This is a genomic window from Sphingomicrobium aestuariivivum, from assembly GCF_024721585.1.
GTDB lineage: Bacteria > Pseudomonadota > Alphaproteobacteria > Sphingomonadales > Sphingomonadaceae > Sphingomicrobium > Sphingomicrobium aestuariivivum.
In genome coordinates, this window is sequence record NZ_CP102629.1 from 504,686 (window position 1) to 721,729 (window position 217,044).

Genomic DNA, 217,044 nt, shown 5'->3' on the forward strand with positions numbered 1-217,044 from the left:
CTCGACGGCGCCGCGGTGAACTACAACCTCGTCCTCACCAAGGCCGACAAGGTGAAGGCCTCCGAACTCCAGGCCGTGCTCGAGGCGGTGACCGCCGAGGCGCGCAAGCACCCCGCCGCGCACCCCGTGATCCACGTCACCAGCTCGGAAAAGGGCATGGGCATCGCCGAGCTGCGCGCCGCTATCCTCGAGGCCGCCGAGCTCTGAGCCTTGGGGCCGGCTGTCACGGCCGGTATCGTATCGCCCCGACGACCACCGGCCGGTCGAGCCGATATTCCTCGATCCTGATGGCGTAAGGGAGCGCCAGCCCCGGATCGGCGCCTTCGGTGCCGACCGGCGCATGCCACACGCTCGCCGGCGCCCCCAGCCCGAAGGCCTGCGCGATCAGCGCCTCTTCCTCGGGCGAGCACATCGACTTTATCACGAAGAGCCGTTCGCGCGCCGTCACGCGGCTAGCCTCCTTTGCCGCCCCGTCGGACGGACCGTAGAGCATCGCCCGCGCCTCCCTCGTCCATGTCGGACTGCTTCGCGCATCCACGACTTCGAAGCCCTCGCGCAGCACCGCGGCGCGGCGCCACCCCGCCGGCATGTTGGCAAGATACACCTGTCCCTTCCAATAGGGGCAGACGACAACCGTTGCCTGTTCGCGCGCCAGCAAGGCCTCGCGCACCGCATACCAGTCCTCGCGCTCGCGTACCGGCCCCTGCGTCACGAACCCGCCGAGCGTCGCCACCGACGCAAGGAGGACTGCCACCCCCCGGGCGCGTCCACGCAGCGCCGCAATGCCGACCGCCGCCAGCACGAGCGCGGCGGGGAGCACCGGCAGGACGGTGCGGCTCATCACCACGGGTTTGATGAGGAAACCCGTCAGCCACAGCCACAAGGGAAGGCTGAGCCATCCCGCCATCACCAGCGCCTTGCTGTCCCCGCGTGCGAAGGCGGCGCGAATTCGGCCGCGCGCCATCCAGATCGCGCCGCCCGCGACGACGAGCAGCGCCAGCGCGGCCAGCCACAAGGGCGCGCCGTAGGTCGCCGGCAGCCATTGCCAGCCGATCGCGGCGAGCAGCTTCACGAGCCCGAACTGTTCAAGCCAGCTGAAGAGAAAACCGGAATCGCGCTCGTAGACGAACATGCGGTGGAGCTCGGCCAGCCCCACCGCCACGACCGGCAGGAGCGTGGTGCCGGCTTCGAGGAGGGTGACCGCGCTGCTCCGGCGCCAGTTGGACAGGAGCAACCACAGGCTCGACAGGCCGATTACCGGAAAGGCGGCAAGATGCGTCATCAGCGCCAGCCCACCCGTCACCGCGAAGAGCAACAGCCACAACCGCCGCGCTCCCCTGCCCACCGTCTCCTCTGCCGCCACCAGCGCCAGCGCATTGGCTGTCAGCAGGAGCGCCAGCAGCATATAGCCGCGCGCCTCGACACTATAGTCGACGAGCGGGGGCGACAGCGCCACCAGCGCCGCGCTCGCCACCGCCGCCACCGGCCCTGCCAGCCGCCCGCCAAGCAGTGCCGCGACGGGGATCAGGACGGTGCCCGCGACGAGGCTCGACAAGCGCAGGCTCACGGGGTCGGCTGCGCTGCCCGCCACAAATTTCTGGACGAGATAATAAACGGGGCCGCTCGGATCGGCGGGGCCGAACAGGTCGGCCACGGGGATCATGCTGACGAGCGGCGTGAAGGCCTCGTCGATCCACAACGCCTCGCGCCCGATCACCGCCCAGCGAATGAGCGCGCCGAGCAAGGTCAGCGCCAGAACGGCGAGCGCAACCGGCATCCTGCCCGAACGTTGCATTGGTCCCCCTTGCGTTCGTTCCCGTATCGCGCGATGCGCCGGATACGCCCCCTTCCCTAGCCGACAAAGGCCTATTGATGAAACTGATCATCGGCAACCGCGCCTATTCCTCCTGGTCGATGCGCGCCTGGCTGGCGCTCAAGGCCTCGGGCCTCCAATTCGAGGAACTGGTCGTGCCGATGTTCAACGAGGAATGGGAAAAAGCGCGCGAGGGCAATGAATTCGCGGCCTCGGGCGGCAAAGTGCCGATCCTGTGGGACGGCGACACCATCATCTGGGACAGCCTCGCCATCATCGAGACCTGCGCCGAGCGCTGCGACTATCGCTTCTGGCCCGAGGATCCCGAGCGCCGCGGCATGGCCCGCTCGATGGCCGCCGAAATGCACGCCGGCTTCCCCGCGATCCGCCGCGCGATGCCGATGAACGTCAAGAAGCGCGTGAAGGACCATATCCTCTCGCCCGACGAGATCGAGGAAGTGAACCGCCTCCTCAACCTTTGGGCGCAGGCCCGCGCGCGGCGCACCGGCGATGGCGACTATCTCTTCGGCGACTGGAGCGCGGTCGACATGATGTTCGCGCCCGTCATCACCCGTTTCGCCACCTACAAGGTGCCCATGCCCAACTTCGCGGCCGAATATGCCAGCGCGGTCCTCCACCACGCCCATGTCGTCGAGTGGATCGAACTGGCGCAGGAAGAGCCGTGGGAAATCACCGCTTACGAACCGGAGAACCAGTGACCGATCCCGTCCAGCTCGCCGCCGACCTCATTGCCGTCAAGTCCGTCACCCCCGCCAGGGGCGAGGTGTTCGACGTGCTCGAGGACGCGCTCCGCCCGATGGGCTTCACCTGCCACCGCTTCGTACTCGGCGAGGAGCCCGACGGGCCGACCGAGAATATGGTCGCGATCCGCGAAACGGGTGTCGAGGGTCCGCACTTCGCCTTTGCCGGCCATCTCGACGTCGTCCCCGCGGGCGAGGGTTGGGCGCATGACCCCTACACCCCCGTGATCGAGGACGGCATCCTCTACGGGCGCGGCGCCTGCGACATGAAGAGCGCGATCGCCGCCTATGTCGCCGCGCTTGGCCAGCGGCTCCCCGAAAAGGGCACCCAGTCGCTGCTCATCACCGGCGACGAGGAAGGCTATGCCACCTATGGGACGCCGCGCATCGTCGACTGGCTGAAGGAGCATGGGGTGAAGCCCGACATGTGCCTGATCGGCGAACCGACCAGCGTCGATACCTTGGGCGACACGGTGAAGATCGGCCGCCGCGGCTCCTTGAACGTGTGGATCGAGATGCCCGGCCACCAAGGCCATGTCGCCTACCCCCATCTCGCCGACAATCCGATCCCTTCCCTCGCGCGGATCATCAAGGATCTCGACGAATGGGTGATCGACAATGGCAATGAGGCCTTCCAGCCCTCGAACCTCGAATTCGTCGCGCTGAAGACGCCGACCGACGCCTCCAACGTCATCCCGGGCAGCGCCACCGCACAATTGAACATCCGCTTCACCAGCCTGCACAAGGGCGCCGAACTGGCCGATGCGCTCTCGGACCGCGTCCATGCGCTGGTGCCCGAGGCTCGGGTGAAGACCCGCGTGTCGGGCGAGAGCTTCCTCACCCCGCCGGGCGAGCTCTATGACGTGGTCGTCGCCGCCATCAAGGACGAGACGGGCATCGACACCGACCTGTCGACCAAGGGCGGCACGTCGGACGGTCGCTTCCTCATCGAAATCTGTCCGGTGATCGATTTCGGCCTGCCGAATGCCACCATGCACAAGGTTGGCGAGGCAGCAGCCGTCGAGGACATCCGCGCCCTCAGCCGCATCTACGAACGGGTGATCGCGAAGGTCTTCGCCTAGGATCTAGGCGACGCTGTCGCCGCCCGAGGCCACGAGGCGCGGGCCCTTGCGGTTCTCGGCATTGTCGAGCCAGGTGAAGAACTCGTCCTCGTTCATCGGCGGGGCGAAGACATAGCCCTGCACGACCTGCGCGCCCATGGTGCGCAGGATATCGGCCTGCGCGGCATTCTCGATCGCCTCGGCGACGATGTCGGCGCCGACGGCATGCACGAGCGTGATGACCGACTGGACGATGTTGCGCGCTTTTTCCGAGCGGTCGATGTCGACGACGAGGCTCGGGTCGAGCTTGACGCGGTCGAGCGGCATCGAGCGCAGCCGCGCGATGTTCGAATAGCCGGTGCCGAAATCGTCGATCGCGATCGTCGCACCGTCGGCGCGCAGCGCGGCCATGGCGGCGATCTGCTCGTCCGAACAGCGCATCGCGGCGGTCTCGCTGAATTCCAGTTCGACGAGGCTCAAGGACACGTCGCGCGCCTCGAATGCCTCGCGCACGCGGGCGAAGAAGTCGCCGCGCTCGAGCTGGCGCGGAGACACGTTGACCGCCACGCGGCGAACGCGGCCACGCTGCTTCCACTGCGAGAGGATGTCGGCGGTCTCGCCCAGCACCCAGTCACCGATGTCGGTGATGACGCCGCAGCTTTCGGCGACCTCGATGAAGTCCGAGGGGCGCGCCACATTACCGCGCGGGTGGTTCCAGCGCAGCAGCGCCTCGGCGCCGGTCACTTCACCCGTACGCAGGCTCATCTGCGGCTGCAGCGCAAGGCTGAACTCGCCGCGTTCGAGCGCTTCGGTCAGCGCACGTTCGGTCTCGACCTTATGCTCGTGCTTCTTCGCGAGCGCGTTGGAAAAGAGGACATATTGCCCGCCGCCCATGCTCTTGGCCTGGTACATGGCGATATCGGCCGCGCGCATCAGCTTCTCGACGCTGTCGCCATGTCCGGGCGCGATCGCCACGCCGACCGAGGCCCCGATGTCGATCGAATGGCCATGCAGTTCGAAGGGCTCGGCGATGGCAAGGCAGATGCGGCGCGCGATGCGCTCGACCTGCGGCGCCTCGAGCCCGCACAGGAAAATGGTGAATTCATCGCCCGCGAGGCGCGCCACCAGCGGGCGTGCCAGCGCGTCGCTGTCGGTCTCGGCCGACACCACGATGCGCAGCCGATTGGCGACCATCGTCAGGAGCTGGTCGCCGCGCGCATGGCCGAGGCTGTCGTTGACGCTCTTGAAGCGGTCGAGATCGACGAACAGCATCGCCGAGCCGCCCTTGTCGCAAGTGGCCAGAAGCTTGTCGGCCTCGCCGCGGAAATGCAGCCGGTTGGGCAGCGAGGTGACGGGATCGAACATGCCCAGCGCATGCGCATTGTCGATCGAGGCACGCACCTCGGCGAACAGCTTGTCGACTGCCTGCGCGACCGCGGGCATGCTTTGCTGCACGATCTTCGGCGCGGGGCTGGTCAGGTCGCCATCCTCGACCGCGAGCAGGCGGTCGCCCAGCGCGGACAGCGCCCGCGCGCTTTCCGAATTGGGTCGCTCGGAGGCGATATAGCAGATGAGGAGACAGAAAGTGCCGGCCACGAGGCTGGCGACGATCTTCTCGTCCAGTTCGGTAAGATAGAGTAGCGCCGCGAGGCTGAAGACGAACGACGCCAGACCCGCCGCTCCGGAGAGCAGCGCATTGGCGCATTTCTGGGCCTTTGCCTTGTCCATCATCGTCTCACCTGACCCCTGCTTGGTACGCCTGCGGAACGAACGCACTCCAACCGAGCAGGATTGATCTAGATCATGAGGGTTAAGAAACCGTCACACTTTGACGAAGGGTGTCGGCTCAACGACTCCGGCGCAGGACGAGGTAGAGCGCGCCGCGCCCGCCATGACGCGGCGAGGCGGCGCGAACGGCAGCGATCGCGTCGGCATGGCGCGAGGCCGACAGCCAGCCCTCCACCGCCGCACGGATCTTGCCGCGCGCGATGGGCGGCTCGCCCTTGGGGGCATGGCCGGTGATGAGGAGGACGAGCCGGTCGCCCGCGCGGATCGCCTGTTCGATGCCGCGGTCGATGGCATGCCAGGCATGGTCGAGCGTATGGCCATGCAGGTCGATCACGCGGTCGGGCGCCGCCTTGCCCTGCCGGAGCCTTTTGTCCCAGCCGCCGTCGAGGGTGGCATCCTGATGCGTGCGCACCGGTGGCGGCACGACGAGCGGTGGTTCACGCCGGACCGCGGCAGCGGCGCGGGCGCGCTGGCGCTCGCTCTTGGGCGGCATCCTCGGCGGTGGCGGCGGTCGGTTGGGCTTTTGCGCCGGATCGCTCGCCGCCGCCTTGCGCGGCTCGCGCGACAGGGGCTCGACGGTCGCCACGACCTTGGCCCACAGCGCCTTTTCCTCAGGGCCGAGCGAGCGCACGGCTGACTGCCGACCGTGGCAGGAGGAGGAGCGCCTTGCCGTCCGAGGACATGACGCCCGCGACGCGCTTGGCGGCGGGCCCTGCGCCCCAGAAGGTGTCGAAGCGGTTGGCGCCCTTGATCGCGCCGCCCGTGTCCTGCGCGACCCACAGGCCGTCGGCCGCGTCATTGTCCATGTCGAGCCAGACGGGCGCGCCCAGCGGCACGAATTTCGGATCCGCCGCCACGCTGCCCACCGGCACAACCGGCACTTCGAGCGCGCCCAGCGGCCCCTCGCCCTCGAGCACGCGGAAGAAGACGTAGGACGGGTTCTCGTTCATCAGCGCCTGCCCCCGCGCAGGGTCGGCGCGCAGCCAGTTCTGCAGGCTGTCGAGCGTGATCGTCCCGCTTTCCATCAATCCGCGCTCGCGCAGCAGTCGGCCGATGGCGACATATTCATGGCCGTTCTGGCCGGCATAGCCGATGCGCACCACCTCGCCGTCGGGCATGCGGAGGCGGCCCGACCCCTGGATCTGCAGGAAAAAGAGATCGACGGGGTCGGCATAGCCGAGTTCGAGCCCGCGCCCGTCGAGCGCCCCCGCCTCGATCTCGGCGCGGTCGTAATAGCGCAAAAAGGCGCCCGTTTCGTCATAGCGGCCCCGCCCCTCGCCCGATCCGTCGCTGAAGGCGGCGCGGGTGAGGTCTTGCGGAAGCGCATGGACGGGCGCCGACAATTCGGGCGTGGCCGTGCGGCTGCCCGCGATCTCGGGTTCGAAATAGCCGGTGGCAAAGGCCGTGCCGTCGCCGATCTCGGTCCAGGCGAAGCGCGAGGCGAAGAAGGCGGTGGCGCCCGCGGGATCGAGCGTCTCCGCCTCGGCGCACAGCGGCGCCCAGTCGGCCTGTGTCGTCAGCCCGCTCGCATCGGTCCGCGCGAGCAGCTTGGGGCAGGAGGTGATGAAGGCCTCGAGCGCACGGCGCGCCTCTTCGCCGCGCGGACTCTTGGCAGGCACGAGGCGCAAACCGGCCTCGAGCGCATTTTCATAAGTCGGCTCGGGAGCTTCGACGGTGGGCGCAGGCTCGGGCGTCCCGGCAACCGGCGGCGTGCTGGTGCAGGCGGCAAGGAGGAGCGCCAGCGAACAGCCGGCGCCGCGCGTCAATCCCGCCGCGCTCATGCCTCTTCGTCGGTCTCGACGAGGATCCAGTTGGGGTCGGCCGACGCGATGTCGCGGCGGAAGGTCCAGCGGTCGCGGGTCTGCACCGCATCGTCCATCGAACCCGCGACGACATTGCCGTCGGCATCGCGCGTCACCGCGGCGATATCGGCCTCGAAGCGGACGACGAGTTCGGCGACCGAGCGGTCGAGGCTGGCGCCGGTGATGATCGCCTGGTCGATGTTGATGAGGCGGTTGTCGAGCGTCAGCCCCTGTGCATTACGGGCATCCACCGCGCCCTGGAAGGCGTCATGGACATTGTCGTCGATGAATTCCTTCACCGCATCGAGGTCGCCCTGCCAGAATTTCTCGAGGATCATGCGATAGGCGCCCTGCGCGCCCTCGAGGAAGCGGGCAACGTCGAAACCGGGGTCGGCGGCAAGCAGCGCACGCACGCCCGGCCCCGCGAGCGGGACATAGGACATGCTGTCGGCATCGGCGGTGAGGCTGGCGGCGGCCGTGGCCGGCTTGGCCTTCTCCTCGACCCGCGGCTCGGCCTCGGGAGCCTTCACGAGCGGGGTCTGCTCATGCCCCGTGCGTTCGCCCAGCACGCTGAACAGGCGAAGCCCGATGAACAGGGCGACAAGGGCGAGGATGACGAGTGCGGTCAAGTTGCTGTTACCTCATGTTTCGCGGGTTACGTCTCGACCCTAACATAGGGGTCTTAACCGCGGCTTTCAAAGTCCGGCGTATCGGTGTCAACGCACGAAAGGCGCGTTGCGTCGCATGCCTCGGACTGCTAGGCCGCCGAGCGACTTGTGACAAGGGAAACCGTAGCGGTCTTCCCGAACGAAAATATAGTGGAAAGACTTCAGATCATGGCCGACGAAACGCCGACCCCGGAAACTCCCGAAACCCCGAATGCCACCCCGCAGGGCATGGCCGGCCAGCCGGGCGCCGACGCGCCGCAGTTCGCCAACATCGCGCAGTACGTCAAGGATCTCTCGGTCGAGAATCCCAACGCCCCCAAGTCGTTCCAGTACAAGGGCCAGCCCAAGATCGACCTCGGCTTCAACATCGAGTTGAACCAGGTCAGCGAGGACGTCCATGAAGTCCTCCTGAAGATCGAAGCCTCGGCCAAGGCCGACGAAGGCACCCAGTTCGTCGTCGACCTGACCTATGGCGGCCTGTTCGGCATCCGCAACATCCCCGCCGAGCAGCTCCAGCCCCTGCTGCTGGTCGAGGCCCCGCGCCTCATCTTCCCCTTCGCACGCCAGGTCATCGCCGACGCCACCGCCCATGCCGGCTTCCAGCCGCTGCTCCTCGAGCCGATCGACTTCGGCGCGATTTTCATGCAGCGCATGGCGCAGGCCCGCGCCCAGCAGGCCGGCCAGCAGCCGCAGACCGGCGGCGTGTCGGGCGAAGGCGCGCCCGCGCCGACCACCGACGCCTAAGCGACGGATCCAGCGCCCATGAACCTCGTCAAGGCCGGGGGCACCATCGGCGGCCTGACCCTCGTCAGCCGCATCCTCGGCTTCGTGCGCGAGATGGTCTTCAGCCGTGTCATGGGCGCGTCCGCCGCGGCGGACCTGTTCGTCTTCGCCTTCACCATTCCCAACCAGCTGCGCCGGTTGCTTGGTGAAGGCGCCTTTTCCCAGGGTTTCGTGCCGCTCTTCGCCCGCCTCGTCGGCAAGGACGGCGATCTCGACGATGCCAAGCGCTTCGCCGAGGAAGTGCAGGCGGTGTTCCTGCCCGCGCTCATCCTCATCACCGCCATCTTCGTCGTCGGCATGCCGCTGGTCGTCGCCGCCATCGCCGACGAAAGCTGGCGTGCCGACCCCGTGCTCTTCGGGCAGGCGGTCGACCTTACCCGCATCACCTTCCCCTATCTCATCTTCATCGCGCTGGTCGCGTTGTTCAGCGGCATCCTCAACTCGCTCTCGCGCTTTGCCGTCGCCGCCTTCGTGCCCGCGCTCCTCAACGTCGCGCTGGTCGGCGCGCTCCTGCTGGTCGACGACGGCGGGCTGGTCACTGCCCGCGCGCTCGCCTGGGGGGTGATCGTCGGCGGTGTCATCCAGCTCGGCACGCTGGTCATCGCCACGCGCCGCGCCGGCCTTGCGCTCAAGATCCTGCCGCCGCGCATGACGCCGCGGGTGAAGGAACTCCTGAAACTCATGGTCCCCGCCACCATCGCGGCGGGCGGCTATTATATCAGCCAGCTCTTCTACCTGAAGTTCGCGACCCGCCTGCCCGACGGCAGCCTCGTGTACCTCTCCCAGGCCGACCGCCTCAACCAGCTCCCGCTGGCACTCATCGGTTCGGCCATCGGCGTCGCCATCCTGCCCGCCATCAGCCGCCACATCGGGCAGGCGGAGCACCGCCAGGCCTCCAACGTGCAGAGCCGCGCGACCGAGCTCGCCATGCTCCTCACCCTGCCCGCGACCATCGCGCTCATTGTCATCGCGGGGCCGATCATGACCGTCCTGTTCGAAGGCGGCCGCTTCACCGAGGAAGATGCCGCCGTCTCGGGCGCGGTGCTGTCCTACATGGTCCTCGGCCTGCCCGCCTATGTCATGATCAAGATCCTCGCGCCGGGCTTCTTCGCGCGCAAGGACATGAAGACGCCTGCCTATATCACCATGTCGACCCTCGCCTTGTCGGTCGCCATCTGGTTCGGTTTCATCGACGAGATGGGCATCGTGATCCTGCCCATCGGCACCGCCATCGCGGCCTGGGTCAACGCCCTCACCCTTTACGTCCTCCTCCACCGCCGCGGCCATTTCAGCTTCGAGCCCTGGCTCGTCGCACGCCTTCTCAAGCAGATTTTCTGCGCAGGGGTCATGGCCGCCATCCTCTATGTCCTGTCCGAGATGGTCTTCGCCGACTGGTTCGCCGCCGGCGCGGGTCGCCGCAGCATCGCGCTGCTCGTCACCTGCGGCGCGGGCGGCCTCGCCTATCTCGTCCTCGCCTGGGTGATCGGCGCGATGGACAAGAAGGACATCCTCCTCCTCCTCGGCAAATCGAAGTTCAAGGAAGCATAAATGCGCATCGTCTCCGGCATCCAGCCCACGGGTGACCTCCATCTCGGCAACCTCCTTGGCGCGATCCTGCGCTGGACCACGATGCAGGACGATGAAGGCGAGCGCTTCTTCTTCCTCGCCGACCTCCACGCCATCACCGTCGACCACGAGCCCGCGCAGCTCCGCCGCAACGTGCGCGAGATGGCCGCAGCGCTGCTCGCCTCGGGCATCGATCCCGAGCGCTCCACCCTGTTCGCGCAGTCGGACGTCCCCGCCCATGCAGAGCTGCAGTGGCTCCTCGCCTGCACCGCGCGCATGGGCTGGCTCAGCCGCATGACCCAGTTCAAGGCCAAGTCGGGCAAGAACCGCGAGAAGGCCTCTGTGGGCCTGTTCACCTATCCCGTGCTGCAGGCCGCCGACGTCATGCTCTACCAGGCCACCCACGTCCCCGTGGGCGAGGACCAGAAGCAGCATATCGAGCTGGCCCGCGACATCGCCGACAGCTTCAACCATCGCGTCGATGACGAGGTGTTCGCCGCGCCCGCGCCTTACATCGGCACCGGCCGCGCCGCGCGTGTGATGAGCCTCCGGGATGCCTCGAACAAGATGTCCAAGTCCGATCCCTCGGACATGAGCCGCATCAACCTTTCCGACGACGATGATGCGATCCGCACCAAGATCAAGAAGGCGCGCACCGACCCCGAACCGCTGCCCGAGACGCTCGAAGGTCTCGAGGAGCGCGCGGAAGCGCGCAACCTCGTCGGCATCATGGCGGCGGTCACTAATCGCAGCGAGGAGGAGGTGCTGTCCGAATTCGCCGGCCAGGGCTTCGGCGCCTTCAAGCCCGCGCTCGGCGATGCGCTCGTCTCGCTGCTCGCGCCGATCCGCGCCCGCCTCGAGGAATATCGCGCCGATGACAAGCGCCTCGACGCCATCCTCGACGAGGGCGCCGAAAAGGCCCGCCAGACCGCGCAGCCTACGCTCGACAAGGCCTATGCCGCGCTTGGCCTGCGTCGCTGATTTCCCCCGTTACTTAAACGTCGTATAGGCGACTCTAACGCTTCATGGCCGGTTCACGGCCTGATGTGCTATAAGCACGCCAGTTATTCCGTGAACCCAAGGAAGCATGTGCCATGCGTAAACTGTTGAAAGCGACCGCCGCGAGCGTCGCGCTCCTTGGCCTCACCGGCTGTGCGACCGGCTTTCCGGCGCAGGTCAGCCGTTTCCAGGCCATGCCCGCCCCTGCCGGCGAGACCTTCGCCGTCATTCCCATGAACGAAGCCGACGCCGGCGGTCTCGAATTCTCGCGCTATGCCGAGATGGTCGCCGCCGAACTGCGCGAGGAAGGCTATGTCCAGGCCGCCGACCCCGCTTCGGCCACCATGCTGGTCGAGCTTGGCTATGGTGTCGATGACGGCCGCGAGCGCATCGTCGGCAACTATCCTGGCTATCACGACCCGCGCTTCCGCCTCGGCCTCACCTTCGGCCGCTCCTATTACCACCCGTGGTACGGCTATCGCTATGCGCGCCACCCCTATTTCGGGCGTCGCCTCCCTTATTCGTGGGGCTGGGACGATCCCTTCTGGGCCGGTCCGGGCGTGCGCAGCTACACGGAGTATCGCTCGACCGTCGAGGTCGACATCCGCCGTGCCGCCGACAACCAGGCGATCTTCGAAGGCACCGCCAAGGCGCGTAGCCGCACCGACGAGATGGGCGCGCTCGTGCCCAGCCTCATCGAGGCGATGTTTACCGATTTCCCGGGCCGCAACGGCGAGACCGTACGCATCACCGTTAAGCCCGAGGACGCACGCCGCTAAGGTCCCCGCGCCACTCAGGACACCAAAAAACCCGCCCGGTGACCAGACCGGGCGGGTTTTTCTTTTCCCCCTTATGGAGGGACGAACCTAGTTTTCCAGCTGGCGCGTGAGCAGCCGGATGTCGGCGTCGAGCTCGGCATCGGCGGCCCGCAGGCTCTCGATACGCTTGACGGCATGGATCACGGTCGTGTGGTCGCGCCCGCCGAAGCGCCGTCCGATATCCGGCAGCGACTTGGGCGTCAGCTGCTTGGACAGGTACATGGCGACCTGCCTCGGGCGGGCCACTTCGCGGGCGCGTCTCGCGGAAGTCATCTCGGCCTTGCGGATCGAGAAATGGGCGGCAACCTTGGTCTGGATCTCGTCGATCGAGATGCGGCGCTGGTTGGCGCGCAGCACGTTGGCGAGCACTTCCTCGACGAAGGGCACGTCGATGGCGCGGCCGGTCATCATCGCATAAGCGGCGATGCGGTTGAGCGCGCCTTCGAGTTCGCGGATCGAATTGGTGATGCGGCGGGCGAGGAATTCGACCACGGCCTCGGGCATGTCGACGCCCGGCAGCCCATCGAGCTTCGACCGGAGGATGTTGTAGCGCAGCTCGTAATCGGCGGCGTTGATGTCGGCGACGAGGCCCCACGACAGGCGCGACAGGATGCGCGGCTCGATGCCGTCGAGGTCCTGCGGCGCACGATCCGAGGTAATCACCAGGCGGCGGCCCGCGGTGATGATCTCGTTCATCGTGTGGAAGAACTCTTCCTGCGTCGATTCCTTGCCGGCGATAAACTGGACGTCGTCGACCAGGAGGAGGTCGGCCGAGCGCAGCTTCTGCTTGAAGGCGATGGTGTCATTCTCGCGCAGCGCGCGGACGAACTCGACCATGAACTTTTCCGCCGACATGCTGACGACCAGCGCGTCGGGATGCTGCTCGAGGAAGGCCTGCCCGATGGCGTGCAGGAGGTGCGTCTTGCCGCGACCGGTGCCACCATGGATGAACAGCGGGTTGAAGGCGACGGTATCGCTATTGGCCAGCGTGCGCGCGGCGGTCGCGGCGACTTCATTGGCCTTGCCGATGACGAAATGTTCGAAATCGTAGCGATTGTCGAAATTGGGACGCGGATGCTTGGGCGCGGCCTTCGCCGGCGCCGGCGCCGGCGTCTCTTCGACGGTCGGCTCGAGGATCAGCATCGGGCTCGGACGCGGTGCGCCTTCGGCGGGGATGAGGTTGACCTCGCGCACCAGCGGCAGCGTGTGGCGCCAGGCCAGCGACAGGCGGTCGCCGAAGTGCGACTTCACCCAGTCGGCCATGAACTGCGAGGGAAGGAGGATGTCGAGCGCGCCCGATTCGGGTTCGAAATGCCCCAGTTCGGCAGGCTTCAGCCAGCCGTCGAACGTGCGCGCGCCAAGATCCTTGCGAAGGTTCTCGCGGATGCTCTTCCACGCTGCCTCGAGCGGCGCTTCCGTGCCCATCTCGCTGCCCTGCGGACGCATAGCTTCACCTTCGCCTTGCACTGGCTCGCGCCTCCCCGTCAAACATGCAATTGGCACAGCGGTTCTGTTGCCCGGAATCGCGTTAACGCGACCCGTGCCCGTGACTACCGGCTCTACCTTGCCCCCCGGGGCGGAATCGCCGCCGGAGTGATGTTTGTAAGTGGACTGTCGGGCATCGTTCAAGACCCGTTTTTTCATTTTGATGAAATAAAGTCTATTGACAGCGCAAAGCCGCGAAAAATCGAATAATTAGCAGTTTTCCGCCCTTTATTGATCCGCGTCCGAAGCGGCGGGGAGACGAATCATTGGAAAGGCTGGACTTTTTCCGGACACCAAAATGAAACGGACCGCCGGGTCTCCCCGACGGTCCGTTTCCTTATCGTGGTGAATCCGTTTTTAATCGGAACCGGAACGTCCCGAAACGGATCAACCCTTAGCCGAGCGCGGCGACGCGCTTCGACAGGCGGCTCATCTTACGGGCCGCGGTGTTCTTGTGCATGACACCCTTGGCAACGCCGCGAGCGATCTCGGGCTGGGCGTCGCGAAGCGCCTTCTGGGCTTCGTCCTGCTTGCCATTGGCCAGCGCCGTTTCGACGGCCTTGATGAAGGTGCGGATGCGGCTGACGCGCGCACCGTTGATCTCGGCGCGACGGTCGTTGCGACGGATACGCTTACGTGCCTGCGGCGAATTCGCCATGGATGGACCTCAACTCGTTCGTTTAAAAAGAAAATCGGTGCAAAGCCGCTCTGGCCTGCACCGGCATGGGAGCCCCCTTACCCAAAGCCTCCCTGCCCGTCAAGCATCTGCGCGGCTCTCTCCTGCGCTTAGCGCTGGCACGTCGGGCAATAGAAGGTCGAGCGCCCGCCCTGGACGCGCCGCCGGATCGACCCGCAGCCACGGCGGCAGGGCTCGCCTTCGCGGCCATAGACATCGAAGCTCTTGGAGAAATAGCCGAGCTCGCCATCGGGCTGCGCATAATCGCGCAGGGTCGAGCCGCCCGCCGCCACCGCTTCGGTAAGCACCTCGCCGATCGCCTGTCCGAGGGCCTCCACGCGCCCCGTTCCGATCGAGCCCGCCTTGCGACCCGGTGCGATCCTCGATCGCCACAGCGCCTCGCATACATAAATATTGCCCAGCCCCGCGATCACCCGCTGGTCGAGGAGCGCCAGCTTGATCGCCGTCCCCTTGCCCGCCAGCCGCGCCTTCAGCGCCTTCGCATCCACTTCAGGCAGCGGTTCGGGCCCCATCCCCTCGAAGCCCGCATAATCCCCGATCTCCGATGTCGGCTCGAGATCGACGAATCCGAACCGCCGCGGGTCGTTGAGCGCGAGCCTGCGCCCCGCCCCCGTTTCGAGCAGGAGATGGTCATGCTTGCCGATCTCATGCGGATCGATCCGCCAGCTGCCCGACATGCCGAGATGGAAGACGAGCGTATCGCCGCGATCGGTATCGATGAGGCCATATTTGGCCCGCCGCCACAGCCGTGTCACCGTGGCGCCCGTCAATCGCTGGCCGAGGCCATCGGGAAAGGGTTTGCGCATGTCGGGCCGGCGCACCTCGACCCGCGCGATGCGCTGGCCTTCGAGCACGGGCGCGAGCCCGCGCACGGTGGTTTCCACTTCGGGCAGTTCAGGCATCGGGCATCACTCGCATGAAAAGGGCGCTTAAGACCCGTTCCCCATGCCCTCAACCCCTGCTAGGGCCAAGCCCATGCAGGATCCCGTCTATTTCGGCGACGAACAGGTCGCCCCCGAAGAGAAAACCCAGCGCGTCCACGGCGTCTTCGCCTCGGTCGCGGCGCGCTACGACCTCATGAACGACCTCATGTCGGGCGGCCTCCACCGCCTGTGGAAGGACCGTTTCGTGGCCCGCGTCGCCCCGCGCCGGGCTGAGCGCATCCTCGACATGGCGGGCGGCACCGGGGACATCGCCTTCCGCATGGCGGCCAAGGGCGCCGAGGTCACCGTCGCCGACATCAACGAGCATATGCTCGAGGTCGGCAAGGACCGCGCGAAAAAGCGCGGTATCGAGGGCCTCGCCTGGCGCGTCGAAAATGCCGAGACGCTCGGCCTCGAAGACGCACAGTTCGACGCCTACACCATCGCCTTCGGCATCCGGAACGTCACCGACATCCCTGCGGCGCTCAAGGAAGCGCACCGTGTCCTAAAGCGCGGCGGCCGCTTTTACTGCCTCGAATTCTCGACCAGCGAATGGCCGGGCTTCGGCAATCTCTACGAGGCCTATGCCGAACATCTCATCCCGCGCATCGGCGAAGTCGTCGCGCAGGACCGCGACAGCTACCAGTATCTCGTCGAATCGATCCGCCGCTTCCCGCGCATGCCCGCCTTCGAAAGTATGATCCGCCAGGCCGGCTTCGAGCGCACCGGCTACCAGCCCATCCTCGGCGGCCTCGTCGCCATCCACTGGGGGTGGAAGCTCTAGTGGCCAGTACGCTTACCCATGTCTCGCGTCTCCTGCGCTGGGGGCGCACGCTCGCCCGCCACGGCGCGCTGCGAGGGATCGAGAACGATCCACTGACCCCGCCCAACATGAAACGGCTCCTTCGCCTTGCCCGCTTCGGCCTCAGGCAGCCCGATCAGCCCGACTATGCCGCCGCGCTGCAGGAAATCGGCCCCGCCGCCATCAAGCTGGGACAGGCGCTCGCCACCCGACCCGACCTCGTCGGCGAGGAGGCGGCCGAAAATCTCCTCAGCCTGCAGGACAACCTCCCGCCCGCGCCGATCAGCATCATCGAGCCCGCGGTCGAGAAGGCGCTGGGCGCGCCCATCGACCGACTCTTTGCCGAATTCGCCGAGCATCCCGTCGGCGCCGCCTCGATCGCGCAGGTCCACAGGGCCGTCACCATCGACGGCAAGACCGTTGCGGTGAAGGTCCTGCGTCCCGGCATCGAGGAGCAGTTCGCCGAAGCGCTCGAAACCTATGAATGGGCCGCCGCCCAGCTCGAAGGCTATGGCGGCGACGAAACCCAACGCCTCCGCCCGCGCCAGGTCATCGCCCATTTCCGCCAGTGGACCAACCGCGAATTGGACCTCCAGCGCGAGGCCGCCTCCGCCTCCGAGCTGCGCGAGAATATGGTCGCCGAACCCGGCTTCTACGTCCCCGAGATCGACTGGCGCCGCACCGCGCGCCGCGTCCTCACGATGGAATGGCTCGAAGGCACCAAGCTCACCAAGAAATCGGAACTCGTCGCCAAGGGCCATGACCTCCACGCGCTCTCGCAGATCCTCGTGCGTGGCTTCCTCCGGCAGGCGGTCGTCGACGGCTTCTTCCACGCCGACTTGCACCAGGGCAATCTCATCGCGCTCGATAACGGCCAGCTCGCCGCGGTCGACTTCGGCATCATGGGCCGCATCGACCGGCAGGCCCGCCTGTGGCTCGCCGAAATCCTCTACGGCCTCATCACGGGCAACTACAAACGCGTCGCCGAAATCCATTTCGAGGCGCAATATGTGCCCGCCCATCACAGCGTCGACGAATTCGCCACCGCGCTGCGTGCCGTCGGCGAACCGATTCGCGGCCTGCCGGTGAAGGACATCTCGATCGGGCGCATGCTCGAGGGGCTCTTCTCGATCACCCGCGATTTCGACATGGCGACCCAGCCCCATCTCCTCCTCCTCCAGAAGACGATGGTGATGGAGGAAGGCGTGGTCGTCAGCCTCGATCCCGACATCAACATGTGGGAGGCGGCCGAGCCCTTCCTGCGCGAATGGATCCGCTCGGAGCTCGGCCCCGAGGCGTTCATCGCCGACCGCCTCACCGCGATCCGCCGCGCCTTCCAGAAGCTGCCTCACCTCATCGACAAGATCGACGCCACCTATCCCGAACCGGGCGGTGCCCCGCCCATGCCCCCCTTGCCCGAAGTGCGGCTGATCGAGCGCCCCCGCTGGGGCGGCTACCTCCTCACCGCGCTGATCGCGGGCGCGGCGGGCGCGGGGCTGGTGGCGGTGTTGTAGATGAAGGCGATCCGCTTCCTCCTCGCTGCCATCCTCAGCGCCTGGGCGGGTGGTTTCACCTTCCTGTTCGCCATGACCCTCTACGAAAATGACGGCGCGCCCATGTCGATCATGCTCGAACCGCTCGGCTGGCTCATCGCCATCATGGCGGGCTTCGCTCCTGCGCTGATCGGCGGTATCGTCATGACGGCGGCTTCTGGCGTTTCGGCAAAACTGCGCGCGCCCGCCTCCTGGGCGGTGGCGGGCGCCATTGGCGGCGTGGCCGCGATGCTGATGCTCCCTACCGGCGTGAAGTATGAGCTGCCGCTGCCGGTCCTCGTGGCCAGCGCCATATCGGGGCTGGCGGCAGCGCTCGTTTTCCGCGCCGTGGTGCAATTGCCGCCGCTCGAGCCGCGCATTAGGATCGGCGACTGATGGCCCGACTGCTTCTCATCATCGGCGGGGGGATCGCCGCCTACAAGGCTGCCGAGCTCATCCGCCACGCCCGCAAGGCGGGTCACGAGGTCACGCCCGTCCTGACCGAGGGCGGCGCGCATTTTGTGACGCCCATGAGCCTCGCCGCATTGGCCGAAAGCCCGGTCTACACCAGCCTGTGGGATTTGAAGGACGAGGCCGAGATGGGGCATATCCAGCTCTCCCGCGCTGCCGACCATGTCCTCGTCTGCCCCGCCACCGCCGACATGATCGCCAAGATGGCCGCCGGCATCGCCGACAATCTCGCGACCACGCTGCTGCTGGCCACCGACAAGCCGGTGACCATCGCGCCCGCGATGAACGTGCGCATGTGGGAGCATCCGGCGACCCAGCGCAACATCGCCCAGCTGCGCGCCGACGGCATCACCGTGCTCGATCCCGACGACGGCGCCATGGCCTGCGGCGAGTTCGGACCCGGCCGCCTGCCCGAACCCGAAGCCATCCTCGCCGCGCTGCCAATCGACAAGCCGAGCGCCTCCCCCTTCCGGAATGAAGGCTCGCTTGCCGGCAAGCACATCCTGATCACCGCCGGCCCGACCCACGAGCCGATCGACCCCGTCCGCGTCATTGCCAACCGCAGCTCGGGCAAGCAGGGCTTCGCCATCGCGAGAGCCGCCGCTGCCGCCGGTGCCCGCGTCACCCTCATCGCCGGTCCCGTCTGCCTCGCCACGCCCCCCGGCGTCGCCCGCGTCGACGTCGAGACCGCCGTCCAGATGCGCGATGCGGTGATGAACGCGCTGCCAGCCGACGCCGCCATCATGGTCGCCGCCGTCGCCGACTGGCGTGTCGAGGGTGCGGCCACACAGAAACTCAAGAAGGGCAAGGGCGCGCCCGAGCTGAAGTTCGCGCCCAACCCCGACATCCTCGCCGAACTCGGCCAGCATCCCGACCGCCCCGCCCTCCTCGTCGGTTTCGCCGCCGAGACCAATGACGTGATCGAGAACGCCACGTCGAAGCGGGAGCGCAAGAAGGCCGACTGGATCCTCGCCAACGATGTCTCCGGCGACGTCATGGGCGGCGAGAATAACCGCATCCACCTCGTCACCGCCGATGGTGTCGAGGATTGGGAGCAAGGCTCTAAAGACGCCGCTGCCCAAACCCTTATCGACCGGATTTCACAGGAACTCTCATGACCATTTCGATCCAGCTCGCCCGCCTTCCCCATGGCGAAGGCCTGCCGCTGCCCGCCTACGCCACCCCCGGTGCCGCGGGCATGGACATCCAGAGCGCCGAGGACGTGACCATCCCGCCCGGCGGCCGCCATGCCGTCGCCACCGGCTTCCGCGTCGCCATTCCCGAAGGCTATGAGATCCAGGTCCGCCCGCGTTCGGGTCTCGCCATCAAGCATGGGGTCACCGTCCCCAACACCCCCGGCACCATCGACAGCGACTATCGCGGCGAGCTGAAGGTGCTGCTCATCAACCACGGCCCCGAGGATTTCATGATCGAACGCGGCATGCGCGTCGCCCAGATCGTCCCCGCCGCCGTAACGCAGGCCGCCTTCGTCGAGGTCACCGAACTCGACGAAACGACACGCGGCCATGGTGGCTTCGGGAGCACCGGTACCAAGTGAGCCTGTTCGACGACCCCGACGCGCTGAGCGACGACGAACTCGACCGCTATGCCCGCCACATCGTCCTGCCGATGATCGGCGGCGTCGGGCAGAAGCGGCTGAAGAAAGCCCGCATCGCCCTGATCGGCGCGGGTGGTATCGGCTCGGGCGTCCTGCCCGCGCTGGTCGGCGCCGGCATCGGCCACGTCACGCTGGTCGACGACGATGCCGTCAGCCTCTCCAACCTCCAGCGCCAGTGGCTCTTCACGACCGGCGACGTCGGGGCGGCAAAGGCACCCCTCGCCCGCCGCTTCGCCGAAGCGCGCAACCCGCATGTCCACATCGACGCGCACGGCGTGAAGGTCACTGCCGATAACGTCGGCGACCTCCTCACCGGCCACGATCTCGTCATCGACGGCACCGACAATTTTGCCACCCGCCTGCTCGTCAGCGACACATGCGTGGCACTCGGCATCCCGCTGATCAGCGCCGCCGCGCAGCAGCTCCAGGGGCAGATCGGCCTGTGGCGCGGCGAGCCCTGCTACCGCTGCTTCGTCGGCGATGCCTTCGATGCCGAGGATTGCGACACCTGCGCCGAAACCGGCGTGGTTGGCGCGCTCACCGGCATGGTCGGCAACATGGCCGCGCTGATGGCGATCCGCCTGATCTGCGACATCGGCGATGAAGGCGCCGGGCGCCTCCATCTCTACGACGGGCTCGCCAACAGCTGGCGCGCCATCTCCATCCCCGCCGACCCGGCCTGCCGGGCCTGCGGGGGCTAGGGCCTACTTCTTCTTGGCGGCGGGTTTCTTCTTGGCCGGCGCCTTCTTCTTCGCAGGGGCCTTGCGCTTCTTCTTCGCCGGCGCCTTGGCGGCGCGCTCGTCGATCAGCTGCACCGCCTGCTCGAGCGTCACGTCCTTGGGCTCGGTGCCCTTGGGCAGCGTCGCATTGGTCGTGCCGTCGGTGACATAGGGGCCATAGCGCCCGTCCATCACCTTCACCTCCGCCTCATTGGTCGGATGCTTGCCCAGCACCGCGATCGGCTCGCGGCTCTGGCGCCCGCCGCGCTGGCCCTTCTGCGCCGCCGCTTCGGCAAGCTTGGCGACCGCCGCGTTCATGCCCGTCTCGAACACTTCGTCGGTGCTCTTCAGCCGCGCATAATTTCCGTCGTGCAAGAGGTACGGCCCGTAACGCCCGATCGAGGCCGAGATCGGCTTCCCCGTCTCGGGATGGTTGCCGATCTCGCGCGGGAGCGAGAGCAGCTTCTTGGCCATCACGAGGTCGAGCAGCGAACGGTCGACATCCTTGGGGATGGAGGCGCGCTTCTTCTCGCCGTCGACTTCCTGTTCGAGATAGGGGCCGAAGCGCCCCGTCTTCAGCTCGATCCCCTCGCCCAGCTCCTGCGGCCCGTCGGAGGCATCCTCCCCGCGCACGCCGAAGGGGCGGGTGTAATTGCATTCGGGATAGTTGGCGCAGGCGATGAACGCGCCGAACTTGCCACCGCGAAGCGACAGCTTGCCGCCGTCCTTGGGACAGGCGCGCGGGTCGGTGCCGTCCTCCTTTTCGGGGAAGAGATAAGGCTCGAGGAACTCGTCCAGCGCGGCGGTGATGTCCGACGGCTTCTGCTCCATGACCTCGCCCGCCTTGGGCTTGAAGTCGCGCCAGAAGGCCTCGAGCATCGACTGCCACGCCATGCGCCCGCCCGACACGTCGTCCAGTTCCTCCTCGAGGCTGGCGGTATAGTCGTAGCTCACATAGCGCTCGAAGAAGCGCTCGAGGAAGGCGGTGACGAGGCGTCCCGAATCTTCGGGCAAGAAGCGCTTCTGCTCGAGCCGGACATAGTCGCGGTCCTTCAGCGTCTGCAGCGTCGCCGCATAGGTCGACGGACGCCCGATACCGAGCTCTTCCAGCCGCTTGACGAGGCTGGCTTCCGAAAAGCGCGGCGGCGGCTGGGTGAAATGCTGGGTCGCCTTCACCTCGCGCTTGGCGGGCGCATCGCCTTCGCGCAGGAGCGGCATCTTGCCCGCTTCCTCGTCGCCAGCATCGTCGCGGCCTTCCTCGTAGAGCGCGAGGTAGCCCGGGAATTTGACGACCTGGCCGGTCGCACGCAGTGTCGCGCGCCCCGCGCCGTCCGACAGTTCGACGGTCGTACGCTCGAGGCGCGCCGCCGCCATCTGGCTCGCCAGCGCGCGGTTGTAGATCAGCGTGTAGAGCTTGGCCGCATCGCCCGAACCGGCGCGGTCCTTGCGGAAGTTGGTGGGCCGGATCGCCTCGTGGGCTTCCTGCGCATTCTTCTGCTTCGACTTGTACTGGCGCGGCTTGTCGGGGAGGTAGCCCGCGTCATAGCGGTCGGCGATGGCATGGCGCGCGCCGGCCAGCGCCTCGCCCGCCATGGTCACCCCGTCGGTACGCATGTAGGTGATCGCGCCCGCCTCGTAGAGCCCCTGTGCAAGGCTCATCGTGTGGCTCGCCGAATAGCCGAGCTTGCGCGCCGCTTCCTGCTGCAGCGTCGAGGTGGTGAAGGGCGGCGGCGGGTTGCGCGTCAGCGGCTTCTGCTCGACGCTCTCCACCGTGAAATTGCCCGCCTCGATCACGGCTTTCGCGGCATCGGCATCGCCCTTGTTGCCGATGGTGAGGCGGTCGATCTTCTTGCCGTCGAGCTTCACGAGGCGCGATTCGAACTGGGTGCCTTCCTGCTCGAACATGGCGCCAAGCTGCCAATATTCGCGCGGCTCGAAAGTCTCGATCTCGCGTTCGCGGTCGACGATCAGCCGGAGCGCCACCGACTGCACGCGGCCCGCCGAGCGCGCGCCCGGCAGCTTGCGCCAAAGGATCGGCGACAAGGTGAAGCCGACGAGATAGTCCAATGCACGGCGCGCCAGATAGGCCTCGATCAAATCGTGATCGAGATCGCGCGGATGCGCCATCGCGTCGGTCACCGCCGACTTGGTGATCTGGTTGAAGGTCACGCGCTTGGTGTCGGAGGGCAGCGCCTTGCGCTTCGACAGCACCTCCTGGACGTGCCAGCTGATCGCCTCGCCTTCGCGATCAGGGTCGGTCGCGAGGATCAGCGTCTCCGCCTCCCTGGCCGCGTCGGTGATCGCTTTCAGCTGCTTGGTCTTGTCGGCGCTCGCCGCCCATTTCATCGCGAAGCCCTCGTCCGGATCGACCGAACCGTCCTTGGGCGGCAGGTCGCGGACATGGCCGTAGCTGGCGAGGACCTTGTGCCCCGGCCCCAGATATTTCTCGATGGTTTTCGCCTTGGCGGGCGATTCGACGATGACGAGCTTCACAGGCGCCTGTTCCCCACTTTTCTCACGTACGCGCGATGGTGTCGCAGCGCATGTGGGCGTCAAGGGACTTTAGCGCAAGCTGACTTTTCCGCCGGCATGGCGATCGAGCCGGCCGCCAAGGTCGAGTTCGAGCAGCGCGAGCTGCACCTCGGGCGGGGTCAGCCCCGACTGGCGGATGATCTCGTCCACCCCCACCGCGACCGGTCCGAGCAGCGCCTCGACCCGCTCGCTCGCGGCCGCGTCCACATCCTCGGCAATCGGCGCGGGCGCGCGCTCCTCGGCGACATGCTCCATCCGCGCATCGATCGGGCGCAGCGTCGCGAGCACGTCCTCGACATCCTGCACCAGCACGGCGCCGTCGCGGATGAGCCCGTTGCAGCCCCTTGCCCTCGGATCGAGCGGGCTGCCGGGCACCGCCATCACCTCGCGCCCCTGTTCGCCCGCCAGCCGCGCGGTGATGAGGCTGCCCGATCGCGGCGCCGCCTCGACCACCACCGTGCCGGCGCAAAGCCCCGAGATGATGCGGTTGCGGTTGGGGAAATGGCGCGCCGTGGGCTTCGTGCCGGGCGGCATCTCGGCGACGACAAGTCCCTGCTCGGCGATATCCTCCTGCCTCGCCGCATTTTCGGGCGGATAGGCGATGTCGATCCCGCCTGCGATCACCGCGACGGTGCCGGTGGGCAGCGCGCCGTCATGCGCGGCGCTATCGATGCCGCGGGCAAGGCCGGAGACGACCACCTGCCCCGCCCCGCCGAGGTCATGCGCCAGCTGGCGGGCGAAGCGGCAGGCCGCGGCGCTGGCGTTGCGCGCGCCGACCATCGCGATGGCGGGCCGGTCGAGCAGGTCGCTGCGCCCCTTCACGGTGATCACCGGCGGCGCGCCGTCGATCTCGGCCAAGAGCGCCGGATAGGCCGGCGTGCCGATGAGCAAATAGTGCGCGCCGTGGCGCTCGACCTCGCGCATCTCCGCCTCGACCTCTCGCGGGTCGGCGAGCCGCGGCGGCCGTCCCCGCCCGCGCCGTGCGAGTTCGGGGATCATGGCGATCGCTTCGGATGCACTGCCGAAGCGCTGCATCAAATGGCGATAGCTGATCGGCCCGATACCGCGCGAGCGGATCAGGCGGAGATGGTCATGAAGGTCGGTCGGAGGGCTCTTGAGCAAGCGCGGCATCCTTCTTCGCGCCGAACCGCGGTTCCTCTCCCTTGAGGATCCGCGTGATATTGGCGCGATGCTTCCACCAGATGAGAAGCGTGATACCGAGCAGCAGGTTGAACAGCATGTCCTCGCCCAGCGCGAGCGCCGAGACGGGGGCCGAGGCGGCGGCGAGCAATCCGCCCGCCGACGACATTTTCGTGATCAGGAAAGCGGCGACCCAGATGCCGAGCGCGATCGCGCCGATCCGCCAGTCGAGGGCAAACAGGATGCCGAACAGCGTGGCGACGCCCTTGCCGCCCTTGAAGCGGAGCCAGACCGGATAGAGATGGCCGATGAGCGCGCCTGCCGCGGCGAACAATTCGGCCTGTTCGCCCATATACTGGCGCGCGATGAGGACCGCGACCGCGCCCTTCAGCGCATCGAGCAGGAAGACCAGCGCGCCGATCTTCTTGCCTGCCGCGCGGACCGCGTTGGTGGCGCCGATATTGCCCGAACCCTGCGCGCGGATGTCGCCCTTGCCCAAGGCCAGGACAAGCACGAGCCCGAAGGGGATCGAGCCGAGGAGATAGCCCATGAGGAAGGGCCAGGTCTGGAAGTCGCCGAACATCGTCATTCTCGATAGCAGGCGGGCCGATAGTGGCAAGGGCCGTAACGATTACGGTCCGACCGTACTTTGTGTCGCGGCGGGCGGGCGCTAGGGAAGGGTCATGGCTGACGACACGACCGGACTGACGAGGCGCGAGCGCGAGGTGCTCGCCGGCATCCTCGAGCGCAAGACCGCCAAGGAGATGGCGCTCGACCTCGGCATCTCGCACCATGCGGTCGAGAAACGGCTGAAGCGCGCCCGCCACAAGCTCGGCGCCGCCACCTCGCTCGAGGCCGCACGGCGCTACGAGGAGCGGTACGGACAGGCCGTATCCGGTCCGTCGGACCTCGGCGGCGACCCGGCAGACGGTGCAGCAGTGGCTCCAGCCGCACCACGTCGGTCGCGGCGTCGACTGTTCGGAGTGTCTCTCATGCTTATCGCCATTGCCATCGCCGCCGCTGCCATCATGCACCCCGCTGACGAAACCAACGCCTTCGTCGCCCTCGACCGCGACGGCAACAACTTCATCGAACGCAATGAATTCCTCGCCCGCAGCACCCACGCCACCCGCGTGAGCGAGGACAGGAGCGAAAACCTCGACGCCGCCGAGGTCAATGCACTGATGGGCCGGCTGTTCGGCGAACTGGACAAGGATGGCGACGGGCGCCTCACGGCCGAGGAGTTCGGCACCGGCGAAGTCTCGTTCCGCACCGTCAAGGTTCGCGACGGCCAGCGCCCCCCCGAAGCCGTCGTGCCGCGCAACCGCTATCGTATCGTGATGGCCCCCGAGCCAGGCAACGATCCTTACGACATGGGCTTCGAGGTAACCGACAGCGATCGTTCGAACAGCCTGTCGCGCGACGAATTTCTCGGTGGCGCGAAAACGTTCGACAATGCCGGCTATCGCGCCAGTGGCGGCGAGGATGGCGGGCTCGGCAAACTCTTCGAACGGCTCGACCGCGACGGCAGCGGCATGATCGAGCGGGCCGAATATCGCGACCTCTCCTTCACGGACGAGGACGGCGAGGACTATCTGTTCGAGCTGGTCTATCCCGGCAAGGACTGATGTGACGCTTGCGTATCGACAAGGGGACGGGGTAGCCCCGCAGGCGATGCAGCCCGACGCGCCCCTCCTCTTTTTCGATTCCGGTATCGGCGGCCTGTCGATCCTCGGGCCGACGCGCGCGCTGATGCCCTCGGCGCCGATCGTCTATGCCGCCGACAATGCGGCCTTTCCCTATGGCACCCGCTCGGAGGGCGAGATCGCCGCGCGCGTCCCCGCCCTCCTCGGCCGCCTCGTCGAGCGAGTGCGCCCGCGGCTGGTCACCATCGCCTGCAACACCGCCAGCACCATCGCCCTGGACCATGTCCGCGCCGCGCTCGACGTGCCGGTCGTTGGCACCGTCCCCGCGATCAAGCCCGCGGCCGAACTGTCCGCGACCCGCGTCATCGGCGTACTGGGCACCCGCGCCACCGTTCGCCAGCCCTATGTCGACGATCTTGCCGCCAGGTTCGCGGGCGACTGCACCGTCCTGCGCCACGGCTCGGCCGACCTCGTCGAGCTGGCGGAGGCGAGGCTACGCGGCGAGCAGGTCGACCCCGCCGCCGCCGTCGCTGCGGCCCAGCCGCTGTTCGACCAGCCGGACGGCGACAAACTCGACACCGTCGTGCTCGCCTGCACCCACTTCCCGCTCCTCGCCGACTGGCTCGCCCACGCCCATCCTCAGGTGCGGTTCATTGACGGTGGTCAAGGTATCGCGCGGCGAATCGCCTATCTGACAAAGGGACAGAGTTGGCCCGACGATGCCCCGCCGGGACGCGCGCTCTTCACCGCCGGGATTCCGCCCGGCATGAACACAGCGCTCGCGCCCTTCGGGATCACCGACCTAGGCTCGCTTTGATCTTTTCGTTAAAAGGCCTTAAGGGGTCGCCCGACAAGAGCGAGGACCATGGATTACAACGGAATTTTCCAGGCGGCCATCGACCGGTTGCATGACGAGGGACGCTATCGCGTCTTCATCGACATCCTGCGCAACAAGGGCAATTACCCCAATGCGCGCTGCTTCCACGGTCACAACGGTCCGCGCCCGATCACCGTCTGGTGCTCCAACGACTATCTCGGCATGGGCCAGCACGATGTCGTCATCAAGGCGATGGAAGAGGCGCTGCATGATGTCGGCGCCGGCTCGGGCGGCACCCGCAACATCGGCGGCAACACCCATCTCCATGTCGACCTCGAGGCCGAACTCGCCGACCTCCACGCCAAGGAAGGCGCGCTCCTCTTCACCTCGGGCTATGTCTCGAACGAGGCCGCGCTGTCGACGCTCGGCAAGCTCCTGCCCGGCTGCGTCATCTTCTCGGACGAACTCAACCACGCCTCGATGATCGCGGGCATCCGCAATTCGGGCTGCGAGAAGCGCATCTTCAAGCACAACGACCTCGAGCATCTCGAGCAGCTCCTGATGGAAGTCGAGCCCGACGCGCCCAAGCTCATCGCCTTCGAGAGCGTCTATTCGATGGACGGCGACGTCGCCCCGATCGAGGCGATCTGCGACCTGGCCGACAAATATGGCGCGCTGACCTATCTCGACGAAGTTCATGCCGTGGGCATGTACGGCGCGCGCGGCGGCGGCATCTCCGAGCGTGACGAGGTGGCGAGCCGCGTCACCATCATCGAGGGGACGCTCGGCAAGGCCTTCGGCGTGATGGGCGGCTACATCACCGCCGACAGGAATATCATCGACTGCATCCGCAGCTATGCGCCGGGCTTCATCTTCACCACCTCGCTCTCGCCCGTCCTCGCGGCAGGCGCGCTGGCGAGCGTGCGCCACCTCAAGGGCTCGAGCGTCGAGCGGCAGGCGCAGCAGGATGCGGCCGCCATGCTCAAGACCAAGATGCGCGAGGCAGGACTGCCCGTCATGGACAGCGTCACCCACATCGTGCCGCTGATGGTCGGCGATCCGGTGAAGGCCAAGGAAATTAGCGACATCCTGCTCGCCGAATATGGCGTCTACGTGCAGCCGATCAATTTCCCGACCGTGCCGCGCGGGACCGAGCGCCTGCGCTTCACTCCCGGCCCCTTCCACACCGCCGCGATGATGGACGATCTCGTCACCGCCCTCGTGGAAATCTGGAACCGGCTCGAACTCAAGCTGGCCGCCTAGGCCGCCAGCCAGCCGCAGATGACGGTGAGCAGGCCGAGGCCTGCCGACAGGGGCACGCGCAGGGTCATCCACCAGCGCGGCGTCACGCGCTTCAATGACAAGTGCCGGTCGACCAGCGGCGACAGCCACAGCGCGCCGCCGACCATCGCCCCCGCCACCAGCGGCGAGAGCGAGGCAAAGCTGAACAGGCCGATGAGCAGCGCGAAGGCGCCGAGGCTCGGCAGCACCGAGACCAGCAGGATGACATTCGAGACCGGGCGCATGTTGCTCGCGAAGGCCCACCAGCACCCGCCGAGGAACGTCAGGATCAGCGCGCCATAGACCACGCCCCAGAAGGCGATCGAATGGGTCGCGGGGCTGTCGATGAAGCTGGCGAGGATCAGGCCCAGCGGGGGCAGCAGCCCGCCCGCGCCGAGGAGGATTACCGGAAGAGGCAGGCCGAAGGGTCGCATGGCCGGACCATGCGCACCCTCGGCCCGCACATCAAGCCGCTATTGGCAGCGGTTGCCCTCGGCGGCGAGGAGGTAGGGCGTGGCATCCACGCCGCGGTAGCCCGGCATCGCGTCGACGAAATGGTCGAGCCAATATTTGTGCCCCGAGCCGACGATGATCAGCACGCGGTCGCCCGGTTCGACGACCAGCATGGCCTTCCCGAACATCTTGGCGTTGCGCATGTACCAATAGGCGTTCAATTCGGCGCCCGGCTGGTCGGTCCCGTCGCCATAGTCGAGGAAGCCGTAATAGAGCTTCTCGTGCCCCTGCCGCATCAGCGCGCTGTCATTGTGCATGAGGAGCTTTTCGGCGATCGTGCAGTCGGCGGTCTTCGCCATCTCGCCCTCGATGAAAGCCTGCGCCCAGCCGAGCAGTGCGCCGAACTCGCCCTGCTTGTCATTGGCCTCCACCCACGCCTGCACAGGCCCCATCGGGAAATAGGCGGGCTCGTCGCCCGTCGGCTGCTCGTCGAAGCCGTAGATGTCGGCATGGCCGAGCATCTGCCCGAGGCGATAGCCGACCTGGTAGGTCTCGCTGCGCTCCTCGGCGATGCGCTTTTCCGCATTGTCACGATAGTCGGCGATGCTGAGATCCCCGGCATCGGACATGTCCTCCACGAGGATCTTGGTCGGCTGCCACGTCGCCAGCGAGGCATTCAGTGCCGCCAGCTCGGCCTGCGCCTGCGGCTCGAGCACGTCGCCCGCATCGACATTGATCATGTCGAGCCCCGGATTGGCGAGGTGGTACATGCCGAGCACCATCACCTCGACGTCGCCGTCTTGCGCTTCGGGCGCGGCGGGATGCGCCAGCGCGGCGGCCATGGCAGCAATCGTGAGCATCATGTCCAATTCCCCCCTCATACGGTTACTGTATTGCCAATCTAATACACAAGTGCGATTTTCACGTCAAGAAACGGGTGGCGCACCGGGCCCCCCGGCCTTATCAGGGAGGCCATGAAAATCGCGCTGGCTTCCGATCACGCAGGCTTCGACCTGAAGGCCCTGCTCGTCTCCCACCTGACCGACGCCGGTCACGAGGTCACCGACCTCGGACCCGATGCCAAGGACAGCGTCGACTATCCCGATTACGGGCGAAAGCTCGCCGACCATGTCGCCGCCGGTAATGCGGAACGCGGCATCGCCATCTGCGGCTCGGGCATCGGCATCTCGATCGCGGTCAACCGCAATCCCGCCTGCCGCTGCGCCCGCGTCGACGAGCCGCTCTCGGCCGCACTCGCCCGCCAGCACAATGACGCAAATGTCATCGCCATCGGCGAGCGCCTTGTCGGTTCGGACATGGCCAAGGCGATCGTCGAGGCATTCCTCACCACTCCCTTCGAAGGCGGTCGCCACCAGCGCCGCGTCGACAAACTCTCGGATTAAGAAAGACCCTCATGGCCTCCGCAGCTGATATCCGTAGCCACGGCTTCTTCACCGATGGCGTCGCCGCCACCGATCCCAAGGTCGCCGAGGCGCTGGGCGCCGAGCTGAAGCGCGAGCAGAAGCAGATCGAGCTGATCGCGTCCGAGAACATCGTCTCGAAGGCGGTGCTCGAGGCGCAGGGCAGCGTGCTGACGAACAAATATGCGGAAGGCTATCCGGGCAAGCGCTATTATCAGGGCTGCGAACCTTCGGACGCGGTCGAAGCGCTGGCGATCGAGCGGGCGAAGAGCCTGTTCGACTGCGCCTATGCCAACGTCCAGCCCCATTCGGGCGCGCAGGCCAATGGCGCGGTCAATCTCGCGCTTCTCCAGCCCGGCGACACCATCCTCGGCATGAGCCTCGATGCCGGCGGCCACCTCACCCATGGCGCGCGCCCCGCGCAGTCGGGCAAATGGTTCAACGCCGTGCAATATGGCGTCACCGAAGACACCCACCTCATCGACTATGACGAAGTCGAAGCCCTCGCCGTCGAGCATAGCCCCAAGCTCATCATCGCGGGCGGCTCGGCCTATCCGCGCGTCATCGACTTCGCGCGCTTCCGCGCCATCGCCGACAAGGTGGGCGCGATCCTCCACGTCGACATGGCGCATTTCGCCGGCCTCGTCGCGGCCGGCGAGCACCCCTCGCCGCTCCCGCATGCCCATGTCGTCACCACGACCACGCACAAGACGCTGCGCGGCCCCCGCGGCGGCATGATCCTCTCGAATGACGAAAAGCTCGGCAAGAAGCTCAACTCGGCGGTCTTCCCCGGCCTCCAGGGCGGTCCTCTGATGCACGTCATCGCCGCCAAGGCGGTCGCCTTCGGCGAAGCGCTCCAGCCCGAATTCAAGACCTATTCCAAGGCGGTCATCGCCAATGCCAAGGTGCTGTGCGAGACGCTGAAGGGGCGCGGCGCCGACCTCATTTCGGGCGGCACCGACACCCATGTCGGCCTCATCGACCTTCGCCCGCTCGGCATTTCGGGCAAGGATGCCGACGAAGCGCTTGAGCGCGCCGGCATCACCTGCAACAAGAATGGCGTGCCCAACGACCCGCTGCCGCCGATGAAAACGAGCGGTATCCGCGTCGGTTCGCCCGCCGGCACCACCCGTGGCTTCGGCACCGAAGAGTTCAAGGCGATCGGCGACATGGTCGCGGACGTCCTCCACGGCGTCGCCAAGACCGGCGGCGAAGGCGATGCCTCGGTCGAGGCCGAGGTGAAGGGCCGCGTCGAGGCGCTGTGCGACCGCTTCCCCATCTACGAGGGGTTCTGATCCGTTGCGCTGCCCTTTCTGCACCCATGAACAGAGCCAGGTGAAGGACAGCCGCCCGTCGGAAGACGGCGCGGCCATCCGTCGCCGCCGCCAGTGCGAAGGCTGCGGCGCGCGCTTCACCACCTTCGAGCGCGTCCAGCTACGCGACCTCACGGTGGTCAAGAAGGACGGCAAGCGCGAGCCTTTCGAACAGCCAAAGCTGCAGGCTTCGATCCGCCACGCCTGCCGCAAGCGCAACATCTCCGAAGGCCAGATCGAACGGCTCGCCCATTCGATCCAGCGCCAGCTCGAGACGCAGGGCGACGAAGTGAACGCCGACCTTATCGGCGAGGCGGTCATGGACGGGCTGAAGGCATTGGACAGCGTCGCCTACATCCGCTTCGCCAGCGTCTATCGCGACTTCAAGGAAGCGGGCGATTTCGCCGATTTCGCCGAGAGCGTGGACGGGCATGATGAATAAGCCCGTCATCGTCCTCGTGAACCCGCAGCTGGGGCAGAATATCGGCAAGGCCGCGCGCGCCATGCTCAACTTCGGCCTCACCGAGATGCGCCTCGTCGCCCCGCGCGACGGCTGGCCCAATCCCGAGGCCGGCCCCGCCGCTTCCGGCGCCGACATGGTGCTCGATGGCGCGCAGGTCTTCGACACCACCGCCGAGGCGCTGGCCGACTGCAGCCTCGTCTTCGCCTCCACCGTGCGCCGCCGCGACCTCGTCATGCCGGTGGTCGGCCCCGAGGAGATGGCGAAGGAAATCCACGCCCTCCCGCAAGGCAGCCGCACCGCCATCCTGTTCGGCCCCGAACGCTCGGGGCTCGAGACCGAGGACATCGGCCGCGCCGACAAGATCGTCACCGTGCCGATCAACCCCGAATTCGGCAGCCTCAACCTCGCGCAGGCGGTGATCCTGCTCGCTTATGAATGGTCGCGCGGCGCGGGCGACGAACTCGTCCAGCCGACCGACAAGGAACTGGAGCCCCCCGCCACCAAGGCCGAACTCGACGCGCTCATCGGGCACCTCAACAGCGCGCTCGACGAAAAGGGCTATTTCTTCCCGCCCGAGCGCACGCAAGCGACGCAGGCGACCCTGCGCACCATTCTCACCAAGCCGGGCTGGTCGGAGCGCGAACTGAAGGCGCTCCACGGCGTCATCCGCCAGCTCATGAAAGCCTAGCCGCGGGTCGCGTCGTAGCGCTCGAACTCGTAAGCGATCGACTGCTCCATCAGCTCTTCCCACACCGGCCACAGCCGTTCTGCGGGAAGGCCGGCTGCCTTGGCCGCAGCGGCGACCTTGGCATGGACATCGTCCTTGCGGTCCTGGTCTCGTACGGCCTCCCGGGTCGGCTTGATGCGCGCGGCGGCGCGCATGTATCCGAAGCGGCGCTTCAGCAGCGCCACCAGCTGGCGGTCGACGTCATCGACCCCGGCGCGCACATGCACCATGGTCTCGCAGGCTTCGGGATCGCGGATCTCGTTCATGCGCCCGCCATGGCAGGGTCCTTAAGTGGCTGCAACGCTTGACCTTGAAGCACGCCTCGGCTAGGCGCGCCTTCGCAATTGATCCCACATGTCCGGTGAAGTGGTGATCGCGTCAGCCCCCCGGGGCGGGCGGAGCGGTCCGGACACGGAAAAAAGCTAGTTGGAGAAATACCATGTCGAAGCGCACCAGCGCCAAGTATAAACTCGACCGCCGCATGGGCGAGAACGTCTTCGGTCGTCCGAAGAGCCCGGTCAACCGCCGCGAATACGGCCCCGGCCAGCACGGCCAGCGCCGCAAGGGCAAGATGTCGGACTACGGTCTGCAGCTGCGCGCCAAGCAGAAGCTCAAGGGCTATTACGGCGACGTCACCGAAAAGCAGTTCAAGCGCACCTTCCAGGACGCCAGCCGCATGAAGGGCGACGCCTCGCAGAACCTCATCGGCCTGCTCGAGCGCCGTCTCGACATGATCGTCTACCGCGCCAAGTTCGCGCCGACCATCTGGGCCGCGCGCCAGCTCGTTTCGCACGGTCACATCCGCGTCAACGGCGTGAAGTGCAACATCGCCTCGCGTCGCTGCGACGTCGGTGACGAGATCTCGCTCGGCTCGAAGGCCAAGGAAATGGCCCTCGTCCTCGAAGCGCAGGGCCTCGCTGAGCGCGACATCCCCGACTATGTCTCGGTCGACAGCGATCACCAGGTGAGCTTCACCCGCGTCCCCACGCTGGACGAGGTTCCCTACCCCGTTCGCATGGAACCGAACCTGGTCGTCGAATTCTACTCGCGCTAAGCCGCGAGGGTTCTCGGACCAAAGAAAAAGGGCGGTGCCGAAAGGCGCCGCCCTTTTCTGTTGGAGCGAGTGACCGGCTCCGTCAGGAGCCGATCGTCGCGTCGAGCAATTCGCCCGCCGCCCCCAGCATCCGGATGCGCGCCTCGCTGTCGGCAAGCCCATGGTCGAGCTCCTCGAAGGCGATGAGCTCGACCGCGCCGCCGCGATCGGAAAGCGCATCCTCCATCAGGCGGCTGTGGTCGAAGGACACGTTGGTGTCGCGCCCCCCGTGAACGAGCAGCACCGGCACCGAGATGTCGTCGGCGCGGTGGCGCGGCGAGCCGGCGACGAGATGGTCGCCCGAGCCCAGCATGTCCTCGACCAGTTCGCCGCTGGTGAAGTCGCGCGCCTCGCGGCGCATCAGGCGAAGGTCGGTGACCGGCGCGATGGCGATGGCGGCCTTGTAGAGGTCGGGCGCCTCGGCCGCGCCGAGGAGCGCCGCATAGCCACCATAGGACCAGCCCGCGATGGCGACCCGCTCGGGGTCGGCCACCCCTTCGGCGATGAGGTAGCGCGCGGCATCCTCGATGTCGCTGACGGCGGTCTGCCAGTTGCGGAAACCGTTGTCGTTTCGGAAGTCCTGACCGTAGCCGGCCGAGCCGCGGAAATTGGGCTGGATCACCGCATAGCCGCGCGCCGCGAAATATTGCGCCAGCCAGTCGAAGCCCCACGTGTCGCGCGCCTCGGGCCCGCCATGCGGCAGCACCACCGCGCCGAGCGCGCCGCCCTCATGGCCGGCGGGCAGCGTGACATAAGCGGGGATGGCGGCGCCGTCGCGCGCCGCGTAGGTCACCGCCTCGACTGTCGCGAGCGAGCGCCCGTCGAACTGCGGCCGGAGCCCCATCAGCGGCGACATCTCGCGCGTCGCGCGGTTCATCACATAATAGGCGCCCGGGTCGGCATCCGAGCCCGCGTGGAGCAGCAATATGTTGCCGTTCGCGCTCGCGCCGTGGAAGGTTACCGTGCCATCGCCCGGCAGCGCCTTGGCGAGACCGCGGCTCAGCGCGTCATATTGCGCGTCGAAATAGACGATATGGTCGCGCTCGTCGGTATATTGATAGCCGATCACCGGCAGCCCGCGCCCGAGGCGCACCGGCCCGCCGATATCGACCCGCTCGTGGCTGGCGACCAGTTCCTTGGCCCCGCTGCCGTCGAGCGTCATCCGATAGAGCGCATCGCGCCCATCGAGCGGCTCGAGCCCGTAGACGCTGTTGCCCTGCGCCTCGACGAGGACGGGGCGGAAGCCGCTGTCGCGGTCGGCCATGCCGAGATCTTCCCACTTGCTCTTGCCCGCGAGGCGATAGTCGTAGCGCGTGCGCCCCGTGTAATCGCCATTGCTGTCGCGCTCGTGACGGATGCGGATGCGCACGTCGCCCCGCCCGTCGCTGAGGAAGCCGTCGACCGCGTCATTGGGCCGCTCGACGCGGCGCGGGCGGAAATCGCCCATCCCGATGCGGTCGAGCCCGAGCCCGCTCGTGGTCTTGGAGATGTTCGAATTCTCGCGCGCCGTCTCGGGGACATAGTTGCGCGCCATCAGCACCGCATCCTCGCCCGGCAGGAAATCGACGATACCGCCGTCGAACTGGCGGATCTGCGAATCATAATTGCTCGACCGCTCGCCCAGCGGGGTGGGATCGAAGCTGCCGTCGGTCGACACGGCGACAAGCCGCCCCCAGTCGAGCAGCAGGCCATTGACCTCGGCCTGCCCCGAATAGCGGCAGACGAGCGCGGTTTCGGACCCGAAGCGGCACCAATCGAGCTGCTGGTCGACCCCATCGACCCCGAACAGCGTCTTCGGCGCGCTGCCGTCGAGCCGATAGGTCTGGACGAAGGTCCTGGCCCCCTCGCCCGCGGTCAGCACCGCGATGGTCTCGCCCGTCGGCGAGATATCGGCGCCCCAGAAGGTCTGCCGCGAGCCGAAATCGCGCGCTGCATCGCCCGCCGACATGAGCTGCGCACCGGCGCTCGTCCCGGCCAGCAGGGCCGCGGCGCCAAACAACATCATTTTCATTGGTCCCCCCAAAACGCTCACTTGAACTCGCCTCATGCTTGCAAAGCCCGATGCGCGTTGCAACCACCATGAAGCGCGCTTATCTGCGGGGCATGACCAACCCCCCGCACAATATTCCCCTCGCCGAATGGGCCCCGCACGACGCCATGTGGATCGGCTTCCCGAGCCATGAAGAGTTGTGGGAAGACGATCTCGCCCCCGCGCAGGCCGAGGTCGCCGCGCTGGCGACCGCGCTCCATGCCGATGGCGAGGGCGAGGAGGTCCGCCTCGTCGCTGCCAACGAGGAGGCCGCCGCCGAGGCGCGGCGCCTCTGTCCCTTCGCCACCGTCATCGTCGAACCCTTCGGCGACATCTGGCTGCGCGATACCGGCCCGATCGTCACGGGCACAGGCGCCGACCGCCGCGCGCAGGGCTTCGGCTTCAACGGCTGGGGCGGCAAATATGAGCTCGAGGGCGATGACAGCGTGGGCGAGCGCCTCGCGGCCACCACGTCCCTGCCCTATGCAAAGGCCGACTGGATCCTCGAGGGCGGCGCGGTCGATGGCGACGGCACCGGCACCTACCTCACCACCGAGGAATGCCTCCTCAACAAGAACCGCAATCCGGGCCTCAGCCGCGAGGACATCGAGGCGCGGTTGAAACGCGACCTCGGCGCCACCCGCGTGGTCTGGCTCGGCAAGGGCCTCGTCAACGACCACACCGACGGCCATGTCGACAATCTCGCGCGCTTCGTGGGCGAAGGCCGCGTCGCCATCCCCGAACCCATGGGCGAGGACGATCCCAACGAGGAAGCCTACGCCGAAGCCGCCGCCGCGCTCTTGGAGGCCGACCTCGAGGTGACCGCCATCCCCTCACCGGGCGCGGTCATCCGCCCCGACCCCGAAACGGGCGAGGACCGCATCGTGCCGGCGAGCTACATGAACTTCCTGATCGGCAACGCCGCGGTCGTCGTGCCGCTCTATGGCAGCGAGGCCGACCTTGCCGCCATCGAGGCGATCGGCGGGCTCTTCCCCGACCGCCGCGTGACCGGTATCCGCGCCGACCACATCCTCACGGGTGGCGGCTCCTTCCACTGCATTTCACAGCAGGTGCCGCGATGAGCGACAAGATCACCGTCTCCGCCCTCCAGCTCGCCCTCGGTGGCGGCGTGGAGGAAAATATCGCCAATGTCTCCGAGCTCGTCCGCGAGGCGGCGGGCAAGGGCGCGCAGGTCGTCCTCCCGCCCGAGCTGTTCGAAGGCCCCTATTTCTGCCGCGAGGAAGACGAGACCCTCTTCGCCACCGCCAAACCCACTGCCAAGCACCCGAGCGTGCTCGCCATGCAGGAGCTCGCCGACGAGCTCGACATCTGGATCCCGACCAGCTTCTTCGAGGCCGACGGTCACCACCATTACAATTCGCTCGCCTGGATCGCGCCGTGCGGGAAGATCGCGGGCGTCTACCGCAAAAGCCACATTCCCGACGGCCCGGGCTATGAAGAGAAATTCTACTTCCGCCCCGGCAATACCGGTTTCAAGGTCTGGGACGGCCCCGAAGATCGCGTCATGGGCGTCGGCATCTGCTGGGACCAATGGTATCCCGAGACCGCGCGCGCGATGATGCTGATGGGCGCCGAGATCCTCTTCTACCCCACCGCCATCGGTTCGGAGCCGCACGACCCCGACCTCGACACCAGCCGCATGTGGCGCCGCGCCATGATCGGTCATGCCGTGTCGAACGTCGTGCCCGTCGTCGCCGCCAACCGCATCGGCAGCGAGTGCGGCCAGAATTTCTACGGCCACAGCTTCATCTGCGACGAACGCGGCGACCTCGTCGCCGAATTCGGGGCCAAGGAGACGGGCGTGCTCACGGCAAGTTTCGACATCGCCCAGATCCGCCAGCACCGCGCCGCCTTCGGCTTCTTCCGCGACCGCCGCCCCGAGCTTTACAAGAGGCTCGCCGAAGACCTCTAGAGGTCGATGCGCAGATACACGCTGTCGACCCACCGGTCGCCGTGCATCATCGCCTTTTCCTTGTACCCCGAGCGGGTGAAGCCGATCTTCTCGAGCGCTTTCAGCGAGCCGACATTGGCGGGATCGACGTCGGCGAACATGTAGGGCAGCCCGCGGGCGCGGATATAGTCGCGATAGGCCGCGAGCGCCTCGGTGGCATAGCCATGCCCCCAATGGTCGCGGCGGATCATCATGCCGATCTCGGGCACGTCCCACAGCCCGCACTTGCCGATGAGCTCGCCATCCTTCTCGACGATGAAATCGTCCGAATGGGGGCCCGCCGCCTCTATCATGCCGCGCAGCCACTCCTCGGTCTCGAACATCGTGTCATGGACGGTGGTCGACCAGCTCTGCATCGTCTCCTCGTCGGTGAACAGCGTATGCAGCGCGTCGGCATCCTCCTTGCGCGCGCGCCGGAGGACGAGCCGCTCGGTGCGCAGTTCGTCTGCCGCCTCACCCTTGAGGCCGGGCGAGACCGCCTTGCGTAGCGCCATCAGGAACATCTCGTCCGACAAACGCCCCGTATTCTGGTTGTAGCGGCTGCAATGATAGCTATCGACCAGCCGCAGTCCGTTCGGCGCATGGTGCACATTGCCATGCCCGAACTTGTTGGCGCTCAATGTCATGCCGAGCGCGCGGCAGGCGGCGTCATGCGCGATCTTGCCGAGCGCGAACAGCGTGTGGACCTTGGGCAGCTTGCCCAGCATCTCCTCGAGAAACGGCCGGCAATGCTGGATTTCATTACCCGTGGGCTTGTTCTCGGGCGGCAGGCATTTCACCGCATTGAGGATGATCGCGCCCTTCAGTTCGACCCCGTCGTCGATGCGGCTCTGATAGTCGCCGACCGAAAGCCCCGTGCGCATCAGCACGTCGAACAACAGGTCGCCCGCATAGTCGCCGGTAAAGGGCCGCCCCGTGCGGTTGGCGCCGTGCTTGCCCGGTGCCAGCCCGATGATCGCGACGCCGGCATCGGGGTCGCCAAAGGCGGGCACGGGCGCATTGTACCAGTCGGGATGCTCGCTCCTCAGCTCCATCCGCAGGTCGACCAGCCGCGGGCACAGCGGGCAATCGCGCAGCGGTTCGCAGTCGGGCAGCGGCGAGAGATCGGCAGGGCTGGTCTTGTTCATGCCGCTGGCCTATCGGAGCCGCAGAAAGAGGACAATGGACAAACATCTTTACGGCATCGGCATCGGCTCCAACCGCCCCCATTCGACCTACGGCCGCCCGCAGGCGGTGGTCGAGGCAGCAATCGCGCGGCTGGCGCGCGACCATGAGCTGTTCGACGCCTCCCCCATCCTCCTCAACCCCGCCTTCGGCGGCGCGGGACGCGATTTCGCCAATGCCGCCGCACTGGTCGAGAGCGAGCTCGAGCCCGAGGCCATGCTGGTCGCGCTCAAGTTCATCGAGCATGAGTTCGGTCGCCGCGCCGGCAAGGCGTGGGGCCCGCGCGTCCTCGACCTCGACATTCTCGCCTGGGACGGCGGCGAATATCATGCCCAAGGCCTGACCATCCCCCATGAAGCGCTGGCCGAGCGCCCCTCGGCGCTCTTCCCCCTCGCGCAGATCGCGCCCGACTGGCGGATCACCGGCGGGCTGGCGCTGCGCCACCTCGCGGCACGGCTGCGGGCAGCCCGGCCGAAAAACTGAAATTCATGCCTTGATCGCGCGGGAGCCTCCCGCTAGGTCGGCACCCGGCTGGTTGGGCCGTTAGCTCAGTTGGTAGAGCAACTGACTTTTAATCAGTAGGTCGCAGGTTCGACCCCTGCACGGCTCACCAGCCTTCCACTTCACCGACGAGCATGACGCGACGATGGCGCGCGAGCGGTTGCCCGCGCGCCGGTGCCGTGTCGTCAGAAGCCGAAAGTCCCTGCTTCGCCGGACAGGATGATGCTGATTTCGATACCGTCGCTCGCGCGCGGCGTCTCATCGCCCATCTGGTCGGCGAGGCGGTCGAGGAATTCGGTGATGTTGGTCCGCACCGAGCCCTCGATCGCCTTGCGCAGGCGCGTTTCCCCGAGAAGCGCCGAGCCGAAGGACTGGGTATAGTCGACCTCGACAAGCTCATCCATCAACAGCTCGCCCGTCGCCATGTCGGTGAGCTGGTAGCGCACTTCCGACGTCACCTTGGCGTTGACCATGACCATCGGCTTCTTGATGCGCATGAGCTCGGCCGTCAGCTGGTAATCGCCCCCGCTCGAGGCCAGCAGGCCATTATTTGCCAGCGACTGGCGCAGCGCCGCCTGGAAGTCCTCGTTCGAGACCTCCGCCACGACGGTCGTCTTCTTGCCACCCGAGATCTCGCCGACTCTGATCGTCTGGCCGAGCGAGGCGAGCCGCTGCCCTTCCGCCGCGGGCACCTGCCCGATCGACATGTTCACGGGCTTGGCCGCGCAGGCCGATATGCTGACGGCGCAGGCTGCGATCACGACAGGTTTGACGAGTTTGGATTTCATTGATTGTCCCCCGGTTGATTCGCCGCGACGCTAACGCCCCGATCGGAGCCTGTCACCTTTGTTAATTTGCCGTGGTAAACGGAATTAATAATAGGATTTTACGAAACGGCAGGACCCTGTTAGCTATGCGGGGCGAGCGATATTCTCGGGGGGTACCACCATGTTCCGCTTTCATCAGGGCCGCTTCGGCCTGCGCCGCACTGCGGCCTTTCTCGGCGCCGTGCTGCTTGCCGCCACGCTGTCGCCGCGCGCGGCATCGGCCCAGTCGCTCGTCGACATGCGCACTTACACCTCCGACTATTTCGGCCTCGATCCCTTCGATACGCAGGATGCCTTCGACATCGCCTGCGCCGCGGGGGAGCAAAAAGCGTGCAGCCAGGCCGACGAGATGCGCGGCGGCAAGCATTTCGCTCCGAAGAAGGGCTATGCCGCCCTGCGTTCGGCCTGCCGCAACGATGCTGCCCGCGCCTGCCTCGTGCAGGGCTGGTGGCAGCAGATGGGGCTCGGCACCGACGCCGATCTCGAGGAAGCGGTCCCGCTGTTCGAACAGAGCTGCCTCGGGGGTGACCAGGTCGGCTGTTTCCAATATCTGTTCTTCGCGAGGACGGGCGAGCACTGGGGCGTCACCAAGCTCGACGAGACAGCTGTCCGTTCGCGGATGCAGGCCCTGTGCGATGCGGGCTTCGACCCGGGCTGCGTGGGCACGACGCTGTACCTTTCGAATGAGGAGCTCGGCGCGCCGGCCGATGTTGCCCGGCATCTCCAGCCACTCCTGTCGATGTGCGAACGCAATCCCGGTCCGTGCAACTTCACCAACGTGATCAATGCGGTAACGCCGCGCACCGCATCCCCGATTGCGACCCATCTCGCCGCGCAGGCGGGCCCGCAGGCACGCGCCGGCCTTGAACGGAGCATTGTCCGTTATATCGAGACGATGGCCGAGGCCGAGGTCTCCCCTGTCGGGGCCCTCTCGATGCTCCGCGCGATGCAGCAAGCGGGCGCCCCCGTCGTCTCGGACGAGCTGCTGGCGCTGGCCAACGACGATCCCGACCTCCTCGCCGTGATGCTGGCGGGCGACAGCGGTGTCATCTCCGACGACGCCAAGCGCCTTGCGCTGCTCACCGCCGCCAATGATGGCAATGCCACCACCATCCGCTCGCTCCTCGAGGCCGGCGCCAATCCCGATGTCCGCTCGAACAGCGATGCGGGCTGGACCGCCCTCCAATATGCGATCGTCGAAGGGCACCAGGACGCTGTCGATGCCCTGCTCGACGGCGGCGCCGACCCCTCCTTCGCCAGCAGCCAGGGTATCTCCCCCCTGCTTTCGGCAGCCAAGCGCGATCGCATCGACGCTATCAATTCGCTCGTCGAGGCCGGCGTCGATCTGTGGGCCACGGTTCCCGAGACCGACTTCACCGCGCTTCACATGGCGGCCAGCGAGGGCCAGACCCGCGCTGCGGCGCTCCTCCTGCGCGCCGGCGCCGATGTCGACCCGCAGGATTCCTCGAAGCAGACACCACTCCACTACGCCTTGGGGCATGAAAAGCTCGACACCGCTCGCTTGCTGATCGCGCAAGGGGCCGATGTCGACCGCCCCTTCCCCAAGACCGGCCTGCCGCTGCTCACTGTCGCCATCAACGGCAACAATGAAGAAATGGCGGCAATGCTGCTGTCCGCAGGTGCCTCACCCAATGTCGAGGACAATAAGGGCGAGACCCCGCTGTTCGCGGCCATCCGTGCCGAGAACGACCCGCTTGCCGAGCTGCTGCTCGATGCCGGCGCCGATGCCGGTCACGTCAGCCTGTCGGGCGAAACGCCGTCGATGCTCTACGCCGCGCTCACCGAGAAGCGCGAGGCCGCCGCGGCCGCGGAGGCCGAGCGCCAGCGCCGCGAGGCCGAAGCGCGTCGCCGTGCCGAACAGCAGCGCATCGCCGAACAGCAGAACAAGAAGCGCGACGGCCTGCTCGGCGGGTTGATCGGCGCGGTCGCCGGTGCCGCCATCGGCACCGAGATGGGGCTCGGCGCCGAACAGGTCGGCCAGCTTGCCTCGACGCTCGGCCAGGTCGGCATGCACGCCGAACAGGGCGAGGCCGACAGCTTCCAGAAAGCGCAGCGCGCTGTCAGCTCGCTCGAAGGGCGCCTCGCGATGACCGCCCCCACCAACCCCGATGCGCAGGCCAATGCCTCGCGCCTCTACGCCGAACAGATGCGCGAGGCCGCGCGGCAGGGTGGCGATCCCGTCGCCATGGCGCTCACCGAAAGCGCGCTCGAGGCGGGCCAGAAGATCGGCCAGGCCATGGCCGACCAGCGCGAGTTCGAGAACGAGATGGCGCGGATGCAGGCCGAAATGGCGCAGCAGCAGGCCGCCGCGCGCGCCCCTTCCCCCAGCAATGCGGCCGCGACCACTTCGACGGCCCGCCAGCGGCAGGAAGCGCGTCGACAAGAGCAGGTCGCCCGTCGCCGCACCAATACGCAGGCGCCGCGCCAGATGACGCTCAAGGTGAACATGCCGACGCTGAGCAACTGCACCACCATGGAGAAGGACGACCCCTATGACGTCGTCCAATATGGCGATTGCGCGAACCGGTCGGGTGCCAACGGCAATGGCGACAACGCAGGCGGCAATGGCGGCGACGGCTCGGGCGCCCCGCGCTACGCCGACAATGGTCATGGCAACGACACCGGCGACAATGGAGGCGAAGGCTCCAACGGCAACGGAAACGGCGGCGACAATGGCGGCCTGACGCCGGTCGAGGGCCGTGTGGAAACCCATGTCCGCGGCAGCCAGCCCCCGCTCACTTGGGAAGAGCATGCCGAGATGCAGGAGCGCTACGGCTGCTACAAACCCGCTGCCGGCTGCGTCGTGCTCGTCGAGACCGTCTACGACAGCCGCTCGGGTATGATGAAGTTCAAGTTCCGTAACGATTGTTCGGGCGTGATCTACTATCGCTACAGCCTGCCCAAGAAGGACGGCGGTCTCGACGAGGGCTCGTGGACGGTCCAGCCCGGACGCCCGTTCGAATTCTACAGCTATGCGGGCGATGAACTGATGTGGCAGCGCCACTTCGCCGAGTTCATCGGCTCGAAGAGTTCGACCGGCTCGATGTGCCGCAACGAGATCTTCCGCACCGATGTCGGCGGGGTCGCCTACGCCAAGAAGACCCGGCGTTAGTCGGCAGCCGGATCAATCGGCGGGGCGCAGCCAGAAGGTCGCCCCGCCGATCCCGCTTTCCACGCGGCGATAGCCCGCCTCGCGCGCAAAACCCTCGATCGGCACCTCCAGCCCGATGCGGTCGACCGTGTGGCTCGCTTCATAGCCGGTCACGATCGCCGCCGGACGGCTTTCCTCGAGATAGTCGGTGATCGTCGAGGGCGAGACGAAGCCCACCGCGTCGCGGTCGGCCGCGTCGATCATGTCGCCGGTGCGATAGGCAAAGGGGCCGGTCGCGAACATCGGGTCGAGCGCCAGTCCGCTCCCGACCACGGTTTCGGGGCTGAGCGTGGCCACTTCGCCCTCGATCCCCTCGGCGCCGAGCAATGCGGCAAGCGCGCGCCCTTCCTCGGCGACCACCGTGGGCGTGGGCTTGTCGAGCGCTGCGCCGCCGAGGTTGTAGACGGGCTGGACGAGGCCGATCGCGAGGAACAGGCCGACCGCGGGCTTCAGCCAGTGCTTGTCCACGAATGCCCCTCGGTCGCGCGCCCAGGCCAGCCCGAGGCCGACGAACAGCGGCGGCAGGAGCGGGATCGCATATTGGCGATGGATCGGCGTCGGCGCGAGCGTGGCGACCAGTCCCGCGAGGATGGCAAGGTCGGTGAGCAGCAGCGCGGGGATCTGGGCCTCGCGGGCCTTCAATGAGCGCAGCCGCAGCAAGGTGTAGAGGACGAGCGCGAGCAGCGCGGGTCCCCGCACCAGCGTCAGCAGCCCGTCGATGGCCTTCATGCCCAGCGTCAGGCGGTGGGCGCGGCCATTGGCCTCGTACCAGAGGAAGGGCGCCTCGGCATGATAATGGAAATTGCCATAGTCGAAGGCGGTCGGCGCGGTCTCGCGGATCCACAGCATCGGCACCAGCGCCAGCACCACGCCCGCGCTCGTCACCAGCGTCGTCGCCACCGCACGGCGCTTGCCCATCACCCCGAAGATGGCGGCGAGCAGCGGGAAGGCGGCAAAGGCACCCGCCATCACCGCATAGCTGATCTTGGTGCCCGTCGCGGCGCCGATGGCGAGCCCCGCGAGCAGCCACTTGTAGCGGCGCCCGGGTTGCGCCGGATCGACCGCGCCCATCGCGACGAAGAAGGCGAAGGCGAGCAGGAGCGCTGGCAGCGCATCGTTGCGCACCAGCGTCACCCCGAACAGGAAGGCATGGCAGAACCAGATGGCGCCCGCCGCCATCATCGCGTGATGCCGCGCCACCCCGCCCTCGCGAAGCGCGCCATAGACGAGCGCGATCACGCCCGCCCCCATCAGCCCCGAGAAGAGCCGCGCGGCGAGGAGGCCGTGCCACTCGGGATCGCCGAACAGCGGGGCGAGGACATAGAGCTGGTAGGGCGTCTGGAGGTAGAGGAAGTCGCGGAACGGCGACATCCCGCCCGCGACCAGTTCGGCGGCGGCAAGATATTGCGTCTCGTCATGGTCGATCGGGCTCAACAGCGCGATCAGCGGCAGGCTCGCCATAAGGAGGACGAACAGGAGCGCATGAGGATGGGCGCGCGCCCGCGCGGGCGTCATTCGCCTGACGATGTCGATCATGGATGAACCCGCTAAGATGTTGAACCTTTTGCCGAAATTGCCCCTTTACCATGTCGCGCCTGAAGTCAAGGGCGCTGCGGCGCCTCGCCTGTTCAAGATGGACCGAAGGCGCATTTCGATCCGATCCGGAGCAAACCTGCCCCGGCCCGCACCATAGCGGTGAATGCCCTAACGAGTTGGTAAGGTGGTCGCCTTTATTCCTCGGGCAGGACATGACGACGTTGCGCCATGCAATGATCTCCACTTCGGCAAAGGAGGCCCCCTTGAGCGACCAGATGATGGAAACCACGCTCTATTCGCTCGACGAGGAGACCCCGTCCGCCGACCGCCTCGACCAGCGCGATGGCGAGCGTCACCTGACGCTCTACCGCGTCGGCTCGGTGATGCTCGGCGACCGCCGCGAACTGTGCCTCATCAAGAACATCTCGGCGGGCGGCATGATGATCCGCGCCTACTGCCGCATCGCGGAGGGCGATGCGCTCACCGTCGAGCTCAAGAATGGCGAGCCCGTCTCGGGCAAGGCGATCTGGACCAAGGGCCAGAATGTCGGCGTCCAGTTCGACGAGAAGATCGACATCCTCTCCATCCTCTCGACCTCGATGGAAGGGCCCCGCCCCCGCATGCCGCGGATCGAGGTCAGTTGCCCCGTCAGCCTCTATGTCGACAGCCACCCCATCCCCGCGCAGGTCGAGGACATCAGCCAGGGCGGGGTCAAGGTCGCCGTCCGCCAGCCGCTACCGCGCGGGGAGAAGGACCTCGGGGTGGCCTTGCCCGGCATGGCGCCGATCCGCGCCTCGGTGCGCTGGCAGAGTGACGAGAGCGCAGGGATCACCTTCAACACGCTCATGCCGCTCGGCGACCTCGTCGCCTGGCTCGAACGCCAGCGCGCGCCCATCTCCAAGGCGAGCTGAGCGCTCTCACGACTTCGTTTCGAAAAGGCCGCTGCGCGCGGCCCGAACGACGGGCCTAGTCCTCGATCTGGGCGCCGGGACCGCCAAACAGCCACTCCTGCGCGAACTTGCGTTCGCCGTCGCTGAGCTGGCTGGTGCGCACCGGCGGACGCTTGGCCGCGCTCTGGGCACGCATCTTGGGCGCGGGCACATGGCGCAGCACCACTTCGGGCTCCAGCGCCTGGGCAAAGGCGATGCCGGCGCGGCCATTGGCGCTCCACGCCACGCGGCCCGGGACCGACAGCCCCTCGCGGCGGAACAGCACGCGGCAGCCCTCTACCGGCAGCTTGTCGGCCTCGACCAGCGCGCCTTCGGCGGACAGGTTGCGCAGGCGCACCTCTTTCTGGCGCCCCCCGCATTCGAGGGCGGCTTTCATGTAGAAGCTCGAGCGCGGGCTCTTGCGGTTCTGCGGTGCGTTGCTCTCGTCCATGCCCCGAAATTAGGCGCGGGCGAGTAAATGCCGGGTTAAAAACGGGGCCGAAATCACGCCCTGCGAATGAGCCGCAGCATGAAGTTGTTGGCGGGCATGGCGACCCGTTCGGCAAGCTCCAGCCCGCGCTTGCCAGCGGCCACCGCGAGCGTCTCCACCTTGCGCAGCCCCCAGGCGCGGTCACGACCGCGCAGGCTCTCGTCGAAAGCAAGGTTGCTCGGCGCGGTCTCGACATCCTCCGCCAGCCATGGCCCGTAGAAGATCAGAGGTGCGCCCGGTGCCAGCAGCCGCGCCGCCCCGTCGAGAAGCCCGAGCGTCGCGCCCCACGGCGCGATATGCGCCATGTTGATCGACAGCATCGCATCGGCCTCGCCCACCGGCCAGTCGGCCATGCCCGTGTCGATCTCGACCGGCGGGAGGAGATTGTCGGGCCCGCCCTCGCGCCATGCCGCGATCGAGGCGAGCGCGGCGGGATCCATGTCGGAAGGTTGCCAGTCGAGTTGCGGGAAATGTTCGGCAAAGGCGCGCGCATGCTGCCCCGTCCCGCTCGAGGTCTCGAGCACCAGCCCCCCGTCCGGCAGCCAGCGTTCGAGCACCTTGACGATATGCCCCACGTTGCGCGTCGCGGCGGGCGCCTCGCGGCGCGCCTCGGTGCCGAGATCTTCCATCGTGTAAGGCGGCAGTGAGGGCTCGGTCATCCGCGCATTTTCAGGCCGGCCATTGCCCGCGCGCGCCGTTCGCGCACGACCATCCAGATGAACAGGCCGAGCGGCCCGGCCATGAGCGTGAGGAACAGGATCGGCGCCTGCACCCAGCGATTGACCAGCTTGTGGTCGGCATCCTTGGCGATCCACTGGCCGACGAACAGGTCGAAGGCGAGATAATGGATCCATCCGAGGGTGACGCCTGCGTCACTGGCAAACAGGCATCTCACCCCCTCGATTGTCCCCAGGGACGCCCAATCGATCCCGCCTGGCGAGAACATCATGACCAAGATCACGACGCTGTAGGCCAGCGCGAGAAGTCCGATCCCCAGATAGAAGATCAGCGCATGCGTCTTCGGGCCCCTTGGCCCCGCGATGAGCACGATCCAGGGAACGAAGACCCCGGTGACCACGATCGAAAAGAGCGTCTCCCAGTCCATCAACCGCCGCCATACTTGGCGGCCATGCCGGTGGAGGAGGCCTCGGGCACGGCTTCCTTATAGGCAAGCACGGGCTTGCGCGCGGCCTGCGTCTCGTCGAGGCGGCGGCGCGGCGCATAATAAGGCGCGGCCTTCATGCCTTCATCGCCAGCCTTCGCACGCTCCGCCACGCTGCGCAGCGCGGTGATGAACTGGTCGAGCGTGGCCTTGCTCTCGGTCTCGGTCGGCTCCACCAGCATCGCGCCATGCACCACCAGCGGGAAGTACATGGTCATCGGGTGATAGCCCTCGTCGATCAGCGCCTTGGCGAGATCGAGCGTCGAGATGCCCTCGCCGAAGCCTTTGTCGCTGAACAGTGCCTCGTGCATGCAGGGACCCGAATGGGCGAAGGGCGCGTCGAGCACGTCCTCGAGGCTCCTGAGGATGTAATTGGCGTTCAGGACCGCATCCTCGGCGACCTGCCGCAAGCCGTCGGCACCATGGCTGAGGATATAAGCGAGCGCGCGGGTGAACATGCCCATCTGGCCGTGGAAGGCGGTCATGCGCCCGAAATGCTTCAGCGGCCCGCCGAAATGCTCCTTGGCGAAGCTTTCCGCATCCTCTTCCTCGACGAGGTGCACGACGCCGTCCTTGGTGCGCGCGGTATAGGGCAGCGGGCCATAGGCCGCGAGCGCTTCCGACAGCACCACCGGCCCCGACCCCGGGCCGCCGCCGCCATGCGGGGTGGAGAAGGTCTTGTGCAGGTTGATGTGCATGGCATCGACGCCGAGATCGCCGGGGCGCACCTTGCCGACGATGGCGTTGAAATTGGCGCCGTCGCAATAGACATAGCCGCCCGCTTCATGGACCGCGTCAGAGATCGCCTTCATGTCGCGCTCGAACAGGCCGAGCGTCGAGGGGTTGGTGATCATCACGCCCGCCACGTCAGGACCGAGCCGCTCCTTCAGCTTGTCGAGATCGACGCGCCCGTCGCTGTTGGCGGGAATATTCTCGATCCGGTAGCCCGCGAAGGCGGCGGTGGCGGGGTTGGTGCCATGCGCGCTTTCGGGCACGAGGATGACCTCGCGCGCATCGCCCTTCGCCTCCAATGCGGCGCGGATGCACAGGATGCCGCACAATTCGCCATGCGCGCCCGCCTTGGGGCTCATCGCCACGCTGTGCATGCCGGTCAGCTTCACCAGCCAGAAGGCGAGCTCGTTGATCACCTCCAGCGCCCCGCGCACCGTGTCGACCGGCTGCAGCGGGTGAACGTCGGCAAAACCCGGCATCCGCGCGATCTTCTCGTTGAGGCGCGGATTGTGCTTCATCGTGCACGAACCGAGCGGGAACAGGCCGAGGTCGATGGCGTAATTCTGGCGCGACAGGCGGGTATAATGGCGCACCGTCTCGGGCTCGGTCAGGCCCGGCAGGCCGATCGCGCCCTTGCGCTCGAAGCCACCGAGGCGGCTCGTCGTCTCGCCCATCGGGGTCGGCTCGGGCGGCTGCTCGACGCCTGCCAGCGCGAGCTTGCCCGCATATTCGAAATCGACGCCGGTGGTCTCGGTATCGCCGATCTCGAAAATGAGCGGCTCTTCCAGCATCAGCGCGCGGTTGCCGGTGGTCGTGTCGGGCCCGCTCATGGCGTTATGGCCCTCGACGGGGGTGCCGGGTTTCCAGCCGCTCTCGTTGGTCTTGGTCATGACAGCGCCTCCGTCAGCGCATCGCAGAGGATGTCGATATCCTCCTCGGTGGTCGTCTCGGTGAGCGCGACGAGCAGCGCGTCGTCGAGCCCCTCGCTGTCGGGATAGAGCCGCCCGAGCGAGACGCCCGCGAGGATCCCCTTGTCGGCCAGCTCGCGCACCAGCGCGCGTGCATCGCGCCCGACCTTCAGCGTGAATTCGTTGAAGAAATGCTCGTTGAGGAGCGTGACGCCCGGCACCGCGGCAAGCTTGTCGGCGGCGATGCAGGCAAGGCGGTGGTTCTCGGCGGCAAGGCTGCGCAGCCCCTTCTCGCCGAGCAGCGTCATGTGGACGCTGAAGGCCAGCGCGCAGAGCCCCGAGTTGGTGCAGATGTTGCTGGTCGCCTTCTCGCGGCGGATATGCTGCTCGCGGGTCGACAGGGTGAGCACGAAGCCGCGCTTGCCCTCGGCATCGACCGTCTCGCCGCACAGGCGGCCCGGCATCATGCGCACATGCTTCTCGTCCTTGACCGCGAACAGCCCCAGATAGGGCCCGCCGAACTGGAGGCCAACGCCGATCGCCTGCCCCTCGCCCACCACGATGTCGGCGCCAAGGTTGCCCGGCGCCTCGATCGCGCCCAATGCGACGGGCTCGGTGTTGACGACGATGAGCAGCGCGCCCTTCTCATGTGCGGCATCGGCGATGCGGGCCACATCGGGGATGCGCCCGAGGATGTCGGGATATTGCACGACGACGCAGCTCGTATTGTCGTCGATGCGCGCGATCAGCCCGTCATCGTCGGGACGCGGCGTGAGGCTCGGCGGCGCGCCCGCGATCTCGTCCTCGGTGAACTTGGCCATCGTCCGCACTACCTCGGCATAATGCGGGTGGAGCGCGCCCGAGAGCACGACCTTCTTCTTCTTGCCACGCGCGATGCGGCTGGCCATCGCGACGGCTTCCCAGCAGGCGGTCGAGCCGTCGTACATCGAGGCATTGGCCACCGCGCAGCCATAGAGCCGCGCCACCTGGCTCTGGAATTCGAACAGCATCTGCAGCGTGCCCTGCGCGATTTCGGGCTGGTAGGGCGTGTAGGCGGTCAGGAACTCGCCGCGCTGGATGATGTGATCGACGCTCGCCGGCACATGGTGGCGATAGGCCCCTGCGCCGAGGAAGAAGGGCGCATCCGCCGCCGCGAGGTTCTTCTTCGACAGGCGGCGCATATGCTTTTCCACCGCCATTTCGGAGGCGTGCATCGGCAGGCCGTGGATCGGCCCGTCGAGCCGCGCCTCTTCGGGCACATCGACGAACAAATCATCGATGCTGGCGGCACCGACCTTCTCGAGCATGGCGGCCCGGTCGGCCTCGTTCAGCGGCAGGTATCGCATCACTTCATCCTTTGTCGCGCCGGTCGCGCCTAGAGAGTGCCGAGGAAATCCTTGTAGGCGGCCTCGTCCATCAGGCCCTCGAGCTCCGACGGGTCCGACAGTTTGATCTTGAAGAACCAGCCCTCGCCCTCGGGATCCGAGTTGACGAGGCTGGGGTCGCCGTCGAGCGCCTCATTGCCCTCGACAACCTCGCCCGAGACCGGCGCATAGACGTCGCTGGCCGCCTTCACGCTCTCGACCACGGCGGCATCGTCGCCCTTGGCCACGGTGCGGCCCGCTTCGGGCACTTCGGCGAAGACGATGTCGCCCAGCGCTTCCTGCGCGTGGTTCGAAATGCCGACGGTGGCGACATCGCCCTCGACGCGCAGCCACTCATGTTCCTTGGTGTAATAGAGGGTCATCACTTCTTCCCCTGCTTGCGATGATAATTGTGCGGGACGAACGGCATGTCGGTCACCGTCACGTCGAAAAGCTTGCCGCGCTGCTCGGCCTTCACGAACGCGTCATCATCGACGAGGTGCGTGGCCAGATAGCCCATGGCGATGGGCCGCTCCAAGCTGGGCGAAAAGCCACCCGAGGTGATCTTGCCGACGACATTGCCCTCGCCGTCGAGGAGCGGCGCGCCCTCGCGCACCGGCTGGCGCCCGTCGACGAAGAAGCCGACGCGCTTCACCAGCGCGCCTTCCTCGCGCTCCTTCAGGATGCGCTCGGCGCCCGGAAAGCCGCCTTCCTCGCGGCGGCGCTTGGAAATGGCAAAGCCGAGGTCGGCCATGACCGGCGTGATCTCGGGATCAAGGTCATGACCGTAGAGCGGCAGCCCCGCCTCGAGCCGCAGCGAATCGCGCGCGCCGAGCCCGATCGGCTTGACGCGCTCGTCAGCGATGAGCGCATCGGCAAAGGCGGTGACCTGTTCGGGCGAGATGGAAATCTCGTAACCGTCCTCGCCGGTATAGCCCGAGCGGCTGATCCACAGGAAGTCGCCCTCCCACATGAAACCCGCGCCCTGCATGAAGGCGAGTTCGCCGACCCCCGGCACGATGCCCTCGAGCACCGCGGCGGCCTCGGGCCCCTGCAGCGCGAGCAGCGCGCGGTCTTCGAAATGTTCGAGGCTGACGCCTTCGGGCAGGTGCTTCTCGATATAGGCGATGTCGTCATGCTTGACCGCGCCGTTGACGACGACGGCGAACTGTACGCCCTCGGGCGTTTCGACCTTGGTGACGATGAGGTCATCGAGGATGCCGCCATCATCGGCGAGCAGCATCGAATAGCGCGCGCGGCCGGGCTTCAGGATCCTGAAGTCGCCGGGCATCAGCGCCTCGAGCGCGTCTGCCGCGCCCTCGCCCTTCACGACGAGCTGGCCCATGTGGGAAACGTCGAACAGGCCGGCATGCTCGCGGGTCCAGCGATGTTCGGCGATGATCCCCTCATATTGGATCGGCATGGCATAGCCGGCGAATTCGACCATCCGCGCGCCTTGCGCGACATGCCAGCTGTCGAGGGGAAGGGACTTGGTCATGCGCAGGCCTTTCAAGGTCCGAGGCACACGGGGTCATCCCCCGCATGCCGGTCAAGTACCGGACCCCCGCCTGTCTTTGGACCTGAGAGTTTCGACGATGGGCCTGCCGCCTCTCCTGCCAGCGGGCCTCGCCTTCCCCTTCGGTGGCGTCGCGATCCCTGACGGGCGCGCCGCGCTTTCCAGACTGTCACCGGGGCCAGACGGTCCTTTTGCCTGAGAGATTCCGGGGGCGGTTGCTCCTTCGGCGCCGTCTTTTGGACGGTCTCTCCCGCATGGCCCCCCGGTGCAGCGTGGGGCAGCACCGGAGACGGCTCAGGCTTTGGCCCCGCGCCCCCGCACTGTCAATCGCCCGCGTGCGCGAGGGCGCGCGAATATTTTACTTGGTCGCGTTGTAGCGCAGCTGGGCATCATTGAGCTGGAAGCCGACGAGCTGTTCGAAGCTGGCGCGGGCGACGGCATCGCGAATCTCGGGCTTGGACAGCGGATCGATCGCGGCATCGACTTCGCCCGGGCGACGCTTGCGGGTCAGCTCGCGGCGCACCTCGCTCGGCAGGGTGACGGCCGAGCGGGCGACGCGGATGCTCGCCTGGCCGCGCGCGCTGGTGCGGGTCTGGCCGTCGGCGAAGTCGAGCTGCACCGAGCCGACGCGCTTGGCGATCACGTCGGTGCCGCCCTGCACCGCGGTGTTGAAGATCGGCAGGACGACGCTGCGCGCGGGGCCGGCATCGCGGCGCGAGGCATAGACGTCATAGGTCACGTTCGAGGTGACGAACTCGCTGTCCTCGTAGCACTGGTCGTCGAGATTGGTGATCGCCGCGGTCACGTCGATCGCATTGGCCTGCGTCGAACCGGCGGGGTCGAACAGGGTGACCGAGCCGGTGCCGGCGGGGATGGCGACCTGCGGGCAAAGGCTGCGCAGCTGGACGATACCCCCGTTCTCGATCCGCCCTTCCCCCGAACAACCGGCGAGAATCAGCGAAAAGGACGTGGCGAGAAGCAGCTTGCGAACCATCGGTTACACCTTCGAAATTCGTGGAAAGTCCGCTCCTCCATAGGAAGCCCCTTCACGCTTGCCAAGCAATCGCTTACATCGCCCCCCATGAGCACTGCCCCCGCCCTTGAAGTCCTGATCGCCGCGCCGCGCGGTTTCTGTGCCGGCGTCGACCGCGCCATCAAGATCGTCGAACTGGCGCTCGAGCGCTACGGTCCGCCGGTCTATGTCCGCCACGAGATCGTCCACAACAAGTTCGTGGTCGACCGGCTGCGCGGCCTCGGCGCGGTGTTCGTCGAGACGCTGGACGACGTGCCCGCCAACCGCCCCGTCGTCTTTTCCGCCCACGGCGTGCCCAAGGCGGTTCCGCAGGCGGCCGAGGCGCGCGGGCTCGACTATCTCGACGCCACCTGCCCGCTCGTCTCCAAGGTCCACCGCCAGGCCGAGCGCATGATCGAGGCGGGGCGCCACATCCTGTTCATCGGCCATGCCGGCCACCCCGAGGTCATCGGCACCTTCGGACAGGTTCCCGAGGGCCACATGACCCTCGTCGAGACCGAGGCGGATGCGCGCAGCGTCACGGTCGAGGACCCCGAATGCCTCGGTTTCCTCACCCAGACCACCCTGTCGGTCGACGACACCGACGCGATCATCGCCGTGCTCAAGGATCGCTTCCCCGCGATCCAGGGCCCCAAGGGCGAGGACATTTGCTACGCCACTTCCAACCGGCAGGCGGCGGTCAAGGCGATCGCCCCGCAGGTCGACAAGATGCTCGTCATCGGCGCGCCCAACTCGTCGAACAGCCGCCGCCTCGCCGAGCTGTCCGACCGGCTCGGCACGCCCGCCGTCCTTATCCAGCGCGCCGCCGACATCGACTGGGAGTGGATGGGCACGCCCGCCCGTGTCGGCATCACTGCAGGCGCCTCCGCCCCCGAGATCCTCGTTCGCGAGGTCGTCGAATCGCTGGGCGACCGCTTCGCCGTGACCGAACATGAGGTCAGCCACGTCGACGAGAATATGGTCTTCAAGCTGCCCCGCACGCTGGTTGCCTGAAACCCCATGCAAGAAGTCGAGATTTTCACCGACGGTGCCTGCAAGGGCAATCCGGGTCCCGGCGGCTGGGGCGCGATCATGCGCTCGGGGACCCATGAAAAGGAACTGTCCGGCTCGGAAGCCGACAGCACCAACAACCGCATGGAGCTGATGGCCGCCATCGCCGCGCTCGAGGCACTCAAGCGCCCGTGCAAGGTCCACCTGACCACCGACAGCGTCTATGTCCGCGACGGCATCACCAAGTGGATCCACGGCTGGAAGAAGAACGGCTGGAAGACCGCCGCGAAAAAGCCGGTCAAGAATGCCGAGCTGTGGCAGCGCCTCGCCGCCGCCGCCTCCCCGCACATGGTCGAATGGCATTGGGTGAAGGGCCACGCCGGCCATCCCGAGAACGAACGCGCCGACGAGCTCGCCTGCGCTGCCGCCGAGGCGATCCGCTAGCTAGCGAAAACGCTCGGGCAGGAATGCCCGCGCCGTGAGGCCCTTGGCGGTCCCCGTCGGTGCCTTGCCGAGGAACAGCGCGCGCGCCAGCGCGGCGGCGGCGGGCTGGGTCTGGATGCCCGTGCCCCCCTGCCCCGCATACCAAAAAAAGGACGGGCAACCGGGATCGCGCCCGATCACCGGCAGCCGGTCGGGGGCGAAGGTGCGCAGCCCCGCCCATTTGCGCGTGACCGCCGCGATCTTCCAATCGACCACTTCTTCCAGCCGCGCGATCGCCTCCGCCACCGCCAGCTCCTCGGGCGCGGCATCGCACGGGGTGCTCGCCGTCTCGTCATGCGGGCTGAGCCAGACGCTGTCCGTCCCCTCCCCGCGGAAATAGAAAGTGCCGCGCGCATCGCTGACGAGCGGCAGGTCCGCCACGCCCTCGCGCTCGATCCTCAGCTGCACCATCGTGCGCCGCATCGGGGTAAAGCCCAAAGGCGCGATGCCGCAGGCGCCCGCGACCTCGTCGACCCACGCCCCCGCCGCATTGACGAGGTCGCGCGCATGGAAGACGCGCCCGTCCTCGGTCCGCACCGTCCAGCGCCCGTCCTCGATCCGTCCGTCGGCGACGCGTGCCCCGCAGGTCACCGTGCCGCCGGCCCGCGCCAGCGAGGCGGCATAGGCCTGGTGCAGCCCCGCGACATCGATCTCGCGGCACGAGGGCTCGGCAAGCCCGAGGCTCCAGTCCTCGCGCAGTCCCGGGATCATCGTGCGCAGCCGTTCGGGGCCCAGCCGCTCGGTCGCCGTGCCGGGCGGCAAGGCATCGAACGCCGCTTCATCGCCGCCCCGCGCCAGGTGGATCGCCCCGCGCGGCTTCAAGAATCCCCGCGCGGAGAAATTGGCGGGCGGCTGGTCGAGGAAACCGCGGCTGGCGGCGGTCAGCGGCATCACCGCCGCGCCGCCATAGCTTTCGAGCCAGAAGGCCGCCGAGCGCCCCGTCGCATGATAGCCCGGCCGTTCCTCGGCCTCGAGCACGCGCACCGACAGCCCCGCCCGCGCAAGGTGCGCGCCGAGGGCAAGGCCGGCAATCCCGGCCCCGACGATCAGGACATCTGAGGCGTTTTCCTCGCTCACGGCCCGCTGGTTACGGTTTGGAAAGGCCCGCCGTCTAGACCTTAGCGACATGATGAATGCCGACTTTACCTTCCTGCTGAATGCCGGGCTCGCGCTGCTCATGCTCTACATGGCGGTGCGCGACGTGCAGACCTACCGCATCGCCAACTGGATCGTCGGCGCGACGATCCTCGGCGCGCTGGCCTATTGGGTGTCGATCGACATCAGCCTGACGGGCGCGCTCATCCGGCTCGGCATGGCGGTGCTCGTCTTCGCCATCTTCGCCGGCATGTACGCGCTTGGCGTGATGGGCGGCGGCGACGTGAAACTGGCCGCCGCGCTGGCGCTGTGGTTCCCCTGGACCAGCACGGTGGAGTTCTTCGTCATCATGTCGATCGCCGGCGGGCTCGTCTCGATGGCAGCATTTATCAACCATAAGATCCGGCAGAAAGACGGGAAAGCCGAGGTTCCTTACGGCGTCGCCATTGCGGTCGGCGCATTGTGGTTACTCACCCAACGCTTTCTTAACCATTTTGCCGGATAGCTAGGCACAGTTGAATAGACCCAAGTGGGGGAGGCGAGAGCGCCATGAACGCGAAGAAAGTCTTGCTGCTCGTTGGAGCATTGGTCATTGCGGTGGTCACCGCTTTCATGGCCCGTAACCTGTACAGCGGCGAAGCTGCTGCCGAAGCCGAGGCGGCCGCCGTGCCGCAGGGGCCCAAGGTCATGGTGGCGAACAAGCCCCTGCCCGTGGGCACCATCATCGATGCCGAGGCGCTGACCTTCCAGCCCTGGCCCGAAGAGCTCGTCCAGAACCACTATTATACCGAAGCCGACCAGGACGCCGATCCTGCCGCGCTGATCGGTACCGTGGTTCGCAACGAGATCACGGCCGGCCAGCCGATCACCCGCGGTGCCCTCGTCGGTCCCAACGATCGTGGCTTCCTCGCCGCCGCGCTGAGCCCCGGCATGCGCGCCATCTCGGTGCCCATCTCGGCGACCACCGGCGTTGCCGGCTTCATCTTCCCGGGCGACCGCGTCGATGTCGTCGTGACGCACTCGATTGCCGGTGACGAAGGCTCGGTGAACGCCTCGGAAACGATCATCCGCAACGTCCGCGTCCTCGCCATCAACCAGAGCGTCTCCTCGAAGAACGCCGAAGGTGTCCAGGCGCCCAACCCCGGTGCATCGGCCGCCACCCTCGAGGTGACCCCGAAGCTCGCCGAGAAAATCCACGTCGCGCAGAAGCTGGGCCAGCTGTCGCTGATCCTGCGCTCGATCGCCGACAACACCGCCGAACTCGAACGCGCCGTCGCCTCGGGTGAAGTCGAAATGCCCGAAGATGCCACGCCCGACGAGGAACGTCGCATCCTGCTGCAGGTCGCCAACCGCCCCGTCGACACCAACACCACCTACACCACGGGTGGCCAGGTCTCGCGCCTTGTCCGCGAGGGCGATCCGACCGCCTCGTCGCGCCGCCGCAGCAGCGCGCCCGCCGCGACCGCCGCGCCGGCTGCCGGTGCCGCCACGGCTGCCGTGCCGGCCGGCCCCAGCGTCCGGGTTGCCCGTGGCAACACCATCACCGTCGTGCCTGTCGGGAGCAACTAAGATGACCGTCTTCAAGTCCACCAAGCTGGGTCTGTGCGCCGCGGTTGCCGCGCTCGCCCTCTCGCCGGTCGCCATGACCGCTCCCGCCCACGCCGTGCAGCAAATCCAGCCGAGCGAGACGCTCACCATCGCCACCGGCGAAGGCACGCTGGTCCGCCTGCCGGGCGCGATCAACGACATCTTCATCGCTGATGAGAGCGTCGCCGACGTGACCGTGCGCTCGAACCGCCAGATCTACATCTTCGGCGAAGCGGCGGGGAAGACCACCATCTATGCCACCGGCGCATCGGGCGAAGTCGTCTATGCCGCCGAGGTCCAGGTCGGCAACAATATCAGCTCGGTCGACGCCATGCTCGACATGGCGATGCCCGAGGCCAACATCACGGCCACGCCGATGAACAACCTCCTGCTCCTCACCGGCACCGTCGCGAGCCCCGAGGATGCGCAGGAAGCCGAGCGGCTCGTCCGCGCCTATGTCGGCGACACCACCGAGGTCGTCAGCCGCCTGCGCCAGGCGACCCCGCTGCAGGTCAACCTGAAGGTCCGCATCGCCGAGGTGAACCGCTCGCTGATCAAGTCGGTCGGCGTCAATCTCCTCAGCTCGGATTCGACCGGCTCGAGCCGTATCGGCATCTCGCAGGGCTCCGGCAGCTTCACGACCGATCCGTTCCAGGTCGCCAACAACGGCGCCACCACGCTGGGCATCGCCGGCGGCCTGCTCGGCCTCGACATGATCGCCACGCTGGACCTCGCCGAGACCGACGGCCTCGTCACCACGCTGGCCGAACCGAACCTGACCGCGCTGTCGGGCGAGACCGCGAGCTTCCTCGCGGGGGGTGAATTCCCCATCCCGATCTCGCAGACGCTGGGCGCGCTCTCGATCGAGTACAAGTCCTATGGTGTCGGCCTCGCCTTCACCCCTTATGTCCTCGCCGACGGCCGCATCTCGATGCGCGTGCGCCCCGAGGTCTCGGAACTGTCGACCGAAGGCGCGATCCGCCTCAACGGCTACGAGATCCCCGCGCTGGTCACCCGCCGTGCGGAGACGACCGTCGAACTGGGCTCGGGCCAGAGCTTCATGATCGCCGGCCTCCTGCGCCAGAACGGTTCGAACAACATCTCGAAGGCGCCGTTCCTCGGCGACCTGCCGATCCTCGGCGCGCTGTTCCGCTCCTCGAGCTTCCGCAAGAACGAGACCGAGCTGGTGATCATCGTCACGCCCTATCTCGTCCGCCCGGTCTCGGGCCGGATCCCGCTGCCCACCGACGGCTACCGTCACCCGAACGATGCCGAGCGCATCATCGAGGGCCAGCATTACACCGGTGTCTCGGGTCCGCAGGGCGTCATTCCCTCGGCGCGTGTCGGCGCGGCCCAGGCGGCCCAGCCCGCCCTCGCCGCTCCCGCCCAGCCGGGCTTCAGCCTCTAACGCGCGGTCACAGGAAGGTTTGATCCCATGATGAAGAAAATGCTCCTCGCCGCCGTTGCCATGACCGGCCTGTCGGCCTGCCAGACCGCCGTCTATGATGGTCGCCAGGACGCCGCCAGCCTCAACGCGGTCAACGTGCCGGTGGTCGCCCAGACCAACTATGCCTTCGACGTCGCGGCGCCGGGCGGCACCCTGCCCGCCTCCGAACAGGCGCGTCTCGTGGCCTGGTTCGACTCGCTCGGCCTGCAATATGGCGATGTCGTCTATCTCGACGGCCCGATGGCCAGCTCGGCGCGCGGTTCGGTCGCCGACCTCGCCGGCCGCTACGGTCTCCTGCTCGCCGACGGCGCGCCGGTGACCGCGGGCAACATCCCCGCCAGCGCGGTGCGCGTGATCGTCGGTCGTGCGACCGCCTCGGTCCCGAACTGCCCCAACTGGGAGCGGCCCTCGAGCCCCGATTACCAGAACCGCTCGCACCCGAACTTCGGCTGCGGGGTGAACGGGGCGCTGGCGGCCATGATCGCCAACCCCAACGACCTGGTCTACGGCCGCGAGGGCTCGGGCGTCGCCGACACCCGCACCTCGGCCCGCGCCGTCCAGTCCTATCGCGACACCAAGCCGACCGGCGACGGTGGTCAGCTCGAAGCCATCAACACTCAGGGGGGTCAGTAAGATGAACGCTCCGTTCCAAGCACGCGCCGGTCTGCGCGAACCTTTCACCGCCTTCGTCTGCGACGAGGAAACCGCCGACATGCTGCGCCCCGTCGCGGTCGAGCACGGCTGGAGCCCCGAAAAGGTCAACAAGGGTGGCCTTCGCAACGCGGTCCAGTCGCTCTCCGTCTCGGCCAGCCCCAACGTGCTGTTCGTCGACCTTAGCGAAAGCGCCGACCCGCTGACCGACATCAACGGCCTCGCCGAGGTCTGCGAGCCGGGCACGATCGTGATCGCCGCCGGCCAGGTCAATGACGTGCGCCTCTATCGCGACCTCGTCGCCAGCGGCATCCACGACTATCTCCTCAAGCCCTTCACCGTCGACCAGCTGCGCGAGACCTTCGCGCAGGCACAGGCCATCCTGTCGGGTCCGCGCGGCGAAGCGCAGGTCGAAAAGCCCCATGTCATGAGCGCCGTCATCGGCGTTCGCGGCGGCGTCGGCGCCTCGACCATCGCCACCAGCCTGGCCTGGATGCTCGGCGAGAAGGCCAACCGTTCGACGGCCCTGCTCGATCTCGACATCCATTTCGGCACCGGCGCGCTGGCGCTCGACCTCGAGCCTGGGCGCGGCCTCACCGACGCGATCGAGAACCCTAGCCGTATCGACGGCCTGTTCATCGAACGCGCCATGGTCCGTGCCAACGAGCGTCTCTCGGTCCTCTCGGCCGAAGCGCCGATCAGCCAGCCGCTGATCACCGACGGCACCGCCTTCTTCCAGCTGCAGGAAGAAATGAAGACCGCGTTTGAATCGACCGTGATCGACACGCCGCGTCACATGCTGATCCAGTATCCGCACATGGTCCATGATGCCCATGTCGCGGTGGTGGTCTCGGAACTGACGCTGGCCGCGACCCGCGACACCATCCGCCTGCTCGCCTGGCTCAAGTCCAACGCGCCGCAGACCAAGGTGATCGTCGCCGCCAATGCGGTGCCGACCGGCGGTGCGCTCGAGATCAGCCGCAAGGACTTCGAACAGTCGATCGAACGCGAGGTCGACATCGTCTTCCCCGCCGACCCGAAGGCCGCCGCGCAGGCCGCCAAGCTGGGCAAGCCGCTGGCCGAAATCGCCACCGGCAAGCTGGCCCAGCCCTTCGCCAAGCTCTCGAACATGGTGCTCAGCACCTCGAGCGAGGACGGCGGCGAAGTGGTTTCGGCCGCCAGCGCGACCAAGTCCTCGCTGATGGACAGCTTCAAGGGTCTCTTGAACAAGAGCGAAGCCGCGTAACCAGTCAGGGACCGGGCGGGCGGCCCCCATGCCGCCCGCCTCCTCCCGTTCGAAGTTTACCTAGGGGGTCACGCCCATGCTGTATGTCATGATTGCCGGACTGTTCGGGGCCATCCTCCTCGGCGTGTTCGCCTTCCAGGGGCCCAACCCCCAGAAGACCGCGAAGCGCCGCATGGAAATGGTGCGCGAGCGCCATGCGGCGGGCGGCGCCCTCAAGGCCAACGCCCAGATGCAGATCCGCAAGCTCATGGCGGACCGCAAGCAGGGCGGCGTCAACGGCGTCTTCTCCACGCTGGTCCCGCGCCCCGAACTGATGCGCGCGCGTATCCAGCGCACCGGCAAGAATATCGACCTTGGCAAATATGCCATGCTCAACGCCGCGATCTTCGTGGTCATCGCCGGCGTCCTCGCGCTCCAGGGCGCGCCCATCGTCCTCGCGCTCTTGCTCGGCATCCTTGCCGGTGTCGGCATCCCGCACATGGCGATCGGCATGATGATCAACAAGCGCATGGCCAAGTTCAACCTGAACTTCCCCGACGCCATCGAACTGATGGTGCGTGGCCTGCGCTCGGGCCTGCCGATCACCGAGACGCTCGGCGTCGTGGCCAACGAAATCCGCGGTCCCATCGCCGACGAGTTCAAGGTCGTCTCCGACCGGATGAAAGTCGGCACCACGATGGAAGCGGCGCTGCAGGAGGTGGCCAACCGCCTCAACACGCCCGAATTCCAGTTCTTCGTGATCACGCTGTCGATCCAGCGCGAAACCGGCGGCAACCTGGCCGAGACCCTCGCCAACCTCGCCGACGTGCTGCGCAAGCGCCAGCAGATGAAGCTCAAGATCAAGGCGATGAGCTCGGAATCGAAGGCCTCGGCCTACATCGTCGGCTCGCTGCCCTTCATCGTCTTCGCGCTGATCATGATGGTGAACCCCGACTACATGATGAACTTCTTCTCGGACGAACGCCTCATGATCGCCGGCATGGGCGGCCTCTTGTGGATGTCCATCGGCGTGGCGATCATGGCCAAGATGGTCCGGTTTGAAATCTGACGAGCGGGAAAGAGAACAATGGAAACCACTGGACCCACCATCCTCGGTATCGACGTCCTCCACGTCGCCACCCTCCTGACCGCCGTCGCCGTCTTTGCCGTGCTCACGGCCATCTATGCGGCGACCACGGTCAAGGACCCGATGGCCAAGCGCGTGAAGGCATTGAATGACCGCCGCGAACAGCTGAAAGCGGGCATCGTCGCCTCGACCAACAAGCGCAAGAAGCTGACCAACAAGAACCAGGCCGCCGACCGCGTGCGCGGCGTGCTGGCACAGTTCAAGATGCTCCAAGGCGAGCAGGTCGAGAAAACGCAGAAGCGTCTCGGCCAGGCCGGCATCCGTTCCAAGGAACTGGCCTATTTCATCATCTTCGCCCGCTTCGTGCTGCCGGTCGTCCTCGGCATCGTCGCGGTCGTCCTCATCTACATCGTCGACATCAAGCCCGACTGGGGCGCGCTCAAGAAATATCTCGCCGTCGCGGGCACCGTGGGCCTGGCCTACAAGGCGCCCGACCTGTGGCTCGACAACAAGGTCGACAAGCGTTCGAAGGCGATCCAGAAGGGCCTGCCCGACGCGCTCGACCTTCTCGTCATCTGCGCCGAAGCCGGTCTCACCGTCGACGCCGCCTTCAGCCGCGTGTCGAAGGAACTGGGCAAGGCCTATCCCGAACTGGGTGACGAATTCGGCCTGACCGCGATCGAGCTGGGCTTCCTCGCCGAGCGCCGCATCGCCTTCGAGAACCTCGCCAACCGCGTCGATCTCGAAGCCGTGCGCGGGGTCGTGACGACCATGATCCAGACCGAGAAATACGGTACGCCGCTGGCCTCGGCGCTGCGCGTCCTGTCGGCCGAATTCCGCAACGAGCGCATGATGCGCGCCGAGGAAAAGGCCGCGCGCCTGCCGGCGATCATGACCGTGCCGCTCATCCTCTTCATCCTGCCGTGCCTGTTCGTGGTCATTCTCGGCCCGGCCGCCTGCTCGATCTCGGACAACTTCACCAGCTAGTCGTTCGCGATCCACCAAGCTTCCCTGGTGGGGGGAAGGGACTGCCGTCTCGCACTCCGGTGCGGGGCGGCAGTTTCCGTTCGGGCCCCCTGTCCCGCCCCTTTGTCATCAAGGCTCGTTGCGGCCGCGTGACGGAACCCCCTGCCCGCTTGCGCGGTTGGCGCTTCAAAGGGGAAAAGCCATGTTTTCATTCACGCAGGACCAATGGATCATCATCGGCCTCGTCTTCGTGATGGGGATCCTCGTCGGTGCCTTCCTGCTCGCCGGTGGCGGGCGCAAGTGGAAGGAACGCTACCGCGCGGAAAAAGCCCGCCGCGAGAGCGTGGAGGCCGACTATGCCGCCGCCGAGAAGGAATGGCGCGAAAAGGACAGCCTGCGCGCCGCCGCGCTGCGCAGCAACGACAAGGCCGATCCGGCGACCTGATCAGCCTCGCCGTCGGCAAGTCCGTGCGGTCGGCAGTCTTTGTTGCCGCTTCGCAGTCGCATCGCCCCCCGGACGGTGCTTGATGCTCAGCCCTCGATCTTCCCGAACACGGCAATGCTGTCGGCAAGGCTGCGGAAGCGCGCGAGCAGGCCGAGACGGCGCTTGCGCTCTTCTTCGACGTCCGAATTGACGATCACTTCCTCGAAGAAGGCGTCGATCGGCCCACGCAGGCTCGCCAGCGCTTCCATCGCGCTGGTGAAATCCTCGTCCTCGAGCGACTGGCGCACCATCGGCCCCGCCTTGACGAGCGCATCGGCCAGCGCGGCTTCCTCGCCCTGCAGGCTCTCATGGTCCCATTGCGCCACCGCATGGTCGAAGGCCGCACTGTCGCCGACCAGCGCGAGCGGGTCTTCCTCGCCCGTCTGCTCGAGTGTCCCGGGAATGCTGCCATCTCCCTCGACGCCCTCCTTCTTGAGGATGTTCGAGGCACGCTTGTAGGCGGCGAGCAGGTCGGTGCCAGCGTCGGTCTCGACGAACGCCTGCAACGCCTTCACCCGCGCGAGCAGGCGGACGAGATCATCCTCCCCGCCCAGCGCGAACACCGCATCGATAAGGTCGTGACGCACGCCCGCCTCGCGCTGCTGCACCTTGAGGCGGTCGGCGAAGAAGGCGAGCAGTTCGTCAGCGAACTCCTCAGTTTTTTCGCCACCCACTCGAACGTCGACTTTCCCAGCTTCGAAAGGCGACCTGTCTTCTTTGCTGTTCCTGATCTTCATTGCGCGCGCGAATAGCCAAGTTTTTGTGAAGCCATCGCTATTGTCTGCGGCTTGCTCAAGCGCCTCGGCTGCGTTCAGTTTCTCAGTGGACTCATCCAAGCGGCTTTCAAGATTTTCAAGTAATTGCTCGAGCAATGTGACGACGGGTTGAAGAACTATCTCGCCAAGAGGCGAACGAAGATTGTTTGAGGTAAGAAGAGCCAAAACTGAGATAGCGGAACGCCTGATAGCGAACGGATCTTTGGAACCAGAAGGCTTTTCGTTGATAGAAAAAAAGGTAGAAATGCTATCAATTTTATCGGCAATACTCACCGCGATCGTTACTGGTGCCGTAGGCACTGCGTCGCCCGGCCCAACTGGTTTGTAATGGTCTCGGATCGCGTCGGCGACTGAATCGGGTTCACCTTGCGCTCGTGCAAGATGCCCACCGATGATGCCCTGCAATTCAGGAAACTCACCGACCATCCCAGTGACGAGATCGTTCTTAGATAGGCGTGCGGCGCGTTCCGCAAGGTAGGGATCGGCATCCACGATCTTTTCTTCAGCCAGCCAGCGGGCGAGCTTGGCGATACGGTCGACCTTGTCGGCGACAGTGCCGAGCTTCTCGTGGAATACTATCTGGTCAAGCGTGGGCGACAGGCTCTCAAGCGGCACCTTGAGATCATTCTCCCAGAAGAAGCGCGCGTCCGACAGGCGTGCGGCGAGCACGCGCTGGTTGCCGTTGACCACCGCTTCGGGGTCCGAGCTCTCGATATTCGCCGTGCAGATGAAGGCCGGCGCGAGCTTGCCCGCATCATCGCGCATGACGAAATATTTCTGGTCGGTGCGCGCGGTCAGCTGGATCACCTCTTCAGGCACGTCGAGGAAGTCGGGATCGAACTTGCCCAAGAGCGGCACCGGCCATTCGGTCAGCCCCGCATTCTCGATCACCAGCCCCTCGTCCTCGATGAGGCTGTAGCCCGCTCCCTCGGCGGCCTTCTTGGCGCCATCGCGAACGATCGTCTCGCGCTCTGCATGGTCGACCAGCACATGCGCCATGCGCAGCTTTTCGACATAGTCATGCGCCCCGCCGAAGGTGATTTCGCCCGGGTGGTGGAAGCGATGGCCGAGCGAGGCGGCGCCGCACGCAACGCCCTCCACCTCGACAGGCACGATCTCCTCGCCCAGCATCGCGACGATGCGGTGCAGCGGACGCACCCAGCGCAGGCTCGACGAGGAGGCCGAGGCCGCGCCCCAGCGCATCGACTTGGGCCAAGGAAAATCGCGCACGATATTGGCGATCGCCGGCCCGAGGATCTCGGCCGTCGGCTGCCCCGGCTTGTCGACCACGGCGAAATAGGTGTCGCGCCCCTTCACGTCGCGCACCTCGAGCTGGTCCTTGGTGAGGCCGACCTTGCGCAGGAAGCCCTCGACCGCCTGCTCGGGCGCCGCCGTCGGCGGCCCCTTGGTCTCCTCGCGCACCGCTTCGGTCTCGCTCGGCAGCCCGCTCGCGATCAGCGCAAGGCGGCGCGGCGTGGAATAGGTGCGGATCCTCTCCGCCTTGAGCCCAGCTTCGGCGAGCTCGCGCGTGAACAGCGCTTCCAGATCCTTGCGGGCCTTCGCCTGCATGCGCGCCGGAATCTCTTCCGAGAACAGCTCCAGAAGGAAGTCGCTCCCAATGCCGCTCACTGTCCCGCCTCCTTCAACTCATGCTCGAGCCAGGCGGCACAGGCCCCCTTCGCGAGGTCGCGCACGCGGCCGATATAGGCCTGCCGCTCGGCAACCGAGATCACGCCGCGCGCCTGCAGCGTGTTGAAGATGTGGCTCGCCTTGATCGCCTGCTCGTAGGCGGCCAGCGGCACCGCATTGGCAAGGCAGTTCTCCGCCTCGCCCGCGGCCTTCTTGAAGGCGTCGAACAGCATGTCGGTGTCGGCCACCTCGAAATGATATTTCGACATCTGCTTCTCGTTCTCAAGGAAGACGTCGCGATAGGTCACGCCATCATTGTTGAAGGCGAGGTCGAACACATTGTCGACGCCCTGGATGTACATCGCCAGCCGCTCGAGCCCGTAGGTGAGTTCGCCCGCGACCGGCTTGCAGTCAAAGCCGCCGACCTGCTGGAAATAGGTGAACTGGGTGACTTCCATCCCGTCGCACCACACTTCCCAGCCGAGGCCCCAGGCGCCCAGCGTCGGGCTCTCCCAGTCATCCTCGACGAAGCGGATGTCATGCTTGAGCGGATCCACCCCGATCTCGGCAAGGCTGCCAAGATAGAGCTCCTGGAGGTTCTCGGGGCTCGGCTTCAGCATGACCTGATACTGGTAATAATGCCCCAGCCGATTGGGGTTCTCGCCATAGCGCCCGTCGGTCGGGCGGCGGCACGGCTGCACATAGGCGGCCTTCCACGGCTTGGGCCCCAGCGCGCGCAGCGTGGTCGCCGGATGGAAGGTCCCCGCCCCCATTTCCATGTCATAGGGCTGGAGGATCGCACAGCCCTGCGCGCTCCAATAAGCGTGCAGGCGCAGGATAAGGTCTTGGAAGCTCAGCATGATGGTGGAGGCTTTGGCGGCCCCGCGCGTCCTCGTCAAGCAGCCCGCGCCTCCCGCCTCGAAAGTGAGGTTGTAGCGACAAAATGTCAGGTCATGTTGACAATGTCAGCGAATCGCGACATAGTGTCAGCATAACCTGACAAAAGGGAATGCAAACATGACTGAAGAAGCCCGCCGTAAGGGGATCGAGATCGACCTGTCGACGCGGCCGCTGCGCAAGGTCCTCGTCGCCCTCGCCGTCATCGCCGCGCTGTTCGGTGCCGGCTATGCGGTGGGCGCGCTCCTCGCGACGGTCCTCTAGCCGCCCCGTGAAGAACCAGCTCAAGGTGCTGCGCGCCATCAACGGCTGGAGCCAGGCCGAGCTTGCGGGGCGTCTCGATGTCTCGCGCCAGGCGGTCAACGCCATCGAGACCGGCAAGCACGACCCCTCGCTCCCCCTCGCCTTCAGGATCGCGAGGCTGTTCGACAAACCCATTGAAGAGATTTTCGATGACTCCGAATGACACCATGACCACCGGCGAAGCGCGCGAGGCCCGCCGCGTGCGCCTCCAGAAAATCGTCATCGTGCTGGCACTGCTGCTCGGCATGGGGATCGGCGTGGGCTTCGGCGTCCTGTCGGCCGGCGGCGAGGACGCCTTTGCCGAGGGCCGCAGCTGGCCGCCCGCCTTCGCCATCGCGGTAGCCGTGGGCGTGCTCCTCGTGATGCCGCTGCTCATGCTGACCGCGACCCGCACCGCCGACGAGCTCGAATATGCGCACCAGGCCTTCGGCATGCAGGCCGGCGGCTTCGCGCTCATCTGTCTTTACCCCGCCTGGTACGCCCTGTGGCGCGGCGGCTTCCTGCCCGAACCCGGCCACGAGATACTGTGGCTCGGATACTTCACCCTGACCCTAATCGCATATGCCTATCACCGTTTCCGTTGATCGGCACACCCTGTTCGATAACCATTAAACCAATAAAAGTAGGGGATTATTCAATGACCAAGCGTTTCAAGACCGGCCTTGCCGCCACCGCCGCCGCCCTCGCCTTCGTCGCCAGCCCCGCGCTCGCCGACCATCATGGCGAAGCCGCCGCGACCGAAGCCGCTGTCGAGGCCGTCAACGTCGATCCCGCCATCTGGGTCGTCGAGGACGAGGACACCACCATCTACCTGTTCGGCACCTTCCACGCGATGAAGGCCGGCGTCGAATGGTTCAACGACGAGGTGAAGACCTCCTATGACGCCGCCGACCAGGTCGTCGTCGAACTGGTCCCGCCGGAAAATCCCGCCGAGATGCAGCCGCTCATCATGAAATATGCCATCGACATGACCGGCACCCCGCTGTCGGCCGAACTGTCGGAGGAAGGCCGTGCCGCGCTGCACGCCACACTGGCCCAGATGGGTGCCCCCGCGCAGGCCTTCGACATGTTCAAGCCGGGCTTTGCCAATATCGCGCTGACCGCCGGCCTCATGCCGGGCATGGGCTTCGAGGAAGGCCTCGGCGTCGACAAGACGATCATCGCCGCCGCCAATGCCGACGGCAAGCCGATCCACCAGCTCGAGACGATGGAAGAGCAGATGGCAGTGCTCACCGCCTCCATCCCCGAGGAAGAGCAGCTCGCCATGCTCGAACAGACCCTCGCCGAGATCGACGAGATGGACGATACGCTCGAAGCCATGCTCGCCGCCTGGAAGACCGGTGACGAGGCGCATTTCGTCGAGCTCTTCAGCGAGATGAACGACCAGAGCGAGGCCTTTTACGACGCCATGCTGACCAACCGGAACGCCAAGTGGGCCGAGTGGATCGATGCGCGCATGGACGAGCCGGGCACCGTGTTCGTCGCGGTCGGCGCGGGTCACCTCATGGGTAACGACAGCGTCCAGGTGATGCTCGGCGAGAAGGGCATTGCCTCGCGCCGCATGAACTAGCATCCTGTCCGGCAAGACCGGCGAGTGAAGGGCGCTCCCCGTCGCGGGGGGCGCCCTTTCTCGTTGCAGACGAGGAGAGACGACTTGCGTAACGCCACTGCCCTCACGGGGCTCATCGCCTTCGGCCTCGCCGGCTGCACCACCACCACCGCCGGGCTCGACGACTATGACCGCGAGGCCGCCGTCTCGATCGACGAGCCGCGCAGCGCCGCCGACACGGTGGAAGCGGTCGATCCCGCCATCTGGGTGATGCGCGATGCCGACACCACCATCTACCTGTTCGGCACCTTCCACCTCCTGCCCGCCGACTATGAATGGCGCACGCCGACCATCGACAGCGCCATCGCCGCTTCCGACACGCTCGTCGTCGAGACCATCATCGACAATGAGGACCCCACCGAACTCGGCCTCCTCATGGCGCGCATGGGCATGTCGCAGGGCCTGCCCCCGATCGACCAGCGCGTCAGCCCCGACAAACGCGCGCTGCTCCTCGCCAAGATCGCCAAATCGGGCCAGCCGATGGCCGCCTTCAACCTGATGGAAAGCTGGGTCGCGGGGCTCACCCTCTTCGCCCAGACCGCCGCCGAACTGGGCCTCACCGCCGAGGCGGGCGTCGAGAACGACCTGCGAACCGCCTTCGCCCTTTCGGGCAAGTCGATCGAGCAGCTCGAGACCAACGAGGAACAGCTCTCCTATTTCGACACCATGTCCGCCGACGCCCAGCGCATCTTCCTCGAATCGACCATCGTCACCACCGAGGAAACCAAGGCCAGCTTCGGCGCCATGCTCGAGGCATGGACGCGCGGTGACACCGACTCCATCGCCGCCACCTTCAACGAGGGCATGCCGATGGGCAGCGAGATCCGCAGCGCCATCCTCACCCGCCGCAACCGCAACTGGGCCAACTGGCTCGATGACCGCATGGACCGCCCGGGCACCGTTTTCGTTGCGGTCGGCGCGGGGCATCTGGCGGGCGGCGACAGCGTCATCCTGATGCTCGAGGCCGCTGGCAACGAGGTCGTCCGGCTGGGCGAGTGAGGGGGATCAAGTGATGCGTCTTCCCGCCCTCGCCCCGGTCGCGACGGCCGCGGCCGCCGCCGCCCTCTTCGCCGCCAGCCCCGCGGCGGCGCAGGCCGACCTGTCGCTGATCAAGGCCAAGACCAACCCCAAGGGCCACTGTTTCGCCGACGACGTCGCCGCGCCGCGCCCCGCCTTGTGGCGCGTGGCCGATGCCGACAGCCGCATCTATCTGTTCGGCACCATCCATTCACTGCCCTCTGCGACCTGCTGGCAGGATGCGCGCATAACCCGCGCCATCGCCGATGCCGACATGCTGGTGACCGAGATCGGTCCTGGCGAGCCGCCAATCTTCGAGATGATCGGCTATGTCGCCGAGGCCGCCTTCGACCCGTCCAATCCGCCGCTGCGCGAGCGGCTCGACCCGCGCTACCACCCCACCCTCGACCGTCTGTTGGCGGCGCAGGAAATGCCCCTGCCCGAGAGCTTCTACGACAAGATCGACAGCTGGGCGCTGGTCGAGGGCCTGCTCGACGGCCTGCTCGGCGAAAGCGCCGGCGAGGAGGATGACAGCGGCGTCGAGGAAGAGCTGGAGATGCAGTTCGACGCGATGCGCAAACCGCACGGGGCGCTCGAGACGCTCCGCTTCCAGGTGCAGATGTCCGACGACTATTCGCAGGAATTGCAGGATGCCTGGCTCGACAGCTGGTTCGCCCGCCACGAGGCCGGCCCCGAGGAAAGCGTTGCCGAATGGAACGCCATGCTCGAACGCTGGCGCACCGGCCGCCCGCTCGGCCTGCAAGCGCTGCTCGCCACCGAAGGCCCCGCCATCGTCGCCCATCATGCCGAGGCGGCGCCCGGGATGACCGAGGAATATCTCGAACGCCTCCTCTATGCCCGCAACCGCAACTGGGTCGACTGGATCGAGGCGCGGCTCGAGACCCCCGGCACCGTCTTCGTCGCGGTCGGCGCGGGCCATCTCGACGGCGACCGGTCGGTCATCGACTATGCCCGCCGCCGCGGCCTGCCGGTCGAGCGCATCGACTAGCCGCGCACGGCACCCCGCCGACCCGCACTTTTCCTTGCATCCGAGGGCCTTGCCGCCTATGGAGCGCCGGTTCGTCCCATGGTCATCCCTGGAGGCGTGGGCGGACGCACATAAAATTCATTGAAGGAAGAACAAGATGAGCGATCAGCTGACGCTGCCCGCCGAGCTGCGTGAAGGGGTTGGCAAGGGAGCCTCCCGTGCACTGCGCCGCGACGGCCGGGTCCCCGCCGTGATCTACGGTGGCAAGAAGGAACCCCTCGGTGTCCACATCGAGGCCAAGGAAGTCATCAAGATGCTCAACACCGGGCATTTCATGAACTCCGTCGTCGAACTCACCGTCGGCAAGGACAAGCACCGCACCCTACCCAAGGACGTGCAGTTCCACCCGGTTACCAGCCGTCCGATCCACATCGACTTCTTCCGCCTCGAAAAGGGCGCGACCGTCCACGTGCAGATCCCCGTCCGCTTCATCGACGAAGAGGAATCGAAGGGCATGACCCGTGGCGGCGTCCTCAACGTCGTCCGTCACGAGCTCGACCTCGTCTGCGACGCGGCCAACATCCCCGATGAAATCGTCATCAGCCTCAAGGGCCTCGACATCGGTGATTCGATCCACGTCAGCAGCGTCGACCTGCCCGAGGGCGCGTCGAACGAAGTCGACCGTGACTACACCATCGCGACCCTCGTCGCGCCGTCGGCCATGAAGAGCCAGGACGACGCCGCCGAGGAAGAAGAAGTCGCCGCTGACGAGGTCCCCGCGACCGAGCAGGCCGGTGAAGAAGGCGAAGGCGAAGGCGAAGCCGAGGGCGACGCCGACAAGGGCGAATAAGCCCGAAGCCTCGCTTCCACGCGAACAGATTGGCGCCGCTCACCCCCGGGGTGGGCGGCGCTTTTCTTTTGCGCTAGGGGCTGGCGCATGCAGATCTGGGTGGGGCTCGGCAATCCGGGCGAGAAATATCGGATGCACCGGCACAATGTCGGCTTCATGGCGGTGGACACTATCGCCGAGACCTACGGCTTCTCACCGCCGAAGAAGCAGTTTCGCGGCGAGGTCCGCGAAGGCCGCATCGGCCGCCACAAGGTCCTCCTGCTAAAGCCCGCCACTTATATGAACGAGAGCGGCTCCTCGGTCCGTGCCGCGCTCGATTTCTACAAGCTGGGCGAGGATGACCTCACCGTCTTCCACGACGAGCTCGACCTAGCGCCCATGAAGGTGAAGGCGCGCGTCGGCGGCGGGCTCGCCGGCCACAATGGCCTCAGGTCGATCAACAAGCATCTCGGCCCCGACTTCACGCGCGTGCGCATCGGCATCGGCCACCCCGGCTCCAAGGACCGCGTGACCGGCCATGTCCTCGGCAATTATGCCAAGGCCGAGATCGACGACCTCGTCCACATGCTCGGCGCCATCGCCTCGGAAGCCGAGTGGCTCGCCGACGGCGACCTTGCCCGCTTCATGAACGACATCGCGCTGAGGCAGGGCGAATGAGCAAGAGCCGCCTCCTCTTCGCCTCCCCCCTCTACGAGGCCCCGCTCAAGGTCGACCTCGCCGACCTCGCGCGCACCGTGCGCACCCTCGCCGAGGATGACGAGGCGGGCCAGCGCTGGGCGGAAGAGAAGGATTATTGGGGCTACACCAGCTATGCCAGCCTCGACGACCTCCCCACCCGCGACCCCGCGATCGGCGACCTCGTGCCGCTCCTCGAGGAGCATGCGCGCGCCTTCGCGAAAGAGCTCGGCTGGGACCATGAGCCCAAGCTCGACCATATCTGGGTCAACCTTATGGACCCCGGCGCCCACCATAGCGCCCATATCCACCCGCACAGCGTCCTGTCGGGCACCCTCTATGTCGACGTCCCCGAGGGCGCGGGCGCCATCCGCTTCGAGGATCCGCGGCTGCCGATGATGATGGTCGCCCCCTTGCGCGAGGAAAGCGCCCCCGAGCATCTCCAGCCCCATGTGACCATCCGTCCCGCCGCGGGCACGCTCCTCCTGTGGGAGAGCTTCCTGCGCCACGAAGTGCTTCCCAACCTCGGCGAGACCGAGCGCCTCTCCATCAGCTTCAATTTCGCCTGAGGTAGGACTAGGCTGCCCTGCGACAGACGCAGGAGACGCTTCATGCCCGCCCTCACCCGCCGCCAGCTGATGCAGGCCGCCGCCGCCGCCGGCGTCGCCGCGAGCCTCCCCGGGGGTGCCGTCGCGCAAGGCACCGGCCTTGCCGGCAAGCGCATCCTCATCACCGGCTGCTCCTCGGGCTTCGGTAATCTCACCGCGCTCCACTTCGCCCGCGCGGGCGCCACCGTCTACGCCACCATGCGCAACATGCCGCGCGCCGAGGCTGCCGCGCTCCAGCAAGTCGCCGACACCGAAGGCCTCGACCTGCGCCTCCTCGCGCTCGACGTCCTGCGCCCCCATGAAGTGACCGGTACCGCCGCCAAGGTCGCCGAGGACGGCGGGCTCGACATTCTGGTCAACAATGCGGGCATCGGCATCACGGGTCCGGTCGAGGTGCAGGACGAGGAGGCCATCCGCCTCCAGTTCGACACCAATGTGATGGGCTATCACCGCGTCGCGCGCGCCTTCCTGCCGATGATGCGCGAGGCGGGCAGCGGCCACCTCTTCTTCGTCTCCTCGCAACTCGGCCGCGTCATCGCGCCCGGAGCGGGCCATTATTGCGCCACCAAGTTCGCGGTCGAGGCAATGGCCGAACAGCTCGCCTACGAAATCCAGCCCCACGGCCTCGGCGTCACCATCCTCCAGCCCGGCGGCTATCCCACCGAGATCTGGAAGAACCGCAACATCTACAACAGTGCCCTGAAAGAGCGCATCGAGCCCGTCCACGCCGCCGGCTACCCCGAGATGGTCGCGCGCATGGGTACCGAGGACGGCTCGGGCCGCAACGCCGACCCGATGGACATTCCCCGCGCCATCGCCGAGATCGCGATGCTGCCTGCCGCCGAGCGCCCGCTGCGCCGCGCCATCCACCCCGGCACCAAGCCGCAAATGGCGATCAACCGCGTCTCGGCGGAAACCCAGCTTAGCTGGGTCGGGCAGAGCCAGGCATGGGGGCCCGCGGTGCAAAGCGTCCTGACCCCGTTGCCGCCGACGGCCTGATCCCCTAACAGCCTCGCGAAGAATAGAATTTCACGAGGTTTCCATGGGTTTCAAATGCGGCATCGTCGGGCTGCCCAACGTCGGCAAGTCCACCCTGTTCAACGCGCTCACCGAGACGCAGTCGGCACAGGCCGCCAACTATCCCTTCTGCACCATCGAGCCCAACGTCGGGCAGGTCGCCGTGCCCGATCCGCGCCTCGACAAGATCGCCGGCATCGCGAACTCGGCCAAGGTCATCCCGACCCAGCTCGCCTTCGTCGACATCGCGGGCCTCGTGAAGGGCGCATCGAAGGGCGAAGGCCTCGGCAACCAGTTCCTCGCCAACATCCGCGAGGTGGACGCCATCGTCCACGTCCTGCGCTGCTTCGAGGATGACGACATCCAGCATGTTTCCAACCACGTCGATCCCATCGCCGATGCCGAAGTGGTCGAGACCGAACTCCTCCTCGCCGACCTCGAGAGCCTCGAGAAGCGCGTGCCCAACGCCCAGAAGCGCGCCACCGGCGGCGACAAGGAGGCCAAGATCATGGCCGCCGTCCTCGGCAAGGCCCTCGACCTCCTGCGCGACGGCAAGCCCGCCCGCCTCACCGACATCAACGACGAGGAAGAGGCCAAGCACTTCCGCCAGGCCCAGCTCCTGACCGCCAAGCCCGTCCTCTACGTCTGCAACGTCAACGAGGACGATGCCGCGAACGGCAACGACTATTCGGCCAAGGTGTTCGAAAAGGCGAAGGCCGAGGGCGCCGAGGCGGTCATCGTCTCCGCCGCGATCGAGGCCGACATGGTCGGCATGGACCCCGCCGAGCGCCTCGAATTCCTCGGCGAGATGGGGCTCGAGGAAACCGGCCTCAACCGCATCATCCGTGCGGGCTACGACCTGCTCAACCTGCACACCTTCTTCACCTGCGGGCCCAAGGAAGCGCGCGCCTGGACCGTCGCCAAGGGCGCCAAGGCGCCGCAGGCCGCCGGCGAGATCCACACCGACTTCGAGCGCGGCTTCATCCGCGCCGAGACTATCGCTTTCGACGACTATGTCGAATTGGGCGGCGAAAGCGGTGCGCGCGATGCCGGCAAGCTGCGGCAGGAAGGCAAGGAATATGTCGTCCACGACGGCGACATCATGCTTTTCAAGTTCAACGTCTGATGCTGTTCTGGGAAGATCTGGAGGTCGGCGAGCGCTATGACCTCGGCACCACCGAGGTGACGCGCGAGGAAGTCATCGACTTCGCCACGCGCTACGACCCCCAGCCCTTCCATCTCTCCGACGAGGCCGCCGCCCTGACCCATTTCGGGCGCATCAGCGCGTCCGGATGGCATACGTGCGCGATGGTCATGCGCGTCATCGTCGACAGTTTTACGGAACGCCAGCTCGCGAGCGTCGGCTCGCCCGGCGTCGATAACCTGCGCTGGCTCAAGCCCGTCTTCCCGGGCGATACGCTCAGCGTCACCAGCGAGACCCTCGAGACCACCCCTTCGCGCTCCAAGTCGGGTCTCGGCAGTGCGCGCAGCCGCATCGAGGCGACCAACCAGGACGGGGTGAAGGTCCTGTCGATGGACACCATCCTGCTCGTCCTCAGGCGCCCCAGCGCCGACTAGCCACCTTAACAGGCCCCCCGCCCCTCACCTTCATCCCCGCGAAGGCGGGGATCCATGCCCGCCCGCCTGCACAACGACGCAGGATGCCACCAGCGTGCGCCCGGGCGGCGCAGGACCATTGCGCTCCGAACACAAAGAAAAAGGCCCGGCGGATCGCTCCACCGGGCCTCTTCTCTTGGCCGTCGGCTGAGAGGGCTTAGCCCTTCACCCCGCGACCATGTTCGGCGGCTTCGGCCTTGGCGGCTTCGCGCTCGGCCATATGCTCGGGATCGAGCGGGCCCTTGAGCGCGACCTTGCGCTTCGCCTCGGCCCAGATCTGACGATAGGACATGTAGGCAAAGACGGTCGCGAAGGCGAGGAAGATGAGCACCGCGAGGCCGGCATTCTTGCGCGTGTCGGCCTTGGGTTCGGCCGCCCACATCAGGAAGGCCGCGACGTCGGCCGACATCTGCTCGACGGTCGCCTCGGGGGCGCCTTCGGGATATTCGACCTGCCCGTCGGCCGTGATGGGCGCCGGCATGGCAATGTTGAGGTTCGGGAACCACGGGTTGTGGTAGAGCCCCTCGCCCGGCTGTGCCTCGGGATACTTCTCGGCCAGCTCCTCGGCGCTTTCCTCATAGCCCTGATAGGGCTCCTGATAGCCGGTCAGCAGCGAGTAGATATAGTTGGCACCGTCCGGACGCGCCTTCGCGATCAGGCTCATGTCGGGCGGATAGGCATTGTTGTTCGCCGCGCGCGCCGCAACCTCGTTGGCATAGGGGTTGGGGAAGCGGTCGGCCGGCAGCGCCGGACGCGTGGCATCCTCACCCGTATCGGGATTGATGGTCGGCACCTCGATCGGCCAGTTGGCCGCGAACGCCTTCACCTGCTCGGGCGTGTAGCCGAGGTCCTCGAGGTTGCGGAACGCCACATACTGCATGCCATGGCACGAAGCGCAGACGTTCTGGAACACCGCGAAACCGCGCTGAAGCTGCGCCTGGTCGTAGCGGCCGAAGGCACCCTCGAACGCGAAATCGACGTCCTTGTTTTCCTTCACCAGCGCATATTCGGCGCCCTTCACGGGCGGCTCCTCGAAATAGTTGATCGCGTCGGTGACGAACGACCAGAGGAGGACGAAGAGGAAGCCGAGGCCAACGAAGAACGCAAAGCCGCGGATGCCGATGAATTTCAGAAGCTGACCCATGGTCGTGTCGGTTCCTTCGTTCTTAAGCCTTGGCGAGCCCGTAGGGCGCGCTTTCCTCCGCCTCGCCGTGCAGCACCGAACCCGAGATCGAGTTGGGCAGCGGCAGCGGCTTCTCGAGCTTCGAGATCAGCGGCAGGATGATGAGGAAGTGGGCGAAATAGTAAGCGGTGGCGATCTGCATGATCGCGACCACGCCCGGCGTCGGGCTGGCGCCCCCGGCCCAGCCGAGGATCAGCACGTCGACGATCAGGATCGCGAAGAAGACCTTGAACACCGGACGATAGTGACCCGAGCGAACCGGCGAACGGTCCAGCCACGGCAGCAGGAAGAGCAGCAGGATCGAACCGAACATGGCGATCACGCCCCACAGCTTGGCCGGCAGGATGAAGTCCACCGTGAAGGCCTTGAGAATGCCGTAGAAGGGCAGGAAGTACCATTCGGGCACGATGTGCGCGGGCGTCGCCAGCGGATTGGCCTCGATATAGTTGTCCGGGTGGCCGAGCGCGTTGGGCGCGAAGAAGACCATCGCGGCATAGAGGCCGAGGAAGGCGAGCACGAACCAGCCGTCCTTGGCGGTGAAGAAGGGGTGGAAGGGCAGCGTGTCCTTCTCGGTCTTCACGTCGACGCCGGTCGGGTTGGACGAGCCCGGGATGTGCAGCGCCCAGGTCTTCAGGATCACCACCGCCGCGATCACGAAGGGCAGCAGGTAGTGGAGCGAGAAGAAGCGGGTCAGCGCGGCCTGGTCGGGGGCATAGCCGCCCAGCAGCCAGACACGCAGCGGCTCGCCCACGACCGGGAAGGCCGAGAAGAAGCCGGTGATGACCTGCGCACCCCAGTAGCTCATCTGCCCCCAGGGAAGGACGTAGCCCATGAAGGCGGTTGCCATCATCAGGAGGTAGACGACGAGGCCGAGCATCCAGACGAGCTCGCGCGGCGCCTTGTAGGAGCCGTAGAAGAGCCCGCGGAAGATATGGATGTAGACGACGATGAAGAAGAAGCTCGCGCCATTGGCGTGGGCATAGCGCAGGAACCAGCCCGCATTCACGTCGCGCATGATATGCTCGGTCGAGCCGAAGGCAGTACCGATGCCGCTATTGTACCACATCGCCAGCACGATGCCGGTGACGATCTGGATCATCAGGAAGACGCCGGCGAGAACGCCGAAATTCCACGCATAGTTGAGGTTGCGCGGGACGGGATAACCGCCGCCGACGGCACCGTAGATCATGCGGGGCAGCGGCAGGCGCTGGTCGATCCAGTGACCCAGCTGGGTCTTGGGTTCGTAAGGCTTGGCCCAGGCGAAACTCATGGTTTTTCTTCCTATCCGATCCGGATCAGCGTGTCGGAGACAAATTCGAATTCAGGCACGACGAGGTTGGTCGGCGCCGGGCCTTTGCGGATACGGCCTGCCGTGTCGTAGTGCGAACCGTGGCACGGGCAGAAATAGCCGTTGTAATCGCCCTTGTTCTCACCCTCGGCGGCGCCCAGCGGCACGCAGCCGAGATGGGTGCAGACGCCCATGGTGACGAGCCAGTTTTCCTTGCCCTCGGCGGTACGCTCGGCAAGCGTCTGCGGCTCGCGCAGCGCGCTGGCGGGGACCGCATTGGCTTCCTCGATCTCGGCCGGCGTGAGGTTGCGCACGAACACCGGCTGCTTGCGCCAGCTCGTCTTGATCGCCTGCCCCGGCTCGACCTTCGAGACGTCCACCTCGATCGAGGCGAGCGCCAGCACGTCGGCGGGCGGGCTCATCTGGTTGACGAGCGGGAAGGCGACCGCACCGACACCGACGGCGCCGAACGAGACGGCGGCGATGTCGAGGAAGTCGCGGCGACGCACGCCCTCTGCGGGCTCGGTTGCATCTTCTTTGAGGAGGGGGTCAGGCTGTTCGACCGTTGCCATGGATGATCCCTACAGTCTTGGCTTTGCAAAAAGGGGTCCTCATGAGCATGGGGACCCGCACGGTTGGGCGCCTGATAGACGCGATGACCCGCATTTGCCAAGGCCGGATTTTAGCCCCCCTGCTCGCGACCTTCCTCTCTCCCACCCGCGCCAATGGGTTGCGCGGGCGCGACGAAAGGATAAAGCGGGCGCCATGCAACAGCTTGACGATCAGCAACAGGCCGCCCGCGACTGGTTCGAGGCGCTCCGTGACCGCATTTGCGCCGCCTTCGAAGGAATCGAGCGCGAGGCCGGCTCCGACGCCACCTTCGATTACGCCAGCTGGAAGCGCGAGGATCCCTCGGGCGCCGACGGCGGCGGCGGCACGCGCGGCACCATGAAGGGCAAGGTCTTCGAGAAGGTCGGCGTCAACGTCTCGACCGTGGGCGGCGAGTTCAGCCCCGAATTCGCCCCCTCGATTCCCGGCGCCGAGGAAGACCCGCGCTTCTTCGCCACCGGAATCAGCCTCGTCGCGCACATGGCCAACCCCCATGTCCCCGCCGTCCACATGAACACGCGCATGATCACCACGACCAAGCGCTGGTTCGGCGGCGGTGCCGATCTCAATCCCGCCATTCCCTACGAGGAAGACACCGAGGCCTTCCATGCGCGCCTGCGCGCCGCCTGCGCCGCGCACGACCCGACCTATTATGAGAAATTCAAGAAGTGGGCGGACGACTATTTCTATTTGCCCCATCGCCAGCGCCATCGCGGCGTCGGCGGCATCTTCTATGATCGCCTCGATGCGCAAGGCGACCTGTTCGAGCCGCATTTCGCCTTCACCCGCGATGTCGGCGAGGCCTTCCTCGACATCTTCCCGCAGATCGTGCGGCGGCGGATGGACAGCGACTGGACCGAGGAGGACATGGGGCAGCTGCTCGACTTCCGCGGCCGCTATGTCGAGTTCAACCTGCTCTATGACCGCGGCACATTGTTCGGCCTCAAGACCGGCGGCAATGTCGATGCGATCCTGATGAGCCTGCCCCCGCTCGCGCGCTGGGAATAGGCCCTATTCGACCGGCTCCGCGCTGACCGGCGGCACGCCCACCGCCGGATCGGCAGGCCGGCCCGCAAGCTGCAAATAGATTCGCGCCAGCACGGTCGAATAGACGATCGTCACCGCCGCCTGCGCAAGGCTCGCCACGAGCCCGAGCAGCAGCGCGGCCAGCGTCAGCGGCTCGGCCTCGCCCAGCACCAGCGTGATGGCAAGGCCGGCGATGATGCCGACAACCCCCATGAAGACGAGCGCGCCGATGACGAGCAGCAGGAAAAAGCCGAACAGCCGCCAGAAATGACCGCCGCTGAGGGCCCAGGCCCGGCGGATCACCGCCACGGGCCCCTTGTCCTCCGCCGCGATCACGGGGGTGAACAGCGACATGCGGACCGCGACCCAAATAAGGAACGCCATGAGCGCGAGCACGAGCATCACCTCGCTGCCCGACAGCATCGGCGTCTCGCCCGCCTCGAGCGCCGCCCGTGTCTCGGGCGAGAGGCCGAGCTGCATGACCAGCACCACGAGGAGCGCGATCGGGATGACGAAGAGCAGCGCCGCCCCCAGCGTGGTCAGCAGCCGCTTCATGCCCCGCCGCAACGCATCGCCCACGCTCGCCCCGCGATAGAGCGCGAGATAGCTGATCGCGATCGAGCCGATGATGTTCACGAACATGAAGAGGAAGCCGAGGAAGCTGACCAGCGGATCGGCCTCGCGCACATCGACCTGCGCTTCCATCGCCAGTTCGGTCTGCGCGGGATCGAGCGTCATCAGGATCGTGCCGGGCAGGACCACGGTGGCCAGCGCCACGATGAACATGAGGCGCCCGTCGCGCGCCATGATCGGGCGGCTATCGTCCCAGGCCTTGCTGATCGACAGTCGTGTCATGTGCGTCTCTTCCCCCGGAAAACTGGTCCGCCCATCATGGCAGTCCCCCTGCCCCTTGCCAAGCACGGCGCGAGGCCGCACATCGCGCCCATGACCGTCGAATGGCAGCAGTCGGACGCCCCCGTCCCTTACGAGGAAGCGCTCGCGGACATGACCGCGCGCGCCGCCGCGATCCGCGAGACCGGCGCGCCTGAGCGCATCTGGCTGCTCGAACATCCGCCGCTCTTCACCGCGGGCACCAGCGCCGATCCGGCCGAACTGTTCAACCCCGACGGCTTCCCCGTCTACGAGGCGGGCCGCGGCGGGCGCTACACCTATCACGGCCCCGGCCAGCGGGTCGGCTACCTCAACCTCGACCTCGGAAAACGCGGGCGTGACATCCGCCGCTTCGTCCACCTCCTCGAAGGCTGGATGATCGACGCATTGGGCGAACTCGGCGTCGAGGCCCGCCGCGAGCCCGGCCGCATCGGCATCTGGACCGGCCACGGCCCCGACGAAGCCAAGATCGGCGCCATCGGCGTGCGGGTGAAGCGCTGGGTCACGCTCCACGGCTTCTCGATCAACGTCGCGCCCGACCTCAGCCACTTCGGCGGCATCGTGCCCTGCGGCATCTCGGAGTTCGGCGTCACCAGCCTCGAGAAGCTCGGCGCGCCGTCCGACATGGCCAGCATCGACGCTGCCCTGAAGAAACATGCCGACAACTTCCTTGCGCAGCTCCACGCCAAGTGCGAGCAAGACGCCTGCAACAGCTAAGTCCGGAGACACCCATGCGCCGCCTCATCCTCGCCACCCTCGCCCTGCCCCTCGCCGCCTGCGGCGGTTCGGAGGAAGCGGCCGTCGTCGAGGAACAGGCCGATGCGCCCGAGGTCGTCGCCATCGAGGGCCGCGACATCACCGCGATCGATGCCGCCACCGACAATGACGCGGGGCTCGTCGATGACGAGGTGCCGGGCCGCAACGCGGGCGCCGACGAGGCCGACGAGGACTAGGCCAGCCCCAGCAATTTATGCGTCTGGAGGGTGAGCCGCCATTTCGGCCGCTCCATCACCAGCGCGATCGCCGCGTCGGTATTTTCCTCCACCTGCTCGCCGTCCATCGGCTGCAGGAGGAAATGGTCGAAATCCAATGCTTCCAGTTCGTCGAGATCGAACGGCTGCGGCCAGACCAGCTTCAATTCGTCGCCCGAGCGCTGCACCAGTTCCGAGCCGAACTTGGGGCTGATGCACAGCCAGTCGATCCCCTCGGGCGCCTGAAGCGTGCCATTGCTCTCGACCGAAATCCGGAAGCCCTGCGCATGGAGCGCGTCGATCAGCGCCCCATCAAGCTGCAACAGCGGCTCGCCGCCGGTGATCACCACCATCCGGTTCGCCTTGCCCTCTCCCCACAGGCCCGCGACCGCCTCCGCCAGCGCCTCGGCCGTGGCGAACTTGCCGCCATTCACCCCGTCGGTGCCGACGAAATCGGTATCGCAGAACTGGCACACGGCTTTCTCGCGGTCGCGCTCGAGCCCCGACCACAGGTTGCACCCCGCAAAGCGCAGGAACACCGCCCGCGCGCCGGCCTGCATCCCCTCGCCCTGCAGGGTCAGGAAAATCTCTTTGACCGCATAGGCCATCAGGCGGGCTCCACCCCTTCCGCATAGCGCGTCGGATCGGGCAGCCCCGCCTCGACGAAGCCCTTGTGGCGCAGGCGGCAGCTGTCACACGCGCCGCAGGCGCCGCCGTCGGGGCCGGGATCGTAGCAGCTGTGGCTCAGCCCCGCGTCCATGCCGAGGCGATGCGCCTCGCGCGCGATGTCGGCCTTGGTCATGTCCTGCAATGGCGTGCGAATGCGCATCACCTGCCCCTCGTCGCCCGCCTTCGTGGCAAGCTGCGCGAGGCGTTCGAACTGGGCGATGAAGTCGGGGCGACAGTCGGGATAGCCCGAATAGTCGAGGCTGTTGACGCCGATGAAGATGTCGTTCGCCCCGCGCGTCTCGGCATAAGCGAGGCAGAGCGAGAGGAAGACCGTGTTGCGCGCGGGCACATAGGTCACCGGAATGCCCTCGCCCACGCCCTCCTTGGGCACGTCGATGTCGGCGGTCAGCGCCGAGCCGCCGAAGGCGGTGAGGTCGAGGGGCAGCACCACATGCTCTGCCGCGCCGACCTGCGCCGCGATCGCCTTTGCCGCTTCCAGCTCCACCCGGTGGCGCTGGTTGTAATCGATGGTGAGCGCGTGGATCTCGTAACCGGCCTCGCGCGCAAGCCCCGCGCAGACCATCGAATCGAGCCCGCCCGACAGGAGGATGACCGCTTTTTTCTTCATGGGTCGGCCCCTTAGGCAAAAACACCCAAACCCACAAATGCCCCACACAAGCGGGCGCGTGGGGGTTGCTGGCTAGGCGCGAGGAGCGCCGCGATGCAGCGCATCGCTAGCGACGCAGCAACGACGTCCAGCAGCCGCCACGCATTCGCGCCCTAGCAGCTACCGACGCGCCTTGCGTGCAGCGTGTCATGGAACGGCAGGCCGTCCTTGATGCCCTGCGTCTGGATGCGGAGCGAGCGCGGCGTCACCACCTGCATGTCGCTCGAGCCGAAGCCGCCGCTCGTGCAGGTATAGCGCATCAGCGCCGTATCGCCCTTCTCGGAGACGGTCATGCGCGTGCACTGGCGGCCCATATGCTCGAACTGCGCGAGCAGCGAGACATCGGCGAGGCAGATGCGCTTGGGCGCGGCCTTCGAGCCGGGCTTGGTCACTTCCCACAAGCCGCTCTCGACACTCTTCAGGAGATGCGGCTTGCCCTGGTGCTCCATGCCAAGCGCAGCGGTGCCGCCAAGGCCGAAGCCCAGCGCGGTCAAACCGATCATCGCTCGAATCACTCGTTTCATCGGACGCACTTTACCACTGAACGATGAACGACGGTTAAACGCCGTCGCCGCTGTCCCCGTCCGGCACATCGCCCTCGACCACGGGCGCGATCGGGAAACTCGTCGCGCAGAAGGCGCAGTCGACGCGGATGAAGCCGTCGTCGGCCACCATCTCGCGCTGCTCGGCAGGCGGAAAGCGGGCAATGACGGTCTTGATATATTCCGGCGAGCATCGGCACCCTTTCGACAGCCCGGTCGAACCGAGCAGCCGCACTTCATCCTCTTCGTGGAAGAGACGCCAGAGCAGATCGTCGAGCGGAAGGCTCCTGTCGACCAACTCCTCGGGCCGGACCGATCCCGCCAGGATGGCGACATGCGGCCAGTCGGGATGGTCGAGCTTGGTGTGGAGCCGGTCGCGGCCTTCCTCGCCCTCGGGGAGGTGCTGGAACATCAGCCCGCCCGCGACCCAGTGATCGTCCTTCTTCTCGGCATGGACGCGCACGAGGCTCGGGATCTGCTCCGACTGGGCGAAATAGCTCTGCGCCACCTCGCCGATATCCGCGCCCTCGATCGGGGCGATGCCCTGGTAGCGCTCCTTGCGGGTCGGCTGGTCGAAGGTAATGGCGAGATAGCCCTTGCCGAACAGCTGGAACAGCGTCGGCTCGGGCCCCGCCTCGACGAGCCGCTCCTTGTCATATTTCACATGCCCGCGAAGCTGCCCCTGGTGATAATCGCAGACGAGGAGGTCGACGACGCCATTCTCGGTCTGCGCCTGCATGGTGATCTGCCCCTTCTCGTCCTTGAGGAGCGAGCCGAGGAGCGCCGCGAGGGCGAGCGCCTCGGCGAGCAACTTCTCGATGACGGGCGGATATTCATGCGGCGCGAGGATGGCGTCGAGCGCATGGGTGAGCCGCACCAACCGCCCGCGCGCCCCCCGTGTGGGGAGCATCGCGCCGGTCACGACGTCGTGGGACAGGTCGGTGCGCTCGGTGTCGGCCATCAGCTTGCGGGGATCTCATACTTGCCGGCCGCTGCCGACAGCTTCTCCACGAACTCGCTGATATGCTCGTCGGTGATGTTGAGCGGCGGCAGCACGCGCATGACATTCTCGCCCGCCGCGACCGCGAGCAGGCCTTGGCTGCGCAGCCAGCCAACAAAGGCGCGGCTGACGACCTTGTCGGTCATCTTGATGCCGAGCATCAGCCCCATGCCGCGCACGCTCTCGAACAGGTCGGGATGGTTGCCGATCATCTGCTCGAGCGCGCCGCGCAGGCGCTCGCCCTTGGCCTTCACCTCGGCGAGGAATTCGTCGTTCGCGACGACGTCGAGCACCGCCTCGACCGCCGCCATGGCGAGCGGATTGCCGCCATAGGTCGAGCCATGGGTGCCGAAGGTCATGCCCTTGGCGGCATGTTCGGTGGCAAGGCAGGCACCGACGGGGAAGCCGCCGCCCAGCCCCTTGGCCGAGGCGAGGACGTCGGGGGTGATGCCATATTGCTCATAGGCATAGAGCGTACCGGTACGCGCCACGCCGCACTGCACTTCATCGAGGCCGAGGAGCAGGCCGTGCTTGTCGGCGAGCGCCCGCAGGCCCTGCATGAATTCCTGGCTGGCGGGACGGATGCCGCCCTCGCCCTGCACCGGCTCGACGATGAAGCCCGCGGTATTTTCGGTGATCGCCGCCTCGGCGCCCGCGAGGTCGTCGAAGTCGACATAGGTGAAGCCCGGCAGCAGCGGCTCGAAGCCGTCGTGGAGCTTTTCCTGGTTGGCCGCCGAGATGGTCGCCATCGTGCGCCCGTGGAAGGCCATCTTGAAGGTGATGATGTCCTTCTTGTGCGGATTGCCGTCGACGACGTGGAAGCGGCGGATCGTCTTGATCATGCACTCCACGCTCTCGGCGCCCGAGTTGGTGAAGAAGACGGTGTCGGCAAAGCTGTTGTCGACGAGGCGCTGCGCGCAATGCTCGCCCTGCGGGCTGCCGTAGAGGTTCGACACGTGCATCAGCGTGGCGGCCTGTTTCTGGATCGCGCCGACGAGATGCGGATGGTCGTGACCGAGGAGGTTGACCGCGATCCCGCTGGCGAAGTCGAGCCACTTCTCGCCATTCTCGCCAAAGAGATAAGGGCCTTCGCCCTTCACCGGCCGGACGTCGCAACGGGGATAGACCGGCATCAGCGCGGGAATCGTCATCAATTACTCCTAAGGTGTGGTGCCCGCCGCCCCACGGGTCGGCGCGCGATGTTCTCTCCTAAATGGGGTCACTAGCGCCAAAGAAAAGGCGCCGCCACCCGTCATGGGCGGCGACGCCTCTTTCCGTCGGCGGACAGCCGTCAGGACTTAATCGTCCCAGTCGTCATCATCGCGGTCGCGGCGGTCGTAGCGGCGATCGTCGCGCCGGTCGTAGCGACGGTCCCAGCGACCATCGCGATCCCAGCGGTTGTCGTCGCCCCAGTAGCGGTCGCGGTCGCCGCGATAGCCGTAGCCGTAATTGCCCCAGCGACGCCCGTCGCGAAGCTCGTGCTGGATCTCGCGGCGCAGGTTGCGGATGCCGCGCACGGCGTGGCGATATTCGCCGCGGTTGAGGCCGTTGCGACCCATCCGGTGGATGCGCTGCTGGAGCTTTGCCGCCTTGCGGTCGAGCTTCCTGTATTCACCGCGCTCGAAGGCTCCCTGGCGCGCGAAATAGCGGATGTCCTGCCGCATCTGGCCGACGCGGCCCTGCAGCTCGCGCACCTTGCCATAAGCGAAGTGGCGACGGGCATCGTAATGGCCGCGGCGGTCATAGCCATAGGGGTCATAGCCATAACGGTCATAGGGCTGCGCGCCATAGCCGCTACCGATCGAGACGGAGACGGCGGGGCGGGCTTCGGCCGCGGCGGGCATGGCGATCATGCTGGCGCCGAGGGCGGCGGTGAGGCCGAGGATGGTCTTGCGCATGGTGGCTCTCCTCATGGGGGACGCTTGTTACTTGATGCCCCCAGACTGGGGGACACCCCATGTGGCCACGCTGAATATGGATGTAATTTGCCGTTCAGGCGGACAAAAACGCTAGCGTTTCAATTGCTTGACCGCGCTAATTCTTGATTTTCCAGCCCTTGTCGAGGAGCCGGTAGCACAATCCGAACAGGATGATGTTCAGGATCGCGAGCAGGATCGCGCCCGTCGTCACCGGCGAGTCGGCCACCCCGATGAAGCCATAGCGGAAGCCCGAGATGACGTAGAAGAAGGGGTTGGCATGGCTTGCCGCCTGGAAGCCCTCGCTCAAGGCCTCGACCGAATAGAAGGTGCCCGACAGCAGCGCCAGCGGCGCCACCACGAAATTGGTCACCATCGCGGCATGGTCGAACTTTTCTGCCCAGAAGCTGGTAAGGAGGCCGAGGAAGCTCAGCATCAGCGTGCCCATCAGCCCGAAATAGAGCGCCGCGAGCGGATGCACGGGGATGACGCTCACGCCCGGCCACAGCAGCATGACCAGCCACACCGCGCCGCCGACGAGGAAACCGCGTGTCACCGCCGCGCCCACGAGCCCTGCCATCAATTCGCCCGTCGACAGGGGCGGCATGAGATAATCGACGATCGTCCCCTGGATCTTGCCGACCAGCAGCGAGAAGCTGGCATTGGCGAAGGACGCCTGGATCATCCCCATGACGATGAGGCCCGGCGCGAGGAAGTCGGCGAAGGGCACCCCCATCATCTCGCGCCCGCCGCGCCCCAGCGCGATGGTGAAGATGGCGAGATAAAGCAGCGTCGTGACCGCCGGTCCCCAGACAGTTTGCAGCTGGACCTTGAAGAACCGCCGCACCTCCTTGATATAGAGGGTCTTGAGACCGCCCGTGTTGACGGCGCCGAGGATCGGCTTGCCATACGGTGCGTTCGACCATTGCGGATTTTGGTTTTCACTCATGACCGCCTCGCCTATCGGGTGGCCGTGACGAAGACAATGATGAACCCGACCAAGGGTGGAGAAGATATTGAGCTGGACTGACGAGCGGATCGATCGCCTCAAGGCAATGTGGGCCGAAGGAAAGACCGCCAGCCAGATCGCCGAGGATCTCGGCGGGGTGAGCCGCAACGCGGTGATCGGCAAGGCGCATCGCCTCGGCCTCGAATCGCGCCCCTCCCCCGTGAAATCGGGCGAGAAGAAAAAGGCCGCGGCCAAGAAGGCGCCGGCCAAGAAGGCGGCCACCGACAAGCCCGCGGCGAAGAAGGCCGCGCCCAAGAAGGACGCCGCCCCCAAGAAAGCCGCGCCCGCTGTCCCGCCGGCGGCCAAGAAAGCCGCGCCGGCCAAGCCCGCGCCCGCCCGCGCCGCCAAGCCGACGCCGGAGAAGGCGACCGCCGCTGCCGAGGGCGAAGGCAAGACCAAGACCCAATATCGTTCGGTCGGCCCCGGCGGCTTCGTGCGCCAGGGCCCGTCCGACCAGCAGGCGCCCATCCCGCCCGCGCCGCCGCGTCGCCTCATTCCCGAGAAGCCCTCGGCCGAGGTCGCGGACAAGACCTCGCTGCTCGACTTGAACGACCGCGTCTGCCGCTGGCCGATGGGTCACCCGGGCGAGCCGGACTTCCACTTCTGCGGGCAGAAGGCCAACCCCGGCTTTCCCTATTGCGTCGAGCATTGCGGGGTCGCCTACCAGGCGCAGCTCCCGCGCCGCGACCGCAAGCCCCCGCCCCCGCTGCCCTTTGGCGGCCCGCGGGTCCGCTAAGCGACCGAACAAAAGGAAAAGGCCCTGGCATCAGCCGGGGCCTTTTTCGTTTCAGCCCCAGTGGCCGAACGGGTCCATCTACAAGAGCACCAGCCCGCCCGCCAGTCCGGCAATGCCGCCGTGGACGAGCGAGCGCCGGGGCACCGACCTGATCTTCAACTTCACCGCCAGCGGCGGCACGAGCGCGGCGGCGACCGGCACCAGCGGCCCCGGCACCCCGACGAGCGCGATCAGCAGGAAGAGGAGCAGATAACCGATCATCGCCGGCAGCCCGATGAGCACCGCCATCAAGATGCCGAAGCCGATGATCTCGCCCGCGCTCGACCGTCCGTTGCGCCACACCCACTGCCCCGCCAGCACGGCAAAGGACGCCAGCGCGGCAAGCAAGACCCCCATCAGGCCCACAGCCCCTGCGGATCGGCACGGACCAGCACGACGCCGCCGACCAGCCCCGCGATCGCGGCCAGCCGCATCATCCCGACGAGGTCGCTATTGTTCAGGGGCCAGCGAAAACGCTCCTGCGCCCATAGGAGGAACGGCGGCACCAGCGCCGCCACGACCGGCACCAGCAGCGGATGCCATGGCCAGTGCGACAGCGCGAAAAACAGCAGCCCGAAAGCGATTGCGGCGGGAATGCCGATGAACATGCCGAACAGCGTGCCGATACCGATCCCCACCGGCCCCGCCGCCAGCGCGCCCAGCATGAAGGGCGCCGCCAGCACCAGCAGTGCCGCCACCACGCTCCAGACTATAGCGTCCATCGCCCTCCCCCTTCAGGCAGGAGCTTTCGCGCAATCCGCCCCGAATTCAAGCCCTACCGGCTAGTCCTCGTCACCGACCCGCACCATCAGGTGCGCATAGGGCGTGTCCTTCCACATCACATAGACGGGCGCCGAGGTATCGGTCGTGATGCCTTCATAGGCTGCCGGGTCGGGCAGGATCACCATCAGGTGCGGCCCTTCCTTGACCCACTGGTTGTCCTCGGTGGGCGCGGTCGCGGTGGGGTCGATATTGCTCACCCCCGGCGCGCCCGCCTCGCCCGCCAGCATGTAGCTGAGGCCGAACTCGTCGCCCTCATAGGGCTCGCCCTTCATGAAGGCGCCGAGCAGCGCCATCCAGCGCGCATCGTTGCACATCGGTCCCATCATCTGGCTCTCTGGCAGGCAGGTCCAGCCGTTCGAGCCCTCGCGCAGCAGCCGCCCGTCCATGTCGGCGACGCTAGCGCCCGCCGCGATCGACGCCGGCGCCGCGCTCAACGCGCTGGCGATCTTGTCTTCGTCGGTCTCTGGAGGCGCCGCGCCGCCAAGGGCGAGGACAAGCAGGGGAAGTGAAAGCGTGGAAACATGCATGATGCCGTTCCTTTCCGGGTCGTTTCATCGAAAAAACGCCTACCGGACACGGCTTCTACGCCTTTTTCCGACGCCCCGCCAGCAGCGCCCCGCCCCGCAACCCCGCGTTAAGCCGCGACCTCCTAGGCACCCCTGATGATCAGCTTTCGCCGCGACCGCCCGGTCCTCGTCTTCCTCCTGCTCATCGCCACGCTCCTCCTCGCGGCCACCTCCGCACAGGCGCGCGACCGGCTCGTGCGCACCGCCGCCGAATATGACCGCGCCATCAGCGCGGCCCGCCCCGGCGACGAGGTGATCCTCGCCGACGGACGCTGGCACGACTTCCGCATGGTGGTGCGCGGCGAGGGCGCGCAGGGCCGCCCCATTACCGTGCGCGCGCAGACCCCGGGCGGGGTCAAGCTCACCGGTCGGTCGGACCTGCGCATGGCGGGGCGCTATCTCCATGTCAGCGGCCTGCATTTCACCAACGGCTACGCGCCCGGCAAGGAAGTCATCGCCTTCCGCATCGGCCGCGCGGTCGCCAATGACAGCCGCCTCACCGACGTCGCCATCACCGATTACAGCAAACCGCGTGCGCAGGGCGACGACAAATGGGTCGTGCTCTACGGGCGCGGCAACCGCGTCGACCACAGCCACTTTGCGGGCAAGACCAACCTTGGCGCCACGCTCGCGGTCCGCATCGACGATCCGCGCGGGCGCGACAACCGCCACCGCATCGACCATAATTATTTCGGCCCCCGCCCCCCGCTGGCACGCAATGGCGGCGAGACCATCCGCATCGGCACCAGCGCGCAGGCCGAACATCGCAGCCGCACACTCGTCGAGCGCAACATCTTCGACCGCACCGACGGCGATGCCGAGATCATCTCGGTCAAATCGGGCGCCAACATGCTGCGCGACAACCTCTTCCTGCGCGCCGCGGGCACGCTGAGCCTGCGCCATGGTGACGACAACCGCGTCGAGGGCAACGTCTTCCTCGGCCACGGCAAGGTCAATACCGGCGGCATCCGCATCATCAACGAGCGGCAGGTCGTGCGCGACAATTACATGGAAGGCCTCGCCGGCACCGGCCTTCGCAGCGCCTTGTCGGTGATGAACGGCATCCCCGGCTCGCTGCCCCACCAATATGAGCCGGTCGACCGCGCGCTGATCGAGCGCAACAGCATCATCAACAGCCGCCAGGTCGCGCTGGGCGCCGGCGCCGATGCACGCCGCACCGCGCCCCCGCGCAACAGCGTCATGCGCGGCAACCTCCTCCACGGCGACGACGACCTCGTGCGCCGCGACAGCGACACGAGCGGCATCGCGATGCAAGACAATCGGCAGGGTAACGCCCCGCTCGCCCGCGCCACCAACGGCCTCCTTTATCCGGTCGACAGCAGTGCCGGCGCCCCGCGCGACCTCGCGCCGCCCGCGCTGGCCGAGGTCGGCACGCGCTGGCTGCCCAAGCGCTAGGGCTCGCGCCCCTGCCCGCGCTTTTCCCTTGGAGTGTGGCTCGGGCGCTGCCTATACCGTTCGCCATATGTCCGAACTGTTCGATTCCGCCGCGCCCGAGCCCACCGCCGATTATGACGCCTCCTCGATCGAGGTCCTCGAGGGCCTCGAGCCGGTGCGTCGCCGACCCGGCATGTATATCGGCGGCACCGACGCACGCGCGCTCCACCATCTCGCCGCCGAAGTCCTCGACAACTCGATGGACGAGGCGGTCGCGGGCCATGCCAGCCGGATCGAGATCGAACTGGACGAGGGCAACCGCCTGTCGGTGAGCGACAATGGCCGCGGCATCCCGATCGATCCGCACCCCAAGTTCAAGGACAAGTCGGCGCTCGAGGTGATCCTCACCACCCTCCACTCGGGCGGCAAGTTCGAGGGCAAGGCCTATGCGACCTCCGGCGGCCTCCACGGGGTCGGCGTCAGCGTCGTCAACGCGCTCTCGACCGAGACGGTGGTCGAGGTCGCCCGCGACAAGAAGCTCTACCGCCAGGCCTTCGCCAAGGGCCATGCCACCTCGAAGCTCGAGGAAGTGGGTGCCGCGCCCAACCGCCGCGGCACCAAGGTGACCTTCACCCCCGATCCCGAGATCTTCGGCGCGGACGCGAAGTTCAATCCCAAGCGGCTCCACGACCTCGCCCGCTCGAAGGCCTATCTCTACGGCGGTGTCGAGATCCGCTGGAAATGCGCGGCCAAGCTCGCCTCCGATGACGTGCCCGAAAGCGCGGTCTTCAAGTTCGACAACGGCCTTGCCGACCATCTCGGCGAAATGCTCGGCGAGCGCGGCACCATCACGAGCCCGCCCTTTGCGGGCAGCCAGGACTTCCCCGACGGGCAGGGCCGCTGCGAATGGGCCATCGCCTGGCCCGTGTGGACCGACGGCTACCAGCGCTACTACTGCAACACGATCCCGACGCCCGACGGCGGCACCCACGAGGCGGGCCTTCGCGCCGCGCTGACCAAGGGGCTGCGCGCCTTCGGCGAACTCGTCGGCGAGAAGAAGGCCTCCAAGATCACCGCCGACGACGTGTTCGGCGGCATCGAGTGCCTGCTCTCGGTGTTCATCCGCGATCCGCATTTCCAGAGCCAGACCAAGGACCGCCTCACCAGCCTCGAGGCCGCGCGCTTCGTCGAGAATGCCGTGCGCGACCATTTCGACCATTATCTCGCCGACAATATGGACCGCGGCCGCGCGCTCTTGGGCGCTGTCCTCGAGAAGATGGACGAGCGGTTGAAGCGCCGCGCCGAACGCGAGGTCAAGCGCAAGACCGCGACCAGCGCCAAGAAGCTTCGCCTGCCGGGCAAGCTCACCGACTGCGCCAATTCGGGCAGCGAGGAAGGCGAGACCGAGCTCTTCATCGTCGAGGGCGATTCGGCGGGCGGCAGCGCCAAGCAGGCGCGCAACCGCAAGACGCAGGCCATCCTCCCCATCCGCGGCAAGATCCTCAACGTCGCCTCGGCCACGCGCGAAAAAATCCGCGCCAACCAGGAAATCGCCGACCTGTCGCTCGCGCTCGGAGCGGGCATGGGCAAGGACTATGACGATGATGCGCTTCGCTACGACAAGATCATCATCATGACCGACGCCGACGTCGACGGCGCGCATATCGCCACGCTGCTCATGACCTTCTTCTTCCAGGAGATGCCCGAGCTGGTGAAGCGCGGGCGCCTCTACCTCGCCCAGCCCCCCCTCTACCGCCTCACCGCGGGCTCCAAATCGCTCTACGCCCGCGATGACGCGCATCGCGCCGAGCTCGAGGCCGAGCATTTCAAGGGCAAGAAGGTCGAGGTCGCGCGCTTCAAGGGCCTTGGCGAGATGAACCCCGGGCAGCTCAAGGAAACCACGATGGATCCGTCGAGCCGCAGCCTCATCCGCATCACCCTGCCGCAGGACTATCAGGACCAGCAGCCCGCGCGCGATGTCGTCGAGCGCCTCATGGGCAAGAAGCCCGAGCATCGCTTCGCCTTCATCCAGTCCGAAGCGCCGAGCCTCGATGAAGGCGCGATCGACGTCTAGGATGCCCGCCCTTTATTCGACGCGCGAAGCCGTCTAAGGCCGAGTGATGGAACGCAAAGGCCGTCCCGGCGCACAAATCCCGCTTCTGCGCCAGAAAAGCCCGCTCTCCGGCTGGGCCCAGTTCGGCATTCGCGTCGGGCTGCTCTTCGCCCTGCTCTCCTTCATCATCGCGGTGCACTGGATCGAGCGCGATGCCTTCGTCGACAATGTCGACGGCCAGCTCTCCTTCGCCGACGTCATCTATTTCACCATGATCTCGGCCACCACCACGGGCTATGGCGACATCGTCCCCGTGACCGAGCGCGCGCGCCTGTTCGACGCCCTCGTCGTCACCCCCGCGCGCATCTTCTTCATCTTGATCTTGGCGGGCACCGCCTACACCTTCGTCATCAAGCGAACCTGGGACACATTCCTCATGCGACGACTGCAACGCACCCTCACCGGCCATATCGTGGTGGCGGGCTTCGGCACCTCGGGCGGCGAGGCCGTGGACGAGCTCATCGCCCGCGGCGAGGACCCGCGAAAGATCGTCGTCATCGACCAGAATCCCGAGAGCATCGCCAAGGCCGAGCGGATGGGCTGCATCGTCCTCCAGGCCGACGCCACCCGCGACGAGACGATGGAGGCAGTGCGCCTGCGCCAGGCCTCGACCATGATCATCTCGGCGGGCCGCGACGATACCTCGATCCTCATCTGCCTGACCGCGCGCCACCTCTGTCCCAAGCTGCATATCAGCCTTGCCGTACGCGCCGAGGATAACGAATTCCCCGCCCGTGCCGCGGGCGCGACCACCGTCATCAACCCGACCAGCTTCGCGGGTCTCCTCCTCGCCGGCTCGGCGCATGGCGCGGGGATCGCCGACTATATGGCCGACCTCGCCTCCGCGACCGGCCGCGTCCGTCTCCACGAGCGCGAGATCGAGGCCTTCGAGGTCGGCAAGTCGCTCGCCGAGGCCGCCATCGGGCTCGGGGTGCGAATCCTGCGCGACGGCAATGCCATCGGTTTCTGGGAAGAAGGCGCCCGCGAATTGCGCGCCGGCGACCGCATCATCGAGATCATCCCGGGACACGCCTTCCCCGCTTGCAAGACCGGCTGAAGAATAACGCTGGTCGTTCCACCGAAGTAAACACTTCCGAAACCTCTATTCGTCACCATCCCGATAGATAAGGGGTGGAAATGATTAGGAAAACATTCGGCCGGCGCAAGTTAACGCCAGATCACCGAGATGCTCCGGAGCAGGTCGAGGCGCGTCGTGCCCGCTTGCTTGGCCGTGGCCAGGAAATGGCCGCCGAGGAAAAGTTCGCCAAGCCGCCCAAGCTGCCGCCCGTCGCTGCCCGCCCCGCGCCCCGTCCGGTGCCGGAAGGCGACGCCGCCCCGACCGAGGCCCCCGCAGCGGAGGCCAATGAAGTCCACGACCTGCAAGACCGGATCGAGAGCGAATATGCGCCCGCGCCCGAGCCCGCGCCCGCCTCGCGCCCGACCGATTTCGCGCCGCCTGCAGCCGCCGCCCCGCCGCCGCCGCCGCCGCCGCGCCCGCGCGTCCACCCCGCGCTTCGCAAGGTTCGCGAACAGGCGGTGATGTTCCGCCAGCACGTCCCCCCGCTCGCCGGTCACGCCAGCCACTGGGGCGGCGTGCCGATGGTGCCCGAGGGCTTCGACTGGCCCGTTTTCACCACCAGCGAGGGCGAGGAACGCGCCTTGAGCTTCGTCATGTCGCTCGACTGTGCCGAACTGCCCGCCGCGGCGAGCTTCCAGCTCCTGCCCGAAAGCGGCCGCTTGCTCTTCTTCATGGACCTCCACTGGGGCGCCTATTGGCAATGGAAGGTGGTCCATGTCGCCGCCGATCAGCCGCTCGCCCCCGCCGAGCCGCCCGCCTCGCTTCCCCACCTTTATGAAAGCCCCGCCGTCTGGGGCTGGCCGAGCAATGCCGCAGAATGGCCCCGCCTCCTGCCGCGCTGGAGCTTCGAGCCTGTCGTGCTGCACGCCCGCGAGGATCGCGACATCGCCAACGACCAGCCTTACTGGCCGGGCGCGATCGACCGCGACACCGCCGCCGCCGAAGTCGCCAAGCTCGAGGCCGACCTCGGTGCCTGCACCCCCTACAAGGTCAGCGTCGATGCGCAGGGCAAGCCCGACCGTCCCTATGAAGCCTTCCCCGCCAGCTGGCGCTCGATCCGCATCGCCTGCGGCCATCTCGCCCGCCTGCTCGACAGCGCCGACCGCCCCGGCAACCAGAAGGACGCCAAGGCGCTCGAGGCCGACCTCAAGTCGTGGCGCGGCAAGATCGACCGCGCCCATGCGGCCGGCCGCGACCTGTCGCGCACCGCCGCCAACGACTTCTGGAAGATGCTTCGCCGCCACCACAAGCTCACCGTCCCCTGCCTCAAGGCGATCACGATCGATGCCGTCGAGGCGAGCCTGTCGGCGGGCGAGCGGGTCGAGGAAAAGGCGCTTGCCATGGTCCGCAACCGCCACCGCTTCTCGGCGGGCGATGCGCGCGCCTTCTCCGCCCCCACCTTCGTCCAGATGGAGGCGGAGGAACGCGTCGGCGAATGGCTTCTGCTCCTCGAACTGGGCGCCAATATCCCCATCGGCCATCACTTCGCCGAGGGGGTCTATCAATATTGGATCCGCCCCGATGATCTCGCCGCGGGCAATTTCGACGCGGTCGAGCTGACGGCGGAGGCCTATTAACCCTCTATACCATCTGGATTTTGCCGCAATTCGTCGGTAAGGGCGCGGCCATCATGGCAACCAAAATCCCCGACGCCCCCAAGGTGGGCATGGTCTCGCTCGGCTGTCCCAAGGCCCTCGTCGATTCCGAACGCATCCTCACCAAGCTGCGCTCGGACGGCTATGCCATGAGCCCCGACTACGAGGGTGCCGACGTCGTGCTGGTCAACACCTGCGGCTTCCTCGATTCTGCCAAGGAAGAGTCGCTCGAGGCCATCGGCGAGGCGATCGCCGAGAACGGCCGCGTCATCGTCACCGGCTGCCTCGGCAACGAGGCCGACCTCATCATGAAGACGCACCCCAAGGTGCTCGCCGTGACCGGCCCCCAGCAGTATGAACAGGTCGTCGGCGCGGTCCACGAAGCGGTTCCCCCCGGCGTGTCGCCCTATGTCGACCTCGTGCCGCAGATGCCCGACACCAAGCTGACGCCGCGCCACTACAGCTATGTGAAGATCTCGGAAGGCTGCAACCACCGCTGCAGCTTCTGCATCATCCCCTCGATCCGCGGCGACCTTGCCAGCCGCCGCCCCGACGCCGTGCTGCGCGAGGCCGAGAAGCTCGTCGCCGCCGGCACCAAGGAACTGCTGATCATCAGCCAGGACACCTCGGCCTACGGCATCGACCTCAAGAACCAGACGTGGAACTGGAAGGGCGAGGAATTGAGCGCCCGCATGCTCGACCTCGCGCGGCACCTCGGCAACCTGCGCACCCCCGAGGGCGAGACCCCGTGGATCCGTCTCCACTATGTCTACCCCTACCCCCATGTCGACGCGGTCATCCCGCTCATGGCGGAGGGCAAGCTCACCCCCTATCTCGATATCCCCTTCCAGCACGCCAGCCCCAAGGTGCTCAAATCGATGCGCCGCCCCGCCAACGAGGCCAAGGTCCTCGAGCGCCTCAAGGCATGGCGCGACATCTGCCCCGACATCGCGGTGCGCTCGAGCTTCGTCCTCGGCTTCCCCGGCGAGACCGAGGAGGATTTCCAGTATCTGATGGACTGGCTCGTCGAAGCGCAGCTCGACCGCGTCGGCGCCTTCCGCTTCGAGCCCGTCGAGGGCGCGGCGGCCAACGACCTGCCGGGCGCGGTGCCCGAAGAGGTCAAGGAAGAGCGCTACGCCCGCCTGATGGAGCTCACCGCCCGCATCAGCGCCGACAAATTGAAGGCCAAGATCGGCACCACCCAGGACGTCATCATCGACCTCGTCGACGAGGAAACCGGCGGCGCCACCGGCCGCTCCAAGGCCGATGCCCCCGAGATCGACGGCGAGGTGCACCTGCGCGATGCGGGCCACCTCAAGCCCGGCGACTTCGCCCGTGTGACCATCGAGGACGCCGACGAGCACGACCTCTTCGGCGCGCCTGTCGCCTAGGTCCGCCTAGCCGATCTCGAGCCCGCGCAGCTTGGCCTGCCCTTCCTCCTCGGTGAGGTAGAGGGTCACCGCCAGTCCCGCGTCATTCTCGCGCTTCAGGCGCAGGCGGATGCGGTCCTCCTCCTCGCCCACGCCCGCCACCTCGGTACCGCCGAGGTCGGCGTGGAGCATGTCATACATGTCGAGATGCGTCTCGACCGGCATCTGTTCGAGCAGCGCCGCGCTCATTCGTGTCTCGACGAAGGTCTTGAAGTCGGCCTTGCTGCCCCCGACCGCGGCAAGGAAATCGCGCGCCAACCGCCCGCCCGGCGTGTCGGGCAGCTCGCTTGTCGCCGCCAGCTGCGGCACCGCGGCCACCTCCTGCCCCGTCACCGCACGGAGCAGCGGGCCGAACGCCTCGGCCAGCGGCACCGGCCCGCCATTGCGATGCACCACCAGCGTCGTCTGGCTATCCGCCAGCGTCCACCATTCGGTCTGGAAGGCGGGATTACCACCATTGTGCCACCACGCCTTGCCGGCACCATCGAGCTCCTCGTTGACGATGCCGAAGCCGTAATGCGTGCCCCCGCCTTCATCGACGCGCGGCTTCAGCCAGGTATCGGCGGTCGCATCGTCGATCCCGCCCCCCGCGACCGCCTGCCCCAGTGCCAGCAGGTCGCGCGCACTCGACACCATCCCGCCATTGCCTATGAGCGCCCAGCTGACGTCGCGCAGCCCGCCCCATGACGCCTGCGCCACCTTGCCGCGATCCGCTGCCGCATCGACCCGCGCTTCGTCATAGACGCTCCAGTAGCCGGTCGAGCGCAGCCCCAGCGGTGCCAGTACGTCCTCGACGACATAGTCCTCATAACCCTTGCCCGTGACCTCCTCGATCATCGCGGCAAGGATCGAGAAGCCGGTGTTCGAATAGGCATAGCGCTCGCCCGGCGCCGCGATCAGCGGCTCGGCAAAGACCGCCTCGAACATCTCGGCCCGCGACTGGGGGCGAAGATCGGCGCCATGCGCGGGGCCGAAGCCCGCCGTGTGCGTCGCCAACTGCTCGACCGTGATCCCCGCCATCGCGGGCGGCGCATCGGGAAAGAAGTCGCCGATCGTGTCATCCACCGCCAGCTTGCCCTCGGCGACGAGCTGCGCCACCGCCAGCCCCGTCAGCGACTTGGAGATCGACCCGATATCGAACTGCGTGTCGAGGTCGTAATCGCGCCCGCTCTCGGGGTCGGCCGCGCCCGAATGCACCAGCACCGGCGCACCGCCGGCGACCTGCACCGCGGCAAAGCCCGAAAAGCCCTGCGCCTCGAGCTGCGCCATCGCCTCGCGCAGCTTCTCCTCCACGCCTGCATCGGCCGCCGCGACCGCTTCGCCGCCGTCCACGGCGGCGCTGCAGGCGGGCGTCATCAGTGCGGCGGCTGCAATCATCATCAGGGTGATACGCATGGCTCATTCTCCTCGGTTGACGGACGTTTCCAATCGGGGCCACCGTGCACGCGAGGGGCATTTCCTGTCCTGACCAGAGGATTTCGAGAGGTTTCGAGAGATGAACGACATGGTCCGTGAGGCCCCCGACCTGATGCTCGGGCCAGCGCGCTACAGTCCGCCCACGCGCACCGTCACGGTGGGCGGGCAGGAACAGCGCCTCGAACCCCGTCTCGCCGACCTCCTCGACCTGTTCATCGCCCATCCCGCCACGCTCTTGGAGCGCGACTGGCTGCTCGAGCGCGTCTGGGGCACCGAGGGCAGCGACGAGGCGCTCACGCAAGCGGTCTCCAAGCTGCGCCAGACCCTGGGCGACCGCACCCTCCTGCGCACCGAACCGCGCCGCGGCTACACGCTCGTCGCCGCGCCAGAGCCCGCTCCCGCGCTGCCCGAACCCACCGCCGCGCCCGCGCAGGCGCTCACGCCCGAGCCCGTCCCCCTCAACGCCCGCCCGATCCGACTCGCCTTCCTGAGCGGCCTTATCGTCGGCTTGCTCGTTGCCACCATCCTCGCCCTCCTCTTCTGGCCCGAGACCATGACTATCATGGAAGAGGTCACCGAGGAGCCCGGACAGGCCCCCGTCACCCGCACCGTCGAATGCGACGGCACCCCGCAGGAATGCGAGACCATCCGCGACTTCCGCCAGCAGGACAGCCAATGATCATCACCCTAGCCGCCACCCTCGCCGCCGCCCAGCCGCAGCCGCCGGTCCTCCCCCTCACCGACGTCGAGGAGCCCGCGCCGGCGCTTCCCTCCATCCTCCCGATGAAGGAGCGCGCGGCGCTCATCGACACCATCCTCGCCGAGCGCTTCGAGACCGTGCTGCCCGCCGTCATGCGCGCGGAGGGGATCGACCTGTGGGTGCTCATGGCGCGCGAATATTTCGAGGACCCCGTCACCGCCTCCATGCTCAACGGCGAGGAGTTCTCCGCCCGCCGCCGCACCATCCTCGTCTTCCACGACCCCGGCGAGGGCCGGCCGATCGAGCGCCTGTCGGTCTCTCGCTATGGCATCGCCGACTTCTTCGAGGTCACCTGGGACCCCGCCGACCAGCCCGACCAGTGGAAGGCACTCGCCGAGCTCATCGCCGACCGCGACCCCGAAAAGATCGCCATCAACACTTCCGACCTCTCGGCCTTCGGCGACGGCATGACCCACAGCCAATATGAGCTCATGATGGCCGCCCTCCCCGACCACCTCGAGGAGCGCATCGTCTCGGGCGAGAACCTCAGCATCCGTTGGCTCGAAACCCGCACCCCGACCGAACTGGAGATCTATCCCGGCGTGGTCCGCATTGCCCACGCCATCATCGCCGAGGCGCTCAGTCGCAAGGTCATCACCCCCGGCGTCACCACCACGAGCCAAGTGCGCTGGTGGATGCGCGAGCGCCTCTCCCGCCTCGGGCTCCAGCCATGGTTCCACCCCAGCCTCGGCATCCAGCGCGAAGGCATGGACGGCGTCCAATATGACGACATGGTGATCGAGCCCGGCGATCTCCTCTGGACCGACTTCGGCCTCACCTATTTGCGCCTCAACACCGACACCCAGCACCTCGCCTATGTCCTCAAACCCGGCGAGACCCAAGCCCCCGCGGGCCTGCGCGCCGGCCTCGAGGCGACCAAGCGCGTCGCCGACATCCTGCGCGAGAGCTTCCGCAAGGGCGAGCCCGGCAACAGCATCCTTGCCCGCGCCCGTGCGGCCGCGATCGCCGAGGGCTACGACCCAAGCATCTACTCGCACCCCATCGGCCTCCACGGCCACGGCGCGGGCCCTGCCATCGGTTTCTGGGACAATCAGCAGGCCGATCCCCGCGGCGCCGGCCCCGTCCACGCGAACACCGCCTGGTCGATCGAACTCACCACCTACAGCGCCGTCCCCGAATGGGGCGGCCAGCGCGTCGACTTCCGCTCGGAGGAAGACGCCTGGTTCGACGGCGAGACCGTCCGCTACCTCGACGGCCGTCAGGACGAGATCACGCTCATCCCGAGCGACTGACCAATCGCCCACGCATAAAAAAACTCCGGCGGCACCCTGCGCGTGCAGGATACCGCCGGAGCCTGTTTTTCCAGACCCTTAGAGGCCGGCCTGTTCCATGCCGTCGACAGCCTTGCTGACGAGGATATTGACCTCGACGCGGCGGTTGAGCGCCTTGCCTTCCTCGGTCTCGTTGTCCGCCGCCGGATCGGCTTCGGCCATGCCGGTCGGGGTCAGCATGCGGTAGGGCGCCCAGCCGCACTTCTGCTGCAGCGTGTTGACGACCTTGCCCGCACGGCGCTCGCTCAGCACCTGGTTATAGTCCTCGTCACCGACCGAATCGGTGTAGCCGACGACCAGCAGCAGCGCATTGTTCATCGCATTGGCTTCGTCTGCCGTGGCGCACAGCTGCGCGATGTCATCCTGCGAGATGTTCCACTTGGCCGTGTCGAAATAGACGTTGGTCGAGCCCTTGAGGTTATACTGGTCGATGTCGCCGAAGCGGCCGCGCAGGGCCTCGGTCTTCGCCGCATTGTCGGCGATGAGGGTCTCATGCTCCTCGAAGCGCTGCGCGGTGCCGTTGCGGATCATCCACGCGGTCTCGAGGTCGCGGTTCGACAGCTTGACCTGGCTGGCGACGAGCCCGCCGCCCCACTGCACCGTCTTCACCGTGACCGGCACGCCGGCGAGCAGCGCGTCTTCGGCCAGCTTGTCGCCGCCGAGACCGAGGAAACCGCCGGTGGCGCGGATCTTGGTGGCCGGCGCGATGAGCACCGAGTTGCGCGCGCCATCTTCACCCGCGACCAGCATCTGGCCGCCGCGACGCGAGGCGATGAAGCCCTCGAGCTTCGGGCCTTCGGGCAGGCCCTTGAGCGAGGTCGGCAGCTCGCCGTTGATCGTGATCGGCGCTTCGGCCGGCTGCGCGGCGACGGCGGTGGCCGGAATGGCCGCTGCGGCCAGCAGCAGGGTTGCCGTCGATCGATTGAGTATATTCACAGATTTCGCTCCTTAAGTGACCGTCCTGCCGCACTGGCGACACGCTTTACGCCCCCTTTGCGGCCCGACTGTCGCTCCGAACCTTTCTGCCAGATGAACGAGATCGGGCCCTGTTTAGCACCCGTTAATTATACGGATACGGCGGGCGTGGAGTGCGACGAACCGTTTGGCACCGGGGTCGAAACGAGTGAGCCAAGAGGGGTCGACCGACCGTCGGACAGCTAGCGATACTCGCGAACGAAACTCCGATAGCCGAGAACGTCACCGGTCTTTTCAGGATCGATTACGCCGAGCGGAGGAATGCCCGACAGGGTACCCTCGAGCGGGCGGCCCTCCGGCTCCAGCCAAGGGAGCTGCGCCCGTATCTTGTCGGTGACGGGACGGTTCGTCGTCTCGACCCTGATCTCCCGAAGCCTGTACCCTTCCCCGAACGCGCTTTCGAACGCATCGGGGGAGACAGCCTCGACGGTCGCGGGCTGTCCATCGTCGCGAAATCTCACGAAACGCAGCTTGGAAGTGCTTGTCGGCAACGTCGCCTCGGATCGCGCACGACCGCGGGCAATTCTCCGGATCGAATTGAGGTTCCCGATCCCGCCGCGCGTATATTCGGGGTCCAGCGCTGCATTGATGATCGGCACCAGCGTCTCTTCGGTCCGCTCGGCGGGCTGGACCAGCACGAACAACGCTTTGCCATCGCCGAGATCGACGCGAAGGGCCTCGCCCTTGAATTCGACCGACGCGGTCGCGCTGTCCGGCAGGCTGAGCAACGCCCGCCGCGCTCGCACCTCATGCACCACGCTTGCCGTCCGGAGACCCGAAGGCGTGTCCACCGCGACCGTCAACAGGTAGCGGTAAGTCGCCCAGCTGTAACGGCTCCAGACCAGCATGCCAGTCAAGACAAGTGCAGCAACTGCGACAATAATGGTCCCCCGCGTCATCTATACATCCCCTGCTCTTCCTGCATGTGACGTTTCCACACAAAAGCGACTGTAGTCCAATTCGAATTGAGGCTATCGATGAGTTGATCAGGCGAACTGCAGGACATCATGGAATGACACGACGGGGGATTTTGGGGGCTGGCGTCGGCACGCTCTTCGCCGCGCTCGGTGCATGCAACATCTTCAGGTCGCCCTCCTACCGGTTCCGCCTCACCGTCAATGTCGACACGCCCGACGGCATCAGGACCGGGTCGTCCATCTGCGAGGTGAAGGCAGATCGCGGCACGGACCTTTCCACCGGCGGCCAGACGCAGGGCGTGAAAATGCGCGGAGAGGCGGCAATCGTCGAGCTTCCCGACGACCGGTTGCTGGTCGCCTTGCTGCTGACGAACAATCCGCTCCTGCGGGATGTCGGCAAGGCATCCCTGCGTACGCTCGATGGAGGGTTCGACGGGAAGAAATATAATTCCGCCAAGCGCATTGAAGACGCCGGTTCGATTGGACCGGTCGACATGCCTGAGCCAGACTTGCCCGTTCTTGTCACCTTCGAGGATCCGACCGACCCCGAAAGCCTTAAGGTCGTCGACCCCTCGGACCTCGCATCGACCTTCGGCGCCGGATATTCGCTGGAATCGATCACCATGGAAACCACGCAGGATCGCGTGACGGACCATGTGCCGGAGTTCTTTCCGTGGTTGCCGGCGATACCCGGTTCGCTGCTCCCCTCGACGACGATCTATTCCAGCGAGAAACCGCTGGCTGAGAAGATCAGGCCCCCGCATTTCCAATTGACCGGGTTCGACAGCCTCTGGCTCAATTGATGGCCCTGCCCCGGGGCGAGATACAACAATGCCAGCCGATCCCCATCTGCCGGGCCGAGCGTCTGATCAAGATTGTCCGGAACGGGGTCGGTCGCGGCCTGGTCGGTTTAGGGGTGGAAAGCGGATATTGTTAAAAGTCGTATTCTTCGGGACGCTTGAGGATCGTCTCCGCGGTCCACTCGGGGTCGTCCACAGAAACTTGTTCTAAGAGGCGAACCACTTTGGCGCGGCTCTTCGCCTTTACGGCCGCATCGAAGGCGTCCAGCAATCTCGCCGTGAAGAGCCGCTCATTCAGGGACATTCCGGCATAGCGGTCTTCGACACTCATGGGTTGACTGTAACGCTTAGTCGAACGTCCGCAATGGGGTCGATAGCAGACATCCGGTGACGGACCCCAACCCCCTGTCCTACACGCCCCTTCTCTGATCCAATGCGCGTCATGACCGATGCGCTTCTCCCCCTCCCCGCCGAACCCCGCCACGACGGCTGGACCACCGTCACGCAAGTCGCCTTCCTCGAAACCCTCGCCGCCACCGGCATCGTCACCGAGGCCTGCCATGTCGCGCAGATGAGCTCGAGCGCCGCCTACGCCTTCCGTCGCCGCTCGCCCCTCTTCGCCGCCGCCTGGGAAGAAGCCCTCGGCCTTGCCCGCGAGAAACTCGCCGACACGCTCCTCGCGCGCAGCCTCGAGGGCCAGACCATCACCTATTTGCGCGACGGCGAGCAGGTCGGCGAGAAAAAGCTGTTCGACAGCCGCCTCGGCCTCGCCATCCTCGGACGCCTCGATCGCCGCGCGCAGGAACGCGAGGCCGCCGGGAACCGCACCGGCCATGCACAGGGGGCCAGCTTCGATGCCGCCATCAACGCCATCATCGCGCGCGATCCTGCGCGGGCCGATGGCGAAAATCCGCCACTCCCGCCCCGAAAAGTTCCCGAAGTGGACAAAGTGGACACTGTTCGAAATTCGTCCGACAGCGCTTGCTAGGACCGATCCCCATCCCTTACGCATTGAGCCACCATGACCGATCTTCTGAAGGCCGACCAAGGCCAGGACGCCCGCACCATCCACCTCGTCGACGAGGACAGTTTCGCCGACTGGAAGAAGGAACAGCCGCAGCGCCTGCGCACCCTCCTCGACGCCAACCGCTACGAGGGCAAGCAGGGCTATCAGTGGATGGTGCTGCCGGGCGAGGGCGAGGACGACTGGTCGGTCGTGAGCACCGTCGCCAATGTGGACGAGCTCTCCCCCTGGTGCCTCGCCAAGCTCGGCGAAGAACTGCCCGAGGGAAGCTACCGCCTAGCGGGTGACAAGGACCCCGGCCCCGCCAAGCTCGGCTGGATCCTCGCCCAGAACCAGTATTGCCGTTACAAGAGCGAGCATGAGGAGCGCGGGGACCGCACCCTCCTCACCTCTTCGCCCGCCGACATCGACCGCACCGCGCTCGCCGCCGAGGCGACGCTGCTCGTGCGCGACATGATCGACACGCCGACCGCCGACATGGGGCCCGACCGCATCGAGGCGCAGGTCCGCGAGGTCGCCGGCCGCTTCTCGGCCGAGGTCGAGGTGATCAAGGGCGATGCCCTCGAACAGGGCTATCCGATGATCCACGCGGTCGGCAAAGCCGCTGCCCGCGCCCACGCCCCCCGCCTCATCGAACTCGTCTGGGGCAAGGAAGACGCCCCCCGTCTCGCCATCGTCGGCAAGGGCGTGGCCTTCGACAGCGGCGGTCTCGACATCAAGGCGGCGAGCGGCATGCGCCTCATGAAGAAGGACATGGGCGGCTCGGCCCATGCGCTTGCCCTCGCGCTGATGGTCATGGGCCGCAACCTTCCCGTGCGTCTCCACCTCCTCATCCCCGCGGTCGAAAATGCGATCAGCGAGGAAAGCTTCCGCCCCGGCGACATCATCAAGAGCCGCAAGGGGCTGACCGTCGAGATCGACAATACCGATGCCGAAGGCCGCCTCATCCTCGGCGATGCGCTGCACAAGGCGGGCGAGGAGGAGACCCCCGACCTGCTCGTCGATTTCGCCACCCTGACGGGCGCGGCGCGCGTGGCCTTGGGCCCCGACCTTCCCGCCATGTTCGCCAATGACGATTCGCTGGCGCACGGCATTGCCACCTCGGGAGGAAATGTCGGCGACGACGTCTGGCGCATGCCGTTATGGGACAAATATGACGAGATGCTCTCGTCCTCCATCGCCGACATGTCGAACAGCGCGCAGGGCAGTTTTGCCGGCTGCATCACCGCCGCCCTGTTCCTCCGCCGCTTCATCCCCGATTGCGACTGGGTCCATTTCGACACCTTCGGCTGGCGCCCGACGGCCAAGCCCGGCCGCCCCAAGGGGGGCGAGGCCTATGGCCTGCGCGCCACCTTCGCCTATCTCGAGGAGCGCTACGGTCAATAGTCCGTAACGATCTCCGGCCAAGTGGTTGGGATTTGCGACAAAAAACGGAAAGGCCACGAAACAAAGCGCACCGCTCCGCCGTTTTTACCCTCAGTACGCGACGTTATTTTAACGCAACGAGGGATCTATGGGCGACCTATCACTGGCGACCTGGATGCGGACCCTCATCGGATACGTCCGCTCCGGTTCACCCGACCTGACCAATCGGCAGATGGCGCTCATGCTCGTCGTCTACCTCACACCCGGCCCGCATACCGTGCGCGGCCTTGCACAGACGCTTGGCGTGTCCAAGCCCGTCATCACTCGCGCCTTGAATACATTGGGCGGTCTCGGCTATCTGCGCCGCGAACGTGACCAGGACGACCGACGCAACATCTTCATCGTCCGTACCAATGACGGGGCCGATTTCCTTGACGAATTCCGACAACTCTTCCACGCCCAGAGCGGCAACGCCGGCGCCGAACGCGAGCGACAGCAACGGCGCGAGCAAGGGCGCACCCTTGCCGCCACCCATTAGGGAATTCGAACTGACGGGCACGTCGGACGACCTGCCCGACCCGACCCGCCACGCCTATCGCAAGGACCTTGCCGATGTGGCGCTGGCGGGCACCGTTGTGGCCTCCCATTATGCCGCGCCGGTGAAGCGCGAACTGCACCGCCCCGCCCCGCTGCGCAGCGAACCCGACTGCGACAGCGACCTCGTCGTCCAGCTCGATGCGGGCGATGCCTTCGAACTGCTCGACAGCCGCGGCGGCTGGGTCTGGGGTTATGCAGGCCCCGACCGCCTCGTCGGCTACATCAAGGCCGAAGCGCTGCTCTAGGGCCCGCCAAGGCCAATGTAAAAAGGGCGCTCCCAAAGGGGGCGCCCTTCTCTTTGGGAGCCGGTCGGCGTCGCCCTACATCTCGCCCCGTTCGCGGCGGATGGCATACCATTTGGCGACGTTGCGATTATGCTCCTCGAGCGTATTTGCAAAAATGTGCCCGCCGGTCCCGTCGGCAACGAAATAAAGTGCTTCCGTTTCCTCGGGATCGAGCACGGCGGCGATGCTCTCGCGGCCCGGGTTGGCGATCGGGCCGGCGGGCAGGCCCCGCATGGCATAGGTGTTGTAGTCGTTGACGTCGTCAAGCTCGGAGCGGCGGATGCGGCGACCGAGCGGCTTGCCCTTGGTGATCGGGTAGATGACCGTGGGGTCGGCATCCAGCTTCATGCCGATGCGCAAGCGGTTGGAATAGACGCCGGCGACCATGCGCCGTTCCTCGGGCTTGGCGGTTTCCTTCTCGACGATCGAGGCGAGGATGACCGCCTCGGCGGGGGTGTCGACCACGCTCCGGCTCGTGCGGGTCGGCCACAGCTCCTCGAGCGTGTCGGACATGGCCTCCTGCATGCGCGCGATGACCTCTGCGCGAGTGTCGCCGCGCTGGAAGCTGTAGGTCTGCGGCAAGACCGTGCCCTCGGGGGGCAGCGGCGCCTCGCCGGTGAGCAGGTCGGTCGCCTGCACCCGCTCCTGCACCAGCACCGAGGGCATGCCTTCGGGGATGGTGACGAAGCGCTGGACGGGGCGACCGTGCTGGAGCGTGTCGAGGATGTCCGCCGCGCTCATGCCCGGCGGGATGGTGAACTCGCCCGCCTGGATGGGATCGCCCCCGCCGAACAGCCGCGCGTTGAAGCGCCACAGGTCGGGCGAGATGCCGATCTGGCCGTCCTCGGCCAGCTGCCGGCCGAGCGCGCCGATGGTCGTGCCCTCGGCCACGATCACGCCCGATTCCTCGGTGGTCGGCCCCTTGCCCCACCAGCCATAGCTGAGGAAGGCCAGCGCCGCCCCGATGATCAGGGCGGCGACAAGCACGATGCGGCGGATCAAGGCGCTAGCCCTCGAGCTTCTTCATCACGAGGCTGGCGTTGGTGCCACCAAAGCCGAAGCTGTTGTTGAGGGCGGCACGCACCTCGCGCTTCTTCGCCTCGTTGGGCACGAGGTCGACGCCCGCCACGCCTTCCGAGGGGTTCTCGAGATTGAGCGTGGGCGGCACGACCTGGTCGCGGATCGACAGGATGCAGAAGATGCTCTCCACCGCGCCGGCGCCGCCGAGGAGGTGGCCGATGGCCGACTTGGTCGAGCTCATCGAAACATGGTCGAGTTCGTCGCCGAACAGCTTGCGCACCGCGCCCAGTTCGAGCTCGTCGCCGAGCGGGGTCGAGGTACCGTGGGCGTTGATATAGTCGACATCGGCGGGCGTCATGCCGGCCTTCTTCAGCGCCATTTCCATCGAGCGATAGGCGCCGTCGCCATCGGGATGGGGGGCGGTGACGTGATAGGCATCGCCCGACAGGCCGTAGCCGACGACCTCGGCATAGATCTTGGCACCGCGCTTCTTGGCATGCTCATATTCCTCGAGCACGACGACGCCAGCGCCCTCGCCCATGACGAAGCCGTCGCGGTCCTTGTCGTAAGGACGCGAGGCCTTTTCGGGGCAGTCGTTGAAGTTGGTCGAGAGCGCGCGCGCCTGCGCGAAGCCGGCGATACCGATCGGGCAGATGGTGGCCTCGGCGCCGCCCGCCAGCATGATGTCGGCGTCATCGTCGCGGATCATGCGCGCGGCATCGCCGATCGAATGGGCGCCGGTCGAGCAGGCGGTGACGACCGCATGGTTGGGCCCTTTCAGGCCATATTTGATCGAGACCTGACCCGAGATGAGGTTGATGAGGCGGCCGTGGACGAAGTGCGGGCTCACGCGGCCCGGCCCCTTGTTGGCCAGAACGAGGCTTTCCTTCTCGATGCCCGGCAGCCCGCCGATGCCCGAACCGATCGAGCAGCCCGCGCGGACCTTCATTTCCTCGGGCATTTCGGTGAGGCCGGCATCCTCGATCGCCTGCCCCGCGGCGTCGATGCCGTAGACGATGAAGGGATCGACCTGGCGCTGGACCTTCGTGTCGACGCGCTTGTCGGGATCGAAGCCATATTCATGGTCGGCAGGCTTCACCTCGCAGGCGATGTGGCACTTGTGGCCCTCGGTGTCGAAGCGGGTGATCTTGCCCGCCCCCGACTTGCCCGCGAGGATGTTCTTCCAGCTCGTCTCGACATCACCGCCGAGCGGGGTGACGAGGCCGAGACCGGTAACGACGACGCGTCGCATAATATTCTCCTAGAAACGGCAACAGGCCCAGACCCGGGGATACCGGGCTGAGCCTGCGAAGTGCCGGTCATGGCTGCGGCGATGCCGCCGTTGCGGATACCGCAGCCATCAGCAGGGCTTAGCCCTTGTTCTTCTCGATGTAGGTGATCGCATCCTTGACGGTGGCGATGTCTTCCGCCGCATCGTCGGGGATTTCCACGCCGAACTCTTCCTCGAAGGCCATCACCAGTTCGACGATGTCGAGGCTGTCCGCACCCAGATCGTCGATGAAGCGGGCATCTTCGGTCACCTTTTCGGCGTCAACGCCGAGATGCTCGACGACGATCTTCTTCACCCGATCGGCAGTATCGCTCATGAAATATTCCCTTTCATTAGAATTCGGAGGATGCCCTAGCGCGGGCCGGGGCGTTGGGCAAGAGTGTCGACAGCCGTCCCGCGATTCCCTAGCGTTCACCGATGTTTCTCGCCGCCCACTCGCTCCTGCGCCGCTTGCGTTCTCGCATCAGCGAGGGCGAGCATGCGATGACGACGCGCGGGTTCGGTGCGCTGTTCCTCTTCGAATTCCTCGTCGTCCTCCTTGGCGTCCTTGCCGCGCAGGGACTCGCCGGTTGGGCGAGTGAACGCGACAGGCAGGAGGAGATGACGGCATCGCTGGCCTATTACGAGGGCGAGCTGGCCGACGTCCACGCGGGCGCGCTGATGTGGCAGTCGGCGCTGCCCTGCATGACGGCGCGCGTGGGCACCATCCTCGAACGCGCGGCCGAAGAGCGCCCCCTTGACCCCGGAATGGTCGAGCCCCTGCGCCTGTCGCGCGCCTGGGTCGCGCCGGTATCGCAGGACATGCTCGGCAGGTTTGAGCGCGAACAGGGAGCCATGCGCACCTCCGCGCAGGCGGTCATCGCCGAATATGGCAATCGGAACGCCGACAATGCCAAGGAGGCGCAGCGGCTGTGGAGCCAGCTTCGCCGCGCCAGTAGCGTTTACGGCGAGCCCGGCCCCGCCGATTATGCCGCCGTGCGCGAGACGGGCAGCCAACTGCTCGCGATCCTCGATGAAATCGCGATCGGCAGCAACGGCCTCGTCGAAGTCGCCGAGGCAATCGGCGTCGAGCCGTCCGATTATGCGCTCGGCGACCGCGCCAATCGCCCGGTCCGCGACTGCGCGGAATTGTGGGCGCAGGGCAGTATGATCATTCCGGAAGAGGGAGGCCATGGATGAGCAAGCGCAACAAGGGCCCCGATCCTGGCGCCGCGCAGGTCCTCGCCGCGGGGGCCGCCATCGTCGCCGGCCTCTTCGTCAAGCACGCTGGAGAGCAGGTCTTCGGTGAGCACGCTGGCAAGCGCGGTACCAAGGGCAAGGGTCGCTCGAAGGCAAACAATGGCGAGCAGCGCCAGTACACCGATCATATCGCACAGCGCGCCGAGGCCGTTATCGCTGGCCGCAAGGCGCAGGACCGCTTGCGCGCCGCGGCAGCGCGGATGCGGATGGAGGAAGAGGCGTTCGAACAGCTCTATGCCACCGAGGAGCGGCTCATCGGCGAGGCTCCGTTGTGGCTCCACAGCGCCTTGCACGACTTTGCGTTCACCGACCGCGAGGCGATCGCCCCTGACGGGCTCGACATGCGCAGTGGCGGCGGCCGGGCCGCAAGCTGGGCGATCTTTAACGATCCGGGTCGTAACGAGGGCTTTCGAATTTCGCACGCGCAGGACGTGTCCAATTGCGGCGGGACGAGCATGCTTGATTTCGCGGGGCGCCGCTTCTGGTTTCATTTCCACGACGATCCCCTGCTCGGACACACGCTGTCGATCGGCCCGCGCGCACTTGACCTCGAAGAGGCGCATTACCGCGAGCTTGCAGACCTTCTATTTGCCGCGCAGTCCCGTGAGGCGAATGTCGAAAAACATCGCCGGCACTTGCGGCCGTTCGAGATGGTCGCGGTGCATTCGGCGGGCGGGAAAAGCCAATATGACGCGCTCATCGCCCAGCACCCGCGCTTCGCCGCCACCGCGCTCGCGCTCGAGGCACATCGGGAGCGTTGCGCGTGAAATTTTACGACAAGCCACTCGGCAGCGGCCGCCATGCCCGCCTCGATGAACTGCTGGGCTTCGACTGGACCCCGCGCCAGAATTTCCCCTCGGTCGATCGCCTGAAGGAAATGACGCGCGACTTCGAGCAGCAGGCGCGTTTCGCCGATTACGATGCGCGGCTCTATGCCAAGCTGGTGGCGGCGCATGAGCGGTTGCGCGAGGACGATGAGTTCGCGGCAGGTTTCTATGCGCGGCTCTCGATCCATGCCGGAAAGGCATCCCCGGTTGCTCCCGGCAGGGTGACGAGCGACGACGGCACGCTCGCGCTGACGGTAGGTGCCCGGGACAAGCGTCTCGGCGGCCACCCCTTCGCGCTCCATTCCCGTGGCGACGGAACGGTCCGCACGGGGGTGCTGGCCGAGCGCACCAGCTGCATTATCCTCACCACTCCGCTCGCCTCCGAGACGGCGCGCGCGCTTTCCCCGTTGCTCATCCGCGATGGCGCGCCGACGATCCCGCTCTATGCGCTCGGCCCCGAAATCCTCGCGCCCGGACAGGAGCATCGCTTCAACCAGCAACTCAAATATTACGCCTACGGGGACGAACCGGTTTGAGCCGCCGCCCCCTCACCCCCGGCGAGATCGAGATGGCGCGCGCGATGTTCGGCGGCCAGGTCGACTATTCCGACGTCGAGATCGTGCGGAAGAAGTGGATCTTCTTCCAGCCCGTCGGCGTGGTGATGGCGCCCACCGGCAACATCCACTTCCACCCCGAAAGCGATCGCTATTCGGACGATTTCTCGAAGGAGCGGCTTCATCTCCAAGGGCTGTTCATCCACGAAATGACGCATGTCTGGCAGACGCAGCGCGGCGGGCGCTGGTACCTGCCGCTCATCCGCCATCCCTTCTGCCGTTATGGCTATGAGCTGAGGGAGGGGCGCCCGTTCCTTCGCTACGGCGTGGAGCAGCAGGCCGAGATCGTCCGCCACCGTTTCCTCGCCGACAGGGGCGCAAAGCCCAAGATCATCCCGCCGCGCGCGCTACTGCCCTTTGGCAGCGTCGATCCGGGCCAGCCGGTCTAGGTCTTTCTCGCGCCCGAAGCGGCGCAAGAGGGCCGCCTGTTCCTCGAGCGAGGGGGTGAAGAGGCTCGCGTTGCCGACCGCAATCGCTTCGCGGCTGTTCGGCAGCACCGCTCGCCACACGCCTGCTTCGAATAGCTGGAAGCCTGCCATCAGCTCGACCGGCACCTCCGCCGCGGTCCAGCGGCCGTAGCATTCCGAACGGAATTGCGGATGATCGTCGGCGTGATGCTCGAGCCCCCATCGATGCATCAGCCGTTCGCCATCGGCGGGGCTGGCGAGAAGGTCCACATCCTCCACCCTGCCGGGATCAACGCCGTGGAGCCACAGCGCGGCCGAGCCGATGACCCACCATGGGTCGCGCGCCACCGCCTCCATCTCGGCGGCGATGCGCTCGAGCGAGCGGTTCAGCGCGTCGTGGTTCACGTCAGGTCGGGCGGCGGCGGCGATTCAGGAGGCTGGCCGGGACCGCCCGGCGGGGCTGGATAGAGATAGCTCATCTCGACCGCGGGGCCTTCGCGGCAGGCCTCGGGCACGGGCGCGGTCAGCATTCCGTCGGCCGGCAAGCCGTTCAGCGCGCCGCCGCCGCTCATGATCGGATCGCCGTGTCGAAACTCGTGCGGGCCGACTCGCAAGAAGAGCCCATCGCCATCCTCGTGCAGGCTGCCTTCGGTGGTCACGATGGTGACGGGACCGCCGCCAACATCGACCGCGACGCAAGGGCCGTCGAGCAGCAGCGAGCCGCCGATCAGCGCCTCCATGAAGGCCTCGGGACCGCCCTCCTCGGCGCTCTTGTAGAGGATGAGGTGGGGCTGGTTGCCGGCGGGCGCGGGCATGCGGCTCCCCGCCTCTTCCTCGGCCATGTCGCGCGCACCCTTGTCCCCGCAGGCCGTCAGTGCGGCCAGGGCGAGGACGAGGGCGGCGCGGACGATCACGGCTTCCTGGCGACCCCGACCATCGCGGGACGCAGCAGGCGGCCCTTCAAGGTGTAGCCCGGCTGCATTTCCTCGACGATGGTGCCGGGTTCGGCGTCGTCGGACGGGATCTCGATCATCGCCTGATGGACGTTGGGATCGAGCTCGAGCCCCTTGGCGGCGACGCGCTCGATGCCCTGCCGGGTGAAGATCGCTTCCATTTCCCGGAGCGTGGCCTCGATGCCCTCGATGAACTTTGCCGCGCGGCCGTCGCGGGCCTCGTCGGGCACATGGCCCAGCGCACGCTCGAGATGATCCTTCACGTTGAGGATGTCGCGGGCGAAGTTGGACACGGCGAACTTGGTCGCATCCTGCTTTTCCTGTTCGAGGCGGCGGCGCACATTCTGCACCTCGGCAGCGGCATAGAGCGCCTTCTGCTTCATTTCCTCGAGCTCGGCCTGGAGCGCTTCGAGCTGGTCATGCTCCTGCAGCTCGGGGCTGTCTTCGGCGGTTTCCTCGCGGAGGTCTTCGGCGTCGTTGTGATTTTCTTCGTTCATGGCATCCGTCTCGTAAGGGCTTCGGCGGTGAAGTCCACCATTGGGACCACCCGCGCATAATTCAATCGGGTCGGGCCGATCACGCCGATCACCCCGACCACCTTGTCGTCCGCGTCGCGATAGGGCGCGGCGATGACGCTCGATCCCGACAACGCGAACATGCGGTTTTCCGATCCGATGAAGATCCGCACGCCCTCGCCCTCGCGCACCTCGTGGAGGAGCTTGGCGATCTCGTTGCGATTCTCCAGTTCCTCGAACAGCTGTTTCACCCGTTCGAGATCCTCGGCGGTCTTGTCGTCGAGGAGATTGGCGCGCCCGCGCACGATGAGGACATCGCGGCTCGACTGGTCGCGCCCCCATTCGGCAAGGCCCGCGGCGACAAGGTCGGCGGCGCGGTCATCGAGCGCCTCGCGGCGGTCGGCGATGTCGCGGCGGAGCTGCTGCTCGGCCTCGGCGAGCGTGCGTCCGGCAAGCTTGGCGGACACGTAATTGGCGATTTCGTTGAGCGCGATGGGGCTGGTGCCGGCGGGCAGCGGGACGATGCGATTCTCGACCGAACCGTCGTCGCCGACCATGACGGCGAGCGCCCTGCCCTCGTCCAGCGCCATGAAGGCGAGCTGTTTCAGCCGCGCCTCGCGCTTGGGGGCGGTGACGATGCCGGCGCAGGCCGAAAGGCCCGAGAGCCGCTGGGTCGCGGCGGCAAGCGCCTGTTCCATCGGCTTGCCTTCGAGCTCCTCCTCGATGGCGCGGCGGGTACCGGCGGTCGCTTTGCGCGCCTGCATCATGCCGTCGACGAAGAGCCGGAGGCCGGTCTCGGTGGGGATACGCCCCGCACTGGTATGCGGGCTGGCCAGCAGGCCGCGCGCCTCCAGTTCGGCCATCACCCCGCGGATCGAGGCGGGCGACAGCGCGACGCGTTCGGTGAGCGCCTTCGACCCCACGGGCGCGCCCTGTTCGAGATAGGTGGAGACCACCTGCCCGAAAATCTCGCGCATCCGCTCGGTAAGATCGCCCAGTCGCTCGCTCATGCAGGCGATGTAGGAAGCCCCAGCCCCAAGCTCAACGGTCGAGATAGATATCGAGCGGCAGGACGTCGGGCGCGTCGGCCAGCGCCTGGAACATGGCGCGGTTCATCTCGAGGTCGCAGCCATAGTTGACGCGCAGCTGGTCGGTCTCGCCACCTTCGGTCCAGCTGACGATCACGCCCGGCGCGTCGGTCATCCAGCGATTACCGCATTCTTCAGGCGCCGCCATGCTGCGGCTGCCCTCGGGGCGATAGGGGGCGAGCGCGGCGCGGAAGCGTTCGAACTCGGCGAGGCTCACGACGAACATGCGCTGGCCTTCAACCTTCACATGGTCCTTGCCCTCCCACACCGCGATGCCGTCGCCGTTGACGCCGACGCGATAGACCGCGCAGCTGCCGAAGCAGGGAGTGGTCTCGTAGGTGATCGAGAGCGGGTCGGGCCGCTTCTGGAGGCTCGCGCAGGAGGCCAGCGCCAGCCCCATCATCACCACGCAAAATCGACGCATCACGACCCTCCCCTGTTTTTCCGGCCTTTCCAGCCGCCGCCAGCTTGGGCTAGGGCGAGGCCAACATCAAGGAGACAGATTTCATGCGCCCATCCGGCCGCGCCCCCGACGAATTGCGCCCCGTCAGCTTCGAGGCTGGCTTCACCCGCCACGCCGAAGGCAGCGTCCTTGCCAGCTTCGGTGACACCAAGGTGCTGGTGACCGCCAGCGTCGAGACCAACCTGCCGCCGTGGCTGCGCGGCAAGGGCAAGGGCTGGGTCACGGGCGAATATGGCATGCTGCCCCGCGCCACCCACACCCGCGGCAACCGTGAAGCCGCCCGCGGCAAGCAGTCGGGCCGGACGCAGGAAATCCAGCGCCTGATCGGGCGTAGCCTTCGCGCAGTGGTCGACCTCGAGAAGCTCGGCGAGCGCCAGATCACGCTCGACTGCGACGTCATCCAGGCCGACGGCGGCACCCGCACGACGAGCATCTCGGGCGCGTGGGTCGCCATGCGCATCGCGGTCGACAAGCTGCTCGCCGAGGGCAAGCTCGAAGAAGATCCCATCACCGCGCAGGTCGCGGCGGTGAGCTGCGGCATCTACAATGGAACCGCCGTCCTCGACCTCGATTATCCCGAGGACAGCTCGGCCGGTTCGGACGGCAATTTCGTCCTGACGAGCGACGGCAATATCGTCGAGGCGCAGATCTCGGCCGAGGGCGAGACCTTCGACCATGAAGGCCTCCTCCGCCTGATGCGGCTCGCGGAAATCGGCTGCAAGGACATCTATGCGGCGCAATTGAAGGCAGTCGGAAAATGAAAGTGATCGGCCCCAAGCTCGTCCTCGCCACCCATAACAAGGGCAAGCTGCGAGAGATCGCCGACCTCGTCGCCCGCTTCGGGATCGAGGTCGTCGGGGCCGAGGAAGCGGGGCTCCCCGAGCCCGAGGAAACCGGCGTCACCTTCATCGACAATGCCGAGCTGAAGGCGCGGCAGGCGGCAGACCTGTCGGGCCTGCCCGCGCTCGCCGACGACAGCGGGCTGTGCGTCGAGGCATTGAATGGCGATCCCGGCGTGCGCTCGGCGCGCTGGGCCGAGGACGAGGACGGCAACCGCGACTTCTATCGCGCGATGGAAAAGGTCGAGGCGGCGCTCCAGCTCCTCGGCGAGGACGTCAGCCGCGATGCGCATTTCACCTGCGCGCTCTCGCTCGCCTGGCCCGACGGGCGCACCGAGACCTTCGAGGGCAAGGTGCACGGCCAGATGGTCTGGCCCCCGCGCGGGGAGAATGGCTTCGGCTACGACCCCGTATTCATGGCCACCGGCGAGGACATCACCTTCGGCGAGATGGAGCCGGCGAAGAAACACGCCATGAGCCACCGCGCCGACGCCTTCCGCCAGCTCCTCGCATGGCTCGAGGCGCAGGACGCCTAGACCGGACTAGCGCCCGACGCGGCGCCCGTCCTTGTTGCCCGGCGGCGAGTAGCGGCAGACGAAATAGTCGGTGCTTCCGCTCGAGGCCATCGCGCAGCCGACATGGGTCGTCGCGGGCCAGATGATCTGCGTGTAATGGCCGACATCGTGCCAGCTGCCCGAGCGGCTGACATTGGGGAAGGTGCCCGCGCGGAAGTGGCGCACCTCGTCGGTCATGGTGCCGACGATGACGTCATAGCCGAACACCCCGCGCGGTCCCCGCCACATATTCTCGCCCTGCGATTTGCGGCGGCCCGGCGTGCGGTCGTGATGATAGTTGCCGGTGCGCGCCATGTAGCGCGCGTGGCTGGCCGCGCTGGCGGCAAGCTCGCGGTCCCACTGCAGGGGGCTCACGCCATGCTCGGCGCGCGCACGGTTGTGATTGTCGAGCACTGCCGCGCGAAGATGGTTCTCGCCGCGCGCCGCCGTCGTGCTGGTGGACGAGGCGGCGAGCGCCGGCACCGCCAGTGCGGCCCCCGCGATGATGATGGAAATCCGCTTGATCATGCCGCCATGCTGGCGCGAAACGCTTAACACTTGGTCACCCCCGATACGCTGGAAACAGCGCGCTTAGGCAGCGGGCGCGGCGTTAATTCCAGCGGGTGAAAAGGCGTTTACGACGAACGGCTTGGCGCGAGGGCCGACCGGTTGGCGATTGACGGCGCGGCAGGGAACGCCGACAGGCGGGCGCATGTCACCTGCCCCGCTCGCCCTTTATGTCCACTGGCCCTTCTGCGCGAAGAAATGCCCCTATTGCGACTTCAACAGCCATGTGCGCGAGGAGGTCGACCAGGCGGCATGGCGCGAGGCACTGCTCGCCGACCTCGCGCATGAGGCGGCGCTGACCAAAGGGCATGAGCTCACCAGCATCTTCTTCGGCGGCGGCACGCCGAGCCTGATGCCGCCGGCCACCGTCGAAGCGGTGATCGAGGCGGCACAGGCGCATTGGCGCGTGGCGGACGATCTCGAAGTGACGCTGGAGGCCAATCCGCAAAGCGCGGAAGCGGAAAAGTTCAAGGCGCTCGCCTCGGCGGGCGTCAACCGCCTGAGCCTCGGAATCCAGCGCTTCGACGACGCCAGCCTCGCCTTTCTCGGCAGGCTTCACAACGCCGCCGAGGGACTGAAGGCGCTGGAGGCGGCGCAGGCGGCGGTCGAGCGGGTGAGCTTCGACCTCATCACCGCGCTGCCCGGCGACACGCTGGAGAGCTTCGACAAGGTGCTGACCCGCGCCATCGGGCTCGGCACCAGCCACGTCTCGCTCTACCAGCTCACCATCGAGCCCGGTACGCGGTTCGAGACGATGGTGCGCAAGGGCGAATTCACGCCATTGGGCGAGGAGCTTGGCGCCGACCTGTTCGAGCTGACGACCGAGCGGATGACCGCGGCGGGACTGCCGCCCTACGAGATTTCGAACCATGCGCGGCCCGGCATGGAGAGCCGCCACAACCTCGCTTACTGGCGCTATCACGATTATGTCGGCGTCGGCCCCGGCGCGCACGGGCGGCGCGGCGGCATGCGTACCTTTCGCCACAAGAAGCCGGAGAATTTCCTCGCTGCCGTCGGTCGTAACGGCCACGGCCTGCGCGAGGAAGCCGCGCTGTCGGCCCGCGAGGCGGCGCGCGAGGCGCTGGTCATGGGACTGCGGCTGGTCGAAGGGATCGACCCGCGGGCGATGGAGCGGCGCTTCGGCGTCAGCGTCATCGACGAGGCCGCCACGCGCCGCCTCGTCGATCAGGGCCTCTTGTCATGGCCCGAAGACGGAAACGGCCGACTGGGGCTTACCCCCGCCGGCCGTCTTCTCAACGATGCGATCCTTACGGAGATCGCGCTCTAATCCTCGAAGCGGGTCGAGGCCGGACTGATGATCTCGGTGCCGGTCGCGGTCACGCGGCGCACCTCGAGCGAGCGCTCGGCGATGCCGTCAGGGCCGAAGCGGAAGATGCCGTCGACGCCGCCGAAGCCGCCCTTGTCGGTCAGTCGATCCTCGGGGAAGGCGCCGCCCGCTTCCCAGTCGCGGGCGAGACGCACGACGAGCAGCGTGGCGTCATAGCCGAGGCTGGCGAGGCGGTAGGGCGCGCTGCCATAGGTGGCGCGGTAGCGGGTCACGAGGCGGTCGAACTGGGCATCGGGCACGGCGGCGAAGATCGCGCCGCGCATCGGTGCCACGGTGCCGAGATCGCTGTCGGCGGCCCACAATTCGGTGCCCATCAGCGTGCCCGACAGCTGGAGCGTGGGCGCGGCGAGCTGGGCGATGCGGCCCGAATCGGCGATCAGGATCATGTCGACGCCCTCGGTGCCGGCCACCGCGCGCGCGGCGGCATCGACGCCCGAGCGGCTGCGCTCGTATGTCTCGAGCCGTGCGACGCGACCGCCGACGCGGTCGACCGCGGTGAGGAAGGCCTGGATCGCGCGCTGGCCGTAGACGCCGGTCGAGCTCATGCCCGCGAAGGTCGTCGCGCCCTGGCTGTCGGCATAATCGACGATGCGGTCGATCGACTGGGTCGGGGTGAAGCCCATGATGTAGACACCGTCACCGGCCACGCCCTCGTCGTTCGAGAAGGCGACCACCGGTACGTCGGCGGCATCGGCCAGCGGGGCGACGAGCTTGACGTTCTCGCCGCGCAACGGGCCGAGGAACAGCCGGTTGCCCTCGGCGAGCGCGGTCTCGGCGGCAGCGGCGGCACCGCCCGCCCCCGCCGTGTCGTAGATCGAAATGCGGATCGATTCTTCCTTGGTGTCGGTCAGCGCCATGGTCGCGGCCTGCGCGATCGAGCGGCCGATCGCGGCATTGTCGCCCGACAGGGGCACGAGGACCGCGACCCGATTCTGCTCGGGTTCTTCAACCGGCGCCTCGACCACGGGTTCGGGCTCCTCGGTCGCGACCGGTGCGGCGACCGTCTCCACCGGCGGCGTGGCCTGGCAGCCTGCCAGCAGCAGTGCCGCGGCGCCTATGGCCGTCAGCTGGAAAAAGCCTCGCGCTTGCGTGCCCGCCTCAATCATGTCTCTTGTCCCTCATGGCAAATCTCGAACTTCACGCCGGCCTCTATATCGTCGCGACCCCGATCGGCAATCTTTCCGATATCTCGCCCCGTGCAGCAGCAACCATCGAAGCCGCCGACCTGCTCCTTGTCGAGGACAGCCGCGTCACCGGCAAGCTTCTCGGCCATCTCGGCCTGAAAAAGCCGATGCGGCCCTATCACGACCATTCCAAGGACAGCGACCGCGAGGCGATCTTGTCGCAACTGTCCGACAAGGTGGTGGTGCTGGTGTCCGATGCGGGGACCCCGCTCATCTCCGATCCCGGCTACAAGCTCGTCCACGAGGCGCGTGCGCGCGGCCTCCATGTCGGCGCGGTTCCGGGACCGAGCGCGCCGACCATGGCGCTGACCCTCTCGGGGCTGCCGACCGACCGTTTCCTGTTCGCAGGGTTCATCCCCAACAAGGACAAGGCGCGCGCCGACCTGTTCGAGGAGTTCAGGGGCCTTCGCGCCACGCTGGTCTTCTTCGAGACCGGCCCGCGCCTCGCCAAGAGCCTCGCCGCCGCCGCCGAAGTGCTGGGCAACCGCCCCGCAGCAGTGGCGCGCGAACTCACCAAGATGTTCGAGGAGGTGGCCACCGGCACGCTCACCGAGCTCACCGAACGCTATGCGGAGACGCCGCCCAAGGGCGAGATCGTGCTGGTCATCGGTCCGCCGGGCGAGGCCGATGCACCGAGCGAGGAAGATGTGGATGCTGCCATCGACGCGGCACTTGCCGAAATGAGCGCGAGCCGCGCCGCCAAGGACGTGGCCGCGCGCTTCGGGCTCAAGAAGAATGACGTCTACGCCCGCGTCCAGGAAAGGATGAAGCGCTGAGGCGCCAGCAAGCCGAAGCGCGCGGGCGGCAGGGCGAGCGCATCGCCGCCTGGTGGCTGCGCCTCAAGGGCTGGCGCATCCTCGACCGGCGCGTGAAGACGGGGGTCGGCGAAATCGACCTCGTCGCGAAGAAAGGCATGACCGTCGCCTTCGTCGAGGTGAAGACCCGCGCCACGATCGAGGAGGCAGAGGCCTTTCTCGAGCCGCGCACCATGCAACGCGTCATCGCCGCCGCCGAAGCGCTCGCGCCATCCTATGCCGCCGAAGGGCATGACGTGCGCATCGACGCCGTGCTTTGTGCCCCCGGCCGCCGTCCCCGCCACCTTGAAAATATCTGGCAGGGTTGGTGACAAGTTAACCCATTGATCCTAGGGGCTTCGCGCATGACCCGTAGCATTGCTTTCCAGATGGATCCCCTCGAGGGCATCAACATTGCCGGCGACAGCACCTTCGCGCTCATGCTCGAGGCGCAGGAGCGCGGCTATACGCTCCACGAATATCAGCCGGGTGCCCTGTCCTATCTCGACGGCCGCGTCCGCGCCTTTGCGCGCCCCGTCACGGTGCGGCGCGAGGAAGGCAATCACTTTAGCGCGGGCGAATACACCCACATCGACCTCGGGCGCGACACGGACGTCGTCTGGGTGCGGCAGGACCCGCCCTTCGACATCGCCTATGTCACCGCCGCGCACCTCCTCGAGCGGGTGACCGGCGAGACCCTCGTCCTCAACGATCCCGAAGCGATCCGCTCGGCGCCGGAAAAACTGTTCGTGCTCGACTTCGCGCGCTTCATGCCGCCGACGCTGATCACCCGCTCGGAAGCCGAGATCCGCGCCTTTCTCGCCGAGCATGGCGAGATCGTCGTCAAGCCGCTCCACGGCAAGGGCGGCGAAGGCGTGTTCCGCATCGGTTCGGATGCGCGCAACCTGTCGAGCCTCGTCGACTTCTTCGCCCAGGAAATGAAGGAGCCCTTCATCGCGCAGGCCTTCCTTCCGGCGGTCACCGAAGGCGACAAGCGCATCATCCTCGTCGACGGCGAGCCGATCGGCGCGATCAACCGTATTCCGGCGGCGGGCGAATTCCGCTCGAACCTCGTGGCGGGCGGCAAGGCCGCCAAGGTCGAGCTGACGGAGCGCGAGCGCGAGATCTGCGCCGCATTGGGCCCCGAACTCAAGAAGCGCGGCCTCCTCTTCACCGGCATCGATGTCATCGGCGGCATGCTCACCGAGATCAACGTCACCAGCCCCACCGGCCTCGTCGCCCTGGACCAGTTCGACGGGATCAACAGCGCCGGCCTCATCTGGGACGCGGTCGAGGAGCGTCTCAAGTGACCGACTGGGTGATCGACCTCATCGACCAGGGCGGGCTCGTCGCGGTCGCCTTCCTGATGTTCCTCGAGACCGTCTTCCCGCCGATCCCGTCCGAGCTCATCATGAGCCTCGCGGGCATCCGCGCCGGACAGGGTGAATTGTCGCTCACCGGCATCATCATCGCCGGTACCTTCGGTGCGATGGCGGGCAATGTCGTCTGGTACATGATCGCCCGCTGGCTCGGCATCGAGCGCTTCAAGCCGCTGATCGACCGCTGGGGCCGCTGGATCACCATGACCTGGGCCGAGGTCGAGCGCGGCCAGAAATGGTTCGAGCGCTATGGCACCTTCTTCGTCTTCATGGGGCGCATGCTGCCGACGGTGCGCAGCCTCGTCTCGGTGCCCGCGGGGCTTCTCAAGATGCGCTGGCGCAGCTTCCTCATCGCCTCGACCATCGGCACGGCGGGCTGGACCGCGCTGCTTGCGCTGGCGGGCTACAAGCTGGGCTCGAGCTTCGAGGAGATCGACGAGTTTCTCGGGCCGATCTCGACCGCGATCATCGTGACGTTGGTCCTCGCTTATGTCTGGCGTCTCTGGACCCACCGCAAGGTCGGCAAGGCCAAGGCCTGATCACCCCCTCGGGTGGGCGCTCCGATAGACGTCGAGCAGGCGGGCAGCGTCGACCTTGGTGTAGATCTGCGTGGAGGACAGGCTGGCGTGGCCGAGCAGTTCCTGTAGCGAGCGCAAGTCGGTGCCCGCGGCGAGCAGGTGGCTCGCGAAGCTGTGCCTGAGCGCATGCGGGGTGAGGCTGTCGGGCAGGCCGAGTTCGCGGCGGGCATTGCGCACCGAGCGGCGCACCATGTCGGCCGACAACCTTGCGCCCTTCACACCGTAAAAGAGCGGATTGCCGGGCCCCGATGGCCACGGGCAGAGGCGCGCATAGTCGGCCACCGCCTGCGCCACCGCGGGCACGATCGGTACCACGCGCTGCTTGCCGCCCTTGCCCGTCACCCGCACCGCATCGCCCATCGGCAGGACATTGGCATCGAGCGCCATCGCCTCCGAAATCCGCAGCCCCGAGCCATAAAGCAGTAGCAGGATCGCAAGGTCGCGCTTGCCGACCCACGGCTCCTTCTGCGCATCCTCGGCCCCCTGCCCCAGCGCCTCGACGTCGGCGGGGCTGGAGGGGCGTGGCAGGGTCTTGGGGCGCTTGGGCGCGCGGGTCGCGGGCACGCGCGGGGTCTCGCCCGCTTCCTCCGCAACCCACTTGAGGAAGCTGCGCACCGCCGACAGCTCGCGCGCCGCCGAGGCCGCACCGAGCCCTTCGCCGCGCCTCGCCGCGAGAAAGGCGCGCAGGTCCACCGCTTCCAGCGAGAGCAGCGCATATTTGCCGATTTCCTCACCGCGATGCTGGCCGAGGAACTGGATGAAGCGGAATCCTGTGGCGCGATAGGCGCGCACCGTATGCGCGCTCATCCGCCGGTCATGGAGGAGATGGTCGGCCCAGCGCACGACCGTGTCGCGCGCGGGGTGGGCGTTCAGCCCCGGCCGCACCGCACCAGCATCGCGCCGAGCGTTTCGCCGAGGAAGGCGAGGAGCTTGGCGCCGTGCGCGCCATCGAGCGGCAGGCTGTCTTCCTGCCCGAGCAGGATGAGCCCCGCGAGGCGCCCCTTCTCGGCTTCGAAGGGAATGAGCGCCTCGGTACGGATCCGCGCGGCGATCTTGCCGAACAGCGGGTCGCCATGGTTGGTCGCGCGCATCTGGACCTTGCCGAGGCCCATCGCGCGGGTGATCCACGCGGGCTCGAGCAGGTGGTTGCCATCCTCGTCGATGCGATAGGCCTTGCCGCCCGCCTTAAGCGCGACGGCGGTATGGTCGACCTCGAGGAGGCGAGCCCAGTCGCGCACGATCGTGTCGAAGAGGCAGGGCACGCTCTCGCAGCGCATCAGCGACAGCGCGGCATGATGGATCGAGGCGGTCGCACCGCTGTGCCCGCGGGCAAAGGCGATGGCGTCGTCGCGCGCCTCCTCGGCGGCGCCGAGGCGGTCACGCAGGCTCTTGAGGGCCCGGTCTTCAAAGCGAATCACTTCTGCCATGACCACACCCTACCGCCTGATGGTTAATTTCCCGATAGGCCCGGTGATTTTTGGTCACCGGGCCCGAAACGGGTTAACCGATCTTCTGGCCGGTCGATGCCCAGTCCTTGAGGAAGGCGTCGAGGCCCTTGTCGGTGAGCGGGTGGTTGAACATCTTCCAGATCACCTCGGGCGGCGCGGTCATGACATCCGCACCCAGCTTGGCCGAATCATGGATGTGGATCGGGCTGCGCACGCTGGCGACGAGGATCTCGGTGGCGAAATCGTAATTGTCGTAGATAAGGCGGATGTCGGCGATGAGCTCGATGCCCGGATAGCCGATATCGTCATGACGCCCGACGAAGGGCGAGATGAAGGTCGCGCCCGCCTTGGCCGCGAGCAGCGCCTGGTTAGCCGAGAAGCACAGGGTCACGTTGACCATCGTGCCGTCGCCCGAAAGCGCCTTGCAGGTCTTGAGGCCGTCGCGGGTCAGCGGCACCTTGATGGCGATATTGTCGGCGATCTTCCGCAGGACCTCGGCCTCGCGCATCATCTCGTCATGGTCGGTGGCGACCACTTCGGCCGAGACGGGACCGTCGGTGATGCCGCAGATTTCCCTGGTGACCTCGATGATGTCGCGGCCCGACTTCTTGATCAGCGAGGGGTTGGTGGTGACGCCGTCGAGCAGGCCGCTGTCGGCAAGCTCCTTGATCGCGTCGATGTCGGCGGTGTCGGCGAAGAATTTCATATTGTCGCTCCCCTCGGGCTGGCGCTGAAGTCGGCTATCCGATAGCCAGTTCGCGCAAGAACGTCACCCGCCGATACGAGGAATTTCATGGCTGAGCATATCAAGGTCACCCGCGACAATGGCAGGCTCGACGTGGTGCTGGCGCGGCCCGAGCGGCGCAACGCCATCACCATCGCCATGTATGCGGCGATGGCCGAAGCGGTGGAAACCGCCAATGCCGAGGGTTCGGACGTGCGGCTCATCACCCTGTCGGGCGAAGGCGTCGACTTCACCGCGGGCAACGACCTCATGGACTTCATGCAGGAAATGCCCCAGCCCGGCAGCCATGAGGACATCCCCGTCTGGCGCTTCCTGCGCGCGATGGCGACCAACCGGGTGCCGGTGCTCGCCAAGGTGCACGGCAATGCGATCGGCATCGGCACGACCATGCTGTTCCACTGCGATCTCGTGATCGCGGCGGAGGATACGCGCTTCAAGATGCCCTTCACCGAACTCGGCCTCGTGCCCGAGGCGGCAAGCTCCCTGATCCTGCCCGAACTGGCGGGGCGGCGCGCGGCGGCGCGCTACCTCCTCCTCGGCGAGAGCTTCGGGGCGGCCGAGGCCAAGGCGATCGGCCTCTTGAGCCATGTCGCGCAGCATGACGAGCTCGACGAGAAATTCGAGGGCATCGCCGCCACCCTCCTGTCACGCCCGCCCGAGGCGATGCGGCAGACGCAGGGGCTTCTCAGGAAGGTCGACAGCGACCGTGTGCTCGAGAGGATGACGCTGGAAAATGGCAAGTTCGCCGAACGCCTCGCGTCCGACGAACTCAAAGGGGCGATCGCCGCTTTCTTCGCCGCGCGCGGCGGCGCGGGCGGCTAACGCCTAGTTGGCGACGTAGACGCGCTTGTTGCGCGACAGCGAGACGTCCGGTCCCGGCAGGAACAGGAGGTCGGTCTTCTGGTTGTAGGTCACCTCGAGATCGACATAGCCCTGGCTGTTGTTCCACACCGGATCGCTGATGCTGAAGGTGCCGGGCCCGATGCCGTAGACGCGGTCGGTGATCTTGTTGGTGATGTCGTTCGACGTCGGCGTGGGATAGATGGTCGCGAGCCGCGCCCCCTCGCCCAGCGCGTGCTGCATGCCGGCGACGGCGCGCATGACGAGTCCCATCTGCACCACCATCCACAGGAGCATGATGAAGATCGGCAAGGCGAAGGCCATCTCGATGGCCGCGGCGCCTTCTTCGCGCTTGTTGAGGCGCGAGATGAATTTCTTGATCATTGCGTGCGGATCCCTGTCTCGACGGTGATCGGGAATTTGCCGTCCTTCGACTGGATCCCGACCAGGCTCGGGTCGATAACCGGATCGAAATCGTCGGTGATGGTCACGGTGATATAGGCGCGCTGGACGCTGGTACCCGATGCGCAGTCGAGCCCCGACGTGTCGATCGCATTCCATGCCATGCCGGCGTCGATCGAGGCCTGGACGGTGTCGACCTTCGACGTGATGTCGGTCTCGGTGCCATCGCATTCGAGCATATATTTGACCGACACCTGGTCCTCGTTGACCTCGGCGGCGGCGGCCGCTTCCTTGCCGAGCGTGCCGTGCACGGTCTCGGTCGTCGTCGTCTGCATCACCTTTTCGATGGCGCGCTGAGCACCCTGTTCGATGGCGAGCTTGCGGCTGTAGGCCATTGACAGGTCGACCACGCCGACCACCATCAGCGCCATCACCGGCGACACCAGCGCGAGTTCGATGGTGGCCGAACCCTCGCGGTTGTCGATAAGCTTGCGGAAGGTCTGGATCATGATCAGGCCACCAGTCGGATCAGGCGTCCGCCTTCGAAGGCCGGGATGCCGGCATGGGAGCAGTCGTCCTCGAACTTGTTGGTGTTGCCGGTCGTGTTGTTGCCCGAGAAGGTGACGCGGCGCGAGACGATGCGGGTGCACACGAAGGTGCTGGTGCCATCGCCGTTATAGGCCAGCCCCTGGTTGGGGAAGTAGAGCACGCCGGTAATGATGCCGGTCGAGCCGCCGTTGATCTTGTTGGGCGTCTGCTTGGCCTGGTCGACCGCGCGGCGGTCCTGGTAGACCGCCACGCCAGCCCAGTCACCGCTGGTCGGCGCCGTCAGGGTAAGGCTGGCGCCCGCATTCATGTCGAAGGTGCCGATGGTGGCATTGCTGGCACTGTCCGAATTGGTCAGGACGATGGTCACGTCGGTGCCCGTCACCGTGCCCTGGATATTCACGTTGCCGCCGTCGATATAATAGACGCCGGCGGGCAGGTTGACGGTCTCGCTCGGCCCCACGTCGATGCCCGAGAAGCAGTTGATCGCATCGCCGCCATTGGCGGACTTACTCGCCGCAAAGTCGTAATCGCCGTTGATCTCGGGCGCGACGCTGATGGTCTCGTTCGGACCGCCGCGCACGACGACCTTTTCGGTGTCGCAGTCGAGCTCGTCGAGGTTGGGATTGAGGTTGGCGTAGGGGTCTTCCATCTTCGAGACATAAGGGTCGTACTTGTCGACCACCCAGTTATCCGATTCCTGGATGCCGCCGACCGAGGCGATGACGCTCGCCTCCATCGTCACATTACCCTTTGCGATCGCCGAATTGGGGGCGGTCGAGTTGGTGATCATGCCGCAGTCCATCTCGACGCCCGCATTGCCCGAGCCGGTGATACCGGTCGTCGCGGTGTCCTCGAGGCTGATGACGCAATATTCGTCGGTCCCCGGCACCGAGGCCGCAACCGAGGTCGCCCGGATCTCGGGCGCGCTGGTCATGAACATGCTGCTGAACGACAAAGGACGGGCGACCGAGAGCACGACCTGGACGCGCTGGCGCATGTCGCCGCTGTCGGCCAGCCGGCTGACCTGCGGATAGCCGGTCGAAAGCGCGATACCCGTGTGGTGGTTGAGCGCGATATCCTTGTCGACCGCATCCTTGACGCCCGCCTCGGTATCGCTCTGGATGCGTTCGTAGACGCCGGCGATGGCGGCGGAGTCCGCCGCGCGCTGCAACTGACGCTTCCACAGCGTCCACTGGATCGTGTCGGTGGCAAGCCCCGCCGCCCCGATGAACAGCGGCAATGTGGCGCCCATGACGACGAGCACGTTCCCGCGCTCGTCATTCCAGATCTTGTCAAACAGCTTACGCATGATGTCGCCTCCCGGCTTTCTCCCTATTGCGCCACGGCATAGCGTTCGGATGGTGAGCATATGCTTGCATTTCATGGTTAAGGCTTCGTAACCGCGCGTCCCCTCGCTCCCCCTTGTGACGGCGGCATAGGCGTCTTACATTGCTGATACAGTGAATTTGGCTTGCCTTGGTCGCCTCCTCTGGTCACCCTCATGGGGAAACTGGGCATCCAGCCGAAAAGAGGGATTCAATGGCTACCGAGACCAAGACTGCGACCGAGACCGCGACCAAGATCAAGCTCGACCCGCCCGAGGCGCTGCAGCCGATCGCGACCCACCAGGCCGCCGGCCTCGTGCCCTTGAAGGAAGAGGAGCGCACCCAGCTCGACAACAAGGTCGACAGCTTCGTCGACGAGCTGGCAGCGCTTGACGCCAACAGCCCCGAATTCGGCAAGAAGGTCGACCAGCTGACCGCGATGGGCCGCAAGGAAATCCAGGAAGCCGCCGGCGCTTCCTCGCGCTTCCTCGACCGCCCCGTGAAGGCGATCGACAGCGACACCGGCATCGGCGCCGACCTCACCAAGCTGCGCCAGACGGTCGAGGAGCTCGACCCCAGCGAGAATTCGAAGATGTTCACGGGGCGCAAGCTCCTCGGCATCATCCCCTTCGGCAGCAAGGTGAACCGCTACTTCGACAAATATCGCTCCTCCCAGAGCCACATCTCGGCGATCCTCGACCGGCTCGGCAACGGCAAGGACGAGCTCCTGATGGACAATGCCGCGATCGATACCGAGCGCGCAGGGCTCTGGAAGACGATGCACAAGCTCGAGCAGATGATCCACATCTCCAAGCAGCTCGATGCCGCGCTCGAGGCCAAGGCCAACGAATTGGACGCGACCGATCCCGCCAAGGCCAAGGCGATGCGCGAGAGCGCGCTCTTCTACACGCGCCAGCGCACGCAGGACCTTTTGACGCAGATGGCGGTGACGGTGCAGGGCTATCTCGCCCTCGACCTCGTCAAGAAGAACAATGTCGAGCTGGTGAAGGGCGTGGACCGCGCCTCGACCACCACCGTGGCAGCGCTCCGCACCGCGGTGACCGTGGCGCAGGCCATGTCCAACCAGAAGCTGGTGCTCCAGCAGATCACCGCGCTCAACACGACCACGGCGGGCATGATCGACAGCACCGGTGAACTGTTGAAGTCGAACACCGCGCAGATCCACGAGCAGGCGTCCTCATCGACCATCCCGCTCGAGACGCTGCAGCGCGCCTTCCAGAATATCTATGACACGATGGATTCGATCGACCAGTTCAAGCTCCAGGCGCTCGGCAACATGAAGCAGACCGTCGACGTGCTCGAGGGCGAGGTGAAGAAGTCGAAGGGATATATCGCCCGCGCCGAAGGGGTCGAACAGGCCAAGCTCGAGAAGCAGCCCTCGCCCTTCGAGGCGCTCGAATAGGACGGCAATAGACGATGAGTATCGAGGAAGGGGTCGCCGCGGTCGAGCGGCAGGTGCGCGAGCTGGAACGGCTGCCCGCGGTGCAGGCGCGCACCGATGCATCGGTCGACCGCGCCGACCGCGTGCTGGCCAATCTCGACAGCCCCACCCGCCGACGCGACCTCGAACAAATGGGGCGCGACCTCACCGACGGCCTCCTGCGCGCAGGGCTCGCCATCGGGGTGGTCAGCGTCATCACCATCGGCATCGGCATGGTCGTGCCGATCGGCCTGTTCGGCTTCCTCGCCGCGGTCGGCATCGCCATCGGGCTGGCCGCCATCGCGGCCTTCTTCCCGAAGCGCGCCGCCGCGACGATGGGCGAGATTTCCGCGAAGATCGGCAATGCCGACCTCGTCACCCGCTTCGACACCTTCCTGGGACGGGTGCGCCGCAACCTGCCGCAGGTCGCGCGCACCGAACTCGACGCGCTGCGCCAGCGGGTGAAGGCGATGGAAAAGTTGCTCGCCAATGCCGAGCCGGGCGATCCGCAGGTCGCTGATGCACGCCGCCTCATGAGCCAGCACCTCCCCCTCCTCATCGAGCGCTACGAGCAAGTGCCCGAAAGCTATCGCCTGACGCGCGACAACGAGGGCCTCACTGCCAACCAGCGGCTCGCCGACGGGCTGCGTTCGGGCCGCCATGCGCTCGAGGAACTGGGCGAGAGCCTTGCGAAGAAGGACATGCATGCGCTCGAGAGCCACGGCCGCTTCATGCGCGACCGCTATGGCGAGAAGAAGAGCGAATTCGACCGCTAGGTTACGCGGCTTTCTCAACGAAATCGTCGCCCCAGCGCAGGCTGGGGCCCATGCCAAGGCGAATATTCTCAACGACATGGATCCCAGCCTTCGCTGGGATGACGTCTAGTTGGTGATGCCTGCGGCCTTAAGGACGCCGAGCGTATTGGCGTCGCAATAATGTGCCAGCACCTCGCTCGTATGCTCACCCAGCGCGGGCGGCGCGAGAGACGCATCGGCGCGCTGCCCGTCGAGCCGGATCGGCGAGCCGACCATCGGCACCGCGCCCAAGGCCCCCTCCCCGCGCTGCTGCCTTGCGCCGCGATGCTGCGCCTGCGGGTCGGCAAGCGCCTGGCTCACGCTGTTGATCGGGCCGGCGGGAATGCCGGCTTCGAGGAGCTTTTCCATCCACTGCGCTGCGGGGGCATCGGCGATGACCGCACCGACCTTGGCGACAATGGCCTCGCGGTTGGCGACGCGCGCGGCATTGGTGGCGAAGCGCTCGTCCTCCACCCATTCGGGATGGCCGCAGAGCTTGGCGAGGCGTGCGAACTGGCCGTCATTGCCGACCGCGATGATGAGCGGCTGGTCCGACGCCATGAAGGGCTGGTAGGGCACGATATTGGGGTGGCTGTTTCCCTGCCGCCCGGGATCGCGCCCCGAGACCATGGCATTCGAGGCCTGGTTGGCCAGCACGGCGAGCTGGGTGTCGAACAGCGCCATGTCGACATGCGCGCCCTTCCCCGTCGTCTCGCGCTCGTGAAGCGCCGCGAGGATCGCACTTGCGGTGTACATACCGGTGAAAATGTCGGCGATGGCGACGCCGACGCGTAGCGGCCCGCCATTTTCCATGTCGTCGGGAAGGCCGGTCAGGCTCATCATCCCGCCCATCGCCTGGATGATGTAATCGTAGCCCGCGCGGGCGGCATAAGGCCCGTCCTGCCCGAAGCCCGTGACCGAGGCGTAGATCAGCTTGGGATTGGCGGCGCGAAGGCTGGCGGCGTCGAGGCCATATTTGGCGAGCCCGCCGACCTTGTAATTCTCGACCAGCACATCGGCGTCGGCGGCCATCTTGCGGACGACGGCCGCACCTTCGGGGCTGGAGAAATCGAGCGCGACGCTCTTCTTGCCGCGGTTGGCAGCGAGGAAATAGGCTGCAACGCGCTCGTCCCCATGCTCGTGCCAAGGCGGCCCCCAATGGCGGGTGTCGTCGCCAGCGCCCGGACGCTCGATCTTGACCACCTCGGCGCCGAGATCGGCGAGCAACTGGGTGCACCACGGCCCCGCCAGTACGCGGCTGAGGTCGAGAACTTTCAGGCCTGTCAGCGGCGTAGCACTCATGCCGCATTCCTCCATTTACGCTTGTCCGAAAGAATAGTGCGCGCGGCATTATGCCCCGGCGCACCGGTCACCCCGCCGCCCGGATGCGCACCCGAGCCGCACAAATAGAGACCCTCGAGCGGCATGCGATAGCTTTGGTCTCCAAGCCGCGGACGGGCGGAGAAGATCTGGTCGAGCGTCATCTTGCCGTGGAAGATGTCGCCGCCGATGAGGCCGAAACGGGTCTCCAGGTCGGCGGGCGAATGGATCTGGCGGGCGATGACGCTATCGGCAAAACCCGGCGCATAGCTGTCGACGGTCCTGATGACCGCATCGGCGGCGGCCTCGCGCTCCTCGGCCCACGTCCGCTTGCCGGGCAGCTTGTAGCGGAAGTGCTGGCAGAAAAGGCTGGCGACATGGTGGTGCTTTGGCGCGAGCGTATCGTCGAGGGTCGAGGGCACGAGCATCTCGACAATGGGATCCGCGCTCCACCCGTCGAGCACCGCGCTGGCATGCGCGCGCGCCATATGATCGAGGCTCGGCGCCATGATGATGCCCGCCGTCAGGTGATCGCCGCGCCCGGGGATGCTGGTGAAGCTCGGCAGGCGTTTGAGCGCGACATTCATGCGGAAGGTCGCGCTCTCGCAGGCCCAGCCGGCATAATGGGCCGCCGCATCCTCGGGCAGCGCGCCCTCGGGCATGAGCTGCGTGGCGAGGAGGCGCGGATTGGCGTTCGATATGACGACCTTCGAGCGGATCGCCTTGCCGCCAACCACCACGCCGCAGGCGCGCCCGCCCTCGACGATCACTTCCTCGACCGGCGCGCCGAGGCGGATGTCGCCGCCCGCCTCGCGAACGCTACGCGCCATCGCCTGCGTGATCGCGCCCATCCCGCCGATGGCGTGGCCCCAGGCGCCCTGCACCCCGTTCGCCTCGCCAAGGAGATGGTGGAGGAGCACATAGGCGGTCCCCGGCTCGTAGGGGCTGGCGAAATGGCCGACGATGCCGTCGAAGCCGAACAATGCTTTCGCCAGCTCGCCCTCGAAGCGCGCATCGAGCACGTCGCCCGCGCTCTTGAGGAAGAAGCGGCTGAGCGCATCGACCTCGGCGCGCTCCATGCCGACGACATCGCGCGCCAGCCGGAGCCAGTCGCCGAGCCCCGAAACGCTTTTCGCGGCCACGGGCGGCGCCTTCAGCATCCACTTGCGGACCAGCGCGACAAGGCCCTGCAGTTCGGCCTCATAGGCGTCATAGGCGGGCCCGTCGGGCTTGTGGTGACGGACGATCTCGCTGCGGGTCAGCCCGCCGCGCCCGCTCAGCAGGTAATCGGCCCCGCGCGTGGGCAGGAAATTGTCGACCTTGCGCAGCACCACCTCGAGCCCGTGGCGGTGCAAATCCATATCGCGGATGATCTGCGGCTGGAGGAGGCTCACCGTGTAGCTGGCGGCCGAGTTGCGGAAGCCCTCGTGGAACTCATCGGTCACCGCCGCGCCGCCGACCGTGTCGGCGGCCTCGACGACGAGCACGTCCAGCCCCTTTTTCGCGAGGTAGAAAGCGCACGTCAGCCCGTTGTGCCCCGCCCCGATGACCACCGCGTCATGCATCAGCGCATGAGCACCAGTTCTTCCGCCATCGTCGGGTGCAGCGCGATCGTGTCGTCGAACGCCTGCTTGGTCAGCCCCGCCTTCACCGCGATGGCGGCGGCCTGCATGACTTCAGGCGCCTCGGGTCCGATCATGTGGATGCCGACGACGACATCGGTGTTGGCATCGACGACCAGCTTGTAAAGCGAGCGCTCGTTGCGGCCCGCGAGCACGTTCTTCATAGCGCGGAAATCGCTGGTGTAGGTCTTGTAGGCCCCGCCCAGCTTCTCGCGCGCCTCGCTCTCGGTGAGGCCGACGGCGGCGATGGGCGGGTGGCTGAAGACGGCGCTCGGGATATTGTCATAATCGACCGTGCGGTCCTGCCCGTCGAACAAATTGTCGGCCACCGCATGGCCCTCGCGGATCGCCACGGGGGTGAGCTGGACGCGGTCGGTAACATCGCCCACGGCATAGATGTGATCGACGCTGGTGCGGCTATAGTCATCGACGCAGATGGCGCCGCGCTCGCCCGTCTTCACGCCCGCTTCCTCGAGGCCAAGACCCTCGACATTGGGCTCGCGCCCCGTGGCGAACAGAAGCGCGTCCACTTCCATGTCCTCGCAACCGTTCATGGTGAGGTGGAGCGAGCCGTCCTCATTCTTCTCCACCTTGTCGAAGATCGAGTTGAAGATGAAGCGGATGCCCTTGGTCATCGAGATCTGGAGAAGGCGGTCGCGGACCTGGTGGTCGTAGCCGCGCAGGATACGATCGCCGCGGTTGACGATGGTCACGGTCGAGCCGAACTCGTTGAAGATGCCCGCGAATTCATTGGCGATATAGCCGCCGCCCGCGATGGCGATACGCTTGGGCAGCTTGTCCAACTTGAAGACGTCGTTGGAGACGATCGCATGATCCTGGCATCCCTCGATGTCGGGCACGTGCGGACGTGCGCCGACGGCGATGAGGATGTTCTTGGCGGTGACGCTTGTGCCGTCCGACAGCTTCACCTCATGCCCGCCGCCGAGCGAAGCGCGGCAGTCGTGGATGGTGACGTCATTGCCATTGAGCGTGTTGCGGTAGAGGCCTTCCAGCCGGTCGACCTCGTCGGCGACGTTATCGCGCAGCTTGGCCCACTCGAAGCTCTTGCGCTCCACTTCCCAGCCGAACTTGGTGCAATCCTGCAAATCCTCGGCGAAATGGGCGCCATAGACGAGCAGCTTCTTGGGCACGCAGCCACGGATGACGCAGGTCCCGCCGACGCGATATTCCTCGGCGATGCCGACGCGAGCGCCATGGCTCGCGGCGATGCGCGCGGCGCGCACCCCGCCCGAGCCCGCGCCGATCACGAACAGGTCATAGTCGAAGTTTTTGTCCTTGGCGCTCACAGGCCGGCCTTTCCGATCAGCGCCTTGGTCGAGGGGTCGAACTCCTCGCGGGTCTCGGGGTCATCGATGGCGCGCGCCATGTCCTTGCCGAGCTCGACGCCATATTGGTCGAAGGGGTTGATGCCGAGCATCACCGCTTCGGCAAAGGTGCGATGCTCATAGAAGGCGATGAGCGCGCCCAATGTATGCGCGTCGAGCTTGTCGAGCAGCAGCGTGGCGGAGGGACGGTCGCCCGGATAGGCGCGCGCGGCATCCTCGTCATTGGCGCGGCCCGCCATCAGCGCGGCGCCCTGCGCGAAGGCGTTGAGGAGGAGCTGGCGGTGCTGGCGCGGGTCCTGGCTGTCCTCATTCTCGATCACGGCGACGAATTCGACCGGCACGAGGTGGCTGCCCTGGTGGAGGAGCTGGAAGACGGCATGCTGGCCGTCGGTCCCCACCCCGCCCCACAGGATGGCGCTGGTCGGGCGGTCGAGCGGGGTGCCGTCGGCGGTGACGCCCTTGCCGTTACTCTCCATCACCAGCTGCTGGAGATAGGGTGCGAGGAGGCGCAGCCGCTCGTCATAGGCGAAGACGGCGCGCGTCTCGGCGCCGCGGTTCTGCGTGTAATAGAGGTCGCTGAAAGCCGCGAGGACGGGGGCGTTCTTCTCCACGGGGGACAGCTTGAAGTGGCGGTCCATCGCCGCCGCGCCCTCGAGCAGCTCTTCGAACTTCTCGTAGCCGAGCGCCAGCGCGATCGACACGCCCACCGCGCTCCACAGCGAATAGCGACCGCCCACGCTCTCGGCGAAGGGCAGGATGCGGGTCTCGTCGATGCCGCTCTCGATCGCCTTGTCGGGGCTCGCGGTCACCGCGATGACGCGGCCATAGGGATCTTCCATCCCCGCGCCCTCGAGCCAGTCGATGGCGGCGTCGAGGTTGGTCAGCGTTTCCATCGTCGACCAGCTCTTCGACACGGCGACGACCAGCGTGGTCTCAGGATCGAGACCGATCAGCGCCTCGTCCATCGCCTCGCCGTCGATATTGGCAACAAAGCGCAGGTCGACATTCTGGCCCTCGCGGCCGAGCGCATCGACGATCAGCGCGGGGCCGAGGACCGAGCCGCCGATGCCGATGTGCAGCACGGCCTCGATCTCGCCGAAGGCATCGGCCTCGATGGCATCGACGAGCTGGCGCATGCGGCGGCGCATCGCGGCGGCAAACTGGTTGTCGTCATTGCCGCCCTCGCCGCGCTCGGCGACATGGGTGGCGGCGCGGCCTTCGGTGGGGTTCACCACCGCGCCCGAGAAGAGTGCCTTGCGCTGGCCGGCAAGGTCGCTCGCCTCCGCCAGCTCGCCGAACATGGCGACGAGGTCGGCATCGAGATGGGTCTTGGAAAAGTCGAAGCGGATGCCGCAATCCTCGATCACCAACCGGTCGAGCCGGTCGGGCTCGGCATCGAACAGCGCGCCGATTGGCGGGCCTTCATAATTGGCGATAGTGTCGAGGCGGGCGGCGCGGGGGTCGGTGCTGTCGTTCATCGAGCGCACCCATAGCGAGTGCAGAACCAATTGCCATCCCCGCTTGACGTGCAGGCGCGGTGCGCCGAAGGGGAAAGCCAATGGCCAAAGCTAAAGAAAAGAAGCCCGAGACGCTGGGTTCGCTGACGCGATTCCTCCTCGGGCTCGCGCTGTTCGCGTGGGTGCTGCGCAGCTTCATCGTCGCGCCTTTCTCCATCCCCTCGGGCTCGATGCTGCCGACCATGTGGATCGGCGACTATCTGTTCGTCGGTAAATGGCCCTATGGCTATTCCAAATACAGCTTCCCCTTCGGCTTTCCCGACTTCGACGGGCGCATCATGGCGAGCGATCCGGAACGCGGCGACGTGGTCGTCTTCCGCCCGCCGGGGCAGGAGGACAGCGACTTCGTCAAGCGCGTCATCGGCCTGCCGGGCGACCGCGTGGAGCTGCGCGACGGGATCGTCATCCTCAACGGCGAACCGGTCGCGCGCGAACGGCTGGAGCGCGATTTCGCCATGCCGATCAGCCCCAACAGCCCGTGCCGCGTGGTCGATGGCGCCCAGCGCTTCATCCAGCCCGATGCCGACGGGGTCGAGCGCTGCTTCTATCCCGCCTTCCGCGAGACGCTGCCGTCGGGTCGCAGCTATACCGTGCTCGACCAGCGCCGCGGCGGTCCGGCCGATGACCGCGCGCCGATCACCGTGCCCGATGGTCATTACTTCCTGATGGGCGACAATCGCGACGACAGCCTCGACAGCCGCTTCCAGCCGGTGAGCGGCGGGGTCGGCCTCGTGCCCGCCGAGAATCTCGTCGGGCGCGCGCTCGGCAATTTCTGGTCGACCGACGGCTCGGCGAGCTGGTTCCTGCCATGGACCTGGTTCACCGCGCTGCGCCCCGGCCGGATCGGGATCGGCTATGGCGAATAGGAAGCCCGACGACAGCGACCGCGCGATCGCCCTTTCGCGCGACCTGTTCGACCACGATCCCGCCGATCCCGCGCTGTTCGTCGCCGCGCTGACGCATGGCAGCCACGCCAGCACCAACAAGGGCGAGGCGAGCTACGAGCGACTGGAATTCCTCGGCGACCGCGTATTGGGCCTGGTCGTCGCCGACTGGCTCTACGCGCGCTTTCCGCAAGAGGAGGAAGGCAAGATCGCGCGGCGCTACAATGCGCTGGTGGCGCGCGAGACCTGCGCCGAAGTCGGGCGCACGCTCGGCCTACCCGACCATATCCGCCTCGGCCGGCAGGCGCGCGACGACAAGGCGCAGCAGAGCGACAATGTCATCGGCGATGTCGTCGAGGCGCTCATTGGCGCGCTCTATCTCGAGGCGGGCATGAAAAAGTGCGAGCGCTTCGTGCAGACGCATTGGGCGCCTTGGCTCGATGAGCAGCGCAAGGCCCCCATCCACCCCAAGTCGGCGCTGCAGGAACTGGCGGCGGCGAAGAAACTCGGCGCGCCTGCCTACGAGAAGACCGGCACCAAGGGCCCGCCCCACAATCCGCGCTTCACCGTGCGCGTCACCGTCCGCCATTTCAGTGCCGAGGCCGAAGGCTCCTCAAAGCAGGAAGCCGAAACCGAAGCCGCCAAGGCACTCCTGAAGGAACTCAAGATATCATGACCAGCTGTGGTCTCGTCGCCGTGCTCGGCGCTCCCAATGCGGGCAAATCAACCCTCGTCAACGCCCTCGTCGGCCAGAAGGTCGCGATCACCAGCCCCAAGGCGCAGACGACGCGCGCCCGCCTGATGGGCATCGCCATCCAGGACGAGGCGCAGATCCTCCTCCTCGACACGCCCGGCATCTTCGCGCCGGGACGCCGTCTCGACCGCGCGATGGTCAAGGCCGCATGGGACGGCGCCGAAGATGCCGATCGGCTCGTCGTCATCGTCGATGCCGCCGCGGGCGTGGGCAAGCGCGTGGAGATGCTCGTCGAGGGCGTGCTCGAACGGAAAGAGCCGCGCATCCTCGTCCTCAACAAGGTCGATCTCGTGAAGAAGGCCAAGCTACTCGAGCTGGCGCAGCAATTGTCCGAGCGGCTCGAACCCGAAGCGGTATTCTTCGTCTCGGCGACCAGCGGCGACGGCGTGGCCGACCTCAAGGCGCATCTCGCGGACGCCATGCCCGAGGGTCCGTGGCATTTCCCCGAGGACCAGCTGTCGGATGCCACCGACCGCATGATCGCCGCCGAATTCACGCGCGAGCAGCTCTACAACCAGCTCCACCAGGAGCTGCCCTACGCCTCCACCGTGGTGACCGAGAAGTGGGAAGAGCGCGAGGACGGCTCGACCGCCATCCACCAGCAGATCCGCATCGCGCGCGACAGCCAGAAGGGCATCGTGCTCGGCAAGGGCGGCTCGAAGCTCAAGGCGATCGGCGAGCGCGCCCGTGCGGAAATCGCCGAGCATCTCGGGCGCAAGGTCCACCTCTTCCTCCACGTCAAGGTCGATCCCAAGTGGGACGAGGACCGCGAGGTCTATGACGAGGTCGGGCTCGACTGGAAGGTGTAGCGGTTTTTCCCGCATCTCGGTGGTGCGATTTCCCAATACCGCCAATCACCTAGCTGTATTAATGTGTTAAGTCACTGATTCGGCTGGAAAGCGCGTTTCTGGCACGCTTCTTGAAACTCTCTCGGCATGAGCGGCGGAGCGGTTCCGTCGCCCGAAAAGGGAGTTTCACTGATGATGATCACCGTTCTGTCGGCCGCAGCGCTGGCCACCGCCACCCCGACCTTCCCCGCCACCAGCGTCGATACCGTCGTGGTCGAGGGCCAGAAGATCACCTACAAGGCGCATAAGGACGAGCGCGGCCGCACCATCTATGCCGGCAAGACCGCCGATGGCGAGAAGTTCAACTTCACCGTCCGCAAGAACGGCCTCGTGACCGGCAAGATCGCGCGCCAGTCGGTGAGCTTCAAACTGCCGAACAAATAGGCCTGAAGCCCCGCTCAACCCTCGCCGGAGAGCAGCTCGTCGACGAAGGCGGGCACGAGCTCCCCGGCGGGGCCGTTGCGGCTGTCATGGAAGAAGTCGGAGCCCTGGCTGGGCTCGAGATTGAGTTCGACGCAATGCGCACCGCGATAGCGCGCCGATTGCACGAAGCCCGCTGCCGGATAGACCGCCCCCGATGTGCCGATCGAGACGAACAGGTCGGCGCGCATCAGTGCCTCCTCGATGCGGTCGAGCCCGTGCGGCATCTCGCCGAACCAGACGATGTCGGGCCTCAGTTCGGGCGCGCGGCACCACGGACAGGGCGGGCCGTCGAGCAGGTCGCCCTCGACGGCTGAGCGCTCGGCGCAGTTGAGACAGAGCGCGCTCTTCAATTCGCCATGCATGTGGAGGAGGCGCTTGGCCCCTGCCCGCTCGTGCAGGTCGTCGACATTCTGGGTGACGATCAGCAAGTCGCCGTCCCATTCGGCATCGAGATAGGCCAGCGCCTCATGCGCGAGGTTGGGATGCGCCTCGGCCAGCTGCGCGCGACGCGCATCGTAGAAGCGCTGCACGAGTTCGGGATCGCGCGCGAAAGCCTCGGGGGTGGCGACGTCCTCGACGCGATGCCCTTCCCACAGGCCATCGGCCCCGCGAAAGGTCTGGAGCCCGCTTTCCGCGCTGATCCCCGCGCCGGTCAGGATGACGATATTATCCATGGCGCGCCTCCGCTGCCGCATCCTGCGCCAGCCGCTGGCGTACCGGCTCGATCACGGCCCAGCGCGCCAACGTCGCGCCCACGCCGACCCAGAAGGGAATGGCCGCCCAGTCGGGCAGGTCGATAAAGCGCGCATGGATGGCGCAGCCCAGCGCGAAACAGGCCCAGCCGAGGATGGCGAACAGGCGGCGATGCCGGTCGATGAGGCGGAAGAGACGTCGCATGGGCCCGACCATGACGCGCCCCGCCGGCCCTGTGAAGCCCGTGTCCCTGGCGCCACGCTCCGGCAGATTTTTCCCGAGGTGGGAAACATCTCCGAATGTAACGCTTTTACGAGTTGACACTGATGTCAACAGGGGCGAAATTGAGACCATGTCCGAGCGTGCATTCCACCATCCCATCGGCATCGAGCCGGCCGACATCGACCACATGGGTCATGTCAACAATTCGGTGTATCTCAAATGGGTGCAGGATGCCGTCGTCCATTACTGGTCGAAGGTCGCCCCGCCCGAAGCGGTCGCGCGCCACCTGTGGGTCGCCCTCAAGCACGAGATCAGCTACCGCCGTCCGACCTTCCTCAAGGACGTCGTCGTGGCCGATGTCATCGCCGACAAGGTCTCGGGCGCACGCGCCTTCTTCACCACCGTGATCAAGCGCGGCGATGAAACCATCGCCGAGGTGAAGAGCGTGTGGTGCTGCCTCGATGCCTCGAGCCAACGCCCTGCGCGGCTCGCCAAGGACGTCGTCTCGCGCTTCATCGAGCGCTAGGCCCGCCTCCCCCAATAAGCCGACTTTTGCGCGCTTTGACGGTGCGGTAAGACAGGGGCCGAGGACGACGCCGGCCCACGGAGCCACGCGTCTCCAGTCACGGCCCCGCCCGGGTGACGCCGTCCTCTCGCTCGGAACCGGCCCCGCCACGGGACCGGCAACTAAAGGGGACGATCATGAACAAGCCGATGCTTGCGGCGAGCCTCGCCGCCGCGACCCTGTGGGCCTCGCCCGCCACCGCGCAGGACTGGCCGATGACACCGGGAAATTACTGGGAAGTCACCGGCGTCAGTGTCGATGACGGCCACGGCCTGCAATATGCCAACTGGCTCGCCGACAATTGGGTACGCAACCAGGAGTTCGCCAAGGAACAGGGCTGGATCAGCGGTTATCACGTGCTCAACAATATCCACGCGCGCGACGACGAGCCCGACCTCTATCTCATCACCATCTTCGACGAGATGGTCTCCGCAGAGGAGGGCGAGCGCCGCCGCCTCGCCTACCAGCAGTTCATGCAGCGCAGCGCGCAGCAACTGCAGGCAGAGAGCGGCCAGCGCGCCGACTATCGCCATGTCGGCAGCACCATCCTGCTGCGCGACATGGAGAAGAAGTAGGGGCGCGCCCCACCCGCCGCACCGCCTCGCTTGCGAAGCGGTGCGCGGGCGGGCAAGAAGAGCGGCATGAAGATCGCGCTCATCGCTCCCGACGGCCGCATGGGCCAGGCCATCACCACGGCGGCAGAGGCTGCCGGCATCGCGGTGGTCGAGGAGGGCGCCGACGTCCTCATCGACTTTTCCGCGCCCGATGCGCTGCGCGCCTCGATCGACCGCGCGCTGAGCGGCAATGTCCCGCTGCTCGTCGGCACGACGGGGCTCGACGAGGGGCACGACCAGCTGCTGCGCGACGCCAGCAGCGATGTCGCCATCCTGAAGGCGCCCAACACCTCGCTCGGGGTGGCGCTCCTCACCGACCTTGTCGAGCGCGCCGCGCGCATCCTCGGGTCGGAGGAGTGGGACATCGAGATCGTCGAGGCGCATCACCGCCACAAGGCCGACGCGCCGTCGGGCACCGCGCTCCACCTCGGCCTCGCCGCCGAACGCGGGCGCGGCGAGGATGCGCATGACGAACTCGGCCGCTGCGGCACGGGACTCAAGCGCGAGGCCGGCGAGATCGGCTATGCCGCGGTGCGCGGCGGCACGGTCGCTGGCGACCATGACGTCTTCTTCCTCGGCCCCGAGGAGCGGCTCATCCTCTCGCACCGGGCCGAAAGCCGCAGCATCTTCGCACGCGGCGCGCTGGCGGCGGCGCGCTTCCTCAAGGGCCGCGAGCCCGGCTTCTATTCGATGGCGGACGTGATCGACGCTTCATGAAGAAAGCGGACGTTTTCGAATTCTACTCGCGCCTCGCCGAGGACAATCCCGCGCCCGAGACCGAGCTCGAATATGGCAACCCCTACCAGCTCGTCGTCGCCGTCGCCCTGTCGGCGCAGGCGACCGATGTCGGGGTCAACAAGGCGACGCGCGCGCTGTTCGACAAGGTGAAGACGCCACAGCAGATGCTCGACCTCGGCGAGGAAGGCCTTCGCGAGCACATCAAGACGATCGGCCTGTTCAACCAGAAGGCGAAGAACGTCATCAAGGCCGCGCGGATCCTCGTCGACGATTATGGTGGCGAGGTGCCGGAGGAGCGCGAGGCGCTCGAGCGGCTGCCCGGCGTCGGGCGCAAGACCGCCAATGTCGTGCTCAACACCGCCTTCGGCCATCCGGCGATCGCGGTCGACACGCATATCTTCCGCGTCTCCAACCGCACCGGGCTGGCGCCGGGCAAGACGGTGCTCGCGGTCGAGAAGAAGCTCGAGAAGGTCACCCCCGAGCCTTTCCTCCTCAATGCCCATCACTGGCTGATCCTGCACGGCCGCTACGTCTGCAAGGCCCGCACGCCCGAATGCTGGCGCTGTCCGGTCGCCGACCTGTGCCGCTTCAAGAAGAAGACGCCCGCGCCCAAGGGTGGGAAGCCAGCGACCGCCTGACCGCCACTCACCAGCCGGCAGCGCCGGCGGCGTGCGTCACAATGGCGATGAGAGGCGTGCGCTTGTCACAAATGTGAAACTGGATTTTACCGGAAAACCGCGCTTTGTGATTTTACAATATGACAGTTCAGTGAAAGATTTGCGGCACCTGCGTTGCAAAACCGCCGTCTCTCTGGCATGAAGTCGGTCGTAGAAGGAGACCGACCATGCGCCCTCTGACGCTTGCAGCCGCCGTCCTGACGGCCATGACCGCCACTCCCGCCCTCGCCCAGCCGGGCGGCTATGGCACCCCCGACACGGCCTTCGAGGAAATGATGGCGGGCGACTATGATGCCGCCGAGACCAAGCTGCTCGAAAGCGCCCGCACCGATGTCGGCGCGCGCATCAACCTTGCCCAGATCTTCGCCACCTCGGGCCGCGAACCGCAGGCCGCCGTCCTTCTCCGCTCGGTCATGCAGAATGACGACATCCCGCTCGAAGGCGTCGACGGTCGTATCCTGTCGAGCCACGATGTTGCCGAAACGCTGCTCGGGCGCATGGGCGCGACCGAGATGCTGGCGAGCAACGGGCGCTAGGCCGACCAGACCCGCTCGAACCGGCCGTTGAGCCCGGTGAGGACTTCATAGGAAATGATGCCGCACTGGCGCGCGACCGCGTTGATGTCGAAGTCGAGCCCGAGCCAGTCGCCCTCGCGCACGTCGCCGGCGCGGCTGATGTCGACCGCCACGAGATCCATCGACACGCGTCCGACAAGCGGCAGCAGTGTCCCGGCCCACTTGGCATGGCCCGCCCCCGACATGTTGCGCGGATAGCCGTCTGCATAGCCGGCGTTGAGGATGGCGACCGGCAGGTCGCGCTCGGCCGAGAATGTCGCGCCATAACCGATCGCCTCGCCCGCCGGGAGGATACGGCGCTGGACCACCTGCGCTTCCATCGACACGACCGGCGCGAACAGCGCGTCGGACCCGGGCGCGGGCGCACCGCCGTAAAGCGCGATGCCGGGCCGTGTCAGGTCGAAGGCAAAGTCCGGCCCGAGGAGGATGCCCGCGGAATTGGCGAGGCTATAGCGCTGCGCGGCAACCCGCTCTTTCGCAGCGCGGAAGCGCTCGAGCTGCGCGGCGTTCAGCGGATGGTCGGGTTCATCGGCACAGGCAAGATGGCTGTGCAGCGTGTCGATCGCGAGACCGTCGAGCTCGCCGAGGTCTTCCGCTCCTACCCCCAGCCGGTGCATGCCGGTATCGACCATGACATCGCAAGGGCGCTCCCCGAAGGCCGCACGCCAGCGGCGCACCTGCGCCATGCTGCACAGCACCGGCCGCGCGGGGCTGGGATTGGCAGCCTGTCCGTCGTCGGGGCCGAGCCCGTGGAGGACGGCGAGCCGCACGCCTTCGGGCAGCTCGCCGAGCGCGGCGGCCTCGTCCCATGTCGACACGAAGAAGTCGCGTGCCCCCGCCTTGGCGAGCACATCCATCACCTCGCGCGCACCGAGGCCATAGCCGTCAGCCTTGATCGCGGCGCCGGTTTCCACCCCGCCCGTCCTGGCGAGATAGCGCCAATTGTCGGCGAGCGCGGTGGCGGACAGGCGCAGGCGAAGCGGGCGGTGGACCATGTGAAAAGCGCTAACCGCCTTCGGGCTTTCCGTCGAGTGCGGACTTTGCCGCCTCCCAATTCGCCCCGTCGAAGTCGGTCACATCGAGCGCCACCTCCTCGTCGAGGCAGCGGGCATTAAGGCTCCACGCCTCGGGGTGGCTGCGCGGCTGGTAATAGCTTTTCACCCCGCAGAAACGGCAGAAGAGATGCGCCGCCGCGCCGGTGCCGAAGCGGTAGGTGGTGAGCGCGTCACTGCCGCGAAGTAGCAGGAAATCGCCATGCGGCACGAAGACGTGGAGGTAGCCCGTCATGCGGCACATCGAGCAGTTGCACGACAGCGCCTTCAGCGGCGGCTCGGGCAATCGGGCCTCCCAGCGCACCGCGCCGCAGTGGCACCCGCCGCAGGCCTTCACGGTTCGCTCGTCGTGTGGATGTGCAGCTCGCCCTCGAGCGTGCGGTGGACGGGGCAGCGGTCGGCGATCTCGATCATCCGCTTGCGCTGCTTTTCGCTGAAGTCGCCCTCGAGCCGGATGTGGCGGTCGATCGCCTCGATCCGCTCGCCGGCTCCCTCCTCGACGTCCGAACGGGTGTCGGACATATGGTCGCGGCTGTGCTCGAGCTCGATCGAGACATGGCGCAGGTCGATGCCCTTGTGGCGCGCATACATGGCGATGGTCATCGACGTGCAGCTGCCGAGCGCGCCGAGCAGCAGGTCGTAGGGCGTCGGACCATCGTCGGTGCCGCCATAGGAAACGGGCTCGTCGGCGAGGAAGCGGTGCGAAGGCGTGGTCACCCATTGCGCGAACTTGCCCCCCGCCGTCTCGACCCGCACCGTGCCCGACAGCGTTTCTTTCGGCTCTTCCGCCGGCGAGGGGGCATAGCGCGCCGCCCAGGCGGCGATCACGCCCGCGGCATAGCGCGCATCCGCATCGCGGGTGAGCAAATGGTCGGCGCCGTCGAGCGAGACGAAGCTCTTGGGATGGCGCGCCGCCTCGAACAACGCGCGGGCATGCTCGATCCCGACGAGATTGTCGGTCGGCGAGTGCATGACAAGAAGCGGGTGGTTAAACTCCTCGAGCCGCTCGCGCTGGAGCGCGCCGCGCGTCTCCTCGATGAACTGCTTCTTCACGCAGAAGTCGCGCCCGCCGATCTTGACCACCGCCTCGCCCTCCACCTCGATTTCCTCGAGATGGTCGCCAAGGTGATGAAGGACATGGTCGGTGTCGGACGGCGCACCGATGGTGGCGACGGCGCTGATGCCCTCGATCCGGCCCGCCGCGGCAATGACGGCGGCGCCGCCGAGGCTGTGGCCGATGAGGAGGCTGGGAGCGAGGTCGGCTTCGGACAGGGCCTTCGCGGCGGCCTCGAGGTCGGCGACCTGCGTGGCGAAGCTGGCGAAATCGCCCTCCGATCCGCCGAGGCCTGCAAAGTCGAAGCGCAGCACCGCGATCCCCTCGGCGGCGAGCGCTCGGGTGATCAGCGTGGCACCGCGGCTGTCCTTCCCGCAGGTGAAGCAATGGGCGAAGATGGCGACCGCGCGCGGCCGCACATAGCGCGGCCGCTCGAGCCGCCCGTCGAGCCTGTGGCCGCCGTGGCCGGTAAAGGCGAAGCTTTCGGTCTCGTGCATCTCCCCTCCCCAACGATGCGACAGGAAAAAGGGTGCCGCAGCCAATCCCGCGACACCCTTTCGCCGGGGAGGCGATGGCGCGTCCCTAGTTGCGGCGACGGATGACATCCTGTGCAAGGAGCATGGCGTGGGCGCGGCACTGGCGCACCTCGCGCTTGCCCTGGAGGTCGATCGGGTGGGCCTTGCCGCACGCCTCGACCGCGACCCGCTCGACGCGTTCACGCAGGGCCTTGCGGCCGGCGGGCGAACGAAGGTCGAGATCGCCGGTCTCGATGCTGACGGTGGTGACCGGCTTGGCATCGACCGTGGGGGCGATGAGCGTGGTCGAAGTGGCAATGGCGGCGGCGGCGATGGCGAAACGGTTGAACATGGTCTTTCTCCCTTTTGGCAGGGCCCCGGGGGACCCGATGGGGAGATGATCTACAGGCCCGCATTGACCTGCGGCAGCAACCAGTTTGCCTGCCTGTTCTGCATTTTTGCAGATTGGGCTATGGTGCCGCCATGTATGACTGGAACGACCTGCGCTATTTCCTCGCCGTTGCGGAGGAAGGCAGCACGCTGAAGGCGGCGGCGCGGCTCGGGGCCAACCAGACCACCGTGGCCCGCCGCATCGGCGCGCTCGAGGCAGCGCTCGGGCACCAGCTGTTCGAGCGGCGCAGGGCGGGCTACCGGCTGACCGAGACGGGCACGCGCTTCCTCGACCTCGCTCGCCCTGTGCGCGACGCGGCCGACGCGCTCGAAGCCGAGGCCGATGCGAGCAGCCGCACCCTGTCGGGCACGGTCCGCCTGTCGACCAACGAGCTTTATTCCGAGGCCATGCTGACCCCGCTCCTCATCGCCTACAAGAAGGAGCATCCCGACGTCCGCATCGAGCTCGACCACAGCCACGAGCCGCGCGACCTTGCCAGCGGCGAGGCCGACATTGGCCTCCGCGTCGCCGAGGAGATGAAGGGCGATGCGCTGGTCGCTCGCCGCATCGGGGAGGACCGCTGGACCTTCTATTGCAGCAGGGGATATGCCGAGGCCCACGGCAAACCACGCACGTTCAGGGAGATCCCCGACCATCCGGTGGTGGGTGGCGGCGGCGCGGGCATCTGGGATGTCTACGGCCGCTGGCTCGAACAATATGCGCCGGGGCTCGAACCGGTCATGACCTATGATTCATCGACGGGGCTGCTCGCCGCCGTGCGCTCGGGCGCGGGGCTTGCCGCCCTGCCCTGCATGGCGGTCGATGACGACCCGCAGCTGGTCCGCTGCTTTCCCTCGGGCGGCAGCGTGAAGCGCAGCGTCTGGCTGGTCACCCACGAGCGCGTGCGCCACACGCCCCATGTGCGCAGCGTGATGGATTTCCTCGGGGATCGGCTGGCCGAGCGCGCGAAGGCGCTCGGCCTCGCCTGACCCTATTCGACCGTCACCGACTTGGCGAGGTTGCGCGGCTGGTCGACGTCGGTGCCCTTGGCGACAGCGACGTGATAGGCCAGCAGCTGCACGGGGATCGCATAGACGATCGGCTGGATCAGCGGATGCGCCTTGGGCATCTCGATGGTCGCGATGCAGCCCTCGCCCGCCTGCTCGAGCCCTTCGGCGTCCGAGATGAGGATGATCTGCCCGCCGCGCGCCTGGACTTCCTGCATGTTCGAGACGGTCTTCTCGAACAAGGGGCCCGAGGGCGCTAGCACGATCACCGGCACCTTTTCGTCGATCAGCGCGATGGGGCCGTGCTTCATCTCGCCGGCGGCATAGCCCTCGGCGTGGATGTAGCTGATTTCCTTGAGCTTCAGCGCGCCTTCCATCGCCAGCGGATAGTCGGGGCCGCGGCCGAGATAGAGGACGTCGCGCGCCGGCGAGACGAGATGCGCCATAGAGGCGATGTCCTCGTCATGCTCGAGCGCGAGGCGCATGGCTTCGGGCACTTCGGCGAGATGCGCGACGATGTCGGCTTCTTCCTTGGCGTCGATCTTGCCGTTGACCCGCGCAAGGCGCGCCGCGAAGGCGGCGAGGACGGCGAGCTGGCAGGTGAAGGCCTTGGTCGAGGCGACACCGATTTCCGGCCCCGCGTGGGTCGGCAGGATGAGGTCGGCCTCGCGTGCCATGGTCGAGGTCGGCACGTTGATCACTGCGGCGATGATCTGCCCCTCGTCCTTGGCGTGGCGCAGCGCGGCCAGCGTGTCGGCGGTCTCGCCCGACTGGCTGATGAAGAGCGACAGTTCGCCCTTCTTGAGGATGGGGTCGCGATAGCGGAATTCCGAGGCGACATCGATGTCGACGGGAATGCGCGCGAAATGCTCGATCCAATATTTGGCAACCATGCCGGCATAGAAGCTGGTGCCGCAGGCGACGATCGTGATGCGGCTGATCGTCGACAGGTCGAGGCTGTTGTCGGGCAGCGCCACTTCGCCGTCATAGGGACGGACATAGCTCTGGAGCGTCTGGGCGACCACGATCGGCTGCTCGAAGATCTCCTTCTGCATATAGTGGCGATAGTTGCCCTTCTCGACGCTCGCGGCGGTCGCGCCCGAGATGACGATCTCGCGTTCCACCGGCTGGTTGTCGGCGTCGAAGATCTGCACCTCGTCGCGGGTCAGCACGGCCCAGTCGCCATCGTCGAGATACGCGATCTTCTGGGTCCAGGGCGCCAGCGCGATGGCGTCAGAGCCGAGATAATTCTCGCCCTCGCCATAGCCCAGCGTGAGCGGGCTGCCGCGACGCGCGCCGATGACGATGTCGGGATGCTGCTTGAACAGGAAGCCCATGGCGAAGGCGCCGTGGAGGCGGCTGAGGATCGCGCCGACGGCCTCCTGCGGGCTCTTGCCGCGCTTGAGTTCGCGCGCGACGAGATGGCCGACGACCTCGCTGTCGGTGTCGCTTTCCATCTTGTAACCGTCGGCGACCAGTTCCTCGCGCAGCGGCTTGAAATTCTCGATGATGCCATTGTGGATGATGGCGACATCGCCCGCGATATGCGGGTGGGCGTTGCGCTCGACCGGCGCGCCATGCGTGGCCCAGCGGGTGTGGGCGATGCCGATGGTACCCTCGAGCGGGCGCTCCTCGAGCACGCCGGCAAGATTGTTCAGCTTGCCCTCGGCGCGGCGGCGCTGGAAGTCGCCGTCGTTGATGGTGCAGATGCCGGCCGAGTCATAGCCGCGATATTCGAGCCGCTTCAGACCGTCATACAGGCGATCGGCGACGGGCTCCTTGCCGACGATGGCAACAATTCCACACATTCCTAGCTATCCTTTTTCGTACCGAGCGCGGCCGCGACCTGTCGCTTGCCCACGCCCTCTTTCTTCTTTTCGGCGGCCTTGTCGCGAAAGCTCTTCGCGGCGCCGTCCAACTGTTTCTGCTGGCCCCGCGCGATGGCGATGGCGTCGGCATCGACGTCCCTCGTCACCACGCTGCCCGCGCCGACGATCGCGCCGTCACCGATGACGACGGGCGCGACCAGCGCGCTGTTCGAGCCGACGAAAGCATCCGCACCGACAATGGTCGGCCACTTGTTGAAGCCATCGTAATTGCAGGTGATCGTGCCGGCGCCGAGATTGGCGCGCGGGCCGATCGAGGCATCGCCGACATAGGTCAGGTGATTGGCCTTGGCGCCGGCGCCGAGCACGGCATTCTTCACCTCGACGAAATTGCCGACCTTGGCGCCATGCTCGAGCCGCGCACCGGGGCGCAGGCGGGCATAGGGACCGACCTCGCAATCCTCGCCGACATCGCAGCCCTCGAGGTGCGAATGGGCGCGGATCGTGGCACCGTCGGCAACGCTAACGCCGGGGCCGAAGGTGACGAAGGGTTCGACCGTCACGTCCTTGCCCAGCTTGGTATCCCAGCTGAAAAAGACAGTCTCGGGGGCGCGCAGCGTCACGCCCTCGGCCATCGCTTCGGCGCGGCGGAATTCCTGCCACTGCGCTTCGGCGGCGGCCATTTCGGCGCGGCTGTTGATGCCCGTGACCTCGCGCTCCTCGCCCTTGACGACGACGGGTCGGCGCCCCTCGCGCTTGGCGATATTGACGATGTCGGGGAGATAATATTCGCCCGCCGCATTGTCGTTGCCGACCTGTGCGAGCCAGTCGAACAGGTGCGCGCCCTCGACCGCCATCATGCCCGAATTGCACATCCGGCACTGCCGCTCCTCGGGGGTGGCGTCCTTGTGCTCGACCATCTTGTCGATGGTATCGTCGCCCATGCAGATGATGCGGCCATAGGCCTTGGTGTCCTCGGGCTCGAAGCCGAGCACGACGATGCCGGGCTTGTCGTCGGCTTCCAGCCGCTCGACCATCGCCGTCATCGTCTCGGCGCTGACCATCGGCACGTCGCCGAACAAGAGGATGACGGGACCGTCATGGCCCTCGAGCGCGCATTGTGCCTGCTGCACCGCATGGCCGGTGCCGAGCTGCTCGGTCTGTTCGGCAAAGGTGATGCCGCGATCGCCGAGCGCGTCCTCGAGCTGCTCCTTCCACTGCCCCACGACGACGACCGTGCGGGTCACCGACAACCGGTCCACGCTGCCGAGCAGGTGGTCGATCATCGGGCGGCCGGCGATCGGATGGAGCACCTTGTGGAGCGAGGATTTCATTCGGGTGCCCTTGCCCGCGGCAAGGACGATGATGGCGGGAGACTGATGCATGGCGCGCCCGATAGGATGAGAATGTTAAAAATTCCAGACTGATCAACAGGCTGGCGTTACTTTTTCGCGCTCCCCGCGCCCTTTGGCTTTGCCGCCGCTTTTGTCTTGGGCGCAGCCTTTTTCGGCGCAGCTTTCCTGGCCGCCGACGCCTTGGTCGAAGGCGCGCGCTTGGCCGCCGTCTTGACCTTGGTCGCCCCGGCGGTCGAGGCCTTCGCCTTGGCGGTGGCGGTCTTCTTCTTCGCCGCCGGCTTTTTCGGCGCCGGTTTCTTGGCTGCCGGCTTCTTGGCCGTCGCAGCCTTCTTGGCGGGCGCGGCGGGCTTGGCCTTGGGCGCCTTTGTCGGCTGGTGCGGATCGACGACATGGTCTTCCCATTCGCCCGACAGCATGCGCTGGGCGGCATCGGCGAGCCCCTCGACGATCATCGCCCCCATCTTGGTGGCGGTTGTCATCGTGTCGGCGGCGGCCTTGTTGGCCTTGTCCGCCGCCTCGAGCGTGGCTTCCTGGATCTTCTTGCGCGCCTTGGGGCTGGCCGCGATCGCCGCTGCCGCCGCGGCGAGCCCCGCGGCGATCACCTCGGGGCTCATCGCCACCTTGGCGAATTTCTCCGCCCGCTCCTTGCCCGACTTGCCGTTCGAAGATTTACCGTTGGACGCCATCGACACGCTCCTCTCTTGCCTCTTCAGGGAAGGACGGTTGGGGAGCCGAAACGGTTCCTAGAGCTTGTCGACCTTGGCCTTCAACGCGGCCAGTTCGGCGCGCAGTTTCTCGACCTCGCTGTCGTCCTCGGAAGACTTCGCAGCGGCCGGCTTGGCGCCCGGCGTGAAGGCCGAGGCGGCGGACTGGAACATCTCCATGTTGCGCTTGGCCATCTCGGTCATCATCGTCGGATCGAAGGCCCCGCCCATCGCCTTCTGCTGCTCGCGGAAGGCCTGCATGGCGGCGTCGAGATAGTTGGGCACCGCGCCCTGCATCGCGCCGCCATACATGCTGATCAGCTCGCGCAGGAAGGAGACGGGCAGCATGCCGCCGCCATCGGCCTCTTCCTCGACGATGATCTGGGTCAGCACCTGGTGGGTGATGTCCTCGCCCGACTTGGCATCGATCACCTCGACCTCGCGCCCCTCGCGGATCATCTGCGAAAGGTCATCGAGCGTGATGTAGCTCGACCGGTCGGTGTCGTAGAGGCGGCGGTTCGCATATTTCTTGATGACGACCTTGGACATCATCGCTCCTTGAAAAATCGCTGTTAACGCCAGCTTAGACCCGCTGATGCGGCACCGCAACAAAAGCGCGCGGGTGCAGCAAAGGCGCACAATTTTCATCGCCGCTGTAACCCTTTCCGTTCCCGCCGCGAACAGGAAGGCAGCGGGACAGACGCATCCCGTGACAATCAACGGGAGCAACCCATGAACACGATCAAGTCCACCGCAGCCGCCACCGCGCTGCTCGCCCTCGCCGCCTGTTCGAGCGAGACCGCCACCCCCGCCGCCGAAGGCGAGACGGTCGCCATGAACGGCGCCGAAGTGGAAGAAGCCAGCGCCGACAAGGTCAAATGCTACGGGGTCGCCATGGCGGGCAAGAACGATTGCGCCGCCGGCCCCGGCACCAGCTGCGCGGGCACCTCGACCGTCGATTACCAGGGCAATGCCTGGAAATATGTCGACGGCGGCGAGGAAGCCTGCGCCGACTTGGGCGGCACGCTTGCCGAACAGGACAATAACGACCCGGGCCTGCCCGCTTAACCGGCCCGGCTCATGGTGCCTCGCCCGCCACTCCCTCGAACGCCCCCTCGGGCGCGAGCCGGGCGGGGCGCCACCCCTCTCCCCCCAGTGATGAAGGAAAACCCCATGTCCAAGTCCGCAGCCTTCGGGGCCGCCGCCGCGCTTCTCACCCTCGCCGCCGCCCCCGCGATGGCCGACCATCATGACAAGCCCTCGGGCGCCAAGGAGAAATGCTATGGCGTCGCGCTGGCCGGCAAGAACGACTGCGCCGCCGGCCCCGGCACCAGCTGCGCGGGCACCAGCAAGGTCGACTATCAGGGTAATGCCTGGAAGTATGTCGCCAAAGGCGAATGCGTGAAGATGGGCGGTTCGCTCAAGCCCAAGGCCGGCAACGAAAAGCCGGTCCCGCAGCAGGGCTAGCCCGGTGACCCCGCGCCCCGCCTTCGCCCACGCCCCGCTGCCCGCCCGCGGCGGTATCGGCCTCAAGCCCGAGCATTTCGGGGACTTCCTCGACGCGCGCCCGGGCCGGAGCGAGGGCGGGCGCGGCCCGTCATGGGTCGAGGTCCATCCGCAAAATTACATGATGGCGGGCGGCCCGATGCATCGCTGGCTCACCGCCGTGCGCGAGGCCGTGCCCGTCAGCTTCCATTCGGTCGGCCTGTCGATCGGCGACCCCGACGGTTGCGACCGCGACGAACTCGAACGGCTCGCACGGCTGTGCGAGCGCTACCAGCCCGCGATGGTTTCCGATCACTTGAGCTGGTCGAGCCTCGGCGGCGAGCTGCTGCCCGACCTCCTGCCGCTGCCGATGACCGACGCGACCCTCTCGCATTTCGTTACCGAGGTCGGTCGCATCCAGGACCGGCTGCAGCGCCGTATCCTGATCGAGAACCCCAGCCGCATGGTCGCCTTCGCCGAAGACACATACGAAGAAGCCGGATTCCTCGCCGAATTGTCGCGCCGGTCGGGCTGCGGCCTGCTCGTCGATGTGAACAACATCCTCGTCGCGCGCACCAATGTCGGGCTCGACCCCCGCGCCTATCTCGACGCCTTGCCGCATGACGCGATCGGCGAGATCCACGTTGCGGGCCATACGGTCGAGGAGCATGAAGGCGGGGCGTTGCTCGCGATCGACGATCACGGTTCGCCGGTGAGCGAGGAATGCTGGGCCCTGCTAGGCGAACTGCTCGACCGCACCGGCCCGCGCCCCGTGCTGGTCGAACGCGACAATGACGTGCCCGCTTTTGCCGAACTCGCCGCCGAGGCCGCCCACGCCGACCGGCTTGTCGAGGGAGCCTATCGCCATGCGGCCTGACGCCCAGATCGCCTTCGCCGAGACGCTTGCGGGCGGCCCCGCGCGGCTCCCCGCCGACCTGCTCGTCGGCCCGCGTGCCGCCCAGCTGCGCGGCCTTCGCGCCTACGCCAACACGATCAGCCATGCGCGCTACAAGGCGCTGGAGGAGACCTTCCCCCGCACCCGTGCCGCCATGGGCGACGAGGCATTCCACGCCGCCGCCACCGCTTTTCTCGACACGCCGTCGCCGCATCGCCGCCCGATCCGTTTGATCGGCGACACTTTCGCCGACAGCCTCGCCGCCCCTGCGCACCGCGACCTCGCCACCGTCGAGTGGCTGCTCCTCGAAGCGCATGGCGCTGCCGAGGCGCCCGCCGTCACCCTTGCCGGCATCGCCGGCCTCACCCCCTCGGCGCTTCTCGCCGCACGGGTGATGCGCCACCCGGCCACCTGCCTCGCGGTGCTCGAAGCGCCCGCCGCCTTCCGCTGGGATGGCGCGCAAGGCGGTAGCGACGGCTTTGTCCTCCTCACCCGCCCCGAAGCGCAGCGACAGGTCCGACAGGTAAACGCCGCCATCGCCGCACTCGTGGCCGCGCTCGATGCCCCCATCGCCTTCGCCGACCTGCTCGAGAGCGACGCCGACGCCGTCACCGCGCTTGTCGAAGCGGGCGCCCTCACCCCTGCCCCGGAGTTCCTCTGATGAAGCTGTTCGACACTTTCCGAGCCCTGACCGACAAGCCGGTCGTCACCGACCTCGTCCTCCTCTTCACCCGCATCGGGCTGGGCGCCATCTTCTGGCAGTCGGGACGCACCAAGATCGAGGAAGGCAGCCTGTTCGAGATCAGCGACACCACCTTCTTCCTCTTCGCCGAGGAATATGCGGGCGTCCCCCTCCTCGCGCCAGCGACGGCGGCCGTCCTCGCCACCGTCGCCGAGCACCTCCTCCCGCTCCTCCTCGCCATCGGCCTTGCCACGCGGCTCGCCGCCGCGGGGCTGATCGGCATGACGCTGGTCATCCAGCTGTTCGTCTATCCGCAGGCCTGGTGGGTGCCGCACATGGGCTGGGTCGCGCTGGGGCTCGTCCTCCTGACGCAGGGGCCGGGGCGCATCAGCGCGGATAAACTGCTAGGCAGGCGGACATGACGCGGCTCGGCGACCAGGACATGCGCACGCTGATGCGCGCGGCCCAAGGCGGCGACAAGGCCGCCTATCGCACCGCGCTAGGCGCGCTGTCCGACTGGCTCCACGCCTATTTCGCCCGCCGCATCGCCCCCGCGCAGGTCGACGACCTCGTCCAGGAAACGCTCGTCTCGATCCATGTGAAGCGCGCCAGTTACGACCCCGACCGCCCCTTCTATCCGTGGGCTGCCGCGATCGCGCGCTTCCGCTGGATCGATGCGCTGCGCAAGATCACGCGGCAGGCCGAGACCGAACTCGAGATCGACCCGCCCGTGCCCTCCGCCGAGGAACCCGTGCTCGCCCGCCTCAGCCTCGACCAGCTCATCGGCCACCTGCCGCAGAAACAGGCCCAGCCCATCACCCTCACCAAGGTCGAGGGGCGCACCATCGCCGAGACCGCCGCCATCACCGGCCAGAGCGAAAGCGCGGTCAAGGTCAACATCCATCGCGGCCTGAAGAAGCTCGCCGCCCTCGTCGAAAGCGAATGAACATGCGTACCGAAGATCTCCTCGACCGGCTGAGCCACGAGGCCGCCCCCGTCCGCCCCGTCTCGATCGGCCGCGCGCGCCTCGGCCTTGCGCTCGTGGCGCTGGCCACCGTGGCGCTCGTCCTCGCCCTGTGGAGCCCCCGCCCGCAGCTCATGGACGGCAGCGCCGATGCCATGACGCTGGTGCTCGCCGCGCTCTTCGCGCTGCTGGCGGGCGCGGCGGGCGTGACCGCCACGCGGCTCGCCCGCCCAGCCGTCGGCGCAGCGCCCGGCGGCGGGCTCTGGGTCTTTGCCGCCATCCTCGTCTTCCCCGCCATCGCGCTGGTCCAGCAAATGCTCGGCCATGGCGATACCGACCAAGTCGCGCTCGGGATGTCCTGCCTTGCAACCGGCACGGCGATGAGCCTCTTCACCGCGCTCTTCCTCACGCTCCACCTGCGCCGTGGCGCGCCGGTGCTGCCGCAGCGGGCGGGCCTCGTCGCGGGACTGTCGGCGGGCGCGGTGGGCGCGCTGGCCATCACGCTCGAATGCGACGGCACCACCTTCGCGCATCTCGCCTTCTGGCATGTCGCCATCCTTGCCGCCTGGGCCGCGATCGGCCGCTTCGGCATCGCGCGCCTCATTCGCTGGTAAACACTTGAACGGTCCGCCCCCCTCGGCTAGGCGCGGGGAACCGGCCGGCAAAAGGCACCCATAGCTCAGCTGGATAGAGCGCTGCCCTCCGAAGGCAGAGGCCAGAGGTTCGAATCCTCTTGGGTGCGCCAGCCGCGGCATCGCCAAGGTCCCTCCGGGACCGGATTCGCGCCGCGACCCAACCCCCGAAAGCGCCTTTAAACGGTTAAACCGGCATCAAGTTCCGGATTTCCGCCACTGTCATAAAAAATTTGCAACTGTCACATTTTGGCAGGTGGCACCCAAGCCATTGAAATTGCTTGATTTATTTATGGCATAATCATGGCATCCCGCCTCGGGACGCGCCCGCGCGGAATCAGGCCTTTTTCTTGTAACAATTCATCGGTTAAGGGCGCCCTGCACCTCTTCCGGGGTCACTCGCAATCTTTCAAAACCCTTCAGGGAATTCAACGCAATGAAAAAGATGCTTCTGTGCAGCAGCGCCCTCGTGGCCGTTGCCCTCCCGGGTGTCGCCAGCGCGCAGTCGACCGGCTCGGTCGACTTCGACGATGACGCGATCGTCATCACCGGCACCGCCGAAACCGACGTCGGTGGCGTCGAGATCCCCGACACGCCGAAGGCCAAGCAGGTCATCGATGACGAGCTGATCCAGAAGCAGCGTCCGGGTCAGACGATCAACGACATCGTCAACCTCGTCCCCGGCGTCTCGTTCCAGAACAACGACCCCTGGGGTTCGTCGGGCGGTGGCTTCACCATCCGCGGCTTCACCTCGGACCGCATCTCGCAGACCCTCGACGGCATCCCGCTGAACGATTCGGGCAACTATGCGCTCTACACCAACCAGCAGGTCGACAGCGAAATCCTCGAAGAGGTCAACGTCAACCTCGGCTCGACCGACGTCGACAGCCCGACCGCTTCGGCCGTCGGCGGCACCATCAACATCCGCACCCGTCGCCCGGGCAAGGAATTCGGTGTCTTCTCGACGCTCAGCTACGGCGACGTCTTCGCCGACGGCCCCGTCTGGGACCGCAGCTACAAGCGCGTCTTCGGCATGGTCGACACCGGCGACCTGACCGGCAACGGCCTCACCGCCTTCGGTTCGGCCAGCTACACCACTTACGGTGTTCCGTGGAACGACTACGGTCGCATCCGCAAGCAGCAGTATAACGCCCGCATCCACCAGGACCTCGGTGGCGGCGACTTCATCTCGCTGACCGGCCATTACAACCAGAACCGCAACAACTTTGCGGGCTCGGTCCGCTTCAGCGACCTCACCGAAGCGCTCGAGAACGGCGACAAGGAATATCGCTTCCGCGCCGACGAAGTCGACGGTGACTGCACCATCCCGGCCCCCGTCGCCGGCGAAGCCGACTTCTACAGCGACCGTTCGGGCTGCGGTGCGGAATTCTCGCGTCGTTACAACCCGTCGAACACCGGCAACATCCGTGGTTCGGCGCTGTTCAACCTCACCGACCGCCTGGTCTTCTCGGTCGACCCGAGCTTCCAGTACGTCAAGGCCAATGGTGGTGGCCCCGAAGGCGTGAACGAAAGCGAATGCTACGTTCGTGCCAACGGCCGCTTCCCCTATTGCGACACGACCGACAACGGTAACGACGCGATCACCGGCGTGATCGGTGGCCGTTACTACTTCGGCCGCGATCTCAACGGCGACGGCGACCTGCTCGACGTCGTGGCGGCGAACGATCCGAGCCAGACCCGTACCTATCGCTACGCGGTCGTCTCGAACCTCGCCTACGAGATCAACGACGACCATCGCGTCCGTCTCGCCTACACGTTCGACTTCGCCGACCACCGCCAGACCGGCCAGGTGTCGCTGATGCAGAACGACGGCGAGCCGATCGACGTCTTCTCGGTCAACGAAGCGCTCCTCACGGTCGACGGCTTCGAGATCAACAAGCGTAACCGTCAGTCCTACGCGATCCTCAACCAGGTCTCGACCGAATATCGCGGTCAGTTCCTGAACGACGACCTCACCGTCGTCGCGGGTCTGCGTCTGCCGTTCTTCAAGCGCAAGCTCGACAACCGTTGCTACACGACCACGGCCGACGCCGGCCGCGGCTTCGTCGACTGCGTCGGTTTCGATGCCGGCCAGGACGTCAGCGCCTATGAAGCGGCGAACCCCTACACGATCGATCCGGTGACCGGTGAAGTCACGGGCTTCGCGCCGCCGACCGAGCGTACGCTGGACTATGACAAGCTGCTGCCGAACGTGGGCTTCACCTACGCCTTCAGCGACTTCTCGGTCTTCGGTAACTACGCCAAGGGTCTTTCGGTCCCCTCGACCGACACGCTCTACACCGCGCTCTACTATCCGGAAGGCACCGAGCGCGCCGAGCCGACCCCCGAAACCACCGACAGCTTCGACGGTGGCCTGCGTTACCAGAACCGCAAGGTCCAGGCGCAGATCGCGGGTTACTTCACCCAGTACAACAACCGTCTCGCGGTCAGCTACGACCCCGAGCTGGACGAATCGGTCACCCGTAACCTGGGCCCGGTCGACAAGTACGGCGTGGACGCCTCGGTCGCCTACAACGTGACGCCGAACACGCTGGTCTACGTCTACGGCTCGATCAACGAGTCGGAAATCCAGGAAAATGTGCTCGACGGCCGTACCTGCCGCGAGGGCGACCTGACCGATCCGCGTTACTTCTGTGAAGGTGGCCTCGGCGGCACTCGCTTCCTCGCGACCGCCGGCAAGAACGAAGCCGGTGCCCCGCTGTGGAGCGTCGGTGGCCGTCTGCAGCAGCGCTTCGGCGCGGTCGAGCTCGGCCTCCAGGCCAAGCGTACCGGCAAGCGTTACGGCAACGACGTGAACACCGTCGAAGTCGATCCCTACACCGTCGTCGATCTCGATGCCCGCATCGACCTCGGCTACGTCGGTAGCGTGTTCGGCGACGCGGCGCTGCAGTTCAACGTCACCAACCTGTTTGACGAAGGTTACCTCGGCTACGTCAGCCCGGGTCTCGAAAACGAGCCCTTCTTCATCCAGATCGGTGCGCCGCGCGCGGCTTCAGCCACGCTGATGCTCGGCTTCTAGTAAGCCGCATCATCTGCGACAAAAGGGAGGGCGGTGCCGCAAGGCGCCGCCCTTTCCTTATGGGCGCGCAACACGATGCCTCCCCCACCGGCGTCATCCCAGCGAAGGCTGGGATCCATGTCCTTGAGAGCAAGGCGCCAGCCTTTGTTGGGGCGACGAGGAAGGCTTGCACGCCAAAGAAAAGGGCGCCCTACCAAGCCGGCAGGGCGCCCTTCGCTGTTTTCATGATGATGCCTCAGGCGGCGGGCCAGCCCTCGAGGATCTCGACGAAGCGCGAGAGCCACGCATTGGTCTGGTGCCCGTCGACGACGCGGTGGTCGATGGTCAGCGTGACATAGGCCATCGGGCGGATGACCATGACGTCCTGCCCGTCGAGCTCGCGCACGACGACGCGCTTCTCAAGCTTGCCGACGCCGAGGATCGCCGCCTGCCCCTGGTGCAGGATGATCGGCGAGGCGAGCAAGCTGCCCGACACGCCATGGTTGGAGATGGTGAAGCTCCCGCCCGACACATCCTTGCGGTCGAGCTTGCCGTCACGCGCCCGCGCGGTCAGATCGCCGAGCTGCCTGCCGATCCCCTCGAGGCTGGAGCCGCCGCAATCGCGCACGACGGGGACGACAAGGCCCTTGTCGCCGAGCGCGGTGCCGACACCCACGTCGATGCTGTCCGAGATGGCGATGCGATCCTCTTCCCAGCGCCCGTTGATCGCGGGGGCGACCGCCATCGCTTCGGCGGCGGCCTTCACGATATAGGCGGTGTAGCTGAGCTTGACGCCCTTCGCCTTCATCGCCGCCTTGTGCGCCGCGATGGCCGAGAAATCGGCTTCGAACAGCGCGGTCACATGCGGCGCGTCGGTGACGGCGCGGACCATATTCTCGGCAATGGTGCGGCGCATCCGGTCGTGCGGGATGTCGGCACTGTCGAAGGCTTCCACGACGCGCGGCTGCGCGGTCTTGGGCGCGCCGACATGACTGACTGTCGCGCTCGCCACCGCCTTGTCCACATCCTCGAGCGTCACGCGCCCGTCGCGGCCGGTGCCGGTGATGTGGGCGGGGTCGATGTCATGCTGGAGGACCGCGCGCTTGACCGCGGGCGACAGGCGCGTCTCGCGCAGCACCTCGGCCTTCGCCGTCGCCTTGGGCGCGGGCGCTTGCGGCCTGGGGGTGTCGTCCGCCACGGGCTGGACGACCGTGTCGCTCGCCTCGCCCGCCGGATCGATCCGCGCGAGCAGCGCGCCGGGCTCGGCCTCGGCATCGCTGTCGAGGAGGATCTCGACCAGCACGCCGCTGGTGGGCGCGGGCACTTCCTGCGTCACCTTGTCGGTCTCGAGCTCGACCAGCGGGTCATTTTCCTCGACCCGCTCGCCCACGGCCTTCAGCCAGCCGCGCACGACCGCCTTGGTGCCTTCCTGCTCCTCGGGAACCAGCACGTCGATCATGACGACACTCCCTTGTCGTCATCCCAGCGAAGGCTGGGATCCATGTCTTCAAATGCAGGGCGCAGCGGCATGGCATGGGCCCCAGCCTGCGCTGGGGCGACGGTGGTCTGCATCGTCTAGAACTCCAGCATCTCGGTGATCTTGGCGCGGATGTCCTCGACGGAGGGCACGGCGGCCTCGAGCAACTTGGGGTGATGGGGCGAGGGAATGTCGGGCATGGTCACCCGCTCCACCGGCGCGTCGAGATCGAGGAAGGCCTCGTCGGCGACCACCGCGGCGATCTCCGCGCCGAAGCCGCCGGTGCGCAGATCCTCGTGGACGACCAAGCAGCGATGGGTTTTCGCGATGCTCTCCAGCACCATCTCCTTGTCCCACGGCTGCAGCGTGCGCAGGTCGATCACGTCCGCGGAAACGTCCTTCGCCGCTTCCTCGCAGCGCGGCACCATCGCGCCCCAGCTGACGATGGTGATCCTGTCGCCCTCGCGCGTTTTCTTGGCCTTGCCGAAGGGCAGGACGTAGCCGTCGCCGGGATAGGGCCGCCGCGCCCAGCTTTCATCGAGCATCGCGCGATGTTCGAAGAAGATCGTCGGATCGTTCGAGCGCAGCGCCATGCGCAGCAGCCCGACCGCATCCTCGGCATTACTCGGCACCGCGACCTTCCAGCCCGGATTGTGCACGAACTGCACCTCGTTGGTCTGGCTGTGCCACGGGTCGCCGCATTTGAAGAAGCCGCCCGGGATGCGCAGCACCATCGGCGCGGCAAAACGGTTGTGCGTGCGCCAGCGGATGGTGCCGCAATCGTTGATCTGCTCGGTCGCCGGCTCGGCATATTTGCGGAACTGGATTTCGGGCACGGGCAGCAGCCCCGCCATCGCCATGCCGATCGCGCGCCCGACAATGCCCTCCTCATTGAGGCTGGTGTCGAAGACGCGCTCCTTGCCGAACTTGTCCTGCAGCCCGAGCGTCACCGCATGGACGCCCCCCTTGGGGCCGACATCCTCCCCGAAGACGCTCATCTTCGGATTCTGTTCGAGTTCGAGGTCGAGCACCTTGCGGATGGCGGTCACCATGTTGATGCGCTGCCCCACGGGACGCGGATCCTCATGGGTCCCGTCGAGGCTCAGCCCCGCCTGCCCGCCGACCTTGGCATGTTCGCCCTCGTAGAAGACACCCTTGGTGACGAGCGAGGGGTCGGACACGGCGCGCGCCTCGGCTTCCTGCCGCGCGGCATCGACTTCCTGCGCGACCGACGCCTCGATCATGTCCCAGTCGAGATTGTTGGCGAGCTTCTTCAGCTTGGGCAGCGGGTCGCGCGCCCATTCGGCCGCCTTTTCCTCATCCGACTTGTAGGCCTGCGTGTCCTGCGCGCTATGCCCTTCGAGGCGCGGCACGGTGAGGCGGCACAGCACCGGCCCTTTTCGCTCGCGCACATGGGCAACTGCATCGCCGATCTGCTTGGCCGCGGCCTCGGGGTCGGTGCCGTCGCCGTCGAAAATGGTGAGGTTCTTGAAGCTCGCGAGGTTGGCCGCGATGTTGCGCCCCGGCGTCTGGTAATCGCTCGTCACCGAAATGCCGTAGCCATTGTCCTCGATGAAGAAGAGCAACGGCAATTTCTGCGTCGTGGCGATGGTCAGCGCCGACCAGAAACCGCCCGTCGCACAGCTCGCATCGCCGCCGAGCACGACCGCGATCGCGCCATCGTCCTTCTCGCCCAGCACCTTGGCCTTGTAGGTAATCGCCTGCGCCCAGCCGGCCGCGGGCGTATATTGCGCCCCCACCCCGCCGCACATGGGCAGCGCATGGGCACCGCCCGGATTGGGATAGTTGAAGACGACGCCGATATCGCGCCCGTCCGAATAGCCGCCCTCGCGCCCCATGTTGGAGCCCAGCGCGTCGGCCAGCTCGACGCCCAGCGCCAGCAGCATGGGCCGCGAGCGATAATAGCCGCAGGCCGCATCGCCATCGCGCAGGTGCAGGCCGAGCATGACCTGCGCCATGTCATGACCGCGTGCGGAGAATTGGTAGAGCACCTTCCTTGCCGGAACGAGCTCTTCTTCCTCCAGCCGGTCCATCTCGCGGCTCGTCAGGACGAGGCGCGCGACATCCTCCCACGCAAAGGCGGGTTCGTCGGTCTTCGTCTCGGGGTCGGCGAGGCTAGCCATCGATCACCGCCTTCACGCTGTTACAGAAATAGGCGACCTGGTCATCGCCCATGCCGCAGATGTTGAAGCGGCCCGAGCCGGCGACATAGATGGCGAATTCCTCGCGCAGCCGGACGACCTGTTCGGGGCTGACGGGCAGCATCGAGAACATGCCCTTCTGGCGCCCGATATATTCGAGCCGCGGGTCGCAGGCGGCGATCATCTCGCGCAAGCTGTTGATGCGATCGCGCATGCTGTCGAGCTCGGCGCGCCATTCCTCGCGAAGCTCGTCGTCCTCGAGCACCATGCGCACCACGGCGGCGCCATGATCGGGCGGCATCGACCACAGTTCGCGCGCCAGCTGCATGATCCAGTCGAGCGCCAGCTTGGTGGCGTCGGCATCGCGGCCCTTCACGAACAACGTGCCGACGCGGTCGCGGTACATGCCGAAATTCTTGTCGCAGCTCTGCGCGATGATGGCCTCGTCGACCGCTTCGACCACGCTGCGCGCGCCTGCCGCATCCTCCTCGAGCCCGTCGCCGAGCCCCTGATAGGCGATGTCGACGAAGGGAACGAGTTTGCGGGCGGCGATGATGCTGCGGACCTTGGCCCACTGGCCTGCATCGAGGTCGGCGCCCGTCGGATTGTGGCAGCAGCCGTGGAGCAGCACGACATCGCCCTCGTCGGCGCGCTCGAGCGCCGCGACCATCTCGTCGAACTGCACGCTCGTCGAGGCCTTGTCGTAATAGGGATAGGTCTCGATGGTGAGGCCCGCGCCCTTGATGAGCGGCTCGTGGTTGGGCCAGGTCGGGGTCCCCACCCAGACCTTCGCTTGCGGCCGCGCCGCCCGGACCAGCGCGAACCCCAGCGCCAGCGCGCCGCAGCCGCCCGGGGTCTGGAGGCCGACCAGCCGGTCGCCGCCCCACAGGGGCCCGAACAAGAGCTTTCCGATCTCCTCGGCATAGCCCGCATCGCCGCGCATCCCGAGATAGGACTTGCTCGACTGCGCATCGTGCAGCCGCTGCTCGGCCTTTCGTACCGCGCTCATGACGGGGGTATCGCCGTCACTGGTCTTGTAGACCCCGACACCGGCGTCGATCTTCTGCGGGCGATCATCGGCGCGCGCCATCACCATCAGCTGGAGAAGCGCGTCCGGTTGGATGGGCTCGAGCCCTGAGAACAATCCTGACATGGCGCCGGTCCTAGCGCCGATGCAGCCTTTCCGTAAAGGCGTCAGGCGTCATAATCGACGCGGACATCGTCCCCGACCGGTACCGACTGGCAGGTCAGCACGTAACCCGCCTCGATTTCCTCGTCGGTCAACCCGTAGCGCGCGCCCTGTTCGACCTTGCCCTTCACGACCTTGGCACGGCAGGTCGCGCAGACGCCCGCCTTGCAGGCATAAGGTGCGGGCAGCCCCGCCTCGCGTGCGCTATCGAGGATATTCTCGCCGTTGAACTCGACCTTGCGGTTGCGCCCGTCGAGATTGACCCAGAAGGTGTGGCCGGCGGCCTCGGCCTTGGCCTGCATCACCTTCTGCGCCTCAGCAGCCGAGGGAGTGGAGGCGGTAAAGCGCTCGATATGCACGCGCTCCTTGTCCACGCCATGCTCGAGGAGCGAGGCTTCGGCGGCATCCATCATCGGCCCGGGGCCGCAGATGAAGAAGGCGTCTATCGACTTGGGCTCATCGAGCAGGTCCTCGATCACCGCATCGCAAGTCTCGCGGTCGAGCATGCCGTTGAACAGGTCGACATCGCCCTCCTCGTCCGAGAGGAAATGGAAGGGCTGGAAGCGCGACAGGTAACGGTCTTTCAAGTCCGAGATGCCGTCGAGGAAGATAACGCTGGCGCTGTCGCGATTGCCGTAGAAGAGCGTGAAACGCGCCTCCGGCTCGACCGAAAGCGCGGTGCGGATGAGGCTCATCACGGGCGTGATGCCCGAGCCGCCCGCAAAACCGACATAGTGGCGCGGCGGCGCATCCTCGGCGAAGGGATAGGTGAAGCTCCCGTGCGGCGGCATCACCTCGACCGTGTCGCCCGCCTTGAGGTGGTCGCCGACCCAGTTGGAGAAACGCCCGCCCGCGATGCGCTTCACCGTGACCTTGAGCTGGCCCTCGTGCGGCGCGACGCAGAGCGAATAGTTGCGGCGCACTTCCTCGCCAGCAATGTCCGCCTTGAGCGTGAGATGCTGCCCCGCCTTGAAGGCGAAGAGCGGCTTGTGCTCGTCGGGCACGTCGAAACGGATGCTGTTGGCATCCTCGGTCTCGCGCACGATCTCCGCCACGCGCAGCGGAATGAAATGATCTGAACTCATGGGTCTACCACTTGGCGTCGGGATAGGTGCGCGGCAGGAACTGCATGACCGCGAGCAAATGCCCGAGATGCTCCGAATGATGGCCGCGGCGGCCACCGAGGATCGGGCGCTGGTCGGCGGGCGCCTCGAGCGTGGCCTCCTCGAGCGTCTGCACGAGCGCGGCGCGATATTCGTCCTCGAAGCCGCGCGGATCGACCGCGATGCCGCGCTCGATCAGCCCTTCGAGCTCGTCCGTCACCTCGAACAGTTCGGGGATGAAGCGCCAGCACCAGTCGAGCCCCTCGGCCATCCGGCGCTTCGACTCCTCGGTCCCGTCGCCCAGCCGCACGACCCAGTCGGCGCTGAGCTCACGGTGATAGGCGACTTCCTTGACGCTCTTGGCGGCGATCCCCGCGATCGCCTCGTCGGACGAGCCCGCGAGCCGCTCCAAGAGCATGTGCTGCCAGGTCGAGAAGAGGAATTGCCGCGCCATGGTCTGCGCGAAATCGCCATTGGGCTGTTCGACCAGCAGGCTGTTGCGGAAATCGAGCACGTCGCGGTGGAAAGCCAGCGCGTCGGCATCGGCATGCTTCTCGTCATGCTCGGCCGCTAACGTGAGCCAGTTGGTCGCCTGCCCGATGAGGTCGAGACCCATGTTGGCAAGGCTGAGGTCAACCTCGAGCGCGGGGGCATGGCCGCACCATTCGCCCAGCCGCTGGCCGAGAATCAGCGCATCGTCGCCGAGCGCGGTCACATAGGCGATGGTGGCTTCGTCGCGTTCACCGGCGGTCGGGGCATCGAAGCTGCCCTTGGGCGCGCCGGCATCCTTCGCGGCGGCCTTGGCTTCGTCCTTTTCGGAGATGGTCGGGAGGCTCGGCATCAGATGTGCTTCACCTCGTCGGGGATCTCGTAGAAGGTCGGGTGGCGATAGACCTTGTCGGCGGCGGGCTCGAAGGTCGGGCCCGACTGGTCGGGGTCCGACGCCACGATGTCCGACGATTTGACCACCCACAGCGACACACCTTCCATCCGCCGCGTATAGGTATCGCGCGCATGGTTGAGCGCCATCTCCTGGTCGGGCGCATGGACGCTCCCGACATGGCGGTGGCTGAGGCCTCCCTTGGCCCGAACGAACACTTCCCAAAGCGGCCAGTCTGACATGTTCTCTCCTTGTGCCCGCTGCTTAGGCCGATGCCGCCCGATAAGGCAACCCGCAGCGCCGATCCGCCGTTTCATGGCGATGGAAAGCCCTTCTCCCTATCGCGGCTATGTCGAGCACGATGGCGTGCTTCATTGCGAAGGCGTCCCCCTGCCCGCCATTGCCGAGGCGGTCGGCACGCCCGTCTATGTCTATTCCGCCGCCATGCTGCGCGCGGCGGCGCGGCGGATGAAGGCCGCGCTCGACGGGCTCGATGACCCGCTCATCGCTTATGCGGTGAAAGCCAATCCGAACCCCGCTGTGCTGCACGTCCTCGCGCAGGAAGGCCTCGGCGCCGACATCGTCTCGATCGGTGAATATGCCCATGCGGTGGACGCCGGCATGGCGAAAGACCACATTCTCTTCTCCGGTGTCGGAAAGACCCGCGAGGAGATGGAAAAAGCGCTCACGGGCGGGCTCCTCCAGTTCAACATCGAATCGATCGAGGAAGCCCACGACCTCTCCGCCGTCGCCACTGCGATGGGCAAGACCGCGCCCGTCGGCCTGCGCATCAACCCCGATGTCGTCGCGGGCACGCATGAGAAGATCTCGACCGGCCAGGCCGACACCAAGTTCGGCATTCCCGGCGAACAGGCGATGGAGGCATTCCGCACCGCCCGCGCCCTTCCCGGCCTCGACGTCACCGGCGTCACCATCCACATCGGCAGCCAGCTCACCAGCCTCGACCCGCTCGAAACCGCCTTCACGCGCCTCGGCGAGGTCATCCGCGCGCTGCGCCATGACGGTTGCGACTTGTCGCTAGCCGATCTCGGCGGCGGGCTCGGCGTCGATTACGGCCCCGACCAGCCCGACCCGCCGAGCGTCGAAGCCTATGCCGCGATGGTGAAACGCGTGACGCGGGACTGGGACATTCGCCTCGCCTTCGAGCCCGGCCGCTCCATCTCGGGCGAGGCCGGCGTGCTCCTCGCGCGCGTCATCCGCATCAAGCCCGGCGCGAAAGCCCCGTGGCTCATCGTCGATGCGGCGATGAACGACCTCATGCGCCCCGCGCTCTACGACGCTTATCACCATATTGTGCCCGTCGAGCCGCGCGGCGAGCCAGCCAGCTACAATGTGGTCGGTCCCGTGTGCGAGACGGGCGACACCTTTGCTCGCCGCCGCATCATGCAGCGGGTCGAGCCGGGCGACCTCGTCGCCTTCCGGACGGTAGGGGCTTATGGCGCGGCAATGAGCAACGGCTACAACAGCCGCCCGCTCGCGCCCGAAGTGCTCGTGGATGGTGACCGCTGGGCACAGGTGCGCCAGCGCGTCGATCTCGCGGAAAAGAGCGCGATGCCCCTCCCGGACTGGCTTGAGAATTGACGTCGCCCCAGCGACGGCTGGGGCCCATGTCATCGAGGTTTTACGACACGGAAAGGCATGGATCCCAGCCTTCGCTGGGATGACGGATAAAGGTCAGGCGACCTTGCGCGCCGCCTTCTTGGCTTCATGCGCATCCGCCGCCTCGCGGACCCAGGCATTGTCCTCCCAGGCATCGCGGCGCGCCTTCATGCGCTCCTTGGCGACCGGACCCTCGCCGCGCACGACGGCGTAGAATTCTTCCCAGTCGATCTCGCCGAAGTCGTAGCCGCCCTTTTCCTCGTTCCACTCGAGGTCGGGATCGGGGACGGTGAGGCCGGCGAACTCGGCCTGCGGGACGGTGATGTCGACGAATTTCTGCCTGAGTTCGTCATTGGTCTCGCGCTTGATCCGCCAGCGCATCGAGCGCTCGGTGTTGGGCGAATTCTCGTCGGGCGGACCGAACATCATGAGGCTCGGCCACCACCAGCGGTTGATCGCATCCTGCGCCATCCGCTTCTGCTCCTCGGTGCCGTTCGACAAGGCGAGCATCGCTTCATAGCCCTGCCGCTGGTGGAAGCTTTCCTCCTTGCACACGCGCACCATCGCGCGGGCATAGGGGCCGTAGCTGGTGCGCTGGAGCGGCACCTGGTTCATGATCGCGGCACCATCGACCAGCCAGCCGATCGCGGCGATATCCGCCCAGGTGAGCGTCGGATAATTGAAGATGGTGCTATACTTGGCCTTGCCCGCGTGCAGCGCCTCGATCATCTCCTCGCGGCTCGTGCCGAGCGTCTCGGCAGCGCAGTAGAGATAGAGGCCGTGACCGCCCTCGTCCTGCACCTTGGCGAGCAGGATGGCCTTGCGGCGAAGGCTCGGCGCGCGGGTGATCCAGTTACCCTCGGGGAGCATGCCGACCACTTCGGAATGCGCGTGCTGCGAGATCTGGCGCACCAGCGTCTTGCGATAGGCCTCGGGCATCCAGTCCTTGGGCTCGATGAACTCGTCAGCGGCGACACGCGCCTCGAACGCCTCGACCAGCGCGGGGTCTTCGGCCCCGTCGATCGCGGTAACATTGGGCTTCTGCTTGTCGAGTTCGGTCGTATACATGAGGTCCGAGATAGGCGGCTTTCGGGCGATTTTCAATCGCGGCGAAAGGCGGTGTGACGCGTGAGGGGGACGGATGGACGCGGGGCCAGTGATCAGGTGGAACAGCTACGGCAGCCCCGCGGTCCTGTGCGAGGGCGAGATGCGGGTCATTGGAGAGGGCCCCGAAGTCGCCGCATTGGGGCCGCTCCCGACCGGCCCCATCTGGTTCGACGTCGCCCCCGAGGCGAAGAACGTGGCCTTCTTCCTCGAACCGCACGATCCGCCCGACGATCATGGCTTCGTCCATCACGGCAAGCGGCTCCTCGTGCTCCGCCTGCCGCAACGCCTCGGCAACTGGCGCGACTTCATGCGACACCAGATGGTAACGGGCACCCACGCCGTCTTCGAGGTGAGCCGTTCCTATCGTGACGAGGTGCAGCTCAGTAGCGCATGGGGCCTGCCCGACCGGAATTTGTTCGCCATGGGCGAGGCCTATCGCTGCGAGGCGATGCCAGCGCCGACCGGCACCCGCATCCGCTTCGAGGCAGTCGTGCGCCCGCGCCGTGGCGGCCCCGAGCCGCTCGACGAGGAGATCCGCGTCGAGGTCGATGCCATCATTCCGCAGCCCTTCGGCGCGCGCCTCCACGCGGTCGAGGACGGGCAAGATACGCTCGACCCGTCCGAGATCGACTGGCGCCGCCAGCGCTTCGAGGCCTACATGCCCGGCCGCCTGAGCTGGGGTCAGGAAGCACGCTTCACCGGGCCGTTCGTCCAGTTCTACGAAATGCGGGACACGCTGGATGCCCCCAAGCTGCTCAGGCTCGTTCCCGCCAGCCTAGCCCGCACGAGCAGCCTAGGCGGCTACACCGCCAGTACGCGGAGTGACGGCCCGCAGATCAACCTGCCGCTCAACTGGAAGACGATCGCTGCCCTGCTGAGCGAGAAGCCGAGCGCGCGCCTGCGGTTGGAGGGCGATGCCATCGGCTATCTCGACGGCCAGAGCGGGCGCAGCGTCTATGAATGCGGCGGATACCGCCGACAGGAGATCGAGATGATCGACATGGCGCTGGACTGGGACGGCGAATGGCTCCGCCTGCGCGCCAACGGCCTTCTCTCCACCCGGCAGTACGACCTCGGCCCCCGCTTCGAGGTCCGTCTCGACATCCACGCGCACTGGCTCGCCGCCAACGGCCGCCTGCCCCGCGCCAAACCGACAGGAGCAACGCCATGATGCGCGAATGTCCTAAATGCCAATCGATGCAGATCGAGGAAGGCCACCAGATCGACAAGGATTATGGCGAAAGCTTCGTCGGCAGCTTCATCCCCGGCGCGCCCGACAAGCGCTGGTGGGGCTATAAAGTCGACAAGAAGGCGGTCATCCCCATCACCCAATATCGCTGCACCCGTTGCGGCTATCTCGAAAGCTATGCGAAGGGCTGAAGCTATGACCGAGCAGACCATCCTCATCGACCGCGACGATCATGTCGCCACCCTCACCCTCAACCGCCCCGATCGCCTCAACAGCTTTACCGCCGACATGCATGCCGAGCTGAAGCGCGCGATCCGGCAGGTGCATGACGCGCGCGTCCTCATCCTCACCGGGGCGGGGCGCGGTTTTTGCGCAGGCCAGGATTTGAACGATCGCAAGGTCGCGCCTGGCGAGGCGGTCGATCTGGGCGAAACGGTCGAGGAGAGCTGGAACCCGCTCATCCGCACCATCGCCACCCTGCCCCAGCCCGTGCTCTGCGCGGTCAATGGCGTGGCGGCGGGCGCGGGCGCCAATATCGCGCTGGCCTGCGACCTCACCTTCGCCGCCCGTTCGGCGCGCTTCATCCAGAGCTTCTCGGCGCTCGGCCTCATCCCCGACAGCGGGGGCAGCTGGCACCTCCCGCGCCTCGTCGGCCAGCAGCGCGCCTTGGGCCTCGCGCTCACCGGCGAACCCCTCGACGCCGAACAGGCCGCCGACTGGGGCATGATCTGGAAGGTCGTCGACGATGAGCTGCTGATGGAAGAAGTCCGCGCCACCGCGCACAGGCTCGCCAGCCTGCCCCCCCTGGGCCTCGCCGCGATCAAGAAGCTCATCCGCACGAGCGGCAGCCGCGACCTCGAGAAGGAGCTCGACCTCCAGCGCGACGAAATGCGCCGCTTGGGCTACACCGAGGATTATCGCGAAGGCGTCGCCGCTTTCCTCGAAAAGCGCAAGCCGACCTTCAAGGGAAAGTAAGGAAAGCCCGCTAGCGTCACCCCCATGTTCCTGACGATCGTCCTCGCCGCCGGCTTGCAGCTGTTCCCCGCGCCGTCCTTTCCCGTGCCCGAGATGGTCGAGATCGAGGGTGCCGAAACGCTCGGCTTCAGCAAGGCGGGCAGATATGAGGTGACGTGGCGTCAATATGGCGCCGCGGTGGCGGCAGGCGCCTGCCGACCCCCGATCGGTGTCCTCATTCTTCATGAATATGAGCTCGACGAGATCGACGAGGAGCGACGCACCACCCTCGATGACCCGCGCTTCGACACCGACCTCGCGGTCGACCGGATCTCCGTCGAGGACATGCATTGCTATGTGGATTGGCTAGGCGCGGCGACCGGACGGGACTTTGCCCTTCCCACCGAAACACAATGGCGGTGGCTTGCCTATGGCGGGGCCACCACGCAATTCCCCTGGGGCGACGAGCTCGAATACGACCGCGCCTACGTCTATCGCAACAGCCGTCCCGTCTTCGACCAGTCCCGCGTCCGCCGTTATCCCGGCCCGGGCAGCGTCACCTTCGTCGGTCAGTTTGCCCCCAACCGCTTCGGTCTTCACGACGTGGTCGGCAATGCTGCCGAATTTCTCGGCGACTGCGAGGAAAACGTGCTGCCCAACGGCCACCGCAACTTCACCTGCCTGACCAGCGGCGGCCGCTCTTCCCTCGACAAGCTCCCCGAGCCGCAGCGATATTTCATGTGGCAGGATCGCGCGAGCCCGTCGGTCGGCTTTCGATTGATCGAGCGCAATGGAGCAACGCCGCAGCAGACAATGCTGCCGGAACAGGAAGCAGGGGCGGAGCACGGAGCGTCAGAGGTGCGTGAAGCATCAGCGGTGGATGGGGCGATGGCGGAGCACGGATCAGCGCCCGAATAATTTCTGCTCGGGCCGGGCCTATGAGACGGCACTTGTTCGCACGCTGCGCTACTTCAGCAGCCCCGCCAGCGCGGCGATCCCGCTGACGATTCCCTGGGCCAGCGCGGCGCCGCACAGCACGCCCACCACCCCGACGAGGATCGAATGGCCGAGCGATGGCTCCTGATCGCGCTCGCGTGCGGCATGGCGGCGCGCAGCCATTCGCCGCGCCGCTTCCTGTCGCGCCTCGAGCGCTGTCAGCCCGCCATGCGGCACCAGCAGCGACACGCTGTCCTCGACCCGGCGCGGGTAGGCGTTCGGCACGTCGTTCGCCGCCCGTGCCCAGGCGGAGCGGCGGAGCTCCCCGGGGGCGGGTCGGCGCGATGCCGGGTCGAAGCGGTGGCGCATATCCATGACCTCGCTTCTACCGCGCGGCGCCCGCCAAGGCCCGCGAGAGAGGGTCCGAAACGGACCTCCTCCGCCTTTGCCGAGAACATCGGTTGCCGCGCGGCCCCGCCCGCCGCTACACGGACCGCCAGACGAGTTCAGGAGAGAGTGACCCCATGAAGACCGCCGAGCTGCTCAATTATGCCCGCGACCAGTGGACCCGCGGCGAGGGCGACCTTCGCGCCATCCCCAGCGCCATCGACGGGAGCGAGATCGCCCGCACCGGCTCGGACGGCCTCGACTTCGCCGCCATGCTCGCCCACGCCCGCGAGGTCGGCGGCCCTGCCCTGCGCAAGATGACCTTCCACGAACGCGCCTGGATGCTGAAGACCCTCGGTCTCGCCATCATGGAGCGAAAGGAAGAGCTGTACGCGCTCAATCCTCACTCCGGCGCGACGCGCAAAGACGGCTGGATCGACATCGACGGCGGCGCGCTCACCCTGCTGAGCTACTCTTCGACCGGCCGCAAGAAACTCCCCGACGCCCATGTCCTCCTCGACGGCGAGCAGGAGCCGCTCGCCAAGGAGCCGGGTTTCGTCGGCCAGCATATCATGACCCCCAAACAGGGAGCGGCGGTGCACATCAACGCCTTCAACTTCCCCGTCTGGGGGATGCTCGAGAAAGTCGCGCCGACGCTGCTCGCGGGCATGCCCTGTATCGTCAAGCCCGCGACCGCCACTTCCTATCTCGCCGAGGCTGCCTTCCGCATCATGATCGAGACGGGCGTGCTCCCCGAGGGCGCGGTCCAGCTGATCGTCGGCGGGGTCGGCGACATGTTCGACCATCTCACCGGCCAGGATGTCGTCAGCTTCACCGGTTCGGCGGCCACCGCGAACAAGCTCAAAAACCACCCCACGGTGCTGCGCGAGAGCGTCACCTTCGTCGCCGAACAGGACAGCCTCAACGCCTCGGTCCTCGGCCCCGACGCCACCCCCGACAGCCCCGAATTCACGCTCTTCGTCGACGAGGTCGTGCGCGAGATGACGGTCAAGGCGGGCCAGAAGTGCACCGCCATCCGCCGCGCGCTCGTGCCCGAGGCCCAACTCGACGCCGTCGAGAAGGCGATGGCTGAAAAGCTTTCCGCCATGACCATCGGCGATCCACGCGAGAAGGAGACCCAGCTGGGCGCCCTCGTCAGCTGCTCGCAGCGCGACGACGTCCGCTCGAAGATCGCCGAGCTGGTCAAAGGCGGCGCGCGCATCGTCTGCGGCGACCCCGACGCCAATGTCGGCACCGAAGGCGGCGCCTTCATCGCCCCCTGCCTCCTGCGCGCCGACGATCCGTGGAGCGCCGATGCGGTGCACGATGTCGAGGCCTTCGGCCCCGTCGCCACCATCATGCCCTACAAGGACGTGGACGACGCCATCGCGCTCGCCAATCGCGGCATGGGCAGTCTCGCGCTTTCCATGTTCAGCCATGACGAGACCGCCGCCGCCACCTTCATCCGCGGCGCCGCCGCCTTCCACGGCCGCATGCTCGTCATCAACCGCGACAATGCCAAGCTCTCGACGGGCCACGGCAGCCCGCTCCCCGTCCTCGTCCACGGTGGCCCCGGCCGCGCCGGCGGGTCGGAGGAAATGGGCGGCGTGCGCGGCCTGCATCATTACATGCAGCGCACCGCCATCCAGTCGACGCCCGCGATGATCGCGGCGATCAGCGGCCAATATGTCGCGGGCGCGCCCAAGACCGAGAGCCCCGTCCACCCCTTCCGCCTCAAGATGAGCGAGATGAAGCTCGGGCAGACCTTCTTTTCCAAGAGCCGGCAGGTGAACATCGAGGACATCGAGCGCTTCGCCCGCTTCACCGGCGACACCTTCTACGCGCATATGGACGAGGAAGCCGCCAAGGCTTCCCCCATCTTCGAGGGCCGCGTCGCCCACGGCTACCTGATCCTGAGCTTCGCCGCAGGCCTGTTCGTCGACCCCGAGCCCGGCCCCGTGCTGGCCAACACCGGCATCGAGGATTTGAAGTTCCTGACCCCGCTCTATCCGGGTGACAGCATGCGCGTCGAACTCACGGTCAAATCCAAGTCGATCAAGTCGGAGGAAACCGGCGTGGTGAAGTGGGCGGTCGAGATCTTCAATCAGGATGAAGAGCTCGTCGCGACCTACACTCTCCTCACCGAAAACACGCCCTAGGGCCGGAACGATCGGCAGCAGCCTCCCGTTAATTTGTTGAAACTCAACGAAAAAGTGGGAGCGTAGATATGCAGATCGACCAAGTCATGACCAAGGACATCAAGACGGTGTCGCCTTCGGAATCGGTGCGAAAAGCCGCCAGCTTCATGCTCAGTGAAGACACCGGCTCGATCCCCGTTTGCGATGGTGACAAGCTCGTCGGGATGATCACCGACCGCGACGTCGCCGTGCGTGGCATCTCGGAAGGCAAGGATCCCGACTGCGCAGTCTCGGAGCTCATGACCAAGGATCCCGTGTGGATCCGTTCGAGCGACGATGTCGACACCGCCGCCTTGAAGATGAGCGAATGCCAGGTGCGCCGCCTGCCGGTGATCGATGACAGCGACAAGCTCGTCGGCATGGTCAGCCTCGGCGACATCGCCCGCCAGACCGATGGCGACGCCGAGAATGTCGCCCTCGAAGGCGTCAGCGAACGCGGCGAGCTTCACCAGCAGTCGTAACGAGAGAGATTTCCGCCACTGGCGGAAGATGAGGCAGGGGCGAGGATGGCCATGGCCGTCCTCGCCTCTTCCTTTGTGCGCAAACAGAAAGGGCCCGGAAGCAACTGCCTCCGGGCCCTTCGCTGTTTGCTATGCGAGGTGCCTAGCCGAGCTTGGTGATCGCTTCGTCGATCAGCTTGGCGTCGGTGTCCTCGTCGGCCTTCTTGGCGATGATCGCGGCAGAGGCATTCTTCGCGGCAGTGGCGGCGATGGCCTTGAGCTCGGCGACCGCGGCCCGCTGTTCGGCGGCGATCTTGGCTTCGGCCATGGCCTGCTTGCGCGCGACCATTTCCTTGGCGTCGGCTTCGGCCTTGGTCACCAGCGCGGTGGCCTCTTCCTCGGCGCGGGCGCGGATCGCGTCGGCGTCCTTCTTGGCGGCCTTGGCCTTGGCGTCATATTCGGCCTTCAGGGCTTCGGCTTCGGCGCGAAGCTGCTTGGCTTCGTCGAGCTGTTCCTTGATCGCCTCGATCTTGGCGTCGAGCGACTTGCCGATCGCGGCCGGCACCTTCTTCCACAGCATGAGCGCGATGACCGCGGCCATGGCGAAGGCGACCCAGACGGCGCCGTCGGTGAAATAGCTCTCGGCAGCGAGGACCATGTTAAACATGGGTGAGTTCCTTCTTCACCGCGCTGGTGGCGGTGCGCTTGTCGACCTTGAGGCCGGCGACCTTGAGGACCATGGCCTGCGTCGCCTCTGCAGCAAGGGCTTCGAGTTCGGCGCGCGCGGCGGTGCGCTGCGCCTCGAGTTCGGCGGCCGCCTTCTCGAGCGTCTTGTCGATGCCCTTGTCGGCCTTGGCCAGCGCCTGTTCGGTCCGCTCGGCGGCGGCTTCCTTGGCGTTGGCGTTAAATTTGGCGGCTTCGGCGCGGGCGGCATCGAGGTCGGCGCGATAGCCTTCCTCGAGCGCGTCCGCGGCCTTCTGCGCCTCTTCGGCTTCCTTGAGGTCGGCTGCGATCTTGTCGTCGCGCAGGTCCACCGTCTTCTGGATCTTGGGGACCATGCCATAGCCGATGAAGACCAGGATGGCGCCGAAGAAAACCGTCAGCCAGAAAATCTGCGAGGCGTAGATTTCCGCAATTTGTGCAAGTTGCGGCATGAGCCGACCCCTTGGAAACTAGAAGTGAAGTTACGCGACGAAGAGCAGGATCATCGCGACGACGAACGCCAGCAGGCCGAGAAGTTCGGCAGCGGCGAAGCCGATGAACAGGCGACCCTGCTGGCCGTCAGCGGCGGCCGGGTTGCGAAGCGCGCTCTCGAGGAACGAGCCGAAGACGTTACCAACGCCAAGGGCGGCCATACCAACGCCGATCGCGGCGAGACCGGCACCAAGCAGCTTTGCGGCTTCTGCGTCCATGATAAAAACTCCCAGTTGAAAAATCAGTGATTAGTGAAGGTTGATCGCGTCGTTGAGATACAGCGACGTGAGCAGGGCGAAAACATAGGCCTGGATGCCGGCGACGAGGATCTCGAGCATCGAGATACCGATCATCAGGACGAAACTGGGCACCGAGACGATGGCGAGCGTGGCGATGCCGCCAGCGGTGCCGTTGATCACGAAGCCCGCCAGCACCTTGAGCAGGATGTGGCCCGCGGTCATGGCGACGAACAGTCGCAGACCGAGGCTGATCGGGCGGAACATGAAGCTGAACAGCTCGATGAGGAAGATGAGCGGGACCATGACGGTCGGCGTGCCGTGCGGCACGAACAGGCTGAAGAAGTGCAGCTTGTGCTTCCAGAAGCCGACGATCAGCACCATCGCGAAGCTGACCAGCGCGAGCACGCCGGTGACGGTCAGGTGGCTGGTCACGGTAAAGGCATGGACGCCGAAGATCGCGGTCGGCAGCAGGCCGAGCAGGTTGGCGAACAGGATGAACATGAACAGCGAGAAGACATAAGGCACGAACTTGCGGCCTTCCTTGCCGATGTTCGTGTCGATCATGCCGGTGATGAAGCCGGTGAAGCCCTCGACAGCCATCTGCCAGCGACCGGGGACGAGCTCGCGCTTCATGCCACCCATCATGAACAGGCCAAGCACGACCAGCGTCACGGCCATCCAAGCCGCGCTGTTGGTGAAGGGAATCGAATAGCCCGCGATTTCCCAGCCCTCGCCAAAGAGGGGGGTCACCTCGAACTGGTACATCGGATCGATCTTGCCGCCTTCAGCCACTTGTCACTCGTCCCTTGCACCCGGCTTTGCGCCGGTAGAAATTCTCACGATGCTCCAGAAGCCGCCCACGATCCCGAGGACCAGGCCGACGATCAGAGCGACGCCCCCCGTTCCTGCCAGACGATCGATCGTCCAGCCCACGAGGGTGCCACCGAACAGGCCGCCCAGAAGATAGGACAGCACCCTTCCCCCTTGCGCTTCGCTATCGTCGCGCGCGGGGCGATTGGCACCGGTCCTTTCCGCCTCCCGTTCCTGCGCTCGCCGGAGCCGCTCTTCGAGCGAATCGATCCGCGCATCCTCGGGGGTTTCGGGCACCTGCCTGTCGGATCCGTTCTCGGCCATGCTTTCTCCCGTAAACCAAGTGCCAGCTCCAACGATGAAACTGGCACGACGGCCCGGGGCTTCGAACGAGCCCGCCAGAGGCGCCGCCCCTTTATGAAGCGAGGCACTTAGTGTCAACCGTCGAAGGGAACGATCTATCGCCTTTCTGCGCTTGGAGAGCGATGACGTTGCTTCCCCCTCCCGGCCCCCGCGCCCTCCTTCCGCTCGGTGTCACGCTGGCCGGCGCGCTGCTGGCCTGCCAGCCCGAAACAGCGGGGGAAGAGCCCCCCTCCGCGACCATGGCCGACCCGCCCGCGCCCGAGGCCATGGCCGAAACCCCCACCGCCGTGAAGATCGTCGAGAAGGACAATCTCGTCGACTTCAGCTGGAGCTGGCCGGCCGAGGCCGCCGCCGTGCCCGCCATTGACGCGCGCTTTCGCAAGGAGGCGCAGGAGGCCCTCGCCGATCTGCGCGGGATGGCGGAGGAAGGTGCCGCGATGCGCGCCGAACAGAAGATAGCCTTCAATGGCTATGAAGGCAGCAAGGCATGGGAGACGGAGGGAGATACGCACAGGCTCCTTTCGCTGTCGGCGAAATGGGGAAGCTACACCGGCGGCGCGCATCCCAACCACGGCACCGACGCGCTTCTCTGGGACCGCGAGGATGAGGCGCAAATCGATCTCGCCACGCTATTCGGCGACAAAGAGGAGCGCGACGCCGCCTTGCGCGAAGCCTTTTGCACCGACCTTGCCGCGCAGCAGCTCGAACGCCGCGGTGAAGTGATCAGCGGCATGTTCTCCGAATGCCCGGCCCTCGGCGAGATCACCATCATTCCCGTCGACCGCGACGGCAACGGCCGCTTCGAGCGTTTCGCCCTCACCGCCGACCCTTATGTCGCGGGACCCTATGCCGAGGGCTATTACGAGGTCGAACTGCCGATCGGCCCCATGCTCCTCGACGCCCTCGATGCCCGATACGCCGGCGATTTCGAGACGGCATCGTAACGAGCCTTGGCGGGAGCGCTCCGCCCCGCTAGCCTCGGTCCTGCCGAATCCTCGTGGAGCCCCTCGCCCATGCACCGTTCGGCCTGCCCCCAATGAACGATCTCGCCCCGCTCGACGCCGCCGGCCATCGCGCGCGCCTGCGCAAGCGCTTTATCGAGGAGGGCGAGACCGCGCTGCTCGATCACGAGCTGGTCGAATACCTCCTCACCCTCGCCAACCGCCGCGGCGACACCAAGGCGCTCGCCAAGCGGCTGCTTGCCCAATTCGGCGGCTATGCCGAGCTGCTCGAGGCCGATGTCGGCACGCTCCGGCGCGAGGGCCTTACCGACCCGCAGATCGGCGCCCTGAAGATCGCCGCCGCGACCGCGCGCCGCCTCCTCGAACATCGCCTGCACGGCCGCGACCTCCTCACCAGCTGGCAGGCGGTGACCGACTATCTCCATGCCAAGATGGCGTGGCGCGGGACCGAGGAGGTGCGCGGCCTCTTCCTCGACACCAAGAACCGGCTCCTCGCCAACGAGACGCTGTTCGAGGGCACGGTCGATGAGAGCGCGGTCCATGTGCGCGAAGTGCTTGCCCGCGCGCTGGCACTCGGCGCCTCGGCCCTCATCCTCGTCCACAACCACCCCTCGGGCGATGCGACCCCGAGCCGCGCCGACATCCGCCTCACCCGCGAACTGGCCGACGCCGCCCGCCCGCTGAGAATCCTGCTCCACGACCATGTCATCATCGGCGCCACCGGCGAGCCCGTGTCGCTGCGCGCGGCAGGTCACCTTTAGTCCGGTTGTAAGCCCCCTCCTGCCCTGCTAGTCGCCGCCGAAACAAATTGCTTTCGGAGCTACTCATGGTCCCCCGCTACGCCCGCCCCGAGATGACCGCCATCTGGGATACCGAGAACCGCTACCGCATCTGGTGGGCCATCGAGGTTTTCGCCGCCGAGGCGATGGGACAGATCGGCATGATCGATGCCGACGATGCGAAGACCATCCGCCGCGCCTATGACGACAATGTGCTGGGCGAGATCGACGTGCCCGCCATCGACGCCATCGAGGCGGTCACCAAGCATGACGTCATCGCCTTCCTCACCTGGGCGGGCGAGAAGCTCGGGCCCGAACGCCGCTGGCTCCACCAGGGCATGACCAGCTCGGACGTGCTCGACACCAGCCTCGCGGTCCAGCTGACCCAGTCGGCCGACCTTCTCATCAAGGGCATGGAAGAACTGCTCGAGACGCTGAAGCGCCGCGCCCAAGAGCATAAGATGACCCCGACCATGGGCCGCAGCCACGGCATCCATGCCGAACCGACCAGCTTCGGCCTGAAGCTCGCGCAGGCCTATGCCGAGTTCGACCGCGGCCTCACCCGCCTGCGCCACGCCCGCGACGAGATCGCCACCTGTGCCATCTCGGGCGCGGTCGGCACCTTCGCCAATATCGACCCGCGCATTGAGGAGCATGTCGCCAAGGAACTCGGCCTCACCCCCGAGCCCATCTCGACGCAGGTCATCCCGCGCGACCGCCACGCCGAATTCTTCGCCACCCTCGCGGTCATCGCCTCCTCGGTCGAGCGCCTCGCCGTCGAGGTCCGCCACCTCCAGCGCACCGAAGTGCTCGAGGCGGAGGAATATTTCTCGCCCGGCCAGAAGGGCTCGTCGGCCATGCCGCACAAGCGAAACCCCGTCCTCACCGAGAACCTCACCGGCCTTGCCCGCATGGTTCGCGCCTATGCGCTTCCCGCGCTCGAGAATGTCGCCCTCTGGCACGAGCGCGACATCAGCCACAGTTCGGTCGAGCGCTTCATCGGCCCCGATGCCTGCATCACCCTCGACTTCGCGCTCGCCCGCCTGACCGGCGTCATGGACAAGCTCATCGTCTATCCCGAGCGAATGCAGAAGAACCTCGACCGCATGGGCGGGCTCATCCACTCGCAGCGCGTCCTCCTCGCCCTCACGCAGAAAGGCCTCAGCCGCGAGGACAGCTATGCCATCGTCCAGAAGAACGCGATGCGCGTGTGGGAATCCGACGGCCAGCTCAAGCTGCTCGACCTCCTGAAAGAGGACGAACAGGTGACGGCAAAGATGAGCGGGGAAGAACTCGAAGGCCTGTTCGACCTCGACCACCATCTCGCCCGCGTCGACACCATATTCGAGCGCGTGTTCGGCGGATGAACGTCCGCGCCTCGCTGAAAGCCGCTACCGATGCGCGGCACGAGGCGCTCGATGACCTCTTCTCCACGCTCGACCTGACGAAGCGCGAGGATTACGTTCGCTTCCTCCTCGCACAGGCCGCCGCGCTCCTCCCCTACGAGGCCGCGCTCGACCATGCGGGGGCGGCGACCGTCATTCCCGACTGGCCCGCCCACCGCCGCGGCCCCGCGATCCTCGCCGACCTCGAGGCGATGGGCCACGACCTGCCCCCGCCGGTCGCCATCCAGCCGGTGCTCGGCACCCCCGACATCCTCGGCGCCGCCTATGTGCTCGAAGGCTCGCGGCTCGGCGGCGAAGTCATCCGCCGCGGGCTGCCCGAGGGCATGCCGACCGCTTTCCTTCGCCACCCCTCGCCGACGCGCTGGCCCGATTTCGTTGCGCTCCTTGAACAAAATCTGGCATCACCCGTTGATCGTGCCGTGGCGGAGCGCGCGGCGATCCTGGCCTTCGAGGCATTTGCGCGCGCTGCCGATGCGTATGTGGGGAACGAATGAACAAGCCTGAAGACTTCGACGGTCCCGTTGACCTGACGAACTGTGACCGCGAACCGATCCACCTTCTGGGTGGCATCCAGCCGATCGGTTTCCTCGTCGCTTTCTCGCTTGACTGGCAGATCATGCGCCATTCGGCCAACCTTGACGACTTCCTTCCCGTCGGTGCCGATCCGCTCGGCAAGCGCGCGCAGGAATTTCTCTCGGGCGAGGCGATCCATGCTCTGCGCAACCGCCTCGCGCTCCTGCGCGGCAGTGACGCCGTCGAGCGCCTGTTCAACCTGCCGCTCACCGAGAGCGAGGACGCGCGCCAGTTCGACCTCGCCATCCACATGTCGCAGGGCATGATCGTCGTCGAGGGCGAGCCGAGCCGCGACAAGGGTTTCGGCGATGCCAGCGGCATGGTCCGCTCGATGGTCAGCCGTCTCGACAGCGCGCCCGACATGGCCGGCTTCCTTCGCGAAGGCGCGCGCCAGGTCCGCGCACTGACCGGCTATGACCGCGTCATGATCTACCAGTTCGACCGCGACGGGTCGGGCGAAGTGGTGGCCGAGGCCGCCAAGTCGGGCATCGGCACCTTCCTCGGGCTGAACTATCCCGCCAGCGACATCCCCAAGCAGGCGCGCGAGCTCTATCTGCGCTCGCTCATGCGCGTCATCACCGACGTCGATGCCGAGCCCGTGCCCGTGCTGCCGCAGAAGAACATCGACGGCGAGCCGATCGACCTGTCCTTGTCGGTGCTGCGCGCGGTCAGCCCGATCCACATCGAATATCTCAAGAACATGGGGGTGCAGGCCACCCTCACCATCTCGATCATCACCGAGGGCAAGCTGTGGGGCATGATCGTGGCCCACCATTACAGCGCCCGCTGCCCCTCCTTCGAGCGACGCTCGGTCGCCGAACTGTTCGGCCAGCTCTTCGCCATGCGCGTCGAATCGCGCGAGCGGCAGGAACTGATGGCGCTCGAACGGCAGGCGCGCGACATGTCCGACCAGCTATTGGGCGCCATCGCCACCGATGAATCGCTGCTGCGCGACCCGCAATGGTTCTCCGACGTCATCACCGGCGTCGTCCCCGCCGATGGCGTGGGCGTCTGGATCAACGGCAATTACGCCTTTGCCGGCCTGACCCCCGACACCGCCCAATTCGCTCGCATCGTGCGCGCCCTCAACGGCACCGCGGCGGGGCGTGTTTTCGCCACTGACCGGATCTCGAGCGTGGTCGAGGGCGCCGAGGCCTTCGCCGACAAGGCCGCCGGCATGTTGGCCATCCCGATCAGCCGCACGCCGCGCGACTATGTCGTCCTCTTCCGCGAGGAGCGCATCCGCTCGGTGCGCTGGGCCGGCAATCCGCAGAAACCCGCCAGCTACGGCCCCAACGGCACCCGCCTCCACCCGCGCGAGAGCTTCGAGGAATGGAAGGAACTGGTCGAGGGCAAGTCCAGGCCCTTCACCGACACCGAGAAGCGCATCGCCGAGCAGCTGCGCGCCACTCTCATCGAGGTCGTGCTGCGCCTGTCGGACGAGGCCAGCCAGGAACGGCAGGCGGCCAACGACCGGCAGGAATTGCTGATCGCCGAGCTCAATCACCGCGTGCGCAACATCCTGTCGCTGATCCGCGGCCTCATCCGGCAATCCAAGCCTAGCGACGACACGCCGATCGAGGATTTCGTCGCGCTGGTCGACGGACGCATCCATGCGCTCGCCCGCGCCCACAACCAGATCACCGAGGACCATTGGGGGCCCGCGCAATTCCAGCAGCTGATCGACGCCGAGGTCGCCGCCTTTCTCGTCGAACAGAAGGACCGCGTCTCGACCGACGGTCCCGGCATCCTCCTCAACCCGCAGGCCTATTCGACGATGGCGCTCGTCGTCCACGAGCTCGTCACCAATTCGGCCAAATATGGCTCGCTGTCGGATTCGGGCACGGTGCATGTCAGCTGGCATGTCGATGCGACCGACCATCTCCATATCCACTGGACCGAACAGGGCGGCCCGCCGGTCAGCCAGCCCACCCGGCAGGGCTTCGGCACCACCATCATCGAGCGCAGCGTGCCCTACGACCTCGGCGGAAAGGCGCGGCTCGACTATCGTCCCGAAGGGTTGAAGGCGAGCTTCATCATCCCGCCGCGCCATCTCACGCTGCGTAGCGGCGAGGAAGGCCGCATGCAGACGAGCGAAGCGCCCCAGCCGCGCAGCGAACGCCCCGCGCAGGTCGAGACCAAGGACGGCGCCAACGAGCGCCTGCTCGAGGACAAGGTGGTGATGCTGGTTGAGGACAGCCTCATCATCGCGCTCGATGCCGAGGACATCCTCGCGCGCCTCGGCGCACGCAAGATCGTGACCGAGGCCAGCGTGGAGGGCGCGATCGCCACCATCGACCGCCTCCAGCCCGATTTCGCAGTGCTCGACATCAACCTCGGCGACACCAACAGCTTCCGCATCGCCGATGTGCTCGACGATCATGGCATCCCGTTCGTCTTCGCCACCGGCTATGGCGAACAGGCCGCCCTGCCCGACCAGCACAAGAAGCGCCTCGTCCTGCAGAAGCCCTATACGATCGGCACGGTGAGCCGCCGCCTGGCGGCCTGGCTCGACGGCGAGGAATAGGCCGCCTCAGCGGGGGCTGTAGTCGGTCTCTCCCCTGAGGCTCTTGTAGACGGCCTCGATGAACTTCGCCCGCGTGATGAAGCCCTCGCCGACCTCATAGGGCGCGGTGAGGTCGCGGGCCTGCACCGCCTCGAGGCTCTCGCCCGCCGCCACGCCCTCGGCCACGCCCGCGCGGATGGCGACGAGCATGTCGTGATAGGCATGGAGGTCGGCATGGGTGGCGATGGGGCCGTGGCCGGGGATGACCGTCCAGTCCTCGCCGATGCCGTCCAGCACCCCGCGCACCGCCGCGATCACCCCGTCGATCGACCCGCCCGCGGCAAGGTCGATGTAAGGCCAGGTCGCATCCTTGAAATAGGTGTCGCCCATGTGGACGACCTTCGAGCCCCGGAGCCAGACGATCGCATCGCCATCGGTGTGGGCATGGTGGACATGGACGATGTCGATCTGCTCGCCGTTCCAGTAGAGGTCGACCGAACTGTCGAAAGTGATGACCGGCAGCTTCATCCAGCCTTCGGCGCTCCCCTCACCCGCCGCATCCTCCTCGGCCAGCTCGGCCTCGATGCGGGCGCGGACATTCTCGTGCGCGAGCACCTTGCCGCCCGCCACCGTCATCTGCTCGTTCCCGCCGGTATGGTCGCCGTGATAATGGGTGTTGATGACGAATTCGAGCGGCGCGTCGCTCACCTCGCGCATGGCAGTGAGCAGCTTGGGCGCGAGCGGGGCATATTTGTCATCGATCATGACATTGCCGTCTTGGCCATGATGGACCGCGACATTGCCGCCCGGCCCGAACAGCACGCACAGCCGCTGGTTCAGGCACTCGGTACGGATCTCGGCATCGGCCATGTCCTGCGCGGCGGCAGGCGCGCTGAAAGCGGTGGCGGCAAATAGGCTGGCGGCGATGATGCGCATAGGACGTCCCCTGTTGTTCCGTTCCCAGAACAACAGCAGCAATACGCCGGTTCCGCCAGCCCTTCGGGGCCCGTGCGGCCCTAGCCCTCGAACATTTCCTTCATGCGACCGAAAAAGCCCTTGGTGGCGGGGCATTCATCACCCGTCTCCAGCTCGCGGAACTGCTCGAGCAACTCCTTCTGCTTTTTCGACAGCTTGACCGGCGTCTCGACATGGACGCGCGCGATCATGTCGCCGCGGCCGCTGCCATTCACGACCGTCATGCCCGCGCCGCGCTTCTGCAGCGCCTCGCCCGACTGGATGCCGGGCTTGATGCGGAATTCCACGCTATTGCCGTCGACGCCGGGCACTTCCACCTCGCCGCCCAGCGCGGCGGTGGTGAAGCTGACCGGCACGTCGGCGACGAGCGTCGAGCCCTCGCGCTGGAAGATGGGGTGCCGCTTCATGTGGACGAACAGATAGAGGTCGCCGCGCGGCGCACCGCGCACGCCTGCCTCGCCCTCGCCCGCGACGCGGATGCGATTGCCATCGTCGACGCCCGCGGGGATATCGACCGACAGCTTGCGCTTCTTGAGCATGCGGCCTTCGCCGTTGCAGTGGTTGCACGGGTCGGCGACCACCTGCCCCGTGCCGTTACAGCCCGGGCAGCCGCGCTCGACGAGGAAGAAGCCCTGCTGGGCGCGCACCTTGCCGGCGCCGCCGCAGGTCTCGCACAGCACCGGCTTCGACGTGCCCGCCGAGCCATTGCCCTCGCACGGCTCGCACGGCGCCATCGCTTCGACCGTGATGGTCTTCTCGGTGCCCGCAAAGGCTTCCTCGAGGCTCAGCTCGAGGTCGTAGCGCAGGTCCGCCCCGCGTCCTGGTGCAGGCCGTGCGCGGCCACGGCCGCCGCCGGCCATCTCGCCGAAGATCGAGGAAAAGATGTCGGAGAAATCGGCACCGGCACCGCCGCCACCGAAGGGATTGCCGCCACCCGGCCCGCCACCCTCGAAGGCGGCCTTGCCGAAGCGGTCATAGGCCGCACGCTTCTGCGGATCCTTGAGGACGTCATAGGCCTCGTTGATTTCCTTGAAGCGCTGCTCCTTGTCCGAGCAGCCGTTGTGGCGGTCGGGATGGCAGTCCATCGCCGCCTTGCGATAAGCGCGCTTGATCTCGCCCGCATCGGCAGAGCGGTCGAGCCCAAGAAGGTCGTAATAGTCGGTTTCGGCCATCAATCCGTCCCACCCCGGACATGCAAAGGCGCCGTCCCCCTGTCAGGAGACGGCGCCCGCATGACCTAGTTGGCCTTTTCGTCTTCGTCGACTTCGCTGAACTCGGCGTCGACGACTTCCTCGTCGTCGGCCTTGCCAGCATCGGCGTCGGCAGTGTCACCGGCGCTCGCATCGGCGCCCTGCGCCTGTTCGGCCTGGTAGATCGCCTGACCGAGCTTCATGGCTTCCTGCGCCAGCGCTTCCGACTTCGACTTGATCGCCTCGGCGTCATCGCCGCCAAGCGCGTCCTTGAGTTCGGTCAGCTTCGACTGGATCTCGGCCTTGGTAGCCTCGTCGACCTTGTCGCCATGCTCCTCGAGCTGCTTCTCGGTCGTGTGGACGAGGCTGTCGGCCTGGTTGCGGACTTCGGCGGTTTCCTTCCGCTTCTTGTCGTCGTCCGCATACTGTTCGGCTTCCTGGACCATCTTCTCGATGTCGTCGTCCGAAAGGCCACCCGAGGCCTGGATGCGGATCTGCTGTTCCTTGCCGGTGCCCTTGTCCTTGGCCGACACGTTGACAATGCCGTTGGCGTCGATGTCGAAGGTGACCTCGATCTGCGGCACGCCGCGCGGCGCGGCGGGGATGCCGACGAGGTCGAACTGGCCGAGCATCTTGTTGTCGGCCGCCATTTCGCGCTCGCCCTGGAAAACGCGGATGGTCACCGCATTCTGGTTGTCGTCGGCGGTCGAGAAGGTCTGGCTCTTCTTCGTCGGGATCGTCGTGTTGCGATCGATCATCCGCGTGAAGACACCGCCCAGCGTCTCGATGCCGAGCGACAGCGGCGTCACGTCGAGCAGCAGCACGTCCTTGACGTCGCCCTGGAGGACGCCCGCCTGGATCGCCGCGCCCATGGCGACGACTTCATCGGGATTGACGCCGGTGTGCGGCTTCTTGCCGAAGAAGGTCTCCACCGTCTCGCGGACCTTGGGCATGCGGGTCATGCCGCCGACCATCACGACCTCGTCGATGTCCTTGGCATCGACGCCGGCATCCTTGAGCGCCTTCTTGCAGGGCTCGAGGGTGCGCTTGATGAGGTCGCCGACGAGCTTTTCGAGGTCGGCGCGGGTGATCGTCTCCACAAGGTGCAGCGGGGTCGAGGCGCCGCCTTCCATCCGCGCGGTGATGAAGGGCTGGTTCACTTCGGTCGTCTGTGCCGAGGAGAGCTCGATCTTCGCCTTTTCGGCCGCTTCCTTGAGGCGCTGCAGCGCGAGGCGGTCCTTGCGAAGGTCGATATTTTCCTTCTTGTTGAACTGGTCGGCGAGATATTCGACGATCGCGGCGTCGAAGTCCTCACCACCGAGGAAGGTGTCGCCGTTGGTCGACTTCACCTCGAACACGCCATCGCCAAGTTCGAGGATCGAGATGTCGAAGGTACCGCCGCCAAGGTCGTAGACCGCGATGGTCTTGTTGCCTTCCTGCTTGTCGATCCCGTAGCCGAGCGCCGCGGCGGTCGGCTCGTTGATGATGCGCAGCACCTCGAGGCCCGCGATCTGGCCGGCGTCCTTGGTCGCCTGGCGCTGGGCGTCGTTGAAATAGGCCGGCACGGTGATGACCGCCTGCGTGACCGTCTCGCCGAGATAGGCCTCGGCGGTTTCCTTCATCTTCTGGAGGATGAAGGCCGAGATCTGCGACGGCGAGAAGTCCTTGCCGCCCGCCTTGACCCAGGCATCACCGTTCGAACCCTTGACGATGTCATAAGGAACGAGCTCGGTATCCTTCTTGGTGATGGGATCATCGAAGCGGCGACCGATGAGGCGCTTCACCGCGAACACGGTATTGTCGGGGTTGGTGACCGCCTGGCGCTTGGCCGGCTGGCCGACGAGGCGTTCGCCATCCTTGGTGAAGGCGACGATCGAGGGCGTCGTGCGCGCGCCTTCCGAATTCTCGATAACCTTGGGCTTGCCGCCCTCCATGACCGCGACACAGCTGTTGGTGGTGCCAAGGTCGATACCAATGACTTTGGACATAGATGTCTTTCCCTCTCAGATGCGCCCCGTTTCCCCGTGGGGCGATGTCAAAAAATGTCTTCTGGCGCGATATAGGGAGGGCTTTTTTCGTGACAAGGGATGACGCTTTATTGACGAAGCATGTCGTTGAAACGGCGGGATAATTCGACGAACGCGCTAACTGCCCTACGGTCTTTGTGCTATAAGGGGGCATTCGACTGGACGTCGTATTTCACCCCGCCCGGCCGATCGTTTTCATGCCGAATTTAGGGAGACGAGCCATGTCATACCAAGGAACCGTGACTGCATATGACGAGGAGCGTCGCTGCGGCGTCATCCATTGCGATGACGATGACAGCGACCTGCGCGTCGAAACCCGCGACCTCGACGCCTCGGGACTCGACCACCTGACCCGCAACTGCCGCGTCGATTTCGAACGCGGCGTCGACGAGAACGGCCGCGTCCACGCCCAGCAGATCACCCAGCTCCAGGACCCGACCATCGTGGCGGGCCGCTCGATGTCGCTCCAACGCCTGCACAACGCCGGTTTCAAGTCGATCTTCTGAGCCAAGAAAAAGGGGCGGGACCAGCGCTCGGCTGCCCCCGCCCCTTTCGTGCGTCAATCAGGCGCCCGGCCTCAGACCATCGCCATGCCGCCGTTCACGTGCAGCGTCTGGCCGGTCATGTAGCCCGCCTCGTCCGAGGCGAGATAGGCAACCGCCGCGCCGATATCATCGCCCGAGCCCATCTTGCCCATCGGGATCTTCGACAGGATCGCATCCTTCTGCTTGTCATCGAGCGCATCGGTCATGGCAGAAGTCATGAAGCCGGGCGCCACGCAGTTCACGGTGATGTTCCGCGAGGCGACTTCCTGCGCGAGGCTCTTCGACATGCCGACGAGGCCCGCCTTGGCGGCGACATAATTCATCTGCCCGGGGTTGCCCGTCTGGCCGACCACCGAGCTGATGTTGACGATCCGCCCGCCGCGCGCGCGCATCATCGGCTTGACCGCCGCGCGCATCAGCCGGAAGGCCGCCTCGAGATTGACTTTGATGACGTCGTTCCACTCGTCATCCTTCATCCGCATCGCCAGATTGTCGCGGGTGATGCCGGCATTGTTGACGAGGATGTCGAGCTTGCCGAGCTTTTCCACCGCGGCCGGCACCAGCCCGTCGACCGCGTCCGCATCCGACAGGTTGCACACCAGCGTCACATGATCGCCGCCAAGCTCGTCGGCGAACGCCTGCAGCTTGGCCTCGTTCGAGCCCGACAGCGCGATCCGCGCGCCCTGCGCATGCAGCGCCTTGGCGATCGCCGAACCCAGCCCGCCCGAAGCGCCGGTCAGCAGCGCGGTTTTTCCTTCAAGTGAAAACATCAGACTTCCTTCGCAAATGCTTCGAGGTCGGCCATCGTCACGAGGCTGGTGGCCTGCGCATCGGGCACGATCTTCTTGACCATCGGCCCCACGACCTTGCCGCCGACCTCGACGAAATGGGTCACACCCTGGTCCGCCATATATTGGATGCTCTCGCGCCAGCGCACGCGGCCCGTCACCTGCTCGACGAGCTGGCTGAGGATCGCGGGGGCTTCCGACGAGGCTTCGGCGGTCACGTTGGCGACCAGCGGCACGCTCGGCGCCACCGGTTTGTGCTCGGCCAGCGCCACCGCCATGCGGTCGGCCGCCGGTCGCATCAGCGAACAGTGGAACGGCGCCGACACGGGCAGCTTGATCGCCCGCTTGGCACCCATTTCCTTGGCGCGCTCGACGACGCGGTCGATCGCCTCGGCATGGCCCGACAGGACGACCTGGCCGGGATCATTGTCATTGGCGACCTCGCACACCTGCCCCTCGGCACAGGCCTCGGCGATTTCCTGCGCCTTTGCGATGTCGACACCCAGCAGCGCGGCCATCGCGCCGACGCCCACCGGCACGGCTTCCTGCATGGCATTGCCGCGGATACGCAGCAGCTTGGCCGCCTCGGCCAGCCCGAAGCTGCCCGCACCGCACAGCGCCGAATATTCGCCGAGGCTGTGCCCCGCCACGAAGGCGGCCTTGCCCGCAAGGTCGATGCCACTGGCGCGCAGCACGGCGATCGAATGCGCCATGATCGCGGGCTGGGCATTGGCGGTCATGGTCAGATCGTCGACGGGGCCGTCGGTCATCAGCTGGAACAGATGCTGCGACAGCGCCTCATCGACCTCGGCGAACACGTGGCGCGCGGCCTCGCTCGCCTGCGCCAGCTCGGCGCCCATGCCGACCTTCTGGCTACCCTGGCCCGGAAATATGAAAGCGTACATTGGTCAGATCCTCCCTGTTGCCGCGGGCCTAATCGGCGCGCCGCGACAAGGCAAGATCACGGAAGGCGCAAGGGCAGGCGCCGCAGCGCCAGCCAGCCGCCTCGCCAGCAACTTCCCGCATCCCGGCCCGGCGCTTAACGCATAATAAAAACGCGGCAAATCATAGCCTTGGACCGCTGCCGTTACGAACTTTCTCTCCTCCCCTTGGAACTCCGCGCCGCCTTTCCCATTCTATCGCTTCCCCGTTGGGATCCGCGGCCCGCGACGCTTCGACGTCCGGGCCGTGTGCGTTTGAACAAAGGACTGTTAAACATGAAGAAAATTCTCGCTCTTACCGCCGCCGCGACCGCTTTCGTCGCCGCCCCCGCCGCCGCGCAGGACGGCACCGAATTCTACGCCGGCGCGACCGCGGGCTATCACGACGTCACCGAAATCGACTTCACCGAGATCGGCCTCGACCAGCAGACCGGCGTCAACGGCGCCATCTTCGGCGGCTTTGCCGGCGTCACCCTGCCGACCGAAGGCAATATGGTCCTCGGCGTTGAAGGCACGCTCATGGGCGGCACCGAGTCGATCGACATGGAATATGGCGTGTCGGGCATCGTCGGCACCCGCTTCGGCGCCAACAACCGCGTCTATGCCCGCGCCGGCTACCACTGGGTTGACCTCGACGTCGAAGGGATCGCCAACAATGTCGCCGACGACTTCGGCTTCACGGGTGCCGAGCGCGCCCTGCTCATCGCCGAACTCGAAGCCGGCCTCGACGGCGAAGACACAGGTGACGGCTACCTCCTCGGCATCGGCGCCGACTTCGGCATCGGCTCGAACGCCTTCGTTCGCGCCAATGTCGACACCGTCGAATTCGACACGGTCCGCGCCACCGCGGGTCTCGGCCTGCGCTTCTAAGCGCTAGCGACCGACGAAAAAGAGGGGCCGGGTGGCATCGCGCCGCCCGGCCCCTTTTTCGTGCCCGAAGGCCATAGCGACTAGTGCGTCGTCATGCCGCCATCGACGAAATATTCGCTCGCGGTGACATAGGCCGCATCGTCCGACAGCAGGAAGGCCGCGACCGCCGCCACCTCGTCGGGATTGCCGAAGCGCCCGAGGATGGTCGACTTCTTGATGCGCTCGGCCATTTCCTGCTTCTCCTCGTCGCTCATCCCGCCCGATTTGGACGAATAGACGTCGAGGAAGCCCGTATCGATCGGCCCCGGCGCGATCGAGTTGACGCGGATCCCGCGCCCGCCCAGCTCGCGCGCCCAGCTTTTCGAAAAGGCGTTCATCGCCGCCTTGGTCGCGGCATAGACCGCCCCGCCGGGCATGCCGGTATAGGGCGCGACGGAAGACGTCAGCAGCACGCCCGCGCCATCGTTCAATTTGCCCGACAGCTGCGTCATCTGCAGCACCGGCCCGAGATTGTTCACATGGACCATATTCTCGAACATCTCCTTGTCGGTGCCGTCGATGGGGGTCTGCGCGCCGAACCCGGCGTTGAGGAACAGCCCATCGAGGCCGCCCATCCTGTCGACCTTCTCGGCCAGCTCCTTCGCTGCCTCGGGATCGGAGGCGTCGTTCCTGAGGATGAGGCTCGCATCGGGCAATTCGCGCCCCGCCTGGTCGAGATGCTCCTGGCTCATGCCCGTCACCGCCACCTCGCCGCCCTCGGCGACGATCCGCTTGGCGGTGGCCAGTCCGATGCCGTTGGTGCCGCCGGTGATGAGGATGCGCTTGCCGTCGAAACGATTGCCCATGTGAAGTCTCCGCTTGTGATGAGGGGTTCACCCCAGCCAACACGGCCTGCCCTGCCCCCGTTCCGCTTCGCCCTCGCGGCTGCGACCAAATGCTTGCAATCACGGACGATAAGCGTCATAGGGCGCGCGAGCTGGCACCCCCCGTGGTTCGCCGGCTCGTTGAATACTGAAGACAGCCGGAGGGGTGGTTCGCATGGTGCGGCCATCAGCGATCGGCCAACATGAGAGAATAAGATATGGCTCTTTACGAGCATATCTTCCTCGCGCGTCAGGACCTTGCGCAAGCGCAGGTGGACACCCTGACCGAAGACGCCGGGAAGATCATCGCCGACAATGGCGGCAAGGTCGTCGAGACCGAAACCTGGGGCCTCAAGAGCCTCGCCTACAAGATCCAGAAGAACCGCAAGGCGCACTTCGTGATGATGCGCCTCGACACGCCCGCCGCGGCGGTCGCGGAACTGGAACGCCAGACCCGCATCAACGAAGACGTGGTCCGCTACATGACCATCCGCGTCGACGCGCATGAAGAAGGCCCCTCGGTCCAGATGCGCAAGAACGAACGCGACGGTCGTCGCGGCAAGAAGGAGCGCAACTAATGGCCCGTCCGTTCTTCCGCCGCCGCAAGTCGTGCCCCTTCTCGGGCAACGAAGCGCCCGTCATCGACTATAAGGACACGCGCCTCCTCTCGGGTTTCATCTCCGAGCGTGGCAAGATCGTGCCCTCCCGCATCACCGCAGTGTCGGCCAAGAAGCAGCGCGAACTCGCCAAGGCGATCAAGCGTGCGCGTCACATCGGCCTGCTGCCCTACGTCGTTAAGTAAGGAGAACACCCATGGACGTGATCCTGCTTGAACGCGTCGAGAAGCTCGGCGGCATCGGCGACGTCGTGACCGTCAAGAACGGCTACGCGCGCAACTTCCTGCTTCCCAACAAGAAGGCCCTTCGCGCCAATGCCGCGAACAAGGCCGTCTTCGAGGCGAACCGCGAGAAGATCGAAAAGGAAAATGCCGAGAAGCGCACCGTCGCTGAAGGCGAAGCCAAGAAGATGGACGGCACCACGCTGATCCTCATCCGCCAGGCTTCGAACACCGGCCAGCTCTACGGTTCGGTCGCCACCCGCGACATCGTCGCCGGCATGGAAGAAGAAGGTCACAAGATCGAGAAGAGCCAGGTCCAGCTCCTGCGCCCGATCAAGACCATCGGCATGCACGACGTCACCGTCGTCCTCCACCCCGAGGTCAACGTGACCGTCAAGGCCAATGTCGCCCGTTCGCCCGAAGAGGCCGAACTGCAGGCGCAGGGCGTCGACATCATCCAGCAGATGTATGAAGACGAACAGGCCGAACTGATGGGCAACGCGATGGAACCCGACAGCGAGGACGAAGGCGCCCTCGAACCGGGCCAGGTCGTCGCCGAAGACGGTTCGATCGAGCCGGTCGAAGGCGAAACCGCCGAAGCCGCCCCGGCCGACGCCGAAGCGACCGAAGAAGACAAGAGCGAAGAAGAGTAAGCTTCCTCGCACCTGTCCTTCGGGCACGAAGAAAAAGGGGCCGTCCGGGAGACCGGGCGGCCCTTTTTCGTGGCCTTCGCCCCGCCCGTGCCGGAACGCGCCTCCGCCCCCTCTCGTTGATAGGTCGAAAGGAGCCCCATCATGGCCAACGAGAAAGAAAAGGAACGCCTGTCGAACGAGCGCGCCGCCGCGCTTTCGGACGAGGATCGTGTCGATGCGATAATTACCGAGAATTTCGATGCGCCGACCTATCAGAAGTCGGGCCAGGGCGGCCCCCGCGCCGGCCTTGCCGCCGACGAAGAGGAATAGGTTATTTGCTGGCGCCGCTGCCGTTGGTCGGCGGCGGCATCGGCGTCGACTCGTGCGTCAGCCGGTCGATCAGCTGCTCCTCGAGCGCGGTCATCGTCTTTGTCGGCCCCACGCCGAGCTCGTTCTTCACGCGCTCGGCAAATTCCAGATAGCGCTGCCGCACCCCCCCGACATGGCCCGCCTGATATTCGGCGAGCATCGCATATTCGACGAAGTCCTCGTTGAGGGGATCGATGCGCTGCAGCCGCCGGATGAGCGGGACGAGCTTGGCGCCCTGCCCGTGCGCGAGGCTGCGCTTCACCCAGGCCGCCGTCTCGGCGACGACCACCTCGGTCAGCCGCCCGCGCTCCATCGCCAGCCAGTCGTCGAATTCGGGCGATAACCCGTCGAGATCCTCGAACGGGCGCCAGTCGCCATCCTCCTCGCGCGCATGGGTGAGCCCGCCGCCACGCACACGGTCCGCGACCAGCCAGAGATGGTTGCGATCGCTGCCAACGGGGGGCATCTCGCGGCTGGTGGCGGCACGGATGTCGCACAGCGCCTGCCGCAGGCTCGCACGCGCCTGTTCGTCGGCCGAGCGGCCCCACAGCAGCCCCGCGAGCCGCTCTCGCGGCACGGGGCGCCCGCCGCGCCCGACAAGATAGGCGAGCAGGCCGCAGGCCTTGCGGCTGGAGGGCGTGCAATCGCGATCTTCGGCGAGGTCGATGACGCGGAATGATCCGATCAAATTGACCTGCCAGCGGGCACGCTCAGGACTTGATTCGGACGACACCGTCACAGCCGAGCTCCTGTTCCGTCGCGAATGGCAAAGCATGTACGAAGATGTACGTGGTTAACATAAATTTAACTGTATTGCACGCTGTAAAACGCCCGCCGCCCTCCGTTGGTGGAGAGTGGCGGGCGGTTCGTGGAAAATTGTCGGCAGGCGGGAGGAGGAGCGGGCTCCTCCCGCCCGCCGGACATCGCCGGGGCTATTGGCCGGTGAGGGTAAAGGCCCCGACGAGAACCTCGCCGCGCATGCTGGCGGCATGGAGTGCTTCGGCCTGCGCATAGCCATCGGCACGCGCGGTCTTGTAACATTCGGTCTGCCGCACCCATTCGCGGGTGGGATCGTTGAGCGACGGCAGGCAGATGGCGCGTGCCGCCTTCTTGACCCGGCCGTTGAGGGCATCGAGCCCCGCCTGCCTGGCCATGTCGAGGTCACCATAATAGATGACCGCGGTGGGTTCGGGTGCATTGGCGACGACCCGGATCGGGTCCTCCGCCAGCGCAGGCGTTGCGAGGAGCGTGCCTGCGAGCACCATGATCATGGGATGTTTCATTGTCCTTCTCCCTATTGCTTGCTCGCAGGCCTCGAGGCCCCTGCTAGCGAGCGGTGATCGTCATGCTCTGGACGATGACCGAGCCACGCGGCGTGGCGAACAGGCTGTCGGCCTGCGCATAGCCGTCGGCTTGCGCGGTGCTGAAGCAGGCCTTTTCGCTGGCCCAGGTCTTCACCGGCTTGAAGCCCGGCGAATTGCACATCGCGTTGGCGGCCTTGTCGATCCGGCTCTTGAGCGCCGAATTGCCGGCGTTGCTCTGCAGGTTCAGGTCGCCATGATAGATAGTGGCCTGGACACGGTCGCCACTGCCGCCGACAACGTCGATCGGCTCACCAGCCAGCGCGGGCGCGGCAAGCAGCGCGGCACCGGCCATTGCGAAGAGCGTGCGTTTCATAGTCATTCCCCTTTTCTCTGTCCGGCTCGAGCGGGGGGCCCCGCATCGAGTGGTTCCGGTCTAGGCCTAGAGCGTCGATCTATGGTCCAAGGCCCGTTCGAGAGCCGGCAAACTTGCGTCAAAATGCCGTGATTTCCGCCATTCGTCGTCACGGGCGTGTCGCTCGTCGAAAGCCGCCGCGCCCAGGTGCCGGGCGCGGGTGCCGGCATCGCTGTTCGAACTGTCCGACTCCGCCGCGCCAGTCTTCCCGCTTCGCACCCGCCGCACACGAAGAAGGCGGCAAGGGAGCTACCCTTGCCGCCTCCAGTCCGGCAGCCATGGGATCCGCCTTGTCAGCGGCCGCTGATCACGATGGCGCCGATCACCACCGTTCCTTTCGGCTCACCAGCGAACAGGGCGTCGGCCTGGGCATAGCCTTGCGCGAGCGCCCTGGAGAAGCAGGCCTTCTCGGCCTTCCACACCTCGACCGCCTGCGGGCCTCCCGAGCGGCACAGCGCCCGCGCTCCCTGCATCACCCGGAGCTTGAGGCGATCCTGGTCGCTGGCATCGGCGATATCGAGATCGCCATAGGGAATGCGCAGTTCCTGCTGCAGCGGCCGCCCTTCCGCGCGCGCGCCCGAGCCGGCAACCACCGCAGCGCTCATGCCGACGGCGAGACAGGCAGCAAGAGTTTTCCTATTGGTCATCGATCGTCCTTCCCTGTTGGCGGCACCTTCACCGGCACCATCTGCGGGCGTTAGGGAAAGACTGTCCGCGCCGCGTGAGGCGTCCGTGAAACCACCGTCAAAATTGCTGCATCGCGAAATTTTCATTCTGCGGCGCAGCATGGATCAGCGGATGCGGTAGAAGTCGGCGACGCGGTCGAGTGCCATGACCAGCACCAGCTTGCCCGCCCGTGCCGGCCAGCCCAGCGCGCGCTCGGCCTCGCGCATGCCCTCGCCCGCGCACGCCACGCGCCACAGGATGTCGTCGAGCCCCTTGCCCGCAGCCGCCACCGCCGCCTCGAAGCGCGCCTTGGCATCGATCTGGCTGGCAGAGAGGTCGGGCGCACCGACGCTGCCGCCGCGGCTGCGGGCGACAGGGCTGGCGTCCCATGCCATCGTCACACGCGACGACAGCTGCGCGCGCTCGTAATCGGCGCGCAACCGCTCGCCCGCTTCATATTGCCGCTCGCTGACATGGCCGCGCGAGCGCAGCCAGCCGAGCGGGCTTTCGAGCCGGTTGACGGTGACACTGCGGCGCGAGGGCCTGCCGCCCACCACCTCGCCGTCGATTGCCACTTCCTCGAGCTGGCGGCCTGCCTGCCCTGCCGCGCCCGTTCCTTTCGCCGCACTCCTGCACCGCTTCTGTCCCATGCGTCCCGCCATCTTCCGTCTCCCATGCTTCGACTCGGCACGAAAAGGACTTGCCATGTCGGCACATCTGTAGGACAGCAATAAACCGATTTGGTTCAACGAGGGGATCGTCATGCAGTCGCGTATCAGGGAAGTCCGAAAGGCCAAGGGCATGACGCTCGCCGATGTCGCAGCGGCCTGCCAGCCGCCGACCACTGCGCAGACCGTCGGCCGGCTCGAGACCGGCACGCGCACCCTGTCGCTCGACTGGGTCAACCGCATCGCCGATGCACTCGGGGTCGACAGTGCCGAACTGGTTCGCCACGGCGAGGATCGCCCCACCCTCGAGGTTGCCGCCATCCTCGACGGCAATGGCCATGCGCAGGCACCGCGGCAGAAAGCCATCGCCCTGCCCCCCATGCCCGGCGAAGGGCTGAGCGGGGTCAAGGTCGCCGCCTCGATCGGCGATTACCGGGCCGGCGACACCGTCTGGTGTCGCCATGTCCAGCCCGCCGACTTCGACCGCGCCCTCAATCGCGACGTCCTCGTACCGCGTCCGGCGGGGCGCTATATCTACGGGCGGCTCATCCACCGCGAGGGCGGCCAGCTCCTCGTCCTGCCGCCGGGCCCCGGCGCGCGCCAGCAGGTGGTCAAGGATCCTGCCTGGCTCGCCGTCGCCGAAACGCTGGTGCGCGCGCTCTAGGCTCGCATCAGGCGCCGCAGCGCCGGGAGACGCGCTCGATCACCAGCTGGAGCTTGCCGCGCACCTTGCTGGCCACCGGACCGAGGCTGTCATTGTCGACCGCCTGCATCGAGGCCACGGGGTCGACCGCCGCCACCTCGACCCCGCCATCCTTCTCCTGAAGGATGACATTGCACGGCAGCATCACGCCGATCTTGTCCTCGGCCTGCAGTGCCTCGTGCGCGAGCGTGGGGTTGCACGCGCCGAGGATGCGATAGGGCCGGAAATCGGCGCCGATCTTCTTCTTCAGCGTCGCCGCAACGTCGATCTCTGTCAGCACCCCGAACCCCTCGTTCGACAGTTCCTCGCGCACGCATTCCTCGACCGCCGCCATGTCGGCCCCGGCCAGCGTCGTTGCAAAATAGTAAGTCATCGGCATCGCCGCCCCTTCCCGTTCCTTCAATCCGCCACGTCCGCAAGCGCGGACAGTTCGTCATGGTCGCAGGCATCGGCCGACAGGACGTTGAAGGTCCCGTCGGCCTCGAGCACCACCGCGCCGACATCCTCGATCCGGGCAAAGCCGCCGTCGCGGATGACCTGCAGAAGGTCGCCGCGCGTCACCCGCTCGTCGGCCAGCGCCTGCTCGTCCACCTTGCCGTTGCGCAGGAGGAAGCGCGGGCAGGCGCGCAGCATCCCCTGCACGCTGCTCGACTTCACGCTGGCCCAGCTCATCAGCGTCTGCATCGCGACGAGGAAGGCGAGCGCCGCCACCCCTTGCGCCAGCGTCAGCGAGGTGCCTGTGAGGATGTTGGCGAGGATCGAGCCGATCGCCACGGTGACCACGAAATCGAAAGCGTTGAGCTTGGCCAGCGTCCGCTTGCCGCCGACGCGCAGGAAGAGGACGAGCAGCGCGTAGGCGGCAAAGCCGAGCCCCACCGCGCGCCAGATACTCTGCCAATCGTCAAACCACATATCGCCCAAACGCGGCGCGACGGGAAAGGGTGCCGCCTTATTCGGGGCGTTGGCGCGGCGGCGACGACGGCAGCGCGGTGATGTCACGCGGTGCCCTCGCCTCGACACGCCGGATGAAGGGGTCGGCGAGCATGGCAATCGCCCACCAGATGAAGAATAGGATTTCGGCGCCGACCACGAACTTTGTCAGCACGTGCCATTGCCCGATCGCCTCGCGCCCGATAATCGACGTCACTCCGATCGCCACCAACCCGAAGCCGGCCAGCGCATGATCGGCGCGTGTGAACCGCAGGAGGGCGTTGGCCGCGCGAGTGACGACCGGCCTCGCCGGCGCGACGGCCGCGCGGTCATCCCAATAGGTTTCCAACTCCCGCGCGATCCGCCGGTCGCGCAGCGTATGGCTCGCTCAGATCAACGGGGCAAACCAGGGCACCATCCAGAACAGCAGGATCCAGTCGCCGCTCAGCCCGACAAGCAGCGCGCCAAGGAGCAGGAGGAGGACGAGCGGCCCGAGGATCGACTCCACATCGCCGCCCCGACGGTCAAATTCGCGGTCCACAGCGAACCGCATCTCGGCCTCGTCAAGGCGATAGGCGGGGCCCGCGTCGCCGCGACGATAAAGCCACTTCTCGCCATCGCGCTCATATTGCCTGTGGATGTCATCGAGCATCGCCCCGGCGCGTCGGTCGACAACGGGCGGCCCCCAGCCGTTGTAACCGTCGTCATACGCCATGCGCTGTCCCCATATACGCAACGAAAATGGTGGGCGCTGACGGGTTCGAACCGCCGACCTACTCGGTGTAAACGAGCCGCTCTACCAGCTGAGCTAAGCGCCCTACCCTTGCGGGGCGTCCGGCTCCTGCCATCCGCGGTCGCGATGATCAACCTTTTCCACGCGGTCGGCCCAGCAGGGCTCCTCCTGCGCGACCAGTGCCATCACCAGCCCGCTGATCGCGGCATAATAGAAAGCCCCCTCGAGCGAGCCCGAGCCGACCTCGGTCTGCCACATCTGGAAGCCCGCACCGCCGATCGCCATGAACAGGCCAAGCCAGGTGAAGACCAGCAGCCCCAGCCCCGACAGCGCCAGCCACTTGGACGCGCTGAACGCCCGCTTGGTGCCGCCGACCGACTGGGCCATGCGCACCGCGCCCGCCAGCACCATCAACCCGCCGAGAAGCTCGAAGGCGATGATGGTCACATAGGCAAGGGTCACCAGACCGTCCGAGGTGACCATCGGCACGATGCTGTCGGGATAGACGCCATGGTCGGCACGGCTCAGCACATAGCCGACCGCGGCATGGCCTGCCTCGTAATTCACGATATTCTGGAGCGCGTAGAGCAGCGCCTGCAGTCCCGCCCCGATCACCAGCAACAGCTTGACGAACCGTATCGTCATCGCATCCCCTCCCCCAAAGGTCGACCCCACGTCAGACGCGTTAACCTGTCATAACAAAGATGCAAAATAACGCGGCGTCAAGGCACGATTGGAGCGCTGCTCGTCAGATCGCGAACTTGGGGCCGAGCTTGTGGAAATAGCCCCGCATCGCGCGGCTCGCGTCGGGCGAGAGTTCGACGAAGACGCGGCGCCCGTCATGCGGATCGGCACGGCGCACGAACAGCTTCTTGTCGGTCAGCGTCTTGATCCAGCGCAGTGCGGTGGTCGCGGGCACGGCGGCCGCCATGCACAGCGACGAGACGGGTACGCGGATCTGCTGGATCTCGGCGGCGAGCAGGTCGAGCATCATGTCCCACGCGGGGTCATGAAACAGCTCGGCGTCGAAATAGTCCTCGCGCAGCCGCCGCGCGCGAATGACCGAGCGCACCGTCTCGACACTGAGCTCGCGCTGTTCGCCCGCCGGCGCATCGACCGCCGCGCCGATAGCGGGACGATCATCGGCCAGCCCGCCGTCGCTCATCTTCGACAGGGTCGATGCGATGCGCTGTACTTCCTCGGACAGGCGCCGGAGCGCGGCGGGGTCCGAGCCGCGTGCATCGCCCACACGCCCGCCCGCCTCGCGCGCCACGAGCAGCGCCATCGCCGCCGCGCGCGCCGCCTGTTCGGGCGCGACGAGCAGTTCGATATGCGGCCCCACGATCGAGGAGACCGGATCGAGCAGCATCTCGTCCATCGCCACCGCCACCGGCAGCCCCGCATTCTCGCTATGCGCGTCGAACGCCATCAGCCAGTGATCGAGGACATGACCCTGGTCGCGGTCGAGTTCGATCCAGACCGGATGCGCCCCGAGGCGGTCGACCCCCGCCTCGCCGACCTCGAACGTGTTGCCGACATCATAGCCGCAAGCCCGGATCGCCGCGCGCCCGCGCTCCATCGCCCGGTTCCCAGAGGCGACGAGATCGATGATGGAAGAGGTCGCCGCGTCTTCGCTGCGGCTGATCGGATAAAGCTCGGTCACAAATGGCCCCCAACAGGTGCACGCTGTCGCGAGGGAAACAGTCCCAGCGGCGTGCGCAAAAGGTCTTACCGAGCAAGCCATGACTGTAACGGGACCGGAACGCCCGCGCCAGCCCCGAAATCCGCACCGCTTCGGAGCTATTGGCAAGGTGCTGGAAAGCCACCGCGCGCCACAAGCCGCCCCATGAACGCCGTCCCCAACAGCCATCGCAGCGCGGAGGCCAGCATCCGCCGCGTCCGCCGTCTTGCCCACCTCGAAGCGGTCCTCGCCGACTGCCGCACGCTGCTGCGCCAGCTTCCCGCCGAATGCGAAGAGGCGCGCAGCATCGCCATGCGGATCGTGCGCGCGCAAGACGAGATCGACCGCCTGCGCGGCGTCGATGCGCCCAAGGCCGCGCCCGCGGCACTGCAGCAGGGTCTCGAGGCGCAGCTCGCCTCATGGAAGGGAAACCGCGACGGCGGCTGAAGGCTAGCCCGCGTCGCTCGGCATATAATGGCCGATCGACGGCGCCTTCCAGCCCGCGGTGGCGACGAAGCCCGGGTTGAAATAGGCGCGCTTGCCATATTCGAGCCGCTCGCCGTCGGGCCCGTCAACGCGCCCACCCGCGCCGATCAGCACGGCATGGCCCGCCGCCGTGTCCCATTCCATCGTCGGCGACAGGCGCGGATAGATATCGGCATGCCCCTCGGCGAGGATGCAGAATTTGAGGCTCGAGCCGACCGAGGCGCGCTCGGGCACATGGCCGCCGAATGCATGTTCGAGATAGTCGACCGTGGCCTGGCTGAGATGCGACTTGGAGGCCACCGCCATGCGCTCCTCGCCGAGGTCGCGGCAGTGGATAGCGCGGCGCGGACCGCCCGCCTCGATCCAGGCGCCGCGGTCGGCGATGCCGAGGTGGAGGTGGCCCGTGGCGGGCGCGAAGATCACGCCCATCACCGGCTGGCCATGTTCGACCAGCCCGATGTTGACGGTGTAATCATCACCGCCGCGGATGAATTCCTTGGTGCCGTCCAAGGGGTCGACGAGGAAGAAGATGCCGTCGTGATGCGGGATGCGCCCCGCCGCCACTTCCTCCTCGGCGATCACGGGCACCCCGGGCGCGTGGCTTCGCAGCGCCTCGAGGATGACCGCTTCGGCAGCGCGATCGGCCACCGTCACCGGCGACGCGTCGCTCTTGCGTTCGACGTCAAAGCCCTGGCGGACGATCTGGAGGATCGCCTCACCAGCCTCGCGCGCGCTCTCGCCGAGCGCATCGAGCAGCTTGGGCGTCGCCAGCGTCATCGCATCAACGCGGCGCCATGCGGATGCCGCCGTCGAGACGGATGCTTTCCGCGTTGAGATAGGGCGTCTGAGCGATGAAGGCCGCGAGGTCTGCATATTCCTCGGCCTTACCGAGACGCTTGGGGAAGGGCACCTGCGCGCCGAGGGCATCCTGCACCTTCTCGGGCATCATCGCGACCATCGGCGTCTTGAACACCCCCGGCAGGATGGTGTTGACGCGCACGCCGTCGTTCATGAGATCGCGCGCGATCGGCAGCGCCATCGCCAGCACGCCACCCTTGGACGCCGAATAGGCCGCCTGCCCGATCTGCCCGTCCTCGGCCGCGACCGATGCCGTGTTGATGATGCAGCCGCGCTCGCCGTCCTCGAGCGGGTCGAGGCCGACCATGCCCTGCGCACTGTGTGCGATGCAGCGGAACGAGCCGATCAGGTTGATGTTGATGGCCAGCTCGAACTGGATCATCGGGTAAAGGAGCCGCTCGCCCGTTTCCTTGTTCATGCCGACGGTCTTGGCGGCATTGGCCACGCCCGCGCAGTTGACGAGGATGCGTTCCTGCCCGTTGGCGGCGCGCGCCTTCTCGAAACCGGCTTTCACGCTGTCGTCGCTGGTCACGTCGACCTCGCAGAAGGTGCCGCCGATGTCCTTGGCGACCTTCTCGCCGGCATCGGCATTGCGGTCGAAGATCGCGACCTTGGCGCCCATCCCTGCCAGCTTGCGCGCGGTCGCCTCACCGAGACCCGACGCACCACCCGTCACGACTGCTGCAACACCATCGACGTTCATACTTCTTTCTCCACTTTCGCAAGCAACGCCTCGACCGCGACCTGCTGGCCTGCCGAGACATTCAATTCACTCACCACACCGTCAAAGGGTGCGGTCATCGCATGTTCCATTTTCATCGCCTCTAGGGTGAGAAGCCGATCCCCCTTGGAGACCTTCGCTCCCGCCTCGACCTCGACGCTCGTCACCTTGCCCGGCATGGGGGCGAGGATCGCCCCGTCCCCCGCTGCCGCGCCGCCAGCACCGGGCCGCGTCGTCAGCGAAAATTCGAACGCGTCGCCCGACGAGAAGAGCACCACGCGCTCGTCGTCGCGAAAGCCCGAAGCGGCGACCGTATCGCCCTCCCCGGCAAGGTCGATGTCGCGCGTCTCGCCCTTGAAGCCCAGCGCCACCGCATGGCGCGGGTCGGCGTTCAACCGGAAGCCCGCCAGCGGGTCGGGCTCTTCCTCGGCCAGCGCGATGGCGGCCGCCGTGCGCCACTCCACCTCGACCGGCTGCCCGCTCGGGATCAACGCGTCGTCATGCCGCGCGATGAAGCCCGTATCGAGATTGGCGTCGATGAAATCGTCATGGGTGAGCGCACGCAGGAGGAAGGCCGCATTGGTTTTCACCGGCCACACCTCGAGCCCTGCTAGCTGGCGCGCCAGCGTCGAAATCGCCGCGTCACGGTCCTCGCCGTGGGCGACCAGCTTGGCGATCATCGGGTCGTAATGCGGGCTGATGACGTCGCCCTCTTCGACGCCCGTCTCGATGCGGCGGCGGCGCTTGCCCCGCCATTGCTCGCGCCCGAGATCGAAATGCTCGAGCTTGCCCGTCGAGGGCAGGAAGCCGGTGGTCGGGTCCTCGGCATAGAGCCGCGCCTCGATCGCATGGCCGTTGATCGACAATTCCTCCTGCGCGACCGGCACGGGCTCGCCCGCCGCCGCCAGCAGCTGCCATTCGACGAGGTCGACGCCCGTGATCTCCTCGGTCACCGGATGCTCGACCTGCAGGCGCGTGTTCATTTCCATGAACCAGATGCGGTCGGCGCGGAGGCCCTCGGAGGCATCGGCGATGAACTCGACCGTCCCCGCGCCTTCGTAATTCACCGCCTGCCCTGCCCGCACGGCAGCCTCGCAGACGGCCTTGCGAGTCTCCTCGTCCATCCCCGGCGCAGGCGCTTCCTCGATCACTTTCTGGTGGCGCCGCTGGAGCGAACAGTCGCGCTCGAACAGGTGCACCACCGTGCCATGACTGTCGCCGAACAATTGCACCTCGATATGCCGCGGGCTCTCGATCCATTTCTCGAGGATGACGACATCATTGCCGAAGCTCGCCGTCGCCTCGCGCTTCACGGACGCGAGCGCATCGGCGAAGTCCTTGCTATCATCGACCTTGCGCATGCCCTTGCCGCCGCCGCCCGCGACCGCCTTGATGAGCACCGGATAGCCGATCTTGCCAGCTTCCTCGGCGAGCACATCCGCCGACTGGTCCTCGCCCATGTATCCCGGCGTCACGGGCACGCCCGCCTCGGCCATCAGCTTTTTCGCGGCATCCTTGAGGCCCATCGCGCGGATGCTCTCGGGCTTGGGCCCGACCCAGATCAGCCCCGCATCGATCACGGCCTGCGCGAAATCGGCGTTTTCCGAGAGGAAGCCGTATCCCGGGTGGATCGCCTCGGCGCCGGTTTCCTTCGCCGCCTCGATGATCCGTTCGCCCACGAGATAGCTTTCGGCCGACGCCGCCGGACCGATACATACGGCTTCATCCGCCATCCGCACGTGCAGCGCCTTGGCATCGGCCTCGGAATACACCGCGACCGTACTGATCCCCATGTCGCGGGCGGTGCGCATGACCCGGCAGGCGATTTCGCCGCGATTGGCGATGAGAAGCGAAGAAATCATGGAGTTACCTTATCGGGGTTCGCGACGGTGGGTGCGCCGAGCGCATCGCATGTGTCGAGCGAATTCATGGTGAAGGCCATCTGGGTGATCTTCCACTCGCCATCCTGTTCGACGAGCGTCGCATTGTCGATCCCGCAATGCTGCTTCACCCCGTCGACCCAGAAGCTGTAGGGCACCCACACCTGCGCCAATGCGCCGTCCTGGAACACCGTCGGGATGCCGAGCGGCTCCTGGTGCAGCCCCTCGCGCTCGAAGCCCAGCACCGCATCGAGGTCGAGCGTCACCACCCGCGTCTCGGCCCCGCGCGCATCGACGATCGGAAAGATCGCCTCGGGCGCGAAATGGGCGCGCGCCGTCTCCGCATCACCAACCATCAGCGCGTCGAGCACCTCGGTGACCGTCGCGAGGATCGCGCTGCGATCATCGCCCGGCGGCGGCGGCGGAACCGAAATGGCGGCGACGAGAAGGGACAGCATCACCTCGCTCCTACATCCTGAAGATGCCGAATTTCGGCTGGTCTTCGATCACCGCGTTCAGGCAGGCGGCAAAGGCCAACCCCAGCACGTCGCGCGTTTGCGCGGGATCGATGATGCCATCGTCCCACAGCCGCGCGGTCGCGTGCCACGGATTGCCCTCGTCCTCATATTTCTGGCGGATCGGCGCCTTGAACTCTTCGGCCTCTTCCTCGCTCCACTTGTCGGCGTCACGGTGGACGGTAGCGAGCACGCTGGCCGCCTGTTCGCCGCCCATCACGCTGATCCGGCTGTTGGGCCAGGTGAAGAGGAAGTTGGGGCTGTAGGCGCGCCCCGCCATGCCGTAATTGCCCGCGCCGAAGCTGCCGCCGATCAGCACGGTGATCTTGGGCACCTGCGCGGTGGCCACTGCGGTCACCAGCTTGGCGCCATGCTTGGCGATGCCCTCGGCCTCATATTTGCCGCCGACCATGAAGCCCGAGATATTCTGGAGGAAGAGGAGCGGCACCTTGCGCTCGGCGGCGAGCTCGATGAAATGCGCGCCCTTCTGCGCGCTCTCCGAAAAGAGCACGCCATTGTTGGCGAGGATCGCGACCGGCATGCCATGGACATGCGCGAAGCCGCACACGAGGCTCGACCCGTAGAGCGGCTTGAACTCGTGGAATTCCGACCCGTCGACGATGCGCGCGATCACCTCGTGCACGTCATAGGGCGCACGCACGTCCTCGGGGATGATCGAATAGAGTTCCTCGGGGTCATATTTGGGCGCCACCGGCTCGCGATAGTTGAGGTCGGCATTCTCCGCGCCCCGCGGCAGCGTCGAGACGATGTCGCGCACGATGGTCAGCGCATGCTCGTCATTCTCGGCAAGATGGTCGACCACGCCGGACTTGCGCGCATGAAGATCACCGCCGCCAAGGTCCTCGGCTGAAATCTCCTCGCCCGTCGCCGCCTTCACCAGCGGCGGGCCGGCAAGGAAGATGGTGCCCTGCTCCTTCACGATGACAGATTCGTCGCTCATCGCGGGGACATAGGCACCGCCCGCGGTGCAGCTGCCCATCACGCAGGCGACCTGCGCGATACCCTTGGCCGAGAGATTGGCCTGGTTGTAGAAGATGCGCCCGAAATGGTCGCGGTCGGGGAAGACCTCGGCCTGGTGCGGCAGGTTCGCCCCGCCGCTGTCGACGAGGTAGATGCACGGCAGCCGGTTGGCCTCGGCGATCTCCTGCGCGCGAAGATGCTTCTTCACCGTCATCGGATAATAGGTGCCGCCCTTCACGGTGGCATCGTTGCACACGATCATCGCCTGCCGGCCCGAGACCCGCCCGATGCCCGCGATCATCCCCGCGCCCGGCACTTCGCCGCCATACATGTCGCAGGCCGCCAGCTGGCCGATCTCGAGGAAGGGCGAGCCCGGATCGAGGAGCCGTTCGACGCGGTCGCGGGGCAACAGCTTGCCGCGCGCCACATGCCGTTCGCGGTGGCGCTCGGCGCCGCCCTTGGCGGCCTTGGCCACATCCTCGCGGAGGCGCTGCGCCAGCGCCCTGTTATGCGCGTCCCGGGCCTTGGCCTCGGGACTGTCGAGATCGATCTTGCTGTCCAGCGTCGGTGCACTCATGGGCCGAACGCCTAGCCCGCGCGCGCCGGATTGCAAAGGGTTTGGCAAGCATCGCCTGTCATGACAGTGCTGACGAACGCCATCCGCCAAAGGACATTTGATGTTTTCCAGCCTCGCGCTTGCCGCCGCTCTCCTCACCGCCCAGACCGATGACTATCGCGCCGAGTGGCACCGCGAGGGCGAGCTCGCGATTGTCCTCGAGATTTCCGAAAGCGGCGATGTGCGCGGCACGGACGCCGAAGCCGGCGAGCAATTCTACGCGAAGGACGGTCGCCTTTATCTGTGGACAAAGGGCGAGGATGGTCACGCCCTCGTCGATTTCGAGCTGCTCAACCAGTTGATGCTCGAACAGCTCGGCCCGTGGCTGGAAGAAATGGCGGACGGCGTCACCATGCCGGTCATCGAGATCGAAGCGGTCGGTCCCGCCAGGGTCGGGCGATGGGAGGGCACGGCCTATCACACAAGGCCCGCGATGGACGACGAAGCGCTAGTCGTCAGCACCGATCCCGAACTGGCACCGCTCGGCAAGGCGCTGCGCGAGAGCTTTCTCGTGGCGCAATTGTCCTCCCCGCTTCCCGGGGCGCAAGAGGCGATGGCACCACTCGTCGCCCTGTTCGGCACCGGCACGCCGTTGCGCCTCGACGGCACCGAACTGACCACGTTCGAGACCGTCGACCTGCCCGACACCCATTTCGACCTGCCCGCCACCCCGCTCACGCTCGAGGAGACGCGCGACTGGATGAAGAAACAGGGCATGTAGTAAGCCCGCCCCGCCTCCTTTGCCGGCCCTGCCCATTTCGACAAACATATGTTAAGAAGCGCGCTTCGGATCACTGCCGAGAGAGGGACGCGCCATGACCTATTGGAAGATCAAGGGCCGCGAGATGGCCAATTGCAATTGCGACGTCGGCTGCAACTGCCAGTTCGGCGGACTGCCCGACAAGGGCAAGTGCGAGGCGGCCGTCGGCATCATCATCGACGAGGGCCATCACGGCGATGTCGACCTGTCGGGATTGAAGATCGGCGGCATCTACAAATGGCCGGGCGCGATCCACGAGGGCGGCGGCGAGGCCATCGCCTTCATCGACGACAGCGCCACCCCCGAGCAGCGCGAGGCGCTGCTCAAGATCATGACGGGGCAGGACACCGACCCGATGGCGACCCATTTCGCGGTCTTCGCATCGACCATCGAGACGATGCACGAGCCGCAGTTCCTCCCCCTCGACTTCGAGATCGACGTCGATGCCCGCAAGAGCCGGATGAGCGTGCCCGGCCATTACGAGGTGACCGGCAGGCCGATCCTCAGCCCCGCCACGGGCGAGGAAGTGCACAGCCGCATCCACATCCCGCAGGGCTTCGAATATGAATATGCCAGCATCGGCCAGGGCACCACGCGCGGCTCGGGACCGGTGCCGATCGAGCTGACCGACAGCTACGGCCAGTTCTGCGAACTGCATCTCGACAGCCACGGCGTCGTCCACGCCGAATGAGCGGCGCCACCGAGGCGCTCCTGGCGCGCCACCGATCGCTCACCCTTGCTGCCCTCGCCTGCCTCGCGCTTCTCGCCTGGGGATGGATCCTCACCGGGGCAGGCATGGACATGGGGCTCGTCGCCAGCCTCTCGCCCTTCCCCCACCGCGATGCCCCCATGATGGCGATGCCTGCCTCCTACGGCTGGCTCTTCTCCATGTGGTGGGTGATGATGGTGGCGATGATGCTGCCCTCGGCCGCGCCCACCATCCTCCTCTACGCCCGCGCCGCGCGCCACGGCGGCATCGCCCGCCCGCCCGTCGCGCTCTTCCTCTTGGGCTACCTGCTCGTCTGGGGCGCCTTTTCGGCGCTCGCCGCCGCCGCGCAGTTCTGGCTCCAGCAGCAGGCGCTCGTCACCGGCATGGCGATGGGGTCGGCCAGCCGCTGGCTGTCGGGCGGCCTCCTGGTCGCTGCCGGTCTCTACCAGTTCAGCCCGTGGAAGGACCGCTGCCTCACCCTGTGCCGCAGCCCCGCCGCCTTCATCGCCCGCCACCAGCGCCCGGGCGCCACCGGCGCGCTCCGCCTCGGCCTCATCCACGGCGCCTATTGCGCGGGCTGCTGCTGGGCGCTGATGGCGCTGTTGTTCGTGCTCGGCGTCATGAACATCGCGTGGATCGCGATCCTCACGCTCCTCGTCGCGGCCGAAAAGCTCCTGCCGCTCGGTCGCATGATCGCGAAGATCGGCGGCGGACTGCTCCTTGCCTGGGGCCTCGCGACCCTATTGCCCTGAAGGCGGGCCGGCCTCCACCGCCGCCATCAGGTAATCGACCAGTGCGCCGCGCTCGTTTTCGGTGAGCTTGCCCATCATCTCAGCCCCGATGAAGCCCATCAGCCCGACATCGCGCCCCTCGGGTGCCGTGCCCGTCTCGAGGAGCGCGGTGAGCGAGGCGGAGTCATAGGCGAGCCCCACATCATAGAGGCTGGGTGCGAAAGCATCGGAGCCGTCGAGGCTCGAGCCATGACAATCGGCGCACACCGCGGTGGCGACATAGCGTCCCAGCGCATGCTCCTCGCCGAGATCGACCGGGTACTTGCCACGATAATGCGCCACTTCCTGCGCCGCGGTCGGGAATTCGCCCGCCTCGATCGCTTTTGCCAGTTCGGGATTGGGATCGGTCGGCGGCATCTCCTCGCCAGCCGGTTCGAGCGTGCGCAGATAGGCGATGATCGCCTCGAGGTCCGCGTCGGCGACATGCTGGTAGGTCTTGGACGGCATCATCAGGACGCGGTCCTGCGTCGGATGCACACCCTCGCGCAGCAGCGTCATCAGCTGGGCATCGTCGAAGCGTGCGGCCGAGATGGTGAGATTGGGCGGATAGATCCCCGCCAGTTCGGGATCGAACTGCCCCATGTCCGAGCCCGTCAGTTCGGGACCGTGGCAAGCGCGGCACAGGAGCACGTTGGCCATCCGGTCCCCGTGCGCGGCCTTGGCCGCCTTGTCATCGCCATAGTCGGCGCCGTCGAAGGCCAGCGAGGCCGCTTCGACCGACGCGCCGACTGGCGCATCTTCTGCCGCGCCATCGCCCGTGCCGCACGCCGCCAGGCCGGCACCGGCCAGCAGGATCACAATCTTGCGCATCGTCAGTCCCCTTGTTTCGCCTTCCATGCCGCCCAGGCGCGCGCATAGGCGCCTGCGGCCAGTTTCTCTTCCTCGGTAAGGCCGTCGGTCACGTGCCCCGGCGCGCCCGTCCAAGGGCTCTCGATCGTCGTGCCGTCGAGCATCCTTGAATCCATCATCAAGGCCCGCATCGCGCCCTCGTCATAGCGCGCCGCCACCGCCATGCTCCCCGCAGGCTCGCCCACCCCGTCCAATGCGGCGCCGTGGCATCCCGAACAGACGGTCAGCGCGACATAGCGCCCGAGCGCATGTTCCTCGCCAAGTTCGGGCGGCTGGTTGTCCCTGAAATGCCCGGCCTCTTCTTGCGCATTGTGATAATGGAAGCGCGGGTCCTCGAGCTGCTTGGCCCAATAATCGTCGGGCAATTGCGCGCTCACCCTTTCCTCGAAGCCCTCGGGCGGCAGCGGGCTCGGCTCGCCCGTCGGCGGGAAGGTGCGCAGATAAGCGACGAGCGCCTCCATGTCGGCCTCCGACAGGAACTGCGACTGCTTGGACGGCATGAGATAGATCTCGCGGTCGGGATGCACGCCCTCGCGCAGCAAGCGCTCGAGCTCCGCATCGCTCATGTCGGGCAGCGTCCGCGAGATATTGGTCGCCCAGAGTCCGTCGAGCAGCGGGATGAAGGCACCGAAATCATTCCCCTGGAGCCGGTCGCCGTGACAGCCGGTGCAGCCCATGATGGCCGACACCCGCTCGCCATGCGCGAGTTGCATCGCCTTGTCGCCTGCTGCAGCCCCGATGAAGCTGGCCGCCTGCGTCGGGACCGCATCCTGCCTGGACGGCGGCGCTTCCCCGCAGCCCGCGACCAGCAAGGCCCCTGCCAATATGCCCCACGATCGCACCCGTCCGGTCTCCCCCGATGTCGGACAGGAGACTAACCCAGATCAATCGTGCTGGAAAGAGCGTTGCTCTATTTGGCCGCTGCGAGCGCCTGCACATAGGCCACAACCGCGGCGCGCTCGGCATCGGTCAGCGCCGACAATTCGCGCCGCGCCACCAGTGCCATCATGCCATGCGCATCGCCGCCCTTGGTCACCCCGTCCGAGAGCAGCCGGTCGAGTTCGGCAGCGCTATAGCCGTCCATCCGCTCGAGCCCCGGCGCGCCCGGGCTCACTCCCGACAGGTCGGGACCGTGGCATTCGGCGCAAGTGACCGAGGCGACATAGCGCCCCAGCGCGAACTCCTCGCCGACCCCCGGCGCGGGATGCGCGCGATAGGCCGCGACCGCATCGGCGGTGGTATCGAGGATGCCCATCGCCACCAGCGCCTGCGTCCCCTCGCCCTGTTTCGGCAGCGGCCAGTCGCGCCCCTGCGGCTCGAGGCTGCGCAGGTAGGCGATCAGCGCGCCCATGTCGGCGTCCGACAATCGCTGCAGCGACTTGGCGGGCATGTAATAAAGGTTTTCGCGCTTGGGATGCGTGCCGGTGCGCAGCAGCGCCTCCACCTCGGCATCCGACCAGCCCGAAAGGCTGCGCGTCAAATTGCTCGCGAACACCATCTCGCCATCGGGGTCATCGGCATAATTGCCCCCCGTCAGCGCCACGCCATGACAGGAGGTACAGCCAAGCACGTCGGTCAGCCGCGCGCCATGCGCCACCTGCGCCGCGCCTTCCGCATAGGCCCCGTCGAAAGCAACGGGCAGCGCCGCGCTCTCCTGCGGCACCTCGGCGGCGCAAGCGGCGACAAGGGCCGCGGCCCCCGCGAGAAATATCAGTCGAGAATAAGTCATGGCGCACCTCCTCCGACCCTCAGGATCGGCCGAAAGGTGCGCCCTGTCCTTGATCCGCGTCAAGTCGGCGGCGTTTTAGCCGCCCGCGCCGACCAGTTCGCGCCCGATCAGCATGCGGCGGATCTCGTTGGTGCCCGCGCCGATGTCGAGGAGCTTGGCATCGCGCAGGTAGCGCTCGACCGGCCAGTCCTTGGTATAGCCGGCACCACCAAGCGCCTGCACCGCCTCGCCCGCGACCTTGAAAGCGCTTTCCGACGCCAGCAGGATCGCGCCCGCCGCGTCGAAGCGCGTCGTCTTGCCCGCATCGCAGTTGCGCGCGACGGTGTAGACATAGGCGCGCGCCGAGTTGAGCGCGACATACATGTCGGCGATCTTGGCCTGCATCAGCTGGAAATTGCCGATCGGCTGGCCGAACTGCTTGCGCTCGCGCACGTAGGGCAGGACCACGTCCATGCAGGCCTGCATGATGCCGAGCTGGATGCCCGAGAGCACGGTGCGCTCATAGTCGAGCCCGCTCATCAGCACCGCGACGCCGCCATTTTCGGGACCCATGACGCGGTCCTCGGGCACGAAGCAGTCGTTGAACACCAGTTCCGCGGTGGGCGAGCCACGCATGCCCATCTTGTCGAGCTTCTGGCCGATCGAGAAGCCCTCGTCGCCCTTCTCGATGAGGAAGGTGGTGATGCCTCTGCTGCCCTCGCCCGTCTTGGCATAGACGACCAAAGTGTCGGCATAGGCGCCGTTGGTGATCCAGAATTTGGTGCCGTTGAGGCGATAGCCGCCATCGACCTTGTCGGCCTTCAGTTTCATCGAGACGACGTCCGAACCCGCGCCCGCCTCGCTCATCGCCAGCGCGCCGACATGCTCGCCGCTGATCAGGGGCGCGAGATATTTCTCTTTCTGCTCGGGGTTCGCCCATTTGGCGATCTGGTTGATGCAAAGATTGGTGTGCGCGCCGTAGCTCAGGCCGACCGAGGCCGAGGCGCGTGCGATCTCTTCCTGCGCGATGACATGCTCGAGATAGCCGAGCCCCAGCCCGCCATCCTCTTCCGGAACGGTGATGCCGTGGAGGCCGAGCTCGCCGATCTGCGGCCACAGCTCGACGGGAAAACGGTCTTCCTCGTCGATCGAGGCCGCGATCGGCTCGATCTTGTCCACGGCAAAACGGCGCGTGGTGTCGCGGATCGTCTCCGCCATTTCGGAAAGGCCGAAATCGAGGCCGGGTTCGTTACTCATATGCGTGTCTCTCCTGTTGGCCAGCCGCCTAGCAGGAGAGGTCGTGACGGTTCAAGAAGGCAAGGCGCCTAGAAGGAAGCGAAGGGGCTCGCACCGAGGCTGCACGCCTGCGTCAGCGGATCACGGCGGCAACCGGTCGAGGCCTTGGCCCGTTCCGCACGATCGCGTTCGCGCTGTGCCTCGCGCTTTTCCTCGCGCTCCGTCTTTTCCTCGCGGGGCTCCGGATTGAAGCAGGACGACTTGGCATCGCTCCCCGCCGACGCGGGCGCCGCGAGAAGTCCGATGGCGGCGATACCGATCACCAAACGCATGTCATTTTCCCCTTTCGTGCCGGTTCATACTTAACGCAGGTTACCGAACAGCGACAGACCCTCGTCGCATCTTGCTGAACAGGAGATTGATCGGTCGCCGCCGCGACCCTATGTCCCTCCGCGAAAACAAGAAAAAAACTTCGGAGATACGCCATGAGCCAGACCGTCATCCTTTCCTATGCGCGAACGCCGATGGGCTCGATGCAGGGCGCCCTGTCCGATGCCTCGGCCACCGACCTCGGCGCGACCGCGGTCAAGGCGGCGGTCGATCGTGCCGGCGTGGACGGCGACAAGATCGACCGTATCTACATGGGCTGCGTCCTGCCCGCCGGCCTCGGCCAGGCCCCCGCGCGCCAGGCGGCGCTGAAGGCGGGCCTGCCCAAGTCGGTGCAGGCGACCACCGTCAACAAGGTGTGCGGCTCGGGCATGCAGACCGTCATCCAGGCCGACGAGGCGATCCGCGCCGGCAACGCCACCACCATCATCGCGGGCGGCATGGAATCGATGACCAACGCCCCCTACCTCCTCAAGAAGCACCGCTCGGGCGCGCGCCTCGGCCATGACACCGCCTATGACCATATGTTCCTCGATGGGCTCGAGGATGCCTATGAGGAAGGCAAGGCGATGGGCGCCTTCGCGCAGGAAACCGCCGACGATTACCAGCTCACCCGCGAGAGCATGGACGACTATTCGATCGAGAGCCTCGCCCGCGCCCAGCGCGCCATCGCCGAGGGTGACTTCGAGGGCGAGATCGTCCCCATCACTATCGTCACCCGAAAGGGCGAGACGACCGTCGACACCGACGAGGCCCCCGGCCGCGGCCGTCCCGACAAGATCCCCTCGCTGCGCCCCGCCTTCCGCAGGGACGGCACCATCACCGCCGCGACCAGCTCGTCGATCTCGGACGGCGCCGCCGCCGTGGTCGTGACCTCGCGGCAAGCCGCCGAGGCCGCGGGCAAGGCGCCCGTCGCGACCATCGTTGCCACCGCCGCCCATGCGCGCGAGCCTTCGGAATTCACCATCGCCCCCATCGGCGCCATCGAGAAGTGCCTCGACAAGGCCGGCTGGTCGGTCGACGACGTCGACCTGTGGGAAGTCAACGAGGCCTTCGCCTGCGTCGCCATGTTCGCGATGAAGGATCTCGGCATCAGCCATGACAAGATCAACGTGAACGGCGGCGGCACCGCGCTCGGCCACCCGATCGGCGCCTCGGGCACCCGCATCCTCGTCACGCTCCTCAACGCCATGAAGAAGCGCGGCCTCAAGAAGGGCATCGCCTCGCTCTGCATCGGCGGCGGCGAAGCCACCGCCATCGCGGTTGAGATGGCCTGACGCCCCCTCGCCTTGCGGCCAATGAAAAGCCCCCGCCGGCCAACGCCGACGGGGGCTTTTTCATGCCCGGATGGGATGCCGACCTCAGCCGATCCCGCGCTTGAAGGCGGCGAAGAAGATCATCATGATCCAGATCCACATCGACCCGCCGAAGAAAGCCGCCATCGGGAAGGGGGCGAGATATTCGAGATGCGCGGCCACCGCCCAGCCGCCGAAGAACAGCATGATGGCGTAGAAGGTGTAGGTCGCCGATTCCTTGACGATCGCATCGTTGAGTTCGTCGCGACGGAACTTGATGACGATGCTGAGCAACGTGATCGCCGCGACAAGCGCCACGATCACCCAGAGCGCCACTTCGTTGGCGACCAGCCCGTCCGGCCCGCCCAGTCCGAGCACGAAGGGCACCGCACCGATCATCACGAGGATGAGCCCGCCCCAGAGCAATTCGCGCCGCTGGTAGCGAAGGTCCGCCTCATCCTCGACCTCGAGGAAATGCTTGCCCGCCTTGGGCGCCGCGGCCCCCGCGAGCACGATCAGCCCGATCAGCATGAAGACCACGCCCGCGCCCATCGCGACCAGCGCATCGACGCCGAAATCCCATGCCGCGCCCTCTTCGAGGAAATGCAGCGTGCCGTACATGGTCGCCGCCCCGATGATGCCGCCCGCGACCAGCTGCACCGCCCGCTTCTTCCACGTCGTTCCGCCCGCGTCGGCCGCGCTGCCCGTCATCTCATTCACTTTCCGGCTCCCAGTCATCGAAGAACAATTCAGGCACCGGCACGCCGAACAGTCTCGACAGGCGCAGCGCCAGCGGGAGGCTCGGATCATATTTGTCGGTCTCGACCGCGTTGATCGTCTGGCGCGAGACGCCGAGCCGCCGGGCCAGTTCGCCCTGGCTCCACCCCGCCTCTTCGCGCCAATGCCGGATCCGATTCTCCATGGCGCGATCATGTGTAAAGAGCTCTTGTCAGTCAAGAGCTCTTTACACCCCTTGGCACCCGCCGCCGCCGCTGCTTGCCTTTCCCCGCCCCGCGCTAGGCTCTCGACTAGTGGGGCCCGCCAAGCTCGCGGTCGGCGACATCATGCTCAATGCGCATGAATTGAAGCGCCGGATCGAGCGCCTCGGCGCGGAGGCCGACACCGCCAACATGGACCGTTACGCCGCCTCGCCGCAGCTCTGCCGCAAGCTCATCGCCTTCACGGTGGACGAGCAGAATGCCGAGCTCAAACGCACCGGCCGCCTCCTCACCGGCCATCCGGTGCAGGCCTTCGTGGCGCGCAGCGAGGAAGCAGCGGCAGCAGCAGCAGTGCCGCGCTAGTCGGTTGCGCCGCTGCTCGCCATTTCCCACATAGTCTGCATGCTCGACCGTACGCCCAAGACCGCCCGCCTCTACCGCATGGTGAAACCCAAGCACGTCTGCCCCTACGGGCTGCAGGCGCTGCACCTGTTGAAATCGCGCGGCTACACGGTCGAGGACCATCATCTCGCCACCCCCGAGGCGACCGAGGCCTTCAAGGCCGAACATGCTGTCAGGACCACCCCGCAGGTCTTCATCGGCGACCAGCGGATCGGCGGTTATACCGACCTGCGCACCCATTTCGGGCTGAAGAACCCCGATCCCGACAAGAAGACCTACCGCCCCGTCGCCGCGCTCTTCGCGCTGGCCGCGCTGATGGCCTTCGCGCTGACCAACCTCGTCACCGGCGCGCCGATCCTCGAGCGCTGGGCCATGCTCTTCGTGCCCATCGCCATGTGCATGCTCGCGCTGTTGAAGCTGCAGGACGTGCGCAGCTTCGCGACCATGTTCCTCGGCTACGACCTCCTGGCGAAGCGCTGGGTACCCTATGCCACCCTCTACCCCTTCCTCGAGGCCACCGCGGGCGTCCTTATGCTGGGCCAGCTCCTGCCGTGGCTGTCTGTCCCCATCGCGCTGTTCATCGGCACCGTTGGCGCGATCAGCGTCTTCAAGGCCGTCTATATCGACAGGCGCGACCTCAAATGCGCCTGCGTCGGCGGCAACAACAATGTCCCGCTCGGCTTCATCAGCCTGACCGAGAATCTCATGATGATCGGCATGGGGCTGTGGATGGGCGCGCGCTTCCTTTTCTGATAGAAACGGCAGCGAAAGGACCGCTCTCATGAAGCTGCCGCTGCTGCTCGCCCCCCTCCTCCTCATCGCCGCTTGCGGGGAGCAGGCCGACACCCCCGTCGTCGAGAGCGAAGCCGCCGAGCCCGAGGTGGCCAGCATCGCCGGCATGACCTTCGAGATCGAGGGCGAGGACGGCGTCGGATCGACCTATTTCGGCCCCGACGGGACCTACACCGACTTCCTCGACGGCGAGGAAGTGGCGCGCGGAACCTACGAGCAGCGCGAGGACGGCCTCCTCTGCTTCACCCCCGATGCGCCCGACGAGGGCACCGACTGCTGGACGCTGGAGGGCGAGCCCGACACTGACGGCTGGATGACCTCGCGCCGCCTCGCCGACGGCCTCGAGATCCGCGTCCGCCCCGTCACCACGGGCTAGCCGCACCCTTTCGCTCCCCGATGCGTTGGCCCGCCAACACTCAAAAGGGGAGTTTTCCATATGATCCGCCATTTCCTGATCGCCACCGCCGTGCTCGGCCTTGCCGCCTGCGGCAGCAACGAAGAGGTCGACGAGGCCGACAATGTCGACATGACCGTCGCCCCCGAGGGCGATGTCGCGCTCGGCGACCAGGCCTCCGCCGTCGCCGGTACGCCCTATGCCGACACCAGCTGGGAGTGGACGTCCGCCGACGGCACGGTGATGACCACCAGCTACAATGCCGACGGCTCCTACGTGACCACCGGCGGCGGCAGCGTGCAGGACCAGGGCAGCTGGACATGGCAGGACGGCAAGATCTGCGATGACAGCGACATGGACGATGCCGCCGACATGTGCTGGTCGGGCCCGCCGCAGGCCGTCGCCGAAGGTGACAGCTTCGTCGCCACCAGCGACGGCGGGGAGGATGTCGAGGTCAAGCGCGTTGCCTATGTGCAGCCGCGTCTCGAGGCCCCCGGCACCTGACGCTGCGCTAGGCGCGTCGCCCGAACCCGCGTCGCGGCGCGATTTCGGGATCGGGCCGCGCGCTGCCCGCCGCCACGACCCCCATCGCGCCGAGATGTGTCGTGAAGCTCTCGATGAAAGCGCTGCGGGCCGCGCGGTCGGCGCCCTCGCTGTCGATCCGATATTCGCGTCCCACCGGTGCGGGCGTGATGACATGGTGCGCCTCGCCCCGTGTCACGTCGAGCCCGCCCATGAAGCGGCTCTGCGCCCCCGCCGCCGCCAGCATCTCGCCATAGGCCTCGAGCAGCGCCAGCGGATCGCGCCCCTGCGGATCCTCGAAGAAGACGAGGTCGCGCACGCGCCCCGGCTTCTCGCGTGGCAAATGCGGTGCGATGGCCGCGCCGATCGTGCCACCAGCATGCATCCGGAGCGCCATCTTGAAGGTCAGGAACGCCAGCGGCCCCGCCGCCACCAGCGCCGCCGTCCATCCCTGCTGCCAGCCGATGAACATCAGCATCGCGGCGGTGAGCAGCGCCCAGCTCGCCAGCATCCGCCTGCCACCCGAAAGCAGCGCCTGTTTCATGTCGAACCACATCGCCTCGACCCTACACCCTTCCCGTGACCAAATGCTTGTCCCACACGGATTCCACCCCTCACTTGATTTATGTTGGTAAATATTGTCGAAGTTGGGGCTTCATTACCAAGGGGGAATGACCATGAAGAAACTGATCCTGCTCACCGGCGCGCTGACGCTCGCCGCCTGCGCCGCCGAGAATGACGAGGCCGAGATGGTCGACGGCGACGGCGACATGGTGGTCGAGGAAACGACCGAGGTCGCCGACGGCCCCGGCATGCCCGGCGAATACAAGATCTACAACGCCGACGGCGAACTCAACGGCACGGCGATGAACAATGCCGACGGCACCTACACCTGGACCGATGCTGACGGCAACGCGGTCGAGGGATCGGGAACGTGGGAAAACCGCGACGGCAAGATGTGCGTCGACTGGACCGAAGCCGAGGGCGAGGAAGACGAGGGCGAGACCTGCTGGACCCGCGGCGAAGCGGGCGAAGACGGTCGTGTCGCCTGGACCAACGATGGCGACGAACCCGTCACCGTCTATGTCGAGGAAAGCGTCGGCTAAGCCTCTCACCCGACAACAATGGCGAAGGGCGGTGCCGATGGCGCCGCCCTTTTCCTATTCGAAGCTCTCGTCTTCATCCACGCCCCACAGGCGCTCCTGCAGGACCCAGCCCTCGGCCTCGCCCACCCGCATCCGGCACACGGTGCCATTGCACGCATCGAGCCTGCCGACCACGCCTTCCTCGAGGCGATAGCGCACCGCGCTGTCGGGCGACGGGCTGATGCGCATGTCGAGCGGCGCCCCGCGCGTGACCATGCCGGTCCGCACCTCGGTCAAGAGCGCCACCGACATCCAGCCGGTAGTGCCGTCGGGGTCCTCGATCTTGCGCCAATTGTCATATCGCTGGACGATCTTCACCGGCAGGTCGCGGCGCTGGTAGAGCCACTGGCCCGGATAGGTGCGCCCGGGGCCCGAGCGCATCATTGCCTCTCCGCTCGAGATC

Annotated in this window: 246 protein-coding genes, 3 tRNA genes, 1 pseudogene and 1 riboswitch (2 of these 251 only partly in view); of the genes and pseudogenes, 127 read left to right on the plus strand and 123 right to left on the minus strand. The window is 66.7% G+C overall.

The window, feature by feature from the left end; all coding sequences use genetic code 11:
- Nucleotides 1-207 carry the final stretch of a ribosome biogenesis GTP-binding protein YihA/YsxC gene (gene yihA, locus NUW81_RS02455; RefSeq protein WP_312025045.1) on the plus strand. The gene continues 435 nt to the left of window position 1, outside the view, so 207 of the gene's 642 nt are visible here — the last part of the coding sequence; its start codon lies off the left edge, out of view; its stop codon occupies nt 205-207.
- Between the two features lie 16 nt (nt 208-223).
- Here yihA and NUW81_RS02460 read toward each other — a convergent pair whose 3' ends face one another.
- Nucleotides 224-1,795 carry a glycosyltransferase family protein gene (locus tag NUW81_RS02460; RefSeq protein WP_245110067.1) on the minus strand — a complete coding sequence of 524 codons (1,572 nt, stop codon included), beginning with the start codon at nt 1,793-1,795 and terminating at the stop codon, nt 224-226.
- A gap of 77 nt (nt 1,796-1,872) precedes the next feature.
- On the opposite strand from NUW81_RS02460, the gene NUW81_RS02465 reads away from it, so the two are divergent.
- Together NUW81_RS02465 and dapE are read left to right on the plus strand one after the other, a co-directional pair.
- Nucleotides 1,873-2,532 (plus strand): glutathione S-transferase family protein, encoded by a 660-nt coding sequence (locus NUW81_RS02465; RefSeq protein ID WP_245110069.1) that lies wholly within the window; start codon nt 1,873-1,875, stop codon nt 2,530-2,532.
- Complete coding sequence (gene dapE, locus NUW81_RS02470; RefSeq protein ID WP_245110071.1) at nt 2,529-3,656, plus strand: succinyl-diaminopimelate desuccinylase; 1,128 nt, start codon at nt 2,529-2,531, stop codon at nt 3,654-3,656. Before NUW81_RS02465 ends, dapE begins: the two co-directional genes overlap by 4 nt.
- Before the next feature lie 3 nt (nt 3,657-3,659).
- Here dapE and NUW81_RS02475 read toward each other — a convergent pair whose 3' ends face one another.
- From NUW81_RS02475 to NUW81_RS02490, 4 genes are all read right to left on the minus strand, one after another.
- Nucleotides 3,660-5,366, minus strand: a complete 1,707-nt coding sequence (locus NUW81_RS02475; protein WP_245110074.1) for a putative bifunctional diguanylate cyclase/phosphodiesterase — start codon at nt 5,364-5,366, stop codon at nt 3,660-3,662.
- A 115-nt stretch (nt 5,367-5,481) separates the two neighbouring features.
- The gene (locus NUW81_RS02480; protein WP_245110076.1) at nt 5,482-6,054 is read right to left on the minus strand and encodes a Smr/MutS family protein; all 573 of its coding nucleotides are present in this window, start codon (nt 6,052-6,054) and stop codon (nt 5,482-5,484) included.
- Nucleotides 6,035-7,204 (minus strand): murein transglycosylase A, encoded by a 1,170-nt coding sequence (mltA, locus tag NUW81_RS02485; RefSeq protein ID WP_245110078.1) that lies wholly within the window; start codon nt 7,202-7,204, stop codon nt 6,035-6,037. The genes NUW81_RS02480 and mltA overlap by 20 nt, the downstream gene beginning before the upstream one ends.
- Nucleotides 7,201-7,854: a Tim44/TimA family putative adaptor protein gene (locus NUW81_RS02490; protein WP_245110080.1), complete on the minus strand. Its 654-nt coding sequence runs from the start codon at nt 7,852-7,854 to the stop codon at nt 7,201-7,203. The genes mltA and NUW81_RS02490 overlap by 4 nt, the downstream gene beginning before the upstream one ends.
- A 207-nt stretch (nt 7,855-8,061) precedes the next feature.
- Between NUW81_RS02490 and secB the strand changes: the two genes are divergently transcribed.
- From secB to NUW81_RS02510, 4 genes are all read left to right on the plus strand, one after another.
- Nucleotides 8,062-8,637 carry a protein-export chaperone SecB gene (gene secB / locus NUW81_RS02495; RefSeq protein ID WP_376741956.1) on the plus strand — a complete coding sequence of 192 codons (576 nt, stop codon included), beginning with the start codon at nt 8,062-8,064 and terminating at the stop codon, nt 8,635-8,637.
- Nucleotides 8,638-8,655: 18 nt separating this feature from the next.
- Entirely contained in the window at nt 8,656-10,224 is a 1,569-nt protein-coding gene (gene murJ / locus NUW81_RS02500; protein WP_245110083.1) for a murein biosynthesis integral membrane protein MurJ, read from the plus strand.
- The gene (gene trpS, locus NUW81_RS02505; protein ID WP_245110085.1) at nt 10,225-11,223 is read left to right on the plus strand and encodes a tryptophan--tRNA ligase; all 999 of its coding nucleotides are present in this window, start codon (nt 10,225-10,227) and stop codon (nt 11,221-11,223) included.
- A 113-nt stretch (nt 11,224-11,336) separates the two neighbouring features.
- Nucleotides 11,337-12,020: a DUF4136 domain-containing protein gene (locus NUW81_RS02510; protein ID WP_245110087.1), complete on the plus strand. Its 684-nt coding sequence runs from the start codon at nt 11,337-11,339 to the stop codon at nt 12,018-12,020.
- 87 nt (nt 12,021-12,107) lie between these two features.
- On the opposite strand, the gene dnaA is transcribed toward NUW81_RS02510, so the two are convergent.
- The 3 genes from dnaA to mutM all read right to left on the minus strand — a co-directional run bounded on the left by dnaA (nt 12,108) and on the right by mutM (nt 15,143).
- Nucleotides 12,108-13,505: a chromosomal replication initiator protein DnaA gene (dnaA, locus tag NUW81_RS02515; protein ID WP_245110089.1), complete on the minus strand. Its 1,398-nt coding sequence runs from the start codon at nt 13,503-13,505 to the stop codon at nt 12,108-12,110.
- A 433-nt stretch (nt 13,506-13,938) separates the two neighbouring features.
- Entirely contained in the window at nt 13,939-14,202 is a 264-nt protein-coding gene (rpsT, locus tag NUW81_RS02520; RefSeq protein WP_245110092.1) for a 30S ribosomal protein S20, read from the minus strand.
- Between the two features lie 128 nt (nt 14,203-14,330).
- Entirely contained in the window at nt 14,331-15,143 is an 813-nt protein-coding gene (gene mutM, locus NUW81_RS02525) for a bifunctional DNA-formamidopyrimidine glycosylase/DNA-(apurinic or apyrimidinic site) lyase (RefSeq protein WP_245110094.1), read from the minus strand.
- A gap of 73 nt (nt 15,144-15,216) precedes the next feature.
- Here mutM and NUW81_RS02530 point away from each other — a divergent pair, with 73 nt between their 5' ends.
- Genes NUW81_RS02530 through NUW81_RS02555 form a run of 6 tightly spaced genes read left to right on the plus strand, consistent with a single transcriptional unit; the run spans nt 15,217 to nt 20,288 of the window.
- A complete protein-coding gene (locus NUW81_RS02530; RefSeq protein ID WP_245110096.1) occupies nt 15,217-15,948 on the plus strand; it encodes a class I SAM-dependent methyltransferase in 732 nt (243 codons plus the stop codon).
- Entirely contained in the window at nt 15,948-17,480 is a 1,533-nt protein-coding gene (ubiB, locus tag NUW81_RS02535; RefSeq protein WP_245110099.1) for a 2-polyprenylphenol 6-hydroxylase, read from the plus strand. The genes NUW81_RS02530 and ubiB overlap by 1 nt, the downstream gene beginning before the upstream one ends.
- On the plus strand, nt 17,481-17,894 hold the full coding sequence (locus tag NUW81_RS02540) for a hypothetical protein (protein WP_245110102.1): 414 nt from the start codon (nt 17,481-17,483) through the stop codon (nt 17,892-17,894).
- Complete coding sequence (gene coaBC / locus NUW81_RS02545) at nt 17,894-19,087, plus strand: bifunctional phosphopantothenoylcysteine decarboxylase/phosphopantothenate--cysteine ligase CoaBC (protein WP_245110105.1); 1,194 nt, start codon at nt 17,894-17,896, stop codon at nt 19,085-19,087. The genes NUW81_RS02540 and coaBC overlap by 1 nt, the downstream gene beginning before the upstream one ends.
- Nucleotides 19,084-19,527: a dUTP diphosphatase gene (dut, locus tag NUW81_RS02550; RefSeq protein WP_245110108.1), complete on the plus strand. Its 444-nt coding sequence runs from the start codon at nt 19,084-19,086 to the stop codon at nt 19,525-19,527. Before coaBC ends, dut begins: the two co-directional genes overlap by 4 nt.
- Entirely contained in the window at nt 19,524-20,288 is a 765-nt protein-coding gene (locus NUW81_RS02555; protein ID WP_245110110.1) for a HesA/MoeB/ThiF family protein, read from the plus strand. The genes dut and NUW81_RS02555 overlap by 4 nt, the downstream gene beginning before the upstream one ends.
- A 3-nt stretch (nt 20,289-20,291) precedes the next feature.
- Here NUW81_RS02555 and topA read toward each other — a convergent pair whose 3' ends face one another.
- The 3 genes from topA to plsY all read right to left on the minus strand — a co-directional run bounded on the left by topA (nt 20,292) and on the right by plsY (nt 24,567).
- A complete protein-coding gene (topA, locus tag NUW81_RS02560) occupies nt 20,292-22,799 on the minus strand; it encodes a type I DNA topoisomerase (RefSeq protein WP_245110112.1) in 2,508 nt (835 codons plus the stop codon).
- Between the two features lie 69 nt (nt 22,800-22,868).
- Nucleotides 22,869-23,969 carry a DNA-processing protein DprA gene (gene dprA / locus NUW81_RS02565; protein ID WP_376741957.1) on the minus strand — a complete coding sequence of 367 codons (1,101 nt, stop codon included), beginning with the start codon at nt 23,967-23,969 and terminating at the stop codon, nt 22,869-22,871.
- Nucleotides 23,929-24,567, minus strand: coding sequence for a glycerol-3-phosphate 1-O-acyltransferase PlsY (gene plsY, locus NUW81_RS02570; RefSeq protein ID WP_245110116.1), 639 nt, complete (start codon nt 24,565-24,567; stop codon nt 23,929-23,931). The genes dprA and plsY overlap by 41 nt, the downstream gene beginning before the upstream one ends.
- 94 nt (nt 24,568-24,661) lie before the next feature.
- Here plsY and NUW81_RS02575 point away from each other — a divergent pair, with 94 nt between their 5' ends.
- Genes NUW81_RS02575 through hemA form a run of 3 tightly spaced genes read left to right on the plus strand, consistent with a single transcriptional unit; the run spans nt 24,662 to nt 27,704 of the window.
- The gene (locus tag NUW81_RS02575) at nt 24,662-25,606 is read left to right on the plus strand and encodes an EF-hand domain-containing protein (RefSeq protein WP_245110118.1); all 945 of its coding nucleotides are present in this window, start codon (nt 24,662-24,664) and stop codon (nt 25,604-25,606) included.
- 46 nt (nt 25,607-25,652) lie between these two features.
- Nucleotides 25,653-26,441, plus strand: a complete 789-nt coding sequence (gene murI, locus NUW81_RS02580; protein ID WP_245113645.1) for a glutamate racemase — start codon at nt 25,653-25,655, stop codon at nt 26,439-26,441.
- A 48-nt stretch (nt 26,442-26,489) separates the two neighbouring features.
- Complete coding sequence (hemA, locus tag NUW81_RS02585) at nt 26,490-27,704, plus strand: 5-aminolevulinate synthase (RefSeq protein ID WP_245110120.1); 1,215 nt, start codon at nt 26,490-26,492, stop codon at nt 27,702-27,704.
- Here the strand turns inward: hemA and NUW81_RS02590 are convergent.
- Both NUW81_RS02590 and NUW81_RS02595 read right to left on the minus strand, forming a co-directional pair.
- Complete coding sequence (locus NUW81_RS02590) at nt 27,701-28,156, minus strand: DUF3429 domain-containing protein (protein WP_245110123.1); 456 nt, start codon at nt 28,154-28,156, stop codon at nt 27,701-27,703. The two genes, hemA and NUW81_RS02590, sit on opposite strands and share 4 nt — an antisense overlap.
- A gap of 39 nt (nt 28,157-28,195) precedes the next feature.
- A complete protein-coding gene (locus NUW81_RS02595; protein WP_245110125.1) occupies nt 28,196-29,038 on the minus strand; it encodes a DUF5694 domain-containing protein in 843 nt (280 codons plus the stop codon).
- 111 nt (nt 29,039-29,149) lie between these two features.
- Between NUW81_RS02595 and rpiB the strand changes: the two genes are divergently transcribed.
- The 4 genes from rpiB to NUW81_RS02615 are packed head-to-tail and all read left to right on the plus strand — an operon-like array spanning nt 29,150 to nt 32,060.
- On the plus strand, nt 29,150-29,578 hold the full coding sequence (gene rpiB / locus NUW81_RS02600; RefSeq protein ID WP_245110128.1) for a ribose 5-phosphate isomerase B: 429 nt from the start codon (nt 29,150-29,152) through the stop codon (nt 29,576-29,578).
- Between the two features lie 11 nt (nt 29,579-29,589).
- On the plus strand, nt 29,590-30,891 hold the full coding sequence (gene glyA, locus NUW81_RS02605; protein ID WP_245110130.1) for a serine hydroxymethyltransferase: 1,302 nt from the start codon (nt 29,590-29,592) through the stop codon (nt 30,889-30,891).
- 4 nt (nt 30,892-30,895) lie between these two features.
- Nucleotides 30,896-31,351 (plus strand): transcriptional regulator NrdR, encoded by a 456-nt coding sequence (gene nrdR, locus NUW81_RS02610; protein WP_245110132.1) that lies wholly within the window; start codon nt 30,896-30,898, stop codon nt 31,349-31,351.
- Nucleotides 31,344-32,060 carry an RNA methyltransferase gene (locus tag NUW81_RS02615; protein WP_245113648.1) on the plus strand — a complete coding sequence of 239 codons (717 nt, stop codon included), beginning with the start codon at nt 31,344-31,346 and terminating at the stop codon, nt 32,058-32,060. Before nrdR ends, NUW81_RS02615 begins: the two co-directional genes overlap by 8 nt.
- On the opposite strand, the gene NUW81_RS02620 is transcribed toward NUW81_RS02615, so the two are convergent.
- Nucleotides 32,057-32,365, minus strand: coding sequence for a chorismate mutase (locus tag NUW81_RS02620; RefSeq protein ID WP_245110135.1), 309 nt, complete (start codon nt 32,363-32,365; stop codon nt 32,057-32,059). The genes NUW81_RS02615 and NUW81_RS02620 overlap by 4 nt on opposite strands.
- A 173-nt stretch (nt 32,366-32,538) precedes the next feature.
- On the opposite strand from NUW81_RS02620, the gene rpsD reads away from it, so the two are divergent.
- Nucleotides 32,539-33,153 carry a 30S ribosomal protein S4 gene (gene rpsD / locus NUW81_RS02625; protein ID WP_245110137.1) on the plus strand — a complete coding sequence of 205 codons (615 nt, stop codon included), beginning with the start codon at nt 32,539-32,541 and terminating at the stop codon, nt 33,151-33,153.
- 82 nt (nt 33,154-33,235) lie between these two features.
- Here the strand turns inward: rpsD and NUW81_RS02630 are convergent, their stop codons facing one another.
- Nucleotides 33,236-35,203 (minus strand): alpha/beta hydrolase family protein, encoded by a 1,968-nt coding sequence (locus NUW81_RS02630; protein WP_245110140.1) that lies wholly within the window; start codon nt 35,201-35,203, stop codon nt 33,236-33,238.
- A gap of 68 nt (nt 35,204-35,271) precedes the next feature.
- Here NUW81_RS02630 and NUW81_RS02635 point away from each other — a divergent pair, with 68 nt between their 5' ends.
- Nucleotides 35,272-36,303 carry an agmatine deiminase family protein gene (locus NUW81_RS02635; protein ID WP_245110142.1) on the plus strand — a complete coding sequence of 344 codons (1,032 nt, stop codon included), beginning with the start codon at nt 35,272-35,274 and terminating at the stop codon, nt 36,301-36,303.
- Complete coding sequence (gene aguB / locus NUW81_RS02640) at nt 36,300-37,154, plus strand: N-carbamoylputrescine amidase (protein ID WP_245110144.1); 855 nt, start codon at nt 36,300-36,302, stop codon at nt 37,152-37,154. Before NUW81_RS02635 ends, aguB begins: the two co-directional genes overlap by 4 nt.
- On the opposite strand, the gene NUW81_RS02645 is transcribed toward aguB, so the two are convergent.
- Nucleotides 37,151-37,687 carry a GNAT family N-acetyltransferase gene (locus tag NUW81_RS02645; RefSeq protein ID WP_245113649.1) on the minus strand — a complete coding sequence of 179 codons (537 nt, stop codon included), beginning with the start codon at nt 37,685-37,687 and terminating at the stop codon, nt 37,151-37,153. The two genes, aguB and NUW81_RS02645, sit on opposite strands and share 4 nt — an antisense overlap.
- Nucleotides 37,667-38,320: pseudogene (locus NUW81_RS02650) on the minus strand (uracil-DNA glycosylase); the annotation flags it as partial. The pseudogene NUW81_RS02650 and the gene NUW81_RS02645, both read right to left, overlap by 21 nt.
- Before the next feature lie 34 nt (nt 38,321-38,354).
- Between NUW81_RS02650 and folK the strand changes: the two are divergent.
- On the plus strand, nt 38,355-38,840 hold the full coding sequence (gene folK, locus NUW81_RS02655; RefSeq protein ID WP_245110146.1) for a 2-amino-4-hydroxy-6-hydroxymethyldihydropteridine diphosphokinase: 486 nt from the start codon (nt 38,355-38,357) through the stop codon (nt 38,838-38,840).
- A 54-nt stretch (nt 38,841-38,894) separates the two neighbouring features.
- Nucleotides 38,895-38,970, plus strand: a tRNA-Lys gene (locus NUW81_RS02660).
- Between the two features lie 73 nt (nt 38,971-39,043).
- On the opposite strand, the gene NUW81_RS02665 is transcribed toward NUW81_RS02660, so the two are convergent.
- Complete coding sequence (locus NUW81_RS02665) at nt 39,044-39,646, minus strand: hypothetical protein (RefSeq protein ID WP_245110148.1); 603 nt, start codon at nt 39,644-39,646, stop codon at nt 39,044-39,046.
- Between the two features lie 160 nt (nt 39,647-39,806).
- Between NUW81_RS02665 and NUW81_RS02670 the strand changes: the two genes are divergently transcribed.
- Nucleotides 39,807-42,818: an ankyrin repeat domain-containing protein gene (locus tag NUW81_RS02670; protein WP_245110151.1), complete on the plus strand. Its 3,012-nt coding sequence runs from the start codon at nt 39,807-39,809 to the stop codon at nt 42,816-42,818.
- 12 nt (nt 42,819-42,830) lie between these two features.
- Here NUW81_RS02670 and NUW81_RS02675 read toward each other — a convergent pair whose 3' ends face one another.
- Nucleotides 42,831-44,393 carry a glycosyltransferase family protein gene (locus NUW81_RS02675; RefSeq protein ID WP_245110153.1) on the minus strand — a complete coding sequence of 521 codons (1,563 nt, stop codon included), beginning with the start codon at nt 44,391-44,393 and terminating at the stop codon, nt 42,831-42,833.
- A gap of 263 nt (nt 44,394-44,656) precedes the next feature.
- Here NUW81_RS02675 and NUW81_RS02680 point away from each other — a divergent pair, with 263 nt between their 5' ends.
- Nucleotides 44,657-45,304, plus strand: a complete 648-nt coding sequence (locus NUW81_RS02680; RefSeq protein ID WP_245110155.1) for a PilZ domain-containing protein — start codon at nt 44,657-44,659, stop codon at nt 45,302-45,304.
- A gap of 55 nt (nt 45,305-45,359) precedes the next feature.
- On the opposite strand, the gene NUW81_RS02685 is transcribed toward NUW81_RS02680, so the two are convergent.
- The 8 genes from NUW81_RS02685 to NUW81_RS02720 form a co-directional block, all read right to left on the minus strand.
- Complete coding sequence (locus NUW81_RS02685) at nt 45,360-45,773, minus strand: PilZ domain-containing protein (protein WP_245110156.1); 414 nt, start codon at nt 45,771-45,773, stop codon at nt 45,360-45,362.
- A gap of 53 nt (nt 45,774-45,826) precedes the next feature.
- Entirely contained in the window at nt 45,827-46,471 is a 645-nt protein-coding gene (locus NUW81_RS02690; protein ID WP_245110158.1) for a DUF938 domain-containing protein, read from the minus strand.
- The gene (locus tag NUW81_RS02695; RefSeq protein ID WP_245110161.1) at nt 46,468-46,917 is read right to left on the minus strand and encodes an ABA4-like family protein; all 450 of its coding nucleotides are present in this window, start codon (nt 46,915-46,917) and stop codon (nt 46,468-46,470) included. Before NUW81_RS02695 ends, NUW81_RS02690 begins: the two co-directional genes overlap by 4 nt.
- A complete protein-coding gene (gene gcvPB / locus NUW81_RS02700) occupies nt 46,917-48,596 on the minus strand; it encodes an aminomethyl-transferring glycine dehydrogenase subunit GcvPB (protein WP_245110163.1) in 1,680 nt (559 codons plus the stop codon). The genes NUW81_RS02695 and gcvPB overlap by 1 nt, the downstream gene beginning before the upstream one ends.
- Nucleotides 48,593-49,960 carry an aminomethyl-transferring glycine dehydrogenase subunit GcvPA gene (gene gcvPA, locus NUW81_RS02705; protein ID WP_245110165.1) on the minus strand — a complete coding sequence of 456 codons (1,368 nt, stop codon included), beginning with the start codon at nt 49,958-49,960 and terminating at the stop codon, nt 48,593-48,595. Before gcvPA ends, gcvPB begins: the two co-directional genes overlap by 4 nt.
- Before the next feature lie 29 nt (nt 49,961-49,989).
- A complete protein-coding gene (gene gcvH, locus NUW81_RS02710; RefSeq protein ID WP_245110167.1) occupies nt 49,990-50,361 on the minus strand; it encodes a glycine cleavage system protein GcvH in 372 nt (123 codons plus the stop codon).
- Nucleotides 50,361-51,476 carry a glycine cleavage system aminomethyltransferase GcvT gene (gene gcvT, locus NUW81_RS02715; RefSeq protein ID WP_245110169.1) on the minus strand — a complete coding sequence of 372 codons (1,116 nt, stop codon included), beginning with the start codon at nt 51,474-51,476 and terminating at the stop codon, nt 50,361-50,363. Before gcvT ends, gcvH begins: the two co-directional genes overlap by 1 nt.
- A 191-nt stretch (nt 51,477-51,667) precedes the next feature.
- A riboswitch (glycine riboswitch) is annotated at nt 51,668-51,757 on the minus strand.
- A 95-nt stretch (nt 51,758-51,852) separates the two neighbouring features.
- On the minus strand, nt 51,853-52,488 hold the full coding sequence (locus tag NUW81_RS02720) for a hypothetical protein (RefSeq protein ID WP_245110171.1): 636 nt from the start codon (nt 52,486-52,488) through the stop codon (nt 51,853-51,855).
- Between the two features lie 87 nt (nt 52,489-52,575).
- On the opposite strand from NUW81_RS02720, the gene ispH reads away from it, so the two are divergent.
- Nucleotides 52,576-53,520 carry a 4-hydroxy-3-methylbut-2-enyl diphosphate reductase gene (ispH, locus tag NUW81_RS02725; RefSeq protein WP_245110173.1) on the plus strand — a complete coding sequence of 315 codons (945 nt, stop codon included), beginning with the start codon at nt 52,576-52,578 and terminating at the stop codon, nt 53,518-53,520.
- Between the two features lie 6 nt (nt 53,521-53,526).
- Nucleotides 53,527-53,961: a ribonuclease HI gene (gene rnhA / locus NUW81_RS02730; RefSeq protein WP_245110175.1), complete on the plus strand. Its 435-nt coding sequence runs from the start codon at nt 53,527-53,529 to the stop codon at nt 53,959-53,961.
- On the opposite strand, the gene NUW81_RS02735 is transcribed toward rnhA, so the two are convergent.
- Nucleotides 53,962-55,077: an NAD(P)/FAD-dependent oxidoreductase gene (locus NUW81_RS02735; protein WP_245110178.1), complete on the minus strand. Its 1,116-nt coding sequence runs from the start codon at nt 55,075-55,077 to the stop codon at nt 53,962-53,964.
- A 49-nt stretch (nt 55,078-55,126) separates the two neighbouring features.
- On the opposite strand from NUW81_RS02735, the gene NUW81_RS02740 reads away from it, so the two are divergent.
- The 8 genes from NUW81_RS02740 (at nt 55,127) to NUW81_RS02775 (ending at nt 62,503) form a co-directional block, all read left to right on the plus strand.
- A complete protein-coding gene (locus NUW81_RS02740; protein WP_245110180.1) occupies nt 55,127-55,600 on the plus strand; it encodes an A24 family peptidase in 474 nt (157 codons plus the stop codon).
- A gap of 44 nt (nt 55,601-55,644) precedes the next feature.
- A complete protein-coding gene (cpaB, locus tag NUW81_RS02745) occupies nt 55,645-56,664 on the plus strand; it encodes a Flp pilus assembly protein CpaB (protein WP_245110182.1) in 1,020 nt (339 codons plus the stop codon).
- Between the two features lies 1 nt (nt 56,665).
- Nucleotides 56,666-58,090 (plus strand): type II and III secretion system protein family protein, encoded by a 1,425-nt coding sequence (locus NUW81_RS02750; protein ID WP_245110184.1) that lies wholly within the window; start codon nt 56,666-56,668, stop codon nt 58,088-58,090.
- A 27-nt stretch (nt 58,091-58,117) separates the two neighbouring features.
- Nucleotides 58,118-58,762: a CpaD family pilus assembly protein gene (locus tag NUW81_RS02755; protein ID WP_245110187.1), complete on the plus strand. Its 645-nt coding sequence runs from the start codon at nt 58,118-58,120 to the stop codon at nt 58,760-58,762.
- A 1-nt stretch (nt 58,763) separates the two neighbouring features.
- Nucleotides 58,764-60,026, plus strand: coding sequence for a pilus assembly protein CpaE (locus NUW81_RS02760; protein ID WP_245110190.1), 1,263 nt, complete (start codon nt 58,764-58,766; stop codon nt 60,024-60,026).
- A gap of 76 nt (nt 60,027-60,102) precedes the next feature.
- Nucleotides 60,103-61,074 (plus strand): type II secretion system F family protein, encoded by a 972-nt coding sequence (locus NUW81_RS02765; protein WP_245110193.1) that lies wholly within the window; start codon nt 60,103-60,105, stop codon nt 61,072-61,074.
- 18 nt (nt 61,075-61,092) lie between these two features.
- Nucleotides 61,093-62,079: a type II secretion system F family protein gene (locus NUW81_RS02770; RefSeq protein WP_245110195.1), complete on the plus strand. Its 987-nt coding sequence runs from the start codon at nt 61,093-61,095 to the stop codon at nt 62,077-62,079.
- 181 nt (nt 62,080-62,260) lie between these two features.
- A complete protein-coding gene (locus NUW81_RS02775) occupies nt 62,261-62,503 on the plus strand; it encodes a hypothetical protein (protein ID WP_245110198.1) in 243 nt (80 codons plus the stop codon).
- Nucleotides 62,504-62,589: 86 nt separating this feature from the next.
- On the opposite strand, the gene glyS is transcribed toward NUW81_RS02775, so the two are convergent.
- Both glyS and NUW81_RS02785 read right to left on the minus strand, forming a co-directional pair.
- On the minus strand, nt 62,590-64,947 hold the full coding sequence (glyS, locus tag NUW81_RS02780; RefSeq protein WP_260508527.1) for a glycine--tRNA ligase subunit beta: 2,358 nt from the start codon (nt 64,945-64,947) through the stop codon (nt 62,590-62,592).
- Nucleotides 64,944-65,807, minus strand: coding sequence for a glycine--tRNA ligase subunit alpha (locus NUW81_RS02785; RefSeq protein WP_245110201.1), 864 nt, complete (start codon nt 65,805-65,807; stop codon nt 64,944-64,946). Before NUW81_RS02785 ends, glyS begins: the two co-directional genes overlap by 4 nt.
- 157 nt (nt 65,808-65,964) lie before the next feature.
- Between NUW81_RS02785 and NUW81_RS02790 the strand changes: the two genes are divergently transcribed.
- From NUW81_RS02790 to NUW81_RS02845, 12 genes are all read left to right on the plus strand, one after another.
- The gene (locus NUW81_RS02790) at nt 65,965-66,108 is read left to right on the plus strand and encodes a hypothetical protein (protein ID WP_245110204.1); all 144 of its coding nucleotides are present in this window, start codon (nt 65,965-65,967) and stop codon (nt 66,106-66,108) included.
- Between the two features lie 7 nt (nt 66,109-66,115).
- Nucleotides 66,116-66,310, plus strand: coding sequence for a helix-turn-helix transcriptional regulator (locus NUW81_RS02795; RefSeq protein ID WP_312025049.1), 195 nt, complete (start codon nt 66,116-66,118; stop codon nt 66,308-66,310).
- A complete protein-coding gene (locus tag NUW81_RS02800) occupies nt 66,297-66,731 on the plus strand; it encodes a hypothetical protein (protein ID WP_245110208.1) in 435 nt (144 codons plus the stop codon). Before NUW81_RS02795 ends, NUW81_RS02800 begins: the two co-directional genes overlap by 14 nt.
- A gap of 53 nt (nt 66,732-66,784) precedes the next feature.
- Nucleotides 66,785-67,717 (plus strand): TraB/GumN family protein, encoded by a 933-nt coding sequence (locus NUW81_RS02805; protein WP_260508528.1) that lies wholly within the window; start codon nt 66,785-66,787, stop codon nt 67,715-67,717.
- 84 nt (nt 67,718-67,801) lie between these two features.
- Complete coding sequence (locus NUW81_RS02810; protein WP_245110213.1) at nt 67,802-68,755, plus strand: TraB/GumN family protein; 954 nt, start codon at nt 67,802-67,804, stop codon at nt 68,753-68,755.
- Nucleotides 68,756-68,768: 13 nt separating this feature from the next.
- Nucleotides 68,769-69,782 (plus strand): TraB/GumN family protein, encoded by a 1,014-nt coding sequence (locus NUW81_RS02815; RefSeq protein WP_245110216.1) that lies wholly within the window; start codon nt 68,769-68,771, stop codon nt 69,780-69,782.
- A 136-nt stretch (nt 69,783-69,918) separates the two neighbouring features.
- Nucleotides 69,919-70,611 carry a 50S ribosomal protein L25/general stress protein Ctc gene (locus tag NUW81_RS02820; protein ID WP_245110218.1) on the plus strand — a complete coding sequence of 231 codons (693 nt, stop codon included), beginning with the start codon at nt 69,919-69,921 and terminating at the stop codon, nt 70,609-70,611.
- A gap of 87 nt (nt 70,612-70,698) precedes the next feature.
- Nucleotides 70,699-71,268, plus strand: coding sequence for an aminoacyl-tRNA hydrolase (gene pth, locus NUW81_RS02825; protein WP_245110221.1), 570 nt, complete (start codon nt 70,699-70,701; stop codon nt 71,266-71,268).
- Nucleotides 71,265-71,855, plus strand: coding sequence for a TIGR02466 family protein (locus tag NUW81_RS02830; RefSeq protein WP_245110223.1), 591 nt, complete (start codon nt 71,265-71,267; stop codon nt 71,853-71,855). Before pth ends, NUW81_RS02830 begins: the two co-directional genes overlap by 4 nt.
- Nucleotides 71,856-71,897: 42 nt before the next feature.
- Nucleotides 71,898-72,893 carry an SDR family oxidoreductase gene (locus NUW81_RS02835; RefSeq protein ID WP_245110226.1) on the plus strand — a complete coding sequence of 332 codons (996 nt, stop codon included), beginning with the start codon at nt 71,898-71,900 and terminating at the stop codon, nt 72,891-72,893.
- Between the two features lie 43 nt (nt 72,894-72,936).
- Nucleotides 72,937-74,037: a redox-regulated ATPase YchF gene (gene ychF / locus NUW81_RS02840; RefSeq protein ID WP_245110228.1), complete on the plus strand. Its 1,101-nt coding sequence runs from the start codon at nt 72,937-72,939 to the stop codon at nt 74,035-74,037.
- On the plus strand, nt 74,037-74,489 hold the full coding sequence (locus NUW81_RS02845) for a MaoC family dehydratase (protein ID WP_245110230.1): 453 nt from the start codon (nt 74,037-74,039) through the stop codon (nt 74,487-74,489). Before ychF ends, NUW81_RS02845 begins: the two co-directional genes overlap by 1 nt.
- Before the next feature lie 196 nt (nt 74,490-74,685).
- On the opposite strand, the gene NUW81_RS02850 is transcribed toward NUW81_RS02845, so the two are convergent.
- The 3 genes from NUW81_RS02850 to petA are packed head-to-tail and all read right to left on the minus strand — an operon-like array spanning nt 74,686 to nt 77,571.
- Nucleotides 74,686-75,672, minus strand: coding sequence for a cytochrome c1 (locus NUW81_RS02850; RefSeq protein WP_245110232.1), 987 nt, complete (start codon nt 75,670-75,672; stop codon nt 74,686-74,688).
- 22 nt (nt 75,673-75,694) lie between these two features.
- On the minus strand, nt 75,695-76,981 hold the full coding sequence (locus tag NUW81_RS02855) for a cytochrome b (protein ID WP_245110235.1): 1,287 nt from the start codon (nt 76,979-76,981) through the stop codon (nt 75,695-75,697).
- A gap of 11 nt (nt 76,982-76,992) precedes the next feature.
- Entirely contained in the window at nt 76,993-77,571 is a 579-nt protein-coding gene (gene petA / locus NUW81_RS02860) for a ubiquinol-cytochrome c reductase iron-sulfur subunit (RefSeq protein ID WP_245110238.1), read from the minus strand.
- Between the two features lie 193 nt (nt 77,572-77,764).
- Between petA and hemF the strand changes: the two genes are divergently transcribed.
- Nucleotides 77,765-78,616 (plus strand): oxygen-dependent coproporphyrinogen oxidase, encoded by an 852-nt coding sequence (gene hemF / locus NUW81_RS02865; RefSeq protein ID WP_245110240.1) that lies wholly within the window; start codon nt 77,765-77,767, stop codon nt 78,614-78,616.
- Between the two features lie 3 nt (nt 78,617-78,619).
- On the opposite strand, the gene NUW81_RS02870 is transcribed toward hemF, so the two are convergent.
- Nucleotides 78,620-79,489, minus strand: a complete 870-nt coding sequence (locus NUW81_RS02870; protein ID WP_245110242.1) for a DUF7847 domain-containing protein — start codon at nt 79,487-79,489, stop codon at nt 78,620-78,622.
- Between the two features lie 90 nt (nt 79,490-79,579).
- Between NUW81_RS02870 and lipB the strand changes: the two genes are divergently transcribed.
- Both lipB and NUW81_RS02880 read left to right on the plus strand, forming a co-directional pair.
- Complete coding sequence (gene lipB, locus NUW81_RS02875; protein WP_245110244.1) at nt 79,580-80,242, plus strand: lipoyl(octanoyl) transferase LipB; 663 nt, start codon at nt 79,580-79,582, stop codon at nt 80,240-80,242.
- 14 nt (nt 80,243-80,256) lie between these two features.
- Nucleotides 80,257-80,478, plus strand: a complete 222-nt coding sequence (locus NUW81_RS02880) for a hypothetical protein (RefSeq protein WP_245110246.1) — start codon at nt 80,257-80,259, stop codon at nt 80,476-80,478.
- Here the strand turns inward: NUW81_RS02880 and queE are convergent.
- The 7 genes from queE to NUW81_RS02915 form a co-directional block, all read right to left on the minus strand.
- On the minus strand, nt 80,475-81,104 hold the full coding sequence (queE, locus tag NUW81_RS02885) for a 7-carboxy-7-deazaguanine synthase (RefSeq protein ID WP_245110248.1): 630 nt from the start codon (nt 81,102-81,104) through the stop codon (nt 80,475-80,477). The genes NUW81_RS02880 and queE overlap by 4 nt on opposite strands.
- Nucleotides 81,104-81,793, minus strand: coding sequence for a 7-cyano-7-deazaguanine synthase QueC (queC, locus tag NUW81_RS02890; protein WP_245110249.1), 690 nt, complete (start codon nt 81,791-81,793; stop codon nt 81,104-81,106). Before queC ends, queE begins: the two co-directional genes overlap by 1 nt.
- Nucleotides 81,794-81,945: 152 nt before the next feature.
- Entirely contained in the window at nt 81,946-82,335 is a 390-nt protein-coding gene (locus NUW81_RS02895) for a DUF3617 domain-containing protein (protein ID WP_245110250.1), read from the minus strand.
- 55 nt (nt 82,336-82,390) lie between these two features.
- On the minus strand, nt 82,391-83,335 hold the full coding sequence (gene hslO, locus NUW81_RS02900; RefSeq protein ID WP_245110251.1) for an Hsp33 family molecular chaperone HslO: 945 nt from the start codon (nt 83,333-83,335) through the stop codon (nt 82,391-82,393).
- The gene (locus tag NUW81_RS02905) at nt 83,335-84,525 is read right to left on the minus strand and encodes an aspartate aminotransferase family protein (protein WP_245110252.1); all 1,191 of its coding nucleotides are present in this window, start codon (nt 84,523-84,525) and stop codon (nt 83,335-83,337) included. The genes hslO and NUW81_RS02905 overlap by 1 nt, the downstream gene beginning before the upstream one ends.
- Before the next feature lie 147 nt (nt 84,526-84,672).
- Entirely contained in the window at nt 84,673-85,272 is a 600-nt protein-coding gene (locus tag NUW81_RS02910; RefSeq protein ID WP_245110253.1) for a hypothetical protein, read from the minus strand.
- Between the two features lie 136 nt (nt 85,273-85,408).
- A complete protein-coding gene (locus NUW81_RS02915) occupies nt 85,409-86,239 on the minus strand; it encodes an ABC transporter permease (RefSeq protein ID WP_245110254.1) in 831 nt (276 codons plus the stop codon).
- Between the two features lie 67 nt (nt 86,240-86,306).
- On the opposite strand from NUW81_RS02915, the gene NUW81_RS02920 reads away from it, so the two are divergent.
- Nucleotides 86,307-87,035 carry a GcrA family cell cycle regulator gene (locus tag NUW81_RS02920; protein ID WP_245110255.1) on the plus strand — a complete coding sequence of 243 codons (729 nt, stop codon included), beginning with the start codon at nt 86,307-86,309 and terminating at the stop codon, nt 87,033-87,035.
- A 78-nt stretch (nt 87,036-87,113) separates the two neighbouring features.
- Here the strand turns inward: NUW81_RS02920 and NUW81_RS02925 are convergent, their stop codons facing one another.
- From NUW81_RS02925 to NUW81_RS02935, 3 genes are read right to left on the minus strand one after another with little or no spacing between them, the layout of a single operon-like run.
- Nucleotides 87,114-87,431, minus strand: coding sequence for a hypothetical protein (locus NUW81_RS02925; protein WP_245110256.1), 318 nt, complete (start codon nt 87,429-87,431; stop codon nt 87,114-87,116).
- Nucleotides 87,431-87,796: a hypothetical protein gene (locus tag NUW81_RS02930; RefSeq protein ID WP_245110257.1), complete on the minus strand. Its 366-nt coding sequence runs from the start codon at nt 87,794-87,796 to the stop codon at nt 87,431-87,433. The genes NUW81_RS02925 and NUW81_RS02930 overlap by 1 nt, the downstream gene beginning before the upstream one ends.
- A 60-nt stretch (nt 87,797-87,856) precedes the next feature.
- Entirely contained in the window at nt 87,857-88,384 is a 528-nt protein-coding gene (locus NUW81_RS02935; protein ID WP_245110258.1) for a hypothetical protein, read from the minus strand.
- Nucleotides 88,385-88,519: 135 nt separating this feature from the next.
- Here NUW81_RS02935 and NUW81_RS02940 point away from each other — a divergent pair, with 135 nt between their 5' ends.
- The 5 genes from NUW81_RS02940 (at nt 88,520) to rimO (ending at nt 95,995) form a co-directional block, all read left to right on the plus strand.
- A complete protein-coding gene (locus NUW81_RS02940) occupies nt 88,520-89,839 on the plus strand; it encodes a polysaccharide lyase 6 family protein (protein ID WP_245110259.1) in 1,320 nt (439 codons plus the stop codon).
- Nucleotides 89,840-89,906: 67 nt separating this feature from the next.
- Nucleotides 89,907-91,892 (plus strand): DNA topoisomerase IV subunit B, encoded by a 1,986-nt coding sequence (parE, locus tag NUW81_RS02945; RefSeq protein ID WP_245110260.1) that lies wholly within the window; start codon nt 89,907-89,909, stop codon nt 91,890-91,892.
- A gap of 46 nt (nt 91,893-91,938) precedes the next feature.
- Nucleotides 91,939-92,988, plus strand: coding sequence for a potassium channel family protein (locus tag NUW81_RS02950; RefSeq protein WP_245110261.1), 1,050 nt, complete (start codon nt 91,939-91,941; stop codon nt 92,986-92,988).
- Between the two features lie 164 nt (nt 92,989-93,152).
- Nucleotides 93,153-94,586 (plus strand): DUF1963 domain-containing protein, encoded by a 1,434-nt coding sequence (locus NUW81_RS02955; RefSeq protein ID WP_245110262.1) that lies wholly within the window; start codon nt 93,153-93,155, stop codon nt 94,584-94,586.
- A gap of 53 nt (nt 94,587-94,639) precedes the next feature.
- Nucleotides 94,640-95,995: a 30S ribosomal protein S12 methylthiotransferase RimO gene (rimO, locus tag NUW81_RS02960; RefSeq protein WP_245110263.1), complete on the plus strand. Its 1,356-nt coding sequence runs from the start codon at nt 94,640-94,642 to the stop codon at nt 95,993-95,995.
- Between the two features lie 6 nt (nt 95,996-96,001).
- Here rimO and NUW81_RS02965 read toward each other — a convergent pair whose 3' ends face one another.
- Complete coding sequence (locus tag NUW81_RS02965) at nt 96,002-97,429, minus strand: serine hydrolase domain-containing protein (RefSeq protein ID WP_245110264.1); 1,428 nt, start codon at nt 97,427-97,429, stop codon at nt 96,002-96,004.
- Between the two features lie 109 nt (nt 97,430-97,538).
- Between NUW81_RS02965 and NUW81_RS02970 the strand changes: the two genes are divergently transcribed.
- Both NUW81_RS02970 and NUW81_RS02975 read left to right on the plus strand, forming a co-directional pair.
- Nucleotides 97,539-98,129: a winged helix-turn-helix domain-containing protein gene (locus tag NUW81_RS02970; RefSeq protein WP_260508529.1), complete on the plus strand. Its 591-nt coding sequence runs from the start codon at nt 97,539-97,541 to the stop codon at nt 98,127-98,129.
- Nucleotides 98,126-99,463 carry a M24 family metallopeptidase gene (locus tag NUW81_RS02975; protein WP_245110266.1) on the plus strand — a complete coding sequence of 446 codons (1,338 nt, stop codon included), beginning with the start codon at nt 98,126-98,128 and terminating at the stop codon, nt 99,461-99,463. Before NUW81_RS02970 ends, NUW81_RS02975 begins: the two co-directional genes overlap by 4 nt.
- Nucleotides 99,464-99,541: 78 nt before the next feature.
- Here NUW81_RS02975 and NUW81_RS02980 read toward each other — a convergent pair whose 3' ends face one another.
- Both NUW81_RS02980 and NUW81_RS02985 read right to left on the minus strand, forming a co-directional pair.
- A complete protein-coding gene (locus NUW81_RS02980) occupies nt 99,542-100,438 on the minus strand; it encodes an OmpA family protein (protein WP_245110267.1) in 897 nt (298 codons plus the stop codon).
- A gap of 221 nt (nt 100,439-100,659) precedes the next feature.
- Nucleotides 100,660-101,376 (minus strand): hypothetical protein, encoded by a 717-nt coding sequence (locus NUW81_RS02985; RefSeq protein ID WP_245110268.1) that lies wholly within the window; start codon nt 101,374-101,376, stop codon nt 100,660-100,662.
- 113 nt (nt 101,377-101,489) lie between these two features.
- Here NUW81_RS02985 and NUW81_RS02990 point away from each other — a divergent pair, with 113 nt between their 5' ends.
- Nucleotides 101,490-102,197, plus strand: a complete 708-nt coding sequence (locus NUW81_RS02990) for a hypothetical protein (RefSeq protein WP_245110269.1) — start codon at nt 101,490-101,492, stop codon at nt 102,195-102,197.
- 130 nt (nt 102,198-102,327) lie between these two features.
- On the opposite strand, the gene NUW81_RS02995 is transcribed toward NUW81_RS02990, so the two are convergent.
- Complete coding sequence (locus NUW81_RS02995; RefSeq protein WP_245110270.1) at nt 102,328-102,525, minus strand: hypothetical protein; 198 nt, start codon at nt 102,523-102,525, stop codon at nt 102,328-102,330.
- Between the two features lie 111 nt (nt 102,526-102,636).
- Between NUW81_RS02995 and NUW81_RS03000 the strand changes: the two genes are divergently transcribed.
- The 4 genes from NUW81_RS03000 (at nt 102,637) to NUW81_RS03015 (ending at nt 105,425) form a co-directional block, all read left to right on the plus strand.
- Nucleotides 102,637-103,182, plus strand: a complete 546-nt coding sequence (locus tag NUW81_RS03000) for a hypothetical protein (protein WP_245110271.1) — start codon at nt 102,637-102,639, stop codon at nt 103,180-103,182.
- Nucleotides 103,183-103,215: 33 nt separating this feature from the next.
- Nucleotides 103,216-104,604, plus strand: a complete 1,389-nt coding sequence (locus tag NUW81_RS03005; RefSeq protein WP_245110272.1) for a leucyl aminopeptidase family protein — start codon at nt 103,216-103,218, stop codon at nt 104,602-104,604.
- A gap of 127 nt (nt 104,605-104,731) precedes the next feature.
- Complete coding sequence (locus NUW81_RS03010) at nt 104,732-105,121, plus strand: MarR family transcriptional regulator (protein WP_260508530.1); 390 nt, start codon at nt 104,732-104,734, stop codon at nt 105,119-105,121.
- Nucleotides 105,105-105,425 (plus strand): hypothetical protein, encoded by a 321-nt coding sequence (locus tag NUW81_RS03015; protein WP_245110274.1) that lies wholly within the window; start codon nt 105,105-105,107, stop codon nt 105,423-105,425. Before NUW81_RS03010 ends, NUW81_RS03015 begins: the two co-directional genes overlap by 17 nt.
- A gap of 75 nt (nt 105,426-105,500) precedes the next feature.
- Here the strand turns inward: NUW81_RS03015 and mltG are convergent, their stop codons facing one another.
- The 3 genes from mltG to NUW81_RS03030 form a co-directional block, all read right to left on the minus strand.
- Nucleotides 105,501-106,466, minus strand: coding sequence for an endolytic transglycosylase MltG (gene mltG / locus NUW81_RS03020; protein ID WP_245110275.1), 966 nt, complete (start codon nt 106,464-106,466; stop codon nt 105,501-105,503).
- 4 nt (nt 106,467-106,470) lie between these two features.
- Nucleotides 106,471-107,736 carry a beta-ketoacyl-ACP synthase II gene (fabF, locus tag NUW81_RS03025; protein WP_245110276.1) on the minus strand — a complete coding sequence of 422 codons (1,266 nt, stop codon included), beginning with the start codon at nt 107,734-107,736 and terminating at the stop codon, nt 106,471-106,473.
- 118 nt (nt 107,737-107,854) lie between these two features.
- Complete coding sequence (locus NUW81_RS03030) at nt 107,855-108,091, minus strand: acyl carrier protein (RefSeq protein ID WP_244382770.1); 237 nt, start codon at nt 108,089-108,091, stop codon at nt 107,855-107,857.
- A gap of 101 nt (nt 108,092-108,192) precedes the next feature.
- On the opposite strand from NUW81_RS03030, the gene NUW81_RS03035 reads away from it, so the two are divergent.
- Genes NUW81_RS03035 through NUW81_RS03050 form a run of 4 tightly spaced genes read left to right on the plus strand, consistent with a single transcriptional unit; the run spans nt 108,193 to nt 110,844 of the window.
- Nucleotides 108,193-108,954 (plus strand): hypothetical protein, encoded by a 762-nt coding sequence (locus NUW81_RS03035; RefSeq protein ID WP_245110277.1) that lies wholly within the window; start codon nt 108,193-108,195, stop codon nt 108,952-108,954.
- Nucleotides 108,951-109,781, plus strand: a complete 831-nt coding sequence (locus NUW81_RS03040; protein WP_245110278.1) for a hypothetical protein — start codon at nt 108,951-108,953, stop codon at nt 109,779-109,781. Before NUW81_RS03035 ends, NUW81_RS03040 begins: the two co-directional genes overlap by 4 nt.
- On the plus strand, nt 109,778-110,377 hold the full coding sequence (locus tag NUW81_RS03045; RefSeq protein WP_245110279.1) for a hypothetical protein: 600 nt from the start codon (nt 109,778-109,780) through the stop codon (nt 110,375-110,377). The genes NUW81_RS03040 and NUW81_RS03045 overlap by 4 nt, the downstream gene beginning before the upstream one ends.
- The gene (locus NUW81_RS03050) at nt 110,374-110,844 is read left to right on the plus strand and encodes a vgr related protein (protein WP_245110280.1); all 471 of its coding nucleotides are present in this window, start codon (nt 110,374-110,376) and stop codon (nt 110,842-110,844) included. The genes NUW81_RS03045 and NUW81_RS03050 overlap by 4 nt, the downstream gene beginning before the upstream one ends.
- Here the strand turns inward: NUW81_RS03050 and NUW81_RS03055 are convergent.
- From NUW81_RS03055 to NUW81_RS03075, 5 genes are read right to left on the minus strand one after another with little or no spacing between them, the layout of a single operon-like run.
- Nucleotides 110,803-111,267, minus strand: a complete 465-nt coding sequence (locus NUW81_RS03055) for a hypothetical protein (protein ID WP_245110281.1) — start codon at nt 111,265-111,267, stop codon at nt 110,803-110,805. The two genes, NUW81_RS03050 and NUW81_RS03055, sit on opposite strands and share 42 nt — an antisense overlap.
- Nucleotides 111,264-111,776, minus strand: a complete 513-nt coding sequence (locus NUW81_RS03060; RefSeq protein WP_245110282.1) for a hypothetical protein — start codon at nt 111,774-111,776, stop codon at nt 111,264-111,266. The genes NUW81_RS03055 and NUW81_RS03060 overlap by 4 nt, the downstream gene beginning before the upstream one ends.
- Complete coding sequence (gene grpE / locus NUW81_RS03065; protein WP_245110283.1) at nt 111,773-112,312, minus strand: nucleotide exchange factor GrpE; 540 nt, start codon at nt 112,310-112,312, stop codon at nt 111,773-111,775. The genes NUW81_RS03060 and grpE overlap by 4 nt, the downstream gene beginning before the upstream one ends.
- Entirely contained in the window at nt 112,309-113,340 is a 1,032-nt protein-coding gene (gene hrcA, locus NUW81_RS03070) for a heat-inducible transcriptional repressor HrcA (protein ID WP_245110284.1), read from the minus strand. The genes grpE and hrcA overlap by 4 nt, the downstream gene beginning before the upstream one ends.
- A gap of 31 nt (nt 113,341-113,371) precedes the next feature.
- Nucleotides 113,372-113,842 (minus strand): DUF6438 domain-containing protein, encoded by a 471-nt coding sequence (locus NUW81_RS03075; RefSeq protein ID WP_245110285.1) that lies wholly within the window; start codon nt 113,840-113,842, stop codon nt 113,372-113,374.
- 83 nt (nt 113,843-113,925) lie between these two features.
- On the opposite strand from NUW81_RS03075, the gene rph reads away from it, so the two are divergent.
- Together rph and rdgB are read left to right on the plus strand one after the other, a co-directional pair.
- Nucleotides 113,926-114,642, plus strand: a complete 717-nt coding sequence (gene rph, locus NUW81_RS03080) for a ribonuclease PH (RefSeq protein ID WP_245110286.1) — start codon at nt 113,926-113,928, stop codon at nt 114,640-114,642.
- Nucleotides 114,639-115,256: an RdgB/HAM1 family non-canonical purine NTP pyrophosphatase gene (gene rdgB / locus NUW81_RS03085; RefSeq protein ID WP_245110287.1), complete on the plus strand. Its 618-nt coding sequence runs from the start codon at nt 114,639-114,641 to the stop codon at nt 115,254-115,256. Before rph ends, rdgB begins: the two co-directional genes overlap by 4 nt.
- A gap of 6 nt (nt 115,257-115,262) precedes the next feature.
- On the opposite strand, the gene NUW81_RS03090 is transcribed toward rdgB, so the two are convergent.
- Entirely contained in the window at nt 115,263-115,802 is a 540-nt protein-coding gene (locus NUW81_RS03090) for a CAP domain-containing protein (RefSeq protein ID WP_245110288.1), read from the minus strand.
- A 184-nt stretch (nt 115,803-115,986) separates the two neighbouring features.
- Between NUW81_RS03090 and hemW the strand changes: the two genes are divergently transcribed.
- Complete coding sequence (gene hemW, locus NUW81_RS03095) at nt 115,987-117,129, plus strand: radical SAM family heme chaperone HemW (RefSeq protein WP_245110289.1); 1,143 nt, start codon at nt 115,987-115,989, stop codon at nt 117,127-117,129.
- Here hemW and NUW81_RS03100 read toward each other — a convergent pair.
- Nucleotides 117,126-118,295 carry a penicillin-binding protein activator gene (locus NUW81_RS03100; protein WP_245110290.1) on the minus strand — a complete coding sequence of 390 codons (1,170 nt, stop codon included), beginning with the start codon at nt 118,293-118,295 and terminating at the stop codon, nt 117,126-117,128. The two genes, hemW and NUW81_RS03100, sit on opposite strands and share 4 nt — an antisense overlap.
- 14 nt (nt 118,296-118,309) lie before the next feature.
- Here NUW81_RS03100 and rsmI point away from each other — a divergent pair, with 14 nt between their 5' ends.
- The 4 genes from rsmI to NUW81_RS03120 are packed head-to-tail and all read left to right on the plus strand — an operon-like array spanning nt 118,310 to nt 121,085.
- Nucleotides 118,310-119,149: a 16S rRNA (cytidine(1402)-2'-O)-methyltransferase gene (gene rsmI, locus NUW81_RS03105; RefSeq protein ID WP_245110291.1), complete on the plus strand. Its 840-nt coding sequence runs from the start codon at nt 118,310-118,312 to the stop codon at nt 119,147-119,149.
- Entirely contained in the window at nt 119,146-119,499 is a 354-nt protein-coding gene (locus NUW81_RS03110; RefSeq protein ID WP_245113651.1) for a YraN family protein, read from the plus strand. The genes rsmI and NUW81_RS03110 overlap by 4 nt, the downstream gene beginning before the upstream one ends.
- A 33-nt stretch (nt 119,500-119,532) precedes the next feature.
- On the plus strand, nt 119,533-120,477 hold the full coding sequence (gene gshB, locus NUW81_RS03115; protein WP_245110292.1) for a glutathione synthase: 945 nt from the start codon (nt 119,533-119,535) through the stop codon (nt 120,475-120,477).
- On the plus strand, nt 120,474-121,085 hold the full coding sequence (locus NUW81_RS03120) for a DedA family protein (protein ID WP_245110293.1): 612 nt from the start codon (nt 120,474-120,476) through the stop codon (nt 121,083-121,085). Before gshB ends, NUW81_RS03120 begins: the two co-directional genes overlap by 4 nt.
- Here the strand turns inward: NUW81_RS03120 and NUW81_RS03125 are convergent, their stop codons facing one another.
- The 3 genes from NUW81_RS03125 to fsa form a co-directional block, all read right to left on the minus strand.
- Complete coding sequence (locus tag NUW81_RS03125; RefSeq protein ID WP_260508531.1) at nt 121,086-122,009, minus strand: tyrosine recombinase XerC; 924 nt, start codon at nt 122,007-122,009, stop codon at nt 121,086-121,088.
- Entirely contained in the window at nt 121,994-122,551 is a 558-nt protein-coding gene (locus tag NUW81_RS03130) for a DUF484 family protein (RefSeq protein WP_245110294.1), read from the minus strand. The genes NUW81_RS03125 and NUW81_RS03130 overlap by 16 nt, the downstream gene beginning before the upstream one ends.
- Before the next feature lie 73 nt (nt 122,552-122,624).
- The gene (gene fsa / locus NUW81_RS03135) at nt 122,625-123,278 is read right to left on the minus strand and encodes a fructose-6-phosphate aldolase (protein WP_245110295.1); all 654 of its coding nucleotides are present in this window, start codon (nt 123,276-123,278) and stop codon (nt 122,625-122,627) included.
- A gap of 87 nt (nt 123,279-123,365) precedes the next feature.
- Here fsa and NUW81_RS03140 point away from each other — a divergent pair, with 87 nt between their 5' ends.
- Nucleotides 123,366-124,139, plus strand: coding sequence for an enoyl-CoA hydratase-related protein (locus tag NUW81_RS03140; RefSeq protein WP_245110296.1), 774 nt, complete (start codon nt 123,366-123,368; stop codon nt 124,137-124,139).
- A gap of 3 nt (nt 124,140-124,142) precedes the next feature.
- Here the strand turns inward: NUW81_RS03140 and NUW81_RS03145 are convergent, their stop codons facing one another.
- Genes NUW81_RS03145 through NUW81_RS03155 form a run of 3 tightly spaced genes read right to left on the minus strand, consistent with a single transcriptional unit; the run spans nt 124,143 to nt 126,417 of the window.
- Nucleotides 124,143-124,541 (minus strand): TadE/TadG family type IV pilus assembly protein, encoded by a 399-nt coding sequence (locus NUW81_RS03145; protein ID WP_245110297.1) that lies wholly within the window; start codon nt 124,539-124,541, stop codon nt 124,143-124,145.
- Complete coding sequence (locus NUW81_RS03150; RefSeq protein WP_245110298.1) at nt 124,538-125,068, minus strand: TadE/TadG family type IV pilus assembly protein; 531 nt, start codon at nt 125,066-125,068, stop codon at nt 124,538-124,540. Before NUW81_RS03150 ends, NUW81_RS03145 begins: the two co-directional genes overlap by 4 nt.
- 2 nt (nt 125,069-125,070) lie before the next feature.
- A complete protein-coding gene (locus NUW81_RS03155) occupies nt 125,071-126,417 on the minus strand; it encodes a pilus assembly protein TadG-related protein (RefSeq protein ID WP_245110299.1) in 1,347 nt (448 codons plus the stop codon).
- Between the two features lie 230 nt (nt 126,418-126,647).
- Here NUW81_RS03155 and NUW81_RS03160 point away from each other — a divergent pair, with 230 nt between their 5' ends.
- Both NUW81_RS03160 and NUW81_RS03165 read left to right on the plus strand, forming a co-directional pair.
- On the plus strand, nt 126,648-127,856 hold the full coding sequence (locus NUW81_RS03160) for a toxic anion resistance protein (protein WP_245110300.1): 1,209 nt from the start codon (nt 126,648-126,650) through the stop codon (nt 127,854-127,856).
- Nucleotides 127,857-127,870: 14 nt separating this feature from the next.
- Nucleotides 127,871-128,650: a hypothetical protein gene (locus NUW81_RS03165; RefSeq protein WP_245110301.1), complete on the plus strand. Its 780-nt coding sequence runs from the start codon at nt 127,871-127,873 to the stop codon at nt 128,648-128,650.
- 105 nt (nt 128,651-128,755) lie between these two features.
- On the opposite strand, the gene NUW81_RS03170 is transcribed toward NUW81_RS03165, so the two are convergent.
- From NUW81_RS03170 to pgi, 4 genes are read right to left on the minus strand one after another with little or no spacing between them, the layout of a single operon-like run.
- Complete coding sequence (locus NUW81_RS03170) at nt 128,756-129,970, minus strand: CaiB/BaiF CoA transferase family protein (protein WP_245110302.1); 1,215 nt, start codon at nt 129,968-129,970, stop codon at nt 128,756-128,758.
- Nucleotides 129,967-131,553 carry a phytoene desaturase family protein gene (locus tag NUW81_RS03175; protein WP_245110303.1) on the minus strand — a complete coding sequence of 529 codons (1,587 nt, stop codon included), beginning with the start codon at nt 131,551-131,553 and terminating at the stop codon, nt 129,967-129,969. The genes NUW81_RS03170 and NUW81_RS03175 overlap by 4 nt, the downstream gene beginning before the upstream one ends.
- Entirely contained in the window at nt 131,553-132,917 is a 1,365-nt protein-coding gene (gene gorA / locus NUW81_RS03180) for a glutathione-disulfide reductase (protein ID WP_245110304.1), read from the minus strand. Before gorA ends, NUW81_RS03175 begins: the two co-directional genes overlap by 1 nt.
- A complete protein-coding gene (pgi, locus tag NUW81_RS03185; protein WP_245110305.1) occupies nt 132,914-134,434 on the minus strand; it encodes a glucose-6-phosphate isomerase in 1,521 nt (506 codons plus the stop codon). Before pgi ends, gorA begins: the two co-directional genes overlap by 4 nt.
- A gap of 80 nt (nt 134,435-134,514) precedes the next feature.
- Between pgi and lepB the strand changes: the two genes are divergently transcribed.
- The 4 genes from lepB (at nt 134,515) to NUW81_RS03205 (ending at nt 137,343) form a co-directional block, all read left to right on the plus strand.
- Nucleotides 134,515-135,339 (plus strand): signal peptidase I, encoded by an 825-nt coding sequence (gene lepB, locus NUW81_RS03190; protein WP_245110306.1) that lies wholly within the window; start codon nt 134,515-134,517, stop codon nt 135,337-135,339.
- Nucleotides 135,329-136,033: a ribonuclease III gene (gene rnc, locus NUW81_RS03195; RefSeq protein ID WP_245110307.1), complete on the plus strand. Its 705-nt coding sequence runs from the start codon at nt 135,329-135,331 to the stop codon at nt 136,031-136,033. The genes lepB and rnc overlap by 11 nt, the downstream gene beginning before the upstream one ends.
- Nucleotides 136,030-136,920, plus strand: a complete 891-nt coding sequence (gene era / locus NUW81_RS03200; protein ID WP_245110308.1) for a GTPase Era — start codon at nt 136,030-136,032, stop codon at nt 136,918-136,920. The genes rnc and era overlap by 4 nt, the downstream gene beginning before the upstream one ends.
- Before the next feature lie 171 nt (nt 136,921-137,091).
- Complete coding sequence (locus tag NUW81_RS03205) at nt 137,092-137,343, plus strand: hypothetical protein (RefSeq protein ID WP_245110309.1); 252 nt, start codon at nt 137,092-137,094, stop codon at nt 137,341-137,343.
- 14 nt (nt 137,344-137,357) lie between these two features.
- On the opposite strand, the gene NUW81_RS03210 is transcribed toward NUW81_RS03205, so the two are convergent.
- Nucleotides 137,358-138,056 carry an NAD-dependent deacylase gene (locus tag NUW81_RS03210; protein WP_312025051.1) on the minus strand — a complete coding sequence of 233 codons (699 nt, stop codon included), beginning with the start codon at nt 138,054-138,056 and terminating at the stop codon, nt 137,358-137,360.
- Nucleotides 138,049-138,279: a hypothetical protein gene (locus tag NUW81_RS03215; protein WP_245110311.1), complete on the minus strand. Its 231-nt coding sequence runs from the start codon at nt 138,277-138,279 to the stop codon at nt 138,049-138,051. Before NUW81_RS03215 ends, NUW81_RS03210 begins: the two co-directional genes overlap by 8 nt.
- Nucleotides 138,280-138,427: 148 nt before the next feature.
- On the opposite strand from NUW81_RS03215, the gene NUW81_RS03220 reads away from it, so the two are divergent.
- The 5 genes from NUW81_RS03220 to NUW81_RS03240 all read left to right on the plus strand — a co-directional run bounded on the left by NUW81_RS03220 (nt 138,428) and on the right by NUW81_RS03240 (nt 141,427).
- A complete protein-coding gene (locus NUW81_RS03220) occupies nt 138,428-138,823 on the plus strand; it encodes an acyl-CoA thioesterase (RefSeq protein ID WP_245110312.1) in 396 nt (131 codons plus the stop codon).
- Between the two features lie 176 nt (nt 138,824-138,999).
- Nucleotides 139,000-139,437 (plus strand): hypothetical protein, encoded by a 438-nt coding sequence (locus NUW81_RS03225; RefSeq protein ID WP_245110313.1) that lies wholly within the window; start codon nt 139,000-139,002, stop codon nt 139,435-139,437.
- Nucleotides 139,438-139,503: 66 nt separating this feature from the next.
- On the plus strand, nt 139,504-140,193 hold the full coding sequence (gene dapB / locus NUW81_RS03230) for a 4-hydroxy-tetrahydrodipicolinate reductase (RefSeq protein ID WP_245110314.1): 690 nt from the start codon (nt 139,504-139,506) through the stop codon (nt 140,191-140,193).
- Nucleotides 140,190-140,852, plus strand: a complete 663-nt coding sequence (nth, locus tag NUW81_RS03235) for an endonuclease III (protein ID WP_245110315.1) — start codon at nt 140,190-140,192, stop codon at nt 140,850-140,852. Before dapB ends, nth begins: the two co-directional genes overlap by 4 nt.
- 206 nt (nt 140,853-141,058) lie before the next feature.
- The gene (locus NUW81_RS03240; RefSeq protein ID WP_245110316.1) at nt 141,059-141,427 is read left to right on the plus strand and encodes a hypothetical protein; all 369 of its coding nucleotides are present in this window, start codon (nt 141,059-141,061) and stop codon (nt 141,425-141,427) included.
- On the opposite strand, the gene alr is transcribed toward NUW81_RS03240, so the two are convergent.
- From alr to NUW81_RS03260, 4 genes are all read right to left on the minus strand, one after another.
- Nucleotides 141,424-142,461, minus strand: a complete 1,038-nt coding sequence (gene alr, locus NUW81_RS03245) for an alanine racemase (RefSeq protein WP_245110317.1) — start codon at nt 142,459-142,461, stop codon at nt 141,424-141,426. The two genes, NUW81_RS03240 and alr, sit on opposite strands and share 4 nt — an antisense overlap.
- A 10-nt stretch (nt 142,462-142,471) precedes the next feature.
- A complete protein-coding gene (locus NUW81_RS03250) occupies nt 142,472-142,855 on the minus strand; it encodes a GFA family protein (protein ID WP_446677096.1) in 384 nt (127 codons plus the stop codon).
- Nucleotides 142,852-144,069, minus strand: coding sequence for a bifunctional alpha/beta hydrolase/OsmC family protein (locus tag NUW81_RS03255; RefSeq protein WP_245110319.1), 1,218 nt, complete (start codon nt 144,067-144,069; stop codon nt 142,852-142,854). Before NUW81_RS03255 ends, NUW81_RS03250 begins: the two co-directional genes overlap by 4 nt.
- 85 nt (nt 144,070-144,154) lie before the next feature.
- Nucleotides 144,155-144,439, minus strand: a complete 285-nt coding sequence (locus NUW81_RS03260) for a UrcA family protein (RefSeq protein WP_245110320.1) — start codon at nt 144,437-144,439, stop codon at nt 144,155-144,157.
- Between the two features lie 131 nt (nt 144,440-144,570).
- Here NUW81_RS03260 and NUW81_RS03265 point away from each other — a divergent pair, with 131 nt between their 5' ends.
- Nucleotides 144,571-145,467, plus strand: coding sequence for a LysR family transcriptional regulator (locus NUW81_RS03265; RefSeq protein ID WP_245110321.1), 897 nt, complete (start codon nt 144,571-144,573; stop codon nt 145,465-145,467).
- 2 nt (nt 145,468-145,469) lie between these two features.
- On the opposite strand, the gene glmS is transcribed toward NUW81_RS03265, so the two are convergent.
- The 4 genes from glmS to phaR are packed head-to-tail and all read right to left on the minus strand — an operon-like array spanning nt 145,470 to nt 149,922.
- Entirely contained in the window at nt 145,470-147,293 is a 1,824-nt protein-coding gene (gene glmS / locus NUW81_RS03270; RefSeq protein ID WP_245110322.1) for a glutamine--fructose-6-phosphate transaminase (isomerizing), read from the minus strand.
- Between the two features lie 2 nt (nt 147,294-147,295).
- Nucleotides 147,296-148,696, minus strand: a complete 1,401-nt coding sequence (glmU, locus tag NUW81_RS03275; RefSeq protein ID WP_245110323.1) for a bifunctional UDP-N-acetylglucosamine diphosphorylase/glucosamine-1-phosphate N-acetyltransferase GlmU — start codon at nt 148,694-148,696, stop codon at nt 147,296-147,298.
- Between the two features lie 56 nt (nt 148,697-148,752).
- The gene (locus NUW81_RS03280; protein ID WP_245110324.1) at nt 148,753-149,352 is read right to left on the minus strand and encodes a hypothetical protein; all 600 of its coding nucleotides are present in this window, start codon (nt 149,350-149,352) and stop codon (nt 148,753-148,755) included.
- A 57-nt stretch (nt 149,353-149,409) separates the two neighbouring features.
- Nucleotides 149,410-149,922, minus strand: coding sequence for a polyhydroxyalkanoate synthesis repressor PhaR (phaR, locus tag NUW81_RS03285; protein ID WP_245110325.1), 513 nt, complete (start codon nt 149,920-149,922; stop codon nt 149,410-149,412).
- Nucleotides 149,923-150,102: 180 nt separating this feature from the next.
- On the opposite strand from phaR, the gene NUW81_RS03290 reads away from it, so the two are divergent.
- From NUW81_RS03290 to NUW81_RS03330, 9 genes are all read left to right on the plus strand, one after another.
- Nucleotides 150,103-150,438: a BufA1 family periplasmic bufferin-type metallophore gene (locus NUW81_RS03290; RefSeq protein ID WP_376741958.1), complete on the plus strand. Its 336-nt coding sequence runs from the start codon at nt 150,103-150,105 to the stop codon at nt 150,436-150,438.
- A 90-nt stretch (nt 150,439-150,528) separates the two neighbouring features.
- Nucleotides 150,529-150,837: a BufA1 family periplasmic bufferin-type metallophore gene (locus tag NUW81_RS03295; protein ID WP_512700976.1), complete on the plus strand. Its 309-nt coding sequence runs from the start codon at nt 150,529-150,531 to the stop codon at nt 150,835-150,837.
- A gap of 4 nt (nt 150,838-150,841) precedes the next feature.
- Nucleotides 150,842-151,732 (plus strand): MNIO family bufferin maturase, encoded by an 891-nt coding sequence (gene bufB, locus NUW81_RS03300; protein WP_245110327.1) that lies wholly within the window; start codon nt 150,842-150,844, stop codon nt 151,730-151,732.
- Complete coding sequence (locus tag NUW81_RS03305; RefSeq protein ID WP_245110328.1) at nt 151,722-152,411, plus strand: HvfC/BufC family peptide modification chaperone; 690 nt, start codon at nt 151,722-151,724, stop codon at nt 152,409-152,411. The genes bufB and NUW81_RS03305 overlap by 11 nt, the downstream gene beginning before the upstream one ends.
- A complete protein-coding gene (locus tag NUW81_RS03310) occupies nt 152,411-152,854 on the plus strand; it encodes a DoxX family protein (RefSeq protein WP_245110329.1) in 444 nt (147 codons plus the stop codon). Before NUW81_RS03305 ends, NUW81_RS03310 begins: the two co-directional genes overlap by 1 nt.
- Nucleotides 152,851-153,378, plus strand: a complete 528-nt coding sequence (locus tag NUW81_RS03315) for a sigma-70 family RNA polymerase sigma factor (RefSeq protein WP_245110330.1) — start codon at nt 152,851-152,853, stop codon at nt 153,376-153,378. Before NUW81_RS03310 ends, NUW81_RS03315 begins: the two co-directional genes overlap by 4 nt.
- Before the next feature lie 2 nt (nt 153,379-153,380).
- A complete protein-coding gene (locus NUW81_RS03320; protein WP_245110331.1) occupies nt 153,381-154,010 on the plus strand; it encodes an NrsF family protein in 630 nt (209 codons plus the stop codon).
- A 54-nt stretch (nt 154,011-154,064) separates the two neighbouring features.
- Nucleotides 154,065-154,141: transfer RNA gene (locus NUW81_RS03325), tRNA-Arg, on the plus strand.
- A 323-nt stretch (nt 154,142-154,464) separates the two neighbouring features.
- Nucleotides 154,465-157,068 carry a TonB-dependent receptor gene (locus tag NUW81_RS03330; protein ID WP_245110332.1) on the plus strand — a complete coding sequence of 868 codons (2,604 nt, stop codon included), beginning with the start codon at nt 154,465-154,467 and terminating at the stop codon, nt 157,066-157,068.
- 235 nt (nt 157,069-157,303) lie between these two features.
- Here the strand turns inward: NUW81_RS03330 and NUW81_RS03335 are convergent, their stop codons facing one another.
- From NUW81_RS03335 to paaB, 6 genes are all read right to left on the minus strand, one after another.
- On the minus strand, nt 157,304-158,506 hold the full coding sequence (locus tag NUW81_RS03335) for a dihydrolipoamide acetyltransferase family protein (RefSeq protein ID WP_245110333.1): 1,203 nt from the start codon (nt 158,504-158,506) through the stop codon (nt 157,304-157,306).
- Between the two features lie 116 nt (nt 158,507-158,622).
- Nucleotides 158,623-160,668, minus strand: coding sequence for an alpha-ketoacid dehydrogenase subunit alpha/beta (locus NUW81_RS03340; RefSeq protein WP_245110334.1), 2,046 nt, complete (start codon nt 160,666-160,668; stop codon nt 158,623-158,625).
- Nucleotides 160,661-161,839: an amino acid aminotransferase gene (locus NUW81_RS03345; RefSeq protein ID WP_245110335.1), complete on the minus strand. Its 1,179-nt coding sequence runs from the start codon at nt 161,837-161,839 to the stop codon at nt 160,661-160,663. The genes NUW81_RS03340 and NUW81_RS03345 overlap by 8 nt, the downstream gene beginning before the upstream one ends.
- Before the next feature lie 41 nt (nt 161,840-161,880).
- The gene (locus NUW81_RS03350) at nt 161,881-162,960 is read right to left on the minus strand and encodes a ferredoxin--NADP reductase (protein ID WP_245110336.1); all 1,080 of its coding nucleotides are present in this window, start codon (nt 162,958-162,960) and stop codon (nt 161,881-161,883) included.
- 4 nt (nt 162,961-162,964) lie between these two features.
- Nucleotides 162,965-163,819, minus strand: coding sequence for a 1,2-phenylacetyl-CoA epoxidase subunit PaaC (gene paaC, locus NUW81_RS03355; protein WP_245110337.1), 855 nt, complete (start codon nt 163,817-163,819; stop codon nt 162,965-162,967).
- Entirely contained in the window at nt 163,819-164,100 is a 282-nt protein-coding gene (gene paaB, locus NUW81_RS03360; RefSeq protein WP_245110338.1) for a 1,2-phenylacetyl-CoA epoxidase subunit PaaB, read from the minus strand. Before paaB ends, paaC begins: the two co-directional genes overlap by 1 nt.
- Before the next feature lie 73 nt (nt 164,101-164,173).
- Between paaB and lysA the strand changes: the two genes are divergently transcribed.
- Nucleotides 164,174-165,460: a diaminopimelate decarboxylase gene (gene lysA / locus NUW81_RS03365; RefSeq protein ID WP_245110339.1), complete on the plus strand. Its 1,287-nt coding sequence runs from the start codon at nt 164,174-164,176 to the stop codon at nt 165,458-165,460.
- A 93-nt stretch (nt 165,461-165,553) separates the two neighbouring features.
- Here lysA and paaA read toward each other — a convergent pair whose 3' ends face one another.
- A complete protein-coding gene (gene paaA / locus NUW81_RS03370; RefSeq protein ID WP_245110340.1) occupies nt 165,554-166,546 on the minus strand; it encodes a 1,2-phenylacetyl-CoA epoxidase subunit PaaA in 993 nt (330 codons plus the stop codon).
- A gap of 88 nt (nt 166,547-166,634) precedes the next feature.
- Here paaA and NUW81_RS03375 point away from each other — a divergent pair, with 88 nt between their 5' ends.
- From NUW81_RS03375 to NUW81_RS03390, 4 genes are read left to right on the plus strand one after another with little or no spacing between them, the layout of a single operon-like run.
- On the plus strand, nt 166,635-167,756 hold the full coding sequence (locus NUW81_RS03375; protein WP_245110341.1) for a hypothetical protein: 1,122 nt from the start codon (nt 166,635-166,637) through the stop codon (nt 167,754-167,756).
- 26 nt (nt 167,757-167,782) lie between these two features.
- Nucleotides 167,783-167,965: a hypothetical protein gene (locus NUW81_RS03380; protein WP_245110342.1), complete on the plus strand. Its 183-nt coding sequence runs from the start codon at nt 167,783-167,785 to the stop codon at nt 167,963-167,965.
- Between the two features lie 4 nt (nt 167,966-167,969).
- The gene (gene paaG, locus NUW81_RS03385) at nt 167,970-168,749 is read left to right on the plus strand and encodes a 2-(1,2-epoxy-1,2-dihydrophenyl)acetyl-CoA isomerase PaaG (protein WP_245110343.1); all 780 of its coding nucleotides are present in this window, start codon (nt 167,970-167,972) and stop codon (nt 168,747-168,749) included.
- A gap of 24 nt (nt 168,750-168,773) precedes the next feature.
- Nucleotides 168,774-169,646 carry a formylglycine-generating enzyme family protein gene (locus tag NUW81_RS03390; protein WP_245110344.1) on the plus strand — a complete coding sequence of 291 codons (873 nt, stop codon included), beginning with the start codon at nt 168,774-168,776 and terminating at the stop codon, nt 169,644-169,646.
- 48 nt (nt 169,647-169,694) lie between these two features.
- On the opposite strand, the gene NUW81_RS03395 is transcribed toward NUW81_RS03390, so the two are convergent.
- Nucleotides 169,695-169,949 (minus strand): hypothetical protein, encoded by a 255-nt coding sequence (locus tag NUW81_RS03395; protein WP_260508532.1) that lies wholly within the window; start codon nt 169,947-169,949, stop codon nt 169,695-169,697.
- A 239-nt stretch (nt 169,950-170,188) separates the two neighbouring features.
- Here NUW81_RS03395 and paaZ point away from each other — a divergent pair, with 239 nt between their 5' ends.
- The gene (gene paaZ / locus NUW81_RS03400) at nt 170,189-172,210 is read left to right on the plus strand and encodes a phenylacetic acid degradation bifunctional protein PaaZ (RefSeq protein ID WP_245110346.1); all 2,022 of its coding nucleotides are present in this window, start codon (nt 170,189-170,191) and stop codon (nt 172,208-172,210) included.
- A gap of 68 nt (nt 172,211-172,278) precedes the next feature.
- A complete protein-coding gene (locus NUW81_RS03405; protein ID WP_245110347.1) occupies nt 172,279-172,710 on the plus strand; it encodes a CBS domain-containing protein in 432 nt (143 codons plus the stop codon).
- A gap of 142 nt (nt 172,711-172,852) precedes the next feature.
- Here NUW81_RS03405 and NUW81_RS03410 read toward each other — a convergent pair whose 3' ends face one another.
- From NUW81_RS03410 to NUW81_RS03430, 5 genes are read right to left on the minus strand one after another with little or no spacing between them, the layout of a single operon-like run.
- The gene (locus tag NUW81_RS03410; RefSeq protein WP_245110348.1) at nt 172,853-173,356 is read right to left on the minus strand and encodes a F0F1 ATP synthase subunit B family protein; all 504 of its coding nucleotides are present in this window, start codon (nt 173,354-173,356) and stop codon (nt 172,853-172,855) included.
- Nucleotides 173,349-173,843 carry a F0F1 ATP synthase subunit B family protein gene (locus NUW81_RS03415; protein WP_245110349.1) on the minus strand — a complete coding sequence of 165 codons (495 nt, stop codon included), beginning with the start codon at nt 173,841-173,843 and terminating at the stop codon, nt 173,349-173,351. The genes NUW81_RS03410 and NUW81_RS03415 overlap by 8 nt, the downstream gene beginning before the upstream one ends.
- A 30-nt stretch (nt 173,844-173,873) precedes the next feature.
- Nucleotides 173,874-174,101: a F0F1 ATP synthase subunit C gene (locus NUW81_RS03420; RefSeq protein WP_085217225.1), complete on the minus strand. Its 228-nt coding sequence runs from the start codon at nt 174,099-174,101 to the stop codon at nt 173,874-173,876.
- Nucleotides 174,102-174,131: 30 nt separating this feature from the next.
- A complete protein-coding gene (locus tag NUW81_RS03425) occupies nt 174,132-174,887 on the minus strand; it encodes a F0F1 ATP synthase subunit A (RefSeq protein WP_245113654.1) in 756 nt (251 codons plus the stop codon).
- A 30-nt stretch (nt 174,888-174,917) separates the two neighbouring features.
- Nucleotides 174,918-175,256 (minus strand): AtpZ/AtpI family protein, encoded by a 339-nt coding sequence (locus tag NUW81_RS03430; RefSeq protein ID WP_245110350.1) that lies wholly within the window; start codon nt 175,254-175,256, stop codon nt 174,918-174,920.
- A gap of 161 nt (nt 175,257-175,417) precedes the next feature.
- Between NUW81_RS03430 and NUW81_RS03435 the strand changes: the two genes are divergently transcribed.
- From NUW81_RS03435 to NUW81_RS03455, 5 genes are all read left to right on the plus strand, one after another.
- Nucleotides 175,418-176,239: a PdaC/SigV domain-containing protein gene (locus NUW81_RS03435; RefSeq protein WP_245110351.1), complete on the plus strand. Its 822-nt coding sequence runs from the start codon at nt 175,418-175,420 to the stop codon at nt 176,237-176,239.
- 92 nt (nt 176,240-176,331) lie between these two features.
- Nucleotides 176,332-177,018, plus strand: coding sequence for a RadC family protein (gene radC / locus NUW81_RS03440; RefSeq protein WP_245110352.1), 687 nt, complete (start codon nt 176,332-176,334; stop codon nt 177,016-177,018).
- Nucleotides 177,019-177,083: 65 nt separating this feature from the next.
- On the plus strand, nt 177,084-178,403 hold the full coding sequence (purB, locus tag NUW81_RS03445) for an adenylosuccinate lyase (RefSeq protein ID WP_245110353.1): 1,320 nt from the start codon (nt 177,084-177,086) through the stop codon (nt 178,401-178,403).
- Nucleotides 178,400-178,936, plus strand: coding sequence for a biliverdin-producing heme oxygenase (locus NUW81_RS03450; protein WP_245110354.1), 537 nt, complete (start codon nt 178,400-178,402; stop codon nt 178,934-178,936). Before purB ends, NUW81_RS03450 begins: the two co-directional genes overlap by 4 nt.
- Nucleotides 178,933-181,542: an HWE histidine kinase domain-containing protein gene (locus tag NUW81_RS03455; RefSeq protein WP_245110355.1), complete on the plus strand. Its 2,610-nt coding sequence runs from the start codon at nt 178,933-178,935 to the stop codon at nt 181,540-181,542. Before NUW81_RS03450 ends, NUW81_RS03455 begins: the two co-directional genes overlap by 4 nt.
- Nucleotides 181,543-181,548: 6 nt before the next feature.
- Here NUW81_RS03455 and NUW81_RS03460 read toward each other — a convergent pair whose 3' ends face one another.
- The 3 genes from NUW81_RS03460 to dnaK all read right to left on the minus strand — a co-directional run bounded on the left by NUW81_RS03460 (nt 181,549) and on the right by dnaK (nt 185,674).
- A complete protein-coding gene (locus NUW81_RS03460) occupies nt 181,549-182,457 on the minus strand; it encodes an MBL fold metallo-hydrolase (RefSeq protein ID WP_245110356.1) in 909 nt (302 codons plus the stop codon).
- A gap of 80 nt (nt 182,458-182,537) precedes the next feature.
- Nucleotides 182,538-183,671 (minus strand): molecular chaperone DnaJ, encoded by a 1,134-nt coding sequence (dnaJ, locus tag NUW81_RS03465; RefSeq protein WP_376741959.1) that lies wholly within the window; start codon nt 183,669-183,671, stop codon nt 182,538-182,540.
- A gap of 62 nt (nt 183,672-183,733) precedes the next feature.
- On the minus strand, nt 183,734-185,674 hold the full coding sequence (dnaK, locus tag NUW81_RS03470) for a molecular chaperone DnaK (protein ID WP_245110358.1): 1,941 nt from the start codon (nt 185,672-185,674) through the stop codon (nt 183,734-183,736).
- Nucleotides 185,675-185,952: 278 nt separating this feature from the next.
- Between dnaK and NUW81_RS03475 the strand changes: the two genes are divergently transcribed.
- On the plus strand, nt 185,953-186,219 hold the full coding sequence (locus tag NUW81_RS03475; RefSeq protein ID WP_245110359.1) for a hypothetical protein: 267 nt from the start codon (nt 185,953-185,955) through the stop codon (nt 186,217-186,219).
- 71 nt (nt 186,220-186,290) lie between these two features.
- Here NUW81_RS03475 and fabG read toward each other — a convergent pair whose 3' ends face one another.
- Complete coding sequence (fabG, locus tag NUW81_RS03480) at nt 186,291-187,028, minus strand: 3-oxoacyl-[acyl-carrier-protein] reductase (protein ID WP_245110360.1); 738 nt, start codon at nt 187,026-187,028, stop codon at nt 186,291-186,293.
- On the minus strand, nt 187,028-187,951 hold the full coding sequence (gene fabD / locus NUW81_RS03485) for an ACP S-malonyltransferase (RefSeq protein ID WP_245110361.1): 924 nt from the start codon (nt 187,949-187,951) through the stop codon (nt 187,028-187,030). The genes fabG and fabD overlap by 1 nt, the downstream gene beginning before the upstream one ends.
- Nucleotides 187,952-188,263: 312 nt before the next feature.
- Between fabD and NUW81_RS03490 the strand changes: the two genes are divergently transcribed.
- On the plus strand, nt 188,264-188,857 hold the full coding sequence (locus NUW81_RS03490) for an outer membrane beta-barrel protein (protein ID WP_245110362.1): 594 nt from the start codon (nt 188,264-188,266) through the stop codon (nt 188,855-188,857).
- Nucleotides 188,858-188,937: 80 nt separating this feature from the next.
- On the opposite strand, the gene NUW81_RS03495 is transcribed toward NUW81_RS03490, so the two are convergent.
- Nucleotides 188,938-189,702, minus strand: a complete 765-nt coding sequence (locus tag NUW81_RS03495) for an SDR family oxidoreductase (protein ID WP_245110363.1) — start codon at nt 189,700-189,702, stop codon at nt 188,938-188,940.
- 236 nt (nt 189,703-189,938) lie between these two features.
- Between NUW81_RS03495 and rpsF the strand changes: the two genes are divergently transcribed.
- The 4 genes from rpsF (at nt 189,939) to NUW81_RS03515 (ending at nt 191,520) form a co-directional block, all read left to right on the plus strand.
- Complete coding sequence (gene rpsF / locus NUW81_RS03500; protein ID WP_245110364.1) at nt 189,939-190,298, plus strand: 30S ribosomal protein S6; 360 nt, start codon at nt 189,939-189,941, stop codon at nt 190,296-190,298.
- Nucleotides 190,298-190,522 (plus strand): 30S ribosomal protein S18, encoded by a 225-nt coding sequence (rpsR, locus tag NUW81_RS03505; protein WP_245110365.1) that lies wholly within the window; start codon nt 190,298-190,300, stop codon nt 190,520-190,522. Before rpsF ends, rpsR begins: the two co-directional genes overlap by 1 nt.
- A gap of 11 nt (nt 190,523-190,533) precedes the next feature.
- Nucleotides 190,534-191,211: a 50S ribosomal protein L9 gene (gene rplI, locus NUW81_RS03510; RefSeq protein WP_245110366.1), complete on the plus strand. Its 678-nt coding sequence runs from the start codon at nt 190,534-190,536 to the stop codon at nt 191,209-191,211.
- A 141-nt stretch (nt 191,212-191,352) separates the two neighbouring features.
- Entirely contained in the window at nt 191,353-191,520 is a 168-nt protein-coding gene (locus NUW81_RS03515) for a hypothetical protein (RefSeq protein ID WP_245110367.1), read from the plus strand.
- 1 nt (nt 191,521) lies between these two features.
- Here NUW81_RS03515 and NUW81_RS03520 read toward each other — a convergent pair whose 3' ends face one another.
- The 5 genes from NUW81_RS03520 to NUW81_RS03540 form a co-directional block, all read right to left on the minus strand.
- Nucleotides 191,522-192,247 (minus strand): AfsR/SARP family transcriptional regulator, encoded by a 726-nt coding sequence (locus NUW81_RS03520; RefSeq protein WP_245110368.1) that lies wholly within the window; start codon nt 192,245-192,247, stop codon nt 191,522-191,524.
- A gap of 244 nt (nt 192,248-192,491) precedes the next feature.
- Nucleotides 192,492-192,842, minus strand: coding sequence for a UrcA family protein (locus tag NUW81_RS03525; protein WP_245110369.1), 351 nt, complete (start codon nt 192,840-192,842; stop codon nt 192,492-192,494).
- A 43-nt stretch (nt 192,843-192,885) separates the two neighbouring features.
- Nucleotides 192,886-193,236, minus strand: coding sequence for a UrcA family protein (locus NUW81_RS03530; RefSeq protein WP_245110370.1), 351 nt, complete (start codon nt 193,234-193,236; stop codon nt 192,886-192,888).
- Between the two features lie 332 nt (nt 193,237-193,568).
- Nucleotides 193,569-193,922 (minus strand): UrcA family protein, encoded by a 354-nt coding sequence (locus NUW81_RS03535; protein ID WP_245110371.1) that lies wholly within the window; start codon nt 193,920-193,922, stop codon nt 193,569-193,571.
- A gap of 144 nt (nt 193,923-194,066) precedes the next feature.
- Nucleotides 194,067-194,603 carry a DUF6456 domain-containing protein gene (locus NUW81_RS03540; RefSeq protein WP_245110372.1) on the minus strand — a complete coding sequence of 179 codons (537 nt, stop codon included), beginning with the start codon at nt 194,601-194,603 and terminating at the stop codon, nt 194,067-194,069.
- A 100-nt stretch (nt 194,604-194,703) separates the two neighbouring features.
- Between NUW81_RS03540 and NUW81_RS03545 the strand changes: the two genes are divergently transcribed.
- Complete coding sequence (locus NUW81_RS03545; protein WP_245110373.1) at nt 194,704-195,273, plus strand: helix-turn-helix domain-containing protein; 570 nt, start codon at nt 194,704-194,706, stop codon at nt 195,271-195,273.
- A 7-nt stretch (nt 195,274-195,280) separates the two neighbouring features.
- Here NUW81_RS03545 and NUW81_RS03550 read toward each other — a convergent pair whose 3' ends face one another.
- From NUW81_RS03550 to NUW81_RS03580, 7 genes are all read right to left on the minus strand, one after another.
- Nucleotides 195,281-195,691: a DUF302 domain-containing protein gene (locus tag NUW81_RS03550; RefSeq protein WP_245110374.1), complete on the minus strand. Its 411-nt coding sequence runs from the start codon at nt 195,689-195,691 to the stop codon at nt 195,281-195,283.
- A 20-nt stretch (nt 195,692-195,711) separates the two neighbouring features.
- On the minus strand, nt 195,712-196,224 hold the full coding sequence (locus tag NUW81_RS03555; protein ID WP_245110375.1) for a DUF421 domain-containing protein: 513 nt from the start codon (nt 196,222-196,224) through the stop codon (nt 195,712-195,714).
- A 37-nt stretch (nt 196,225-196,261) separates the two neighbouring features.
- The gene (locus NUW81_RS03560; RefSeq protein ID WP_260508533.1) at nt 196,262-196,459 is read right to left on the minus strand and encodes a hypothetical protein; all 198 of its coding nucleotides are present in this window, start codon (nt 196,457-196,459) and stop codon (nt 196,262-196,264) included.
- 171 nt (nt 196,460-196,630) lie between these two features.
- Nucleotides 196,631-196,957, minus strand: a complete 327-nt coding sequence (locus tag NUW81_RS03565; RefSeq protein WP_245110377.1) for a hypothetical protein — start codon at nt 196,955-196,957, stop codon at nt 196,631-196,633.
- Nucleotides 196,958-196,984: 27 nt separating this feature from the next.
- Nucleotides 196,985-197,060 (minus strand) — tRNA-Val (locus NUW81_RS03570).
- Nucleotides 197,060-197,620 (minus strand): DUF2165 domain-containing protein, encoded by a 561-nt coding sequence (locus NUW81_RS03575; RefSeq protein ID WP_245110378.1) that lies wholly within the window; start codon nt 197,618-197,620, stop codon nt 197,060-197,062. Before NUW81_RS03575 ends, NUW81_RS03570 begins: the two co-directional genes overlap by 1 nt.
- 103 nt (nt 197,621-197,723) lie before the next feature.
- Complete coding sequence (locus tag NUW81_RS03580) at nt 197,724-198,638, minus strand: MarR family winged helix-turn-helix transcriptional regulator (protein WP_245110380.1); 915 nt, start codon at nt 198,636-198,638, stop codon at nt 197,724-197,726.
- A 183-nt stretch (nt 198,639-198,821) separates the two neighbouring features.
- Here NUW81_RS03580 and NUW81_RS03585 point away from each other — a divergent pair, with 183 nt between their 5' ends.
- Nucleotides 198,822-199,103, plus strand: coding sequence for a hypothetical protein (locus NUW81_RS03585; protein WP_245110383.1), 282 nt, complete (start codon nt 198,822-198,824; stop codon nt 199,101-199,103).
- A 3-nt stretch (nt 199,104-199,106) separates the two neighbouring features.
- On the opposite strand, the gene cysQ is transcribed toward NUW81_RS03585, so the two are convergent.
- From cysQ to NUW81_RS03610, 5 genes are read right to left on the minus strand one after another with little or no spacing between them, the layout of a single operon-like run.
- A complete protein-coding gene (gene cysQ / locus NUW81_RS03590) occupies nt 199,107-199,919 on the minus strand; it encodes a 3'(2'),5'-bisphosphate nucleotidase CysQ (RefSeq protein ID WP_245110385.1) in 813 nt (270 codons plus the stop codon).
- A 4-nt stretch (nt 199,920-199,923) separates the two neighbouring features.
- Nucleotides 199,924-200,703: an SDR family oxidoreductase gene (locus NUW81_RS03595; RefSeq protein WP_245110387.1), complete on the minus strand. Its 780-nt coding sequence runs from the start codon at nt 200,701-200,703 to the stop codon at nt 199,924-199,926.
- Nucleotides 200,700-202,583, minus strand: a complete 1,884-nt coding sequence (locus tag NUW81_RS03600) for an acetyl/propionyl/methylcrotonyl-CoA carboxylase subunit alpha (protein ID WP_245110390.1) — start codon at nt 202,581-202,583, stop codon at nt 200,700-200,702. The genes NUW81_RS03595 and NUW81_RS03600 overlap by 4 nt, the downstream gene beginning before the upstream one ends.
- Nucleotides 202,580-203,059 (minus strand): Cif family virulence factor, encoded by a 480-nt coding sequence (locus tag NUW81_RS03605; RefSeq protein WP_245110392.1) that lies wholly within the window; start codon nt 203,057-203,059, stop codon nt 202,580-202,582. Before NUW81_RS03605 ends, NUW81_RS03600 begins: the two co-directional genes overlap by 4 nt.
- A gap of 10 nt (nt 203,060-203,069) precedes the next feature.
- Complete coding sequence (locus tag NUW81_RS03610) at nt 203,070-204,674, minus strand: carboxyl transferase domain-containing protein (RefSeq protein WP_245110394.1); 1,605 nt, start codon at nt 204,672-204,674, stop codon at nt 203,070-203,072.
- A 100-nt stretch (nt 204,675-204,774) separates the two neighbouring features.
- Between NUW81_RS03610 and NUW81_RS03615 the strand changes: the two genes are divergently transcribed.
- From NUW81_RS03615 to NUW81_RS03625, 3 genes are all read left to right on the plus strand, one after another.
- Nucleotides 204,775-205,434, plus strand: a complete 660-nt coding sequence (locus NUW81_RS03615; RefSeq protein ID WP_245110397.1) for a hypothetical protein — start codon at nt 204,775-204,777, stop codon at nt 205,432-205,434.
- A 94-nt stretch (nt 205,435-205,528) separates the two neighbouring features.
- Nucleotides 205,529-206,164: a DUF1326 domain-containing protein gene (locus NUW81_RS03620; protein ID WP_245110399.1), complete on the plus strand. Its 636-nt coding sequence runs from the start codon at nt 205,529-205,531 to the stop codon at nt 206,162-206,164.
- Nucleotides 206,161-206,934, plus strand: coding sequence for a DUF2182 domain-containing protein (locus tag NUW81_RS03625; RefSeq protein WP_245110403.1), 774 nt, complete (start codon nt 206,161-206,163; stop codon nt 206,932-206,934). Before NUW81_RS03620 ends, NUW81_RS03625 begins: the two co-directional genes overlap by 4 nt.
- Here the strand turns inward: NUW81_RS03625 and NUW81_RS03630 are convergent.
- From NUW81_RS03630 to NUW81_RS03650, 5 genes are all read right to left on the minus strand, one after another.
- Nucleotides 206,923-207,783 (minus strand): cytochrome c4, encoded by an 861-nt coding sequence (locus tag NUW81_RS03630; protein ID WP_245110405.1) that lies wholly within the window; start codon nt 207,781-207,783, stop codon nt 206,923-206,925. The two genes, NUW81_RS03625 and NUW81_RS03630, sit on opposite strands and share 12 nt — an antisense overlap.
- A 2-nt stretch (nt 207,784-207,785) precedes the next feature.
- Entirely contained in the window at nt 207,786-208,646 is an 861-nt protein-coding gene (locus NUW81_RS03635) for a c-type cytochrome (RefSeq protein WP_245110407.1), read from the minus strand.
- Between the two features lie 86 nt (nt 208,647-208,732).
- Complete coding sequence (locus NUW81_RS03640) at nt 208,733-209,551, minus strand: cytochrome c (RefSeq protein WP_245110410.1); 819 nt, start codon at nt 209,549-209,551, stop codon at nt 208,733-208,735.
- Between the two features lie 75 nt (nt 209,552-209,626).
- The gene (locus NUW81_RS03645; protein ID WP_245110413.1) at nt 209,627-210,787 is read right to left on the minus strand and encodes an isovaleryl-CoA dehydrogenase; all 1,161 of its coding nucleotides are present in this window, start codon (nt 210,785-210,787) and stop codon (nt 209,627-209,629) included.
- A 68-nt stretch (nt 210,788-210,855) separates the two neighbouring features.
- Nucleotides 210,856-211,098 (minus strand): hypothetical protein, encoded by a 243-nt coding sequence (locus tag NUW81_RS03650; protein WP_245110415.1) that lies wholly within the window; start codon nt 211,096-211,098, stop codon nt 210,856-210,858.
- Nucleotides 211,099-211,251: 153 nt separating this feature from the next.
- On the opposite strand from NUW81_RS03650, the gene NUW81_RS03655 reads away from it, so the two are divergent.
- A complete protein-coding gene (locus NUW81_RS03655; RefSeq protein WP_245110418.1) occupies nt 211,252-212,430 on the plus strand; it encodes a thiolase family protein in 1,179 nt (392 codons plus the stop codon).
- Between the two features lie 84 nt (nt 212,431-212,514).
- Here NUW81_RS03655 and NUW81_RS03660 read toward each other — a convergent pair whose 3' ends face one another.
- Both NUW81_RS03660 and NUW81_RS03665 read right to left on the minus strand, forming a co-directional pair.
- Nucleotides 212,515-213,168 (minus strand): hypothetical protein, encoded by a 654-nt coding sequence (locus tag NUW81_RS03660; protein WP_245110421.1) that lies wholly within the window; start codon nt 213,166-213,168, stop codon nt 212,515-212,517.
- Nucleotides 213,161-213,370: a helix-turn-helix transcriptional regulator gene (locus NUW81_RS03665; RefSeq protein ID WP_245110423.1), complete on the minus strand. Its 210-nt coding sequence runs from the start codon at nt 213,368-213,370 to the stop codon at nt 213,161-213,163. Before NUW81_RS03665 ends, NUW81_RS03660 begins: the two co-directional genes overlap by 8 nt.
- 109 nt (nt 213,371-213,479) lie before the next feature.
- Here NUW81_RS03665 and NUW81_RS03670 point away from each other — a divergent pair, with 109 nt between their 5' ends.
- The 4 genes from NUW81_RS03670 to NUW81_RS03685 are packed head-to-tail and all read left to right on the plus strand — an operon-like array spanning nt 213,480 to nt 215,478.
- Nucleotides 213,480-213,749: a hypothetical protein gene (locus NUW81_RS03670; protein WP_245110425.1), complete on the plus strand. Its 270-nt coding sequence runs from the start codon at nt 213,480-213,482 to the stop codon at nt 213,747-213,749.
- 39 nt (nt 213,750-213,788) lie between these two features.
- Nucleotides 213,789-214,541, plus strand: coding sequence for a MauE/DoxX family redox-associated membrane protein (locus NUW81_RS03675; RefSeq protein WP_245110428.1), 753 nt, complete (start codon nt 213,789-213,791; stop codon nt 214,539-214,541).
- A gap of 28 nt (nt 214,542-214,569) precedes the next feature.
- Nucleotides 214,570-214,956 (plus strand): hypothetical protein, encoded by a 387-nt coding sequence (locus NUW81_RS03680; RefSeq protein WP_245110430.1) that lies wholly within the window; start codon nt 214,570-214,572, stop codon nt 214,954-214,956.
- Between the two features lie 60 nt (nt 214,957-215,016).
- Nucleotides 215,017-215,478, plus strand: coding sequence for a hypothetical protein (locus NUW81_RS03685; protein WP_245110432.1), 462 nt, complete (start codon nt 215,017-215,019; stop codon nt 215,476-215,478).
- Nucleotides 215,479-215,485: 7 nt separating this feature from the next.
- On the opposite strand, the gene NUW81_RS03690 is transcribed toward NUW81_RS03685, so the two are convergent.
- Nucleotides 215,486-216,040: a hypothetical protein gene (locus NUW81_RS03690; protein WP_260508534.1), complete on the minus strand. Its 555-nt coding sequence runs from the start codon at nt 216,038-216,040 to the stop codon at nt 215,486-215,488.
- Nucleotides 216,041-216,173: 133 nt separating this feature from the next.
- Here NUW81_RS03690 and NUW81_RS03695 point away from each other — a divergent pair, with 133 nt between their 5' ends.
- Complete coding sequence (locus tag NUW81_RS03695; protein ID WP_245110436.1) at nt 216,174-216,602, plus strand: hypothetical protein; 429 nt, start codon at nt 216,174-216,176, stop codon at nt 216,600-216,602.
- Between the two features lie 54 nt (nt 216,603-216,656).
- Here the strand turns inward: NUW81_RS03695 and NUW81_RS03700 are convergent, their stop codons facing one another.
- Nucleotides 216,657-217,044: the 3' portion of an SH3 domain-containing protein gene (locus NUW81_RS03700; RefSeq protein ID WP_245110439.1), read on the minus strand. The gene runs 101 nt beyond the window's last position; only the last 388 of its 489 coding nucleotides appear in the window; its start codon lies beyond the right edge, outside the window — the gene reads right to left on this strand; the stop codon is at nt 216,657-216,659.

Bases quoted from the DNA above. Each gene is read 5' to 3' on its own strand.
- gcvT (WP_245110169.1), bottom strand. From the start codon at position 51,476: ATGACCAAGTCCCTTCCCCTCGACAGCTGGCATGTCGCGCAAGGCGCG.
- NUW81_RS03410 (WP_245110348.1), bottom strand. From the start codon at position 173,356: ATGTTTAACATGGTCCTCGCTGCCGAGAGCTATTTCACCGACGGCGCC.
- paaZ (WP_245110346.1), top strand. From the start codon at position 170,189: ATGAAGACCGCCGAGCTGCTCAATTATGCCCGCGACCAGTGGACCCGC.
- NUW81_RS02785 (WP_245110201.1), bottom strand. From the start codon at position 65,807: ATGCTGAGCTTCCAAGACCTTATCCTGCGCCTGCACGCTTATTGGAGC.
- NUW81_RS02615 (WP_245113648.1), top strand. From the start codon at position 31,344: ATGAATAAGCCCGTCATCGTCCTCGTGAACCCGCAGCTGGGGCAGAAT.
- NUW81_RS03435 (WP_245110351.1), top strand. From the start codon at position 175,418: ATGACGTTGCTTCCCCCTCCCGGCCCCCGCGCCCTCCTTCCGCTCGGT.
- murJ (WP_245110083.1), top strand. From the start codon at position 8,656: ATGAACCTCGTCAAGGCCGGGGGCACCATCGGCGGCCTGACCCTCGTC.
- NUW81_RS03650 (WP_245110415.1), bottom strand. From the start codon at position 211,098: ATGCGTTTGGTGATCGGTATCGCCGCCATCGGACTTCTCGCGGCGCCC.
- dnaK (WP_245110358.1), bottom strand. From the start codon at position 185,674: ATGTCCAAAGTCATTGGTATCGACCTTGGCACCACCAACAGCTGTGTC.
- hrcA (WP_245110284.1), bottom strand. From the start codon at position 113,340: ATGAGCGAGCGACTGGGCGATCTTACCGAGCGGATGCGCGAGATTTTC.
- NUW81_RS02975 (WP_245110266.1), top strand. From the start codon at position 98,126: ATGATCATCACCCTAGCCGCCACCCTCGCCGCCGCCCAGCCGCAGCCG.
- NUW81_RS03525 (WP_245110369.1), bottom strand. From the start codon at position 192,842: ATGAAACATCCCATGATCATGGTGCTCGCAGGCACGCTCCTCGCAACG.
- NUW81_RS02940 (WP_245110259.1), top strand. From the start codon at position 88,520: ATGATCAGCTTTCGCCGCGACCGCCCGGTCCTCGTCTTCCTCCTGCTC.
- NUW81_RS03585 (WP_245110383.1), top strand. From the start codon at position 198,822: ATGAACGCCGTCCCCAACAGCCATCGCAGCGCGGAGGCCAGCATCCGC.
- NUW81_RS03030 (WP_244382770.1), bottom strand. From the start codon at position 108,091: ATGAGCGATACTGCCGATCGGGTGAAGAAGATCGTCGTCGAGCATCTC.
- NUW81_RS03665 (WP_245110423.1), bottom strand. From the start codon at position 213,370: ATGGAGAATCGGATCCGGCATTGGCGCGAAGAGGCGGGGTGGAGCCAG.
- NUW81_RS03225 (WP_245110313.1), top strand. From the start codon at position 139,000: ATGAACAAGCCGATGCTTGCGGCGAGCCTCGCCGCCGCGACCCTGTGG.
- alr (WP_245110317.1), bottom strand. From the start codon at position 142,461: ATGGTCCACCGCCCGCTTCGCCTGCGCCTGTCCGCCACCGCGCTCGCC.
- NUW81_RS02465 (WP_245110069.1), top strand. From the start codon at position 1,873: ATGAAACTGATCATCGGCAACCGCGCCTATTCCTCCTGGTCGATGCGC.
- NUW81_RS02845 (WP_245110230.1), top strand. From the start codon at position 74,037: ATGCTGTTCTGGGAAGATCTGGAGGTCGGCGAGCGCTATGACCTCGGC.
- NUW81_RS03335 (WP_245110333.1), bottom strand. From the start codon at position 158,506: ATGATCGACGTGCTGGTTCCCGAGGAGCAGGAAGGCACCAAGGCGGTC.
- glmU (WP_245110323.1), bottom strand. From the start codon at position 148,696: ATGCATCAGTCTCCCGCCATCATCGTCCTTGCCGCGGGCAAGGGCACC.
- NUW81_RS03010 (WP_260508530.1), top strand. From the start codon at position 104,732: ATGGGCGACCTATCACTGGCGACCTGGATGCGGACCCTCATCGGATAC.
- NUW81_RS03615 (WP_245110397.1), top strand. From the start codon at position 204,775: ATGTTTTCCAGCCTCGCGCTTGCCGCCGCTCTCCTCACCGCCCAGACC.
- rpsD (WP_245110137.1), top strand. From the start codon at position 32,539: ATGTCGAAGCGCACCAGCGCCAAGTATAAACTCGACCGCCGCATGGGC.
- NUW81_RS03390 (WP_245110344.1), top strand. From the start codon at position 168,774: ATGTTCCTGACGATCGTCCTCGCCGCCGGCTTGCAGCTGTTCCCCGCG.
- NUW81_RS02995 (WP_245110270.1), bottom strand. From the start codon at position 102,525: ATGAGTGTCGAAGACCGCTATGCCGGAATGTCCCTGAATGAGCGGCTC.
- NUW81_RS03170 (WP_245110302.1), bottom strand. From the start codon at position 129,970: ATGAGTGCTACGCCGCTGACAGGCCTGAAAGTTCTCGACCTCAGCCGC.
- NUW81_RS03540 (WP_245110372.1), bottom strand. From the start codon at position 194,603: ATGGCGGGACGCATGGGACAGAAGCGGTGCAGGAGTGCGGCGAAAGGA.
- NUW81_RS02620 (WP_245110135.1), bottom strand. From the start codon at position 32,365: ATGAACGAGATCCGCGATCCCGAAGCCTGCGAGACCATGGTGCATGTG.
- hemW (WP_245110289.1), top strand. From the start codon at position 115,987: ATGTCACCTGCCCCGCTCGCCCTTTATGTCCACTGGCCCTTCTGCGCG.
- NUW81_RS02690 (WP_245110158.1), bottom strand. From the start codon at position 46,471: ATGACCGAGCCCTCACTGCCGCCTTACACGATGGAAGATCTCGGCACC.
- NUW81_RS02755 (WP_245110187.1), top strand. From the start codon at position 58,118: ATGATGAAGAAAATGCTCCTCGCCGCCGTTGCCATGACCGGCCTGTCG.
- NUW81_RS03555 (WP_245110375.1), bottom strand. From the start codon at position 196,224: ATGTGGTTTGACGATTGGCAGAGTATCTGGCGCGCGGTGGGGCTCGGC.
- era (WP_245110308.1), top strand. From the start codon at position 136,030: ATGACCAGCTGTGGTCTCGTCGCCGTGCTCGGCGCTCCCAATGCGGGC.
- NUW81_RS02590 (WP_245110123.1), bottom strand. From the start codon at position 28,156: ATGCGACCCTTCGGCCTGCCTCTTCCGGTAATCCTCCTCGGCGCGGGC.
- fabG (WP_245110360.1), bottom strand. From the start codon at position 187,028: ATGTTTTCACTTGAAGGAAAAACCGCGCTGCTGACCGGCGCTTCGGGC.
- NUW81_RS03075 (WP_245110285.1), bottom strand. From the start codon at position 113,842: ATGCGTCGATTTTGCGTGGTGATGATGGGGCTGGCGCTGGCCTCCTGC.
- NUW81_RS03315 (WP_245110330.1), top strand. From the start codon at position 152,851: ATGACGCGGCTCGGCGACCAGGACATGCGCACGCTGATGCGCGCGGCC.
- NUW81_RS02870 (WP_245110242.1), bottom strand. From the start codon at position 79,489: ATGACACGACTGTCGATCAGCAAGGCCTGGGACGATAGCCGCCCGATC.
- NUW81_RS02665 (WP_245110148.1), bottom strand. From the start codon at position 39,646: ATGAAATCCAAACTCGTCAAACCTGTCGTGATCGCAGCCTGCGCCGTC.
- NUW81_RS03260 (WP_245110320.1), bottom strand. From the start codon at position 144,439: ATGTTCAACCGTTTCGCCATCGCCGCCGCCGCCATTGCCACTTCGACC.
- NUW81_RS03600 (WP_245110390.1), bottom strand. From the start codon at position 202,583: ATGATTTCTTCGCTTCTCATCGCCAATCGCGGCGAAATCGCCTGCCGG.
- NUW81_RS02740 (WP_245110180.1), top strand. From the start codon at position 55,127: ATGATGAATGCCGACTTTACCTTCCTGCTGAATGCCGGGCTCGCGCTG.
- dnaA (WP_245110089.1), bottom strand. From the start codon at position 13,505: ATGCGTCCGCAGGGCAGCGAGATGGGCACGGAAGCGCCGCTCGAGGCA.
- pgi (WP_245110305.1), bottom strand. From the start codon at position 134,434: ATGAACGACAGCACCGACCCCCGCGCCGCCCGCCTCGACACTATCGCC.
- NUW81_RS03005 (WP_245110272.1), top strand. From the start codon at position 103,216: ATGACCGATCTTCTGAAGGCCGACCAAGGCCAGGACGCCCGCACCATC.
- NUW81_RS03610 (WP_245110394.1), bottom strand. From the start codon at position 204,674: ATGAGTGCACCGACGCTGGACAGCAAGATCGATCTCGACAGTCCCGAG.
- NUW81_RS03680 (WP_245110430.1), top strand. From the start codon at position 214,570: ATGAAGCTGCCGCTGCTGCTCGCCCCCCTCCTCCTCATCGCCGCTTGC.
- NUW81_RS03215 (WP_245110311.1), bottom strand. From the start codon at position 138,279: ATGCGACGTCTCTTCCGCCTCATCGACCGGCATCGCCGCCTGTTCGCC.
- glmS (WP_245110322.1), bottom strand. From the start codon at position 147,293: ATGTGTGGAATTGTTGCCATCGTCGGCAAGGAGCCCGTCGCCGATCGC.
- NUW81_RS02750 (WP_245110184.1), top strand. From the start codon at position 56,666: ATGACCGTCTTCAAGTCCACCAAGCTGGGTCTGTGCGCCGCGGTTGCC.
- fabF (WP_245110276.1), bottom strand. From the start codon at position 107,736: ATGCGACGCGTCGTCGTTACCGGTCTCGGCCTCGTCACCCCGCTCGGC.
- rph (WP_245110286.1), top strand. From the start codon at position 113,926: ATGCGCCCATCCGGCCGCGCCCCCGACGAATTGCGCCCCGTCAGCTTC.
- NUW81_RS02800 (WP_245110208.1), top strand. From the start codon at position 66,297: ATGACTCCGAATGACACCATGACCACCGGCGAAGCGCGCGAGGCCCGC.
- NUW81_RS02855 (WP_245110235.1), bottom strand. From the start codon at position 76,981: ATGAGTTTCGCCTGGGCCAAGCCTTACGAACCCAAGACCCAGCTGGGT.
- NUW81_RS02880 (WP_245110246.1), top strand. From the start codon at position 80,257: ATGCGCCGCCTCATCCTCGCCACCCTCGCCCTGCCCCTCGCCGCCTGC.
- hemF (WP_245110240.1), top strand. From the start codon at position 77,765: ATGCAACAGCTTGACGATCAGCAACAGGCCGCCCGCGACTGGTTCGAG.
- rpsF (WP_245110364.1), top strand. From the start codon at position 189,939: ATGGCTCTTTACGAGCATATCTTCCTCGCGCGTCAGGACCTTGCGCAA.
- NUW81_RS03695 (WP_245110436.1), top strand. From the start codon at position 216,174: ATGAAGAAACTGATCCTGCTCACCGGCGCGCTGACGCTCGCCGCCTGC.
- NUW81_RS03595 (WP_245110387.1), bottom strand. From the start codon at position 200,703: ATGAACGTCGATGGTGTTGCAGCAGTCGTGACGGGTGGTGCGTCGGGT.
- NUW81_RS03460 (WP_245110356.1), bottom strand. From the start codon at position 182,457: ATGCGCATCATCGCCGCCAGCCTATTTGCCGCCACCGCTTTCAGCGCG.
- murI (WP_245113645.1), top strand. From the start codon at position 25,653: ATGCAGCCCGACGCGCCCCTCCTCTTTTTCGATTCCGGTATCGGCGGC.
- NUW81_RS03340 (WP_245110334.1), bottom strand. From the start codon at position 160,668: ATGGCTAGCCTCGCCGACCCCGAGACGAAGACCGACGAACCCGCCTTT.
- NUW81_RS02905 (WP_245110252.1), bottom strand. From the start codon at position 84,525: ATGACGATTCCCGCGCTGATGCCGGTCTATCCCCGTTGCGACGTCCGG.
- lepB (WP_245110306.1), top strand. From the start codon at position 134,515: ATGGCCAAAGCTAAAGAAAAGAAGCCCGAGACGCTGGGTTCGCTGACG.
- NUW81_RS03150 (WP_245110298.1), bottom strand. From the start codon at position 125,068: ATGATCCAGACCTTCCGCAAGCTTATCGACAACCGCGAGGGTTCGGCC.
- NUW81_RS03490 (WP_245110362.1), top strand. From the start codon at position 188,264: ATGAAGAAAATTCTCGCTCTTACCGCCGCCGCGACCGCTTTCGTCGCC.
- NUW81_RS02805 (WP_260508528.1), top strand. From the start codon at position 66,785: ATGACCAAGCGTTTCAAGACCGGCCTTGCCGCCACCGCCGCCGCCCTC.
- NUW81_RS03160 (WP_245110300.1), top strand. From the start codon at position 126,648: ATGGCTACCGAGACCAAGACTGCGACCGAGACCGCGACCAAGATCAAG.
- NUW81_RS02510 (WP_245110087.1), top strand. From the start codon at position 11,337: ATGCGTAAACTGTTGAAAGCGACCGCCGCGAGCGTCGCGCTCCTTGGC.
- NUW81_RS03305 (WP_245110328.1), top strand. From the start codon at position 151,722: ATGCGGCCTGACGCCCAGATCGCCTTCGCCGAGACGCTTGCGGGCGGC.
- NUW81_RS02540 (WP_245110102.1), top strand. From the start codon at position 17,481: ATGAAGGCGATCCGCTTCCTCCTCGCTGCCATCCTCAGCGCCTGGGCG.
- petA (WP_245110238.1), bottom strand. From the start codon at position 77,571: ATGGCAACGGTCGAACAGCCTGACCCCCTCCTCAAAGAAGATGCAACC.
- nth (WP_245110315.1), top strand. From the start codon at position 140,190: ATGAAGAAAGCGGACGTTTTCGAATTCTACTCGCGCCTCGCCGAGGAC.
- NUW81_RS03040 (WP_245110278.1), top strand. From the start codon at position 108,951: ATGAGCAAGCGCAACAAGGGCCCCGATCCTGGCGCCGCGCAGGTCCTC.
- secB (WP_376741956.1), top strand. From the start codon at position 8,062: ATGGCCGACGAAACGCCGACCCCGGAAACTCCCGAAACCCCGAATGCC.
- NUW81_RS02760 (WP_245110190.1), top strand. From the start codon at position 58,764: ATGAACGCTCCGTTCCAAGCACGCGCCGGTCTGCGCGAACCTTTCACC.
- NUW81_RS03630 (WP_245110405.1), bottom strand. From the start codon at position 207,783: ATGCGCAAGATTGTGATCCTGCTGGCCGGTGCCGGCCTGGCGGCGTGC.
- NUW81_RS02575 (WP_245110118.1), top strand. From the start codon at position 24,662: ATGGCTGACGACACGACCGGACTGACGAGGCGCGAGCGCGAGGTGCTC.
- NUW81_RS02645 (WP_245113649.1), bottom strand. From the start codon at position 37,687: ATGGCGCTACGCAAGGCGGTCTCGCCCGGCCTCAAGGGTGAGGCGGCA.
- NUW81_RS02720 (WP_245110171.1), bottom strand. From the start codon at position 52,488: ATGGTTCGCAAGCTGCTTCTCGCCACGTCCTTTTCGCTGATTCTCGCC.
- ychF (WP_245110228.1), top strand. From the start codon at position 72,937: ATGGGTTTCAAATGCGGCATCGTCGGGCTGCCCAACGTCGGCAAGTCC.
- NUW81_RS03205 (WP_245110309.1), top strand. From the start codon at position 137,092: ATGATGATCACCGTTCTGTCGGCCGCAGCGCTGGCCACCGCCACCCCG.
- NUW81_RS03145 (WP_245110297.1), bottom strand. From the start codon at position 124,541: ATGATCAAGAAATTCATCTCGCGCCTCAACAAGCGCGAAGAAGGCGCC.
- NUW81_RS03255 (WP_245110319.1), bottom strand. From the start codon at position 144,069: ATGCACGAGACCGAAAGCTTCGCCTTTACCGGCCACGGCGGCCACAGG.
- NUW81_RS03450 (WP_245110354.1), top strand. From the start codon at position 178,400: ATGAACGTCCGCGCCTCGCTGAAAGCCGCTACCGATGCGCGGCACGAG.
- NUW81_RS03240 (WP_245110316.1), top strand. From the start codon at position 141,059: ATGCGCCCTCTGACGCTTGCAGCCGCCGTCCTGACGGCCATGACCGCC.
- NUW81_RS03210 (WP_312025051.1), bottom strand. From the start codon at position 138,056: ATGGATAATATCGTCATCCTGACCGGCGCGGGGATCAGCGCGGAAAGC.
- NUW81_RS02950 (WP_245110261.1), top strand. From the start codon at position 91,939: ATGGAACGCAAAGGCCGTCCCGGCGCACAAATCCCGCTTCTGCGCCAG.
- phaR (WP_245110325.1), bottom strand. From the start codon at position 149,922: ATGATGTCCAAGGTCGTCATCAAGAAATATGCGAACCGCCGCCTCTAC.
- NUW81_RS03130 (WP_245110294.1), bottom strand. From the start codon at position 122,551: ATGGCAGAAGTGATTCGCTTTGAAGACCGGGCCCTCAAGAGCCTGCGT.
- NUW81_RS03035 (WP_245110277.1), top strand. From the start codon at position 108,193: ATGTTTCTCGCCGCCCACTCGCTCCTGCGCCGCTTGCGTTCTCGCATC.
- folK (WP_245110146.1), top strand. From the start codon at position 38,355: ATGGACAAACATCTTTACGGCATCGGCATCGGCTCCAACCGCCCCCAT.
- plsY (WP_245110116.1), bottom strand. From the start codon at position 24,567: ATGACGATGTTCGGCGACTTCCAGACCTGGCCCTTCCTCATGGGCTAT.
- NUW81_RS03515 (WP_245110367.1), top strand. From the start codon at position 191,353: ATGGCCAACGAGAAAGAAAAGGAACGCCTGTCGAACGAGCGCGCCGCC.
- queE (WP_245110248.1), bottom strand. From the start codon at position 81,104: ATGGCCTATGCGGTCAAAGAGATTTTCCTGACCCTGCAGGGCGAGGGG.
- rnc (WP_245110307.1), top strand. From the start codon at position 135,329: ATGGCGAATAGGAAGCCCGACGACAGCGACCGCGCGATCGCCCTTTCG.
- NUW81_RS03675 (WP_245110428.1), top strand. From the start codon at position 213,789: ATGCTCGACCGTACGCCCAAGACCGCCCGCCTCTACCGCATGGTGAAA.
- NUW81_RS03000 (WP_245110271.1), top strand. From the start codon at position 102,637: ATGACCGATGCGCTTCTCCCCCTCCCCGCCGAACCCCGCCACGACGGC.
- NUW81_RS02815 (WP_245110216.1), top strand. From the start codon at position 68,769: ATGCGTCTTCCCGCCCTCGCCCCGGTCGCGACGGCCGCGGCCGCCGCC.
- NUW81_RS02775 (WP_245110198.1), top strand. From the start codon at position 62,261: ATGTTTTCATTCACGCAGGACCAATGGATCATCATCGGCCTCGTCTTC.
- glyA (WP_245110130.1), top strand. From the start codon at position 29,590: ATGGCCTCCGCAGCTGATATCCGTAGCCACGGCTTCTTCACCGATGGC.
- NUW81_RS03405 (WP_245110347.1), top strand. From the start codon at position 172,279: ATGCAGATCGACCAAGTCATGACCAAGGACATCAAGACGGTGTCGCCT.
- NUW81_RS03685 (WP_245110432.1), top strand. From the start codon at position 215,017: ATGATCCGCCATTTCCTGATCGCCACCGCCGTGCTCGGCCTTGCCGCC.
- NUW81_RS03640 (WP_245110410.1), bottom strand. From the start codon at position 209,551: ATGACTTATTCTCGACTGATATTTCTCGCGGGGGCCGCGGCCCTTGTC.
- hslO (WP_245110251.1), bottom strand. From the start codon at position 83,335: ATGGCCGACACCGAGCGCACCGACCTGTCCCACGACGTCGTGACCGGC.
- dut (WP_245110108.1), top strand. From the start codon at position 19,084: ATGACCATTTCGATCCAGCTCGCCCGCCTTCCCCATGGCGAAGGCCTG.
- rpsR (WP_245110365.1), top strand. From the start codon at position 190,298: ATGGCCCGTCCGTTCTTCCGCCGCCGCAAGTCGTGCCCCTTCTCGGGC.
- NUW81_RS03220 (WP_245110312.1), top strand. From the start codon at position 138,428: ATGTCCGAGCGTGCATTCCACCATCCCATCGGCATCGAGCCGGCCGAC.
- NUW81_RS02970 (WP_260508529.1), top strand. From the start codon at position 97,539: ATGGTCCGTGAGGCCCCCGACCTGATGCTCGGGCCAGCGCGCTACAGT.
- fsa (WP_245110295.1), bottom strand. From the start codon at position 123,278: ATGAAATTCTTCGCCGACACCGCCGACATCGACGCGATCAAGGAGCTT.
- NUW81_RS03380 (WP_245110342.1), top strand. From the start codon at position 167,783: ATGCAGATCGAGGAAGGCCACCAGATCGACAAGGATTATGGCGAAAGC.
- NUW81_RS03530 (WP_245110370.1), bottom strand. From the start codon at position 193,236: ATGAAACGCACGCTCTTCGCAATGGCCGGTGCCGCGCTGCTTGCCGCG.
- purB (WP_245110353.1), top strand. From the start codon at position 177,084: ATGGTCCCCCGCTACGCCCGCCCCGAGATGACCGCCATCTGGGATACC.
- gcvH (WP_245110167.1), bottom strand. From the start codon at position 50,361: ATGACCCTCTATTACACCAAGGAACATGAGTGGCTGCGCGTCGAGGGC.
- NUW81_RS02925 (WP_245110256.1), bottom strand. From the start codon at position 87,431: ATGGGGGTCTTGCTTGCCGCGCTGGCGTCCTTTGCCGTGCTGGCGGGG.
- NUW81_RS02985 (WP_245110268.1), bottom strand. From the start codon at position 101,376: ATGACGCGGGGGACCATTATTGTCGCAGTTGCTGCACTTGTCTTGACT.
- NUW81_RS02530 (WP_245110096.1), top strand. From the start codon at position 15,217: ATGCAGGATCCCGTCTATTTCGGCGACGAACAGGTCGCCCCCGAAGAG.
- NUW81_RS03100 (WP_245110290.1), bottom strand. From the start codon at position 118,295: ATGATTGAGGCGGGCACGCAAGCGCGAGGCTTTTTCCAGCTGACGGCC.
- NUW81_RS02965 (WP_245110264.1), bottom strand. From the start codon at position 97,429: ATGCGTATCACCCTGATGATGATTGCAGCCGCCGCACTGATGACGCCC.
- NUW81_RS02685 (WP_245110156.1), bottom strand. From the start codon at position 45,773: ATGGACGAGAGCAACGCACCGCAGAACCGCAAGAGCCCGCGCTCGAGC.
- NUW81_RS02935 (WP_245110258.1), bottom strand. From the start codon at position 88,384: ATGCATGTTTCCACGCTTTCACTTCCCCTGCTTGTCCTCGCCCTTGGC.
- NUW81_RS03535 (WP_245110371.1), bottom strand. From the start codon at position 193,922: ATGACCAATAGGAAAACTCTTGCTGCCTGTCTCGCCGTCGGCATGAGC.
- rplI (WP_245110366.1), top strand. From the start codon at position 190,534: ATGGACGTGATCCTGCTTGAACGCGTCGAGAAGCTCGGCGGCATCGGC.
- cpaB (WP_245110182.1), top strand. From the start codon at position 55,645: ATGAACGCGAAGAAAGTCTTGCTGCTCGTTGGAGCATTGGTCATTGCG.
- rsmI (WP_245110291.1), top strand. From the start codon at position 118,310: ATGGCAAATCTCGAACTTCACGCCGGCCTCTATATCGTCGCGACCCCG.
- NUW81_RS03295 (WP_512700976.1), top strand. From the start codon at position 150,529: ATGAAGGAAAACCCCATGTCCAAGTCCGCAGCCTTCGGGGCCGCCGCC.
- NUW81_RS02635 (WP_245110142.1), top strand. From the start codon at position 35,272: ATGAAGCGCGCTTATCTGCGGGGCATGACCAACCCCCCGCACAATATT.
- grpE (WP_245110283.1), bottom strand. From the start codon at position 112,312: ATGAACGAAGAAAATCACAACGACGCCGAAGACCTCCGCGAGGAAACC.
- gshB (WP_245110292.1), top strand. From the start codon at position 119,533: ATGACCCGTAGCATTGCTTTCCAGATGGATCCCCTCGAGGGCATCAAC.
- hemA (WP_245110120.1), top strand. From the start codon at position 26,490: ATGGATTACAACGGAATTTTCCAGGCGGCCATCGACCGGTTGCATGAC.
- NUW81_RS02820 (WP_245110218.1), top strand. From the start codon at position 69,919: ATGAGCGATCAGCTGACGCTGCCCGCCGAGCTGCGTGAAGGGGTTGGC.
- NUW81_RS02835 (WP_245110226.1), top strand. From the start codon at position 71,898: ATGCCCGCCCTCACCCGCCGCCAGCTGATGCAGGCCGCCGCCGCCGCC.
- NUW81_RS02790 (WP_245110204.1), top strand. From the start codon at position 65,965: ATGACTGAAGAAGCCCGCCGTAAGGGGATCGAGATCGACCTGTCGACG.
- NUW81_RS03165 (WP_245110301.1), top strand. From the start codon at position 127,871: ATGAGTATCGAGGAAGGGGTCGCCGCGGTCGAGCGGCAGGTGCGCGAG.
- NUW81_RS03495 (WP_245110363.1), bottom strand. From the start codon at position 189,702: ATGGGCAATCGTTTCGACGGCAAGCGCATCCTCATCACCGGCGGCACC.
- paaG (WP_245110343.1), top strand. From the start codon at position 167,970: ATGACCGAGCAGACCATCCTCATCGACCGCGACGATCATGTCGCCACC.
- paaC (WP_245110337.1), bottom strand. From the start codon at position 163,819: ATGCCGAGCCTCCCGACCATCTCCGAAAAGGACGAAGCCAAGGCCGCC.
- NUW81_RS02915 (WP_245110254.1), bottom strand. From the start codon at position 86,239: ATGAGTGAAAACCAAAATCCGCAATGGTCGAACGCACCGTATGGCAAG.
- dprA (WP_376741957.1), bottom strand. From the start codon at position 23,969: ATGCCGCGCTTGCTCAAGAGCCCTCCGACCGACCTTCATGACCATCTC.
- trpS (WP_245110085.1), top strand. From the start codon at position 10,225: ATGCGCATCGTCTCCGGCATCCAGCCCACGGGTGACCTCCATCTCGGC.
- NUW81_RS02850 (WP_245110232.1), bottom strand. From the start codon at position 75,672: ATGGGTCAGCTTCTGAAATTCATCGGCATCCGCGGCTTTGCGTTCTTC.
- NUW81_RS02595 (WP_245110125.1), bottom strand. From the start codon at position 29,038: ATGATGCTCACGATTGCTGCCATGGCCGCCGCGCTGGCGCATCCCGCC.
- rpiB (WP_245110128.1), top strand. From the start codon at position 29,150: ATGAAAATCGCGCTGGCTTCCGATCACGCAGGCTTCGACCTGAAGGCC.
- NUW81_RS02670 (WP_245110151.1), top strand. From the start codon at position 39,807: ATGTTCCGCTTTCATCAGGGCCGCTTCGGCCTGCGCCGCACTGCGGCC.
- NUW81_RS03350 (WP_245110336.1), bottom strand. From the start codon at position 162,960: ATGAGTTCAGATCATTTCATTCCGCTGCGCGTGGCGGAGATCGTGCGC.
- NUW81_RS03280 (WP_245110324.1), bottom strand. From the start codon at position 149,352: ATGGCGTCCAACGGTAAATCTTCGAACGGCAAGTCGGGCAAGGAGCGG.
- NUW81_RS03575 (WP_245110378.1), bottom strand. From the start codon at position 197,620: ATGACGATACGGTTCGTCAAGCTGTTGCTGGTGATCGGGGCGGGACTG.
- NUW81_RS03550 (WP_245110374.1), bottom strand. From the start codon at position 195,691: ATGCCGATGACTTACTATTTTGCAACGACGCTGGCCGGGGCCGACATG.
- NUW81_RS03415 (WP_245110349.1), bottom strand. From the start codon at position 173,843: ATGCCGCAACTTGCACAAATTGCGGAAATCTACGCCTCGCAGATTTTC.
- lysA (WP_245110339.1), top strand. From the start codon at position 164,174: ATGGCGATGGAAAGCCCTTCTCCCTATCGCGGCTATGTCGAGCACGAT.
- NUW81_RS03345 (WP_245110335.1), bottom strand. From the start codon at position 161,839: ATGTCAGGATTGTTCTCAGGGCTCGAGCCCATCCAACCGGACGCGCTT.
- NUW81_RS02675 (WP_245110153.1), bottom strand. From the start codon at position 44,393: ATGATCGACATCGTCAGGCGAATGACGCCCGCGCGGGCGCGCGCCCAT.
- gcvPA (WP_245110165.1), bottom strand. From the start codon at position 49,960: ATGCGATACCTGCCGCTGAACGAGGCCGACCGGGCCGCCATGCTCGAG.
- NUW81_RS03090 (WP_245110288.1), bottom strand. From the start codon at position 115,802: ATGATCAAGCGGATTTCCATCATCATCGCGGGGGCCGCACTGGCGGTG.
- NUW81_RS03175 (WP_245110303.1), bottom strand. From the start codon at position 131,553: ATGCATGACGCGGTGGTCATCGGGGCGGGGCACAACGGGCTGACGTGC.
- gcvPB (WP_245110163.1), bottom strand. From the start codon at position 48,596: ATGACCAAGACCAACGAGAGCGGCTGGAAACCCGGCACCCCCGTCGAG.
- NUW81_RS03655 (WP_245110418.1), top strand. From the start codon at position 211,252: ATGAGCCAGACCGTCATCCTTTCCTATGCGCGAACGCCGATGGGCTCG.
- NUW81_RS03290 (WP_376741958.1), top strand. From the start codon at position 150,103: ATGAACACGATCAAGTCCACCGCAGCCGCCACCGCGCTGCTCGCCCTC.
- NUW81_RS03310 (WP_245110329.1), top strand. From the start codon at position 152,411: ATGAAGCTGTTCGACACTTTCCGAGCCCTGACCGACAAGCCGGTCGTC.
- mltA (WP_245110078.1), bottom strand. From the start codon at position 7,204: ATGAGCGCGGCGGGATTGACGCGCGGCGCCGGCTGTTCGCTGGCGCTC.
- NUW81_RS03140 (WP_245110296.1), top strand. From the start codon at position 123,366: ATGGCTGAGCATATCAAGGTCACCCGCGACAATGGCAGGCTCGACGTG.
- radC (WP_245110352.1), top strand. From the start codon at position 176,332: ATGAACGATCTCGCCCCGCTCGACGCCGCCGGCCATCGCGCGCGCCTG.
- mutM (WP_245110094.1), bottom strand. From the start codon at position 15,143: ATGCCTGAACTGCCCGAAGTGGAAACCACCGTGCGCGGGCTCGCGCCC.
- cysQ (WP_245110385.1), bottom strand. From the start codon at position 199,919: ATGACGCTGGCGACGCCCAAGCTGCTCGATGCGCTCGGCGAGAGCGCG.
- NUW81_RS02765 (WP_245110193.1), top strand. From the start codon at position 60,103: ATGCTGTATGTCATGATTGCCGGACTGTTCGGGGCCATCCTCCTCGGC.
- NUW81_RS03690 (WP_260508534.1), bottom strand. From the start codon at position 216,040: ATGAAACAGGCGCTGCTTTCGGGTGGCAGGCGGATGCTGGCGAGCTGG.
- parE (WP_245110260.1), top strand. From the start codon at position 89,907: ATGTCCGAACTGTTCGATTCCGCCGCGCCCGAGCCCACCGCCGATTAT.
- dapB (WP_245110314.1), top strand. From the start codon at position 139,504: ATGAAGATCGCGCTCATCGCTCCCGACGGCCGCATGGGCCAGGCCATC.
- NUW81_RS03545 (WP_245110373.1), top strand. From the start codon at position 194,704: ATGCAGTCGCGTATCAGGGAAGTCCGAAAGGCCAAGGGCATGACGCTC.
- paaB (WP_245110338.1), bottom strand. From the start codon at position 164,100: ATGTCAGACTGGCCGCTTTGGGAAGTGTTCGTTCGGGCCAAGGGAGGC.
- NUW81_RS03330 (WP_245110332.1), top strand. From the start codon at position 154,465: ATGAAAAAGATGCTTCTGTGCAGCAGCGCCCTCGTGGCCGTTGCCCTC.
- NUW81_RS02830 (WP_245110223.1), top strand. From the start codon at position 71,265: ATGAGCAAGAGCCGCCTCCTCTTCGCCTCCCCCCTCTACGAGGCCCCG.
- NUW81_RS03320 (WP_245110331.1), top strand. From the start codon at position 153,381: ATGCGTACCGAAGATCTCCTCGACCGGCTGAGCCACGAGGCCGCCCCC.
- NUW81_RS02630 (WP_245110140.1), bottom strand. From the start codon at position 35,203: ATGAAAATGATGTTGTTTGGCGCCGCGGCCCTGCTGGCCGGGACGAGC.
- NUW81_RS03620 (WP_245110399.1), top strand. From the start codon at position 205,529: ATGACCTATTGGAAGATCAAGGGCCGCGAGATGGCCAATTGCAATTGC.
- lipB (WP_245110244.1), top strand. From the start codon at position 79,580: ATGACCGTCGAATGGCAGCAGTCGGACGCCCCCGTCCCTTACGAGGAA.
- NUW81_RS02475 (WP_245110074.1), bottom strand. From the start codon at position 5,366: ATGATGGACAAGGCAAAGGCCCAGAAATGCGCCAATGCGCTGCTCTCC.
- rnhA (WP_245110175.1), top strand. From the start codon at position 53,527: ATGCAAGAAGTCGAGATTTTCACCGACGGTGCCTGCAAGGGCAATCCG.
- NUW81_RS03645 (WP_245110413.1), bottom strand. From the start codon at position 210,787: ATGAGTAACGAACCCGGCCTCGATTTCGGCCTTTCCGAAATGGCGGAG.
- NUW81_RS03420 (WP_085217225.1), bottom strand. From the start codon at position 174,101: ATGGACGCAGAAGCCGCAAAGCTGCTTGGTGCCGGTCTCGCCGCGATC.
- paaA (WP_245110340.1), bottom strand. From the start codon at position 166,546: ATGTATACGACCGAACTCGACAAGCAGAAGCCCAATGTTACCGCGATC.
- pth (WP_245110221.1), top strand. From the start codon at position 70,699: ATGCAGATCTGGGTGGGGCTCGGCAATCCGGGCGAGAAATATCGGATG.
- coaBC (WP_245110105.1), top strand. From the start codon at position 17,894: ATGGCCCGACTGCTTCTCATCATCGGCGGGGGGATCGCCGCCTACAAG.
- queC (WP_245110249.1), bottom strand. From the start codon at position 81,793: ATGAAGAAAAAAGCGGTCATCCTCCTGTCGGGCGGGCTCGATTCGATG.
- aguB (WP_245110144.1), top strand. From the start codon at position 36,300: ATGAGCGACAAGATCACCGTCTCCGCCCTCCAGCTCGCCCTCGGTGGC.
- NUW81_RS02990 (WP_245110269.1), top strand. From the start codon at position 101,490: ATGACACGACGGGGGATTTTGGGGGCTGGCGTCGGCACGCTCTTCGCC.
- NUW81_RS03155 (WP_245110299.1), bottom strand. From the start codon at position 126,417: ATGCGTAAGCTGTTTGACAAGATCTGGAATGACGAGCGCGGGAACGTG.
- rdgB (WP_245110287.1), top strand. From the start codon at position 114,639: ATGAAAGTGATCGGCCCCAAGCTCGTCCTCGCCACCCATAACAAGGGC.
- fabD (WP_245110361.1), bottom strand. From the start codon at position 187,951: ATGTACGCTTTCATATTTCCGGGCCAGGGTAGCCAGAAGGTCGGCATG.
- NUW81_RS02770 (WP_245110195.1), top strand. From the start codon at position 61,093: ATGGAAACCACTGGACCCACCATCCTCGGTATCGACGTCCTCCACGTC.
- NUW81_RS03625 (WP_245110403.1), top strand. From the start codon at position 206,161: ATGAGCGGCGCCACCGAGGCGCTCCTGGCGCGCCACCGATCGCTCACC.
- NUW81_RS03430 (WP_245110350.1), bottom strand. From the start codon at position 175,256: ATGGCCGAGAACGGATCCGACAGGCAGGTGCCCGAAACCCCCGAGGAT.
- NUW81_RS02895 (WP_245110250.1), bottom strand. From the start codon at position 82,335: ATGATCGGTTTGACCGCGCTGGGCTTCGGCCTTGGCGGCACCGCTGCG.
- NUW81_RS03605 (WP_245110392.1), bottom strand. From the start codon at position 203,059: ATGCTGTCCCTTCTCGTCGCCGCCATTTCGGTTCCGCCGCCGCCGCCG.
- NUW81_RS03425 (WP_245113654.1), bottom strand. From the start codon at position 174,887: ATGTACCAGTTCGAGGTGACCCCCCTCTTTGGCGAGGGCTGGGAAATC.
- NUW81_RS02695 (WP_245110161.1), bottom strand. From the start codon at position 46,917: ATGGACTGGGAGACGCTCTTTTCGATCGTGGTCACCGGGGTCTTCGTT.
- rpsT (WP_245110092.1), bottom strand. From the start codon at position 14,202: ATGGCGAATTCGCCGCAGGCACGTAAGCGTATCCGTCGCAACGACCGT.
- NUW81_RS03265 (WP_245110321.1), top strand. From the start codon at position 144,571: ATGTATGACTGGAACGACCTGCGCTATTTCCTCGCCGTTGCGGAGGAA.
- NUW81_RS02460 (WP_245110067.1), bottom strand. From the start codon at position 1,795: ATGCAACGTTCGGGCAGGATGCCGGTTGCGCTCGCCGTTCTGGCGCTG.
- rimO (WP_245110263.1), top strand. From the start codon at position 94,640: ATGGCAACCAAAATCCCCGACGCCCCCAAGGTGGGCATGGTCTCGCTC.
- ispH (WP_245110173.1), top strand. From the start codon at position 52,576: ATGAGCACTGCCCCCGCCCTTGAAGTCCTGATCGCCGCGCCGCGCGGT.
- NUW81_RS02910 (WP_245110253.1), bottom strand. From the start codon at position 85,272: ATGCGCAAGACCATCCTCGGCCTCACCGCCGCCCTCGGCGCCAGCATG.
- NUW81_RS03565 (WP_245110377.1), bottom strand. From the start codon at position 196,957: ATGGCGTATGACGACGGTTACAACGGCTGGGGGCCGCCCGTTGTCGAC.
- NUW81_RS03455 (WP_245110355.1), top strand. From the start codon at position 178,933: ATGAACAAGCCTGAAGACTTCGACGGTCCCGTTGACCTGACGAACTGT.
- NUW81_RS02930 (WP_245110257.1), bottom strand. From the start codon at position 87,796: ATGGACGCTATAGTCTGGAGCGTGGTGGCGGCACTGCTGGTGCTGGCG.